This is a genomic window from Kluyvera sp. 1366 (genome assembly GCF_054823405.1).
The window spans coordinates 1-230,686 of record NZ_JBTRDW010000005.1 but is presented as its reverse complement, the minus strand read 5'-3'; the positions used below and the strand labels follow the sequence as shown (position 1 = coordinate 230,686).

The window sequence follows — 230,686 nt, the reverse complement described above, 5'->3', positions numbered from 1 at the left end:
GGTAGCCATTGGCCCGTTGACCAACGTGGCGCTGGCACTGCAGCGTTATCCAGAGATGGCTGAATCGGTGGCAGAGATTGTGATTATGGGCGGCGTGTTCGCGCTGGATGATTACATCAAAGACACCAATTTTGGCCTCGATCCGGAAGCCGCGCATCAGGTGCTGCACAGCGGTGCTGCCATCACGCTGGTACCGATGGACGCCACCACGCAAACTCTGATGACGCAGCAGGATCTCACGCGGCTGACCGCTAACGATCATCCGTTGCCGCAGTTTGTGCGCGAGACGTTACGGCCGTGGATCGATTATTCGATCCGCACCCGTCATCTGCCAGGTTGCTGGATACATGATGCGCTGGTGGTGGCGTGGCTGCTGAATCAGCGTGTCGCCGACGGCGTGGATTATCATGTGGATATTGAGCTGCGACCTGGCGCCACGCGCGGCAAAAGCTGGCGTTATCGCACGCCGCTGCGCCTGGATATTGGCGTGCCACCGCAGACCGGCGCCTTGGTGCATGTGATTCAAACCGTTAATAATGCGCTGCTGCTTGATATGATCGAAAAGGCATTTAATCAGTTATAAAACCCTCGACTGCACCTGCCGTAACGGCGCGATAAAACGCGCCGCTACAGGATATTGCCTCCATCAATGACATGTTTTTTTACACCGCGCATCACTCGCTGACAATTCCCGCCACAGCCCGCCTTTCTGACATGCTATATACAAATAGTTAACAAATTAGTAACCCGTGAAATTATTCGCGCGGTAACTTCTACTATAAATCCGGCCAACGAACCGGAAGCTCATCAGACAGGATACCAACATGTTCAACTGGACTGCGACCCAGCGCAACGTGGCTTTTGCCAGTTTCGCGAGCTGGACGCTGGATGCGTTCGACTTCTTCATCTTAGTGTTTGTCCTCAGCGATCTTGCCCAATATTTCCATACCAGCGTCTCCGATGTTTCTCTTGCCATCATGCTCACGCTCGCCGTGCGTCCGATCGGCGCGCTATTGTTTGGTCGGCTGGCGGAGAAGTACGGCCGCCGACCGATTTTGATGCTCAATATCGTGATGTTCTCGGCGTTTGAGCTGCTTTCGGCGTGGTCGCCCACCTTCACGGCGTTCCTCGGTTTCCGCGTGATTTACGGCGTGGCGATGGGGGGGATTTGGGGCGTGGCGTCGTCGCTGGCGCTGGAAACCATTCCGGATCGCTCGCGCGGCTTGATGTCCGGCATCTTCCAGGCTGGTTATCCGTGCGGCTATCTGCTGGCGTCGGTGATTTTTGGTTTGTTCTTCGAAACGGTCGGCTGGCGCGGCATGTTCCTGATTGGCGCGTTGCCGATTCTGCTGCTGCCGTTTATCTACTTCAAAGTGCCGGAATCGCCGGTGTGGCTGGCGGCGCGCGAGCGGAAAGAGAGCAATGCGCTGCTGCCGATTATCCGCCAGCACTGGAAAATCTGTATCTATATGGTGCTGCTGATGGCCTGCTTTAACTTCTTCAGCCACGGTACGCAGGATCTCTATCCCACCTTCCTGAAAGTGCAGCATCAGTTTGATCCGCACACCGTCAGCATCATTGCCATCAGCTACAACATCGCGGCGATGCTGGGCGGCATTACCTTTGGTGCACTCTCCGAGCGCATTGGCCGTAAGCGCGCGATTATTCTGGCGTCATTCCTCGCGCTGCCGGTGTTGCCGCTGTGGGCCTTCTCCAGCGGTTCATGGATGATCGGTATCGGCGCGTTCCTGATGCAGTTTATGGTGCAGGGCGCGTGGGGCGTGGTGCCGACCTATCTCACCGAACTGGTGCCCGCCAATGCGCGCGCGGTGCTGCCGGGCTTTGTCTATCAGTTGGGGAATTTGATCGCCTCCGTGAATGCAACGCTGCAGTCGCGTATCGCCGAGGCGCACGGCGGCAATTATGGTTTGGGTATGGCGATTGTCGCCGGAACGGTGGCGGTGCTGATTTGCGTGTTAGTGGCCTTTGGTCGCGAGACGCGCGGCATCGAAATCTCCGGTGCCGCCGCGCGCGAGTCGTCTTAAAGCGTCTCGCAGACGTCAACCCATTTCGCCGCGGTGAGTTCCGCCATGCGCTGCGGCGAAATGCGCACCGCGCTATGAATCGATCCGGCTGCGGGCAGCACTTCATCAAAGCTGCGCAGCGACACATCGCAATAGACGGTAAGCGGATTTTCCAGCCCGAACGGGCAAACGCCGCCGACCGGATGTCCGGTCCAGTTCACCACCTCATCCACGCTTAACATGCGCGCCTTGGCGCCGAGCGCAGCTTTCAGCTTGCGGTTGTCGAGACGCGCATCGCCGCGCGTAACGATCAGCACGATGGCATCTTTCACTTTCAGCGACAGGGTTTTGGCGATTTGCCCAGGCTGAACGCCATGAACGCGTGCGGCCAGCTCAACGGTGGCGGTGCTTTCCGGCATCTCGATGATGTCGATATCCGGTGCATGTTCGGCAAAGAAGTGCCGTACCGACTCCAGGCTCATTGTTATCTCCGGTAAAAACAGAGCCGAAAAAATGCCATAAGCCTGGAAAAGTGTAAACGGGAGAAAAGGAGAATCTGTAACAGAATGCGCGGGTGCTACACCGCTTTTAACGTGCAGTTACCGCAACGTTCTACATCGGGGATACGATAGCGCTGGCAGCAGCTGCGTCGTTCCATTTCGCCATTACGCGGGATCATGGTGCGATACAGCGGATTATCGCTGCCATCGAGCAGGGATTTGCTGAAAAATAGCGCCTGTTCCAGCTGCAAAATCTTCTCTTCTGGCAACTGGTTTTTCAATTCACCAAGGAACCAGTAAAACGAAAAGCCCATGTTGTTCCAGATAAGCTTCGCATTGATATCACCGTGCTGCGTCATGCCGTTAACCGCCGGAATCAGGCATTGCTGAATCAGGCGATCGATACGCTGCTGGGCATTGAGGTAGCGCGCATCCTCATCTTCCTGCACATCCAGCCAGAAAGCGCACGGATGGCCGTTTTCGTGGAACTCAACGTGAATCAGATGCGGCGAGCAGTTCAGCGCACGCGGTTCCTGCAATAACGCCATCATCAGCGGTGGCAGCAGCAGGCCAAAATACCACTGCGCCCACAGCGATTGCAGCGGCTTAGCTTCCTGCTGCACATCAGGATGATCGCGATAGAGATAATCGCTGTAGCGCTGCGTCAGGCGGCGATAGTGAAGCGGATTGGACCATTCAGCCAGAGTTAACGTCCCGGCGGGTGCCGGCTGGCCAAGCTTGAGGTTATCCAGCATGTAGCTGCGTTGATCGCGCATCAGATCTTCCAGTGCGCTCGCTAAACTGCGATCGCTCTGCATAAAGATCAGTGGATGCTCGCTGAAGCGATGATCCTGACGCGTGATGATGGCCATGCCGGTCCTGAGTGATAACGGGAATCGAGAGACAAATGATAATCGTTCCCAGCATTTTGAACAACATTTCTGCACATGCGTCTGTTAACGCACATTTCGTCGCGGCACGTTTTATCGCGCAATAAATTGCGCCGCGACGAGGTGTGCGTTTGGTAATGACGAGACCTTATATCAGTTCATTACTCGCCTGCGTCAATTTCGGCAAATCCTCCCACGCCAGAATAGTGTTACGTCCCTGATTTTTCGCCACATACAGCGCGCGATCAGCATTAGCGACTGCCTGGTCAAAATCGTCAGCAAAGATGGGCGCGATGCCAGCGCTGATGGTGACGTGCGTCGAGACTTTCTCATTGAAGCGGTGCGGAATTTCTAAATCCACCACGTACTGACGAATGCGTTCAGCCAGTTTCATCGCAATTGAAGCATTCACATTGGTCATCAGCACCAGAAACTCTTCGCCGCCGTAGCGTGTGACCACATCGCGCGAACGTACCGCGTCGCGGATCGCCACGGACACGCGCGCCAGCGCCTGATCGCCCATCGCATGGCCGTAATTGTCGTTGTAGGCTTTGAAGTGGTCGATATCCAGCAGCAGCACAAAGTGGCTGCCGGCGTGGTTTTCCATAATGGTATCAAGGCGATTCTTCAATCCACGGCGGTTGTACAGGCCGGTAAGCGGATCGAGCATGCTCAAATCGCTGAAGCTCTCTTTTTCCTCGTACAGCTGGCTCACCAGCCGACGGGTAAAAGTATCGAAGCGACGACGCATTAAATGGTGCAGTGAAAAGCCGATTAATGGCAGCGTAATGGTGAATAAGATCATCATTAAATGCTGACCATCATCCAATAACAGCACGGTTAATACCGGCGGCGTGATGTGTAAACAGAATGCAATCAAATAATCACTCAGCGCAATGGCACTGATAAAGAACACGCTTAACAGGCTGATAATTAAAAAGCTGCCATCAAAATAGTAAACCAGATGATATCTGTGGTTAATATGCCACGCCCACAGCGCACCCAAAATAAAAGCCACAGGATTTAATAGCGGTAATTTTTGTTTTGACGCCATTAAGCAAATAACCAGCAGCGTGGAGCTGAAGCCCGCTACAACGTCCACCGGCAGCGAGCGTATTGGGCTATCGCTGCCTAAAATCGGCAGCAGGCAAAAAAGTGAAACGGCGACATTAAGAAACAGAAAGAGCATCAGCGACAGCCGATATTTACTCTGTTTCAACTCATCATAAGATTGTAATTTCATTATTATTCTCGTGACAGCCCTGATATATCAAAGCGCTACCCGCAAGTAATAGTTTACCTACCCGGATAGAGAGCACGTTATTGTTGTGTTAGCGATATTGTTATCGGCGGCAATTTAGCATTTTCCAGTAATTCTGTCATCCGGCATGGCTTGCGACAAAAATTCGCTGCAAGATGAGAAATATTGTCATATGATAATGCGAATATTTATCATTTGAGGGTTGCGCGATGATCATGGCGATAATAGCCGCCTGCGGACTATGGGGCGTGAGCTGGGTAATGGGTAAACGTCTGGATAGCGGTTGGGGCGTGTTATTACCCTGCGCGGCGATGCCGATTTTTGCGTTATGGGAACCGAGTTTCAGTCAATGGCGAGTGGTGATGATTGTGGCGTTGCTGCTGACCGTGGTGATGCTGTTTCACCATCGCCTGCGTCACTATCTGTTGCTGCCGTCTTGTCTGGCTTTGGCAGGCGGCTTAGCCGCGGTGTCGGTCAATTTCCACGTTATCTGATTAAATCTCAGAAACGACAACATCACGCTGAGAGCGTGAAGTTCGTTGAAAAATCTTTCGGGGGATTTACTGCTCGAAAGGAGTGACAACTGTTGGTGCGAAGGGAGGGACTTGAACCCTCACGTCCGTAAGAACACTAACACCTGAAGCTAGCGCGTCTACCAATTCCGCCACCATCGCATCTTAGTTGTCTGTTTATATCGTCGCATTGGTGCGAAGGGAGGGACTTGAACCCTCACGTCCGTAAGAACACTAACACCTGAAGCTAGCGCGTCTACCAATTCCGCCACCATCGCTCAGTGCGCAGATATAAACTGTGTGATTTTAGTTTGGTGCGAAGGGAGGGACTTGAACCCTCACGTCCGTAAGGACACTAACACCTGAAGCTAGCGCGTCTACCAATTCCGCCACCATCGCAAACTAACAACACCCTAAAGTATTGCTAACCACGGAGGCGCATTTTAGAGATTTTACTCATTGCGTCAACACATATTTCGCGACGGCAAAACGATCGCTGTAAAAAGCAACGTTTCTGCCGCCGCGCTGCTGTTAACGCGTTTTGGCACCGCGACCATATACGGCGCGATAGACTTTGAAGCGTCCGGTTTGCGCCAGCACTTCGTGATTGCCGAAGGTTTCATCCAGAATCTGTGGATACGGCAGGAAGGCGTTAGCCACGATACGCAGTTCGCCGCCGCTGTTCAGATGCTTAAGCGCACCGCGAATCAGCGTGTTAGCCGCTTCAAGGCTGGTTTGCAGGCCATCGTGGAACGGCGGGTTGGAGATGATCATGTCGAAACGGCCGGTAACGTCAGAGAAAACGTTACTGGCAAACACTTCACCCTCCAGTTCATTGGCGGCCAGCGTGGCTTTACTCGCTTCAATCGCAGCAGCATGCACATCGCACAGCCACAGACGCACGCGCGGCGACACTTTCGCCATCACAGTTGCCAGCACACCGCTGCCACAACCGATATCCAGCACTTTGCCACGGAAATGCGGCGTCAGCGTGGAGAGCAGCAGATCGCTGCCGATATCCAGACCATCACGGCTGAACACGCCCGGCAAGGTATGGATGGTGAGATCCTCGAGCTGATAAGTATGGCCGTAGCTGCTGGCATCAAAGATTGGCTGCTTATCGAGACGACCGTGATACAGGCCACAACGACGCGCGCTATCAACTTTCTCCAGCGTCGCCCACGCTTCCAGCATGCCTTCGGCGCTGCGCACGCCGCTGCGGTTTTCACCCACCACGAAGATATCGCAGCCGACCGGCAGCAGAGAGAGCAGGTTTTGCAGCTGGTACTGCGCTTCGGGTTTGTTCTTCGACCAGTAATAAACCAGCGTATCGCAGCCTTCAACATCGGCAGCGGTTGCAACCATGCTGTAAACCGCACGTTCACCAAGGCGATGGCTTAGGTTCTGCCAGTGATGATATTGCTGGGTATGCACGCGGCTCGACGCGGTTTCTAGCTGGGCGGGCAGGTCATCCTGCAGGTCGCCAGCAAACAAAACGTTGCGGGCGGTAAATTCATCACTGTGGCGCAGAATCACTTCGCTGGCCGGGGTAAAAGCAGACATGGAGCACTCCTGTTAAATCAGAGCGACGATTATATACACGTCATACTTCAAGTTACAGGTGCGTTGGCTGCTCTCGCTCACCCGAATCACTTACCTGAAGTAAGCTCATCGGGCTTCACTCGTTTGCCGCCTTCCTCTAACTCGAATTATTTTGTGTAGGGTGCTTTGTTGGCGCATGTTCGATGGGTTTGCTAGCATAGCGTCGCATTCTGGCAGCATAACGGGTAATAGCATGAGCACAAGGCGCGACTGGCTTCTACAGCAAATGGGGATTACGCAGTATCAGCTGCGGCGTCCGCGCGTGCTGCAAGGGGAAATTGCCGTCACGCTTTTGCCCGACACGCGTTTGGTTTTGGTGGCCGAACAGGCACCCACGCTACAAGAACCGCTGATTCGCGACGTGCTGCGCGCGCTGAACATTCAACCCGCGCAGGTCATGGCGTTAACGCCAGACCAGCTGCAAATGCTGCCGGAGCAGGTCGATTGCGCCGGCTGGCTGCTGGGCGTCGAGAGCGAACATCCCTTTAACGGCATTACCTTCAACACCGCCGTTTTCAATGAACTGATCAGCAGCGGCGCAGCAAAACGCGCCCTGTGGCAACAGATGTGTAACCATGACAGCCATCTCTATAGTCACCCCTGAAGACCAGCCGCAGCTGCTGGCGATTGAGCGCCGCGCGCATGCCTTTCCGTGGAGCGAGCAGACGTTTAGCAGCAATCAAGGCGAACGTTTCGTTAATTTCCGCATTGAAGTTGAAGGTAAGCTGGCCGGATTCACCATCACCCAAGTGGTGCTGGATGAAGCGTCGCTGTTCAATATTGCGGTGGATCCCGACTTCCAGCGCCGCGGCCTGGCGCGCCAGCTGTTGCAGCATCTGATTGCTGAGCTCGAGCAGCGCGACGTGATGACGCTGTGGCTGGAAGTGCGCGCCTCAAATATGCCGGCGATTGCGTTGTATGAGCAGCTGGATTTCCATCAGGTGAGCGTACGCCCCAACTATTATCCCACTGCCAGCGGACGAGAAGATGCCATCATTATGGCGCTAACGCTTTAAGGAGCACCATGCTAAACGATTGGGACTGCATCCTGTTTGATGCAGACGAAACGCTTTTCCATTTCGATGCTTACGCTGGTTTGCAGCGCATGTTTGCCCGCTATGACGTGCAATTTTCTGCGCAGGATTACACCGATTATCAGGCGATCAACAAGCCGCTGTGGGTCGATTACCAGAACGGCACCATTTCCGCACTGCAGCTGCAAACGCGCCGCTTCACCTTGTGGGGCGAAAAGCTGAGCGTCGCACCCGAAGTACTCAACAGTGATTTCCTCAGCGCAATGGCTGATATCTGCCTGCCGCTGGAAGGCGCAGCTCATCTGTTATCAACGCTGAAAGGCAAAGTGAAAATCGCCATCATTACCAACGGTTTCACTGCGTTACAGCAGGCGCGCCTTGAGCGTACCGGATTCCTCGATGTGTTTGATGCGCTGGTGATTTCTGAAGAAGTTGGCGTACCGAAACCGGACGTGGCGATTTTTGATCACACGCTGGCCTTGCTGGGCAACCCGGATCGCAGCCGCGTGCTGATGGTCGGCGATACGCCAGAATCAGATATTCTCGGCGGCATGAATGCCGGCCTGAAGACCTGCTGGATCGATCACGGTACGCGTCCGTTACCCGATCACATCACGCCAACCTGGCAGGTGAAAACGCTGGCCGAGCTGGAAACGATTCTGACGGAAGGTTAAAAGTATCTATTCATCGTTACCATCGTGATGATGCTGAGAAGCCCGCTGTGCGGGCTTTTTTTTATGTTATTATCTATGCATGAATCTATTCATCAATCTATTCATCAGGCAAGGTGGCGGCAATGGCTGAGCTACAAAGTTTGCTGCTGGAAGGACCGCTTAGCGCGGCGGATCTGCTGGCTCGATTGCATATCAGCCAGGCCACGCTTTCACGCCAACTGCGTCAGCAGCCGCAGATTATCAAATGGGGCAAAGCGCGCGCGACGCGTTATGCGTTGCTGCGGCCCATCCGGGGTGAAAGCCGCTTCCCGCTGTATCGTATTTCTGCTGAAGGTCAGGCATCGCCCGCTGGCATCCTTTTGCCAACCTGGCCGCAGGGCAGTTGTCTGCATCTGGACCAGCACGATCAAGGCCGCTTTTATGACGGCTTACCGTGGTTCCTGCAGGAGATGTGTCCGCAAGGTTTTCTGGGCCGACAATGGGGCCGTGAATACGCGCCACAGCTCGGGCTGACGGATGATATTCGTCTCTGGAGTGATGAGCAGTGCCTGATGGCGCTGGCAAGCGGCGGCATCGATATGCCGGGCGCTTTTATTGTTGGCGACATGACATACCAGCGTTGGCTGCAACAGCCCGCACCGCAAGCCATCAGCGAGGCGCAAAAAATCGCGCGTTATCCGCTGATGGCACAACAGGCGCTGAGCGGCGATGAACCGGGCTCATCGGCTGGCGGCGAACAACCGAAATTCCTGTGCTATGCCGCAACGGCGAATGGCGATCGTCATTGTCTGGTGAAATTTACCGTCGCCCGTCAAAGTGATAATGCTGAGCGCTGGCGTGATTTGTTACGCGCGGAGCATCTGGCGTTGCAGCATTTACTGGCGGCGGGATTGCCTGCCGCACATAGCCAGCTGATTGATAGTGAAGGACAATTGTTCCTCGAAGTGCAGCGTTTTGATCGCATTCATCAACGTGGTCGACGCTGCATGAGTTCATTAGAAGCGGTAAGCGCAGAGTTTATCGGCCATCAACAACACTGGCCGGATGCGCTGCGTGAGTTGCAGCGTCAGCAACGTGTTGATGCGGTAGCGGTTGAACGCGGGACTTTGCAGTGGGCGTTTGGACGACTGATTGCCAATAGCGACATGCACGCGGGCAATCTGTCTTTCTTTACTGATGAAGAACGTTTCAGCCTGACACCGGCTTACGACATGCTGCCGATGGCGCTGGCGCCCAATTCTCAGGGGCACATGCGCGATGAAGTCAAACTGACGCTGGATTTCGCGCTGCCAGGCGCCGTGTGGCGCGCTGCCAGCGCTATGGCGAAAATCTACTGGCAAGCGATTGCAGAGGATGCTGCGTTTAGCGCGAACTTCCGCAGCATTGCCGGGCAGGCATTACAGCAACTGGAAGCGATGGAAATGACGTTGCATAAAATGGCTTAACGCTCTTTTTCATTCTCAGTGGCTGCCGCCGCCGCCTCTTCTTGCTCTTTCTCTTTATCCTCTTTCACCGTGCGGCTCGCCGTTAGCAGGAACGGCGATTGCTGCCAGCGGGTGCGACGGTCGCGCAGCAGGGTGCGCGTCAGGATAATGCCGATGGCCAGCGCCAGTAACATCATTAGGCGCAGGATGTTGGTGGTGTTATCCACCTGACGTGATTCCGTCACCAGCACGTGAGTATCCAGCGTGACGCGCAGGAAACCTTGCGGGCCATCTTTGCCTTCCAGCGGCTGCACGATTTGATGGTTGAAGTAGCTACCAGCGCGTTTGCCATCCAGCGACAGCCGATCGCGCACATTAATGCTTTCGCCGCTGTGCGCCACCAGGCTGCCATCATCGGCGTAGACGGAAGCATCAAGAATGCGGCTGTTGTCGGTCATCTGATTGAGGATGGCGGCAATCTGCGTGCGGTTATCGTCGCTGTTATCCATCAACGGTTTAAGACTAAACGCCACCTGTTTGGTCAGCGTGCGCGCCAGTTCTTCCACTTGTTCAGAGCGAGCCATTTGATGGCCGAGGCTAAACCAGGATGCGCCTTGCATCAGAACCACTAACAGAGCCAGCGAGATAAGAACAATCACCGTGCGATGCAGGCGAAATTTCAGTGCGGTTTTAACCATCAGAAACCCGTGTGATGTAACAGCAGAAAGGCTGGCAATTATGTTGCCAGAACCCGCGCAGACAAGGTAGCCTCTTGCGTGGTTTTGTTGTCCCTACAGGAGCTGTAATGCCAAATCGTCTTACCTGGTGCGATCTGCCCGCCGATGTTTCACTTTGGCCGGGTTTACCCCTTTCCCTCAGCGGTGATGAAGTGATGCCGCTGGATTACCGTGCTGGTCGGACTGGCTGGTTGCTGTATGGGCGCGGGCTCGATAAACAAAAACTCACCGATTATCAGCATAAGCTGGGGGCGGCGATGGTGATCGTTAGCGCCTGGAATGTCGATGAGTATCAGGTGATACGTCTGGCAGGCTCGCTGACGCCGCGCGCCAGCAAACTGGCGCATGAAGCCGGTTTTGATGTGGCACCGCTCGGCAAAATCCCGCATCTGAAAACGCCAGGTTTGCTGGTGATGGACATGGATTCCACCGCGATCCAGATTGAGTGCATCGATGAGATCGCCAAACTGGCGGGTTGCGGCGAGCAGGTGGCGGAAGTCACCGAGCGCGCGATGCGCGGCGAGCTGGATTTCAAAGCCAGCCTGCGCGAGCGCGTCGGCACCCTGGCGGGCGCCGATGCCAATATCCTGATGCAAGTGCGCGATGCGCTGCCGCTGATGCCAGGCTTAACCACGCTGGTGCAGAAGCTGCAGGCGCTGGGCTGGCAGGTGGCGATCGCCTCGGGCGGCTTTACCTTCTACGCCGACTATTTGCGCCAGACGCTGCATTTAGCCGCGGCGGTGGCCAACGAGCTGGAAATTCGCGACGGTAAGTTAACCGGCCAGGTGCTGGGACAAATTGTCGACGCCCAATTTAAAGCCGATACCCTGAACGATCTGGCACAGCGCTTTGAAATTGCTCCGGAACAAACCGTGGCGATTGGCGATGGTGCCAACGATCTGCCGATGATTAAAACCGCGGCGCTGGGTATCGCCTATCATGCTAAACCTAAAGTGAATGAGCAGACGGAAATCATCATCCGTCATGCTGACCTGATGGGTGTGTTCTGCATCCTGACCGGCAGCCTGATTCACGAAGAGCGTTAACTGAGGATTTGATTTGGCCAAAGCGGCAAAACGCGCCTTCGTTTGTAACGAATGCGGCGCTGATTATCCGCGCTGGCAGGGGCAATGCAGCGCCTGCCATGCGTGGAACACCATCACCGAGGTGCGCATTGCCGCCTCGCCTGCGGCGGCGCGTAATGAGCGCCTGAGCGGTTATGCCGGCGGCAACGCGGGCGTTAGCCGCGTGCAGAAGCTGTCGGAGATCAGCCTCGAAGCCCTGCCGCGTTTCTCAACCAGTTTCAAAGAGTTCGATCGCGTATTGGGCGGCGGCGTGGTGCCGGGCAGCGCCATCTTAATTGGTGGTAATCCGGGTGCCGGTAAATCGACGCTGCTGCTGCAGGTGATGTGCAAGCTGGCAGAAGGGATGAAAACCCTGTATGTCACCGGCGAAGAGTCACTGCAACAGGTGGCGATGCGCGCCCATCGTCTGGGATTACCGACCGAAAACCTCAATATGTTGTCGGAAACCAGCATCGAGCAGATCTGCCTGATCGCCGAGCAGGAGCAGCCGAAATTGATGGTGATCGACTCGATTCAGGTAATGCACATGGCGGAGATCCAATCCTCGCCGGGCAGCGTAGCGCAGGTGCGTGAAACGGCCGCCTACCTGACACGCTTCGCCAAAACGCGCGGCGTGGCGATCATCATGGTCGGTCACGTCACCAAAGACGGTTCGCTGGCCGGCCCGAAAGTGCTGGAACACTGTATCGACTGTTCGGTGATGCTGGATGGCGACGCTGATTCCCGTTTCCGCACCTTACGCAGCCATAAAAACCGCTTTGGCGCGGTGAATGAGCTCGGCGTGTTCGCCATGACCGAACAAGGCATGCGCGAAGTCAGCAATCCATCGGCCATTTTCCTGTCTCGCGGTGATGAGATCACCTCGGGCAGTTCGGTGATGGTGCTGTGGGAAGGTACGCGTCCGCTGCTGGTCGAGATTCAGGCGCTGGTGGACCATTCGATGATGGGCAACCCACGCCGCGTCGCGGTGGGTCTGGAGCAGAATCGCCTGGCAATCCTGTTAGCGGTGCTGCATCGCCACGGTGGCTTGCAGATGGCGGATCAGGATGTGTTCGTTAACGTGGTCGGCGGCGTAAAAGTCACCGAAACCAGCGTCGATTTGGCGCTGCTGATGGCGATGGTATCGAGCTTCCGCGATCGTCCGCTGCCGCAGGATCTGGTGATCTTTGGTGAAGTGGGCCTTGCCGGCGAAATTCGCCCGGTGCCGAGCGGCCAGGAGCGCATTTCCGAAGCGGCGAAACACGGCTTTAAGCGCGCCATCGTCCCGGCCGGTAATGCACCGAAGAAACCGGTCGAAGGGATGAAGGTGTACAGCGCGAAGAAGCTGGCGGATGCGTTAGCGATTCTGGATGAGTTGTAAGTTTTACCGGTCGGCATGAATGCCGACCCTACGTTTGTAGGGTGCGCATTTATGCGCACCGTCTTAAAGGCCGCACCGCCCTTTATTCCACGCAGGAGGCACTAAATGTCATCGTTTGACTACCTGAAAACAGCCATTCGCCAGCAAGGCCACACGCTGCAGCAGGTTGCCGACGCCAGCGGAATGACCAAAGGCTACTTAAGCCAGCTGCTCAACGCCAAAATTAAAAGCCCGAGTGCGCAGAAGCTGGAAGCGCTGCACCGTTTTCTTGGCCTGGAATTTCCGCGCCGCGATAAAACCGTTGGCGTGGTGTTCGGGAAATTTTATCCGCTGCATACCGGCCACATATATTTAATCCAGCGCGCCTGCAGTCAGGTGGATGAGCTGCATATCATCATGGGCCACGACGAGCCGCGCGATCGTGAACTGTTTGAAAACAGCGCCATGTCGCAGCAGCCGACCATCAGCGATCGACTACGCTGGTTGCTGCAAACCTTCAAATACCAGAAAAATATCCGCATCCATTCGTTTGATGAAGAGGGCATTGAACCTTATCCGCACGGCTGGGATGTGTGGAGCGGCGGCGTCAAAACCTTTCTGGCTGAGCAGGGCATTGAGCCGAATTGTATCTACACCAGTGAAGAGCCGGATGCCGCGATGTATGAGCAGCACCTCGGCATTCCGGCGGTGGTGATCGATCCCAATCGATCCTTTATGAACATCAGCGGCGGGCAGATTCGTCAGGATCCGTTCCGCTACTGGGAATACATCCCGACCGAAGTGAAGCCATTCTTCGTGCGCACCGTGGCGGTGCTGGGCGGCGAGTCGAGCGGCAAATCAACGCTGGTGAACAAGCTGGCGAACATCTTCAACACCACCAGCGCATGGGAATATGGCCGCGATTATGTCTTCTCGCACCTCGGTGGCGACGAGATGGCGCTGCAATATTCCGACTACGACAAAATCGCGCTCGGTCAGGCCCAGTACATCGACTTCGCCGTAAAGTACGCCAGTAAAGTCGCCTTTATCGATACCGATTTCATCACTACGCAGGCGTTTTGCCTCAAGTACGAAGGTCGCGAGCACCCGTTTGTGCAGGCGTTAATTGATGAATACCGTTTCGACCTGGTGATTTTGCTGGAAAACAACGTGCCCTGGGTGGCGGATGGATTGCGCAGCCTCGGCAGCTCAATGGATCGTCGCGAGTTCCAGACCATGCTGATCACCATGCTGCGTGAAAACAATATCGAGTTTGTGCACGTTAAAGAAGATGACTATGACACGCGCTTCCTGCGTTGTGTCGAGTTAGTAAAGCAGATGCTGGGCAGCTGATTCAGCCATAAAAAAAGGCGCCTAATGGCGCCTTTTTCACAGCAACAGACTTACTTCGTCATACGCTTGTACTTGATACGCTTCGGCTCGAGCGCGTCGGCGCCGAGGGTGCGTTTCTTGTACTCTTCGTACTCGGTAAAGTTACCTTCGAAGAACTCCACTTTGCCTTCATCCTGATAATCGATGATGTGGGTGGCGATACGGTCCAGGAACCAACGGTCATGCGAGATCACCATGGCACAGCCCGGGAATTCCAGCAGGGCGTTTTCCAGCGCGCGCAGAGTTTCGATGTCGAGGTCGTTGGTTGGTTCATCGAGCAGCAGCAGGTTGCCGCCGACTTGCAGCAGCTTGGCGAGGTGCAGACGACCGCGCTCACCCCCTGACAGCTCGCCCACGCGTTTGCCCTGATCGGTGCCTTTGAAGTTGAAGCGACCAACGTAGGCACGGCTTGGCATCTCGGTGTTGCCAACGCGCATAATGTCCTGACCGCCAGACACTTCTTCAAACACGGTTTTGGAATTGTCCATCGCGTCACGGAACTGATCAACCGACGCCAGCTTGACGGTTTCGCCCAGCTCGATGGTGCCGGAATCGGGTTGCTCCTGGCCTGACATCATGCGGAACAGCGTAGATTTACCCGCGCCGTTCGGGCCGATGATGCCGACAATCGCGCCTTTCGGTACAGAGAAGGTCAGATCGTCGATCAGCACGCGATCGCCATACGATTTCTTCAGGTTGGTCACTTCCAGCACTTTGTCGCCAAGGCGAGCGCCAGGTGGAATGAAGAGTTCGTTGGTTTCGTTACGCTTCTGGTAATCGGTGTTGTTCAGCTCTTCAAAGCGTGCCAGACGGGCTTTGCCCTTCGACTGACGGCCTTTCGCGCCTTGACGCACCCACTCCAGCTCTTTCTCGATAGATTTGCGACGCGCCGCTTCAGAAGAAGCTTCCTGCGCCAGACGCTGATCTTTTTGCTCCAGCCAGGAAGAGTAGTTACCTTCCCACGGAATACCTTCACCGCGGTCCAGTTCCAGAATCCAGCCAGCCACGTTATCCAGGAAGTAACGGTCATGCGTGATCGCCACAACGGTGCCTTCGAAGTCGTGCAGGAAGCGCTCGAGCCACGCCACGGATTCGGCATCCAGGTGGTTGGTCGGTTCGTCGAGCAGCAGCATGTCTGGCTTTTCCAGCAGCAGACGGCACAGCGCCACGCGGCGGCGCTCACCACCGGAAAGGGTAGCGATCTTGGCATCCCAGTCTGGCAGACGCATCGCGTCGGCGGCACGGTTCAGCTGGGTATCGAGGTTGTGACCATCGTGCGCCTGGATCACTTCTTCCAGACGGCCCTGTTCCGCGGCCAGCTTGTCGAAATCCGCATCGGGATCGGCATACAGCGCATACACTTCGTCGAGGCGCTTCAGCGCGCCAACCACTTCTGAAACCGCTTCTTCAACGGATTCACGCACGGTGTGCTCCGGGTTCAGCTGCGGTTCCTGCGGCAGATAACCCACATTGATGCCCGGCTGTGGGCGTGCTTCCCCTTCGATATCGGTATCGATACCGGCCATGATGCGTAGCAGCGTCGATTTACCCGAGCCGTTCAGGCCGAGCACACCGATTTTTGCTCCAGGGAAGAAGCTAAGAGAAATATTCTTCAGAATGTGACGCTTCGGCGGAACGACCTTGCCGACGCGATGCATGCTATAGACGAATTGAGCCACGTTGTATTGAGCCTTTTGGTCTGTGAGTTATGAACTTTAGGTACAGAAGTTTAGCCGTTTTCAGCCTTTATTCATACCCGTCATACTTCGCGCTGCAGGCGCGTTGGCTGCTTGTGTCCACCCCAGTCACATACTTATGTATGCGCCTGGGGATGTACCCACTTGCCGCCTTCCTGCAACTCGAATTATTTAGGGTCTGGTTTTGTTTCCCGGTAATAGAAACAGAGGAATTCTAAGATTTAGGCAATCGCAGCGGTATATTCTGTTGTGCCAGCCAACTCTTCAGCGCCGGTTCGGGTGCGCTATCGCTGACCAGCAAATCAAAACGGCGTAATTCACCGATACGCGCGGGCAGCACTTTGCCAAATTTACTGCTGTCCGCCACCAGCACGCGCTGACGTGCGCGCAGCATCGCGTGGTGCTTCATCGCCAGCTCGTTAATGTTGTAGCAGGTGGCGCCCTGTTCCTGATCGATACCTGCCGCCGAAATAAAGGCCAGCGTCGGGCAGAGATCGTCGAGGATCGAGTGCGCGCCAATCGGCGTGAACAGCGCGTTATCGGCGTGGAACTCACCGCCGCTCAGGATCACGTTGCAGGCCGGTTTCTCTTTCAACGCCAGGAAAGTGTTCATCGCGCAGCAGATGGCGGTGAACGGCAAGCTATCAGGTATCGCATCTACGATGTACGGCAGCGTGGTGCCGCAATCAAAAAATACCGTGTCATTTTCACTGATCAGATCCGCAGCAGCCTGCGCCAGGCGCTGTTTGCGTGCGGCGTTCTGACCGTGCTGATCGGAGATAAAGTAGTGTCCGGCGTGGCTTTTCGGATCGCTGACGATATAGCCGCCCAGCAGCACCACGGTTGAAGCCGGTTCGGTGAGATCGCGGCGGATGGTCATTTCCGACACGCCGAGCAGCTGCGCCGCGTCTTTCAGGTGCAGTTTATCGGTGCGTTTCAGCGCCTGAGCCAACTTGTGAATACGTTCGTCGCGCCGGGTTTCCATGATCATCTCTGCGTAATTAATCCTGAAGTCGAAGTGGCCTGGTCAAAAATCACGATAAATCTCACATATTTTAATGATTTGCGACGTATCCAGCAGGCCAGTTTTCAATCTTACCTGTAATGAGATCGGCCCGCAAACCTCATGCAATGCCGCCAACGTGTTGCTCTCAAGCCGCTTCGCTCTGATTCTCAATGTTGTTCCATTGTTAGAATAATAACATTCATTTCTACCAATTAATGGCTGTTTATCGGCTTTTTATCAGGATGTCGAGGTGTGAAATTTATCACACAATTAACTTTATTAACCTGATATTGTTATTTTAATAACATTATAAAGCTAAAAATTCACCGGGAGAAAACAATGGATATTGCGGTTATTGGGTCAAATATGGTGGACCTCATTACCTATACCAATCAGCTGCCTAAAGCGGGCGAAACGCTGGAAGCACCCGATTTTGCCATCGGCTGCGGGGGTAAAGGTGCCAATCAGGCTGTGGCAGCAGCGAAGATGGGCGGCAGCGTGATGATGGTGAGTAAAGTCGGCGACGATCTGTTCGCGCCGAATACCGTGGCCAATCTGCAGCAGCAAGGCGTTGATACCCGCTTCGTCACCACCGCGCCAGGCACCTCCAGCGGCGTGGCACCTATCTTCGTCGACGATGAGTCGCAGAACCGCATTCTGATTATTAAAGGTGCCAACCAACAGTTGAAGCCAGCCGATATCGATGCCGCCGCTGACGCGTTGAAAAGCTGCCAGTTGATCATCCTGCAGCTGGAGATCCCGCTGGAGACCGTTTATTACGCCATTGATTTTGCCCGTCAGCATGACATCAAAGTGATCCTCAATCCGGCACCGGCGGTGGCGGATCTCAATATCGACTACGCCTGCAAATGCGACTTTTTCATGCCGAATGAAACCGAGCTGGAGATCCTCACCGGCATGCCGGTCACCACGGATGAAGAGGTGAAGCTGGCGGGGCAATCGTTGCTTAAACGTGGGCTGAAAAACCTGATCATCACGCTGGGCGGGCGCGGTTCGCTGTGGATGTCTGGCGACAGCGTGCATCAGGTTGCACCCACCGCAGTAAAAGCGGTGGACACCAGCGGCGCGGGCGATGCCTTTATCGGCTGCTTCGCCCACGAGCTGGTGAAAAGCGGCGATATCCCGGCCGCGATGGCGCAAGCCTCGGCTTATGCCGCCTGCAGCGTGACCGGTCGCGGCACGCAGCGCTCCTATCCCGACGCGGAAACCTTCCAGCGTTTTCTCAACGTTCACTGAGGTCGAGTTATGCAACCGAACATTGTTCAGCAATCTGATGGCTATCTGAATAAAACGCCGCTGTTCCAGTTCATTTTGCTCTCGTGCCTGTTCCCGTTGTGGGGCTGTGCGGCGAGTCTGAACGACATCCTGATCACCCAGTTCAAAAGCGTGTTCGCGTTAAGCGATTTCGCCAGCGCACTGGTGCAGAGCGCGTTCTACGGCGGCTACTTCCTGATTGCTATTCCGGCCTCGCTGGTGATCCGTAAAGCCACCTATAAACTGGCGATTTTATTGGGCCTGGCGCTGTATATCGTGGGCTGCGTGCTGTTCTATCCCGCGTCACACATGGCAACCTACACCATGTTCCTGGCGGCGATTTTCGCCATCGCCATCGGTTTGAGCTTCCTCGAAACCGCCGCCAACACCTACAGCTCGATGATTGGTCATCGCGATCACGCCACGCTGCGCCTGAATATCAGCCAGACTTTCTATCCGGTGGGCGCACTGATGGGCATCGTGCTGGGCAAATATCTGGTGTTCCAGGAGGGCGACAGTCTGGAAAGTCAGCTGGCCGGCATGAATGCGGAACAGGCGCATGCGTTCCGTCTCACCATGCTGGAGCACACGCTTGAGCCGTATAAATATCTGGTGATGGTTTTGGTGGTAGTAATGCTGCTGTTCCTGTTCACCCGCTATCCGCGCTGCAAACCGGAAAGCAGTGAAAAATCGTTGCCGTCGCTCGGCGAAACTTTCCGCTATCTGGCGGCGAATCGTCACTTCAAACGCGGGATTCTGGCGCAGTTCTTGTATGTCGGCATGCAGGTGGCGGTGTGGTCGTTCACCATTCGTCTGGCGCTGACGCTCGGCGCGGTCAATGAGCGCCATGCCTCTAACTTTATGATTTACAGCTTCATCGGCTTCTTTATCGGTAAATTTATCGCCAACGTCCTGATGACGCGCTTCCGTGCGGAAAAAGTGTTGATTGCCTACTCGCTGCTGGGTGTTCTGGCGCTGGCGTATGTGATGTTTGTGCCGAACTTTACCGCTGTCTATGCCGCCATCCTGGTCAGTGCGCTGTTTGGTCCGTGCTGGGCGACGATCTACGCTGGAACGCTGGCGACCGTCGATAACAAATACACCGAAGTGGCGGGCGCGTTTATCGTGATGTCGATTGTCGGTGCTGCCTTTATTCCTGCGATTCAGGGCTTCGTCTCCGATCATCTTGGATCGATGCAGCTGGCGTTCGGCGTTTCGCTGCTGTGCTTCGCCTGGGTGGGTTACTTCTTCTGGGGCGAGCTGCGTCATAAAAAACAGGCAGAAGCAGCCGGTCGTTTAGTTGAGGAGATGCCATGAAAACCCGTTTACCGTTACGTCGTGAGCAGTTTCATGAAACGCCAGCCACGCTGCTGCGCAACGAGACGTTCCACGTCGAGCTGTTTCGCTATCCCGCAGGCGTGGAAGCGGTGCGCATCAGCAATCCACGCGGCACGGTGATCGTACTGCCGTTTTACGGTCAGATGGTGTGGGACGCCAACTTTGACGGCCATTCGCTGACCATGGGCCACAGCTTTAAGCAGCCGCTGCCCGGCAGTTCGATCATTGATACCTACGGCTGTTTCGCTTTCCACTCCGGGCTGCTGGCCAACGGCTGTCCGGCAGAGGATGACGATCATCCGCTGCATGGCGAAATGGCCTGCGCGCGCATGGACAGCGCGTGGATGGTACTGGAGGACGATCGCCTGTCGCTGGAGGGCGAAACCGAGTATGTGAAGGGCTTTGGCCATCACTATCTTGCCGCACCGGCGGTGCGCCTTGAGGCCAATGCTGCGCGCCTGCACATTGAGATGAACGTCACTAACCTGGCAGGCGCGCCGATGCCGCTGCAGTATATGTGTCATTTGAACAGCGCCTGGCTGGATCGAGGGCGTTTCCAGCAGTCAATTCCGACCGATGCGTTCCAGCTGCGCAGTTCGATCCCGGCGCACGTCAAACCTACCCCGCAGTGGCGCGCATATACCGATCAACTGGCGCGCGATCCGCAGGCGTTTCAGCAGCTGGATCAGCCGCAGACGTGCGATCCGGAGATCGTGTTTTTCGCCGACGATCTCCAGCAGTACGGCGATGAGATGCAGTTCGAGCTGCACTCACCGCAAGGGTTTGCTCTGATGACACGCTTCTCCAGCCAACAGTTCCCGCACGCCACGCGCTGGATGCTGCATAACCGCGATCAGCAGGTCGCCGCCTATGTGCTGCCGTCAACCTGCCGCCCGGAGGGTTTCAAAGCCGCACAGCGCGCCGGCACGCTGATTGAGCTGGCCCCCGGCGAACAGCGTCACTTCAGCGTTGAGACCGGGATTTTGTAATCAATGGCGGTCTTAGGATCGCCATTTTAAAATCAATATCAACAGCGGATGTTGATATTAAAAATCATTTAAAAAATATCAAATATACCCCTATCTCCCCTCGGTTAATTGCAATGACCTAATGATTTAGATCAAATTATTAAATAAGAGGATGTGCATTATAGTTAACTGATTTAAATTTACGTTCAGGGAAGGATTATGGCATCTGTACCGATAGGACCTGGTGCATTAATTATTCAGAATAATATGCGTGAAGCCAGATGTAATGGTATGTCGAGAGGTATGGCGACACCGGCAACCTATTACTGGTTTTATCAAAAAGTACGCAATCGCGGCCCTTGGGATTACAAACAATTCGACTTCAATTGGGCTGCTTTTGGAAACTTCAATTTTGGCGCTTCAGGCAGAGCGGCTGGAATACCCGATGACATTTTGCTGATGGGCGCGGGATTTGCTCAAACACTCGCTGGCACATCAAAACCTCGCTGGGGAAAGTGGTATGATGTTCCTCCCTATGGAGATGATCCCACAGATCAACGCAATATACGCGAGGGAATTGAGTATGCTAAACAGCACGGTTATTAAGCGATTTCATTTGATACTGACTCTTCTTTTGCTGATTATTATTGGTTTTTTAGTCATCGGTAATGAAAGCTCACGCGATAATGATGTGTTGAAGCGTAGTCAAAAAATCAATCAATCTTCCTGGCTATATATGACTGAATACAGTGCTGGCGGTGCCACTGTTCCTGTTATTTATCGATATTATTTAACCAGTGAGATTACCGGCAACGAAAAACAAGTTTTAAATAAACTTAAAACGTTGGAACCTCTCATTGAAGGTGTAGGAAGCATCCGCTCAATTAACATATCAGCTAATGGGCATATCACCTTTGGATGGAGTGGAAAAATAGTGTCAGTGAGCAGTAAAGTTGGCACGGCAGATTTTGAATTTGAAAATTAATTAAAATATTTAAAATGCTCGAAACGACGTGCCTTCTGCTTGTAGACGCGGCCGTTAGGCCGCCCATTTGAATTATCAAGCTCAACTAAATCGCTACTAATCCGCGTACGCCGTCGGCTTCCATGGCGGATCCGGCGCCGCGCTGCACGATCTCGCCGCGCGACATCACCAGATAGCTGTCGGCCAGTTCGGCGGCGAAATCGTAAAACTGCTCGACCAGCAGGATCGCCATATCACCGCGCTGCGCCAGCTGGCGGATTACCGCACCGATCTCCTTGATCACCGACGGCTGGATCCCTTCGGTTGGCTCATCGAGGATCAATAGCTTTGGTGAACAGGCGAGGGCGCGGCCAATCGCTAATTGCTGCTGTTGCCCGCCCGACAGGTCGCCGCCGCGGCGCGCTTTCATCTCACGCAGCACCGGAAACAGTTGATAGATCTCCTCCGGCACCGCTTTGGCCTGTGCGCCGGAAAAACGCGCCAGCCCCATCAGCAGATTCTCTTCCACCGTCAGACGCGGGAAGATTTCGCGCCCCTGCGGCACATAAGCGATACCGGCCTGCACGCGCTGATGCGGCTTGCGGCTGTTGATCACGTTATCCTGCCAGCGAATTTCGCCGGATTTGGCCGGAATCAGCCCCATCAAACACTTCAACAGCGTGGTTTTACCCACGCCGTTACGTCCCAGCAGGCAGGTAATTTCACCCGGCTTCGCTTCAAACGACAGGCCGCGCAGAATGTGGCTGCCGCCGTAATATTGATTCAGTTCCGCGACTTGCAGCATGTTAACGCCCCAGATAAACGTCGATAACCCGATCGTCCGCCTGCACTTCGCGTAACGATCCCTCGGCCAAAACCTGGCCCTGATGCAGCACGGTGACGTGATCGGCAATGGTTTCAACAAAGCCCATGTCGTGCTCGACCACCATCAGCGAATGCTTACCGGCGAGGCTGCGAAACAGCTCGGCGGTGTATTCGGTTTCGGCATCGGTCATGCCGGCTGCCGGTTCATCCAGCAGCAGCAGATGCGGGTCCTGTACCAGCAGCATGCCGATTTCCAGAAACTGCTTCTGGCCGTGCGACAGCAAACCGGCTTTGCGCTGGCGTTCGGCACCCAGCCGCAGCAGTTTTAGCACCTCATCAATGCGATCCTGCTGCTCGCCGTTCAGCCGCGCACGCAGGCTGGCCCACACCGATTTGTCGTTTTTCAGCGCGATTTCCAGATTCTCAAATACCGTTAGCGCTTCGAATACCGTGGGTTTCTGGAACTTGCGCCCAATACCGGCGCGCGCGATCTCCACCGGCGACATTTTGCTGAGATCGGTATCCTGGTCGTAGATCACCTGGCCATTATCCGGCCGGGTTTTACCGGTGATCACATCCATCAGCGTAGTTTTTCCCGCGCCGTTGGGGCCGATCACGCAACGCAGTTCGCCCACGCCGATCTTCAGTGAGAGATCGGTGAGCGCGCGAAAGCCGTCGAACGACACGTTGATCTTCTCCAGCTGCAATACCGGATCGCTTTGTTCACGATAGCGATCCGAGGGATGAGGTTGGGTAAACAGGTGTTCAGTCATCACGCCTCCGGCGCAGCAGGCCAATCACGCCACGCGGCAGGAACAGCGTGACCAGGATAAACATCAGGCCAAGGAAAAACAGCCAATATTCCGGGAAGGCGACGGTGAACCAGCTTTTGGCTCCGTTAACGATGGCGGCACCAAGCAGCGGACCAATCAGCGTGCCGCGTCCACCCAGCGCCACCCAAATCGCCGCTTCAATCGAGTTGGTTGGCGACATTTCGCTGGGGTTGATAATGCCAACCTGCGGCACGTAGAGCGCGCCCGCCAGCCCGCACAGCACCGCCGACAGCGTCCAGACAAACAGCTTGAAGCCTTTGGGATCGTATCCGATGAACATCAGGCGGTTCTCCGCATCGCGCACCGCGGTCAACACGCGGCCAAACTTGCTGCGTGCCAGCGCGAAGCCAATGCCGAGGCTGACCAGCAGCAGCAGCACCGTGGCGACAAACAGCCCAATACGTGTGCCGGTAGCGGTGACGTTAAAGCCGAGCAATGTGGTGAAGCCGGTAAAGCCGTTATTACCGCCGAAGCCGGTTTCGTTGCGGAAAAACAGCAGCATGCCAGCGTAGGTCAGCGCCTGCGTCATGATTGAGAAGTAAACGCCTTTGATTTTCGAGCGGAAGGCGAAGAAGCCAAACACCAGCGCCAGTAAACCCGGCACCAGCATGATCAGGCACAGCGCCCAGACAAAATGTTGCGTGCCCGCCCAAAACCACGGCAGCTCACTCCATGAAAGAAAAGACATGAACGCAGGCAGGCCGTCGCCGGAGGCCTGGCGCATCAAATACATGCCCATCGCATAGCCGCCAAGCGCGAAGAACAGGCCGTGACCGAGCGACAGCAGCCCGGCGTAACCCCACACTAAATCGAGCGCCACCGCGACCACTGCGTAACAGAGAATCTTGCCGACCAGCGTTAGCGTATAGGTGGAGATCGCCAGCGGATGGGTGGCGGGCAGCAGGGCGCAGAACGGCAGCGCCAGCAGCAGCACAGCGATCACCACGCCGAGGCTGAGCGTCAGGCGTGGCGCTTTGCGCGCAATAGTTAACGTCATTGGCTGGCTCATCAGTCAATCACCCTCCCTTTGAAGGCAAACAGGCCCTGCGGACGTTTCTGGATAAACAGCACGATCAGCACGAGGATGAGGATTTTGCCCAGCACCGCGCCAATCTGCGGCTCCAGCACTTTATTAAGAATGCCGAGACCAAAGGCGGCGACCACGGTGCCCGCCAGTTGGCCGACGCCGCCCAGCACCACCACGAGGAAGGAGTCGATGATGTAGCCCTGACCGAGCTCCGGCCCGACGTTGCCGAGCTGCGACAGCGCCACGCCGCCGAGTCCGGCGATGCCAGAACCGAGGCCAAACGCCAGCATATCGATACGTCCGGTCGGCACGCCGCAGCAGTCGGCCATTGCGCGGTTCTGCGTCACGGCGCGCACGCTCAGGCCGAGACGGGTTTTATTCAGCAGCAGCCAGGTGAGGGCCAGTACGGCAAACACAAACAGGATCACCGCGATACGGTTGTACGGCAGCACCAGATTCGGTAACAGCTGCAGCCCGCCGGAGAGCCAGCCTGGGTTAGCCACTTCCAGGTTCTGCGCGCCAAACAGCATGCGCACCAGCTGAATCAGCATCAGGCTGATACCCCAGGTGGCGAGCAGCGTTTCCAGCGGACGTCCGTACAGATGGCGGATGATGGTGCGCTCCAGCAGCATGCCCATGCAGGCGGTGACCAGAAAGGCCACCGGCAGCGCCAGCAGCGGATACCAGGCCAGCCACTGCGGTGCGAACTGCTGGAACAGGCTTTGCACAAACCAGGTGGCGTAGGCGCCCAGCATCAGCATTTCGCCGTGCGCCATGTTGATTACGCCCAGCAGGCCGTAGGTGATCGCCAGACCGAGCGCGGCCAGCAGCAGAATCGAACCGAGTGACAGGCCGGTAAACGCCTGACCAAGCAGATCGCCCCACATCAGGCGCTGTTTAATCTGCTTCAGGCTGGCGGCGGCGGCATCACGCACGCTGGCATCGGGTTCATTGCTGGCCTGGGTTAAGCGCGTGAGGCTGGCCTGCATGTTGGGATCGCTGGATTCGCCGAGCAGTTTGACAGCCTTAAGGCGCAGCGCCGCATCCGGGCTGGCGAGTTGCAGGTTGGCCGCTGCCATCAGCAGTACGTCGTGCACTTTCGCGTCTTTTTCCAGCGTCAGACGCTGCTCAATCAGCGGCAGCATGTCGGCGACGCCATCATTTTGCAGTTGTTGTGCGGCACGTAAACGGATCGCGGCATCATCGCTCACCAGCTGATGGGCGGCGAGGGCGCTGGCGATCAATACGCGCAGGCGGTTGTTCATGAACAGCTTTTTGGTGTCGCCGTCGGGCTGTTGCGCGCTGTCGAGCGGCTGCAACGCTTCACCTTGTTTGCTGAACGGCTGCTGTTTTTGGTCGATGACCACGGTTTCATTGCGCAGCGCCTGCAGCAGCGGCAAGCGACTGGCCTGCGGTGCGGCGGCCCACTGCTGGAGCAGCGTGGCTTGTTGCGCGCGGCTGGCGGCCGCGAAGTCTGCGCCATCGCCCGCCTGGGCGAGCCAGGGCAGCAGTAACAGCAGACAGCAGAGATAACGGCGGATTGTCATGGTTCTGGCCCTGATGGTGAGAAGTTGTTTTGGTTTGGATTGGTGTGGCTGTCCCCCTCCTCGGTCCTCCCCCATAAATGGGGGAGGAAGACGTTGCCCAATGCCAGCAATGAACATGCATGTGGCAGCGTCTCCTTCCCCCATTTATGGGGGAAGGCCGGGATGGGGGACAGCCAGCACAACCCCTACTGCGTTGATTTCACCGGATGGTCCGGCTTCTTATCATTACCCGCAATGTACGGGCTCCACGGCTGGGCGCGTACCGGTTGCTCGGTCTGCCACACCACGTTGAACTGACCGTTCTCTTCCACTTCACCAATCATCACTGGCTTATGCAGGTGATGGTTGGTTTTATCCATGGTCAGAGTGAAACCGTCCGGGGCTTTAAAGGTCTGTCCCGCCATCGCCGCGCGCACTTTATCCACATCGGTGGTGCCCGCTTTCTCTACCGCCTGCGCCCACATGTGCAGGCCAACGTAGGTCGCTTCCATCGGGTCATTCGTCACCACGGTGTTGGCGTTCGGCAGGTTGTGCGCCTTAGCGTAGGCGCGGTAATCCGCGACGAACTTCTGGTTAGTTGGGTTATCCACCGACTCGAAGTAGTTCCACGCCGCTAGCTGACCGACCAGCGGTTTGGTATCAATGCCGCGCAACTCTTCCTCGCCGACGGAGAAGGCGATCACCGGGATATCCGTGGCTTTGATGCCCTGATTGGCCAGCTCTTTGTAGAACGGCACGTTGGAGTCGCCGTTAATGGTGGAGATCACCGCGGTTTTGCCACCGGCAGAGAACTTCTTAATGTTGGAGACGATGGTCTGATAATCGCTGTAACCAAACGGCGTATAGACCTCTTCGATGTCTTTATCCTGTACCCCTTTGGTGTGCAGGAAGGCGCGCAGAATCTTGTTGGTGGTGCGCGGATAGACGTAGTCGGTGCCCAGCAGGAAGAAGCGTTTCGCGCTGCCGCCATCTTCACTCATCAGGTATTCCACCGCCGGAATCGCCTGTTGGTTCGGCGCGGCGCCGGTGTAGAACACGTTCGGCGACATCTCTTCGCCTTCGTACTGCACGGGATAAAACAGCAGGCCGTTCAGCTCCTCAAACACCGGCAGCACCGATTTGCGCGATACCGAGGTCCAGCAGCCAAACACTGCCGCCACTTTGTCCTGCGTCAGCAGCTGACGCGCTTTTTCGGCAAACAGCGGCCAGTTGGAGGCCGGATCGACCACCACCGGTTCCAGCTTTTTGCCCAGCACGCCGCCTTTGGCGTTGATCTCATCGATAGTCATCAGCGCCACATCCTTCAGCGGCGTTTCGGAGATCGCCATGGTGCCGGAGAGCGAGGACATAATGCCCACCTTGATGGTGTCAGCAGCCTGCGCCGCAAAGGCAAAGCCCATGCTGGCCACAGAGGCAGAGAGCGCGAAAGCCTTGAGCAACGAACGTCTTTTCATCAGTAAACCCCTCACGATGTTTGTATTGTTATTCAATGGGTTGAAGTCGAGCCTGCTGTAACATATGCAATGTGATCTTTCTGACCTCTGCCTTACTGACGGCGATGTGGTCGGTTAAAATGCGCTGCGCCTCCTCGGTTTGTTGCTGGAAAATCGCCCGTAAAATCTGAGCGTGCTCGCGGTATGTCGCCTCCATTCGGTCGTCTCGGGTAAAATCGAGACGGCGAATGATGCGGATTTTTTCGGTCAGTTCGGCGTGGATGCGCGCCATCTCCTGATTGCCAGCGGCGGCCACCAGCGCCATGTGAAAGGCTTCATCCTGCGCCGAAACCGCTTTGCCATCGGCCAGCGGCGGTGCATCCATCCAGAAGCTTTTCAGCGCGGTGAGCATGTCGATGCACTGCGGTGCGGGCAGTGCGCACAAGCGGCGCACCGCTTCGCACTCCAGCACGGTGCGAAAGTCGTACAGCTCTTCGAAATATTCAAAGTCAAACGGCTTCACCTGCCAGCCGCTGCGGAACCACACTTCGACGTAGCCCTCGCGCTCCAGCCAGAACAGCGCCTGACGCACCGGCGTGCGGCTCACTTCCAGCCGATCGGCGATTTCGTTTTCGCTGAAGCGATCGCCCGGCATCAGTCGGAACTCAAAAATGTCCTGTTTCAGCGCCTGATAAACCTTTTCGGCCAGTGCTTCCGGACGACCTTTGCTACGAGGGCTCGTGTTCATGCCAGCTCCTTATTCCAGCCACAGCAGGGCATCGCCCGGACTCACCGGACGTCCTGCCTGGCAGGCAATGCGTTTCACCGTGCCGGCCTGCGGCGCGACAATCGCCAGTTCCATTTTCATCGCTTCCACGATGATCAGCGTTTGACCGGCTTCCACCGCGTCGCCCGGCTGCACCAGCACTTTCCAGATGTTGCCGTTCATATCGGCGCACACCGCCAGCGCATCGTCGTCGGCTTCGGCCACCACCAGCGTCTCCTCGCTGGTGAGCGGCGCGTTCTGCTCTTCCTGCGCCCACAGCGTCACTTCCTGTTCGAAGGCGGCGGACTGACGCTGGCGGAAATCACTGATCGATGCGGCATTTTCCGCCAGGAATTGATGATGGGCGGCGAAGTCGAAGACCGTTTCTTCGATGCGCACCGTGGCGCGGCCTTCGCGGAAGTCATCGCGCAGCTGCGTCAGTTCGTTTTCCGTTACCGGATAAAAGCGCACCTGATCGAAGAAGTGCAGCAGCCACGGCTCGTCGGCCGCAAACTGCTCGTTTTTCAGGAACTTGTTCCAGATTGGTAGTGTGCGGCCCACCAACTGATAGCCGCCGGGTGAATCCATGCCGTAGATGCACATGTACATGCCGCCAATGCCGACCGTGCCTTCGGCGGTAAAGGTGCGCGCCGGGCTGTATTTGGAGCTCAGCAGGCGATGGCGTGGATCGATCGGTACCGCGCACGGCGCGCCGAGATAGACATCGCCAAGGCCGAGAATCAGGTAGCTGGCATCAAAAAGGGTGTCGCGCACCGCTTCGCGGCTCGGCAGGCCATTAATACGCTGGATAAAATCGACGTTATTTGGCAGCCACGGCGCGCTGGCACGCACGGTTTCCTGATAACGTTCGACCGCGCCGAGCGTGGCGCTATCTTCGAAGGCCATCGGCATCCAGACAATGCGCGACGGCACTTTCAGCTGGCTGACATCGCCGAGCCCGGCTTCCAGTTCCAGCAGCAGCTGCATCAGCTGTTTCTGGCTGAGAATCAGGCTGTCGTAGCGTACCTGCAGAGAGCGCACGCCCGGCGACAGCTCTTCCACGCCCGGCACCGCGCGTTCACGTAGCGCATTCATCAGCAGATGCACGCGCAGACGCAGCGCCAGATCCAGCACGTTATCGCCGTACTCAATCAGCACATATTTGTCGCCCGCCTGGCGATAAACCGCCGCTGGCGTGGTTGCCGTGGCGGGGAGCGCCGCCAGCAAGGTGGCGGAACCGATAGCGCTGGCTGCTAAAGAGGGCACCGCAAAGGCCGGCGCGTGGCTGCTGCGCAGCGTGGCCACGCTGTGCGCCTGCGCTTTTTCCAGCGCCACCGCTTCGTCGGCGCTGATTGGGTGGAAGCGAATTTTATCGCCCGGTTTCACCTGGCCGACTTTCCACAGTTCGGCTTTGGCGATGGTCACCGGGCAGACGAAGCCGCCGAGGCTAGGGCCGTCGTGCGTCAGGATCACCGGGAAGTCGCCGGTGAAGTTCACCGCGCCGATGGCGTATTCGCAGTCATGCACGTTGGACGGATGCAGGCCGGCTTCGCCGCCGTTGGCGCGCGTCCATGTCGGTTTCGGGCCAACCAAACGCACGCCGAGGCGGTTGGAGTTGTAGTGCACCTGCCAGTCGCTGGCAAAGAACTCATCAATCGCCGCCTGAGTGAAGAAATCCGGTGCGCCATGCGGTCCATACAATACGCCGATGCGCCATTCAGTGCCGTAGTGCGGCACCAGCGCATGATCGAGCGCCTGCGGTGCGCTGACCGGCGCGGGCGTGGTGCAGGCGGCAAGCTGCGGCTGGGAGATTGGCAGCATGTCGGCGACGCGCAGAGTGCGTCCGGCGTGGCCGCCAAACTGGCCGAGCGAGAAGGTTGAGCGGCTGCCGAGATATTCCGGCACGTCGAAACCGTTGCGTACCGCTAAGTAGGTGCGACAGCCGCTCTGTGCACGGCCCAGCGTCAGGGTTTGTCCCGCTTTGACGCTGACGGGCTGCCAGTACGCGATGCTTTCACCATCGACATCCGCCGCGCAATCAGCGCCTGTCAGGGCGATGACGGCATCGCTGTGGAAGCGCAGCGTCGGGCCTTGCAGAGTGAATTCGAGGCCCGCGGCGCTGTCGTGGTTGCCGACAATGCGGTTGGCCAGGCGGAAGGCGAAATCGTCCATTGGGCCGGACGGTGGCACGCCGATATCCCAGTAGCCGAGGCGGCCAGGGAAATCCTGAATGCTGCTGAAAGTACCGGGTTGCAGCACTTCAATCACGCTGGCGGCTGGCGTGAAGCTATCAAGGAAACGCGTCCACACGTTGCCGCTGCGGAAGGCGTCGGTGGCGACGATCTGGCGCAGATAATCGAGATTGCTGGCGATGCCATGCAGCTGCGTGGCGTCGAGCGCCTGCTGCATCTTCGCCAGCGCCGCTGCGCGCGTGTCGGCATGCACGATCAGTTTGGCGACCATCGGATCGTAAAACGCCGAGACTTCGGTGCCGGTAGCGATCCAGCCATCAACGCGCACGTCATCCGGGAAACTGACGTGGGTCAGCACGCCGGGGCTGGGCTGGAAGTTTTTCAGCGGATCTTCGGCGTAGATACGCACTTCAATCGATGCGCCAGCGGGCGCTTGCTGCAGGCGCGCCCAGTCGAGGGCATCGCCAGCGGCGACTTTCAGCATGCACTCAACCAGATCGAGGCCGGTGACGCATTCGGTGACAGGATGTTCAACCTGCAGGCGGGTGTTTACTTCGAGGAAGTAGAAGGCATCTTGTTCGGCGTCGTAGATGTATTCCACCGTACCGGCGCTGCGATAATTCACCAGCTCGCCAAGGCGTACTGCAGAAGAGAGCAGCGCTTCACGCGTTGCCTGCGGCAGATTGGGGGCAGGCGTCTCTTCCACCACTTTCTGGTTGCGGCGCTGCAGCGAACAGTCGCGTTCGCCGAGCGCGATCACTTTGCCGCTGCCGTCGCCAAAAATCTGCACTTCAACGTGGCGCGCGCGATCGATGCAGCGTTCTAAAAACACGCCCGCATCGCTGAAGAACTGCTCGCCAAGGCGGCGCACGCTCTCCCACGCATTGCGCAGCGCATCGGCGTCGGCGCAGCGCGTCAGGCCAATGCCGCCACCGCCTGCCGTGCTTTTCAGCATCACCGGATAGCCGATGGTGTCGGCGGCGCTTAAAGCTTCTTCCAGCGAACTCAGCAGCGGCGTGCCCGGCGTCATCGGCACGCCTGCGCTGGCGGCGAGCTCACGCGCGCGGTGTTTCAGGCCAAACTCGCCAATCTGCTGCGCGGTGGGGCCGACAAAGGCGATGCCGGCTTTTTCACAGGCATCGGCAAACGGCAGGCTTTCTGACAGGAAACCGTAGCCCGGCCAAATGGCTTGCGCGCCGGTTTCCTGCGCGGCGGCGAGGATTTTATCGATGCGTAAATAGCTGTCGCTGGCTTTGTCGCCGCCGAGGGCGATGGCGACGTCTGCTTCTTTGACGTGGCGCGCGTTGCGGTCAGCATCGGAATAGACGGCGACGCTTTTCACGCCGAGGCGTTTTAAGGTGCGAATGGCGCGGCAGGCGATTTCGCCACGGTTAGCAATCAGAACGGTGCTGAACATGCTTATTTACTCCCCAGAGAGGCCAGCCAGTTGCGCCAGCCGCCAAATTCGGTAATTTCCAGCGCCTGCGACAGCACCGCCGGTTCACAGATAAAGCCTTTTACGATGCGTCCGTCGGCCAGCGTCAGCGAGCCAATGCCGAGCGGGGCCGGGATTTCCGCCACGAACTCGCCAAAGCGCGCCAGCGGGATATCCCACAGTTCCACGGTGATCGCCGCACCGCTCTCGCCACGCAGCAGGCCCGGCTTCTTAATCGGGCCATCGAGCAGGGCGAACAGACGGTAATGGCTGGCGGTTTGCGTCTCCTCGACCAGCACCGCCTGGCGCGTGGTGAGCTGGAAGTTGAGCGGCATGCCGGTGAGATGCGCACCCACCACCGCCACGCGGACGTGATCGGTTGAAATCGGCAGCGCGTATGATTGTGCGGGCGCTGCTTTGCCAGTGGCACCGAGCGGCAGCGCCATCTGCTGCTGCCAGCGCAGGCCAAAACCAGCCAGTGCGCGATCGTGCCACGCAGGTGCAATCAGCGTGATGCCGGCGGGCAATCCATCGGCGCGGAACGGCGCAGGCAGCGCCAGCGCGCTGAGATCGGCCAGGTTGGTGAAATTGGTGTAGGTGCCGAACTGCGAGTTGTAGTGCACCGGCTCCTGCTGCATTTCGTCCAGCGTATGGATGGTTGGCGAGGTGGGCACCAACAGCGCATCGAACTGCGCCAGCGTTTGCTGAATCTGGCGCGTCAGTTCGGCGCGTAGGTATTCCGCCTGATAGGCTTCCACCGCCGTGTATTTCAGGCCGCTGCTGACGATGCCGTACACCACCGGATCCATCTCTTCCGGGCGATGGATCATCTCGCCCACCGCCACGGTGCGCTCGGCAACCCACGGACCGTAATAGAGCTGCTCGGCGAGTTGATGGAACAGAGAAAAATCGATTGGATGCAGTGTGGCGCCGCCGGCCTGCAATTGCTCCAGCGCCGCCAGCCAGGCCGCTTCGGCTTGCTTGTCGCCGAAGAATTCAGGCGTGGCGGGAATGGCGAAATCGGGCTGCGCTTTGAAGCTGGCTGGCGCGGTGTGCGGATTGCTGCGCGAATAGGCATCGCCCGCGTCATAGCCGCCCGCTGCGGTAGCCACCGCGAAGGCATCTTCGACGGTTAACGCGAAAACGGAAATGGTGTCATTGAGGCGGCAAGCGGGCACCACGCCGCTGGCAGAGAACCAACCTTTGGTCGGCTTGAGGCCGACAATGTTGTTAAAACCGGCGGGCACGCGGCCCGAACCGGCGGTGTCGGTGCCGAGCGAGAAGCCCACCAGACCGCGCGCCAGCACCGACGCAGAACCGGAGCTGGAGCCGCCGCTGACGTAATCAGGATTGAAGGTGTTGCTCACCGCACCAAACGGCGAACGCGTGCCGACTAAGCCGGTGGCGTATTGGTCGAGGTTGGTTTTGCCAATCACCACCGCGCCTGCTGCTTTGAGCTGCGCGACAACAAAGGCATCGGCTTCGGCGGTGTAGGTGAAGGCCGGGCAGGCGGCGCTGGTCGGCCAGCCAGCGACATCAATATTATCTTTTACCGCAAACGGCACACCAAACAGCGGCAGCGCCGCCGGGTTGCGCTGATAGCTCGCCAGCAGCGGTTCAATCTGTGCCTGCAGCTGCGCGGGCGTGGCAAGATAGAGCCACGCGTTATCCTGCGCGTCGATGGCGTCGAGATGAGCCGCCAGCAAGGCGGTAATCTGTTGTGGATTCTGTTGGTAACTGCGTTGCCAATCCTGGAGCGTAAAGCCAAAGGTCGATGCCATGAGTGAATTCCAACTGGTATACAAGATGGAATTCAACAGAGCAAAGTGCGTGCCATTTTTGTAAGCCGATGAAACCGCGTAGTTAATTGATGTGTAATACGTTTTTCTGATGATAAATTGCACAACGGCGGCGCAAACGCTGCGCAACGGCGGTGCGCGAGCGTAAATTTTGTGAAGAACATGGCAAGAGACGGTTGGCCTGGTTAGCATGAAAGAAGTCTGGCATGAGCTGGATCGCAGCACTGAGAGGAGAGCGTAATGGAGAAGTGGCGTTACTGGATGCTAGGGATCTGTCTGGTCAGCACGGCCAGCAGCGTATGGGCCGATTCGCTGGATCAGCAGCGACAGCGCTATGCGCAAATCAAGCAAGCCTGGGATAACAAACAGATGGACCAGGTGACGCAGCTGATGCCGACGCTGCAGGATTATCCGCTTTATCCTTATCTGCAATATCGCCTGCTGGCGCAGGATCTCGATCAAGAGACGCCGCTGGCGGTGAAGAACTTTATTCAACAGTATCCTACGCTGCCACCGGCGCGCTCGCTCTCAACGCGCTTTGTGAATGTGCTGGCAAACCGTCAGGATTGGCAGGGCGTACTCAGCTTCAGCCCGGATGAACCGAAACCGGTGCAGGCGCGCTGTAACTGGTATTACGCTAAGTGGGCGACCGGCCAGCAGCAGGCGGCGTTTGCCGGTGCGAAAGAGATTTGGCTGCGCGGCACCGCGTTGCCGAACGACTGCGACAAGCTGTTTTCGGTATGGCAAGCCAGCGGGCAACTCTCGCCGATCACCATTCTCGAGCGTATTCGTCTGGCGATGAAAGCCGGTAACGACAGCCTGGTGAATTACCTGGCGAAAATGCTGCCGGCGGATTATCAAACCACCGCCAGCGCGCTGATTGCGCTGCAGCAGAATCCGCAAACCGTCACCACCTTTGCCAGCAGCATGGGACCCACCGATTTCACCCGCATGGCGACCAGCTACGCCTTCGCCCGCGTGGCGCGTGAGGATATGGATAACGCGCGCATGATGATCCCGCAGCTGGTGCAGGCGCAGAAGATGAGCCAGGCCGATGAGCAGGACCTGAAAGAGACCGTGGTGTGGCGCATGATGGGCGCGGATCTCACCAGCGAGCAGGCGCGCTGGCGTGATGCGGTGGTGATGAACAGCGAATCTACCGCGCTGGTGGAGCGCCGCGTACGCCTGGCGCTGAGCCAGAACGATCGTCGTGGTCTCAATACCTGGATCGCGCGTTTGCCGGTGGAAGCCAAAGAGAAAGATGAGTGGCAATACTGGCAGGCGGATTTGCTGATTTCGCAGGGCCGCAAAGAGGAAGCCAACGATATTCTGCGGAAGCTGATGCAGGCGCGCGGCTTCTATCCGATGGTCGCGGCGCAGCGTTTGGGCGTGGAGTATCCGTTGCAGGTCGACAAGGCTCCGGCAGCCGACAGCAGCGTGACGCAAGGTGCGGAAATGGCGCGCGTGCGTGAACTGATGTATTGGGGGCTGGATAACCTGGCACGCAGCGAGTGGGCCAATCTGATCTCCAGCAAAACCCGTTCGCAGCAGCAGATGCTGGCGCGTTACGCTAACGAGCAGGATTGGTGGGATCTCAGCGTGCAGGCCACCATCACCGCGAAAATGTGGGATAGCCTGAAAGAGCGCTTCCCGCTGGCGTGGCAAAACCTTTACCAGCAATACACCAGCGACAAAGGCATTCCGCAGAGTTATGCGATGGCGATTTCACGCCAGGAGAGCGCGTGGAATCCGAAAGCGCGTTCACCGGTGGGCGCCAGCGGATTGATGCAGGTGATGCCCGCTACGGCGACGCATACCGTGAAGATGTATAACATTCCCGGCTATGTGAACAGCAGCCAGCTGCTGGATCCGCAGACCAATATTCAGATCGGTACGCAGTATCTGGAGTATGTCTATCAGCAGTTTGGTCAGAACCGCATCTTCTCTTCGGCCGCCTATAATGCCGGTCCGGGACGCGTGCGCAGCTGGCAGAAAACCAGCGGCGGTAATCTGGATGCGGTGGCGTTTATCGAAACCATCCCGTTCTCCGAAACGCGTGGCTACGTGAAAAACGTGCTGGCCTACGATGCCTATTACCGTTACTTCATGGGCAAACCGGACAAGATTCTCGCCGACAGTGAGTGGAATCGCCAGTATTGACTGTGCTATGCTTCCGTACTCGTTAATGAGTACGGAAGCCCTTCATGAGCCAACCCCTTTCTTCCCAGCCGGAATCGGCTCAGCCTGTTGAAGATAACTGGCTGCGATTTATCGAACTGATGCAAAATGCCTTTGCCGATGGCGTGGCGCTGCCGTTATTACAACTGATGATGACGCCGGATGAACGTGAATCCTACGGGACGCGTTTGCGCATTATTGAAGAGCTGATGAACGGCGATATGAGCCAGCGTGAACTGAAGAATGAGTTGGGCGTCGGCATCGCCACCATTACGCGCGGGTCTAATAGTCTGAAAGAGGCGCCGCCAGAGCTAAAACGCTGGCTGGAAGCGCGTCTTGGCCGCGGTTAACGCTGGCTGTAGAGCGGATGGGTGAACGGACACAGCGCCAGAATCAGCGCCTGATGGTAGACGCTGGAGCGGCTCAGCAGGCCGTGGGTAAGGGCACCAATCGCGCCACCTTTGTGTTTGATATTCTCCACGCCGGTTAAGCGTGCCATCTCATCACCCAGTTCATGCCCGGCAGCCAAGCCTGCCACGACAATCGGCGGCAGCGTAAAGCTGGCCGAACGTGATTCTCCGCGCTGCTGCGCGTTTTCAATCACCATCCAAGCAAAGGCGCAATCGCCTTCGATTCCCGCTTCGATCGCCACCCAGTAATCGGCCCGTGGACGCGTTTGACGCGCGTTCTCTACCCGCTGACGTGCGCCAGTTCGCGTTTCAACATCACTAAGTGGCTGGGCTGCGACGCCGCTCTCGACCTCAACCCCTTCGATGTGGCAGGATCCTTCGCCGAAAACGTCGTTGAACGCCTGAGCAATCGCGCGAATTTTTGCCGGGTTGATGGTGGCTGCGACAACATGGTACATAATTGTTTGAACCCTCGAGGCAAATTTGTCGCAGTATAACGGAAATTAAGCATGCTACAGGTCTATCTTGTTCGTCACGGTGAAACGGTATGGAATGCGGCTCGGCGCATTCAGGGGCAGTCTGACAGCCCGTTAACGGAAAAAGGTGAGCAGCAGGCTCAGCAAGTGGGCGAGCGAGTGAAATCGCTGGGCATTACCCATGTGATTGCCAGCGATTTGGGACGGACGCGGCGTACGGCAGAGATTATCGCCGATGCGTGTGGCTGCACCGTGACGCTCGATGCGCGTCTGCGCGAGCTCAATATGGGCTGCCTGGAACAACGTCCACTTGATGGCTTAACCGAAGAAGAGGAACACTGGCGGAAAACGCTGGTGGATGGCACCACTGCTGGACGTATTCCGGGTGGCGAATCGATGGCGGAGATGGCGACGCGGATGCACGAAGCGCTGAATGCACTACTGGAGTTGCCTGCCGGTAGCCGTCCGCTGATTGTCAGCCACGGGATGGCGCTGGGCGTGTTGGTCAGTACCATTCTCGGTTTGCCTGCGCATGCGGAACGTCGTTTGCGTTTGCGGAATTGCTCGATCTCGCGCGTGGATCATCAGCAGAGCGCGTGGCTGGCGGCCGGTTGGGTGGTTGAGACGGCGGGCGATGTGTCGCATCTGGATGCGCCAGCGTTAGACGAGCTTCAACGCTAAGCCAAAAAAAAATGCCGTCGCGATGACGGCATTTTTTATTAGTTATTCTGTTGGCGAATCGGAATCAGGTATTCGCAGCGGATTTCCGTTGGCGGCTCGCTACGTTTTTTACCCCCGTGCGTGTAGAAACGCTCGATGTCCTGTCCCTGACGACGCACTAATCCCAGCGTTGGCATACAAGTGCCGTACAGCAGCAGGATAAATTCACCCAGCGCGCTGCGCGCACCGTTGTAGGTGAACTGCACGTAATCACCGGCTTCCACAATCACACTCTGATTCGACTGCATGCTTTTTGCCAGCTGATCGGCAGGCACCGCAGTGGTGTAGAGAATCTCCTGCTCATCATCTTTTTCATGGCTGGCGCGCACCTGATGCAAGCCATACAGCACCGGCGGCACCGTGTCGGTTTCCAGCAGGAACTGCTTCCAGAAATGCAGGCGCATCTCATCGCGGTAGCTGGAAATCTGCTCCAGCGTACAGGAGTAACTCTGCGTCTGGCCGACCAGCACCGTTTCTGGCAGCGTGACAAACTGCGCTTCCGGCATGCTGTTATCGTCGAGACGAATTGGCGGGCGAATGCCAAACGAGTTCCACTCCGATGAGCGACGATACCAGGCAGGCGTTTGGTTGAATTGCTTTTTAAACGCACGGGTAAAGGTCTGCTGCGAATCGAAGCGATATTGTAACGCGATGTCGAGGATGGGGCGGCTGGTCAGGCGAAGCGCCACCGCGGCTTTCGACAGCCTACGCGCGCGAATGTACGCACCAATCGCGTGGCTGGTTACTTCCTTGAACATCCGCTGTAGATGCCACTTGGAGTAGCCTGCTTTCTGCGCAACGTTATCTAATGAAAGCGGTTGATCCAGATGGCTCTCCAGCCAGACAAGCAAATCGCGAATGATACCGGCTTGGTCCATAAAACATCCTCATAACTCTCTGGTGGCGCAACTATGAAGTCGTCGAATAATAGCACGAAATGCACAAAAGCGTGGGGGCGGTTTGCTAATCGAGTGTGCTAAGTCAAAGCGGGTTAAAACCCTTTTAGATTTGGTTCTCTGTTCGATTGACAGTACATTACATTCTCATCTATTCGATTGGCAATGGTAACTCAATGACAATAGCTCGTATTCTTATAATCACGTTGGCAACATATGTATTCAGTGCTGGCGTTCAGGCCGAAGAGATCGGCTCAGTTGACACGGTATTCAAGATATTTGGCCCCGATCATAAGATCGTGGTAGAAGCCTTCGATGACCCCGACGTAAAAAATGTAACCTGTTATATCAGCCGGGCAAAAACCGGCGGTATTAAAGGGGGATTAGGTTTGGCGGAAGACACGTCCGACGCGGCCATCTCCTGTCAACAGGTGGGACCGGTAGAGCTTAGCGAGAAAATCGCACAAGGCAAGGCGCAAGGTGAAGTGGTGTTCAAAAAACGCACATCATTGGTGTTTAAGAAGCTGCAGGTGGTGCGCTTCTTTGACCAGAAACGTCATGCGCTGGTGTACCTGAGCTATTCCGACAAGGTGGTGGATGGATCGCCGAAGAATGCGCTGAGCGCCGTGCCAATTATGCCGTGGCATTAATACAGGCATAAAAAAACGCCCTGACGGGCGTTTTTTCTTTCAATTTTTAATCCTGCAGTTCGCCGCAGAAGCGGTAACCTTCGCCGTGAATGGTGGCGATGATTTCAGGCGTGTCTGGCGTGGATTCGAAATGCTTACGAATGCGGCGGATGGTGACATCCACGGTACGGTCATGCGGCTTCAGCTCGCGGCCGGTCATCTTCTTCAGCAAGTCACCACGCGTCTGGATTTTGCCTGGGTTCTCACAGAAGTGCAGCATGGCGCGGAATTCACTGCGCGGCAGCTTGTACTGGTCGCCGTTCGGACTGATCAGTGAGCGGCTGTTGATATCCAGCTCCCAACCGTTGAAGCGATAGCTTTCAACGGTACGGCGTTCTTCACTTGGCATCGCCAGATTCATGGTGCGCGACAGCAAATTGCGTGCACGAATCGTCAACTCACGCGGGTTGAACGGTTTGGTGATGTAATCATCGGCACCGATTTCCAGACCGAGGATTTTATCCACTTCATTATCACGGCCGGTAAGGAACATCAGCGCGACGTTTGCTTGCTCACGCAATTCGCGCGCCAATAGCAAACCGTTTTTACCTGGCAGGTTGATATCCATAATCACCAGATTGACGTCATTGTCCGTCAAAACCTGATGCATCTCGGCGCCGTCGGTGGCTTCATAGACCACGTAACCTTCTGCCTCAAAGATACTTTTGAGGGTGTTACGCGTGACCAGTTCGTCTTCAACGATAAGAATGTGCGGGGTCTGCATGTTTCGCTACCTAAAATTTGCCAACAAATCGAAAACAGGGCGTACGTCGGTTACGCTAATGTGCTGCAACCGGTATACGAAATAATCTTCGGAATACACCATCCATCTACGTCAACTTCAGTGTTAGCTCAGCCAGTCAGGATGGATATTTGCACGCCCCGAGGATCTCGGACAGGCGCTCATCCTAACCGTATTAACAGCAACCTAACAGCACCAACAACAACCGATAAGCATAAAAACAACGCTTCGTTGACTTATATCAAATGCAAGTGTAGCACGTTAACACTTTTATGAAAAACTTCTCCAGGATTGCTAGTTTAGCTCACAAAATGCAGCAATTTTGCTACATTCCGTCCTTATAAAACCAAAACTAAAACACGCAGGAAATTATATTTCAATGATATGAAAGAAAAGGGTTTTATATTCAATAGTTCCGTTAATTTTGCTTATGCCCGCTAATTTCCACTACAGCTGGATTTATCCCTCTTTTAACATCGTTAACATCTTATTTTCTCCTCTAGCCGCAGTTGGTATTTTCTCTCCTGCATGCCAACATAATGCGAGTTGTTAACAGTTCGATGGAAAAATCATGCATTTCCCCTTAATCCTTGTCTCTCCCGCTCGTCCGGAAAATATCGGTGCGGCTGCTCGCGCTATGAAAACCATGGGATTTAGCGAGCTGCGCATTGTCGCCAGCGATGCCTGGCAAGATCCTGCAGCACGTCGAGTGGCGCACGGCGCCGGTGAGATCCTCGATAATGTCAAAACCTACGCCACGCTGAGCGAGGCGCTAAAGGATGTCGATTTTTCCGTGGCGACCACCGCACGTAGCCGCGCGAAATTCCGCTATTACGCTACGCCCACTCAGGTAGAAAACATCCTGCAGGAGAAGCGCCAATGGCTGAGCCGCATCGCGCTGGTGTTTGGCCGTGAAGACAGCGGCTTAACTAATGAAGAGCTGGAGCAGGTCGATCTATTAACCGGTATTCCGATGGCCAATGATTATCCGTCGCTGAATCTCGGTCAGGCGGTGATGGTGTATTGCTATCAGCTGTCGGCGCTCAATCAGATTGCGGCTGAGACCGCAGAAGTGGCGAATGAGCAGCAGTTGCAGGCATTGCGCCAGCGCTTTCATCAGTTACTGGTCAAGCTGGATGTGAGTGATGACATCAAAATGGCGGACTGGATCGATCAGCGTATCGGCCTGCTGGAACAGCGTGACAGCGCCATGCTGCATCGTTTGTTACACGACGTAGAAAAAAAACTTATAGATAATTGCTCGGATAAATCCTGAGATGCTAGTGACTGATGCGGCAATCCGCCGCATCTCCTGAACGATCGCGATAATTTTTGCCTCAGCAAGCGCAGCACTGCGCAACGCCAGGGACGGCGCGGCTAAGACAAATTCGTTGACTTAACGTGCGCTTTGCTTTACTTCTGGAAGGCAGACGGACATGACAAAGACAGACAGAAAAAAATCTAAATGCGTAAACTCAGCCTGAACACCACAATTATTATTACCACCACCATTACCACAGGTAACGGTGCGGGCTGACGCATACAGGAAAAACAAAGAAAAAAGCCCGCACCTAAACAGTGCGGGCTTTTTTTTCGGCAAAAATTCAGGAGAGCTTCAAATATGCGAGTGCTGAAATTCGGCGGAACCTCAGTAGCCAATGCGGAACGTTTTCTCCGTGTGGCGGATATTCTGGAAAGCAATGCACAACAGGGACAGGTTGCGACCGTACTCTCTGCACCAGCAAAAATTACCAATCATCTGGTGGCGATGATTGAGAAAACCATCAGCGGCCTGGACACGTTGCCGAATATCAGCGATGCCGAACGTATTTTTGCCGACCTGCTGCAAGGCTTGCGTGATGCGCAGTCGGGCTTTGATTATGACGGACTAAAAACCCGCGTTGAGCTGGAATTTGCGCAGCTGAAACAAGTGCTGCACGGCATCAGCCTGCTGGGCCAATGTCCGGACGCTGTAAATGCCGCCATTATCTGCCGTGGCGAAAAGCTGTCGATTGCTATTATGGAAGCGCTGCTGCAGGCGCGCGGCCACAAAGTTACCGTTATCGATCCGGTGGAGAAGCTGCTGGCGATTGGTCATTACCTTGAATCCACCGTTGATATCGCCGAATCCACGCGTCGCATCGCCGCCAGCCAGATCCCAGCCGATCACTTTATCCTGATGGCCGGTTTCACCGCCGGTAATGAGAAGGGCGAACTGGTGGTGCTGGGCCGCAACGGTTCTGACTACTCCGCCGCCGTGTTGGCTGCGTGTTTGCGCGCTGATTGCTGTGAAATCTGGACCGATGTTGACGGCGTATATACCTGCGACCCGCGCCAGGTGCCCGATGCGCGCTTACTGAAATCGATGTCGTATCAGGAAGCAATGGAGCTCTCCTACTTCGGCGCCAAAGTCTTGCATCCGCGTACCATCGCGCCCATCGCCCAGTTCCAGATTCCTTGCCTGATCAAAAACACCGCTAACCCGCAAGCGCCGGGCACCTTAATTGGTGGCGAAGGCGAGCTGGATGAAAATCCGGTGAAAGGCATTACTAACCTGAATAACATGGCGATGTTCAACGTGTCAGGTCCGGGCATGAAAGGCATGGTCGGCATGGCGGCGCGCGTTTTCGCCGCAATGTCACGCACCGGCATCTCCGTGGTGCTGATCACCCAATCCTCTTCGGAATACAGCATCAGCTTCTGCGTACCGCAAAGCGAGCAGGCGCGTGCGCGTCGCGTGCTGGAGGAGGAGTTCTATCTGGAGTTGAAAGATGGCTTACTCGATCCGCTGGACGTGCTGGAACAGCTGGCGGTGATCTCGGTGGTCGGTGATGGCATGCGCACGCTGCGCGGCATCTCGGCTAAATTCTTCTCGGCGCTGGCGCGAGCCAACATCAATATCGTGGCGATTGCGCAGGGCTCGTCTGAGCGTTCCATCTCGGTGGTAGTGAGCAACGATGAAGTCACCACCGGCGTGCGTGTGGTGCATCAGATGCTGTTCGCTACCGATCAGGTCATTGAAGTGTTCGTGGTCGGCGTTGGCGGTGTGGGCGCAGCGTTGCTGGATCAGCTGCATCGCCAGCAGACGTGGCTGAAACAGAAGCATATCGATCTGCGCGTGTGCGGCATCGCTAACTCGCGGGCGCTGTTGACCAACGTACACGGTATCGATCTCAGCAACTGGAAGGCAGAACTGAACGAAGCCAAAGAGCCGTTCAATCTTGGTCGCCTGATGCGTTTGGTGAAAGAGTATCATCTGCTAAACCCGGTGATCGTCGATTGTACCTCCAGCCAGGCGGTTGCCGATCAATATGCCGATTTCCTCGCCGAAGGTTTCCATGTCGTCACGCCGAACAAAAAGGCCAATACGTCGTCGTGGAATTATTACCAGCAGATGCGTGCAGCGGCAGCAAAATCGCGCCGTAAGTTCCTGTACGACACCAACGTCGGTGCCGGTTTGCCGGTGATCGAAAACCTGCAAAACCTGATGAATGCCGGGGATGAACTGATCAAGTTCTCCGGTATTCTCTCTGGCTCGCTCTCCTTTATCTTCGGCAAGCTTGATGAGGGCGTTTCGCTGTCGGAAGCGACCAAAATGGCGCGTGAGATGGGCTTTACCGAGCCGGATCCGCGTGACGATCTTTCTGGCACCGATGTGGCGCGTAAGCTGCTGATTCTGGCGCGTGAAGCGGGGCATCAGCTGGAGCTTAGCGATATCGATATCGAACCGCTGCTGCCCGCCAGCCTGACGGAGATCGCCGACGTTGAGCAGTTTATGCAACGTCTGCCGGAGCTGGATAACGCCTTTGCCGCGCGCGTTGCCAAAGCGCGTGACGAAGGTAAAGTATTACGCTTCGTCGGCGCGATAGAAGAGGGTGGCGTCTGCAAAGTGAAGATTGACGCGGTGGACGGCAACGATCCGCTGTACAAAGTGAAGAACGGTGAGAATGCGCTGGCATTCTACAGCCGCTACTATCAGCCAATCCCGCTGGTTCTGCGTGGATATGGTGCAGGGAATGATGTCACAGCAGCGGGCGTATTTGCTGACCTGCTGCGTACGCTGTCGTGGAAGTTGGGAGTTTGATGATGGTAAAAATTTATGCACCGGCCTCGATAGGTAACGTCAGCGTCGGCTTTGATGTGCTTGGCGCGGCGGTTTCGCCGGTGGATGGCACCTTGCTGGGTGACTGCGTTTCCGTGGAAGCCGCCGACAGCTTTAGCCTGGTGAACTCCGGGCGTTTTGTCAGCAAACTGCCGACCAATCCGCAGGAGAACATCGTTTATCAGTGCTGGGAGCGTTTTTGCCAGGCGATTGGTAAACAAGTTCCGGTGGCGATGACGCTGGAAAAGAATATGCCGATTGGTTCCGGACTCGGCTCAAGTGCTTGTTCGGTGGTTGCCGGTTTGATGGCGATGAACGAATTCTGCGGCAAACCGCTCAACGACACCGAACTGCTGGCGCTGATGGGCGAGCTGGAAGGGCGTATTTCCGGCAGTGTACACTTTGATAACGTTGCGCCCTGCTTCCTTGGCGGCGTGCAGCTGATGATTGAAGAGAACGGCATCATCAGTCAGGACGTGCCGTGCTTTGACGAATGGCTGTGGGTGATGGCGTATCCGGGGATTAAAGTCTCCACCGCCGAAGCGCGCGCCATTCTGCCGGCACAGTACCGCAAAGAGGATGCCATCAAGCATGGTCGCCTGCTGGCAGGCTTTATTCACGCTTGTCATACGCGGCAGCCTGAGCTGGCGGCTAAACTTATGCAGGATGTCATCGCCGAGCCGTATCGCACTAAACTGCTGCCAGGCTTCGCCGATGCGCGTAAAGCGGCGCAGGATATTGGCGCACTGGCGTGCGGCATTTCGGGCTCCGGCCCGACACTTTTCGCCGTTTGCAACGAGATGGCAACGGCACAGCGGATGGCAGACTGGCTGAGCCAGCACTATCTGCAGAATGAAGAAGGTTTCGTCCACATCTGCCGTCTTGATACGGCTGGCGCACGTAAATTGGGATAACGCATGAAACTCTACAACCTTAAGGATCACAACGAGCAGGTTAGTTTTGCTCAGGCCGTTAAACAGGGCCTCGGCTCGCAGCAAGGGCTGTTTTTCCCGCTCGAACTGCCGGAATTCGAACTGACCGATATCGACGCCATGCTGGAGATGGATTTCGTCAGCCGCAGCAGCAAAATTCTCTCTGCCTACATTGGCGATGAAATTGCGGCGCATCAGCTGGCCGAGCGCGTAAAAAACGCCTTTGCTTTCCCGGCACCGGTGGCAAAGGTCAGCGATGATGTAGCCTGCCTCGAGCTGTTCCATGGTCCAACGCTGGCGTTTAAAGACTTCGGCGGCCGCTTTATGGCGCAGATGCTTTCCTATGTGAGCGGTGCGGATGAGCAGATCACCATTCTGACCGCCACGTCCGGCGATACCGGCGCCGCCGTGGCACATGCCTTCTACGGCATGGAAAACGTGCGCGTGGTGATTCTCTATCCGCAGGGCAAAATCAGCCCGCTGCAGGAGAAACTGTTCTGTACGCTGGGCGGCAACATCGAAACCATCGCGGTTGAAGGCGATTTCGATGCGTGTCAGGCGTTGGTGAAACAGGCGTTTGATGATGAAGAGCTGAAAAAGGCGATTGGCCTGAACTCGGCGAACTCTATCAACATTAGCCGTCTGCTGGCGCAGATTTGCTACTACTTCGAAGCGGTGGCGCAGCTGCCACAAGAGAAGCGCAATCAGCTGGTGGTGTCGGTACCGAGCGGAAACTTCGGTGACTTAACGGCTGGCCTGCTGGCTAAATCATTGGGTCTGCCGATTAAGCGCTTTATCGCTGCGACCAATGCTAACGATACCGTGCCACGCTTCCTCGGCAACGGCGCATGGCAGCCAAACGCCACGGTAGCAACGCTGTCGAACGCCATGGATGTCAGCCAGCCGAACAACTGGCCGCGCGTGGAAGAGCTGTTCCGCCGCAAAACCTGGCGTTTGACCGATCTGGCGTACGGCGCGGTAACCGATGAAACCACCAAATCCACCATGCGCGAGCTGGCAGAGATTGGCTATATCTCTGAACCGCATGCGGCGATTGCTTACCGTTTGCTGCGCGACAACCTGCAGGAGGGCGAATATGGCCTGTTCCTCGGGACTGCGCATCCGGCGAAGTTCAAAGAGAGCGTGGATGAGATTCTGGGTCAGGATCTGCCGCTGCCAAAAGAGCTGGCCGAGCGCGCCGATTTGCCACTGCTGTCGCACAACCTGAAAGGCGATTTCGCGGAGCTGCGGGCGTTTTTGCTGAAGTAAGTGCTGACTGGGGTCAGTGCTCGCTGTCCCCCATCCCGGCCTTCCCCCGCTAGCGGGGGAAGGAGACGCTGCCACACGCAGCCTCCAAACTCACATATTGCAGCATCTTCCTCCCCCATTTATGGGGGAGGACCGAGGAGGGGGGCAGCGAGCACGAACCAAGGAGGGGGGCAGCGAGCACAATCCAGGGCAGCGCTTGCTGAACTATTTCTGTTCGCGGCGCTTAAACACCAGCTCGTTATCTTTACTTTCTGCCGTGTCAAAGAAATATCCATCCACATCGAACTTCTTCAGCTGCGCAGGGTTGGTCAGGCGGTTCTGAATCACATAGCGGCTCATCAAACCGCGCGCTTTCTTGGCGTAAAAGCTGATGACTTTAAATTTGCCATTCTTCTCATCGAGGAACACCGGCTTGATCAACTCGGCGTTGAGTTTCTTCGGCTTGATGGCTTTGAAATACTCATCGGATGCCAGATTGATCAGCACGTCATCGCCTTGCTCAGCAATCGCCTCGTTTAACTTCTCAGTCAGCAAATCGCCCCAAAAGCTGTAGAGATCTTTCCCGGCCGGATTCGCCAGCTTGATGCCCATCTCCAGGCGATAAGGCTGCATCAAATCGAGTGGGCGCAGCAGGCCGTAAAGACCCGACAACATGCGCAGATGCTGCTGGGCAAAGTCAAAATCGTCGTCGCTAAAAGTTTCGGCCTGCAAACCGGTATACACATCGCCTTTAAACGCCAGGATCGCCTGACGCGCATTCTCCAGCGAGAAGGGCGGCTGCCATTGGTTAAAACGATCGGCATTCAGGTGCGCCAGCTTGTCGCTAATGCCCATCAGTGAGCTGATTTGCGCCGGTGAAAGATCGCGCGCAACGTCAATTAATTGGTGTGATTTTTCTAACAGCGCCGGTTGGGTAAAGCGTTGTGTCGCCAGCGGGCTTTCATAGTCCAGTGTCTTCGCTGGTGAGATAACCATCAGCATCGTGTACGTCCTCTTTGACCCGCAGGTTTATCAGGGAATTGAAGGGAAAATGTCGCAAGGAGTGTAGCAAAAAAGCGGCATGGATCGGCAAATCGCTCCCATTTGTTAGCGCTATCGTAAAGGGCACTTCGTGGTGTTGCGCCGTCACTTGTGCGTGATATTATCGCAACAGCCTTTTACACCCTGACAGTCAACCTAAGAGAAAGAGAACCATGACGGACAAACTTACTTCCTTGCGTCAGCTGACTACTGTGGTCGCCGACACCGGTGATATCGCGGCGATGAAACTTTACCAGCCGCAGGACGCGACCACGAACCCTTCTTTGATTCTCAACGCCGCTCAAATCCCTGAATACCGCAAACTGATTGACGAAGCCATTACCTGGGCACGTCAGCAGAGCAGCAACAAAGAAGATCAGCTGGCGCTGGTTTCTGACAAGCTGGCCGTCAACATTGGTCTGGAAATTCTCAAACTGATCCCTGGTCGCATCTCGACTGAAGTCGATGCGCGCCTCTCTTACGACACTGAAGCGAGCATCGCTAAAGCGCGTAGCCTGATCAAACTGTACAACGATGCGGGCATCAGCAATGACCGTATCCTGATCAAACTGGCGTCAACCTGGCAGGGCATTCGTGCTGCTGAGCAACTGGAAAAAGAAGGTATCAACTGTAACCTGACGCTGCTGTTCTCCTTCGCGCAGGCGCGTGCCTGTGCCGAAGCGGGCGTGTTCCTGATCTCTCCATTCGTTGGCCGTATCCTCGACTGGTACAAGCAGAACACCGATAAGAAAGAGTATGCAGCCCACGAAGATCCAGGCGTGGTGTCTGTGGCTGAAATCTACAGCTACTACAAGCAGCACGGTTATGAAACCGTGGTAATGGGCGCAAGCTTCCGTAACGTTGGTGAAATCATTGAGCTGGCTGGCTGCGACCGTCTGACCATCTCTCCGGGCCTGCTGAAAGAGCTGGCTGAGAGCGAAGGCACCGTTGAGCGTAAACTGAGCTACACCGGCGAAGTGAAAGCGCGTCCAGCGAAGATGACCGAAGCTGAGTTCTTCTGGCAGCACAACCAGGATCCAATGGCCGTTACCAAACTGGCTGAAGGTATCCGCAACTTTGCCATCGATCAGGGCAAACTTGAGAAGATGATCGCCGAGCTGCTGTAAGGTGATTGGCCGTGGCGGCAACCGCTGCCACGGTTTTACGTTTTTTCCCCCGCTTCTTGTATTATCCTTCTAACTACTCACGTCATTTGCTGCCATGCAGCTAACCACAGCGATAACTCTATGGATACTTTACGAATTGGATTAATTTCCGTTTCCGATCGTGCTGCTAACGGCATCTATCAGGATCAGGGCATTCCGGCGTTAGAGAGCTGGCTCACCGCCGCGCTGGCTACGCCGTTTGAAATTGAAACGCGTCTGGTACCGGATGAGCAGCCAATGATTGAGCAGGCGATTTGCGAGCTGGTCGATGAGCTGTTCTGCAATTTGGTCCTCACCACCGGCGGCACCGGACCGGCGCGGCGTGATGTGACGCCAGATGCCACATTGGCGGTTGCCGACCGTGAAATGCCGGGCTTCGGCGAGCAGATGCGCCAAATTAGCCTGCAATTTGTGCCGACCGCTATTTTGTCTCGCCAGGTTGGCGTGATCCGTAAGCAGTCGCTGATCCTCAATCTGCCGGGCCAGCCAAAATCCATTAAAGAGACGCTGGAAGGGCTGAAAGCGGAAGATGGAACGGTAAAGGTGCCGGGGATTTTTGCCGCTGTACCTTATTGTTTACAGCTACTGGAAGGGCCGTATGTGGAAACTCATGCCGATGTGGTAGCAGCTTTTCGCCCCAAAAGCGCCCGTCGTGAGACAAATGACTAAAAATCGGCATTTTCAGGCATAAAATCCAGCGGCACTGGTGTGGCAAAATATTGACGGTATAGTAATTCAATCTTTACATAAGTTGTTTTGCCTCTGGATACCGCTGGATTATGGATACGCACGCAACGCGCCGACTCAACGGGCAGGATTACAAAACCCTGTCGCTGGCCGCCCTTGGTGGGGCGCTGGAATTCTACGACTTCATTATCTTCGTCTTCTTTGCCGCCGTGATTGGCGAACTGTTCTTCCCGCCTGACATTCCTGAATGGTTGCGTCAGGTGCAGACTTTCGCCATCTTTGCTGCGGGTTATCTGGCGCGTCCGTTAGGCGGCATTATCATGGCGCACTTTGGTGACAAAGTGGGGCGTAAGAAGATGTTCAGCCTCAGTATTCTGCTGATGGCGCTGCCGACGTTGGCGATGGGCGCATTGCCCACTTATGCCAGCATTGGCATCGCTGCGCCGTTATTGATGCTGCTAATGCGCGTGCTGCAAGGCGCGGCTATCGGCGGTGAAGTGCCTGGCGCGTGGGTGTTTGTCGCCGAACATGTGCCTGAAAAACGCATTGGTTTTGCCTGCGGCACGCTGACCGCAGGCTTAACCGCAGGGATTCTGCTCGGTTCGCTGGTGGCAACGGTGCTGAACACCACGCTGTCACCGGCTGCGATGCGCGATCATGGCTGGCGCATTCCTTTCTTCCTCGGCGGTGTGTTTGGCTTGCTGGCGATGTATCTGCGTCGCTGGCTGCATGAAACCCCGGTGTTCCAGCAGATGCAGCAGCGTAAAGCGCTGGCAGAAAAAATGCCGCTGCAAACCATTTTCGCCAGCCATAAGCGCGGCATCGTAATTTCGATGCTGCTCACCTGGCTTCTGTCGGCCTGCATTGTGGTGGTGATTTTGATGGCGCCGACGCTGATGCAAAAACAGCATGGCATTCCCGCCGCGCTCAGTCTGCAGGCCAACAGCTTCGCCACCATTATGCTGCTGCTGGGTTGTGTTATCGCCGGATGGCTGGTGGATCGCTTCGGCGCGGCGCGTTCGCTGATGGTCGGTTCAATACTGCTGGCGATCGGCAGCTGGAACTTCTTCCATCAGTTAAGTAGCACGCCGGAAATGCTGTTTGTTTGGTACGGTTTGGCGGGCCTGAGCGTGGGGGTCGTCGGCGTAGTGCCGTTTGTGATGGTGCGCGCATTCCCGGCGGCGGTGCGCTTTACCGGCATCTCATTTTCGTACAATGTTGCTTACGCGATTTTCGGTGGTCTGACGCCGATTAGCGTAACGCTGATGATGAGCCTGACGCCAATGGCGCCTGCCTGGTATGTGCTGGCGCTGGCGATAATTGGCTTTATGGTGGGAATCTGGCTGTGGCGCGATAGCCGTCAGCAGTATGCGCAGTTAGATATGTCGCTGCACTCGTCATAATGCAAAAAGCGGAGCCAAACAGCTCCGCTATTCATTTGTCACTCGCCGATCGGCAATACCGTACGACCAAACTTCTCGTTCAGCACTTCGCCCATCGCCAGATAGAACGCACTCGAACCGCAAATAATGCCAATCCAGCCGGCAACGCGCAGCAACCCCGCGTTGTCGGTCAGGTGGCCGATAGCCAGCAGCGCAAACAGCAGCGTCAGGCTGGCGAAGATGAACTGCAGCATTTTCGGTGACTTCAGCGTGCCGAAAAACAGGAATGCAGTGAACACGCCCCACAGCGCGAGATACGCGCCAAGGAAGTGGCCGTCGGCCGCCTCTGCCAGCCCCAGTTTTGGCAGCAGTAGAATCGCCACCAACGTTAACCAGAAGCTGCCGTAAGAGGTAAAGGCGGTCAGCCCGAAGGTGTTGCCTTTCTTATACTCCAGCAGCCCGGCAAAAATTTGCGCGATGCCGCCGTAGAAAATCCCCATCGCCAGGATTATCACATCCATCGCAAACAGGCCGGTGTTGTGTAAGTTGAGCAGGATGGTGGTCATACCGAATCCCATCAGGCCCAACGGGGCGGGATTCGCCAGCGTGGTATTGCTCATAATTCCTCAGAAGCAGCGTTGAAGATGTTGTTCGTGTTTTACACCCGCGCAAACCGCTGGGGGCGCGAGGCGCTGCATAATAAGCGGCCTCTTTTTAGCCAACTTTGATCTGAATCGACGAGAGAATGAAATTTTTTTTAGTTTTAACCCTTGATGCGCATCGAACCGGCCCCATTTACTTGTCATCGAGCGTTGTGAGGCAGCAAAAAAAGCCTGCTTCAGCAGTTGAAAGTGGTCAGTTTGACCGCATCTCTGTTTCACAACCCAAATTGGCAAAGAATTTAAGTAGGAGACGTTTAGATGGGCAAGATTATTGGTATTGACTTGGGTACAACCAACTCATGTGTTGCAGTTATGGATGGTGGTAAAGCACGCGTACTGGAAAACGCCGAAGGCGATCGCACCACGCCGTCGATCATTGCGTATGCACAGGATGGCGAAACTCTGGTGGGTCAACCGGCTAAACGTCAGTCTGTGACCAACCCGCAGAACACCCTGTTTGCGATCAAGCGCCTGATTGGCCGTCGCTTCCAGGACGAAGAAGTACAGCGTGATATTAAAATTATGCCGTACAAAATCATCGGCGCAGATAACGGCGACGCATGGCTGGACGTAAAAGGCCAGAAAATGGCACCGCCGCAGATTTCTGCTGAAGTGCTGAAAAAGATGAAGAAAACCGCGGAAGATTTCCTCGGTGAAGCCGTCACTGAAGCGGTTATTACCGTTCCAGCTTACTTCAACGATGCGCAGCGTCAGGCGACCAAAGACGCCGGCCGTATCGCGGGTCTGGAAGTAAAACGTATCATCAACGAACCAACCGCAGCTGCACTGGCTTACGGCCTGGATAAAGGTCAGGGCAACCGCACCATCGCGGTATACGACCTGGGCGGTGGTACTTTCGATATCTCAATCATTGAGATCGATGACGTTGATGGCGAGAAAACCTTTGAAGTTCTGGCAACCAACGGTGATACCCACCTGGGTGGTGAAGACTTCGATAGCCGTCTGATTAACTATCTGGTGGCTGAATTTAAGAAAGATCAGGGCATCGATCTGCACAACGATCCGCTGGCCATGCAGCGTCTGAAAGAAGCGGCAGAGAAAGCCAAGATCGAGCTGTCCTCAGCACAGCAGACCGACGTTAACCTGCCGTACATCACGGCGGATGCGACCGGTCCTAAGCACCTGAACATCAAAGTAACACGTGCGAAACTGGAATCACTGGTTGAAGACCTTGTTTCTCGCTCTATCGAGCCGTTGAAAGTGGCTCTGCAGGATGCAGGTTTGTCTGTTTCAGACATCAACGACGTGATCCTGGTGGGCGGTCAAACGCGTATGCCAATGGTTCAGGCGAAAGTGACTGAGTTCTTTGGTAAAGAGCCACGTAAAGATGTGAACCCGGATGAAGCGGTAGCCGTGGGTGCTGCGGTTCAGGGCGGCGTGTTGGCGGGTGAAGTGAAAGACGTTCTGCTGCTGGACGTGACTCCACTGTCGCTGGGTATCGAAACCATGGGCGGCGTGATGACTTCGCTGATTAGCAAGAACACCACCATCCCAACCAAGCACAGCCAGGTGTTCTCTACCGCTGAAGACAACCAGTCTGCCGTGACAATTCACGTGCTGCAGGGTGAGCGTAAGCGTTCAGGTGATAACAAATCCCTGGGCCAGTTCAACCTCGACGGTATCCAGGCTGCACCGCGCGGTATGCCGCAGATCGAAGTCACCTTCGATATCGATGCGGATGGTATCCTGCACGTGTCTGCGAAAGACAAAAACAGCGGTAAAGAGCAGAAGATCACCATCAAGGCTTCTTCTGGTCTGAATGAAGAAGAGATCGAAAAAATGGTGCGTGACGCGGAAGCGAACGCCGAGTCTGACCGCAAGTTCGAAGAGCTGGTTCAGACCCGTAACCAGGGCGATCAGATTTCGCACAGCACCCGTAAGCAGCTGGACGAAGCGGGCGACAAACTGTCTGCTGACGACAAAGCGCCAATCGAAGCTGCGTTGACCGAGCTGAACACCGCGCTGAAAGGCGAAGACAAAGCAGAAATCGAAGCCAAAATGCAGGCATTGATGGAAGTGTCCAGCAAACTGATGGAGCTGGCACAGCAGCAGGGTCAGGCAGCTGATGCAGGCGATGCTTCTGCACAGAAAGAAGACGACGTTGTCGACGCTGAGTTCGAAGAAGTTAAAGACAAAAAATAATTGCCCCTGACCGGGCGCGACGGCTGGCCTGACAGCCGTTGAAACCAGCACGGGCGTAGGAGATCTCTCCACGCCCGTGCGATCATGTTAAGGGCAGAACAAATATGGCTAAGAGTGATTTATACGAGATCTTAGGCGTCTCTAAATCCGCAGATGAGCGTGAAATCAAAAAGGCTTATAAGCGCCTGGCGATGAAATACCATCCGGACCGTAATCCGGACAATAAAGAAGCCGAAGCGAAGTTTAAAGAAATTAAGGAAGCCTACGAAATTCTGACCGACGCACAGAAGCGTGCGGCCTACGACCAATATGGTCACGCAGCCTTTGAACAAGGCGGCATGGGCGGCGGTGGTGGCTTCGGCGGCGGCGGTGCCGACTTCAGCGATATCTTTGGCGACGTATTTGGCGATATTTTTGGTGGTGGCCGCCGTCAGCGTGCCGCACGTGGCGCCGATTTACGCTACAACATGGAGCTAACGCTGGAAGAAGCGGTACGCGGCGTGACCAAAGAGATCCGCATTCCAACACTGGAAGAGTGCGATGTCTGCCACGGCAGCGGCGCGAAAGCGGGGACCAAACCGCAGACCTGCCATACCTGTCATGGCGCAGGCCAGGTGCAGATGCGTCAGGGCTTCTTCACCGTGCAGCAGGCGTGTCCGACCTGTCACGGTCGCGGTTCAGTGATCAAAGATCCTTGCAATGCTTGTCATGGTCACGGTCGCGTTGAGCGCAGTAAAACCCTGTCGGTGAAAATTCCAGCAGGCGTGGATACCGGCGATCGCATTCGTCTGACCGGCGAAGGTGAAGCGGGCGAACAGGGCGCACCAGCGGGCGATCTGTACGTTCAGGTTTCGGTGAAAAAGCACCCGATCTTCGAGCGTGAAGATAACAACCTATATTGCGAAGTGCCGATTAACTTTGCGATGGCAGCATTAGGTGGCGAGATTGAAGTGCCGACGCTTGATGGACGTGTGAACCTGAAAGTGCCTTCTGAAACGCAAACTGGCAAGCTGTTCCGCATGCGCGGTAAAGGCGTGAAATCGGTGCGTGGTGGTGCGGTAGGCGATTTGCTGTGTCGTGTGGTGGTGGAAACGCCAGTTAGCCTCAATGACAAACAGAAAGCGTTACTGCGTGAACTGGAAGAGAGTTTTGGCGGCCCGAGCGGTGAGAAAAACAGCCCGCGCTCCAAAAGCTTCCTCGACGGCGTGAAGAAGTTTTTTGACGATTTAACACGTTAATCCCGTCTGGCATGCTTAATAAAGCGGAGAGGAAACTCTCCGCTTTTTTTATGTTTTCCCGCCAACGCGTCGCTCCTGATATAAGCTCAATCTGCCTGGCGTGAGATAAAAGCAGAAACCGTTTCGTAATGCATCGGTATTATCGAGTCGTTAACGAGACATAAGCTGCTTTTAACGAGGTGTTTGAGTCGCTACACTTCTCAGCCTAAATGTCTCTACTCAGGAGGAGTTGTGAACAAACCCCGTTCTCTTCGAAGCTTACTGAAAAGCTTTATTGCCAGCGATGCCAGCAACGGCATGGTGCTGATTCTGGCGGCCGTCGCGGCAATGATTTTGGCTAACAGCGCGGAAACCGCTCAAGCTTATCAATCGTTTCTCGCCGAGCCGGTGCAGATTCGCTTCGGTGCATTAGACATCAGCAAAAACCTGCTGCTGTGGATCAACGATGCCATGATGGCGCTGTTCTTCCTGCTGATTGGTTTGGAAGTGAAACGTGAACTGATCACCGGTGAACTCGCCAGCCGCGATCGCGCCATTTTCCCGGTGATTGCGGCAATTGGCGGCATGGTTATGCCGGGACTGATTTTCCTGCTGCTCAATCATGGCGATCCTATTGCACGTAACGGCTGGGCAATTCCTACTGCTACTGATATCGCCTTTGCTTTGGGCGTGCTGGCACTGTTGGGCAGCCGCGTGCCAACCGCGCTGAAAGTGTTCCTGATGGCGCTGGCGATTATTGATGATCTCGGCGCTATCGTGATTATCGCGCTGTTCTATACCAGCGATCTCTCCGTGCTGTCGCTGAGCGTGGCGGCAGGTGCGATTGTGCTGCTGGCGATTCTCAATCGTTGTGGCGTGCGTAACATTGCCATCTATATGTTGGTCGGCATTGTGCTGTGGACGGCGGTGCTCAAATCGGGTGTGCACGCAACGTTAGCGGGCGTGATTGTTGGCTTCTTCGTGCCGCTGGAAGAGAAGAACGGCCACTCTCCAGCCGAGCACCTGGCGCATGGTTTAATGCCGTGGGTAAACTGGCTGATTCTGCCGCTGTTCGCTTTTGCCAACGCCGGCATTTCGCTGAGCGGCATTACCTTTATGGATACGCTGTCGCCAGAGCCGCTGGGCATCATTCTCGGCTTGCTGATTGGTAAACCGTTGGGTATCACGCTGTTCTGCTGGCTGGCGGTGAAGTGGCGGCTGGCGGTGTTGCCGGCGGGCACCACGATACGCGATATCATGGCGATTGGTGTGCTGTGCGGTATCGGCTTCACCATGTCGATCTTTATCAGTTCGCTGGCGTTTGATGCCGCCCATGAGCAACTGGTGACCTTCTCCAAGCTGGGGATTCTCAGTGGCTCGCTGCTCTCAGCGGTGATTGGTTACACGCTGCTGCGCATCAAATTGCGTTAAAAGAGGAAGGGGGCGAAAGCCTCCTTTTTTGCCGATGAATCAGCTCAACTTTAATCATCTCTACTATTTCTGGCAGATGTGTAAAACCGGTTCGGTAGTGCGCGCGGCGGATGTGCTGTGCCTGGCGCCACAGACGGTTACTGGCCAGATTAAATCGCTGGAAGAGCAACTCGGCGGCGTGCTGTTTCGTCGTCAGGGGCGCGGTTTAGTGCCGACGGAGCTTGGTCAGCTGGTGTTCCGCTATGCCGACCGCATGTTCATGCTGAGCCAGGAGATGCTCGATATCGTTAACTACCGCAAAGAGTCGCATCTGCTGTTTGATGTTGGCGTAGCGGATGCCTTGTCTAAGCAACTGGTGAGCAAGGTGCTGCAGGCTGCGGTGGTGGCTGAAGAGGGAATCCATCTGCGCTGCTTTGAATCAACGCACGAGATGCTGCTGGAACAGTTAAGCCAGCACAAGCTGGATATGATTCTTTCCGATTGCCCAATTGATTCGACTCAGCAGGAAGGGCTGTTTTCGGTCAAGCTGGGCGAGTGTCCGATCAGCTTCTGGTGCAACACACCGTTACCGACGCTGCCGTTTCCTGCCAGCCTGGAAGAGCGGCGTTTGCTGATTCCGGGGCGTCGCTCGATGCTGGGTCGTAAACTGCTGAACTGGATTCACAGCCAGGGATTGCAAGTGGAGATTCTGGGCGAGTTTGATGATGCGGCATTAATGAAAGCTTTTGGTGCGCTTAACAACGCGATATTTGTGGCTCCGACGCTGTATGGCGACGAGATTTACCGGGATGACGCCATCAAAGAGATTGGGCGGTTGGATGCGGTGATGGAGGAGTATCACGTGATCTTTGCCGAACGGATGATTCAGCATCCGGCGGTACAGCGGATCTGCCATCGCGACTTTAGTGCGCTGTTTACCCCTGAATTGCAGGCATAAAAAAACCGGCTAAACGCCGGTTCTTTTTTACAAAGCGATTAACAGACGGGCGATTAAGCCAGTTTGTTGATCTGAGCAGTCAGGTTTGCTTTATGACGTGCAGCTTTGTTTTTGTGGATCAGACCTTTAGCAGCCTGACGGTCCACGAGTGGTTGCATTTCGTTGAATGCGTTCTGCGCAGCAGCTTTGTCGCCTGTTGCGATAGCCGCGTATACTTTCTTGATGAAAGTACGCATCATTGAACGGTTGCTTGCGTTATGCTTGCGACGTTTCTCAGATGTTACGGCGCGTTTCTTAGCTGATTTGATATTAGCCAAGGTCCAACTCCCAAATGTGATCTATATGGACAAATCAAAGGCCGAGGACTATGCCTTTTGCGCCTTCTTATGTCAATGGATTTGTGCAAATAAGCGTCGTTTTAAAAACAACACTCGATTACGTAATTGATGGCGCAGGATTCTACCAGCAACGCGGCGTTGAATACAGTATTTCGCAGCAAAAATCTTCAGATCCTTGCTAAGCAATTGCCCACGCGTGGAATAAGCCGCGCCAGAAGCAGGAAAGGCACGTATACGGGTTAACCTAAACGCCATTCAAGGGTATAATCCGCCGATTTCCACCGGTTTGAGTCAGCCATGAAGTTTATCCGCGGTATTTATAATCTGAAAGAGCAGCATCGCGGCTGCGTCCTGACCATTGGCAATTTCGACGGCGTACATCGCGGCCACCAGGCTTTGATGGCGCAGCTGATTGCCGAAGGACGAAAACGCAATCTGCCGGTGGTGGTGATGGTATTTGAGCCACAACCGCTTGAGCTGTTTGCCGGCGACAAAGCCCCGGCGCGCCTTACGCGTTTGCGTGAAAAGCTGAAGTACCTCGAACAAGCGGGCGTTGATGCCGTACTCTGCGTACGTTTTGATCGTCGCTTCGCTGCGCATTCGGCGCAGAGTTTTATTTCCGAATTGCTGGTAGACAAGCTCAACGTCAAGTTCCTGGCCGTAGGCGATGATTTCCGCTTCGGCGCTGGTCGCCAGGGGGATTTCCTGTTATTACAGAAAGCCGGTGCGGAGTATGGCTTTGAGGTTATCAGCACCCAGACTTATTGTGACAGCGGCAAGCGCATCAGCAGTACCGCCGTTCGTCAGGCGCTGGCGCAGGATGATTTTGCGCAAGCCGAAGCGCTGCTGGGCCATCCGTTCAGCATCTCAGGCCGCGTAGTGCACGGCGATGCACTCGGGCGCACCATCGGTTTCCCAACGGCTAATCTCCCTTTGCGTCGCACCGTTACGCCGGTTAAAGGCGTGTTTGCGGTGGCAGTGTTGGGCCTTGGGGATCAGCCGCTGCCCGGCGTGGCCAATATTGGTACGCGCCCAACGGTAAAAGGTTTACGTCAGCAGCTTGAAGTTCATCTGCTCGACACACATATGAATCTCTATGGGCGTCACATTGAAGTGGTGCTGAAACAGAAGATTCGCGATGAACAGCGTTTCGCTTCGCTGGACGCGCTGAAAGAACAAATTGCGAAAGATGTGGTGACAGCCCGCCAATTCTTTGGGCTAAAAACACCGGTTTAATGACCGAAATACGGAATCGAGAATCTGATGAGTGACTATAAATCTACCCTGAATTTGCCGGAAACGGGGTTCCCGATGCGTGGCGATCTGGCCAAGCGTGAACCGGGAATGCTGCAACGTTGGTATGATGACAACCTGTACGGCATCATCCGCGAAGCCAAAAAAGGGAAAAAAACCTTTATTTTGCACGATGGCCCTCCTTATGCGAACGGCAGCATTCATATTGGTCACTCAGTTAACAAGATTCTGAAAGACATTATCGTTAAGTCGAAAGGCATGGCGGGCTACGACTCGCCGTACGTTCCAGGTTGGGACTGCCACGGCTTGCCGATTGAGCACAAAGTTGAACAGATGATTGGTAAGCCGGGCGAAAAAGTGAGCGCGTCTGAATTCCGTGCCGCTTGCCGCCAATATGCGGCAGAGCAGGTTGAAGGCCAGAAAAATGACTTCATCCGCCTCGGCGTGCTCGGTGACTGGGATCGTCCTTATCTGACGATGAATTTCCAGACCGAAGCCAACATCATCCGTGCGCTGGGTAAAATCATCGGCAACGGCCATCTGCACAAAGGCGCTAAGCCGGTGCACTGGTGCATGGATTGCCGTTCGGCGCTGGCTGAAGCGGAAGTGGAGTATTACGACAAAACTTCGCCATCCATCGATGTGATGTTCAATGCCGTTGATGCCGATGCGGTGCGCGCGAAGTTTGGCGTCGCGGCTTCAGAAGGCCCGGTTTCACTGGTGATCTGGACCACCACGCCGTGGACCATGCCAGCCAACCGCGGTATCTCGCTGCATCCTGAATTTGAATACCAGCTGCTGCAAATCGACGGTCGCAGCCTGATTCTCGCCAAAGAGATGGTTGAGAGCGTGATGAAGCGCGCGGGCATCAGCGACTGGACCGTGCTGGGCGAATGCAACGGCGCGGCGCTGGAGCTGCAGCTGTTCCAGCATCCGTTCCTCGAGCAGATCCAATCAAAAGTGGTATTGGGTGAGCACGTGACGCTGGAAGCCGGTACCGGTGCGGTACATACCGCACCAGGCCATGGCCCGGATGACTATGTGATCGGTCAGAAATACGGTCTGGAAACCGCCAATCCAGTGGGGCCGGATGGCGCGTATCTGCCAGGCACCTACCCGACGCTGGATGGTGTAAACGTCTTTAAAGCCAACGACATGATCGTTGAGCTGCTGAAAGAGAAGGGCGCGTTGCTGCACGTGGAGAAACTGCTGCACAGCTACCCGCACTGCTGGCGTCATAAAACGCCAATCATCTTCCGTGCCACGCCACAATGGTTCATCAGCATGGATCAGAAAGGCCTGCGTGCGCAGTCGCTGAAAGAGATCAAAGGCGTGCAGTGGATCCCAGATTGGGGCCAGGCGCGTATCGAAGCGATGGTAGCGAACCGTCCGGACTGGTGTATCTCACGTCAGCGTACGTGGGGTGTGCCGATGGCGCTGTTCGTGCATAAAGAGAGCGAGCAGCTGCATCCGGATACGCTGGAGCTGATGGAGAAAGTCGCGAAACGGGTTGAGCAGGACGGCATTCAGGCTTGGTGGGATCTCGATCCGCGCGACCTGATGGGCGATGACGCGGACCATTACGTTAAAGTGCCAGACACCTTAGACGTCTGGTTCGACTCTGGATCAACCAGCTACGCGGTGGTGGATGCGCGTCCGGAATTCGGTGGCCATACGCCAGATATGTACCTGGAAGGTTCGGATCAGCATCGCGGCTGGTTCATGTCTTCTCTGATGATCTCCACGGCGATGAAAGGCAAAGCGCCTTATCGTCAGGTACTGACGCACGGTTTCACCGTGGATGGTCAGGGCCGCAAGATGTCGAAATCGATCGGCAACACCGTGGCGCCGCAGGATGTGATGGATAAGCTGGGTGCAGACATTCTGCGTCTGTGGGTCGCTTCTACCGATTATTCCGGTGAGATGGCGGTCTCCGACGAAATCCTTAAGCGTGCCGCAGACAGCTATCGTCGTATCCGTAACACCGCGCGTTTCCTGCTGGCAAACCTTGCTGGCTTTAACCCGGCGACCGATTGCGTCAAGCCGGAAGAGATGGTGGTGGTGGATCGCTGGGCGGTTGGCCGTGCGCTGGCAGCGCAGCAGGATATCGTGCACTCCTACGAAAACTACGATTTCCACGAAGTGGTGCAGCGTCTGATGCACTTCTGCTCAATCGAAATGGGCTCGTTCTATCTCGATGTGATCAAAGATCGTCAGTACACCGCAAAAGGCGACAGCCTGGCGCGTCGCAGCTGCCAAACCGCGCTGTGGCACATTGTTGAAGCGCTGGTACGCTGGATGGCGCCAATCATGTCCTTCACCGCAGACGAAATCTGGGGCTACTTGCCGGGCGATCGCGCGAAATACGTGTTCACCGAAGAGTGGTATCAGGATCTGTTTGGTCTGGCAGATAACGAAACGCTGAACGATGCCTATTGGGATGATGTGCTGAAAGTCCGCGGTGAAGTGAACAAGGTGATTGAGCAAGCGCGTAGCGACAAACGCATCGGCGGCGCACTGGAAGCGACGGTTACGCTGTATGCGGATGCCGAGCTGGCAGCCAAGCTGCAGGCGCTGGGCGATGAGCTGCGTTTCGTGCTGTTAACTTCAGGCGCGACCGTGGCGGATTACGCTACTGCCAGCGATGAAGCGCAGCAGAGCGAGCTGTTCAAAGGTCTGAAAATCGCGCTGCACAAAGCAGAAGGCGAGAAATGTCCGCGCTGCTGGCATTACACTACTGAAGTTGGCCAGAATCCGGAGCATGCTGCGGTGTGTGGTCGTTGCTACACCAACGTCGCCGGCAATGGCGAACAGCGGAAATTTGCCTGATGAGTAAAGCGCTCTCTTCAACCGGTTTGCGCTGGCTTTGGCTGGTGCTGGTGGTGATTGCCATCGATTTTGGCAGCAAGATGTGGGTCATCAACAACATGATGCTGCATGAAACGCAGCCGCTGATGCCGTTCCTGAACCTGTTCTACGCGCATAATTATGGCGCGGCGTTCAGCTTCCTGGCCGACAAAGGCGGTTGGCAGCGCTGGTTCTTCGCCGGCATCGCCATTGCTATCGTGGTGGCGCTGTTGGTGATGATGTATCGCAACGCTGCCAGCAACAAATTAACCAATATTGCCTACGCCCTGATTATCGGCGGGGCGTTGGGTAACCTGTTTGACCGTTCGTATCACGGCTTTGTGGTCGATTTTATCGACTTCTATGTCGGTGACTGGCACTTCGCGACCTTTAACATCGCCGACTGTGCCATCTGCATCGGCGCGGCGCTGGTGGTGCTGGAAGGTTTTCTCAGCCCGAACGGCAAACCGGCTAAACAGAAAGGGTAACTGATGACAGACTTAGTTCAGCGCGATAGCGCGTTGCTGGTGCATTTTACGCTGAAGCTGGAGGATGGCTCGACGGCCGAATCCACGCGCGCCAACGGCAAACCTGCGCTGTTCCGTCTGGGTGATGGCAGCCTGTCGGGCGCGCTGGAACAGCAGCTACTCGGACGTAAAGTGGGCGACAAGCATGCCTTTACGCTGGAACCGGAAGATGCGTTTGGCGGCACCAGCCCGGATCTGGTTCAGTACTTCTCACGTCGTGACTTTAACGATGCGGGCGAGCCGGAAGTGGGTGCCATCATGCTGTTCAGCGGCCGCGGCGGCAGCGAAATGCCTGGCGTGATCCGTGAAGTTTCCGGTGACTCGATCACCGTAGACTTCAACCATCCGCTGGCGGGCCAGCGCATTCAGTTTGACATTGAAGTGCTGGAGATTGATCCGGCGCTGGAGGCCAACGATGCAAATCCTGTTAGCTAACCCACGCGGTTTCTGCGCAGGCGTCGATCGCGCCATCAGCATCGTTGAGCGCGCGCTGGAGATGTACGGCGCGCCCATCTACGTGCGTCACGAAGTGGTGCATAACCGCTACGTGGTGAGTAGCTTACGCGAACGTGGGGCGATCTTCATTGAAGAGATCGCTGAAGTGCCGGATAACGCCATTCTGATCTTCTCCGCGCACGGCGTATCGCAAGCGGTTCGCGCCGAAGCCAAAGCGCGTAACCTCACCATGCTGTTTGATGCGACCTGTCCGCTGGTGACCAAAGTTCATATGGAAGTGGCGCGCGCTAGCCGTAAAGGTGTTGAAGCGATTCTTATTGGTCACGCGGGGCATCCGGAAGTGGAAGGCACCATGGGCCAGTACAGCAATCCTAACGGCGGCATGTATCTGGTGGAATCGCCGGAAGATGTGTTCAAGCTGAACGTCAAAGATGAGAGCAACCTGTGCTTTATGACGCAGACCACACTTTCAGTCGATGATACTTCGGACGTGATTGATGCACTGCGTCAGCGCTTCCCGGCGATTATCGGTCCACGCAAAGATGACATCTGCTACGCCACCACCAACCGTCAGGAAGCGGTACGCGTCTTAGCGCGTGATGCTGAAGTGGTGCTGGTCGTGGGATCGAAAAACTCCTCTAACTCGAACCGTCTGGCCGAACTGGCGCAGCGTGCTGGTAAGCTGGCGAAGCTGATTGATTCGGCTGATGACATCCAGGAAGAGTGGGTCAAAGACAAGCAGATCATCGGCGTCACCGCGGGCGCTTCTGCTCCTGATATTCTGGTGCAACAGGTGATTCAGCGTCTGCGTGAGCTCGGCGGTGAAGCGGCGATTGAGCTGATTGGCCGTGAAGAGAACATCGTGTTTGAAGTGCCAAAAGAGCTGCGCGTCGACGTGCGAAACGTGCAGTAAGCGGTTTACACCGTAGTAAAATCAGGCCGACATTGTTCGGCCTTTTCTTTGCCTGTCGCTGCAGGAAATCCTGCTTCCAGCATACGGGATTGCTTTTACTGATAATGTTTCGCGGCTGGCATAAAATTCTTATATCCCTTTATTATTGTGGCGTGACTGTTATCTGACCGTTAACCTGTTTACGCTTTACATGCATAGATTTGTATCAGGAATGAATAATTATGAGTGAAATCCGCATTGCTATCGTTGGTGCGCCGGGTCGCATGGGACGCAATTTGATTCAGGCCGTACAGCAGGCGGAAGGTGTTGCGTTAGGCGCAGCACTGGCGCGTAGCGGTTCGTCATTGCTGGGCGTAGATGCTGGCGAACTGGCGGGCATCGGCAAAACAGGCGTGATCGTCTCTGACGACCTGCAAAAGGTGGTTAACGACTTCGATGTCCTGATAGATTTCACCCGTCCGGAAGGCACGCTGGAGTATCTGGCATTTTGCCGACAGCACAGCAAAGCGATGGTGATCGGTACCACCGGTTTTGATGAAGCCGGTAAAGCGGCGATTCGCGCGGCTGCTGAAGAGATTGGCATCGTGTTCGCCGCTAACTTCAGCGTGGGCGTCAACCTGGTGCTGAATCTGCTGCAGCAGGCAGCGAAGGTGATGGGCGACTACGCGGACATTGAAATCGTTGAAGCGCACCATCGTCACAAAGTTGATGCACCATCAGGTACTGCGCTGGCGATGGGCGAAGCGATTGCCGATGCCATGAAGTGGAATCTGGATGAGCACGCGGTGTATGCCCGTGAAGGTCATACCGGTGAGCGTAAAGCGCAAACCATCGGATTTGCTACCGTGCGCGCTGGTGATATCGTCGGCGAACACACCGCGATGTTTGCAGATATTGGTGAGCGCGTAGAGATTACCCACAAGGCTTCCAGCCGTATGACCTTTGCAAATGGTGCAGTTAAAGCGGCAAGCTGGTTAAAGAACAAGAAATCTGGCCTTTACGACATGCGTGATGTGCTGGATTTATCGATGTTGTGAGTGTTGTGAACCATCGTGATGTGGTTATTTCAATCGGTAAGACCTTGATTGACGAGGGCAATGTGATCATTGCCCTTTATTTTATCTGTAAATGACCATTTTGCTATATTATTGGTTCGAAGTGCTTATTTGTCGAAGTTGATGAGTGATTATCAGGCTTGCGATGGCTAATTTTGACCGTTTGGTCAAAAATTTATGCGCGCCAGCACCAGTTTGCCATTATCGCCGTCAGGCAACCGATTATTTTTCCGAGTTATCTCACTCTTTTGTCGCCTTTCGCCGTTTTTAACATTCAGTTGCCCGAAATATACAAAAAAATAACCACATGTTGTAGACAAGGTGCGGGGCGATCATTAGAATGCGCGCAATTTGCCAAAATTCGAGTACTCAGGCGGGTTTTGCATTGATTCTGGCACTGCTTTTGAATTAATATGCAAATATTGTGACTGTTTATTCCCTGGAGGATGTTTTGATTAAGTCAGCGCTCTTGGTTCTGGAAGACGGAACCCAATTCCACGGTCGGGCCATCGGGGCTACGGGGTCGGCAGTGGGGGAAGTTGTTTTCAACACTTCAATGACCGGTTATCAAGAAATCCTCACTGATCCTTCCTATTCCCGCCAAATCGTTACCCTCACTTATCCCCATATCGGCAATGTTGGCGTTAACGCCGCCGATGAAGAATCCAGCCAAATTCATGCTCAAGGCCTCGTTATTCGCGATCTGCCGCTGATTACCAGCAACTTCCGCAGCGAAGAAAGTCTGGCAGCTTACCTGCAGCGCAATAACATCGTTGGCATCGCCGATATCGACACGCGTAAACTTACCCGTTTGCTGCGCGAGAAGGGTGCACAGAGCGGCTGCATTATTGCGGGTGATAATCCGGATGCCGCACTGGCGCTGCAGAAAGCGCAGGCGTTCCCGGGCTTGAAAGGCATGGATCTGGCGAAAGAAATGACAACCGCGGAAACCTACGCGTGGCAGCAGGGCAGCTGGACACTGGAAGGTGACCTGCCGGAGCAGAAAACGGCGGAAGAGCTGCCGTTCCATGTGGTGGCGTACGATTACGGCGCCAAGCGCAACATCCTGCGCATGCTGGTGGATCGCGGCTGCCGCCTGACGGTCGTGCCGGCGCAAACTCCGGCGGAAGAGGTTCTGGCACTTAATCCAGACGGTATTTTTCTGTCGAACGGTCCTGGCGACCCGGAGCCATGCGACTACGCCATTAACGCCATTCAGGCGTTCCTGAAAACCGATGTTCCGGTATTCGGTATCTGCCTTGGCCATCAGCTGTTAGCGCTGGCGAGCGGTGCCAAAACCATCAAGATGAAACTCGGCCACCACGGCGGCAACCATCCGGTAAAAGATCTTGATAACAACACCGTGATGATCACCGCACAGAACCACGGTTTTGCGGTTGATGACAGCCAATTACCGGCCAATCTGCGCGTGACGCATGTGTCGTTGTTCGACCAAACCGTGCAGGGCATTCATCGTACTGACAAACCGGCCTTCAGCTTCCAGGGACACCCGGAAGCGAGCCCAGGCCCGCACGATGCGGCGCCACTGTTCGATCACTTTATCGAATTGATCAAAGCATACCGTTCTAACGCGAAGTAATCAGGAGCCCACGATGCCAAAACGTACAGACATAAAATCCATCCTGATTCTTGGTGCTGGCCCGATCGTTATCGGCCAGGCATGTGAATTTGACTACTCCGGTGCGCAGGCGTGTAAAGCGCTGCGTGAAGAGGGCTACCGCGTCATTCTGGTGAACTCGAACCCGGCAACCATTATGACCGACCCGGAAATGGCCGATGCGACCTATATCGAGCCGATTCACTGGGAAGTGGTACGCAAGATTATCGAAAAAGAGCGTCCGGATGCGGTGCTGCCAACCATGGGCGGCCAGACAGCGCTGAACTGTGCGCTGGAGCTGGAGCGTCAGGGCGTGCTGGCTGAGTTCGGCGTCACCATGATTGGTGCAACTGCCGATGCCATTGATAAAGCCGAAGATCGTCGTCGCTTCGACGTGGCGATGAAGAGCATTGGTCTGGGCACCGCACGTTCCGGTATCGCGCATACCATGGAAGAAGCGCTGGCGGTGGCCGAAGACGTTGGCTTCCCGTGCATCATCCGCCCTTCCTTTACGATGGGCGGCACCGGCGGCGGTATCGCCTATAACCGCGAAGAGTTCGAAGAGATTTGCGAACGCGGTCTGGACTTGTCGCCAACCAATGAGCTGCTGATTGATGAGTCGCTGATTGGCTGGAAAGAGTACGAGATGGAAGTGGTACGTGATAAAAACGACAACTGTATCATCGTCTGCTCGATCGAAAACTTCGATGCAATGGGCATCCACACCGGTGACTCTATCACCGTGGCGCCCGCGCAAACTCTGACCGACAAAGAGTATCAAATCATGCGTAACGCCTCGCTGGCGGTACTGCGTGAAATCGGTGTCGAAACCGGTGGTTCGAACGTCCAGTTCTCGGTGAACCCGAAAGATGGCCGTATGATCGTCATTGAAATGAACCCGCGCGTATCGCGTTCATCAGCGCTGGCTTCAAAAGCGACCGGCTTCCCGATTGCCAAAGTGGCGGCGAAACTGGCGGTGGGCTTTACCCTTGATGAGCTGATGAACGACATCACCGGCGGCTTAACGCCTGCGTCGTTCGAACCCTCTATCGACTACGTTGTTACCAAGATTCCTCGCTTCAACTTCGAGAAGTTCGCCGGTGCCAACGATCGTCTGACCACGCAGATGAAATCGGTCGGTGAAGTGATGGCGATTGGCCGCACCTTCCAGGAATCGATGCAGAAAGCGCTGCGCGGTCTGGAAGTCGGTGCCAACGGTTTCGACCCGAAAGTCAGCCTCGACGATCCAGAAGCGTTAACGCGCATTCGCCGCGAACTGAAAGATGCCGGTTCTGACCGTATCTGGTACATCGCCGATGCGTTCCGCGCCGGCATGTCAGTTGATGGTGTGTTCAACCTCACCAACATTGATCGCTGGTTCCTGGTGCAGATTGAAGAGCTGGTGCGTCTGGAAGAGCAGGTTGAACGCGAAGGTGTGAACTCGCTGAACGCGGAGTTCCTGCGCGCGCTGAAGCGTAAAGGCTTTGCTGATGTCCGTCTGGCCGCGCTGGCGGGCGTATCTGAAGGCGAAATCCGTAAGCTGCGTCAGCAATTTAACCTGCATCCGGTTTATAAACGCGTTGATACCTGCGCGGCTGAATTCGCCACCGACACCGCCTATATGTACTCAACTTACGAGGAAGAGTGCGAAGCCAATCCAAACCAGGATCGTGAAAAAATCATGATTCTGGGCGGCGGTCCAAACCGTATCGGCCAGGGCATCGAGTTTGATTACTGCTGCGTGCATGCGGCGCTGGCGCTGCGTGAAGACGGTTACGAGACCATCATGGTCAACTGTAACCCGGAAACCGTCTCAACCGACTACGACACCTCGGATCGCCTGTACTTCGAGCCGGTCACGCTGGAAGATGTGCTGGAAATCGTGCGTATCGAGAAGCCGAAAGGCGTCATCGTACAGTACGGCGGCCAGACGCCGCTGAAACTGGCACGCGCGCTGGAAGCGGCTGGCGTGCCGGTGATTGGTACCAGCCCGGACTCGATTGACCGTGCAGAAGACCGTGAGCGTTTCCAGCAGGCGGTTGATCGCCTGAGCCTGAAGCAGCCGGCTAACGCCACCGTTGCCACGCTGGAACAGGCCGTTGAGAAAGCGGCTGGGATCGGTTATCCGCTGGTGGTGCGTCCTTCTTATGTGCTGGGCGGCCGCGCGATGGAGATCGTTTACGACGAAATCGACCTGAAGCGTTACTTCCAGACCGCTGTATCGGTGTCTAACGATGCGCCAGTGCTGCTGGATCGCTTCCTCGACGACGCGGTTGAAGTGGATGTCGATGCGATTTGCGACGGCGAGCGCGTGCTGATTGGCGGCATCATGGAGCACATCGAGCAGGCGGGCGTGCACTCCGGTGACTCCGCGTGTTCACTGCCGGCCTACACGCTGAGCACTGAAATCCAGAACGTGATGCGTCAGCAGGTGGAAAAACTGGCCTTCGAGCTGAACGTACGTGGCCTGATGAACGTGCAGTTCGCGGTGAAGGACAATGAAGTTTACCTGATTGAGGTGAATCCACGTGCCGCGCGTACCGTGCCGTTCGTGTCGAAAGCCACTGGCGTGGCGCTGGCGAAGGTTGCCGCGCGCGTGATGGCAGGTAAAACGCTGGCTGAGCAGGGCGTCACTAAAGAAGTGATTCCACCGTATTACTCGGTGAAAGAAGTGGTGCTGCCGTTCAACAAGTTCCCAGGCGTTGACCCGATTCTCGGCCCAGAGATGCGCTCTACCGGTGAAGTGATGGGCGTCGGTCGCACCTTCGCTGAAGCCTTCGCCAAAGCGATGCTGGGTGCCCAGAGCAACATGAAGAAAACCGGTCGCGCGTTGCTGTCAGTGCGTGAAGGCGATAAGAAACGTATCGTCGACCTGGCGGCAAAACTGCAGAAGTTTGGTTTCGAGCTGGATGCGACACACGGTACCGCAGTGGTGCTGGGCGAAGCGGGCATCAATCCACGTCTGGTAAACAAGGTGCATGAAGGTCGTCCGCACATTCAGGATCGCCTGAAGAATGGCGAATATACCTACATCGTCAACACCACGGCGGGACGTCAGGCGATTGAAGACTCCAAGCTGATTCGTCGTAGCGCGCTGCAGTACAAAGTGCATTACGACACCACGCTGAACGGCGGTTTTGCCACAGCGATGGCGCTGAACGCGGATCCGACAGAGCAGGTAATTTCGGTGCAGGAAATGCACGCGCAAATTAAAGGCTGATTCCAATTGGCTACCCATTAACGGCTCCTGCGGGGGCCGTTTTTTTATCCTTTTACCAATGCCCGCATTTCCTTATCTGTAAAAATCCTATTGATTTGACATATGTTTTATCAGTTGATGCGGAAAGCGTTACACCTCGGAATATCCGCACAAAATTATAAATAAGATCCCAGTTAGCGCACCGTACTATTTCGCTCGCTCACCAATAGAGCGCTCACCTTAACTGGGATATAAAAAATGCAAATGCGTGCTTTCACTCTCAGCGCTATTGCTGCGTTACTCGCAGCGGCGCCACTCGCCAGCCAGGCGGAAATTACTTTACTCAAGCAGGATCCACAGGCGGGCGATGCGCTAAGCCGTCTCGACTTCAAAGTGGGCGGCAGTATTCGTCCGCAGTTCCAACATCAGAATGGCGTGAACGACAAATCGTACAAACGTAATGGCTACGACGGTGGCTCACGCTTTCGCTTCAGCGCCAATTATTACCTGTTTGACGACGTAAGCTGGGTCGGTTACTACGAGCTGGGCGTTAACTTCCCGGCCTGGTGGGGTTGGGACAATCATCATGCAGATGGTGCGAATAACACCTCGCGCCGCCAACTTTATACTGGCTTCAAAAGCGCCACCTTGGGTGAGCTCTACTTTGGTCAGCAGAACAGCGTTTACTACGATGTCGTAGGAGCGAAGACCGATATCTGGGATTACGATATGCTGGCGCAGGCGCCGGGCAACGGCATCAATGGTGATTACGATGGGTCTTACCGTTCGCGCAAAATGCTGAAGTACAAAAATACCTTCGGCGATGCGGATGTGTATGCGTCGTACCTGTTTGAAGATAATGAGTTCCTTCCAGGCAACGGCCTGCGTTACAAGCGTAAAGGCGGCGGCTCGCTGGGTGTGAACTACCACATCACCAAAGACCTGGCGTGGGGAACCGCGTGGAACTACACCCGCGCCGATATCCGCAATCCAGGCAATGGCGACAGCAAACGCTATGACCAGAATATCTACGGTACCGCTCTGAGCTGGACGCCGGATAACTGGACGCTGTCAGCCGGAGCGGGTTGGTATGAGAACTTCTCCCCAACCAAACGTAATACCGTTAACAATTACTTCGCGGATGACGCGTGGGGCATCGAATACTTTGCCGGCTACAAATTCCCAATTGGCCAGTATGCGGTGAAATCTATTCAGCCTTACTTCATGGGCGACCGTCTGGAGTTCGTCAACGGACGTGACTACAAACGTATTGATAACGGCGTTGGCGTGAGTGCTCAGCTGGATTACGGCTTCCGTGTCGACTACGAATATGTCATCACCTCCAGCACCGACAAGTCACTGGGCAACGTGAACCTGGTGCGTCTACGCTACGATTTCTAAAGCGTTTCAACGGCTCCAGCGGGAGCCGTTTTCTTTTTTTGCACAGAGTGCGCTTTTCTTTACACTGCGATACCAATAACGCGACGTTTCGCGCCGAGTTGTGCCGCCTCGTCAGCAATTTCTGGCTCCTCGCCCCGCAATTGCCGGGAAAGTCGGTGTAAAACTCTGTCCAATAACAAAAGTGCGGTGGCATCGGAGCTTTACGCAAATAGCGGGGGCGGCCTATCGACGAAAGTTTCGCCTTTACGTATGATGGCGCCAATTTTTTCCAGTAGGTCTTTTAACATGATTAGTCTGATCGCGGCACTGGCAGCGGATCGCATTATTGGTATGGAAAACGCCATGCCATGGAACCTGCCAGCAGATTTGGCATGGTTCAAACGTAATACCTTGAATAAGCCGGTGATTATGGGTCGTCTGACCTTTGAATCGATTGGCCGCCCGCTTCCTGGACGCCTGAACATTGTGGTCAGCAGCCAGCCGGGCAACCACGAAGGCGTTACCTGGGTGACATCGCTGGAAGAGGCGGTAAAAGCGGCGGGTGATGTCGAAGAGATGATGGTGATTGGTGGTGGACGCGTTTACGAGCAGATGCTGGCTCGCGCGGATCGCCTCTACCTGACCCATATCGATGCGGAAGTGGAAGGGGATACGCAGTTCCCGGATTACGAACCGGACGAGTGGCAGTCAACCTTCAGCGAATTCCATGACGCCGATGAGCAGAACTCGCACAGCTACTGCTTCGAGATCCTGGATCGCCGCAAGTAACGTTGCCAGTGATGGCGACCCATAAAAAATCCCGCTTATGCGGGGTTTTTTATTTACGGCGTATCACTTAACGGTGGATGCGCACTCACCGCGCTTTCGGCCATTGCCTGTTCGCGATTGGATGCCTGTACGTAATACTGTTTGGTTTCCCAATGCAGCAGCGTCAATGTTCCACCCCAGCAGCAGCCGGTATCCAGACCAATCACATGTTCCGGTGTGCCTTTACCTTCCAGCGATGCCCAGTGACCAAAGATCTGCGTATAGTCGCTGTCGATTTTGCCCGGCACCTTAAACCACGGTTTGAGCGGCGGCGGCGCTGATTCAGGCGACTCTTTGCAGATCATATCCAGCTGGCCATTCGGGAAGCAGAAGCGCATGCGCGTCAGCGCATTGGTGCTAAAGCGCAGTCGCGCCAGGCCGCTGAGCTCCGGCGTCCAGTTGTTTGGCATGTCGCCATACATCGCATCCAGAAACAGCGGATAGCTGTCGCTGGAGAGCACCGCTTCCACTTCACGCGCGCACAGCTGCGCCGTCTCTAAATCCCATTGCGGCGTAATGCCCGCATGCGCCATCAACAGCTTCTTCTCTTCATCTACCTGCAACAGTGGCTGACGACGTAACCAGTTAATCAACTCATCGGCATCATCGGCTTCCAGCAGCGGCGTCAGGCGATCTTTCGGCTTGTTACGGCTGATACCGGCATACACCGCCAGTAAATGCAGGTCGTGATTACCCAGCACCAGGCGCACGCAATTTCCCAGCGATTTTACATAGCGCAGCACATCGAGCGAACCGGGGCCGCGCGCCACCAAATCGCCGGTAAGCCATAAGGTGTCCTGCTGCGGATCGAAGTCAACCTGCGCCAGCAGCGCACGAAGCTCGTCATAACAGCCATGAACATCGCCAATCAGGTATGTACTCATTGTCAGTCCGATTAAAACGCGCCGCCCGGACGGGCCGGGCGGAGGAGGATTAGTGAATGTGGGTTTGCACCGCGAGTCGGAACACCGGAATCTCGACGTGGAACTCTTCGCCCGCATCGTCGATCATCACATAGTGGCCTTGCATGGTGCCCATCGGCGTCTCCAGAATCGCGCCGCTGGTGTACTGATACTCGCCGCCGGCCGCAATGTGCGGCTGTTCGCCGACCACGCCTTCACCTTGCACTTCAGTCTCGCGACCGTTGCCGTTGGTGATCAGCCAATAGCGGCTACGCAGCTGGACGTTGCTGCGCCCCAAATTGCGAATGGTGATGGTGTAGGCAAACACGTAGCGATCCTCGTCGGGCAAGGATTGCGACTCCACATACTGACTATGCACATGGATACAGACGCGGGCCAAATCACTCATGCACTCAACTCTCCGGAGTTTCAGCCTGATGCTTGCTCAACCAGTTTGCCAGTTGGCAATATTGCGCCACAGAGACGTTCTCTGCACGCAGCGAGGCATCGATTTCTAATTGATCCAGCGCACCAGCCGCAAACATATGAGCAAGGCTGTTGCGCAGCGTTTTACGGCGTTTACCAAAGGCTTCCGTGGTGATACGGCTCAGCAGACGAATATCGCTGACCGGATACTGTGGCTGCATGTACGGCACTAAACGCACCACGGCCGATTCCACTTTCGGTGCCGGCGTGAAGGATTCTGGTGGCACTTCGAGCACAGGAATAACCTGGCAATAGTACTGCGCCATCACGCTCAAACGACCGTAAGCTTTGCTGCCCGGACCGGCGACTAAACGATTCACCACTTCTTTCTGCAGCATGAAGTGCATATCTTTAATCGAACCAGTATAGCTGAAAAGGTGGAACATCAGCGGCGTCGAGATGTTGTACGGCAGGTTGCCGAACACGCGCAGCGGCTGGCCTTTCTCTTGCGCCAGCGCAGAGAAATCAAAGGTCATCGCATCCTGCTGGAAAATGGTCAGCTTAGGACCGAGGAACGGGTGCGTTTGCAGACGCGCAGCAAGGTCGCGGTCCAGCTCGACCACGGTCAGCTCATCCAGACGTTCGCCTACCGGCTCGGTTAATGCACCCAAGCCGGGGCCGATTTCCACGATAGCTTCACCTTTTTGCGGGTGAATGGCGGAGACAATGCTATCGATAATGTACTGATCGTTCAGGAAGTTCTGCCCGAAACGTTTACGGGCGTAATGCCCCTGATGGACGCGATTATTCATTACTGCTCTTGATCATAGTGATGGCGAGATTAAGCGCCGTGATAAAGCTGCCCGGTTCTGCCTGACCGAGACCGGCTAATTCAAGCGCGGTGCCGTGATCGACAGAAGTCCGGATAAAGGGCAGGCCAAGTGTGATATTCACCGCGCGGCCAAACCCCTGAAATTTTAGCACCGGCAAGCCCTGGTCGTGATACATCGCCAGAACCGCATCGGCATGTTGCAGGTATTTCGGCTGGAACAGCGTATCGGCTGGCAGAGGTCCGGTAAGTTGGATGCCTTGCTGGCGCAGTTCGTTGAGGGCCGGAATGATAGTATCAATCTCTTCGCGGCCCATATGGCCGCTCTCGCCGGCATGCGGATTAAGGCCGCAGACGAAAATATGAGGATGCGGTAAACCAAACTTCTGTAGCAGATCCCGATGCAGAATGGTGATCACTTCATGCAGCGTGTCGCGGGTAATTGCGGCAGAAACATCTTTCAGCGGCAGATGTGTGGTAGCCAATGCCACACGCAACTCTTCTGTTGCCAGCATCATCACCACTACATCGCCACCGGCGCGATCGGCAAAAAATTCGGTATGACCGGTAAACGGAATGCCCGCATCGTTGATCACGCCTTTGTGCACCGGACCGGTAATCAGCGCGGCAAATTCGCCGTTCAGACAACCGTCACAGGCGCGCATCAGGGTTTCCAGCACGTAGTGACTGTTTGCGACGCAGAGTTCTCCGGCGGTCACTGGCTGAGCGGTATCGACCTGCAGCAGCGTAAGCGTGCCGGCCTGCTGCGGTTGTGCCGCAACGCCAGGTTGATAGTCACGCAGCGTTAGCGGCAAACCCAATAAAGCAGCGCGACGGCGCAAAAGCTCGCCGTCGCAGCAGACCACCAATTCAACCGGCCAGTTTTGCTGCGCCAGTTGCAGGGTGAGGTCGGGACCAATCCCGGCGGGTTCGCCGGGCGTGATCACCACACGATAATTACTGACCATTGTTATCCAGAATTTTCACGTAAGCACTGGCGCGCTGTTCCTGCATCCAGGTTTGCGCTTCTTCCGCGAATTTACGGTTGAACAGCATGCGATAGGCGCGCTCTTTCTGCGCGGCATCGGTCTTATCAACCTGACGCGTATCCAATAACTGAATCAAGTGCCAGCCAAATGAGGAGTGAACCGGCTGGCTGACCTGGCCTTTCTGCAGCTTCAGCAATGCATCACGGAATGCCGGATCGTAAATTTCTGGAGATGCCCAGCCGAGATCGCCGCCCTGGTTAGCCGAACCCGGATCGTCGGAGAACTGTTTGGCCGCTGCGGCGAAGGTGGTTTTACCACTTTTAATATCCGCTGCAATCTGTTCGATTTTGGCCTGCGCCTGAGCGTCGGTCAGGATCGGTGAAGGCTTCAGCAGAATGTGACGCGCATGCACCTCAGTCACAGAGATGCTTTTGCTTTCGCCACGCAGGTCGTTCACCTTCAGGATGTGGAAACCAACACCTGAACGGATTGGACCGACGATATCGCCTTTCTTCGCGGTGCTCAGCGCCTGCGAGAACAGCGTTGGCAGCTCTTCAATTTTGCCCCAGCCCATGTTGCCGCCTTTCAGCGCCTGCGGATCGGCTGAGTAAGTCACGGCCAGCTTGCCGAAGTCGGCACCGCCTTTCAGCTGAGCAACCAGTTGGCGCGCCAGCGTTTCCTGGTCGTCAACCTGCTGCTGCGTCGGGTTTTCTGACAGCGGCAGCAGAATCTGGCTGATGTTAAGCTCAGTACCTTGCGTGTTCTGCGCACCCACCTGCGTAGCCAGCGTATCCACTTCCTGCGGCAGGATAGTGACGCGGCGACGCACTTCGTTGTTACGCACTTCTGAAATCAGCATCTCTTTGCGGATTTGCGCACGGTAAACGTTGTAGTTCATACCGTCATAGGCCAGACGGCTACGCAGCTGATCGAGGCTCATGCGGTTTTGCGCGGCAATGTTCTGAATTGCCTGATCCAGCTGCTGATCGGTAATCTGCACGCCCGCTCTTTCACCCATTTGCAGAATGATGGCATCCATGACCTGGCGTTCAAGGATCTGATGACGCAAGGTTTTGTCATCAGGGAGTTGCTGGTTTGCCTGCTGCGCCTGTGATTTCACGGTGCGCATCATGTTATCAACGTCACTTTCCAGTACCACGCCGTTGTTCACGACTGCGGCAACTTTATCAACCACTTGTGGGGCTGCGAACGCAGTGTTAGCGGTAATCGCTACACCAAGAATCAGCATTCTCCAGTTCTTCATACTTTATCCATTGTTGTTTCCGCACTGCGGGAGAGCCTGTCAAACATCACAACATCAGAAAGCGCGCTGGTAAGGGATGATGCCCTGACGCAGCATTTCGTTGGTGCCTAAGCCATAGTTAGAACTCAGACCACGCAGCTCAATGTTGAATGAGATTTGGTTGTCATACTTACTGTCGTTGTTTTCCCAACCGTTGATCTTGCGTTCGTAACCCAGACGAATGGCATAGCAGCACGAGCTGTACTGCAGGCCGACCAGCTGTTCAGCCGGACGACTATTGCGGGTATCGTAGTAATAACCGCCCACCAGTGACCAGGCATCCGCAATCGGCCAGCTGGCAGTGCCGCCCACCTGTGAAATCCCGTTTTTATAGATCGGGTTAGTCACCAGGCTTGAATTATTCAGCGCCTGCGCCACATATTCCGGGCTGCTGTAGCGATAGCTCAGCTGCACCATACGATCGGCATCCTGACGATACTCAACTACCGCATTGCCCTGCGCGACGTTATCGAGGCGGGTGTCATATTGCAGACCGCCACGCGCGCCCCAGCGATCGCTGATTTTCCAGTACGTGTCGCCGGCCCAAACCAGGCTGCCGGTGTCATCTTCTTTGTTCGTCTGGTTTACGCCGGTACGAGACGGGGTAAACGAGTAGATTTGACCCACAGAAACGTTAAAACGTTCAACCAGATCGTTATCATAAATACGCGTGGTTACGCCGGTCGCCACTTCATTTGCTGAAGCGATGCGATCCAGGCCGCTGTAGGTACGATCGCGGAACAGGCCAGTGTAGTCGGTTTGCAGCAACGTCGAGTCGTACGGATAGATATTGCTCTGGTTACGATAGGGGACGTAAAGGTACTGAACACGCGGTTCCAGCGTTTGCGTATAGCCTGGTTCCCAGTCCATATCGCGGTCAAACACCAGGCGGCCATCCACTTTGAACTGGGGCAGCGTGCGGTTGACCGAGTTTTCCAGCTGATTATCACGAGCGGTATTAACCGAAGTGTTGTAATACTCAACGTCATCCTGCTGATAATGGGTTGCCAGGAATTTCGCTTCGGTATCGAGACTCGCCCAGCCGTTAGACAGCGGCAAATTCAACGTTGGCTCAACATGCAGACGCGTGGTTTCAGGCATCTGGCTATTCACGTTGGTAAATTTCACCGCCTGCGCAAAGATTCGACCATCAAACGGTCCCATATCATTCTGATAGAAGTTCAGATCGAGCTGCGGCATCGCACGATAGACGTTGCTGTTGCTGGTGTTACCAAACACCTGGAAGTCTTTGGTCGACAGCGTCGCGTCCCAGTTGGTATCCGCGTAGCCAAGGCTGAATTTCTGCGTGGCGTAACCATCGGTGGAGCTGTAGTACTTCGACTCAAGATCGTTGAAGTAATAGGGATCGCTTACTTTGGTGTAGTCAGCGTTGAAGCGCCAGTGCTGGTCGTATACACCCGAATGGCGCCAGTAGAACAGCCAGCGATCGGAGCTATCGTCCTGCGCGATACCACGCACTGCTTTGTCATTGTCGTACTGCTTATCTGACTGCAGATAATCCAGCTCCATCAAGCCTGCGCCAAACACCGTCAAATAGCGGAATTCGTTCTGCAGCTGCAGACCGCGTTTTTCCATATAGTGCGGCGTGATGGTGGCATCGGCCTGCGGCGCGATGTTCCAGTAATATGGCAGCATGAATTCGAAGCCGTTATTACTGCCGTATTTCGCATTCGGGATCAGGAAACCGGAGCGGCGGCGATCGCCAATCGGTAGCTGTAAATAAGGGCTGTAGAATACCGGCACATTGCCGAGCTTAAAGCGGGCGTTCCAGATTTCCGCGACTTCTTCTTCGCGGTCCTGAATCACTTCGGAACCGACCACGCTCCAGCTGTTGGAACCCGGCAAACAAGAGGTAAAGCTGCCGTTTTCCAGAATGGTGTAGCGATTGTTACCGCGCAGTTTCATCTGATCGGCATCGCCGCGGCCCTGACGGCCAACCATCTGATAATCACCGTTCCACACGTTGGTGTCTTTGGTGTTCAGATTTGACCAGGCTTTCGGACCTTTGAGGATGACCTGATTGTCGTCATAGTGCACATTACCCAGCGCATCCACGGTACGAACCGGCGTGGTTTGTCCTTCCTGCTGACGTTGATGCAGCTGCACTTCGTCGGAACGCAGGCGGCTATTGCCTTGCTGCACGTCGACGTTACCGGTGAACACCGCATCATCCGGATAGTTGCCTTTGGCGGAATCAGAATGGATGGTGACCGGCAGCGAGTTGGTGTCGCCATTGACCAGCGGGCGGTTGTAACTCGGCACGCCCAGCATGCACTGCGACATCAGATCGTCGGCGAGTGATGACTGGCTATAAAGCGCTGCACCAATCATGGTAGCCAGCAAGGTAGGTATACGTTTTTTCATACGCGGTTTCGATAATTCCATGAAAACTGGCATCATGCCGACAATCCGGTCAGAGACTAACTTACTGCCCGGCGTTGCGCCAGTGTTAATCCTTGTCTGTCCGCGTTGCCGTTAGGCGCTGAGATAAATGACAGGTATGATAATGCAATTTTCAGCCGCAAGCATGGCGAATTGAGGAGTTTATGCGCTACTGGGGAAAAGTAATTGGTCTGGCGCTCGGGATATTTTCCGGGGCAGGCTTTTGGGGCATTGTACTGGGTCTGATCATTGGTCACATGTTTGACAAAGTGCGCAGCGTAAAAGGACAGGGCTATTTCGCCAATAACCAGGCGCGTCAGACGCTGTTTTTCAGTACCACGTTTCAGGTGATGGGCCATTTGACCAAATCAAAAGGGCGCGTCACCGAAGCGGATATCCAGATTGCTTCCTTATTTATGGATCGCATGCAGCTGCATGGCGATGCGCGCACTGCCGCGCAGCGTGCGTTCCGTGAAGGTAAACAGAGCGACTATCCGCTGCGCAGTAAACTGCGCGAGCTCCGCAGCGCCTGCTTTGGCCGGTTTGATCTGATTCGGATGTTTCTGGAAATCCAAATCCAGGCTGCCTTCGCCGATGGTTCACTGCATCCCAACGAACGTCAGGTGCTGTATGTGATTGCCGAAGAGCTGGGTATTTCACGCGCACAGTTCGATCAGTTCCTGCGCATGATGGAAGGCGGTCAGCAGTTTGGTGGCGGCGGTTCTTCCCGCGGCGGCGCCTATCAGCAGGCGCAACGCGGTCCTACGCTGGAAGATGCCTGCAGCGTGCTGGGCGTGAAAAGCAGCGATGATGGCACCACCATCAAGCGCGCCTACCGTAAGCTGATGAGTGAACATCATCCAGACAAGCTGGTGGCGAAAGGTTTACCGCCGGAAATGATGGAGATGGCGAAGCAGAAAGCGCAGGAGATTCAGGCGGCTTACGATCTGATTCGTAAGGAGAAGGGGTTTAAATAATTTTATTGCTGTCCCCCATCCCGGCCTTCCCCCGCAAACGGGGGAAGGAGATACTGCCCCATGCAGCTTCATTACTGAAATGTGGCAGCATCTTCCTCCCCCATCCATGGGGGAGGACCGAGGAGGGGGACTGCAAGCACGGACCGAGGTGGGGGGCAGCAAGCACGGAACGAGGAGGGGGACTGCAAGCACGGACCGAGGAGGGGCAGCATCTCCAACACTAAAATCCCGCCGGCTGCCTGAACGTCATGCTATTGCCAAACGCCGGATGGGTGATCGTCAGCGACTCCGCATGCAACTGCAAACGCGGCGCCATCGCCAGCGCCTCATCATGTGCATAAAAGCGGTCGCCAAGAATCGGATGCCCCAGCGCCAGCAGATGCACACGCAGCTGGTGTGAGCGTCCGGTAATTGGCTTAAGCTTGACGCGCGCACTGTTCGTGGCTTCATACTCCAGCACCTGATACTCGGTCTGCGCCGCTTTGCCGTTCTCGAAACACACCATCTGCTTCGGCCGATTCGGCCAGTCGCAAATCAGCGGCAGATCGATCAAACCCTCTTCTGCCGCCGGATGGCCCCACACGCGCGCCACATAGTATTTGGAAGGCTCGCGCTCACGGAACTGGCGCTTGAGCTCACGCTCTGCCGCTTTATTCAGGGCCACGACGATCACGCCGCTGGTAGCCATATCGAGACGGTGCACCGATTCCGCCTGCGGGAAATCACGCTGGATGCGCGTCATCACGCTATCCTTGTGCTCTTCGAGACGGCCCGGCACCGACAGCAACCCGCTCGGTTTATTCACCACCATAATGTGCTCGTCCTGATACAGAATATGCAGCCAGGGTTCGAGCGGCGGGTTGTAAGCTTCCATCAGCATGATGTCGCGGTCCTGAACATTATTGGTGCGTGACAACGATCAGACGCAGCGCATCGAGACGCCAGCCTGCATCGCCCAGGCTTTCCAATACCTGTTCGCGATTGCTCTCCAGCGCTTCAACCTCATCATCACGGATGTTGGGGTTGACCGCGCGCAGCGCTTCGAGACGTGACAGCTCAGCACCGAGTTTCTCTTCGGCTTCCACTTTCGCTGCCGCGATAATCGCCTGCGCTTCCGGAACGATCGCTTTTTCGGCCTGGGTCAGAATCTCGTGCACGTCTTGCTGCACCGCATTCACCAGCTTGCTGCCGGTATGGCGATTCACCGCATTCAGCTGACGGTTAAAGCTTTCAAACTCTACTTTGCCCGCCAGATTGTTCCCGGCGCGATCCATCAGCAAACGCACCGGCGTTGGCGGCAGGAAGCGGGTGAGCTGCAGACTTTTTGGCGCTTGCGCTTCAACCACATAGATCATCTCGACCAGCAGCGTCCCGACCGGCAGCGCCTTGTTCTTCAGCAGTGACAGCGCACAGCTACCGGTATCGCCCGAAAGGATCAGGTCGAGGCCATTGAGGATCAGCGGATGTTCCCAGGTAATAAACTGGGTATCTTCGCGCGACAGCGCCTGGTTGCGGTTAAAGGTCACGGTGCAACCCTCTTCCGGCAGGCCAGGGAAATCAGGCACCAGCATGTGATCGGACGGCGTCAGCACAATCAGGCTGTCGCTGCGGTCTTCCTGATTGATGCCGACGATATCGAACAGGTTCAGCGCAAAGTTAACCAGATCGGTATCGTTGTCCTGCTCGCCGATGGCATTTGCCAGCTCCTGAGCGGCTTCACCGCCGTTGGAGTTCAGTTCCAGCAAGCGATCGCGTCCCTGTTCCAGCTGTGATTTCAGCGCATCGTGCTGCTTGCGGCTTGCGCTGATGAACTCATCGAGTCCCTGCGGATTTTCCGGCGCGGCAAGATATTCAATTAGCTGATTGTACTCATTGTCATAAATGGCGCGGCCAGTCGGGCAGGTGTGTTCAAACGCATCCAACCCTTCGTGATACCAGCGCAGCAGCACCGCCTGCGCGGTTTTTTCCAGCCACGGCACCAGAATCTGGATGTCATGCATCTGGCCGATACGATCGAGACGACCGATACGCTGCTCCAGCAGATCCGGGTTAAACGGCAGATCGAACATCACCAAACGGCTGGCGAACTGGAAGTTACGGCCTTCAGAACCGATTTCGGAACACAGCAACACCTGCGCGCCATCCTCTTCGGAGGCGAAGAAGGCCGCTGCGCGGTCGCGTTCGATAATCGACAAGCCTTCGTGGAATACGGCGGCACGGATGCCTTCGCGCTCACGCAGCACCTGCTCCAGCTGCAGCGCGGTGGCGGCTTTGGCGCAGATCACCAGCACTTTCTCTTTGCGGTTGCTGGTGAGGTAACCCATCAGCCACTCAACGCGCGGATCGAAGTTCCACCATGTGCCGCTATCGCCTTCAAATTCCTGATAAATCTGCTCGGGATACAGCATGTCACGCGCGCGCTCTTCTGCGCTTTTGCGCGTGCCCATGATGCCGGAGACTTTTATCGCGGTTTGATACTGCGCTGGCAGCGGCAGACGAATCTGGTGCAGCTCGCGTTTCGGGAATCCTTTCACGCCGTTACGGGTGTTACGGAACAGCACGCGGCTGGTGCCGTGGCGATCCATCAGCATCGAAACCAGCTCTTTACGCGCGTCTTCTTTGCCATCGCGATCGCTGTTCGCCACTTGCAGCAGCGGCTCGATATCCTGTTCACCGATCAGATCGTTAATCAGGTTCATCTCATCTTTGCTGATGGCGTGGTCGGCCAGCAGCGAGCTCACCGCATCGGCCACCGGACGATAATGCTGCTGCTCTTCGACAAACTGGCCGAAATCGTGGAAACGATTCGGGTCGAGCAGGCGCAGACGTGCAAAGTGGCTCTCTAAGCCCAGCTGTTCTGGCGTGGCAGTCAGCAGCAGTACGCCAGCGGTTTTCTCTGCCAGCTGCTCAATAACCTGATATTCGCGGCTCGGTGCGTCTTCGCTCCATGCCAGATGGTGCGCTTCATCAACCACCAGCAGATCCCACTCGGCATCGGCCAGCAGCTCAAGACGCTGCTTGTTACGGCGCACAAAATCGAGCGAACAGATAATCAGCTGCTCGGTTTCAAAGGCATTGTCGCTGTCGTGCTGCGCTTCGGTGTAGCGATCGTCATCAAACAGCGCAAAGCGCAGGTTAAAGCGACGCAGCATTTCCACCAGCCACTGATGTTGCAGCGTTTCCGGCACCACAATCAGCACGCGCTCGGCACGACCGGCCAGCAGCTGTTGCTGGATGATCATCCCGGCTTCAATGGTTTTACCCAAGCCCACTTCATCTGCCAGCAGCACGCGCGGCGCGTGGCGACGGCCGACATCGTGAGCGATGTGCAGCTGATGCGGAATCAAATTGGTGCGCATCCCGCGCAGGCCGCTGATCGGCAGGCGGTATTGCTCGCTGTGGTATTTGCGTGCGCGGAAACGCAGCGCAAAGCGGTCCATGCGGTCGAGCTGACCGGCGAACAGGCGATCCTGCGGCTTGCTGAACACCAGTTTGCTGTCCAGCATCACTTCGCGCATGACGACGCCCGCTTCTTCGGTGTCGAGACGTGTGCCGATGTAAGTCATTAAATCGTTTTCGTTGCGGACTTCATCGACGGTCATCTGCCAGCCTTCGTGGCTGGTGATGGTGTCACCCGGATTGAAAATCACACGAGTGACCGGAGAATCGTTTCGGGCATACAGGCGGTTTTCGCCGGTTGCCGGAAAAAGCATGGTGATCATGCGCGTATCGAGCGCGACCACCGTGCCCAATCCCAGTTCACTTTCCGTATCACTAATCCAGCGCTGACCCAGTGTAAAAACCATATATTTTTTGCTCGACTCTCTGACATGCCATAAAGAAGTTCACCTGTACTCAGGCAATACCCAACCGCCAAACGGGTGTTTGGTCAGATTGTGAGTGCGGTGAGAATCAGGAAGGGCGCTATGGTACTGGATGGCAAGGCATTCGTCACCTGTCAAAAAAGCCCCAGCTGCCCAGTAATGAGTGTAGCAAAGTCGTCACCGACGAACGGCAAAATGCCGTCAGCCACCGGTTGCAGCTGTTTGGTGACGTAATGATCGTAGTCGAGGGGCGTATTGCGCGCCTCAAGCGGTTCCGGTCCGGCCGTGGCCATCACGTAGCGGATCGAACCACCGTTTTGATACTGCAGCGGGCGCTGCAGCTTGCGGTTTTGCTCATCGGCGAGACGCGCAGCGCGCACATGTGGCGGCACATTGCGCTCGTAATCCTTCAGCGCGCGCCGCAGGCGTTTTTTATACACCAGCTGATCGTCGAGTTCACCGTTCAGCAGCTGCGCCACCGTTTCGCGTATGTAATCCTGCCACGGCTCGCCACGGAAAATACGGCCATACAGATTTTGCTGGAACTGCTGCGCCAGCGGCGTCCAGTCGGTGCGCACTGATTCGAGGCCTTTAAACACCAGCCGCTCGCCGCCCTCGCTGAGAATCATGCCGGCATAGCGCTTTTTGCTGCCCTGTTCGGCGCCGCGAATGGTGGGCATCAGGAAACGGCTGAAGTGCGTTTCATACTCCAGCTCCAGCGCGCTCTCCAGCCCATAGGTCGATTGCAGATGCTGCCGCCACCAGCCGTTAACCTGTTCAGCGAGATGACGACCAATCGCCGTCGCCTCCGCTTCACTGTGCGCGCCTTTCAGCCAGACGAAGGTGGAATCGGTATCGCCGTAAATCACATCAAAGCCTTCCGCTTCAATCAGCTCGCGCGTTTGCTGCATGATGGCGTGGCCGCGCAGGGTGATGGATGACGCGAGGCGCGGATCGAAGAAGCGGCAGGCGCTGGTGCCGAGCACGCCATAAAAAGCATTCATGATGATTTTCAGCGCCTGCGACAGCGGTTTGTTGCTGTCGCGCTTGGCGGCTTCACGCCCTTGCCAAATCTGCTCGACAATCGCCGGTAAACAGTGGGTTTCACGGGAAAAGCGCGCATTGCGGAAGCCGGGCACGGAATCGGCGTCATCCGGGTGCGCCAGGCCTTCCACCAAACCCACCGGATCGATAAGGAAGGTGCGAATAATTGAGGGATAGAGGCTTTTGTAATCCAGCACCAGCACTGAATCGTACAAGCCGGGCCGCGAATCCATCACGTAGCCGCCGGGGCTGGCTTCCGGCGCCACTTCGCCGAGATTCGGCGCCACGAAACCGGCGCGGTGCATGCGCGGGATATAGAGATGACCAAAGGCCGCCACCGAACCGCCGTGACGATCCACCGCTAAACCATTTACCGTGGCGCGTTCCAGCAGGAACGGCATGATGGCGGTGTGCTGGAAAATGCGCGTCACCAGCTCACAATCCTTAAGATTATATTTCGCCAGCGCTGGCTTATCGTTGGCAAAGCGCCAGTTGATCTCTTCCATGCGATCCCACGGATTATTGATGGCCTTGCCTTCACCGAGCAGCTGGCGCGAGACCGCTTCGAGGCTGAACGACGGGAAATCCCAAAACGCGGATTTGAGCGCGTCGATACCATCAATAATTAAGCGGCCCGTTGCCTGCGCGAAGAACACACCAGGTTTGAAGCCGTGCTCGCGCCACTCCAGCGCCTGCTTCTGACGGCCTAAACGCAGCGGAATGCCGTAGCGATCGGCGTGTTTCTGCAGTACGCGCAGATCGAACTGCACTACATTCCAGCCAATAATCACATCCGGTTCATGCCGCTCGAACCATGCGTTGAGCTGCTCAAGCAGCTGCGGGCGGCTATCAACATAGATCAGTTCAAAATCGAGCGTGCTGGCATCGCCGTTGGGCGGACCGAGCATGTAAACCTGGCGCTGACCGCAGCCTTCCAGCCCGATGCAGTAGAGCTCACCGTGCTGCGTGGTTTCGATATCCAGCGATACCCATTTCAGCTGCGGACGGTAATCAGGATGCGGCTTCAGGCGCGCGTTGACCACGCTGTCACCGCGTGTTTCACCGCTAAACCACACCGGCGCGGTGATAAAGCGCTCCATCAAATAGCGTTCGGGTGGACGAATATCCGCTTCATACACCGGTATGCCGTTTTCACGCAGGCGCTTTTCCAGATTTTGCAGCTGGCGATTGCTGCGGCAATAGAGGCCAAACACCGGGCGGCGGCGAAAATCCTTCAGCTCCAGCGTTTGCAGGCGCGTATGACGTTCGTCGCGGATCAGCGCTTCGGTTGGCGTGCGAAACTCCTCGGGCACAAACGCCACGGATTCCTGGGCAGGCAACACCAGCCGCTGCGGGCCGCTGTCGGTGGCCAGCCACAGCACCACTTCGCTGCCGGTCGGCGTATCTCGCCAATGTCGGGTAAGCAGAAAACCTGCGCGCGGATCGGTCACGTGAACTCCAGAGAATGAATTGCATTGAGTATAACATGGATGTTTATACAGTGTCCTGCAGGCGAAATTGTCACCACTTTGTCAACATCGTTCTACAATTCTTGCCTTGACGGCTACCTGCATGCTCTGGACAATCCAGCCTCTATATTCCGCAGAGGATATTTATGGAAGCCTGGATTCAACACCTGTTTTCGCAATCGCTGGAGTACGCGCTGATCGCTGTGGCGCTGGTGACCTTTCTTGAGTCGCTGGCCTTCGTGGGATTGCTGTTGCCGGGCACGGTATTAATGGCCAGCCTTGGGGCGCTGGTAGGAAGCGGACAAATTGGTCTTTACCCTGCGTGGGCGGCCGGATTCGTTGGTTGTTTAATCGGCGATTGGGTTTCCTACGGCATCGGCTGGAAGTTTCAGGGGCCGCTGCATCGCTGGAAATATCTGAAAAAGTACAAGGGTTTGCTGGATAAAACCGAGCATGCGCTGCATCAACACAGCATGTTCACCATTCTGGTGGGGCGATTTGTCGGCCCGACGCGTCCGCTGATTCCGCTGGCAGCGGGCATGCTGGAGTTGCCGGTGCGCAAATTCCTGCCGCCTAACCTGATTGGCTGCATCCTCTGGCCGCCCGCGTATTTGATGCCGGGCATTCTGGCGGGCGTGGCGATTGATGTACCGCAGGCCGCGCAGGGCGGCAGTTTTAAATGGCTGCTGTTGCTGGTGGCGCTGCTGCTGTGGGTCGGTGGCTGGTTGCTGTGGCGCTGGTCGCGCAGCGGTAAAACGGTGGATTGGGCGACTAAGTATCTGCCTGCATCGCGTCTGCGCTGGCTGGCACCGCTGATGGCGGCGATTGGCCTGGGCGCGTTTATCGCAATCCAGTTCCATCCGATGATGCCAATCTTCCGCCACCTGCTGTGGAAAGTTTTCTTCGCTTAACGCGCTGTCACGCCAAGGATGGCGGCCGCGGCACTTTCACCGCGCACCAAACTCTCTGTACTGCCATCCCAATAGATGCGCCCGTCGACAATCACCAAACTGCGCGGCGCAATCTGCTGAGCATCTTCCAGGCTGTGCGACACCATCAACAAGGTGATGTTGCGGTTTTCGCATACCGAACGTACCAGCTGCAGCATCTCGTTGCGCAGCGCCGGATCCAGCGCTGAGAAGGGTTCATCCAGCAGCAAAATCGGTTGATTGCGCAGCAGGCAGCGCGCCAATGCCACGCGCTGACGCTGTCCACCGGAAAGCTGACCAGGCAAACGCGTGAGCATCGCCTGCAAGCCGGTTTGCTCGGCGATATCCACCACTTGCTGCTGCTGTTCGCGCGTCAATTTCAGGCCCGGATGTAAGCCCAACGCCATGTTTTGCTGCACCGTGAGATGCGGAAACAGATTGTTCTCCTGGAACAGCATAGAAACCGGGCGCGCCGACGGCACGCTGTGGGTATGATCTACGCCGTTCATCACCAGCGCGCCTTGATTGATCGGCAAAAAGCCGCCAATCAGACTCAGTAAAGTACTTTTCCCCGCGCCGCTCGGACCGAGGATCGCCAGACGTTCACCCGCCTGCGCCGCAAAACTGAAGCGCATCGGCAGATGCTGATAAAGGTAAGTAAGGTTATTCAGTGTCAGCATGGCGACCCGGTAATTTTTCCATCAGAGTAAAAAGTAGTAAGCAGAGCAGCAGCAGCAGGAGTGCGGTGACGGCACCGTCCGCACCGCGATAGGCGCCAATCTGTTGGAACAGATAGAAGGGCAGCGTGCGGAAATCGGCGCTGCCAAACAGCGCGACCACGCCGAAATCGCCAATCGACAGCACGCAGGCAAACGCCAGCGCCTGAGCAATCGGGCGTTTCAGCGCGCGCAGCTCAATCAGCCGCAAGCGGTTGAAACCGGAGATGCCGAGTGAAGCGCAGAGCTGGCTGTAACGGGCGCTGATATCGCGCATCGGATTCTCCAGCACTTTCATCGCATAAGGAATGGCGATCAGGGCGTTAGTAAAGATCACCAAACCATCGGCGCGCTGCGGCAACCCCACGGTGGCGTTGAACAGCAGAAAGAAACCGCTCGCCAGTACAATGCCCGGCATCGCCAGAATCAGCATGCCGCTCATCTCCATCGCCTGCGCGGCGACTCTGTTCTGGCGCTGCCGCAGTTCGCGGCTGCTCCACAGCAGCATCATGGTCAGCACCACGCAGAGCACGCCGGCGCCCACGGCAATACGCAGCGAGGTAAAGGTGGCTTGCCACAGCGCCGCTTGTTGCAGCGCACCGGCAACGCCGCCGCGCAAACCATCGACGATTACTGCCGCCAGCGGCGGTAACAGCAGCAGCAGCGCCAGGCCAATCAGCAACGTATCGCTGATGCGCGCCTGCCATGAATCCTGCGGATCGCGCCAGCCGCGAATGCTCTGGCTGCCGGTGGGAATGGCTTTGCTAAAGCGCTGGCTCAGCATTACCAGCAGCAAACAGCAAGCGAGCTGTAACAGCGCCAGCAGCGCCGCGCGGCCCGGATCGTAATCGAAATTTAGCGCCTGATAGATCGCCAGTTCCAGCGTGGTCGCTTGTGGTCCGCCGCCCAGCGCCAGCACCGTGGCGAAGCTGGCGAAACAGAGCATAAAGATCAGCGCCGCCGTCGGCAGAATCTGACGGCGCAGCCACGGCCACTCCAGCAGGCGAAACAGATTCCAGCCGCGCAGGCCAAGCTGGGCGGCGACTTGCCGCTGCTCGCCGGGAATGCTCTCCAATGCCTGTAACAGCAGGCGCGTCGCCAGCGGCAGGTTAAAGAAGACGTGCGCCAGCAGAATGCCCTGCAGGCCATACGGCGAAAAGTGGTAGTCAAAGCCGATGGTCGCGCACAGTTGTGCCAGCCAGCCGCTGCGACCGTACACGCTGAGCAAGCCAAACACCGCCACCAGCACCGGCAGCACCAGCGTCATGGCGCACAGACGTAGCAACAGATTGCGTCCCGGAAAACGGCGGCGGTAGAGCGCGCGCGCCAGCAGGATCGCGGGCAACACCGACAGCAGCGCCGACAGCAGCGCCTGCTCAAACGAGAACAGCAGCACATGATGCAAATAGCTGTCGTCGAGTAGCGCGCGCCAGTCGGTGGCCGGAGCGACCACCACCAATGCACCAAACGCCAGCAGCGCCACCGCGCACAGCAACAGCGCGATGGCGCTACCGGGAATCAACCAGCCGGGCATTAACGGCTAACGGCGCGTTGCCATGCGCTGATCCACGCGGCGCGATGGTCGGCGACTTCGGCTGACGTGAATTGCAACGCCTTCGCGGGCACCTGCAGCGCTTGATAACCGGCTGGCAGATCGCTTTTGATCACCGGATACATCCAGTTGCCGGTGGGAATGGTCTGCTGGAAGGCCGGAGAAACCATAAACTGCATGAACTGCTGCGCCAGCTTGGGCTGTTTACTGCTGGCGAGCTGCGCGGCGACTTCCACCTGTAAATAGTGGCCTTCACTGAATTCGGCTGCGGCGTAGTTCTCTTTCTTCTCTTCGATAATGTGATAAGCCGGAGACGTGGTGTAGCTCAACACCAGATCGCCTTCGCCTTTCAGGAACAGGCCGTAAGCTTCGCTCCAGCCTTTAGTGACGGTAACGGTTTTTTGCGCCAGCTTCTGCCACGCATCAGCTGCGTTATCGCCATACACTTTTTGCATCCACAGCAGCAGGCCAAGACCCGGCGTGCTGGTACGCGGATCTTCATAAATCACGCGCCATTTTTCCGGGCTTTCGACCAGCTCTTTCAGGCTTTTCGGCGGGTTCTTCAGTTTGTTTTTATCGTAGACGAAAGCGAAGTAGCCATAATCGAACGGGATAAAGGTTTGATTGTTCCAGCCATCCGGCAGTTTTAGGCTGCGGGTATCGACGCTGCTGTTGGCAAACAAGCCGGTTTTCTCCGCTGCCTGCACCAGATTGTTATCCAGCCCCAGCACTACATCGGCTTTGCTGTTTTTGCCTTCCATGCGCACGCGATTGAGCAGCGATACACCATCTTCCAGCGCCACATACTTCAATTCGCAGTCGCACTGCGCTTCAAAGGCTTTTTTTACCGCCGGACCGGGGCCCCAATCGGCAGAGAACGAATCGTAGGTGTAGACGGTCAGAACCGGTTTAGCAGCGAAAGCCGGAGCCGTAACCAGCAGCAACATAGGCAGAACTTTGTTTAACACTTTGCGCTCCTTGAGGAGAAGAGATGTTGAGTCGCAAAGGATCTGAGGCGTGAGGCATCTCAAATCCCTACGCCGGTATTAGCCGGATCAGGTTCGACGGGTTTCTCTCAGCCCTGATATCAAGGCACCCCGTTGAGAACGGCTCATTCTAGACATTTATATGACAGCGCGAAAGGATCACAGCTCCGGTGGTGCAAACCAGGCTGATTTGAAGTCAAACCAGCCGAGCGTATTCAGCCGCACGCCGCGCATACTGCGTTGCCCTTCCAGTAGCAGCCAGTGATGGAACAGCGGATGCAGATAGTCGCGGTCGATCAGCTGTTTGCTCCATTCCGCCAGCGGTAACGCTTTCTGCCGCCAGCGCGCGGCATCGGCTTGCCAGTCAATCGGGATGCAGTGATGCATCAACGGCAACTCGAATAGTTGCGCGAACAGCGCGTACTCCAGCGGCAGGGTAAAGTTGACGCTGCCAAGCCAGATATCACTTTCACCTTCGCCCTCGAACCACGCTTCGTAGCTCACGACACGAGTAATTAGCTCAACACCTTGCTGCGCCAGCAGCGGTCGCAGCGCGTTAGCAATACCTTCATGCTCAACGTGATGGCTGTACCAGCTCAGCGTCAGCTGAGTTAAGCCTGCCGGTTTATCGGCGGAGGTGAGATCGCGGCGATGGTGCCAGCGCGGCAGCAAGCCATAAGCCGGGAACCAGTAACGCTGATAGCCGACGCCAGCATGATTCAGTAAGGCGATGGGATTAAACAGATAGCTTACCCAGCGGCGGAAATGCGCATCGCGACCCAACTCGGAGCGCTGATCGTACAGCAGGAAGTAGCAGCCTTCTTCCAGACGACTCTCTTCCGATTTTTCATCGGCGGTTTCGCCCTGCAACTTGACTCCGGCATACACCAGCTCGTCGCTGATCTCCGGCAGCACCCAAATCGACACATCGTCAATCAGCGCGCGATAGCCAAAGTAATCATCAAAGGCGGCGATCTTCAGCTGCGTTTGCTGATTGCGCACCACGCTGTACGGACCGGTGCCAAGCGGCTGGCGGGCAAACTGGCGTAACGTGGGCCATTCGCGCGGCAGGATCATCGCGCTGACGCTGGCCAGCAGCCACGGCAACCAATCGTCCGGCTGGCTCAGATGGATATCCAGCGTCCAGGGCGCGGGCGAATCCAGTTTACTGATGTGAGAAAACAGCGGCTGGCTGCGCACGCGCTCCAGCGAAGCAATCACATCCGCCATTTCCAGTTCACGGCCATGATGAAAACGAATCGCCGGGCGCAGGAAGAAACGCCACTGCAGCGGCGAGGTTTGCTGCCAGTGATGGGCGATATCGGGTTCGATTTCCCCCTTTTCCTCATTTATGCGCATCAGGCCGTTGAAAATTTGTCGTGCCAGATGGGTTTCCGAGCGGCGCAGCGGCGAACCGGGCAGCAAATTGGGCAGCGGGCGATAATAGAGCACGCGCAGGATATGTTTGCCCTGGCGGAAGCTGCGGCCTAAATGCGCCGCAATCATCTGGCGCACCTGGTTTTTATCGCCCACCAGCTGCACTAACTGTTCGATGCGATCTTGTTCCAGCAGATCCTCGGCGCGCTGCTGCTGGAGCGCCAGGCCGGTGTAGCAAAAACTCAGCATTGAGCGCTTGCCGCGTCCCGCTTCTGCCTGCCAAATCAGCCAGCCTTCGCTTTGCATGGCGTTGAGCAGGTTACGCATATGGCGACGCGAGCAGTGCAGCAGATCGGCCAGCTCGCTGAGCGTGGTTTCCTGATCCTGCCCCTGACAGCTTTGCCATAGGCGGATAAATTGCTGCTGCAGACGTGAAGAGGACATAAAAGGGGAACTCCTTGTCAGAATCGCTCAGTTTTTCCTGCCTCATATTAGAGGCATACTGCCCGGCAATGGAAGAGCGGGAGGCATTCAGTAATGAATGGCGCTCTGCCAGCGGTTCCGCCGACGTGGAACCCCTTTCTGAGTAGGGTGCATTTTCACCGCCAGCAGCGCTTTATCTGCTGGCTTTTTTCGTTTTGCTGTAGAATCTTCTACCCTCATTTCTCTACCTTTTTTATTCGCAAAGGGATTTCTGCATGAAATCGCTGTTAACGCGTCAACGTCGCATCAATCCGGTCTACCTCTCGTTTATGGCGGTGTCGTTTATGACCGGCGTGGCCGGTGCGCTGCAGGCGCCGACGCTGAGCCTGTTTCTGACGCGCGAAGTGCAGGTAAGTCCGTTCTGGGTCGGCTTGTTCTTTACCATCAATGCGATCGCGGGGATTGTGGTCAGCCTACTGATGGCGAAACGCTCCGATAATCAGGGCGATCGCCGCAACCTGATTCTGTTTTGCTGCCTGATGGCCACGCTGAATGCGCTGCTGTTTGCCTTCAATCGCCACTATTTAACGCTGGTGACGCTGGGCGTGTTTTTGTCGGCGCTGGCCAGCGTGTCGATTCCGCAGGTGTTCGCCCTCGCGCGGGAATATGCCGATCAGTCGGCGCGTGAAGTGGTGATGTTCAGCTCGGTGATGCGTGCGCAGCTGTCGTTGGCATGGGTGATCGGGCCACCGCTGTCGTTTGCGCTGGCGCTTAATTACGGTTTTGTGACGCTGTTTTGCGTGGCGGCGGGGATTTTCCTGCTAAGCATGCTGCTGATCTGGCGCACCTTGCCCTCGGTACCGCGCGTGGTGGTCTCGCCTGAAGAGGTGCTGACGCAGCTGAGCCCGTGGAAAGACAGTCAGGTGCGGTTGCTGTTTATCGCCTCCGTCACCATGTGGGCGTGCAACACCATGTATATCATTGATATGCCGCTGTATATCAGTACCACGCTTGGCCTGCCGGAGAAGCTGGCGGGATTGCTGATGGGCACCGCCGCCGGGCTGGAGATTCCGATCATGCTGCTGGCTGGCCATTACGCGCGGCGCACCGGCAAACGCAACCTGATGCTGCTGGCGCTGGTGGCGGCAATGGTGTTTTATCTCGGATTGGTGATGTTCCAGTCGCGGACAGCGTTGATGGTACTACAACTGTTTAATGCCGCGTTTGTTGGCATCATCGCCGGGATTGGCATGTTGTGGTTCCAGGATTTAATGCCGGGCCGCGCAGGTGCGGCGACGACGCTGTTCACCACCTCAATTTCCACCGGCATGATTATCGCCGGCATCATTCAGGGCACTATGAGTGAACGCTTTGGTCATGAGTCGGTTTACTGGCTGGCGTTGGGGCTGGCGGTGCTGGCGTTGGGATTGGCGTCGCGCGTGCGGGATGTGGTTGATAGCTAGCAAAGAGAAGGGCGACAGGATGTCGCCCTTGTTGCCTCAGCGTAAGAACGCGGGCTGATTGGTCTCGTAGCTGGAGATAGACGCTTCGTGTTGCAGCGTCAGGCCAATGCTGTCGAGGCCGTTGATCATGCAGTGACGGCGGAAGCTGTCGATTTCGAAGCTATAAGTCTTATCGCCTGCGGTTACAGTTTGCGCTTCCAGATCCACGGTGAAGGTGATGCCCGGCTGCGCGGCAACCAGTTTGAACATCTCATCCACTTCTTCATCGCTCAGCTTCACCGGCAGCAGCTGGTTGTTAAAGCTGTTGCCGTAGAAAATGTCGGCGAAGCTTGGCGCAATCACCACATGGAAGCCGAAGTCGGTCAGCGCCCACGGCGCGTGCTCACGCGATGAACCACAGCCAAAGTTCTCACGCGCCAGCAAAATGCTGGTGCCTTTGAACTCCGGTTTGTTCAGGACAAAGCTGGCGGTTGGCACGGTGCCCGCATCATCTTCAAAACGCCAGTCGTGGAACAGATGCGCGCCAAAACCGGTGCGCGTCACTTTCTGCAGGAACTGCTTTGGAATAATGGCATCAGTATCGACGTTGGCCGCATCCAATGGCGCCACAATGCCGGTGTGTTGAGTAAATTTGTTCGCCATGGCTTACGCTCCCTGAGTCAATTCACGAATGTCGGCAAAGCGACCGGTTACGGCAGCGGCAGCGGCCATCGCCGGGCTCACCAGGTGAGTACGTCCACCGCGGCCCTGACGGCCTTCAAAGTTACGGTTGCTGGTTGATGCGCAACGTTCGCCTGGATTGAGGCGGTCGTTGTTCATGGCCAGACACATGGAGCAACCCGGTAAACGCCATTCAAAACCGGCTTCGAGGAAGATTTTGTCCAGACCTTCGGCTTCGGCTTGTGCTTTTACCGGACCCGAACCTGGCACCACCATCGCCACCACGCCCGGCGCCACTTTACGGCCTTTGGCAATCGCAGCAGCGGCGCGCAAATCTTCAATACGTGAGTTGGTGCAGGAACCGATAAACACTTTATCGATCGCCACGTCAGTCAGTTTGATGCCTGGCTGCAGATCCATGTAAGCCAGCGCTTTCTCTGCTGAGGCGCGCTCAACCGGATCGGCAAAGGATTGTGGATTCGGGATCGCTTGATCTACCGCCATTACCTGGCCTGGATTGGTGCCCCAGGTCACTTGCGGAGCGATATCTTCCGCGTGCAGCGTGACGATGCTGTCGAATTTGGCATCGCTGTCAGACTTCAGCGTGCGCCAGTAAGCGACCGCTTGTTCCCACTGCTCGCCCTTCGGCGAGAACTGCTTGTCTTTCAGATAATTGAAAGTGGTGTCGTCCGGCGCGACCAGGCCCGCTTTGGCGCCCATTTCAATCGCCATGTTACACAGCGTCATGCGGCCTTCCATGCTCAGCGCTTCGATCGCTGGGCCACAGAATTCGACAACGTGACCGGTACCGCCAGCGCTGCCGGTTTTACCGATAATGGCCAACACAATGTCTTTGGCGGTAATGCCTGGCGCCGCTTCGCCCAGCACTTCAATCTTCATGGTCTTCGCGCGGCCCTGTTTCAGGGTTTGCGTGGCAAACACGTGCTCAACTTCGGAAGTACCGATACCGAATGCCAGCGAACCGAACGCGCCGTGCGTGGCGGTGTGGGAATCACCGCAGACGATGGTCATGCCCGGCAACGTCATACCTTGCTCTGGCCCAATGACGTGCACGATGCCCTGGAACGGGTGATTCAGGTCATACAGCTGAATGCCGAACTCAGCACAGTTTTTCATCAGCTCTTGCATCTGAATACGCGCCATCTCGCCAGACGCATTGATGTCTTTGGTCTGCGTCGAAACGTTGTGATCCATGGTGGCGAAGGTTTTCGACGGCTGACGCACTTTGCGCCCGTGCGCACGCAGACCATCAAAGGCCTGCGGCGACGTCACTTCATGGATCAGATGGCGATCAATATAGAGTAACGGCGTTTCGTTCGGGGTTTCGTTAACGACATGTGCATCAAATAACTTCTGATATAAGCTTTTCATTTTATTATTTTTCCTCGGCGATGAAACCGGCAATGATGCTGCCCATCTCATCTGTGCTCACGGCTTTGCCGTCACCGGCCAAATCACGGGTGCGATAACCCGCTTCCAGCGCACGGCTCACGGCGCGTTCAATGCTTGCGGCGGCTTCATCCGCATTCAGGCTGTAACGCAACAGCAGTGACAGCGACAGAATCTGCGCAATCGGGTTAGCGATGTTCTGACCTGCGATATCCGGTGCGGAACCGCCCGCTGGCTCAAACAGGCCAAAACCTTCTTCATTCAGGCTGGCGGAAGGCAGCAAGCCCATTGAACCGGTAATCATCGCGCATTCATCTGACAGGATGTCGCCAAACAGGTTAGAACACAGCAGCACGTCAAACTGTGATGGATCTTTAATCAGCTGCATGGTGGCGTTATCGATGTACATGTGGCTCAACTGCACATCCGGATAATCTTTTGCCACTTCGTTCACAATTTCGCGCCACATGACGGAAGTCTGCAAAACGTTGGCCTTATCGATTGAGGTGACGATGTTGCGGCGCTTACGCGCGGATTCAAACGCGATACGCGCGATGCGCTCGATTTCGAAACGGTGATAAACCTCAGTATCGAAAGCGCGCTCGTGCGGGCCGCTGCCTTCGCGGCCTTTCGGCTGACCGAAGTAGATGCCGCCGGTCAGTTCACGCACGCACAGGATGTCGAAACCGCGTTCGGCGATATCGCTACGCAGCGGGCAGAACGCTTCCAGACCTTTATACAGTGCCGCAGGGCGCAGGTTGCTGAACAGCTTGAAGTGCTTACGCAGCGGCAACAGCGCACCGCGCTCGGGTTGCTGCGCAGGTGGCAGATGTTCCCATTTCGGGCCACCTACGGAGCCAAACAGAATTGCATCTGCCTGCTCTGCGCCGGCAACGGTAGCCGGTGGCAGCGGTTCACCATGACGATCGATGGCGATACCGCCAACATCATATTCGCTGGTGGTGATACGCATGTCGAAACGCGTACGAATTGCATCGAGAACTTTCATGGCCTGCGCCATCACTTCCGGACCAATTCCGTCGCCTGGCAATACCGCGATATGAGAAGACTTAGACATAGTTACACCGTTTCCTTCTGATCTTTAAATTTACGCTGCAGTTCTTTTTCCACCTGCTTAGCACGCCAAATATTGTTCAACGCGTTCACCATCGCTTTCGCCGATGATTCGACGATATCGGTCGCCAGGCCAACGCCGTGGAATTTACGACCGTTGTAGTTGACCACGATATCGACCTGACCCAGCGCGTTCTCGCCGTGGCCTTTCGCCGTCAGCTTGTAGTTAATCAGCTCGGCTTCAAAGCCGGTGATGCGGTTGATTGCCTGATAGACCGCATCAACCGGACCGTTACCGGTTGCGGCGTCGGCTTTGGTCTCTTCACCGCAGCCCAACTGCACGGAGGCCGTTGCGGTTACGCTGGAGCCGGTCTGCACGTTGAATTCGTTGAGCTCGAAATATTCCGGCTCTTCGTTCTGCTTGTTGATGAAGGCCAACGCTTCCAGGTCGTAATCGAACACCTGACCTTTCTTGTCGGCCAGCTTCAGGAAGGCGTCGTACAACGTGTCGAGGTTGTAATCGGACTCTTTGTAACCCATCTCTTCCATGCGGTGTTTCACCGCAGCGCGGCCAGAACGGGAAGTCAGGTTCAGCTGGATTTTGTGCAGGCCGATAGATTCTGGCGTCAGAATTTCGTAGTTTTCGCGATTCTTCAGCACGCCGTCCTGGTGAATACCGGAAGAGTGGGCGAAGGCGTTAGAACCGACCACCGCTTTGTTGGCTGGAATCGGCATGTTGCAGATTTGGCTCACGGTTTGGCTGGTGCGGTAGATTTCCTGATGATTGATGTTGGTGTGGACGTTCATGATCTGCTGGCGGGTTTTGATCGCCATAATCACTTCTTCCAGCGCACAGTTACCGGCGCGCTCGCCTAAACCGTTCAGCGTACCTTCAACCTGACGCGCACCGGCCAATACCGCAGCGATGGCGTTGCCGGTCGCCATACCTAAATCGTCGTGGGTGTGAACCGACAAGATGGCTTTATCGATATTTGGAACGCGTGCCACCAGTTGGCCAATGATGTTGGCGTATTCGCCTGGCAAGGTGTAGCCGACGGTGTCCGGAATGTTGATGGTGGTTGCACCGGCATTGATCGCGGCTTCAACCATGCGGCACAAATCGTCGATTGGCGTACGCCCGCCATCTTCACAGGAAAACTCAACGTCGTCGGTGTAGTTGCGGGCGCGTTTGATCATGTGCACTGCGCGTTCAATCACTTCTGGCAGCGTGCTGCGCAGTTTGGTGGCGATGTGCATCGGCGAAGTCGCGATGAAGGTGTGAATACGGAACGCTTCAGCCACACGCAGTGATTCGTATGCGGCGTCAATGTCCTTCTCAACGCAGCGTGCCAGTCCGCAGACGCGGCTGTTTTTAATGGTACGAGCGATGGTTTGTACGGATTCAAAATCGCCTGGAGAGGAAACGGGGAAGCCCACTTCCATCACATCCACGCCCATTCGTTCCAACGCCAGAGCGATTTGCAGTTTTTCTTTAACACTCAGGCTGGCCTGTAAAGCCTGTTCGCCATCACGCAGAGTGGTATCGAAAATAATAACTTGCTGGCTCATCGTAATCTTCCTTATGCATTAACTTTGCCGGTGCTACGAGCATAAAAAAACCCGCGCATTGGCGCGGGTTTCTTAAACTTCTGCAGGTTCGAATCAGTTGTTGATTCCGCCCACTAGTCTACCGCGCAAACTGGATGCGTTTAGTAGTAGACCGAGTAGGCGGAAAGAATGAAACATGAGTCAAACCTCGTAAATTGAGTGCTGCACATATTGGTACTGGAATTGACGTGTGAAGTCAACCTTAAGTACAAGGGTATTTCTGTGAAGTCAGAAGGGCGATGTGCTGTGATTTTTCGGCTGCGCAGAGCAATGACATTAATTAGCAACAGAATAAGTGAATCCATCCACTTAAAAAATCGTTTAGAAAATAGAATTTATTTTAAATTGTTGATAATTAAAATTTTAAGTTGCTAATGCGCATTACTGATAAAACAAGATTAGGCTTGTTGTTAAGAAGAATATGATGTGATCAGGTCGTTTTATAGATAATCACGCCAGAAAGTAATTATCACAAAAGATTGTGGACTGAGTGGTCAGGCAATATGAAAATCATATTTCTTAGAACACGCTGCAAATAATCTATAAACCAGCATTTTCCTCTGTGGTTATGACGAAGCATTAGTTTAATCCTCGCAGGCAATAATCACGCATCAGTGCCTTTATTGCCGGATCGGGCGCGACGTGGCGTCCTGGCGTTTGCAGGGCGGGTTGTCTGCGGTTATGGTAATCGACCTACTCTCAAATAATTAACTCAAGTAGATTCCCTGTACCTGGAAGGCGGACAGAACGCCGCCTTCTGAGCATAAACATAAGGTTTTGATCTTAATTGGCGATCGGGGGCCGGATATCAGTGGCGTGCGGGAAACGCGAACGTCAGTGGATTCAGTCCCTCAAGCCTGGAGGCAGAAAATGGAGATGTTGTCAGGAGCCGAAATGGTCGTCCGTTCGTTAATCGATCAGGGCGTTAAGCAGGTATTCGGTTATCCGGGCGGAGCGGTGCTCGATATTTACGATGCGCTGCAAACGGTCGGTGGTATTGACCACGTATTGGTCCGTCATGAACAAGGCGCGGTGCATATGGCCGATGGCCTTGCGCGTGCGACCGGTGAAGTGGGCGTGGTGCTAGTGACTTCCGGTCCGGGCGCCACCAACGCGATTACCGGTATTGCAACCGCCTATATGGATTCGATCCCGATGGTAATTCTTTCGGGTCAGGTGCCTTCGTCACTGATTGGTTACGATGCGTTCCAGGAGTGCGACATGGTCGGCATCTCCCGCCCGGTGGTGAAGCACAGCTTCCTGGTGAAAAACGCCGAAGAGATCCCAACCGTGTTGAAAAAGGCCTTCTGGCTGGCAGCAAGCGGTCGCCCGGGACCGGTGGTGATCGATCTGCCAAAAGATATCCTGAATCCCGCCAACAAGCTGCCGTACGTCTGGCCGGAAACAGTGAGCATGCGCTCATACAATCCGACCATTCAGGGCCATAAAGGACAGATTAAGCGCGCGCTGCAAACGTTACTGGCAGCACACAAGCCGGTGATTTACGCCGGCGGCGGCGCGATTATGTCGGGCTGCGAAGCCGAGCTGCTGCAGCTGGCAGAGCAACTGAATATTCCGGTAACGACCTCGCTGATGGGCTTGGGCGTGTTCCCTGGCACACATCGTCAGTGTGTCGGCATGCTGGGGATGCACGGCACTTACGAAGCCAACATGACCATGCACAATGCCGATCTGATTTTCGGTATTGGCGTGCGCTTCGACGACCGCACCACCAACAATCTGGCGAAGTACTGCCCGAACGCCACCATCATGCATATCGATGTCGATCCGACGTCGATCTCCAAAACGGTCAGCGCCGACATTCCAATCGTTGGCGATGCGAAGCAGACGCTGGCACAGATGTTAGAGCTGCTGGCGCAAAGCGATGCGAAGCAGGAACTTGATAGCCTGCGCGACTGGTGGCAGACCATTGAAGGCTGGCGCGGTCGCAAGTGCCTGGAATTCGATCGTACCAGCGACAAAATCAAACCGCAGGCAGTCATCGAGACCATCTGTCGTTTGACCAAAGGCGAAGCTTACGTGACGTCTGACGTTGGTCAGCATCAGATGTTTGCCGCACTTTACTACCAGTTCGACAAGCCGCGTCGCTGGATCAACTCCGGCGGCTTAGGCACCATGGGCTTCGGCTTGCCTGCAGCGTTAGGTGTGAAGATGGCGCTGCCGGATGAGACGGTTATCTGCGTGACCGGCGATGGCAGTATCCAGATGAACATTCAGGAGCTGTCGACCGCACTGCAGTACGATTTACCGGTGCTGGTATTAAACCTCAACAACGGCTTCCTCGGCATGGTTAAGCAGTGGCAGGACATGATTTACTCGGGCCGCCACTCGCAGTCCTACATGCAATCGCTGCCTGACTTCGTGCGTCTGGCCGAAGCGTATGGGCATGTGGGCATTTCCATTGCGCATCCGGCGGAGCTGGAAGAGAAGCTGCAGCTGGCACTGGATACGCTGGCGAAAGGACGTCTGGTGTTTGTCGATGTAAACATTGACGGCAGCGAGCACGTTTACCCGATGCAAATTCGTGGTGGTTCGATGGATGAGATGTGGCTGAGCAAAACGGAGAGGACTTAATTATGCGTCGTATTTTATCGGTTCTGCTGGAAAACGAATCCGGTGCATTGTCCCGCGTAGTGGGGCTGTTCTCTCAACGTGGCTATAACATCGAAAGCCTGACTGTGGCACCGACCGATGATCCCACTTTGTCACGCATGACCATTCAAACGGTCGGCGACGCGAAAGTGCTGGAGCAGATCGAGAAGCAGCTGCACAAGCTGGTGGACGTGCTACGTGTCAGCGAGCTGGGTCAGGGCGCTTACGTTGAGCGTGAGATTATGCTGGTGAAAATCCAGGCCAGCGGTTACGGCCGTGAAGAAGTGAAGCGCAGCGCGGAAATTTTCCGTGGGCAGATTATCGATGTCACGCCAACGCTTTACACGGTTCAGCTGGCAGGCACCAGCGATAAACTCGATGCGTTTCTTAACACCGTGCGTGACGTGGCAGAAATTGTCGAAGTGGCGCGCTCAGGAATTGTGGGTGTGTCGCGCGGCGATCGCGTGATGCGTTAATCACCCAAAGTAACGATTTCATCTGATTCTAACCCGGCGAAATGCCGGGTTTTTTTATTTTATGCGCTTAACCAGGATGCGAGAGAAAAGCGGTTGCTCGGCGTAGTGTTCTGCGGTTAGATGTTACAAATGTTTTACCCATAGCTACTCTGCGGATATTTTCGTCAGCGCTGGCTTATCAGAATTAAGGTGTCACCGTGAAACTGGATGAAATTGCGCGCCTGGCAGGCGTGTCGCGCACCACGGCCAGCTATGTAATTAATGGCAAAGCGCGGCAGTATCGTGTCAGCGAAAAAACCGTCGAAAAAGTGATGGCGGTGGTGCGTGAACACAACTATCACCCCAATGCCGTCGCGGCTGGGCTGCGCGCCGGGCGCACACGTTCGATTGGCCTCGTGATCCCCGATCTGGAAAACACCAGTTACACGCGCATTGCGAATTATCTGGAGCGTCAGGCGCGTCAGCGCGGCTATCAGCTGCTGATTGCCTGCTCAGAGGATCAGCCAGACAACGAAATGCGCTGCATCGAGCATCTGTTGCAGCGCCAGGTTGATGCCATCATCGTTTCAACTTCACTGCCACCAGAGCATCCGTTCTATCAGCGTTGGATCAACGATCCGTTACCGATTATCGCGCTGGACCGTGCGCTGGATCGTGAACACTTTACCAGCGTAGTGGGTGCCGATCAGGATGATGCGCAGGCGCTGGCGGCTGAATTGCGTCAGCTACCGGTGAAAAATGTGCTTTTCCTCGGCGCGCTGCCTGAGTTGTCGGTCAGCTTCCTGCGTGAGTTAGGTTTCCGCGATGCGTGGAAAGATGATGAGCGGCCAATTGATTACATCTACTGCAACAGTTTCGATCGGGCCGCCGCTGCCGCGCTGTTTGAGAAGTACCTCGAAGATCATCCGATGCCGGAGGCACTGTTCACCACGTCGTTTGGGCTGCTGCAGGGCGTAATGGACATTACGCTGAAGCGTGATGGTCGCCTGCCGACAGATTTGGCGATCGCCACCTTTGGCGACCATGAATTGCTGGATTTCCTTGAGTGCCCGGTGCTGGCGGTGGGGCAACGTCACCGCGACGTGGCTGAGCGCGTGCTGGAACTGGTGTTAGCCTCGCTAGATGAACCACGTAAACCCAAGCCGGGTTTAACCCGTATTCGTCGCAATTTATTCCGCCGCGGACAATTAAGTCGCAGCTCTAAATGAAATGCTGGGCAGTTCGCTGCCCAGCATTTATTAATCCTGTCGATATTTTGAAACCTTAGGGCGTAAATAAGCGTAAATAATCGCCACTCCAGCTAACAATTTAACCTTGCTGACTTTTCTTAATTGTTTACATGTTCACCAGTGAGGCGTGGCAGAGCTGGCGCGATGATGCTGGGCTTCCTTTCAGAAATCCCCTAAAATGCCGCCGCTGTCGCAGATTGCGGGGCAATTATATTTTTGCGCCGGAGCGCTTTATTTTTCGCCATTTATCCTCGTGCAGAAATTTTTATTCAATTATTCATCAGGTTAATTTTTTATTTTACGAATCCATGTCGATTAATTCCCTCATTGATTAATTTCACCCGATGTAAATAGTGATATTCACTTGCCGTTGCGGCTTGACAAGGATTTCATCGGCTCCGTAAACTCGTTTCGTGGTAAAAAGTGGGATAAAGTGGTGAAAACGGGTGATTGAGGGGTAAGGCTGGCATGTTCCGTGGAGCAACGTTGGTCAATCTCGACAGCAAAGGACGATTAGCAGTACCAACGCGCTATCGTGAATTGCTTGTCGCAGAGTCTCAGGGGCAAATGGTATGCACCATTGACCTCCACCAGCCATGCCTGTTGCTTTATACCCTGCCCGAATGGGAAATCATTGAGAAAAAGCTGTCTCGCTTATCCAGCATGAATCCTGCCGAGCGTCGCGTACAGCGACTGCTGTTGGGACATGCCAGTGAATGCCAGATGGATAATGCGGGTCGTTTGTTGTTGGCGAACACGTTACGTCAACATGCCGGCCTGACCAAAGAAGTGATGCTGGTTGGACAGTTCAATAAGTTTGAGCTGTGGGATGAACAGACCTGGTATCAACAAGTTAAGGATGATATTGACACAGAACAGTCGGCTCAGGAGCCTTTATCTGAGCGGTTGCAGGACTTGTCGCTATAGCTATGCAGGAAAATTTCAAACACACCACAGTGCTGCTGGATGAGGCGGTAAACGGCCTCAATATCAGGGAAGACGGCATTTATATTGATGGCACTTTTGGTCGCGGCGGTCACTCGCGCTTAATCCTTTCGCAGCTTGGTGAGAAAGGGCAACTGATAGCGATTGATCGCGATCCGCAAGCGATAGCCGCAGCCGCTGAGATAAACGATCCGCGCTTCTCGATCGTCCACGGGCCGTTTTCGGCTTTGGCAGAATACGTTGAAGAGCGCGGGCTGACCGGCAAGATCGATGGCGTTCTGCTCGATCTGGGCGTCTCTTCTCCGCAACTGGATGATGCTGAACGTGGCTTCTCCTTTATGCGTGATGGGCCACTGGATATGCGTATGGATCCAACACGCGGGCAATCGGCCGCCGAATGGCTGATGAGCGCAGAGGAGGCGGATATCGCTTTCGTGATCAAGACCTACGGTGAAGAGCGTTTCGGTAAACGGATTGCGCGCGCCATCGTAGAGCGTAACCGCGACCAGCCGATGACACGCACCAAAGAGCTGGCGACGGTGATTGCCGCCGCAATGCCCGTCAAAGACAAATTTAAGCACCCGGCAACGCGTACTTTCCAGGCGATTCGTATCTGGATCAACAGTGAGCTGGAAGAGATCGATACCGCGCTGAAAGGGGCCTTGTCGGTTCTCGCGCCAGGCGGCAGGTTGTCGATCATCAGCTTCCACTCACTGGAAGATCGCTTAGTGAAGCGTTTTATGCGCGATCAGAGCCGCGGTCCTCAGGTGCCAGCAGGCATTCCGATGACGGAGTCGCAGCTTAAAGCCTTAGGCGGTCGTGAGCTGAAAACGCTGGGCAAATTGATTCCTGGCGAAGCCGAAGTGAACGAAAACCCACGTGCGCGCAGTTCGGTATTGCGTATCGCGGAGCGAACGGCCTCATGATTGGCAACGAGCGCCACAGCTTACCCGGTGTCATTGGTGGGGACTTGCTGCGATTTGGCAAGATCCCGCTGTTGCTGTTGATCGCGGTGCTGGTGTCCTCGGTAATGGTCGTGACCACCACGCATAAGACGCGCCTGTTAACGGCGCAGCGTGAACAGCTGGTGCTGGAGCGTGATGCGCTCGATATCGAATGGCGCAACCTGATTCTTGAAGAGAACGCACTGGGCGATCACAGCCGTGTAGAGCGGATAGCAACCGATAAACTGCAAATGCAGCATGTTGATCCTTCGCAGGAAAATATTGTGGTGCAGAAATAAGGAATCGCAGAACTCAATGAGTGGCGCAGGCAAAACGCTAAAGTTAAAAAAACAAGAAGATAAGGCCAGCTTTGTAAGCTGGCGCTTTGCGTTACTGTGCGGGTGCATTTTACTGGCGCTGGGCGGACTGCTGTCGCGCGTAGCGTGGCTGCAGGTGATCAACCCTGACAAGCTGGTGAAAGAGGGCGATTTGCGTTCGCTGCGCGTGCAATCGGTGCCAACCGCGCGCGGTATGATCAGCGATCGTGCCGGTCGTCCGCTGGCGGTGAGCGTGCCGGTGAATGCGATCTGGGCCGATCCGAAAGAGCTGACCGAACACGGCGGCGTCTCGCTGGATAGTCGCTGGAAAGCGCTGTCGGATGCGTTATCGATCCCCCTCGATCAACTTGCTGCACGTATCAATGCCAACCCGAAAGGGCGCTTTGTCTATCTGGCGCGCCAGGTGAATCCAGCGATTGGCGAGTATGTGAAAAAGCTTAAGCTGCCGGGCATCTACCTGCGTGAAGAGTCGCGCCGCTACTATCCGGCGGGCCAGGTGACCGCGCACTTGATTGGTTTTACCAACATTGATGGCCAGGGCATTGAAGGCATCGAAAAAAGCTTCGATAAATGGCTGACCGGCGCACCGGGTGAACGTACGGTGCGTAAAGACCGCAACGGCCGCGTCATTGAAGATATCTCCTCGGTAGATAGCCGCGCTGCGCACAACCTGACGCTAAGCATTGATGAACGTCTGCAGGCGCTGGTGTACCGCGAACTGAATAATGCCGTGGCGTTCAACAAAGCCGAATCAGGCACCGCGGTGCTGGTGGATGTAAACACCGGCGAAGTGCTGGCGATGGCGAACAGCCCCGCTTACAACCCGAATAATCTCAGCAACACGCCGAAAGACGTGATGCGTAACCGCGCTATTACCGACATCTTCGAGCCAGGTTCCACCGTGAAACCGATGGTGGTGATGACGGCTTTGCAGCGCGGTGTGGTGAAAGAGAACAGCGTACTGAATACCGTGCCGTACCGCGTCAATGGTCATGAGATCAAAGACGTGGCGCGCTACAACGAATTGACCCTTACCGGGGTTTTACAGAAGTCGAGTAACGTCGGGGTTTCACGTTTGGCGTTAGCGATGCCCTCCTCAGCACTTGTAGATACTTACGCGCGCTTTGGACTGGGTAAACCGACCAATTTGGGGCTGGTCGGGGAAAGTAGTGGCTTATACCCTCAAAAACAACGGTGGTCTGACATAGAGAGGGCCACCTTCTCTTTCGGCTACGGGCTAATGGTAACGCCGTTACAGTTAGCACGAGTCTACGCAACCATTGGCAGCTACGGCATCAATCGCCCGCTGTCGATCACCAAAGTTGACCCGCCAGTTGCGGGTGAACGCGTTTTCCAGGAAGACCTGGTGAAAACGGTGATGCACATGATGGAAAGCGTTGCGTTGCCTGGCGGTGGTGGGGTTAAAGCCGCCATCAAGGGCTATCGCATTGCCATCAAAACCGGTACCGCCAAGAAAGTTGGACCGGATGGACGTTACGTCAACAAATACATTGCTTATACCGCAGGCGTTGCGCCTGCCAGCCGTCCTCGTTTTGCGCTGGTGGTGGTGATCAACGATCCCCAGGCCGGTAAATATTATGGTGGTGCGGTTTCAGCACCGGTGTTTGGCGCCATCATGGGCGGCGTATTGCGTACCATGAATATCGAACCTGATGCGCTGCCAACAGTTGATAAGAACGAGTTGGTGAAGAATAGAAGTGAGGAATCAAGTGACAGATCGTAACCTGCGCGACTTACTGGCCCCGTGGGTGCCGGGTGCGCCGGCGCGTCCACTCCGTGACATGACACTAGATAGCCGCGCGGCGGCTTCTGGCGATCTGTTTATCGCCGTGGCGGGGCATCATGCTGATGGACGTCGTTTTATTCCGCAGGCTATTGCACAAGGCGTAGCAGCAGTGATTGCCGAAGCCGAAGGCGAAGCCAGCGATGGAGATATCCGCGAGATGCATGGCGTCCCGGTTATTTATCTGGCGCAGTTGCAGCAGCGTCTCTCTGCACTGGCCGGACGCTTTTATCAGCAGCCTGCAAGCAAACTGAAATTGATTGGTGTTACTGGCACTAACGGCAAAACCACCACCACGCAACTGATGGCGCAGTGGGCCAATCTGCTCGGTGAAACCGGCGCAGTGATGGGCACGGTAGGCAATGGCCTTTACGGTCAACTGGTGGCAACCGAAAACACCACCGGTTCTGCGGTGGATGTGCAGCATGTGCTGAATGATTTAGTCGGGCAGGGCGCAACCCTGACGGCAATGGAAGTCTCCTCGCACGGTTTGGTGCAGCATCGCGTTGCCGCCTTGCCGTTTGCGGCCGCGGTGTTTACTAACCTGAGCCGCGATCACCTCGATTATCACGGTGATATGGAGAGTTATGAATCTGCTAAATGGTTACTGTTCTCTGAGCATCAGGTCGCTGAAGCCATCATCAATGCTGATGATGAAGTGGGCCGTCGCTGGCTGGCGAAATTGCCGGATGCGGTAGCAGTCACCATGGAAGACAATCTGCAATCGGGCTGTCATGGCCGCTGGCTGAAAGCCACGGCGGTGGATTATCACGACGGCGGTGCGCATATTCAGTTCAGCTCCAGCTGGGGCAACGGCGAGTTTGATAGCCGCCTGATGGGCGCTTTCAACGTGAGCAACCTGTTGCTGGCGCTGGGTACGCTGCTGGCGCTGGATTACCCGCTTGATGCGCTGGTTGCCACTGCACCGCAGCTGCAGCCAGTATGTGGTCGCATGGAAGTATTCACTGCGCCAGACAAACCTACGGTGGTTGTCGATTACGCTCACACGCCGGATGCGCTGGAAAAAGCGCTGGAAGCGGCGCGTCTGCATTGTAAAGGCCAGCTGTGGTGCGTGTTTGGCTGCGGTGGCGATCGTGACAAAGGCAAACGTCCGCTGATGGGCGCGATTGCTGAGCAATTCTCCGACATCGTCGTGATCACCGACGATAATCCACGCAGCGAAGAGCCGATGGCGATTGTGAATGACATTCTCACCGGCTTGCTCGATCCGGGCCGCGCACGCGTGGTTTCCGGTCGTGCGCAGGCGGTCACCAACGCCGTGATGCAAGCCGGCGCCGATGACATCGTGTTGGTGGCCGGAAAAGGCCACGAAGATTATCAAATCATTGGCAACCGCCGTTTGGATTACTCCGATCGCGACACCGTCGCCCGTTTGTTGGGGGTGATGGCATGATTCCCATTTCTCTCAATACGCTGGCCGAAATCAGCGGCGGTCAACTGCACGGCGCGGATTTAACCCTTGCCGATGTCACCACCGATACCCGCAAAGTCACCGCCGGCAGCCTGTTTGTGGCGCTGGTGGGTGAACGTTTTGATGCTCACGACTTCGCTAACGATGCCATTGCTAACGGCGCGCAGGCGCTGCTGGTCAGTAAGCTGCTGCCGGTTTCAATACCGCAAGTGGTTGTGGCTGATACGCGGATTGCTTTTGGGCAACTCGCCGCGTGGGTACGCCAACAGGCGAACGCTCGCGTGGTTGCGCTGACCGGTTCATCTGGCAAAACCTCGGTCAAAGAGATGACCGCCGCGATTTTGCGTCAGTGTGGCGAAACGCTTTACACGGCCGGCAACCTGAACAACGACTTCGGTGTACCGATGACGCTGCTGCGTCTCACCAAAGAGCATGCTTACGCGGTGATCGAGTTAGGTGCCAACCATCAGGGTGAAATTGCCTACACCACCGATCTGGTGCGTCCGGAAACTGCGCTGGTGAATAACCTTGCTGCTGCCCATCTGGAAGGCTTTGGCTCGCTGGCGGGTGTGGCGAAAGCCAAAGGCGAAATTTTTGGCGGCTTGCCGGTACACGGTACCGCGATCGTCAACGCTGACAGCAACGATCTGGCCAACTGGAAATCACAGTTTGCAGATAAAACCTTGTGGCGCTTCTCGCCGCAGCCGATGGCTGATGCAGAGTTCCGCGCCAGCGAAATCGTGCTGCGAGCCGATGCCACACTGTTCACGCTGCATACGCCACGCGGTGATATCGCCGTGGAGCTGCCGCTGCCGGGCCGTCATAACATCTCGAATGCGTTAGCCGCTGCAGCGCTGGCATTGTCAGTAGATGCGCCGCTGTCGGCGATTCAAGCTGGCCTTAAAACCTTGCAGGCTGTTCCTGGTCGACTGTTCCCGATTCGCCTGGCGGCCAATCAACTGCTGCTGGATGACAGCTACAACGCCAATGTCGGTTCTATGACTGCCGCCGCACAGGTGCTAGGCGATATGCCGGGCTACCGCGTGATGGTAGTGGGCGATATGGCTGAATTGGGTGATGAAGCCGAACTGTGTCATCGCCAGGTCGGCGATGCGGCCAAAGCGGCAGGTATCGATCGCGTGCTGAGCACCGGAACGCTGAGCCAGCTGATTGGCGAAAACAGCGGTAAAGGCGAGCATTTCGCCACAAAAACCGCGCTAACTGAACGTTTACGCACATTGCTGTCCGAACATCAGGACATCACTATTTTGGTTAAAGGTTCACGTAGTGCCGCCATGGAGCAGGTAGTACAGAGCTTACAGGAGAAAGGAACATGCTAGTCTGGCTGGCCGAACATCTGGTCGCATTTTATTCCGGCTTTAACGTCTTCTCGTATCTGACGTTTCGCGCCATTGTCAGCCTGCTGACCGCCTTGTTCATTTCTCTGTGGATGGGCCCGCGCCTGATTGCCTGGCTGCAGAAACTGCAGATCGGCCAGGTGGTGCGTAACGACGGTCCAGAGTCACACTTCAGCAAACGCGGCACGCCAACCATGGGCGGCGTGATGATCCTCACCTCCATCACCATTTCGGTACTGATGTGGGCCTATCCGTCTAATCCATACGTCTGGTGTGTACTGGTGGTGCTGGTCGGTTTTGGCATCATCGGCTTTGTGGATGACTATCGTAAGGTGGTGCGCAAAGACACCAAAGGCCTGATCGCGCGCTGGAAATATTTCTGGATGTCAGTGATTTCGCTGGCGGTTGCGTTCGCGCTGTTTATCGCCGGAAAAGATACGCCTGCAACGCAGCTGGTGGTGCCGTTCTTTAAAGACGTGATGCCGCAGCTGGGCCTGTTCTACGTGGTGCTGGCCTACTTCGTGATTGTCGGTACCGGCAACGCGGTTAACTTAACGGATGGTCTTGATGGCTTAGCCATTATGCCAACGGTGTTCGTGGCAGCAGGCTTTGCGCTGGTGGCGTGGGCGACCGGTAACGTCAAGTTTGCCGAATATCTGCACATTCCTTATTTACGGCACGCGGGCGAATTAGTGATTGTCTGCACCGCGATTGTCGGAGCCGGACTCGGATTTTTGTGGTTCAACACCTATCCAGCGCAAGTGTTCATGGGCGATGTCGGCTCATTGGCGCTGGGTGGCGCGCTCGGCACCATCGCCGTGCTGCTGCGTCAGGAATTCTTGCTGTTAATCATGGGCGGCGTGTTTGTGGTCGAAACGCTCTCGGTGATTCTGCAGGTGGGATCGTTCAAGCTGCGCGGTCAACGCATTTTCCGCATGGCACCGATTCACCATCACTATGAATTGAAAGGCTGGCCGGAGCCGCGCGTCATTGTGCGCTTCTGGATTATTTCGCTGATGCTGGTGCTGATTGGCCTGGCAACGCTGAAGGTACGTTAATCATGGCTGACTATCGGGGCAGAAAAGTCGTCATCATTGGATTAGGCATTACTGGCCTCTCCTGTGTTGATTTCTTCCTCGCGCAAGGCGTAACGCCACGCGTGATGGATACCCGTGTCTCGCCGCCGGGGCTGGACAAACTGCCAGCTTCGGTGGAGCGCTATGTTGGCGGTATTAATAGTGATTGGTTGCTGGCCTCCGATCTGATTATCGCCAGCCCCGGCATCGCGCTGGCGCATCCTGCATTAAGCGAAGCCGTCGATGCCGGGATTGAAATCATCGGCGATATTGAGCTGCTCTGCCGTGAAGCGCAGGCTCCGATTGTGGCGATCACCGGTTCGAACGGCAAAAGCACCGTGACGACGCTGGTGGGCGAAATGGCGCGTGCTGCAGGTTGGCAGGTGGGTGTGGGCGGCAACATCGGTTTGCCGGCGCTGACGCTGTTGAAATCGCCAGCACAGCTTTATGTACTCGAACTCTCCAGCTTCCAGCTGGAAACCACGCATAGCCTGAAAGCGGCTGCGGCGACGATCCTCAATCTCACCGAGGATCACATGGATCGCTATCCGCTCGGCATGCAGCAGTATCGTGCCGCCAAGCTGCGCATTTACGAAAACGCCAGCGTCTGCGTGGTGAATGCCGACGATGGTATGACCATGCCGGTGCGCGGTGTTGATCAGCGCTGCGTAAGCTTCGGCATCAATCTCGGCGATTATCATCTCAATCAGCAGCAGGGCAGCACCTGGCTGCGGGCAAAGGGCGAGAAAGTCCTGAACACCGATGAGATGACGCTGGTGGGCCAACACAATTACACCAACGCGCTGGCAGCGCTAGCATTGGCCGACGCGGTGAACATCCCGCGTGCTTCCAGCCTGAAAGCGTTAACCACCTTTACCGGTCTGGCGCACCGCTTCCAGCTGGTGCATGAAGCCAATGGCGTGCGTTGGATCAACGATTCCAAAGCCACCAACGTCGGTAGCACCGAAGCGGCGCTGAATGGCCTGCAGGTGAAAGGCACCTTGTGGCTACTGCTGGGCGGCGACGGCAAATCGGCTGACTTCAGCCCGCTGGCGCGCTATCTGCAGGGCGACAACGTGAAGCTGTTCTGTTTTGGTCGCGATGGCGATGCGTTAGCGGCATTGCGTCCGGAGATCGCCACGCGCACTGAAACCATGCAGCAGGCGATGACGCAGATTGCCGCCCAGGTCAAAGCCGGCGATATGGTGCTGTTATCACCGGCCTGCGCCAGCCTTGACCAGTTCCGTAATTTTGAACAGCGCGGCGATCAGTTCGCGCAACTGGCGAGGGAGTTGAGCTGATGCGCATTCCTGGAGCCGGTATCGCCAACTATCTGTCGTTGCGCCTGCGTGAATGGGTGATGGGCGCGCGCGACAGTGATGATGCGCCGGTGGTGCTGTACGATCGCACGTTGCTGTGGCTGACCTTTGGGCTGGCGCTGATTGGTTTTGTGATGGTGACGTCGGCGTCGATGCCGGTCGGTCAACGTCTGAATGAAGATCCGTTCTACTTTGCCAAGCGTGATGCATTCTATATCGCTTTGGCGTTTGGTATGGCGCTGGTGACCTTGCGCATCCCGATGGATTTCTGGCAGCGCTACAGCAACGTGATGCTGATGGTTTCCGTGGTGATGCTGCTGATCGTCCTGGTCGTCGGTAGCTCGGTGAACGGTGCATCGCGCTGGATTGCCCTTGGCCCGCTGCGTATTCAGCCAGCCGAGCTTTCGAAGTTGACGCTGTTTTGCTATCTCGCCAGTTACCTGGTGCGCAAAGTAGAAGAGGTGCGTAACAACTTCTGGGGCTTCTGTAAGCCGATGGGCGTGATGGTGGTACTGGCCGTGCTGCTGCTGGCGCAGCCGGATCTCGGTACCGTGGTTGTACTGTTTGTTACCACGCTGGCGATGCTGTTCCTCGCCGGGGCGAAAATGTGGCAGTTCCTGGCGATCATCGGCTCCGGCATTTTCGCCGTGGTGCTGCTGATCATCGCCGAACCGTACCGTATGCGCCGTGTGACCTCCTTCTGGAACCCGTGGGAAGATCCCTTCGGCAGCGGCTACCAGCTGACGCAATCGTTGATGGCGTTTGGGCGCGGTGAGTTCTGGGGGCAGGGCTTAGGCAACTCGGTGCAGAAACTGGAATATCTGCCGGAAGCACATACCGACTTCATCTTCTCCATCATCGGTGAAGAGTTGGGTTATGTCGGTGTGGTTTTAGCGCTGTTGATGGTATTCTTCGTCGCTTTTCGCGCGATGTCGATTGGTCGCCGTGCTCTGGAGATCGATCAGCGCTTCTCAGGCTTCCTCGCTTGCTCAATTGGCGTGTGGTTTAGCTTCCAGGCGCTGGTTAACGTGGGTGCAGCTGCGGGCATGCTGCCGACGAAAGGTCTGACGCTGCCGCTGATCAGTTACGGTGGTTCGAGTCTGATCATCATGTCGACCGCCATCGTGTTTTTATTGCGCATAGATTATGAAACGCGTCTGGCAAAAGCGCAGGCGTTTACCCGAGGTGCACGATGAGTGGCAAACGGTTGATGGTCATGGCAGGCGGTACTGGCGGACATGTGTTCCCCGGTCTGGCCGTTGCCCATCACCTGATGGAACAAGGCTGGCAGGTGCGCTGGCTGGGAACCGCCGACCGAATGGAAGCGGATTTGGTGCCGAAACACGGCATTGAAATTGATTTTATCCGCATCAGCGGTTTACGCGGTAAAGGTGTAAAAGCGCAGTTGCTGGCACCGGTACGCATCTTCAATGCATGGCGCCAGGCGCGTCGCATCATGAAGAGCTGGCAGCCGGATGTGGTGCTGGGAATGGGTGGCTACGTTTCGGGCCCTGGCGGCTTAGCGGCGTGGAGCTGCGGTATTCCAGTGGTGCTGCATGAGCAGAACGGCATTGCCGGACTGACCAACAAGTGGCTGGCGAAGATCGCCACCAAAGTGATGCAGGCGTTTCCGGGGGCGTTTCCAAATGCTGAAGTGGTTGGCAATCCGGTGCGTACCGATGTGTTAGCGCTGCCGTTACCGGCAGAGCGCCTAAGTGCACGTTTCGGCCCGATTCGCGTGCTGGTGGTTGGCGGCAGTCAGGGCGCGCGCATCCTTAACCAGACCGTGCCGCAAGTGGCCGCAGCGTTGGGCGATGCCATTACGGTTTGGCATCAAACCGGTAAAGGCGGACTGGAAACCGTGCAGCAGGCTTACCGCGCAGCGGGTCAGCCGCAGCACAAAGTCACCGAGTTTATCGATGACATGGCCGAAGCTTACGCCTGGGCCGATGTCGTAGTGTGCCGTTCGGGCGCATTGACGGTAAGTGAAGTGGCGGCCGCAGGTTTACCGGCAATTTTCGTACCGTTTCAGCACAAAGATCGTCAGCAGTACTGGAATGCGTTGCCGCTGGAAAAAGCGGGCGCAGCCAAAATTTTCGAGCAGCCGCAGTTCACCGCGGCTGTGGTAGCGGACACGCTGCGTCACTGGGATCGCACCACATTGCTGGCGATGGCAGAAAAAGCCCGTCAGGTGGCGATTCCCGATGCAACCGAGCGGGTTGCAAATGAAGTGGCGCGCGTCGCGAAGTAAATTAATCGGCCAGTTGATTTGGCCCGTACCCTTAGCAGGTACAAACGGGAAAAACAGGTAATTGAAACAGATGAATACACAACAATTGGCAAAACTGCGTTCTATTGTGCCCGAGATGCGTCGCGTCCGGCACATTCACTTTGTCGGCATCGGTGGTGCTGGCATGGGCGGTATTGCCGAGGTGTTGGCGAACGAAGGCTATCACATCAGCGGTTCTGATCTGGCGCCGAACGCGGTGACACAGCATCTGGCTGCGCTGGGTGCGACGATTTATTTCAACCATCGTCCGGAAAACGTCACCGATGCCAGCGTTGTCGTGGTGTCGACGGCCGTAGCGCAGGATAACCCTGAACTGGTTGCCGCCCGTGAGCAGCGTATTCCCGTGATTCGTCGTGCTGAGATGTTGGCTGAACTGATGCGTTTCCGTCACGGCATCGCCGTTGCGGGCACGCACGGTAAAACCACCACCACCGCGATGGTGACCAGCATTTACGCGGAAGGCGGACTGGATCCCACCTTCGTTAACGGTGGCTTGGTTAAAGCCGCAGGCACGCATGCGCGCCTGGGCAGCAGCCGTTATCTGATTGCTGAAGCAGATGAAAGTGATGCGTCCTTCCTGCATCTGCAACCGATGGTGGCAATTGTCACCAACATCGAAGCGGATCACATGGACACGTATCAGGGCGATTTCGAGAACCTGAAGCAGACGTTCATTAACTTCCTGCACAACCTGCCATTCTACGGACGCGCGGTAATGTGCGTGGATGATGCAGTGATTCGTGACCTGATCCCGCGCGTAGGCCGCCAGGTAACCACCTACGGCTTTAGCGATGACGCGGATGTGCGTATTGAGAATTACGAGCAGCGTGGCGCACAAGGCCACTTCACCATTATTCGTCAGGATAAGCCGGTGCTGAAAGTGACGCTGAATGCGCCGGGCCGTCATAACGCGCTGAACGCGGCCGCCGCGGTAGCTGTTGCCAGCGAAGAGGGGATTGAAGATAACGCGATTCTGGCCGCGCTGGAGAGCTTCCAGGGCACCGGACGCCGCTTTGACGTGCTGGGCGAGTTCGATACCGCCGCCGTCAATGGTAATCCAGGCAGTGCGATGCTGGTCGACGATTACGGCCACCATCCCACCGAAGTGGATGTCACCATCAAAGCCGCACGTGCGGGCTGGCCTGACAAGAAGCTAGTGATGGTGTTCCAGCCGCATCGCTACACGCGTACGCGTGACCTGTTTGATGATTTCGCGAATGTGCTGTCGCAGGTGGATGTGTTGCTGATGCTGGATGTCTATCCGGCGGGTGAAGCGGCAATTCCCGGCGCTGATAGCCGCTCGCTGTGCCGCGCGATTCGTAACCGTGGCAAAGTTGATCCGATTCTGGTCTCTGAGCATGACGCGCTGCCAGATGCGCTGGCACCGTTGCTGTCGGGCGACGATCTGGTGATCGTGCAGGGTGCAGGCAACATCGGCAAGATTGCCCGCAAGCTGGCCGAAAACGAATTACAGCCTGCCGTTAACTCGGAGGCGCGCCATGACTGAGAAGGTTGCAGTATTGATGGGTGGCACCTCGGCCGAGCGTGATGTGTCGCTGATGTCCGGTGCGGCAGTGCTGGCCGGACTGCGTGAAATGGGCATTGATGCGCATGCAGTTGATACGCGTGATGTGTCGGTGCTTGACCTGAAACAGCAAGGCTTCGCTAAAGCGTTTATTGCTTTGCACGGTCGTGGTGGTGAAGACGGCACGCTGCAAGCGGTGCTGGAGTTTCTGCAACTGCCCTATACCGGCAGCGGTGTGATGGCTTCCGCCATCACCATGGATAAGCTGCGCAGCAAATTGCTGTGGCAGGGCAGGGGATTACCTTCAGGCAAATTTGTCTGGCTGACGCGTCAGCAGCATGAACAAGGTTTAAACGCGGATACTACCAAAGCCATTGAGGCGCTGGGTTTACCGCTATTTGTCAAGCCAAGCTGCGAAGGTTCTAGCGTCGGTATCAGCCGCGTGAACCATGCGGATGCATTACCCGCAGCGCTTGAAGAAGCCTTTCGTCATGATGATGACGTGCTGATCGAAGCTTTTCTGAGCGGCGCGGAATACACCGTGGGCATCGTGGGTGAGCAAATTCTGCCTTCTATCAGAATTAAAACCGCCAGCGAGTTCTATGACTATGAAGCTAAATACATTTCTGACGATACTGAATACTTCTGCCCGAGCGGATTAAGCGCCGAGCAGGAAGCAGAATTGCAGACGTTGGTGTGGTCAGCCTGGCGCGCATTGGGTTGCAGCGGCTGGGGTCGCGTGGACGTGATGGCTGACGGTGAGGGCAACTTCCAGCTGCTGGAAGTGAATACTTCGCCCGGCATGACCAGCCACAGTTTAGTGCCGATGGCCGCGAAGCAAGCGGGATACAGCTTCCCGCAGCTGGTGGCGCGTATTCTGGAGCTGGCTGACTGATATGTCTCAGGCAGCGATACGAGTACGCAATCGCGAACCTCAGGAGCGGACACGCTCCGGGCGCAGTAACGGTGCGCGACTGTTTGGCATGGTGTTCCTGTTGATTGTGTTGGGCATTATGGTGGCGGGTGGCCTCGTGGTGCTGAAGTGGATGAATGACGCGTCACGCTTGCCGTTATCGAAGCTGGTGGTGACCGGGCAAACCCACTACACCACGCATGATGATATTCGTCAGGCCATTTTATCGCTTGGCGCGCCGGGAACCTTCATGTCGCAGAACGTGGATATCATCCAGCAGCAGATTGAGCGTTTACCCTGGATTAAGCAGGTCAGTGTGCGCAAGCAGTGGCCTGATGAGCTGAAGATAAATCTGGTGGAGTATGTTCCGGTTGCACGCTGGAATGACTCACATATGGTGGACGCAGCTGGCGTCTCCTTCAGCGTTCCGGCCAGTCACGTTGGCAAAGAAACGTTGCCGATGCTGTACGGTCCGGAAGGCAGTGAAAACGAGGTGTTAGCCGGCTATCACACCATGAGTGATGTATTAAAGGCTAACAAGTTTACCCTGAAGGTCGCGTCGATGACGGCGCGGCGCTCGTGGCAGTTAGTGACCAGTGACGATGTGCGCATCGAATTAGGTCGTAGCGATACCATGAAGCGTCTGAACCGTTTTATTGAGCTTTATCCGGATTTGCAGCAGCAGGGCCAAAGTCAGAACCAGCGCATCACGTACGTTGATTTGCGCTACGATTCGGGCGCCGCAGTCGGTTGGGCCGCTGCACCGATAGAGCCACAGGACAGTAATCAGCAACAGAACCAGGCACAGGCTAAACCACAATGATCAAGGCAACGGACAGAAAACTGGTAGTAGGACTCGAAATTGGCACCGCGAAGGTGTCCGCCCTGGTTGGGGAAATTCTGCCCGATGGTATGGTCAATATTATTGGGGTGGGCAGTTGCCCGTCTCGCGGCATGGATAAAGGCGGCGTAAACGATCTGGAATCGGTGGTGAAATGCGTACAGCGCGCCATCGATCAGGCTGAATTGATGGCGGACTGCCAGATTTCCTCGGTCTACCTTGCTTTATCGGGCAAACATATCAGTTGCCAGAACGAAATCGGGATGGTTCCGATTTCGGAAGAGGAAGTGACTCAGGATGATGTAGAGAACGTGGTGCATACGGCGAAATCCGTTCGCGTACGTGATGAGCATCGTATTCTGCATGTTATCCCGCAGGAATACGCCATCGATTATCAGGAAGGCATTAAGAATCCAGTGGGACTTTCTGGCGTACGTATGCAGGCGAAAGTACATTTGATCACGTGCCACAACGATATGGCAAAAAATATTGTCAAAGCCGTTGAACGTTGCGGCCTGAAAGTTGACCAACTGATTTTTGCCGGGTTGGCATCCAGTTTCTCCGTACTGACGGAAGATGAACGTGAGCTGGGCGTCTGTGTTGTTGATATCGGTGGCGGTACAATGGATATCGCTGTCTATACTGGCGGTGCACTGCGTCACACTAAAGTGATCCCGTATGCCGGGAACGTGGTAACTAGCGATATCGCTTACGCTTTTGGTACACCGCCGACCGACGCAGAAGCGATTAAAGTGCGTCACGGTTGTGCATTGGGCTCGATTGTCGGCAAAGACGAAAATGTCGAAGTGCCGAGCGTAGGTGGACGTCCACCACGTAGCCTGCAGCGTCAAACGCTGGCTGAAGTCATCGAGCCGCGTTACACCGAACTGTTGAATCTGGTCAACGACGAGATTCTGCAATTACAGGAGCAGCTGCGCCAGCAAGGCGTGAAACATCATCTGGCGGCCGGTATCGTGCTGACCGGTGGTGCGGCGCAGATTGAAGGTTTGGCAGCCTGCGCACAGCGCGTGTTCCACACGCAAGTGCGCATCGGACAGCCGCTTAACATCACCGGCCTGACGGACTATGCGCAGGAGCCGTATTACTCTACGGCGGTTGGCCTGCTGCATTACGGCAAAGAGTCACACATGAACGGTGATGCAGAAACGGAAAAACGTGCTTCAGTGGGCAACTGGTTCAAGCGAATCAACAGCTGGCTGAAGAAAGAGTTTTAATTTTTGAAAAAGGAGATCATGCTGGCAATGTTTATGATCTCCAGGCGACAGGCACATAACGGAGAGAAATCATGTTTGAACCTATGGAATTAACCAATGACGCGGTGATTAAAGTCATCGGCGTCGGCGGTGGCGGTGGCAACGCCGTAGAGCACATGGTACGCGAGCGTATCGAAGGTGTGGAATTCTTCGCTGTGAACACCGACGCGCAAGCGTTGCGTAAGACAGCGGTCGGCCAGACGATCCAGATCGGGACCAATATCACCAAAGGTCTTGGTGCAGGTGCGAACCCAGAAGTGGGCCGCAACTCTGCAGAAGAGGATCGCGAAGCACTGCGTGCTGCGCTGGATGGTGCAGACATGGTGTTCATCGCAGCTGGCATGGGCGGCGGTACCGGTACTGGTGCAGCGCCAGTTGTGGCTGAAGTGGCAAAAGATTTGGGTATCCTGACCGTTGCGGTGGTAACTAAGCCGTTCAACTTTGAAGGCAAAAAGCGTATGGCTTTTGCTGAGCAAGGTATCGCTGAACTGTCTAAGCATGTCGATTCACTGATTACTATTCCAAACGACAAGCTGCTGAAAGTTCTGGGTCGCGGTATTTCTCTGTTGGATGCGTTCGGCGCAGCCAACGACGTATTGAAAGGCGCTGTACAGGGTATCGCTGAACTGATTACCCGTCCTGGCCTGATGAACGTTGACTTTGCGGACGTGCGTACCGTGATGTCAGAAATGGGTTACGCCATGATGGGTTCAGGCGTGGCATGTGGTGAAGATCGTGCGGAAGAAGCGGCAGAGATGGCTATCTCTTCTCCGCTGTTGGAAGACATCGATCTGTCTGGCGCGCGCGGCGTGCTGGTCAACATTACTGCGGGCTTCGACCTGCGTCTTGATGAGTTTGAAACCGTGGGTAACACCATCCGCGCCTTCGCTTCTGACAACGCAACCGTGGTTATCGGTACTTCTCTGGATCCAGAGATGAACGACGAACTGCGTGTGACCGTAGTTGCAACCGGCATCGGCATGGATAAGCGTCCGGAAATCACGCTGGTGACCAACAAGCCGGCCACTCAGCCAGTGATGGATCATCGCTACCAGCAGCACGGCATGGCGCCGCTGCCGCAGGAGCAGAAACCGGCTGCGAAAGTGGTGAATGACCAACCGGCGGCATCCAGCAAAGAACCCGATTACCTTGATATTCCAGCCTTCTTGCGTAAGCAGGCTGATTAAGAATATCCCGAGAATTGGGATTCTCCGCTCTTTGTGCTAAAGTATTCGCCCGCTGGTAATTTATACTGGCGGTCGGACAGGTAATATTGCGAGATAAAGCGATGATCAAACAAAGGACATTAAAACGTATTGTTCAGGCGACTGGTGTCGGTTTACATACCGGCAAGAAAGTCACACTGACGTTACGCCCTGCGTCGGCTAACACCGGGGTCATCTATCGTCGCACTGACTTGAATCCACCGGTAGATTTCCCGGCTGATGCAAAATATGTGCGCGACACCATGCTGAGTACTTGCCTGGTGAACGATGAAGGCGTGCGTATTTCAACCGTTGAACATCTGAACGCCGCATTGGCGGGCTTGGGCATCGACAACATTATTGTTGAAGTTGATGCACCGGAAATCCCGATCATGGATGGCAGTGCCGCGCCTTTTGTCTATTTGCTGATGGACGCTGGCATCGAAGAGCTAAGCAGCGCGAAGAAATTCGTACGCGTTAAGCAAACGGTGCGTGTGGAAGATGGCGATAAGTGGGCCGAGATCAAGCCGTATAACGGTTTCTCACTTGACTTTACTATCGACTTCAAACATCCAGCGATCGACTCAAGCTCGCAGCGTTACCAGCTCAACTTCTCGGCTGAGAACTTTGTTCGCCAAATCAGCCGTGCGCGCACCTTTGGCTTTATGCGTGAAATCGAATATCTGCAGTCTAAAGGCCTGTGCCTGGGCGGTAGTTTAGATTGTGCGATTGGCCTTGATGATTTCCGCGTATTAAACGAAGACGGTCTGCGCTTTGAAGACGAATTTGTTCGTCATAAAATGCTCGATGCGATCGGCGACCTGTTCATGTGCGGTCATAATGTTATTGGCGCGTTTACCGCCTTTAAATCGGGCCATGCGTTGAACAACAAGTTGCTGCAAGCGGTTCTGGCTAAACAGGAAGCCTGGGAATGGGCGACCTTCGAAGATGAAGCTGAACTGCCACTGGCATTCAAAGCACCAAATTTAGTTCTGGCGTAAGTCAGACATAAAACGGCAGGTTTCGCTGACACCCTCTCCGGTCAGTTTAACCTGCCGTTTTTTATTGCCTCATTTTTATTCCTGCCAAGCCGATCTCAATTCGCTGTAGCAACTGGCGAAACCCTGTACAAAAAAACGTTAATTCCGCCGAAGCCCCTTTAATCACTGGTGTCGAAGCCCCACATAAGTGCTATCATCTGGCGCTCACATAAGCTGGGTAACGCAGATTTTTGCTACCGCTTTATTACCATATTCAATGCATTGTGGACGGATTGTGATCGGGATTTTCTCACGCTGGCGACAATTAGGCAGACGCTATTTCTGGCCACATCTCCTGTTGGGGATGGTGGCGGCCAGTTTAGGTTTGCCTGCCTGTGCGCAAAGTTCTGAGCCGAAAGCAAATGATTCGCCGATCAGCAGCCTGTTTGTCGGCAATGTTGTCCACTTTGATCATCTGATTCGTCTGCAGGAAAGCGCGCGTCGACCGAATTTCAACGTCGATTACTGGCACCAGCATGCGATTCGCACCGTTATTCGCCACCTTTCCTTTAGTATGACGCCGCCCGCTCAGGCGGAAGCCGATCAAGCTGTGCCGCTGGCGGCACAAAAGCTGGCGTTGATAGGTTCGCTTCAGGCGTTGCTGACTTCTCCGGCGCAATCGCTGACTGTTGTTGAGCCGCAACAAAACCTGCGTCACAACGAACCACAAATCCTTTCCTCTGCTGATTGGCAAGCTGCTATTCATGGCATCCGCGCCGGGCCTTTCATTGCTTAACTGCTAACGTTTTTTCCACATCCTGAATCAGATTTTGCAGCCCGTGAAATCACGGCTGAATTGAGAAAAATTTATCATGTTAATCAAATTATTAACTAAAGTATTCGGCAGCAGCAATGATCGTACTCTGCGCCGTATGCGCAAAATCGTCGACGTCATCAATAAGATGGAGCCGGATTTCGTAAAGCTCTCTGACGATGAACTGAAAGCGAAAACTGATCTGTTCCGCGAGCGCCTGAAAAAAGGCGAAAGCCTTGAGAGCCTGATTCCTGAGGCCTTTGCCACCGTACGTGAAGCAAGTAAGCGCGTCTTCGGTATGCGTCACTTTGATGTGCAGCTGATTGGCGGCATGGTGCTCAACGAACGTTGCATCGCAGAGATGCGCACCGGTGAAGGTAAAACCCTGACCGCGACTCTGCCCGCTTACCTGAACGCGCTGAGCGGCAAAGGCGTGCACGTTGTTACCGTCAATGACTATCTGGCGCAGCGTGATGCCGAAAATAACCGTGCACTGTTTGAATTCCTTGGCCTGACCATCGGCATTAACCTGCCAAACATGCCAGCTGTGGCGAAGCGTGCAGCTTATGCCGCTGACATCACCTACGGCACCAACAACGAATACGGCTTTGACTACCTGCGCGACAACATGGCGTTCAGTCCGGAAGAGCGCGTGCAGCGTAAGCTGCATTACGCATTAGTGGATGAAGTCGACTCAATCCTGATCGATGAAGCACGTACGCCATTGATCATCTCTGGTCCGGCGGAAGACAGCTCTGAGCTGTATACCAAAGTTAACAAGATCATCCCGCATCTGGTGCGTCAGGAAAAAGAAGACTCTGAAACCTTCCAGGGCGAAGGCGATTTCTGGGTCGATGAAAAAGCGCGCCAGGCACATATGAGCGAGCGCGGCCTGGTAAAAGTTGAAGAGCTGCTGGTTAGCCAAAACATTATGGTAGAGGGCGAGTCACTCTACTCCCCAACCAACATCATGCTGATGCACCACGTTACTGCGGCGCTGCGTGCTCATGCACTCTTCACCCGCGATGTTGATTACATCGTTAAAGATGGCGAAGTGGTCATCGTTGATGAGCACACCGGCCGTACCATGCAAGGTCGCCGCTGGTCAGATGGTCTGCATCAGGCGGTTGAAGCGAAAGAAGGCGTGGAAATCCAGAATGAAAACCAGACGCTGGCTTCCATTACCTTCCAGAACTACTTCCGTATCTACGAGAAACTGGCCGGTATGACCGGTACCGCAGATACCGAAGCATTCGAATTCAGCTCCATCTACAAGCTCGATACTATCGTGGTGCCAACCAACCGTCCGATGGTGCGTAAAGATATGGCCGATCTGGTCTACATGACCGAGAAAGAGAAGATTGACGCCATTATCGAAGACATCCGTGCCTGCACTGCTAAAGGGCAGCCGGTGTTAGTGGGTACAATTTCGATTGAGAAATCTGAAGTCGTTTCCAATGAACTGACGCGCGCGGGCATTAAACACAGCGTACTGAATGCCAAATTCCATGCCAGCGAAGCGGATATCGTTGCTCAGGCGGGTCAACCTGCAGCGGTTACTATCGCAACCAACATGGCCGGTCGTGGTACCGATATCGTGCTGGGCGGGAGTTGGCAGGCTGAGCTCGCCGCAATGGACGAGCCAACCGAAGAGCAGATTCAGGCGATGAAAGAAGCGTGGAAACTGCGTCACGATGCGGTGCTGGCTGCAGGCGGTTTGCACATTATTGGTACTGAGCGTCACGAATCTCGCCGTATCGATAACCAGCTGCGTGGTCGTGCGGGTCGTCAGGGTGATGCCGGTTCTTCACGCTTCTACCTCTCGATGGAAGATGCATTAATGCGTATCTTCGCTTCAGATCGCGTATCGAACATGATGCGTAAACTGGGCATGAAGCCAGGCGAAGCAATCGAGCATCCATGGGTGACTAAAGCGATTGCCAACGCGCAGCGTAAAGTGGAAAGCCGCAACTTCGATATTCGTAAACAGCTGCTGGAATACGATGACGTTGCCAACGATCAGCGTCGCGCCATCTACAGCCAGCGTAACGAACTGCTGGATGTGTCTGATGTGTCTGAAACCATCAATAGCATCCGTGAAGATGTCTACAAAACTACCATTGATACCTACATTCCGCCGCAGTCACTGGAAGAGATGTGGGATGTTGCCGGCCTGGAAGAGCGTCTGCGTAACGACTTCGATCTCAACTTGCCTATTGCTGAGTGGTTGGATAAAGAGCCCGATCTTCACGAAGAGACGCTGCGCGAACGTATCATGACCCACGCCGCGGAAAGCTATGCTGCTAAAGAAGAAGTGGTTGGCGAAGAGATGATGCGCAACTTTGAGAAAGGCGTGATGCTGCAAACGCTGGATTCGTTGTGGAAAGAGCATCTGGCAGCGATGGATTACCTGCGTCAGGGCATCCACCTGCGCGGTTATGCCCAGAAAGATCCGAAGCAGGAATACAAGCGTGAATCCTTCTCTATGTTTGCGGCGATGCTTGAATCACTGAAGTACGAAGTGATTAGCACCCTGAGCAAAGTTCAGGTACGCATGCCAGAAGAAGTGGAAGCGATGGAGCAGCAGCGCCGTGAAGAAGCGGAGCGTTTAGCGCAACAGCAGCAGCTGAGCCATGTTGATGATGCCACCGCAGCAGCCGAAGCGTTAGCCGCACAAGGCGGGGAGCGTAAAGTGGGCCGTAATGATCTCTGCCCATGTGGTTCCGGCAAAAAATACAAGCAGTGCCACGGTCGTCTGGCCTGATAAAAAAAGGAGCCTTCGGGCTCCTTTTTTTTTGCTGACGATTTAGCGTGTTATCGCCATGAGTTTCTCTTCATTTAGGCGCACGCCATGATACGGCAGCGTGACCAGTAAACCATCCGGTAAGCCAGCTCGCTTCAACAGCGCCCGGCTTTGGAACAGTAGCTGATGGTAATTGTTATCGCTTATGCTCGGATAGCTCTCATTCCAAACGGTGGCAATAATCTGACGCTTCGAGGTAATCCGCAGCAACAGACAGGAGAAGAATCGTTTTTGCGCTTCATTCAACGAAATAACTTTGTGTTCAGGCCACCATGTTAAGGTGTTCTTTGCGCTGTCTAACGTCAGGATGTCATGAAATACCAGATGGCGTAGGGCATGTAATTGTTCCGGCGTAGTTTGCGCCAGAAACGTTGTTTCTTTGAATTCCATAGGTAGTCGGGTTTAACAGAAGAAAGTGCTGCGAGTATTCCCAACATTCCCGGTTGCGATCCTTACGACATGTCTTAATCACTGGCTTTTGTAGGGCGTGGGACGTCACTTTCCGCTCAACGGTTAACATCACTCGATGTCTGATTTACACTCAGCGCTCATTTTATTAAAAAAGCGGAATCCAGCTTATGAAACACCTGCAGGTTGCGGTGGGCATTATTCGCAATACAGAACGTCAAATCTTCCTTGCCCAGCGTGCGGCAAGCTCCTATATGGCGAATAAGTGGGAGTTTCCCGGCGGAAAAATTGAACAAGATGAATCTGCCGAGCAGGCGCTCAAGCGTGAGCTGATGGAAGAAACCGGTATTGAAGTCACGTCGGCAAGCGCGATTGGTCAGGCCGATCACAGTTATGAAGATCTGCGCGTTACGCTGCATTTCTTCCTGGTTGAAGGCTGGAACGGCGAACCTTATGGTCGTGAAGGTCAGCCACAGCGTTGGGTCGAACAGCAGGATTTGGTCGCGGATGAATTTCCGCCTGCGAACCATGAATTGATCAGCCGATTAGTGGCTGGCGAGATTTAAGTGAAGGGGCGCTAAGCCCCTTACTTTTTACTGCTGTTCTTCGCTCCAGTCATCGCTGTCCATCTGGTCACCGCTGCTGGGAATACGTTTCTCTTCTGCTGCCCATTCACCTAAATCAATCAGCTGGCAACGTTTGCTGCAGAATGGCCGCCACGGGCTCAACTCATCCCAAATCACATCGCGACGACAATTGGGGCAAGGTACGGTAATTATCTCTTCCGGCATAACTTCCTCTAACAACAAGCTAATTCAAAATTCAGTCGGGCTGGTACTTCTCCGCGTTCGCTGTCTAATGGCAGGAAACGAATCGCATAACGGCTTTTGTGACCCGAGACCTGTGGGTACAGCGCGTCTTCCAGAGTTAATTGCAGGCGCAGTAAATCGGATCCTTCGGCGTTATCCTGATAAAAACCGTTGAGGCTGGTTTGATGACGAAATATGCCAGACTGGCGCACCAAATCGAGGATCATCGTCAAACTATTACGCAGCGGATTTAGTGATGCCAGCCAGCCATTCACCTGAACATCTCGCACTGCTTGCTCCTGATGCAGCCAGATGTGCAGGCTGGGTAGATCGAAACTGCAGCAGCCGCCGGGAATGCTCAAACGCTGACGTACCAGAGCAACCAGGCGATCTTCACGTAACTGTTGGCCCATGCGCGGTGCCGCCATGAGTTCGCTTGAGCATTGCTTCAACTGCTGACGCAGATCATTCACGCGCAGTTCATCAATGCCTGGGACATCCAGCCAGGCGCGTAATTTTTGTTGCTGGCGCTCTAGTTCTTTTAACAATTCAGTGCGCATATCTCCGCGCTCAAAAATATCCAGTAAATCGCTAAGAATACGGAAAACGCCAAGTGCTGATACCGAACCGTTAACCGGCACCGTTTCATGCAGCTGATCAATCAGATATTCGACGCGCAGCCAGGTGCGCATCTTCTCATTCAAAGGGTGTTCAAAAAGAACAATTGTGCTCATGATGTTAATCCTTTCCGGTTGCTGCCAGGCGTAGATAGCGCTGGTGAAGCTCAGCAACGCGCGGTAGCACCTGTTCAGGCGTACCACTGTTATCAATGATGTCATCCGCACAGGCCCGACGCTGTTCACGACTAGCCTGTGCGGCAAGAATATTTTTCGCCTGACTTAGCGAAATACCATCTCGCTGTTGGGTGCGTTGCAACTGCGTGGCGGTATCCACATCCACGACCAACACGCGATCGGCCTGATGCTGTAAGCCGTTTTCGACCAACAGCGGCACCACCCAAAGCACATAAGGTGAGGTGGCCAATAATTTTAATTGTTGCGTGCGGGCGTTGATGAGTGGATGAAGCAGCTGATTGAGCCAGTTTTTCTCTTGTGGCTGTTGGAAAATAATTTCACGAAGCCGCGCACGATAGAGCGTGCCTTCTGCCGTCAAAATGGTATCTCCATGACGCTGAGCAATCGCCTTTAGGGCAGGCGTTCCGGGCTCAACAACTTCTCTGGCAATGACGTCAGCGTCAATAATATCAACGCCTAGCGCTGCGAAAGCGTTGGCAATAGTGGTTTTACCACTGCCAATGCCGCCGGTGAGCGCAACGGTATAAGGCATAGCGTTCTCGCAAAATTTATATCGTGAGCGGCGATTAACCACAGCAAGATGAGAGCATGATCACAATCAATTTTCTCAGCTAAATTTAAGGGATTGTAGCCTAAATAAAGTGAAATTCGCAGTCTTGTCGCGGAACGAATGGCGCGTATGATAACGACACTGGAGCCGTGAGCGCTACCCGAACCGCGGTTCGTCGTCACTAACCAGGATAATCAGCTATGCGCATTGAAGAAGATCTAAAACTGGGCTTTAAAGATGTTTTGATCCGCCCAAAACGTTCCACTTTGAAAAGCCGTTCCGAGGTTGAGCTGGAACGAACCTTCACCTTTAAACACTCAGGCTTGAACTGGAGTGGCATACCGATTATTGCCGCCAACATGGATACCGTCGGTACTTTCACGATGGCTGAAGCCCTGGCGAGTTTTAACGTACTGACCGCAGTGCATAAACATTACAGCGTGCAAGAGTGGCAGGCATTTGTACAACGCGTGCCAGCGGCGGTGCTGAGTCATGTGATGGTCTCATCTGGTACATCAGAATCAGATTTCACGAAGTTATCCGCCATTCTGGCGTTATCATCGCAGCTCAACTTTATCTGCATCGACGTTGCTAACGGCTACTCTGAGCACTTCGTTCAGTTCCTGCTGCGCGTGCGTGAAAGCTTCCCAGGTAAAACCATCTGCGCAGGCAACGTGGTTACCGGTGAAATGGTGGAAGAGCTGATTTTGTCTGGCGCAGATATCGTCAAAGTGGGTATTGGCCCCGGCTCAGTGTGCACTACACGCGTGAAGACCGGCGTTGGTTATCCTCAGCTTTCTGCCGTTATCGAGTGCGCAGATGCGGCACACGGTTTAGGCGGACAGATCGTCAGCGACGGCGGCTGCTCGGTTCCAGGTGACATTGCCAAAGCTTTCGGGGGCGGTGCAGATTTCACCATGCTCGGCGGCATGCTTGCGGCACATGACGAGTGTGAAGGAACCATCGTCGAAGAACAGGGTGAGAAATTTATGCTGTTCTACGGCATGAGCTCCGAATCGGCGATGAAACGCCACGTTGGCGGTGTTGCGCAATACCGTGCGGCGGAAGGCAAAACCGTGCGGTTGCCGGTGCGCGGCCCGGTTGAGGAGACGGTTAAAGATATCCTCGGCGGTTTACGTTCGGCCTGTACCTACGTCGGTGCTGAACGATTGAAAGAGCTGACGAAACGCACTACCTTTATCCGCGTCGCTGAACAAGAGAACCGCGTATTCACTCGTTAATCTCTGCCAACGGGCGCGCATCGCGCGTGCCCGTCATCGAATGGCATCGCCAAGACCAAATACCGGCAGATACATTGCAATCACTAAGGTGCCAACAATCCCGCCGATTACCACCATCATCATCGGTTCCAGCGATGCCGCCAGAGCATCAGCGCGCGCTAATGTTTGCGCCTCGTGCCACTCCGCCAGCCGTGCCAGCATCACATCTAACGCACCTGCTTCTTCACCCACTCGGATGAGTTGGGCACACAGGGGTGTAAACAGCAGATGCTGTTGCAGCGCCTGATGCAGCGGCGCACCCGCAGCAATGTGCCGCTGCAACTGAACGATGGCATCGCGCCACAATCGCGATATCAAGGTTACTTCAACCGCCTGCAGGCTTTGCAACAAGGTCAAACCGGATTGTTGTGTAAGTTGCAGGATGGCGTATATCTGGCTGAGCTGCCCGCCGCGCCACAGCGGAGATAACAGTGGCATGCGCAGTAACCATTGATGTACGCGCTTTTGCCACGGTACCGAACGTCGATAAGTCTGCTGCACAATCATCAGTAATACGGCACCTACCAGCGACAGCGGCAGCGCGGCCTTCTGCAGCAGTTCTGACAGCGACATCACCGCAGCAGTAAAAGCGGGCAGCGGCGCATCAAAACTGGCATAGACAGAGACAAATTCTGGCAAAACAAACAGCAGCATGCCAGCACTGACCGCGAGCGCTACCAGCAAGATAAACAGGGGATAGCGCAGCGCCTTCACCACTTTTTGCCGTAAGTATTGCTGCTTGCTTTGCTGCTGCGCCAGCTGGCGACAGCACTCGTCGAGTTGGCCGGTTAATTCACCCACTTGCATCAAAGCAGGAAACAGCGGGGGAAAGATCTGCGGCCACTCCTGCAAGGCTTGCGAGAAGGGCTCACCGCCGATGACGCGGCGCTGCAATCCTTTCAGTAATACCCGCCAACCGGCATGAGGATGGCCTTCTGCCAGCAGAATCAGACTTTCCGCCAGCGGCAAGCCGGCCTTCAGCAGCGTCGCCAGTTGCCGCACCAAATCGATTTTTTGCTGCCACTTCCAGTCGCGCGAACGCCAGCATTTTCCACGCTGCCAGTTTACTGGCAGCATGCCGCGATCGGAGAGTTGATTGAGCAACGCATCCTGGCTGGCATTAAGTGATTCGCCCTCCTGCAGCACGCCCATGGTATCAAGAGCCTGCCAGCGGAAATGATAGAGATTAGCCATCGCCCAGTCCCACCACGCGCTGCATCTCTTCGAAAGAAGTATCGCCGCGACTTACTGCTTCCAGCCCCGCAGCTAGCAATGTTTTCATTCCCTGTTCATTTGCCAGCATTAACAGATGTTCCAGCGGCATATCTGCCGAGATAGCATTCTGCAATTTGCTGGTTAGCGGCAAGACTTCAAACAGCGCCAGCCGCCCGTAATAGCCGGAGAAGCAGTGATCACAGCCCGGCGCTCGCCAGGTTTGCAGCGTGCCCGGCCAGAGTTCGCCCGGCAGATGGGCAATAGCTTGTCCCGGCTGACGGCAATGCACGCACAAGCGTCTGACCAGACGCTGCGCCACCACCAACTGCAAAGCGGGGCCCAGCAGATAACCGGGAATATCCATCTGGCGCAGGCGCGTCAGGGTTTCAGCAGTCGAGTTAGTATGCAGTGTGGAAAGCACCAGATGGCCGGTCTGTGCTGCTTTAACGGCGATGCTGGCCGTTTCGGCATCACGGATTTCCCCCACCATAATCACATCGGGATCCTGGCGCAGTAGTGCGCGCAGCACACGATTGAAATCGAGCCCGCTACGCGGCTGGATCTGCGTTTGATTAATACCATCCAGCGGGATCTCAACCGGATCTTCCACGCTACAAACGTTCTTCTCTGGCACATTAAGCGCGCTTAACCCGCTATAGAGCGTGAAGGTTTTACCGCTGCCGGTCGGTCCGGTGACCAGAATCAAACCCTGCGGTTTCGCTAGCGCGTTTTTCAGTAAACGCAGCTGTGCTGCAGGCATGCCGAGTTTATCGAGGGTGATGGCGCTGTTTTCACTTTGTAGCAGCCGCACCACGGCTTTTTCGCCCTGGCTTACCGGTAGCGTTGAGAGACGAAACGCCGCCAGTTTGTCCTCTATTTCCAGCGTAAACTGTCCGTCCTGCGGCAGACGCCGTTCGGCGATATCCAATCCTCCGAGAATTTTCAGGCGCGCCAGAATCGCAGCGGGTTGTGCTTCAGAAGGCTGCGGTAGTTTGTGCAACACGCCATCGATGCGCAGACGCACCCGCAGTCCATGGCGCTGCGGTTCAAAATGCACATCTGAGGCGCGCCGCTGAATGGCCTGGCGCAAAATCTGATCGACCGCGTTAATCGCTGACTCAGCGCTGGCCTGTTCACGTGGTGCTGCAGCGACATCCGGCTCGTGCAGCAACTGCTCAAGCCGTGCCGCAGGCCAGCACTCGACCTCCACCTTGCACTGGCTGGCGAACTGTAGCGCTTCCAGCAGCAGCGGATCGGGTGTGTCGGCTACCGCTACGCGCAGTAGCGTGGCGTCATGGTGCAGAATCACCGCCTGATAACGGGCGCACAACGTGTGCAGCGCACTATTAGGTTTGTCCATCAGTTGGCATCCTTGTCGGCAAAGCGAAACTGCTCGAGGCAGCTATCGCGCAGGCTGCTGTTATCGCTGGTACAAGTGCGTTGCCAGCTCAACGTGCCATCCGTTGCGCTCCAAATCGGCAGCATTTCAACCGTTAATCCGCTGAGACTTTCCTGGCCGGTCAGGTTGATGGTTCCGTTGACCACGCTCAGCGTTGCCACATAGCGCGAACCTTTGGCCACCGGAATGCCGCGTTCTCCTGCCTGACACTGCGCCGGTCCGCCGCGCTCAATGGCACAGAGTTCTACTGCTGTTTTGTACGGCACCATGGTTTGCAGCATGTCGGTGAGCGCTGCGCGTTGCAGGTAGTTTTGATAAGCCGGTAAACCGATGGCGCTGAGAATGGCGACGATGCCAATCACAATCATTAATTCGATAAGGGTAAAACCGCGTTGTCTGTCCATAGTGAGGCTCCTTGTTGTGGAGCCGCTACGGTAGAAAAGGGCGAGGGAAAGCGGAAGTCATGGCTGCGCGAGGCTGGAAAGCATCGCGCAGAGAATCGTCAGATTTACAGCGGAGATAACAGCATTTTGGAAGCCAGCTCGCATATCTGCCGCACTAACACGCGGCAGAACGGGGCATTAAAGCTCGCGGAAACGCATCGACAGATCCAGCGCGCGCACATGTTTGGTCAGCGCGCCGACAGAGACATAATCAACGCCGGTCTGGGCAATTTGTGGCAGCGTGGTTTCGGTTACGTTGCCAGAGACTTCCAGCAGCGCGCGTTTGTGGGTTAGCGCAACCGCTGCATGCATCATCTCAAGGCTAAAGTTGTCGAGCATGATGATGTCCGCTCCGGCATCGATGGCATCCTGCAGTTCCGTCAGCGATTCAACTTCAACTTCTACCGGCACATCCGGCGACAGCCACAGCGCTTTTTCTACGGCGTTACGCACCGAGCCGCTGGCGATAATGTGGTTTTCTTTTATCAGGAAAGCATCCGAAAGGCCTAAACGGTGGTTATTACCGCCACCGCACAACACCGCATATTTCAGCGCGGTACGCAGGCCTGGCAAGGTCTTGCGTGTATCAAGCAACTGGGTTTCGCTGCCCGCCAGCAGGGCGACATAACGGCTAACCTCGGTGGCCACGCCAGAGAGCGTCTGCACGAAGTTGAGTGCGGTGCGTTCTGCGGTTAACAGCAGGCGCGCCGGGCCGGTAAGCTCGAACAGCAGCTGATCGGCAACCAGCGCTTGTCCATCTTCTACATGCCAGTTAAGAGTGACTTTATTACCGAGCTGGATAAAGACTTCCTCTACCCAGCGTTTACCACAAAAAACACCGGCTTCACGGGTGATGACTTTTGCCACCGCCTGCTTTTCTGCTGGCAGCAGCAACGCGGTGATATCGCGATCCGCATCCACTTCGCCACCTAAATCCTCCTGAAGCGCCCGGGCAACGGCTTCCGGGATATCCTGTTCTATACGTTTAATCAGTTCCTGACGGCGATGATCGGGATCGTAACGACGCGTTGCCATGGTTTTGCCCCTCCACAAGACGAATTTCGTGCGCTCACCTTAGCCTGATCTATCGACCATTGCCAGTTGCTGGCGGTGAAATGTTTAGTATCCTGAACTCGGCTGCGTCGGCGCATTAAGTCGCAAGTCTGCTGGATGAAACATGTTATTCTCAGCCTGATTTTGCTTAGGATTTAACAGCATGAAACTGGAAGAGGGCTGGATTACCAGCGCGCGTAAAGTACCTTCACCACACTTCAATCAGCGTCCAAATGATGAAGTGCCCTCGCTGTTGGTGATTCACAACATCAGTTTACCGCCCGGTGAGTTTGGCGGGCCGTGGATCGATCGCTTATTTACTACCGGCACGTTGCCTGCCGATGCGCATCCCTATTTTGCGGACATCGCCCATTTACGCGTGGCGGCGCATTGTTTAATCCGTCGCGACGGCGAGCTGGTGCAATACGTCTCTTTCGATCAGCGCGCCTGGCACGCCGGCGTGTCGCAGTTTGAAGGACGTGAAAGCTGCAACGATTTTTCCATGGGCATTGAACTGGAAGGCACTGATACGCTGCCCTATACCGATGCCCAGTACGTGACTTTGCAGCAGGTGACTCAACTCCTGCTGCAGCACTATCCGTTGACGCCTGCGCGCATCACCGGCCATAGCGATATCGCACCAGAGCGGAAAACCGATCCCGGTTCCTCTTTTGACTGGTTGCGCTATAAAGAATCCATCAGGCAGGAGAATCCCTGAGACAGCAGGAGCGGGTATGACGTTGTTTAGCTTGTTATTAGTTTTAGGTTGGGAACGCCTGTTTAAGTTGGGTGAGCATTGGCAACTGGACCATCGGCTGGAGCCGCTGTTTCGTGGCCGCCAGCGTTTTTCCCTGCTGCGCACGCTGATGATGACAGTGATAGCGATGCTGATCGTCTGGCTGGTGGTGTGGAGCCTGAAAGGCATCTTGTTTGGCGTGGCGCAACTGCTGTTCTGGATTTTGGTGGGATTGCTGTGTATTGGCGCGGGTTCGGTGCGACTGCACTATCACAGCTATCTCAAAGCCGCGAGCCATGACGATGAAGCGGCGCATCAGGCGATGGCGGCTGAACTGACGCTGATTCACGGCGTGCCGGTTGAGTGCAGCGAGCGCGAGTTCCTGCGTGAACTGCAGAACGCGCTGATTTGGATTAACTTCCGCTTCTATCTTGCACCGCTGTTCTGGTTTGTGGTCGGTGGACCTTACGGCCCGGTGCTGCTGGTGGGTTATGCGTTTCTGCGCGCCTGGCAGAGCTGGCTGGCGAAGCATCAGACGCCGCTGGCGCGCTCGCAGTCTGGCGTTGATCGTCTGCTGCACGTTTTGGACTGGATCCCCGTGCGTTTGGCCGGCGTGGCTTACGCGCTGCTCGGCCACGGCGAACGTGCGCTGCCAGCGTGGTTTGCCGCGCTGGGCGATCTGCATCGCCCGCAATATCAGGTGCTGACCAGCCTGGCGCAGTTCTCGCTGGCGCGCGATCCGCACATGGATAAAGTCGAAACGCCACGTGTTGCAGTGGCGTTGGCGAAACGTATTTCTCTGGTGCTGGTGGTGGTGGTCGCGCTGTTGACGATCTACGGCACGCTGGTGTGATCGGCTGGCGGCACGCCAAAATCCGGTGTGCCGTCTTCACGCCAGTCGAAATATTTCAAGCGCGTATGGCGATTCGGATCCCACAGCGGATCGCCCTCAATTTCGGTGTAATTGCGCGCGTGATACACCAGCACCGCTCTTCCCGCTTCATCCACCGTAAAGCTGTTGTGTCCCGGTCCGTATTGCTGATTATCCCAGCTGGTGGCAAATACCGGCCGCGCGGATTTACGCCAGGCGTTGATGTTGAGCGGATCGGCTAACACATCAATGCTTAATATCCCCAGACAGTAATTTTCATCGGTCGCGCTGGCGGAATAGGTGACAAACAGCTGGTCGCCATGCTGAATCACCGCCGGTCCTTCGTTGACGCTGAATCCCGCGCACTCCCATTCATACTCCGGTCGGCTCAGCATCAGCGGGGCGCTTTTTAGCGTCCACGGATTGAGCAACTCGGCGAGATACAGGTTAGAGTTTCCGGGAATCGCCGGATCTTTTTGCGCCCACAGATACCAGTGTTTACCTTGATGGTGGAAGTAGGTGGCGTCCAGTGAGAAGGAGTCGATGGGCGTATGTACGCGGCGGCAGGGCTGCCAGTTACCGCTCAGCGGATCGGCATCATTACACACCAGCGCATACATGCGGTGCTGGAACAGGCCATCTTTTATCGCCCGCGTCGGTGCGGCAGCGAAATAGATCACCCATTGCCCGTTGATGTGATGCAGTTCTGGCGCCCAGATCAGCGCGCTAAAGGGGCCGGTATCCGGTTTGTGCCACACCGTTACCGCTTCTGCCTCAATCAGGCCAGCCAGCGTTGAGGCATAGCGAATCTCCAGTCGGTCATATTCCGGCACCGAGGCGATAAAATAGTAGCCATCGGCATGGCGCAGAATAAAAGGATCGGCGCGTTGCGTAATAAAAGGATTGGGCCAGCTCATTTGATCTCTCCGGGTTGCGCAGTCGCAGAGGACGCGATAGGGGATTCGTGGTGTGAATGGGCACGGCGCAGCGCCAGATCGGCCTGAATCGTACGCATTAAGTTGCGATCCACTTTCATTAAACGCACCACGCCGGCGGTGATCAGATATCCCACGCCCGGAATGACCGTGAACAGCAGCATGATGCCGTTAATCGCGTTGGGGGTCTGCTGTTTTGCGCCGGCATCGTAGCCATAAATCGACAGCAGGAAACCGACCATCGCCCCCGCCACCGCCAGCCCCACTTTGAGGAAGAACAGGTTGCCGGAGAAGCTCATACCAGTGATGCGTTTGCCGGTTTTCCATTCGCCGTAATCATCCACGTCGGCCATCAGCGACCAGTGCAGCGGCGAGGGAATCTGGTGCAGGATATTCAGCAGGAAGTAGGCGATGACCACCGCGACGGTGGCGTGCGGATCAATCCAGTAGAAGCCGCAGGAGAACAGCGCCAGCGCGATGTTGGTCCAGAAGAACACCTTGAGCTTGCACCAGCGATCGGTGAGGATTTTTGCCAGTGTGCTGCCGAACATCATGCCGATGACGCCCAGGCTGATAAACAGCGTGGCAAAGTGCGTTGATTGCCCCATCACCCAAGTGACGTAGTACATGGTGGCGGCCATGCGGATAAAACCGGGGCAGACGTTGCAGAAGGTCAGCAGCAGAATGCGCACCCACTGATCGTTTTTCCACACGTCGCGCAAGTCTTGTTTCAAATCATCGTTGCTTGGCGTGGCCGGGCGAATGCGTTCACGCACATTGGCAAAACAGAACAGGAACATCGCCAAACCGATCAGCGCCAGCACGCCCATGGCCATTTGATAACCGCGCGCTTTGTTGTCGCCGCCAAACCATTCGGCCATCGGCAACAGCGAAAGTGAGAGGATCAGCGTGGCAATGCCCACCATCACAAAGCGATAGGACTGACATGACACGCGCTCACCCGGATCGTTGGTGATCACACCGCCCAGCGAGCAGTAAGGGATGTTGATGGCGGTGTAAGTGAGTGACATCAGGAAGTAAGTGACAAACGCCCAGATAACCTTGTTGTCGTAGCTCCACTCCGGCGTGGTGAACATCAGCACGCTAAACAGCACGTAAGGCACGGAAACCCACAGCAGCCACGGACGGAAGCGGCCCCAGCGACTTTGCGTACGATCGGCAATGGCGCCCATGATCGGATCGGTTACCGCATCAAGTACGCGTACCGACAGTAATAGCGTACCGACCAGCGCCGGGGCTAAACCAAACACATCAGTGTAGAAATAATTGAGGAACAGCATGATGGCACCGCCAATCATGTTGCATCCGGCATCGCCCATGCCATATCCCAGTTTCTCTCTGAACGAGAGGGCTGCTCCTTTCATTGATCGTCTCCAGCGATATGATGAGCAGGAATTATCTGTGCAAAATCAGTAATCTGCTGGGGAGCAAATGGTCGGGTAGATGGACAAAACGCGCGGGCGGGGAAAAGTGTGAGCCAGATCAGAAGTGCTGCCCGGCATCAGCGTGCCGGGCAGGGAACAACATTACGCTTTCTGTAGTTTGTTCTTGATGGTGTAACCGATAGCCAGAATCACCAGCCATACCGGAATCAACCATACCGATATCGCCATGCCTGGCGTCATCAGCATAATGACCAACACACCGGCGAGGAACACCAGGCAAATCCAGTTACCCAGCGGATAGAGCACCGCTTTGAAGCGCGTGGTGACACCTTGCTGATCTTTCTTTTTACGGAATTTCAGATGCGCGAGGCTGATCATCGCCCAGTTGATCACCAGTGCGGAAACCACCAGCGCCATCAGCAGGCCAAAGGCTTCGCCTGGCATCAGGTAGTTGATCAGTACACACAGCAGGGTCGCCACGGCTGAGACCAGAATGGTGGCGACCGGCACGCCGCGACTGTCCACTTTCAGCAATGCTTTCGGCGCGTTACCCTGTTGCGCCAGGCCGAACAGCATGCGGCTGTTGCAGTAAACGCAGCTGTTGTAGACCGACAGCGCCGCCGTCAGGATTACCACGTTCAGCGCGTTGGCCACAAAGGCATCGCCCAGCTCATGAAAAATCAGCACGAACGGGCTGGTATCCGCCGTCACGCGCGTCCACGGCAGCAGCGAAAGCAGCACCGCCAGTGAGCCAATATAGAAAATCAGAATACGCCACAACACCTGATTGGTGGCTTTCGGGATGCTCTCTTGTGGATTGTCGGCTTCTGCGGCAGTGATGCCCACCAGCTCCAGACCACCAAACGAGAACATAATGATTGCCATCATCATCACCAATCCGGTCATGCCGTGCGGCAGGAAGCCGCCCTGATCCCACAGGTTGCTGACGCTCGCCTGCGGGCCTCCGTTGCCGCTAAACAGCAACCAGCCACCGAACAGAATCATGCCGATGACCGCGACCACTTTGATAATCGCGAACCAGAACTCCATCTCACCGAACACTTTGACGTTGGTCAGGTTAATGGCGTTGATCAATACAAAGAAGATGGCGGCGGTGGCCCAGGTAGGAAAATCCGGCCACCAAAATTGTACGTACTTGCCCACAGCGGTGAGTTCGGCCATGGCAACCAGCACATACAGCACCCAATAGTTCCAGCCCGAGGCGAAACCGGCGAAGTTGCCCCAATATTTGTAGGCGAAGTGACTGAAGCTGCCGGCAACCGGCTCTTCAACCACCATCTCGCCGAGTTGGCGCATGATCAGAAAGGCAATAAAACCGGCAATCGCATATCCCAGAATCACGGCCGGACCGGCCGATTGAATCACTGATGCGCTACCCAGAAACAGGCCAGTACCTACGGCTCCGCCCAGCGCAATCAGCTGAATATGGCGATTCTTTAAGCCGCGGTGCAGCGTGTCGCCATGCTGTTGTTCCATACAAACCTCGTGATGTTGTTATTGTGCACCTGCAGTGCGCGCACTGTAAGGCTGTTTACCTTAATGTATTCTTTTCTTTACGGTATCTGGCGTGCTGTGTGCATGCATGAGCTACCACGGCGTTCAGAATAGTGATAAGCGCGTCAGTTTGCACCTGCTTTTGCTTTTTGTGCTGAGAGATGACTGAAAAAGCAGCAGCATCCTCTGCGCGCCCGTCGCAGTATTTCTGCCATGAAAAAAGGGTGAACACGAATAGGTTTCCCTTATGGTTGGGCCGTTTTCTGGGCGCTAACTCAGTGTAAGGTTAGGTAAAAGTGCAATTCATTAACATTTGCTGCGTGCGGGTGATTTCTCGCTTGATGCCGGTAGGTTAGCGCACCAGCGCTACGATCCTCCCCTGAAGTGTGACCGCACCCATATAGACACAAGGTGAATACTTTGTTACTTTACCGGCACCATTTTTCAATTGGTATTACCAATTTACTCCGGACGTTTGGCTGATAAGAAGGGAAGATGGCCTACAGTAAAATTCGCCAACCCAAGCTCTCCGATGCGATTGAGCAACAGCTGGAATCCCTCATTATGGAAGGGACGCTCCAGCCGGGTGAAAAACTGCTCCCCGAGCGTGAACTGGCGAAACAGTTTGATGTCTCACGTCCATCCTTGCGCGAAGCGATTCAGAGCCTGGAAGCTAAAGGCCTGCTGCTACGTCGTCAGGGCGGCGGCACCTTCGTCCAAAAAAATCTCTGGCAAAGCCTGAGCGACCCGCTGGTCGGTCTGCTTGCCGAACATCCAGAATCTCAGTTTGACCTGCTGGAAACCCGCCATGCGCTGGAAGGCGTGGCTGCCTATTACGCGGCACTGCGTGGCACCGATGAAGATTTGCAGCGCATCCGCGACTGCCATGTTCATATTCAGCAGGCACAGGACAGCGGCGATCTCGACGCCGAAGCGGATGCAGTGATGAAGTATCAGATCGCTGTCACAGAAGCCGCCCACAATGTGGTGTTGCTGCATCTGCTGCGTTCCATGGGCCCTATGCTGGAACAAAACGTCCGTCAGAATTTTGAATTGCTCTACGCTCGTCGGGAAATGCTGGCGAAAGTGAGCGGTCACCGCGCCAGTATCTACGAGGCGATTGTGGCTCGTGAGCCAGAACAAGCACGCGAGGCATCTCATCGTCACCTGGCGTTCATTGAGGAAATCTTGCTGGATAGAAGTCGGGAGCAGAGTCGTCGTGAACGCTCCCTGCGTCGTTTACAGCAACGTAAGGAATAACGCACGGCAACGAACGTGCGGAAAACACGACGGGCCTGTCTTCTTGTGCTGTGAACCAGAAGCAAAGCACAAGAAGACAGGCTCCTGATAATTTCAACGTATTAGACACAGATAAGGAATACACCCCATGTCAGAACGTTTACAGAATGACGTGGATCCGATCGAAACTCGTGATTGGCTACAAGCGATCGAATCGGTCATCCGTGAAGAAGGTGTTGAGCGCGCGCAGTATCTGATTGATCAGGTAATGAGTGCAGCACGCAAAGGTGGCGTGAAAGTTGCCGCAGGTTCCTCTGCAATCAGCAACTACATTAACTCTATTGCTGTTGAAGATGAGCCGGACTATCCGGGCAACACCTCTCTTGAACGTCGTATCCGTTCCGCAATTCGTTGGAACGCCATCATGTCGGTGCTGCGTGCGTCGAAGAAAGATCTGGAGTTGGGTGGCCATATGTCCTCCTTCCAGTCTTCCGCGACCATTTATGAAGTGTGCTTTAACCACTTCTTCCGCGCGCGTAGCGACAAAGACGGCGGCGATCTGGTTTTCTTCCAGGGTCACATTTCTCCAGGTATCTACGCCCGCGCCTTCCTTGAAGGTCGTCTGAGCGAAGACCAAATGAATAACTTCCGTCAGGAAGTGCAGGGCAAAGGTCTCTCTTCTTACCCGCACCCGAAACTGATGCCGGACTTCTGGCAGTTCCCAACCGTATCAATGGGCTTGGGTCCGTTGAACGCGATCTATCAGGCGAAATTCCTGAAGTATCTGGAACACCGCGGTCTGAAAGACACCTCAGCACAAACCGTTTACGCCTTCCTCGGTGATGGCGAGATGGATGAGCCGGAATCCAAAGGTGCGATCACCATCGCCACCCGCGAGAAGCTGGACAACCTGGTGTTCATCATCAACTGTAACCTGCAGCGTCTGGACGGCCCGGTCACCGGTAACGGTAAGATCATCAACGAGTTGGAAGGCATCTTTGCCGGTGCTGGCTGGAACGTGATCAAAGTGATTTGGGGCGGTCGTTGGGATGAACTGCTGCGTCAGGACACCAGCGGCAAGCTGATTCAGCTGATGAACGAAACCGTTGATGGCGATTATCAGACCTTCAAATCCCGTAACGGCGCGTACGTACGTGAGCACTTCTTCGGTAAATATCCGGAAACCGCAGCTCTGGTGAAAGACTGGTCAGACGAAGAGATCTTCGCGCTGAACCGCGGCGGCCACGATCCGAAGAAAGTCTACGCTGCACTGAAAAAAGCGCAGGAAACCAAAGGTCAGCCAACGCTGATTCTGGCCCATACCATCAAAGGTTATGGCATGGGTGACACTGCTGAAGGTAAAAACATCGCGCACCAGGTTAAGAAGATGAACATGGATGGCGTTCGCTACATCCGCGATCGCTTCAATGTGCCGGTTGCCGATGACAAAATCGAAGAGCTGCCATACGTCACCTTCGAAAAAGGCTCTGAAGAGTACAACTATCTGCACGGTCAGCGTGAGAAGTTGGGCGGCTACCTGCCAACGCGTCAGGCGGAGTTCAGCGAGAAGCTGGAAATGCCAACGCTGGAAGAGTTCCGTCCACTGCTGGAAGAGCAGAATAAAGAGATCTCCACCACCATCGCCTTCGTGCGTGCATTGAACGTGATGCTGAAGAACAAGTCGATCAAAGATCGTCTGGTTCCAATCCTTGCCGACGAAGCCCGTACCTTCGGTATGGAAGGTCTGTTCCGTCAGATTGGTATCTACAGCCCGAACGGTCAGCAGTACACCCCGCAGGACCGCGAGCAGGTTGCGTACTATAAAGAAGACGAGAAAGGCCAGATTCTGCAGGAAGGGATCAACGAGCTGGGCGCAGGTTCATCCTGGCTGGCGGCGGCGACCTCTTACAGCACCAACAACCTGCCGATGATTCCGTTCTACATCTATTACTCGATGTTCGGCTTCCAGCGCATCGGCGATCTGATGTGGCTGGCCGGCGATATGCAGGCACGCGGCTTCCTGGTGGGCGGTACTTCAGGTCGTACTACGCTGAACGGCGAAGGCTTGCAGCACGAAGATGGTCACAGCCACATTCAGTCGCTGACTATCCCGAACTGTATCTCTTACGATCCGTCTTACGCGTACGAAATCGCGGTCATCATGCAAGATGGCCTGGTGCGTATGTACGGCGAAGCGCAGGAAAACATCTACTACTACATCACCACGCTGAACGAAAACTACCACATGCCTGCGATGCCGCAGGGTGCGGAAGAGGGTATCCGTAAGGGTATCTACAAGCTGGAAACCGTAGAAGGTAGCAAAGGCAAAGTGCAGCTGCTGGGTTCAGGTTCAATTCTGCGTCACGTGCGTGAAGCCGCGCAGATCCTGGCGAAAGATTACGGCATCGCTTCTGACGTCTACAGCGTAACCTCGTTCACCGAGCTGGCGCGTGATGGTCAGGATTGTGAGCGCTGGAACATGCTGCACCCAACCGATGAGCCGCGCGTACCTTACATCGCGCAAGTGATGAACGAAGCACCGGCCGTCGCATCGACCGACTACATGAAGCTGTTCGCAGAACAGGTTCGCAGCTACGTGCCTTCCAGCGATTATCGCGTGTTGGGTACCGATGGCTTCGGTCGTTCTGACAGCCGTGAAAACCTGCGTCACCACTTCGAAGTGGATGCATCGTATGTGGTTGTGGCTGCGCTGGGTGAGCTGGCTAAACGCGGTGAAATCGATAAGAAAGTGGTGGCTGAAGCCATCACCAAATTCAATATCGACGCCGATAAAGTTAACCCGCGTCTGGCATAAGAGGTAAGAGAGTAATGGCTATCGAAATTAACGTACCGGACATCGGGGCAGACGAAGTTGAAGTCACCGAAATCCTGGTAAAGGTGGGCGACAAAGTTGAAGCTGAACAGTCGCTGATCACCGTGGAAGGCGATAAAGCCTCCATGGAAGTGCCTTCGCCGCAGGCGGGCGTGGTTAAAGAGATCAAAATCTCGACCGGCGACAAAGTCGAAACCGGCTCGCTGATTATGATTTTTGACGCAGAAGGTGCCGCAGAAGCGGCGCCAGCGCCAGCCGAAGAGAAGAAAGCGGAAGCCGCTCCTGCTGCCGCTGCTGCGGTCAGCAAAGAAGTCAACGTACCGGACATCGGCGGCGACGAAGTTGAAGTCACTGAGATACTGGTCAAAGTGGGCGACACCGTAACGGCTGAGCAGTCGCTGATCACCGTTGAAGGCGACAAAGCCTCAATGGAAGTCCCGGCACCGTTCGCGGGCGTGGTGAAAGAGATCAAAATCTCCACCGGCGACAAAGTGAACACCGGTTCACTGATCATGGTGTTCGAAGCAGAAGGCGCAGCGCCGGCGGCTGCTCCAGCAGCTGAACAGGAAGCGGCTCCAGCAGCAGCACCTGCGGCTTCTGGCGCTAAAGACGTCAACGTGCCGGACATTGGTGGCGACGAAGTTGAAGTCACCGAGATCCTGGTGAAAGTGGGCGACAAAGTCGCTGCTGAGCAATCCCTGATCGTGGTTGAAGGCGACAAAGCCTCAATGGAAGTGCCTGCACCGTTCGCCGGTACCGTGAAAGAGTTGAAAGTGGCGACTGGCGATAAAGTCAGCACCGGTAAACTGATCATGGTGTTCGAAGTGGAAGGCGCGGCACCGGCTGCGGCGCCTGCGGCTAAGCAGGAAGCGGCTCCAGCGGCAGAAGCCGCGAAACCGGCAGCGGCCCCAGCAGCAGCGAAAGCGGATGCGAAAGGCGAGTTCGCTGAGAACGATGCTTACGTACACGCGACGCCGGTGATTCGTCGTCTGGCGCGCGAGTTCGGCGTTAACCTGGCGAAAGTCAAAGGCACCGGCCGTAAAGGTCGCATCCTGAAAGAAGACGTGCAGACTTACGTCAAAGACGCGGTGAAACGCGCTGAAGCGGCTCCGGCTGCAGCAGCCAGCGGCGGAAGCCTGCCAGGTCTGTTGCCCTGGCCGAAAGTGGACTTCAGCAAGTTCGGCGAAATCGAAGAAGTTGAACTGGGCCGTATCCAGAAAATCTCCGGTGCCAACCTGAGCCGTAACTGGGTGGTGATCCCGCACGTTACACACTTCGACAAAACCGATATCACCGATCTGGAAGCGTTCCGCAAACAGCAGAATGCCGAAGCAGAGAAACGCAAACTGGATGTGAAATTCACGCCAGTGGTGTTCATCATGAAAGCCGTTGCCGCTGCTCTTGAGCAGATGCCACGCTTCAACAGTTCACTGTCTGAAGATGCACAGAAACTGACGCTGAAGAAATACATCAACATCGGTGTGGCGGTTGATACGCCAAACGGTCTGGTGGTTCCGGTGTTCAAAGATGTGAACAAGAAAGGCATCACTGAACTGTCCCGCGAGCTGATGGCGATTTCCAAGAAAGCGCGTGATGGCAAGCTGACCGCCGGCGACATGCAGGGCGGTTGCTTCACTATCTCCAGCCTTGGCGGCCTGGGCACCACGCACTTCGCGCCAATCGTCAACGCGCCGGAAGTGGCTATCCTTGGTGTTTCCAAGTCAGCGATGGAACCGGTGTGGAACGGTAAAGAGTTTGAGCCGCGTCTGATGATGCCGATCTCACTCTCCTTCGACCACCGCGTGATCGACGGTGCTGATGGTGCGCGCTTTATCACCATCATCAACAACACACTGTCCGACATTCGCCGTCTGGTGATGTGAAGTTAATCAAGGCCGGCGAAAGCCGGCCTTGTTGTAAGCATTCAATGTTGCCGCGGTTGGCAGTTTGTTAACAATTCTGTAAACTCTCGCGGTGAAATGTCCCGGCGGATATAGGGCATTAGAGCTTGGGAAAAGCTTTTTCCTGACTGCCGGTAATCAAACAAGAGGTCATGATGAGTACAGAGATTAAAACTCAAGTCGTGGTACTTGGGGCAGGTCCTGCAGGTTACTCTGCAGCCTTCCGTTGCGCTGATTTAGGTCTGGAAACCGTAATCGTTGAGCGTTACAGCACCCTCGGCGGTGTTTGTCTGAACGTAGGCTGTATCCCGTCAAAAGCGCTGCTGCACGTCGCCAAAGTGATCGACGAAGCAAAAGCCCTGGAAGAGCACGGTATCGTGTTTGGCCAGCCGCAAACTGACATCGACAAAATTCGTTCGTGGAAAGAGAAGGTGATCAACCAGCTCACTGGCGGCCTCGCGGGTATGGCGAAAGGTCGTAAAGTGAAAGTGGTGACTGGCCTCGGCAAATTCACCGGTGCTAACACGCTGGTGGTCGAAGGTGAAGGTGGCGCAACCACCATTAACTTCGATAACGCGATCATCGCGGCCGGTTCTCGTCCAATCGAACTGCCATTCATTCCGCACAATGATCCGCGCGTGTGGGACTCAACCGATGCGCTGGAACTGAAAGAAGTGCCGAAGCGTCTGCTGGTTATGGGCGGCGGCATCATCGGTCTGGAAATGGCCACCGTTTATAAAGCGCTGGGTTCAGAGATCGACGTGGTTGAGATGTTCGACCAGGTGATCCCGGCTGCTGATAAAGACGTAGTGAAAGTCTTTACCAAGCGTATCAGCAAGAAATTCAACCTGATGCTGGAAACCAAAGTGACCGCTGTTGAAGCGAAAGACGACGGTATCTACGTATCGATGGAAGGTAAAAAAGCGCCAGCTGACGCACAGCGTTATGATGCGGTGCTGGTGGCGATTGGTCGCGTACCGAACGGTAAAGGCCTTGATGCGGGTAAAGCAGGCGTGGAAGTGGACGATCGCGGCTTTATCCGTGTCGACAAGCAGATGCGCACCAACGTACCGCACATCTACGCTATCGGTGACATCGTGGGTCAGCCAATGCTGGCGCACAAAGGTGTGCATGAAGGCCACGTAGCGGCGGAAGTGATCTCGGGTCTGAAGCACTACTTCGACCCGAAAGTGATCCCATCCATTGCTTACACCGAGCCAGAAGTTGCCTGGGTTGGTCTGACCGAGAAAGAAGCCAAAGAGAAAGGCATCAGCTACGAAGTGTCCACCTTCCCGTGGGCCGCTTCAGGCCGTGCTATTGCGTCTGATTGTGCAGACGGCATGACTAAACTGATCTTCGACAAAGAGACTCACCGTGTTATCGGTGGTGCGATTGTCGGCACCAACGGCGGCGAGCTGCTGGGTGAAATCGGTCTGGCGATTGAAATGGGCTGTGATGCCGAAGATATCGCTCTGACCATTCACGCGCACCCAACGCTGCATGAATCAGTTGGCCTGGCTGCCGAAGTGTTCGAAGGTAGCATCACTGACCTGCCGAACCCGAAAGCGAAAAAGAAATAAGTTCGCGCTTTGAATAAATTAACGGCTCCTTTAAGGAGCCGTTTTTTATTAGTGGTTCTATTTAAATAAACAAATAAAAAAGGCGCAAGAGCTAACACATGCGCAATGCCGGAATAGCGGGAGCGGACTCCCGCTAGTGAATTTTTACTGTTGCGCTTCGTAAGCCATAACAGCCGATAATTCAGCAGTGAATATCCGTAATCGTAATTCACAGAGTGAACTGCGATTAACCAGACACAATCCTAATAGAATGAGCCCGCTGATAATCAGCTTGCTGAATATAGACTTCATAGTCACGTTCCTCTTGATTTAGCACGAGCAAGCGACTACCCTGACATTTCTCAGGTGTTAGGGTATGATGCTTGCCCGTGCGGTTAATGAAAGTTAACTGCACGGTTTTACGCTCCACAACCTACCCCAATCTTTTCAGCTTGAAGCAAGTTGCCTCAAGCGCCCGCAGGCAGTCTACGCCAAACTTCTTTTATTTCATCTAATATTTTAAATTATTTATAATTAATGGATTTTTATATTATCTAATCATTTAAATAGATCGCGTAATGGATGTTTTTAATTAAAAATTAATTTCTGTAAGCCGATCAATAAAATGACTTGGTGGCACGGGCAGATATTTCCGGCTCGGATAGTAGAGCCAGAATCCTTCTTTTACCTGAGTGAAGTTCGCCAGTATTTCCACTAACTCAACGCGAATTAAAACTTCCCGCACCGTAGCTTCATGCAGAAAGGCAATGCCTACGCCCGCACGGGCTGCCTGTAATATCCGCTCATTACTACCCTGCAGAATGCGCAGGCTCATAACCAGAAGTTAGTGAATCAACTTACCGAGATGGCTGGAGGTTATGATGCAACAGCCGCTCAGCTAGCGTTAGCGTGGGTGCTGGCAAAAGGCGAGTTTATTGTGCCGATTCCCGGCGCCAGCAAAATCGCCCATCTGGAACAGAACTGCGCCGCCGCCGATTTAGCATTACGTCATGCGGATGTCGCCACGCTGGACGAGTGGTTTAGCGAGAAAAATATTCTGGGCGAACGCTATAACGACAGCGAATTCGTGCTGGTTGATCGTTAACACTCTTCTGCGTACATGAGAACAAGCAGGCTTTCATAGCCTGCTTTTTTATGTGATCCCGCTCAATTTGCAGATGAAGCTGCTAAAAAACGCACGAATGTTGCTTTTTTGTAAACAGATTAACAATCAGGCGAAATGCTGCTATGCTGCCCCACGCGGAACCGGGCACCTCACCCTACTGTTCGACAGCATCAAGGGGTGCACCGGAAAGCTATACAATGAGAGCGAGGAGAACGTCGTGCTAGAAGAATACCGTAAGCACGTTGCCGAGCGTGCTGCCCAGGGAATCGTACCTAAGCCGTTAGATGCTTCCCAAATGGCCGCGCTGGTTGAACTGCTGAAAAACCCGCCAGCGGGTGAAGAAGAATTCCTGACCGACCTGTTGGTCAACCGTGTCCCACCAGGTGTTGATGAAGCGGCGTACGTAAAAGCCGGTTTCCTGGCAGCTGTCACTAAGGGCGAAGCCCACTCTCCTCTGGTTACTCGCGAAAAAGCCGTTGAGCTGCTGGGCACCATGCAGGGCGGTTATAACATCCATGCGCTGATTGAAGCGTTAGAAGATGAAGCCTTAGCGCCGATTGCTGCCGAAGCCCTGTCTCACACGCTGCTGATGTTCGATAACTTCTACGATGTCGAAGAGAAAGCCAAAGCGGGTAACCCACACGCGAAAAAAATTATCCAGTCCTGGGCCGATGCCGAATGGTTCCTGAAGCGTCCAAAACTGGCTGAAAAAATTACCACCACCGTGTTCAAAGTGACCGGCGAAACCAACACCGACGACCTCTCTCCGGCGCCGGATGCATGGTCACGTCCGGATATTCCACTGCACGCGCTGGCAATGCTGAAGAACGCCCGTGAAGGCATCGAACCCGACGATGCGGGTAACATTGGCCCGATCAAACAGATCGAAGCACTGCAGACTAAAGGCTTCCCGCTAACCTACGTCGGTGACGTGGTCGGTACCGGTTCTTCGCGTAAATCCGCCACCAACTCGGTGCTGTGGTTTATGGGCGACGATATTCCTTACGTGCCGAACAAAAAGGGCGGCGGTCTGTGCCTCGGCGGTAAAATCGCTCCTATCTTCTTCAACACCATGGAAGATGCGGGCGCCTTGCCGATCGAGCTCGACGTTGATCGTCTGAACATGGGCGATGTCATTGACGTTTACCCGTACAAAGGCGAAGTGCGCAATCACGAAACCGACGAATTGTTGGCGACCTTTGAGCTGAAAACCGACGTGCTGCTGGACGAAGTCCGTGCTGGCGGTCGTATTCCGCTGATCATCGGTCGCGGCCTGACCACCAAAGCGCGCGAATCGCTGGGTCTGCCGCATAGCGATGTGTTCGTACAAGCCAAAGATGTGGCTGTTAGCACCCGCGGTTACTCGCTGGCGCAGAAAATGGTCGGCCGCGCGTGCGGCGTAGAGGGTGTCCGTCCGGGCTCATACTGCGAACCAAAAATGACCTCTGTCGGTTCTCAGGACACCACCGGTCCAATGACCCGTGATGAACTGAAAGACCTGGCGTGCCTCGGCTTCTCGGCTGACCTGGTGATGCAGTCATTCTGCCATACCGCCGCCTATCCGAAGCCGGTCGACGTGACCACGCACCATACGCTGCCAGACTTCATCATGAACCGTGGCGGCGTGTCGCTGCGTCCGGGCGATGGCGTTATCCATAGCTGGCTGAACCGTATGCTGCTGCCAGATACCGTTGGTACCGGCGGTGACTCACACACCCGTTTCCCAATCGGTATTTCCTTCCCGGCAGGTTCTGGTCTGGTGGCGTTTGCTGCTGCGACCGGTGTGATGCCGCTGGATATGCCGGAATCGGTGCTGGTGCGCTTCAAAGGCGAAATGCAGCCGGGTATCACCCTGCGCGATCTGGTACACGCCATTCCGCTGTATGCGATTAAAGCTGGCCTGCTGACCGTTGAGAAGAAAGGGAAGAAAAACATCTTCTCTGGCCGCGTGCTGGAAATCGAAGGTCTGCCGAAACTGAAAGTTGAGCAGGCATTTGAGCTGACCGATGCCTCGGCTGAGCGTTCTGCTGCCGGCTGTACCATCAAGCTGGATAAAGAGCCGATCATCGAGTATCTCAACTCGAACATCGTGCTGCTGAAGTGGATGATCTCGGAAGGCTACGGCGATCGTCGTACGCTGGAGCGCCGCATTGAAGGCATGCAGAAATGGCTGGCCGATCCGCAACTGCTGGAAGGCGATGCGGATGCTGAGTACGCGGCGGTGATCGATATCGATCTGGCCGAGATCAAAGAGCCAATTCTGTGCGCACCGAACGATCCAGACGACGCGCGTTGGTTGTCTGACGTGCAGGGCGAGAAGATTGACGAAGTGTTCATCGGTTCGTGCATGACCAACATCGGTCACTTCCGCGCGGCCGGTAAGCTGCTGGATGCCCATAAAGGCCAGCTGCCAACCCGTCTGTGGGTTGCGCCGCCAACCAAAATGGACGCCGCCCAGCTGACCGAAGAGGGCTATTACAGCGTCTTTGGTAAGAGCGGTGCGCGTATCGAGATTCCGGGCTGTTCACTGTGCATGGGTAACCAGGCGCGTGTGGCTGACGGCGCGACGGTGGTTTCCACCTCAACCCGTAACTTCCCGAACCGTCTGGGTACCGGCGCGAACGTCTTCCTGGCGTCAGCAGAGCTGGCGGCGGTCGCTTCGCTGCTTGGCAAGCTGCCAACGCCGGACGAGTATCAGCAGTTCATGCTGCAGGTTGATAAGACCGCGGCTGACACGTATCGCTACCTCAACTTTGATCAGCTGGGACAATACACTGACAAAGCCGACACAGTGATCTTCCAGACTGCCGTTTAATCGGTTATCGGGATGAACAAGGGGACGATGAAAATCGTCCTTTTTTTATGCCCTTTTTTCCGCTGACATCTCCAGGCATAATGCGAGCGCGATCCCACTTTATTCAGCGTGCTGCGCACAAAATGCACTAACACTGTGCTGCACAGCGCGTCATCAGTATGAGGCAATCATGGAATATGAATTTCTGCGTGATTTGACCGGTCAGGTCAAAGTGCGTATGTCGATGGACCACGAAGCGGTGGGGCACTGGTTCAACGAAGAGGTCAAAGACAATCTGCCGTTGCTGGATGAAGTTGAGGCCGCCGCCCAACAGGTGAAAGGCACCATCAATCAGTGGCAGCGTGTCGGGCATGAATACACGCTGTGGCTGGATGATGAAGAGGTGATGATTCGTGCCAACCAGCTGGCGCTGGAAGATGACGGCATGGAAGAGGGCATGACTTATTACGACGAAGAGAGCCTCTCTTTCTGTGGCGTCGACGATTTTCTCGCAGTGATTGCCGCTTATCGGCTGTTTATTGCCGGTAAATAACTAAACAGTAAGGTCGCCATTGATGGCGACCCAGACGATTACCGCGCCGCGCCACTTGCCACGGAATGCGCATGCGTCACCTGTTCCTCATCGACGATAGGTTCAACTTTACCCATCAGGAACAGATAGTTAAGAATGCCAATTACCACCAGCACCGCCGAGAACACCAGCGCCCAGGTAAAGTGGCCGGTTGCGCCAACAATCGCGCCGGTAATGATCGGCCCCACCGCGCCGCCCATGTTTGAAACGGTATTCTGCAGCCCCGCCACAATCGACACGCTGTTTTGCGGTGCCACATCGCCCGGCAAGGCCCACACTTGTGATGCCGCCACGGTGGTGCCGGATTTGGCGATACACAGCAGCAGCACGGTCATAAACACCGAATCGGTGAACGGGGCAAATCCGATACACAGCGCCATCAGCAGGCCGATGGTGAGAAACAGTTTTCGTGTAGCGGTCAGCGACAGCACTTTGTTATGCACCATGCGATCCGATGCCCAACCCGCCAGCACTTCAATCACCATGCCACAGATCAGCGGCAGCGCAGCCACCATCCCCATTTTGAGGAAATCCATGCCTTTATCTTTCACCAGATAGGTCGGCAACCAGGTAATAAAGAAATAGGAGGTGTAGTTGATGGTGAAAAAGCCAATGCACATTGCCCAGATATTGCGGTAGCGCAGCAGCTTGTACCACTTCATCGGCCGCACGCTTTTGTCGCCGTGCTTTTGCGTCTGGCCATTACGGATGAAGCGCACTTCTTGCTGGCTTATCGACTTATGATCTTCCGGATTTTCAGCGTAGATAAAGTACCAGGCAATCACCCAGAACAAGCCCAGCGCACCTATTGCGAGGAAGGTCAGACGCCAGTCGAACAGGGCGATCATAAAGACGATCAGCGGCATGGCCACCGCACCACCAAATTTGGAGGCACTGTCGAACAGGCCAGAAACCGTGGCGCGTTCGCGATCCGGGAACCAGCGCGCGGTAATGCCCGCGTTGCTGGGATAGGCGGCGGCTTCACCGACGCCGAGCGCTAAACGCAGCGCCAGCAGCGATTTAAAGCCGGTCGCCAGTCCCATCGCCATGGTGGCGATCGACCACCAGCCGACGGCGATACCAAGCCCTTTTTTCTGACCGAAGCGATCGGCAAACCAGCCCGCTGGGATCTGCAACAGCGCATAAGACCAGAAGAACGCCGCCATGATGAAGCCCATCATTTCAGGATTGATATCGAGTTCTTTGATCAGATGCGGAGCCGCTGCCGAGAGAACGGTGCGGTCAATGTAGTTAATGGCGATGGCCAGCCACATCAGGCCAGCAATCCACCAACGGATACGACTCGAGCGCGCAGAGTTAGTCATAGTAATTATCCACTCGAAAAAGGTTACAGAGAAAGGTGGCGTGTTATTCCAGCCCGTTCATCACGTTGATTGGGCGTTCGCCCCGTTGTATGCACTGCACAATTTGCGTCACGCAGCGTTCACCAATCGCGCTGATCGCACCGTCGGTGTAACCGGCAATGTGCGAAGTGGGAATGAAGTTGCTGAGCGTAAACAGCGGATGCTCGGTCAGCGGTTCCTGCACAAACACGTCAGCCGCTGCTCCGGCGATCACGTCATCCAGCAGCGCCTGATAAAGATCCTGCTCATTCACTACGCCGCCGCGTGAGGCATTAATCAGGAAGGCATTTTTCTTCATGCGTTTGAGGCGCGCGGCATCAAACAGATTCTGCGTTTTGTCGGTAAGCGGCATGTGCAGAGTGATGAAATCGCTGGTTTCGGTCAGCTGATCCAGCGTGACGAAGTCGATGCCGTGTTCAGTAGCAAACGGCTCATCAGGATAAAAATCAAACGCGATCACCCGCATGTTGAAACCTCTGGCGCGCAGCGCGACCTGCTTGCCAATATTGCCCAGCCCGATGATGCCCAGTGTTTTACCGTACACGTCGGTGGCAAAAATACGCGGCCAGCTGCCCGCTCGGGTTTCGATGGCGGCTTGGGTGATCTGACGCGCGCTGTTAAGGATCAAAGCAAAGGCGAAATCAGCGACAGCATGTTTATTGGCATCCGGCACGTTGGTGACGTAAATCCCGCGTGCACGCGTAGCATCCAGATTGATGTTGTCTACACCGACGCCGTGCTTACAGACGATTTTCAGCTGCGGTGCTAACGCCAGCAGCTCTTCATTGATGTCGGTAAAAGCCACGATCAGCGCCACGGTGTCAGCCAGATGCGGCTGGAGTGCGCTCAGCGGCGCATCGGCGGGCAGCGTAATCAGCTCAAAACCGTGCTGTTGCAGCGTGGTTATCGGCGTCGCGTCATATTTTGCAAACGACGGTGAGGTACAGATGACTTTCATAATTCTTCCCGATGTTGAAAATAAATACCGTTCCCGCGGATCGCATGCATCGTAGCGGCGCAATTTATTGCGCGAAAAATCGCGCCGCTACGGCTTGTGCGGCGATTGAAATCGGCTTCACGCTGCTATGGTGATGACTCTAATTACTGCAAATACTGATTCACAATCTGGCGGATCTTCTGCTCTTCTTCGGCTGAGAAACTCACCGCGTAGCGGCTGTCACCAACCTCAAAACCAAGCAGCGTCACTGCTTTTTTCACTGCGGCGGGAGAGAAGCCGACGCTATACAGATCGGTGCGCAGACCGGTCACATTCTCTTGCGCCAGGCGCGAACCTTCGATATCGCCGGCATGGAAGCGCGCCCAAATCGCGTTGATCTCTTTAGGCGCCACGTTAGCAAGGCCAGAAATACAGGCCGAACAGCCGTCGACAAAGCCCTGATGGATCAGCGAATCCGGGCCGTTCAGCACATCAAAACTGTTGATGCCTGCAGCCGCTTGCAGAAAGCCGCTCAGGCTCTCATAGCTGCCGGCGCTGTCTTTGATGCCGATGATGTTCGGGTGTGCGGCCAGCGTGCGTACGGTTTCCGGTTGCAGCGTGTTGCCGGTGCGCGCCGGAATGTTGTAAAGGAACAGCGGCACGTCGATGGCGTCAGCCACCGCGCGATAGTGGGCAATCAGCTCTTCCTGCTTTAGCGGCACGAAATAGGGTGTGATGACCGAAACCGCATCCACGCCCAGCTTCGCCACTTGTTTCCCAAGGCGAATGGTTTCACGCGTGGAGATCTCGCCAATGTGCGCCACCACCGGCGCGCTGCCGTTCACTTCATCGACGCAGGTCTGCGTCACCGCCAGCTTCTCCTGTTCGTTCAGCACGAAGAATTCGCCGTTGGTGCCGCCGCAGAAGATACCGTTGCCGGCGCTTAACTGGCGTTGTACCTGCTCGCGCTGGGCGGCTGGGTTGAATGCGCCGTCGCGATCGAAGGTGGTGACGATGGCGGTTAATACGCCCTGAATTTTCTTACTCATGGTGTCCTCAATAATCCTTAGTAATTCAAAGCCGGAAACAGCGTCAGATAGACGTTTCGTACGTCATCGGCGCCCACTTTCATCGGTACATTCTTCATCAGGCGCTGCACGTCGAGCGCGGCTTCCACCAGATACGGCAGATGATCCGGGCCGATACCCAGCTCTTCCAGGCTGGCGGGCAGCTTCAGGCGCTTCACCAGTGCGGCAAAATACGCCACCAGCGCGTGGGATTTGGCTTCGTCGTCCAGCGTGATGTCGGCATCCGGCAGCAGATCGTAAACCTGAGCGAATTTGCTCACCGCCGCCGGTCGTACAAAGCGCATGCAGGGCGCGAGGAGAATGGCATTGGCGACGCCGTGCGGCAGGTGATATTTGCCGCCCAGCGGATAAGACATGGCATGTACCAGATGCGTACCGGCATGCGCAATCGATGCACCACCGTAATAAGATGCCCACAGCATATTCAGGCGCGCTTCGAGATTGTCGGGTTCGGCGATAGTGGTTTCGAGGCTGGCAAACAGCTTTTTCATGCCGATCAGCGCATAGTTATCGCTCACCGGGTTCGCCACGGTCGCGGTAAAGCACTCAATCAAATGGCACAGCGCATCGATACCGGTGGAAGAAGCGATGTGCGGTGGCATGCTGGTGGTGAGTTCTGGCACCAGCGCGACATAATCTGGCAGCATCACCGGCGTGATAATGCCGACTTTGGTCTCTTTCTCGGGAATCGCCAGAATCGCGTTAGGCGTGGCTTCCGAGCCAGTACCTGCGGTGGTCGGAATCAGTAGCGAAGTGGTGCGCGTGTGCGGCTTCTCACCAGCCAGTAACGCCTCCAGTGTCGGCGCATCTTCGACACACAGAATCGACAGCAGCTTAGCGACATCCAGTACGCTGCCACCGCCGATGCCAATCACCAGATCCACATCGGTGCTCGGCAGCGCGGCGACAATGGCCGCCACATCGTGCTGGCTAGGCTCTGGCGGCACCGTGTTGACGATGCTCAGGCTGACAATCTGCTGCGTGAGCTGGGCGATCAGCTTTTGTACCGCCGGAATGCCTTCAATATTCTTATCGGTCACCAGCAGCGCTTTGTCTTTACCTTGCAGTAAATAGCTGAGGTCATTAAGCGCCTGAAAGCCACTGATCACGGTGCTGTTGATATTCATCTCTTACCCTTACGTTTTTGCGCGGAATGATTGATTTTGCTCAGTCGGCGCGAGTTCCATCACTGCAGTGCCTAATTTTATAGGGCAAATTGATTTCGATTAATTTGATCTTGCTCACATATAATCAATCATGATTGAATATAATCATTGCGACCCGGCAGCGGCCGGAAGAGGAGAGAGCATGACTTCACAGCCATGGAAAACGCCAGTCTTAGTGATTGCCGATGACTTTACCGGCGCCAATGACGCGGGCAGCGGGCTGGCACAAGCCGGGGCGCGTGTGCATGTGCTGTTTGAGAGCAGCACGCCACACGACGCTGGTGCTGCCGATGTGCTGGTGATCAGCACCGATAGCCGTGCAACCAGCGCACAAGAAGCGGCCCGGCGCACGCGAGCTGCCATTGAGCAACATCAGGCCATCGCTAACGACGGTTGGTTATTTAAGAAGATCGATTCCACGCTGCGCGGCAATCCCGGCGCGGAGATCGAAGCCGCGATGCAGGCCAGCGGTAAAACATTAGCCTTAGTGGTGCCGGCAGTGCCGAAGCTGGGACGCACCACGCGTGCGGGTGAAGTGTGGATCCATCAGCAGCGTTTGATCGACAGCGAATTCGCCAGCGATCCCAAAACGCCGGTCACCAGCGGCCATGTGCTGACGCGTCTGCAGATGCAGAGCACATTGCCGGGTGAAACCCTCGATCTCGCCACGCTGCGCAGCGATCAACTGGCGCAGGTGCTGGCCAGCAAGCAAGGTTTGCTGGTGGTGGATATCGAGCAGGACGCCGACATTGCCTTGTTGATGGCCGCGGCAGCCACGCTGGAGACGCGTCCGTTGTTGGCCGGAGCGTCCGGGCTCAGCGATGCGCTCGGCGCGTTGCTGGCGGCACGTCAGTCGCGTCCGGTGCTGGCGGTGGTCGGTTCGATGAGCGCCATTGCGCAGCAGCAGATTACACGCCTCGCTAGCCAGCGTGACATCCGCATTATCGACATTGATATCCGTCAGCTGTTTGCCCAACCGGCCTGGCCGCAGGCTGAACGGTGGCAGCAAGAGATGCAGCAGGCGCTGCACGACGGCGCGCATTGCGTGGTACGCACTACCCAACATGCCGGGCAGCGTCATGAGATTGCGCAGTTGTGCCAACAGCATCAGGTTTCTCGTCAGCTATTGGGCGAACGCATCTGCCAGTTTCTCGCGCAGTTAACCCGCCGCGTGTGCCGCGAGGTGCAGCCTGCTGGGCTTTATCTCTCTGGCGGCGATGTGGCGATTGCCGTGGCACAGGCATCAGGTGCCCGCGGTTTTCAGATTCAGGGCCTTGTGGCGGGCTGCGTGCCGCACGGGGTTTTGCTTAACAGTGAATTACACCTGCCGGTGATGACCAAAGCAGGTGGCTTTGGTGATGAAAACACCCTGGTAGAAGCCATTCGTTTTATTGAGGAGAAGTCGAGTGAGTAAAATTATTGCGATTACCATGGGCGATCCGGCGGGCATCGGCCCGGAGATCATCATTAAAGCGCTGGCAGAAGGTGAGTTAGCGGGCGTGCCTGCCGTCGTGGTCGGTTGTGCTAACACGCTGCGTCGGGTGATGGGTTTACATGTCACGCCGCAGGCTGAACTGCGCGTGCTCGACCAGGTCAAGGACGCGCATTTCGCGCCCGGCATGATCAACGTAATTGATGAGCCGCTGGCGGATGCCGCCGCGCTGCAGCCTGGAGTGGTGCAGAAAGCAGCGGGTGATTTGGCCTGGCGTTGCGTTAAACGCGCCACCGAACTGGCGCTGGCTGGCGACGTGCAGGCGATCGCCACCGCACCGTTAAATAAAGAGGCGCTGCACTCAGCGGGGCATATCTATCCCGGCCACACCGAACTGCTGGCGCAACTGACCAACACCAAAAATTACGCCATGGTGCTCTATACCGATAAGCTGAAAGTGATTCACGTCACCACGCATATCGCGCTGCGTAAGTTCCTCGATACCTTAAACGGCGAGCGCATTCAAACGGTGATCGGCATGGCCGACAGCTTCCTGCGCCGCGTCGGTTTCGACCAGCCGCGCATCGCGGTGGCAGGCGTTAATCCGCATGCCGGTGAAAACGGTCTGTTTGGTGATGAAGAGATCACCATCGTCGCGCCTGCCATTAACGCCATGAAAGCGCAGGGCATTGATGTCAGTGGCCCGTGTCCGCCCGATACCGTGTTCCTGCAGTGTCAGGAAGGACAGTACGATATGGTGGTAGCGATGTACCACGATCAAGGCCATATCCCGCTGAAATTACTAGGCTTTTATGATGGTGTTAACATCACTGCGGGCCTGCCGTTTATCCGCACCTCGGCGGACCACGGCACCGCGTTTGATATCGCCTGGACAGGTAAAGCGAACTCTGCGAGCATGGCGATCTCCATTAAACTCGCGATGCAGCTTGCATAGGGAAATATGAAGGGACAAAGCCGTCTCGACCAGATTATGGATTATCTGAAGAGCCATAATTTGGTCACTGTTGAACAACTGGTGAGCGCGATTTCTGCCTCGCCAGCGACGATCCGCCGCGATCTGATCAAGCTGGATAAAGAAGGCGTTATCAGCCGCAGCCATGGCGGCGTTACGCTGAATCGCTTTATCCCCAATCAGCCGACCACGCTGGAGAAGATGCAGCGTAATCTCGCCGAGAAGCAGGCCATCGCGCAGTTTGCCGCCAGTTACGTGCAGTCGGGTGATGCGGTGGTGCTGGATGCCGGCACCACCATGCTGGAGCTGGCGCGCCAGCTGACGCACCTCAAGCTGCGGGTCATCACCGCCGATCTGCATATCGCGCTGTTTCTGTCGGAGTTTAAGCAAATCGAAACCACCATTATTGGTGGACGCATCGACGATTCCAGCCAGTCGTGCATTGGCGAACACGGTCGCCGTTTGCTGCGCAGCATCAATCCTGATATTGCCTTTGTCAGCTGCAACTCGTGGAGCATCGAACGCGGGATTACCACGCCAACCGAAGAGAAAGCCGGATTGAAGATGGATCTGCTGGCCAACGCGCGCCGCCGCGTTCTGCTGGCTGACAGCAGTAAATACGGTTCATGGTCGCTGTATTGCGCCGCGCCGATTGATAGCCTGACTGATGTGGTGACGGATGCACGTCTGGATGAAGCGGTGTGCCGCGACCTGCGCGAGCGGGGTATTGGATTGGAGTTGACGGTTTAGATTTAGATTGAGATTGTGCTGGCTGTCCCCCATCCCGGCCTTCCCCCGCCAGCGGGGGAAGGAGACGCCGCCACATGCAACTCTCGAACTGACATATTGCAGCATCTTCCTCCCCCACCTGTGGGGGAGGACCGAGGAGGGGGACAGCGAGCACCAACCAGCGGGCAATGATTACTTAACGTAAGCCAGCAAACTCAGCGAATCGCGCGCCAGCGACTTACACTTCTTGTCGTTGGTAATGGCGATACCGCTCAAATCCTTGTAGCTCTCTTCGCCCAGCGACTTCATGTTGTAATTGCTGTAGTTGCTTAAATCCCAACGGTTCTGTTGGGCGAAAAACACCAGTGCTTTACGAATCTGTGCGTCCGGCAAATCCTGATAGCCACAATCGTTCTTGAGATAAACGAACACGGCGGTGAGGTCGGCCAGATCTTCTGCTTCGGATTCGCTCAGGGCAAAACTGGTGGAGGAGAAGCCAAGGAGTCCCGCCAGCAGCAGGATCTTGATGCTTTTCGTCATAATCATTCTCAACAAGGGACAATTTATTGACGTTAGCACAGTTATTGCCGCTATTCCGCTAAATTTGCCCTTTCGGGCCATTCCCACCCTTTTTATCAGTGCAATCTGTTTCAGGGCTTGACCCTCCCGCAGGGTAAAGGTTTACGCTGTGCCCTTATTCACGACAAGGATAAGAATATGCAACGTCGTCATTTTCTAAAGTTGACTGCCGCACTCAGCGCCGCCGGTGCGCTGCCGCTGTGGAGCCGCTCACTAATGGCCGCCACGCGCCCATTATTACCGATTCCCTCCATTTTGCAGCCTGATGCCCGCGGGCAATACACCTTGACCGCCATGACCGGTAGCAGCCAATGGAATGGCAAAGCGGTGCCTACCTGGGGATACAACGGTGGATTGCTCGGACCCGCGCTGCGTCTGCAACGCGAAAAAGCCGTCACGGTGAATATCCATAATCAACTGCCGGAAGCCACCACCTTGCACTGGCACGGGCTGGAGATCCCCGGCGATGTTGATGGCGGCCCGCAAGGGATTATTGCACCCGGCGCGACGCGTCAGGTCAGTTTCACCCCCGATCAACCCGCCGCGACCTGCTGGTTCCATCCGCATCACCACGGCAAAACCGGTTATCAGGTGGCGCAAGGTCTGTCGGGTTTGGTGCTGCTGGAAGATGAAGCGTCCGGCAAGTTGCGTCTGCCGATGCAGTGGGGCGAAGACGATGTGCCGCTGATTTTCCAGGATAAGCAGCTGAATAAAGCCGGAACGCAAATCGATTATCAGCTCGATATCATGCGCGCCGCCGTCGGCTGGTTTGGCGACATGATGCTCACCAACGGCGTGCAATATCCGCAGCATGCGGTGCCACGCGGCTGGCTGCGTCTGCGTTTGCTTAACGGCTGTAACGCGCGTTCGCTGCATATCGCCACCAGCGATCAACGTCCGCTGTATGTAATTGGCAGCGACGGTGGGTTGCTGGCCGAGCCGGTGAAAGTGGATAGCTTGCCGCTGCTGCCGGGCGAGCGTTTTGAAGTGCTGGTGGATACTTCAGATGGCAAAGCCTTCGACGTGGTAACGCTGCCGGTGACGCAGATGGGCATGACGCTGGCGCCGTTTGACCAACCGCTGCCGCTGGTCAACATTCTGCCGCTGCGCGTGATGGCCAGCGGTACGCTGCCGGACAAGCTGGTGGATCTGCCGCCCATTCCCGCCACCGAAGGCCTGCAAAGCCGCTGGCTGCAGCTGATGATGGATCCGCAGCTTGATCAGCAAGGTATGCAGGCGCTGATGGATCGTTACGGCGATAAAGCCATGGGCGGCATGAAAATGGATCATGGCAACATGGCGATGAGTGATAGCGCGAAGACGATGGATCATGGCGATATGGCGATGGATCACGGCAGCCACGGCAAAACTGCCGCCTATGATTTCCATAACGGCAACAAGATCAACGGCCAGGCATTTAACATGACCAAGCCGATGTTCAACGTGGAATTGGGCAAAGTGGAGAAGTGGACGATTTCCGGTGAAGGCGATCAAATGCTGCATCCGTTCCACATTCACGGCACGCAGTTCCGCATCCTGTCCGAAAACGGCAAGCCGCCTGCGCCACATCGCGCAGGCTGGAAAGACATCGTCAGCGTTAACGGCTGGCGCAGCGAAGTGCTGGTGCGCTTCAACTATGTCGCCAACGCCGACAATGCGTACATGGCGCATTGCCATCTGCTGGAGCATGAAGATACCGGCATGATGCTCGGTTTTAGCGTCAGTTAACCGCAGCCTCCAGCGCCAGGCGGATATCTTCGATCAGGTCGTCAGGATGTTCGATACCAATCGACAAGCGCACGGTCGCATCGGTGATGCCAATACGTTGCCGTACATCCTGCGGCACGCCCGAATGGGTGGTGCTGGCAGGATGGCTGGCCAGGGATTCGGTGCCGCCGAGGCTCACCGCCAGTTTGAACAGTTCAAGCGTATTGAGGAAACGGAACGCCGCCGCTTGCCCGCCACGAATATCAAACGAGAAGGTTGAACCCGCGCCGCTGCACTGGCGCTGATACGTTTTGCCCGCCGGACTTTCAGCCGCCAGATACGGCAGCCAATGCAGTTTTTCCACCTGCGGATGATCGCGTAAAAACGCCGCCACTTTTTCGGCATTGCTGGTGGCTTTCTCCATGCGCAGCGACAGCGTTTCCAGCGAGCGGCCAATCATCCAGCTGGAGTGCGGATCCAGCTGCGTACCGATGGCGCTGCGCAGCGAGCGCACTTTGCCGACCAGCGCTTTGCTACCCAGCACCGCACCGGCAATCAAATCCGAATGGCCGCCGACATATTTGGTCAGTGAATAGAGCGACAAATCTGCGCCATGCTGCAATGGCTGCTGAAAAACTGGGCCGAGCAGCGTGTTATCGCAGGCGAGAATCGGCCGTGAACCTTGCTGCTGCGCAATCACATCCGCCACTTGCTGCATCAACTGGATGTCCACCAAACTGTTGGTGGGATTGGCGGGCGTCTCAATCAAAATCAGCGCCACGCGTCCGCGCTGCCACGCCAGCTTCGCCGCTTCATGCACCTTATCTTCATCGGTGCCATCGCTGAAACCCACCGCTTTGATCTCCAAATCGTGCAGCGTTTTGCTCAGCAGCGTTTCGGTGCCGCCGTACAGCGGCTGGGAATGCAGAATCACTTCGCCCGGACGCGCAAACGTCAGCAGCGTGGTGGCAATCGCCGACATGCCGGAGGAGAACAGCGCCGCACTTTCCGCGCCTTCATACACCGCCAGCCGATCCTCAACGATTTCGCTGTTCGGATGATTGAAGCGTGAATAGACCAGCCCGCCACTTTTGCCTTCCGGCGGCTGCTTGCGCCCGGCGACGAAATCGAAAAAGTCCTGTCCCTCTTCGGCGCTGTTAAACACAAAGGTGGAGGTGAGAAACACCGGCGGTTTCACCGCGCCTTCTGATAACTGCGGATCGTAACCGTAATTCAGCATCTGCGTTTCCGGGTGCAGCTCGCGCGTACCAATCTTGGTTTTTTTACTGGATGAAGCGGTCATAGGAACTCCAGAACTCGGCGGTAAAGGGGCGGACGTGTTCCTACAGTTAACGCCAGCGCGATAAATTTCGCCACGGAATCGTTTGCGTTCTGTGCGCGGCGTTAGACGCTGGCTCGTCTATGATAGACTTCGTGGCTTTCCAAAAACCGTAACTGGACGCATGCAATGAAACATACCGTCGACGTGATGATCTCCGAGCAAGAGATCGCAACCCGAATTGCCGAACTGGGCAAGCAGATCAACGAGCACTACCGCAATAGCGGCAGCGAAATGGTGCTGGTGGGTTTGCTGCGCGGCTCCTTTATGTTTATGGCCGATCTGTGCCGCGCCATCGACGTGCCGCATGAAGTCGACTTTATGACGGCGTCAAGCTACGGCAGCGGCATGTCGAGCAGCCGCGATGTGAAAATCCTCAAAGATCTCGATGAAGATATTCGCGGCAAGGATGTGCTGATCGTGGAAGACATCATCGATTCCGGCAATACGCTGAGCAAAGTGCGTGAAATCCTGCGCCTGCGCGAGCCAAAGTCACTGGCGATTTGTACCTTGCTGGATAAGCCAGAGCGTCGTGAAGTGGACGTCACCGTCGAATTTGTTGGCTTTACCATTCCCGATGAGTTCGTGGTCGGCTTTGGTATCGATTATGCCCAGCGCTATCGCCATCTGCCGTATATCGGCAAAGTTATCCCGACCGGTGAATAACCGCACAATCGTCCAAGGCTAAACTTCCCCGCCTGCGATACACTGCGCAGCCCGTAAGCCAACGGTTTATGGGCTGGCTCGACTCTCTGCTAAACTCCATTGATTTCTTAATGTTAATGACCGCGACATCGCTCGTGCGCATTACCATTTTCATAGGCCTTTGATGTCTCTACAACAAGGTATGGATTCGCAATGACATATGCACTGGAAATTTCCGGGCTGACCAAAACCTATCCCGGCGGCGTACAGGCGCTGAAAGGACTCGATCTCAACGTGGAAGCGGGCGACTTTTACGCCTTGCTGGGGCCAAACGGCGCCGGTAAATCCACCACCATCGGTATTATCAGCTCGTTAGTGAATAAAACTGGCGGCAGCGTGCGCGTGTTTGGTTACGACCTGCAAAAAGACGTGGTCAACGCCAAGCGCCAGCTTGGGCTGGTGCCGCAGGAGTTCAACTTCAACCCGTTTGAAACCGTAATGCAGATTGTGGTCAATCAGGCTGGTTACTACGGCGTTGAACGCGCTGAAGCTAACAAGCGCGCGGAAAAATACCTCAATCAGCTCGATCTGTGGGGCAAACGCAACGAACGTGCGCGCATGCTTTCGGGCGGTATGAAGCGCCGCCTGATGATCGCGCGTGCGCTGATGCATGAGCCGAAGCTGCTGATCCTCGATGAACCGACCGCGGGCGTAGATATCGAACTGCGCCGTTCGATGTGGAGTTTCCTGAAAGAGCTGAACATTAAAGGCACCACCATCATCCTCACCACGCACTATTTGGAAGAGGCGGAAATGCTGTGCCGCAATATCGGTATTATTCAGAGCGGCGAGCTGGTGGAGAACACCTCGATGAAAGGGTTGCTCTCCAAGCTGCAATCCGAAACCTTTATCCTCGATCTGGCGCCGCGTAGCCCGCTGCCGCAGCTGGAGGGCTTCCAGTATCGACTGGTCGATACCTCGACGCTGGAAGTGGAAGTGATGCGTGAGCAAGGTCTGAACAGCGTGTTCAGCCAGCTGAGCACGCAGGGCGTGCAGGTGCTGAGCATGCGTAACAAAGCTAACCGCCTTGAGGAGCTGTTCGTCAGCCTGACACAGGGAAAAACAGGAGTGAAAGCATGACGCACTTGTATTGGGTGGCGCTCAAGAGCATCTGGAGCAAAGAGATCAATCGCTTCGCCCGCATCTGGATTCAGACGCTGGTGCCGCCGGTGATCACCATGACGCTCTACTTCATTATCTTCGGCAATCTGATCGGTTCACGCATCGGCGATATGCACGGTTTCAGCTACATGCAGTTTATCGTGCCGGGCCTGATTATGATGGCGGTGATCACTAACGCTTACGCCAACGTGGCATCGTCGTTCTTTAGCGCCAAGTTCCAGCGCAACATTGAAGAGCTGCTGGTGGCACCGGTGCCAACGCACATCATTATCGCCGGTTATGTCGGCGGCGGCGTGGCGCGCGGCGTATGCGTGGGGATTTTGGTTACCGCGATTTCGTTGTTCTTCGTGCCGTTCCACGTGCATTCGTGGTCGATGGTGGCGCTGACGCTGTTGCTGACGGCGATTCTGTTCTCACTGGCGGGCCTGCTGAATGCGGTATTCGCGCGCACTTTTGACGATATCAGCCTGATTCCCACCTTCGTGCTGACGCCGTTAACCTATCTCGGCGGCGTATTCTACTCGCTGACGCTGCTGCCGCCGTTCTGGCAAGCGGTGTCGAAGCTGAATCCGGTGGTGTATATGATCAGCGGCTTCCGTTACGGTTTCCTCGGCATCAACGATGTGCCGCTGGTGTTCACGCTATCTGTGCTGATCGCCTTTATCGTGGTGTTTTATGTGCTGGTGTATTCGCTGATTCAGCGTGGGCGCGGGTTACGTACGTAGATTTGGGAGTGATCTTCAAAAAGATCGCCATTCATGGCAACCAAAGAAAAGGGCGCGGTGTAAAAATCGCGCCCTTGTTGTATCAGGCGACCTGAACCGGCAACGCCTTAGCGAGGCGCTTCATTTCGTTATCGCCTTCGAAGTAGGCAACTTTCGGCTGCCAGCTGCGTGCGACTTCATCTTCGACCTGCACGTAAGAGCAGATGATCATGATGTCACCGGCGCAGGCGCAGCGTGCGGCGGCACCGTTGACTGAGATGATCTTCGAGCCACGTTCAGCGGCAATTGCGTAGGTTGAAAAACGCTGGCCGTTGGTGACGTTGTAAATATCGATGGCTTCGTATTGCAGAATGCCGGAGGCGTCGAGGAAATCCTGGTCAATGGCGCAGGAACCTTCGTAATGCAAATCTGCCTGAGTGACTTTAACGCGATGCAGTTTGCCTTGAAGTACGGTGCGAATCATAACTGTCTAACCTTGTTAAGCTGCCAATAAACAACGGAAAACTACTCCGTCAGATCCACTTGCTGATTATCAATCAGACGTGCATTGCCAAGCCATGCGGCCATCAAAATCACCGCGCGCTGGCTGTCCACGTTCAGCGCTTGTAAGGTTTCGGCATCGCAAATCGCCAGTCCATCCGGACGGAAACCCTTCTCACGCAACGCCACTTCCGCTTGCTCGATAATCTCTTCAACATGGCGCTCGCCGTTGCTCAGACGTTCGGCCATGCTGTTCATCACCTGGCTAAGACCGGACGCGATGTTACGCTCGTCGGCGGTGAGATAGCCATTGCGCGAACTCAGCGCCAGACCATCTTTTGCGCGTACCGTTGGCACGCCCACAATCTCGATATCGAAGCCCATATCCGCCACCATCTTGCGGATAATCGCCAGCTGCTGGAAATCCTTCTCGCCGAAGCAGGCGATGTCTGGCTGCACCAGATTAAACAGTTTGCTGACGATGGTGGAGACGCCGCGGAAGTGTCCCGGACGGCTGGCGCCTTCCAGCAGCGATGATAAACCCGGCACTTCCACGAAGGTTTGGCTATCCAGGCCTTTGGGATAGACATCGGCGGGCGCGGGCGCAAACACCAGATCCACGCTATGACGATTCAGCTTCTCGCAGTCGTCCTGCAGCGTGCGCGGATAGCGCGCTAAATCGTCGGGACGATCAAACTGCATCGGATTGACGAAAATTGAGACCACCACAACATCAGCGCGCTCGCGCGCTTCATCGACCAACGTTAGATGACCGTCGTGCAGGTTGCCCATGGTGGGCACCAGCGCGATACGTTTACCTGCCTGACGCCAGCGACGAATCTCACGACGCAGCATCGGCAGTGTTTCAATGATCAGCACTGCAAATCTCCTGATTTACTGGAAACTGTGTTCAGCGGCTGGATAAAGGCCCGCTTCAACGTCGGCGATATATTGGCGAATCGCTGCACGAATGTCGCCGGTTTCTGCGAGGAAATTTTTGGCAAATTTGGGAACGTGACCGCCGGTAATGCCAAAGGCGTCGTGCATCACCAGAATCTGGCCGTCAGTGACGTTGCCCGCGCCGATGCCGATCACCGGCACCGACAGCGCTTTAGTGATGCGTTCCGCCAGCGCCACCGGCACGCACTCCAATACCAGCAGCTGCATACCGGCGGCTTCCAGCGCCAGCGCATCGGCCAGCAGACGTTCAGCGGCGGCTTCATCGCGGCCCTGTACTTTATAGCCACCGAAGATGTTCACCGACTGCGGCGTCAGGCCCAAATGGCCGCACACCGGGACAGCGCGCTCGGTTAGCATACGCACGGTTTCCGCCAGCCACTCGCCGCCTTCCAGCTTCACCATATTGGCGCCGGCGCGCATCAGCTGTGCGGCGTTAGTAAACGTCTGTTCTGGCGTGGCGTAACTCATAAACGGCAGATCGGCCATCAGCAGCGCCAGCGGCGCGCCACGGCGCACGGCGGCGGTGTGATAGGCGATATCGTCCACGGTGACCGGCAAGGTCGATTCGTGGCCCTGCACGGTCATGCCGAGCGAGTCGCCAATCAGCATTACCTGAATGCCTTCATCGGCAAACAGGCGGGCAAAACTGAAGTCGTACGCCGTCAGCGTGGCAAATTTGCGCCCGCTGGTTTTGAGTTGGCGTAAATGGGAGAGGGTTGTTGGTTTCATCACACGCTCCAGAGTTTTCTGATGCGCGCAGTGTACTACGGCTTACTCAGACCACAAACGGATAGCGCTGCGATCCAGGGTGGCAAGAATCACAGATAAGGCTTGTCCATTCGGCAGCGACAATTGCGGGGCAATTTCCAGCAGCGGTACCAGCATAAATGCGCGATTGTGCATGTCGTAGTGCGGCACGGTCAGGCGCGGCGTGTTGATGGTCTGGTTGCCAAATAGCATGATATCGAGATCCAGCGTGCGCGGTCCCCAGCGTTCAGCTTTGCGCACGCGACCGTGCTGCAGCTCAATGCGCTGGGTATGATCGAGCAGCGCCTCAGCGTCTAGCGCGGTTTTCAGCGCCACTACCGCATTAAGGTAATCAGGCTGATCCGGCGGGCCGTACGGCGGCGTGCGATACAGGGAAGATGTGGCGATGCGCGAGGTATGTGGAATGGCATCGAGCGCGGCCAACGCTGCATCAACCTGATGCAGCGGATCGGCCAGATTACTGCCTAAAGCGAGGTAAACGCGGGTCATTGCGGACTGTTTGTGCGAGGCCCGGTTGGACGGCGACGCGGACGGCGCGGTTTACGGCGCGGGGCCGGATCGTCGCCCAGCGTGGTCATCATGGTTTTCTGCTGCACCGGTGCCGCCGCCTGGAACTCGCCCCACCAATGCGTCAGCTTTTGCAGCTCAGGATTGTTTTCCACGTCGGCACGCAGCGCCATCAAATCGTAAGCGGCACGGAACTTAGGATGCTCCATCAGCTTCCACGCACGTTTGCCGTGACGACGCGACATGCGCAGCTGCAGCTGCCAGATATCACGAATCAGCGTGGTGATACGCTTGGGAATCGCCAGCGCGCGGCAGGCTTCATCCAGCGTTTCGTTCATCGACAAGGCGAAAGCATCGTAATAAGTCAGGCCGCTTTCCTGCGCAATGCGTTCGGCGGATTCCAGCTGCGGATACCAGAACATTGCGGCAAACAGGAAGGCCGGATTGACGCGCATATCATTTTGCAAGCGGGTATCCGTATTTTTCAGAACCTGCGCCAGCATACGCTCCATCAGGCTGTCGCTTTCGGCGGTGAAACCGCGCGTCAGCATCGGGAACAGCGGCTGGAACAGCTGATATTCACGCATCATCTGATAGGTGCGGTAGCCGTAACCGGCCTGCAGCAGCTTGAGCGACTCTTCAAACATGCGCGCCGGCGGAATGTCATTCAGCAGCGTCGCCAGACGCGGGATCGGCTCGGCCGTTTCTGCCGCGATACGCATCTGCAGCTTGGCGGCGAAGCGCACCACACGCAGCATGCGCACCGGATCTTCGCGGTAGCGCGTTTCCGGATCGCCAATCATGCGAATGATGCCTTCGTGCAGATCGTGCAAGCCACCGACGTAATCACGTACGGTGAAATCGGCCACGCTGTAATAGAGGCTGTTGATGGTGAGATCGCGGCGTTGGGCATCGTCTTCAATGCTGCCGAAAATGTTGTCGCGCAGCAGCATGCCGTTCTGGCCGCGCTGCGAGCTGTTGCGATCTTCTTCGCTCTCTTCATGATGATGACCACGGAAGGTGGCGACTTCGATCACTTCCGGACCGAACATCACATGTGCCAGACGAAAACGACGACCGACCAAACGGCAGTTGCGGAACAGCTTGCGCATCTGTTCAGGCGTGGCGTTGGTGGTGATATCAAAGTCTTTCGGCTTGCTGCCGAGCAGCAAATCGCGAACGCCGCCGCCAACCAGGTAGGCTTCGAATCCGGCTTTGTTCAGGCGATAGAGCACTTTGAGGGCGTTTTCGCTGATATCTTTGCGTGAGATGTTGTGGCTTTCTCGTGGAATGACAGTCATCTGACCAGGACTTTCAGCTTCCACCTCTTCAGGCGCCTCCTCATCACGCTTGAGGACTCTCCGGCAAAAATTAGCGACTCGGGTAAAAATGGGACACCTCGACAGTGAGAAAAAGGGTGTTAATAAAATCAGCGGCTAATCATAGCCTGTTGAGAACCATTTAGGAATGGTGATGTCGTTTCATCCTCTTTAAGACCGTTCTGCAACGGAATCAGGCGGATATTCCACTGCGCGACGGCCTGTTTCAACAGGCTTTCCAGCGATTCATCCTGCCAGCCAGCCGAAACCGGCTGACCAAGAAAGCGTAAAGCCTGCACCAGCAGCGGCCGCGCATCGCCAGCGGGCAGCGCGGGCGCATGATTCTGCTTGGAAAGCTTGTTGCCATCGCGATTGACCGCCAGCGGCAAATGCAGATAATCCGGCACTGGCCAGGCAAACTGCTGATACAGCGCAATCTGGCGCACCGTGGGCTCAATCAAATCCGCGCCGCGCACGATTTCCGTTACGCCCTGAAAATGGTCATCAACCACCACCGCGAGATTGTAGGCAAACAGCCCATCACGGCGATGGATAATAAAATCTTCCTGCGCCAGCTGCGCTTCAGCCTGTAAATGGCCACGCAGGCGATCGTCAAAGCCGCTAACCGGCGCATGCTGACGCAGGCGCAGCGCGGCGTTGTCCGGCGGCAGCTGCAAATCGCGGCAGTGACCATCGTAAAAACCGCCCAGCTGCTGGATACGGCTACGCGTGCAGGTGCAGAAGTAACTTTGTCGATGCGTTTGCAGCCAGCTTAGCGCGGCGCGATAGGCATCGTGGCGCTGTGACTGCCATAAAACGTCGCCATCCCAGTAAAGACCATAATGTTCCAGCTGCTGCAAAATACGCGTTGCGGCACCGGGAACTTCACGCGGGGGATCGATATCTTCGATGCGCACCAGCCAGCGTCCCTGTTGCGCGCGCGCACTCAGGTAACTGCCTAACGCAGCAATCAGCGAACCAAAATGGAGGTCACCAGAAGGGGAGGGAGCGAAACGCCCAATGCAGTTTGAAGGATTCATAACGAAGTGTACCGCACGTCGGGAAAACAGGGATTTTCCCGGCTGTGCGGTAGCAATTTGCTTACGGCCATTAGCCAGCCATCTGCTTCTCGCGGATTTCTGCCAGCGTTTTGCAGTCAATGCAGAGATCGGCAGTCGGACGCGCTTCAAGGCGGCGAATACCAATTTCTACACCGCAGGAGTCGCAGTAACCGAAATCGTCGTCATCCACTTTCTTGAGCGTTTTCTCAATCTTTTTAATGAGTTTGCGCTCACGATCGCGGTTACGCAATTCCAGGCTGAACTCTTCTTCCTGCGCAGCACGGTCGACCGGATCCGGGAAGTTGGCAGCTTCGTCCTGCATATGTGACACAGTGCGATCTACTTCATCCCGAAGTTGGTTGCGCCAGGCTTCCAGAATCTTACGGAAATGGCCTAGCTGGGCGTCGTTCATATACTCTTCGCCCGGTTTCACCTGATACGGCTCCACTCCAGCGATGGCGAGGATACTCAGGGACGATGTTTTACGGTTTTGCCCTTCTTGCATGTTGTTTCTCCTGGATAACACGCACTTCCCTAGATACGTCAAGTTGCATGTGTGTTGACTGTGTGCCTGCAACCTAAACGATTTAGGGCTTATCGATTCCCATAAAGGGAAAAAAACAGGCCGCTATAAATAGCAGAAGCAATCAAGGTTGGCAATTATTCCTGACCACTACTTGACAAGCCTCTGAACAATCGCGTATTCAGCGCCTCGCCCAGAACATTCCTATCACACCAAATTGCCTTAAATATTACAACGCTACGTTAATCGGTTGCGTAAGTAATATCTTTAACGGTGAAATTTGAGCTTGATACGCCAAAACTTCCACACCATCACGCTGCGCCTGTTCCAGTAGTTCTGCGTAGTGCACGTCGATATGGCGTGCCGGGGAAACGTCCTCAATCCCTGTATGCAGAACTGCGAACAACAAAACGGCTCGATGACCTTCTGCCACGATGGTGCTCAATTCGCGCAGATGTTTCTGTCCACGAGCCGTCACCGCATCCGGAAAATAGCCTTTACCTGCTTGTAAAAGGGTGACGGACTTGACTTCAATATAGCAGTTGGATCGGCCATCCGCTTGCAGCAGGAAGTCAATTCGGCTTTTTTCCGTGCCGTATTTCACTTCAGGCTGGCAGCGGCTGTAAGCGGATAATTCCGGAATCGTGTCGAGCGTCAGCGCCTCGCGCACCAGCTGATTGGCGCGCAGCGTATTCACGCAGATCCAGTGGCCTTGTTGGGTCTCGGTGAGTTCCCAACTGTGCGGATATTTCCGCGTGGCACTGCTGGATGTCGAATACCACACGGTATCGCCCGGCGTGGCGCAGCCGGTCATCGCGCCGGTATTGGCGCAGTGAATGGTCAGCGTTTCACCTTCTGGCGTAACCACATCGGCTAAAAAGCGTTTGTAACGGGCGATCAAACGGGCGGGTTTAAGCGGCGGATCGAATTCCATTTACTCTCCTGCGGATGATAGTAGCGGCCAGCGGGCCAGCGCCTGATAACGTGTGCGGCCGCGCGTCACGTTCGAAGCGAACAGCGCAAAAAGGCGGATATCGGTGCGCCAGTGAAAACCGCGCGGCGGCAGCGCGATCTGTGACGCTGCTTGGCGCAACAGCGTGACGTGCGGATGAAACGGCTGCGGGCTCTGTGCGCAGCCATGACGTGCGGCTTGTGCGCGCAGCAGGCTGGCGAGCTGCAGTAATCCGCGCGGCGCCCGCTGACAACCGAGCCACACCACGCCGGGACGCGGCCAGTGACCGGCGTCATCCAAATCGAGGGCAAAACCGGGCTGTTCGATGCGTGAGGCCAGCCGCTGCAGCTTGCGAGACGTCTCATCGCTGACCTCGCCGAGAAACGCCAGCGTCAGGTGCAGGTTAGCCGCCGCCACCGGTTTCCCGGCTTCGGCAGCAAAATTATCCGCGCGCCACTGCACCAACTGTTGCTGGAGCGGAGCGGGCAGTTCAAGAGCAAAAAACAGACGTTGCGTTGCCAGGTTGGCCTCCGGTAATCCGCGCCTCAGAGTGCTACAATGCGCGCCATCTTAGCACAGGCATTTTGGGAGTTGAGTTTGAGTGAGTTACCGGTAAGCGAGGTGCTGACTGCGTTGCTGGACGCGCTGGCGCAGTCGCCGCAGGTGTTGCTGGCGGCGCCGACCGGCGCAGGTAAATCGACCTGGCTGCCATTACAACTGCTGCAACACGCCCCATTGCCCGGCCGCATCATCATGCTGGAGCCGCGCCGACTGGCGGCACGCAACGTGGCGCAGCGTCTGGCAGAACAGCTTGGCGAGCAGCCGGGCGGCATCGTTGGCTATCGCATGCGCGGTGAAAACTGCTGCGGTGCCAACACGCGCCTCGAAGTGGTCACCGAAGGCATTTTGACGCGCATGTTGCAGCGCGATCCGATGCTGGAAGGCGTCTCGCTGGTGATCCTCGATGAATTCCATGAACGCAGCCTGCAGGCCGATCTCGCGCTGGCGCTGCTGCTCGATGTGCAGCAAGGATTACGCGACGATCTGAAAATCCTGCTGATGTCGGCCACGCTCGATAATCAGCGTTTACGTCAGCTGCTGCCGGATGCGCCCTTTGTGGTCTCAGAGGGCCGCAGCTTCCCGGTCACGCGCCGCTATGCCTCACTCAACAGTCAGCAACGTTTTGAAGAAGCGGTAGCGCGCGAGGTGGCGCAACTGCTGCGCGAAGAGTCAGGATCGCTGCTGCTGTTCCTGCCCGGCGTGGCGGAGATCGAACGGGTTAAGCGCGAGCTGGAAGCGCGGGTCAGTGACGAGGTGGATCTTTCTCCTTTATATGGCGCGCTGTCGCTGGAGGCGCAACGCCGCGCCATCCTGCCGTCTCCGGCGGGCCGCCGAAAAGTGGTGCTGGCGACCAACATCGCCGAAACCAGCTTGACCATCGAAGGTATCCGCTTAGTGGTCGATAGCGCGCTGGAGCGCTCGGCGCAGTTTGACGTGCGCAGCGGCGTGACGCGGCTGCAAACGCAGCGTATCAGCCAGGCGTCGATGACGCAGCGCGCTGGTCGTGCTGGTCGTCTGGAACCTGGCATCTGCCTGCACTTACTGCCACAAGAGCAGGCGCTGCGTGCGGCAGCGCAGAGTGAACCGGAAATTCTCAATAGCGATTTGACCTCGCTGCAGATCGATCTGCTGCAATGGGGTTGTCAGAATGCGTCGCAGCTTATGTGGCTTGACGCGCCGCCGCCGCGCAACGTGCGTGCAGCGTGCGAGCGGTTAACCCAGCTAGGCGCGCTGGAGAATCACCAGCTCAACGCGCGCGGTCGAAAAATGGCCGCGTTGGGCAGCGATCCGCGCCTGAGCGCGATTCTGGTGGCTGCCGGGCAAAACAACGATGCCATCGCCAGCGCCGCGCTGCTGGTGGCGATTCTGGAAGATCCGCCACGCAGCGGCAGCGTCGATCTGCGTGATGCACTCAATCATCCGCAGCCGCACTGGCAGCGCCGCGCGCGTCAGTGGCAGAGGCGGCTCAACACCAGCGGCGGCACCATCAATCCCGATCTTTTCCCGCAGCTGCTGGTCGCCGGTTTTGCCGATCGTCTGGCGCAGCGTCGTGGCGACAGCGCGCGCTATCAGCTGGCGAACGGCATTGGCGCGATGATCAACGAGCAGGATGGTTTGCGCCGCTACGAGTGGCTGATTGCACCGATGCTGCTGCAGGGCGCCAGCGCCGCCGAAGCGCGCATGTTACTGGCGCTGCCGGTGGATATCGACGCGCTGCGCCGCGAATGCCCCACCTTAATTGAGCAGCGTACCGACGTGGAGTGGGATGAAGATAAAGGCACTTTGCGCGCGTGGAAACGCGAACTGATCGGCGCGCTGGTCCTAAAAGCGCAGCCGCAGGCACGCCCGGAGGCGGAAATATTGCATCCGGCGATGCTGCGCTGGATCCGCGAAAAAGGATTGTCGGTGCTGGGCTGGAAAGAAGACGCCGAACAGCTACGCTTGCGGGTGCACTGTGCCGCGCAGTGGCTGCCGGAAGAGGCGTGGCCGGCGCTGGACGATGAAAGCCTGCTCGATACGCTTGAAAGCTGGCTGCTGCCGGAGATGAGCGCGGTACGCGATCTGAAAGGATTGCAGAGCATCAACCTTGTCAGCGCATTATTACATTTGCTGACATGGTCACAACGTCAGCGGCTGGATACTGTGCTGCCAACTCATTACACTGTGCCGACCGGAAGCCGCCTGCCGATCCGCTACGATGCAGAGAAGCCACCCGCGCTGGCGGTGCGGATTCAGGAGATGTTTGGCGAAGCACAGAACCCTGCGGTGGCCGATGGCCGCGTACCGCTGGTGTTAGAGCTGCTCTCGCCCGCGCACCGTCCGCTGCAGATCACCCGTGACCTCGCGGCGTTCTGGCGTGGTGCGTATCCCGAAGTGCAGAAAGAGATGAAAGGGCGCTATCCAAAGCATCCGTGGCCGGACGATCCGGCCAACGCCTTACCCACAAGGCGGACCAAGAAATTTTCATCGTGAAACGCAGTGGACCGAATTCAGAGGGTTCTGCCATGCGTAGCACGAGTAAGCAGTTGTAGACTAAATAGAGTAACGGCCGCCGCCGTAGCAATACCTGGAGAATAAAAGCATGTCTGGGAACGATCGCGAACCTATCGGGCGCAAAGGAAAAGCGCCAAAGCCGCCGCGCAGCAGTGCGCGGCGGGGTCGCCGCAGGGAACTTGATGATGATATCGATCAGGACGATTTTGACGAAGAAGATGAGGAGAGTGGACCGGTGCCACCAAAAAGTAAAAAACGTCCGCCACGCGGTAAACGTCGCTGGTTAGGCTGGTTGATTAAACTCTTCCTGGTCTTTGTGGTGGTGATGGCCGCCTGGGGCGTCTATCTCGACTCGGAAATCCGCAGCCGCATCGACGGTAAAGTGTGGCAACTGCCTGCTGCCGTTTATGGCCGCATGGTCAGCCTCGAACCGGGCATGTCGTACGACAAAAAAGAGATGATTGCGCTGCTGGAAGGCACGCAGTATCGCGAAGTGTCGCGCATTACCCGTCCGGGCGAGTTTAGCGTCAAAGGCAACACGATTGATCTGCTGCGCCGTCCGTTTGATTTCCCGGACAGCAAAGAGGGGCAGATCAACGCGCGCCTGACCTTTAGCAACAATGAGCTGAGCGAGATTAAAAACCTCGATACCGGCCGCGATTTTGGCTTCTTCCGCCTCGATCCGCGCCTGATCACCATGTTGCAGTCGCCGAACGGTGAACAGCGTCTGTTCGTGCCGCGCGCCGGTTTCCCGGATCTGCTGGTGAGCACCTTGATCGCCACCGAAGACCGCCACTTCTACGAGCACGACGGCATTAGCCCGTATTCGATTGGTCGTGCGTTCCTCGCCAACATCACCGCCGGTAAAGCGGTGCAGGGCGGTAGTACGCTGACGCAGCAGCTGGTGAAAAACCTGTTCCTCACCAACGAGCGTTCGCTGTGGCGTAAAGCGCGTGAAGCCTATATGGCGGTGATCATGGATGCGCGCTACAGCAAAGATCGCATCCTCGAGCTGTATCTCAACGAGGTGTATCTCGGCCAGACCGGTAATGACCAGATCCGCGGTTTCCCGCTGGCGAGCCTTTACTACTTCGGTCGTCCGGTGGATGAGCTGAGCCTCGATCAGCAGGCGATGCTGGTCGGCATGGTGAAAGGCGCGTCGCTGTACAATCCGTGGCGTAACCCAAAACTGGCGCTGGAGCGACGTAATCTGGTGCTGCGTTTGTTGCAGCAGCAGAACGTCATCGATCAGGAACTGTATGACATGCTGTCGGCGCGTCCGCTTGGCGTGCAGCCAAAAGGCGGCGTGATCACGCCTCAGCCGGCATTTATGCAGATGGTGCGTAACGAGCTGCAGGCTAAGCTCGGCGACAAAATGAAAGATCTCTCCGGCGTGAAGATTTTCACCACGCTGGATGCGATTTCGCAGGATGCCGCAGAGAAAGCGGTGATTGAAGGCATTCCAACGCTGAAAAAACAGCGTGGCCTGAAAGATCTGGAAACCGCGATGGTGGTGGTGGATCGCTTCAGCGGTGAAGTGCGCGCCATGGTCGGCGGTGCCGATCCACAGTTTGCCGGTTACAACCGCGCGCTGCAGGCACGTCGTTCGATTGGCTCGCTGGCAAAACCGGCCACCTATCTCACCGCGCTGAGCCAGCCGAACAGCTATCGCCTCAACAGCTGGATCGCCGATGAACCGATTGCGCTGAAACAGCCGAACGGCAGCATCTGGAAACCGATGAATGACGATCGTCGTTTCAGCGGCAAAGTGATGCTGGTGGATGCGCTGACCAACTCGATGAACGTGCCAACCGTCAACCTCGGTATGACGCTGGGACTGGATGCGGTGGTCGATACCTGGAACAAGCTCGGCGTGCCGAAAGATCAGCTGCATCCGGTGCCGTCAATGCTGCTCGGTGCACTGAACCTGACGCCGATTGAAGTGGCGCAGGCGTTCCAGTCGATTGCCAGCGGCGGTAACCGCGCTGAGCTGTCGGCGGTGCGTTCGGTGATTGCGGAAGATGGCACGGTGCTGTATCAGAGCTATCCGCAGGCGCAGCGTGTTGAACCGGCGCAGGCGGCGTATCTGACGCTCTACACCATGCAGCAGGTCGCCGATCACGGTACTGCGCGTGCGCTGGGTGCGCGTTATCCTAAAGCGCATCTGGCTGGCAAAACCGGTACCACCAATGACCTGATCGATAGCTGGTTCGCCGGTATTGATGGCAAAGAAGTGGCGATTACCTGGGTTGGCCGCGATAACAACCAAACCTCGAAGCTGTATGGTGCCAGCGGTGCAATGCAACTTTATCGCCGCTATCTCGACAATCAGGCGCCAATGCCGCTGGTGCTGACGCCGCCGGAAGATATCACGCAGATGAATATCGATTCTGCCGGTAACTTTATCTGCGGTACGGGCAGCAGCACATGGCGTTCGCTGCCGGTGTGGTCGCTTGATCCGAACGCGCTGTGTCAGCAGCAGCAAGAGCAGGTTCAGCAACAACAGCAGCAGTTGCAGCAGCAACAAGAGCAGCAACAGCAGCAACAGCAGCAACAACAGCAGCAGCAGCCACAGAATGAGCAGAAAGATTCTGACGGCGTGGCGGGCTGGATTAAAGATATGTTCGGCAGCAAATAAGTTGCTGAGAAAACACAGGGCGCTGCGGCGCCCTTTTTCATGCTTAGGATCGGTTGAGGGATCTTAGCGAGGCACAAATAATTTCAGCGATTTTTTCGCCTGCTGTTCTCTCCTCAATTTGCAGTTCTTCCCTCAGAACCCGTTCCCGAGTGGCTTTCATCGGATCGCGTCCGGCGACGATATTGTCGACAAAAGTGAAAATATCCTCCTCCTGCCAGGCCACGTCGTAGGCGTTATAGATGAAGTCAGCGGTGCGATTCAGGCCATAACAGCTTTCATGAGTCAGGTAGAGAATCGGTTTTTTCGACGGCAAATATTCGAATAAGAATGAACCCGCGTCAGCGAGCAGCGCATCCGAACGAGCAAACGTCTGTTTGTAATCATGTCCGCTATCCCACTCCACATTTGAACGATGTTTTGCGGCATCAAACAGTTGCTGATACAGGCTGCGCGCGGTTGCGCTGGCTTCCCCTATCCACTGACTCAGTAGCGGGTGAGGGCGAATGATCAAATGGATATCCGCACGCTCAATCAGCTTTAAAAAAGCGGCGCCGTAGAGCGTAAAAGTGGTAGACATTTTGCGACCGTCAGGCAGCACAAAATGCGGCGTCCAAAGCAACGTTTTGATCTTTGTGGGTGGCTTTTCGTCGGGCAGATGAAAGCGGCGCTGATAGTGGTCAAACTTGGGGTGACCCGTAACATAGACGTGGTTGTTGCCCGCGTCGCACTGAATACCAAACTCCGCTTTATGTCGCTCCGAGCGAGAAAAAATCCACGTCGCCAGATTTTGGCACAGCAAATTAAATTGATAGAGTTGGACCTCTTCACTGATGCCGCTATCGAGCGCATAAGGGATGTAAGCGATTTTCACGCCGCGCTCATGCAGGTAGTCGCTGCGAAAGGCTTCGGGGCGTGCTTCGTCGTAAGGGTTTTGCAAGAACACCACATCGGGCTGACGCTCCTCCAACTGATAGTCTTCAAATCCTGTGTAATCCAGCCCTCTTTCACGCAGAATCTCACGCTGAATATCGCCATTAACATCGCTCGCCTTCCAATTCAGGTAAGGCACCACCACGATGCGGCAATCGAACGCGGGATTGGCCTGCATCGCCTCAATCACCGATTCAAAGTTCGTCCAACCCGGTGGCCACTGGAAGTAAAAGTCGACTTTAATTGGGCCTGAAGTGGAGGGTGTGAATTTGGCGGGCGCAACGATTTGACTCAACGGTTTTCTGAAGAGTGCGCGGTAATCTACCGTTCTATTTTCGATATCGCTTTTATCGAGCCGTTGTACACCGGCGTTGGGGAATACGCCCAGCCAAAGATCCTGCTGCATCAGGCTATTCCAGTGCACATCAAGGGCATATTGTGCCTGCGCACCACCTTGCAATTGCGCCTGCAGCGCCTCGCGATAGTTTTCAATCAGCCTGGTGTAATAGCGGTGATTCACGATATAGGCGCATGCACACCACGCGAAGTTAGCGCGCACGATATAGTCCACACTTTTTAACGGCGTGACGCGGCGATAATTGGCCGCCAGAAAAGCCACTTGCCAGTTGATTTGCGGCAGGGCGGCAAAGTAGCGGTTGAGATTGTCGAAGTTCTTCTGGCTTTCATTGAAGCTAAAATCATCCTCCAGAATCAGCACGCGCTCCCAGCCGTTATCGCGTGCCATCTCCAGCGCGGCGATATGCGATTGCGTGCAGCCGATGTAGCCCTTTTCATGCTTGATCGCGTCCAGGCGAATGACTTTTTCAGCGGTTAAACCCAGCTTTTTAAGTTGTTTAGTGATGCGGGTTAATCGGTCTTTGCGTTTCTTCAAATTGATAAAGATAACGCGATCAACAATGTTCCAGTTTATAGCGGTCATGACTGTGTCTGCAGGAAGGAGAATGCAGGACATAAGCAATTAGCGGGCCATTTTTTTAAATTTATGATTTTACTCGTTATCGTTGGTTTGATGCTCTGTCGGGATGAAATAAACTTCCTCTGTGCGGCAATGCAATTTCCCGATTGCCGGCCTCCGCTCCTTTTATTGCTCATTTATTATTTGCGATCATGAATATGCGCGATCTGGCTGTAAACGCCGCGCTTACAGGCATTAATCGTTGCGAATATGACGCTATTTCGCCTAAAATCCGTGCGTCATAATAATCATTCTCGTTTGTATTCGCCTGCATCGACTTTTTTCGAGAGACCTCACTTATGAATACGCGAAACACTAATCCTTGTTTCTTACGCCCGCGTTCGCTGGCTTGGTTTATTTCACTGACTATGGGTACGTTCAGCGTGCAGGCGTTGGCAGAAGATACCGTGGTGGTTAGCGCCGATGGCGGCAGCGGTGTCGAGCAAGAGAGAGCGTGGGGCCCGTCGCCAACCATTGCGGCCAAACGCAGCGCCACCGGCACCAAAACCGATACGCCGATTGAGAAGAACCCGCAGTCAATCTCGGTAGTCACGCAGGAAGAGATGGCGATGAAAAACGTCACCAGCGTGAAAGGGGCTTTCAACTACACGCCAGGCGTGTTGACCGGTAACCGCGGTAGCTCCAATGTTATCGATGCGCTCTCTATTCGCGGCTTCAGCGAAACCAACACCAACCAATATCTTGATGGCCTGAAACTGCAGGGTGATAACTACTCTGAGTTTGCTATCGATCCCTATTTCCTTGAACGCGCCGAACTGTTGCGCGGTCCGGTTTCGGTGCTGTACGGCAAGAGCAATCCGGGCGGCGTGGTGTCGCTGGTGAGTAAGCGTCCGACGCAGGAGACGCTGCGTGAAGTGCAGTTCCAGATGGGCACAAACAATCAGTTCTCCACGGGTTTCGATTTCGGCGGCTCGCTGGATGATGACGGCGTTTACAGCTATCGCCTGACCGGTCTCGCGCGTAGCGCCGATGCGCAGCAGGATATGAACAAAGAGAAGCGCTACACCATTGCGCCATCATTCAGCTGGCGTCCGGATGAGAATACGCGTTTCGATTTGCTAACCTACTTCCAGAACGAACCGGAAACCGGCTATTACGGCTGGTTGCCGCGTCAGGGCACCGTGGTGGGCATCACGCGTCCTGACGGCAGCAGTTACAAGCTGCCAACTAACTTTGATGAAGGCGAAGACAGCAACAAGATTTCGCGCAACACGAGGATGGTGGGCTACAACTTCGAGCACAGTTTCAACGACACCTGGACGGTGCGGCAGAATTTGCGCTATGCGGATCTGAGAACGGATTATCGCAGCATTTATGGCAATGGTTTTAATGCCGCAACACAGCAAATCACCCGCGGTTCAGCGGTTTCTGATGAAAAGCTCAACCAGTTTGCAGTCGATAACCAGGCGCAGGCCAAATTCACCACCAGTCAAATTGATCACACACTGTTGCTGGGTGTCGATTTCCAGCGCACGCGTAATGATATTGATGCGCAATTTGGTACCGCATCACCGCTGAATGCCTTTAATCCACAATATGGCGACGACAGCGTGACGCCGTTCCCTAATCCTTATCAGCACCTCAATAAGCAGCGCCAAACCGGTTTATACGCGCAGGATCAGATGGAGTGGAACCGCTGGGTGTTAACCCTCGGCGGTCGTTATGATTACGCGATGAACTCGGTCTATGATCGCGTAGCCAATAGCGTTGATCGCCAGAACGATCAGGCTTTCACCTGGCGTGGCGGGCTGAACTATGTGTTTGATAACGGTATCGCACCTTACTTCAGCTACAGTGAAGCCTTCATTCCGAACTCAGGTTCAACTTATGATGGTCAAGCCTTTGATCCTTCCCGCGCGAAGCAGTATGAAGCCGGTGTGAAATACGTTCCTAAAGATCGTCCGGTGGTGTTGACGGCGGCGGTGTATCAGCTGACCAAAACCAAAAACCTGACGGCCGATCCGGATACCCTTAACCACCCAAATGCCAGCATTCAGAGTGGTGAAATCCGCTCGCGTGGCGTGGAGCTGGAAGCCAAAGCCGCGCTGAATGCCAACATCAATATGACCGCGTCTTATACCTACACTGATGCGGAATACACCGAAGACACTAACCTGAAAGGCAAAACGCCGGTGCAGGTGCCGAAGCATATGGCATCGCTGTGGAGTGATTACACCTTCCATGAAACGGCGCTGTCGGGCGTGACTGTGGGTGCGGGTGTGCGTTATGTGGGCGAGAGCAAAGGGTTGTACGCCAGCGGCGACGATATGAACCAAAACTTCGACGTAGCCGGTTACACCACCGTTGATGCCGCGCTGAAATACGATCTCGCACGCTTTGGCATGCCGGGCTCCACCATCGGCGTTAACGTCAATAATCTGTTCGATCGTGAATATGTCGCCAGCTGCTACCGCGACTACGCCTGCTACTGGGGCGCTGAGCGTCAGATTGTCGGTACTGCGACTTTCCGTTTCTAATCGTGTTACGTAGGTCGCCATCAATGGCGACCTACAGATTAACCAGGGATTATCATGCAGCATCCGCACCACGCAGAAACCACCTTCAGGCTGGATAACGTCAGTTTTCGTGTGCCAGGCCGCACGCTGCTGCATCCGCTGTCTCTTACCTTTGCTCCGGGCAAAGTCACCGCGCTGATTGGTCATAACGGTTCCGGCAAATCCACGCTGCTGAAAATGCTCGGTCGTCACCATGCGGCGAGTGAAGGGCGCGTGTTGCTGAATGAGGACGCGGTTGATAACTGGGGCAGCAAAGATTTTGCGCGTCAGGTGGCGTATCTGCCGCAGCAACTGCCCGCGGCGGAAGGCATGACGGTGCGCGAGCTGGTGGCGATTGGCCGCTATCCGTGGCACGGCGCGCTGGGCCGCTATGGTCAGGAAGATCGCGATCGGGTGGAAGAGGCGATTACGCTGGTGGGATTAAAGCCTTTTGCCGGGCGTCTGGTGGATAGCCTTTCTGGCGGCGAGCGCCAGCGTGCCTGGCTGGCGATGCTGGTGGCGCAGAACAGTCGCTGCCTGTTGCTGGATGAACCGACCTCGGCGCTGGATATCGCCCATCAGGTTGATGTGCTGGCGCTGATTCAGCGTCTCAGCCGCGAACGTGGGCTAACGGTGATTGCGGTGCTGCACGATCTCAACATGGCGGCGCGCTATTGCGATCGTCTGGTGGCATTGCGCGGTGGCGAAGTGATTGCCGAAGGAGGCCCCGAGGTGATCATGCAGGCCGATGTGCTGGGCAACATTTACGGTATTCCGATGGGCATTTTGCCGCATCCGCTGGGCGGCGCGCCCGTCAGTTTCGTTTATTAAGGCCTCGCCATGTTCGACATTTCTCGCCGCCGCCTGCTGACGGCGCTGGCGCTTTCCCCGTTGATGTCCACGTTGCCGCTGCGTGCCGCCGTGCCGGATGCGCAGCGCATTCTGGCGCTGGAGTGGCTGCCGGTGGAGCTGCTGATGGCGCTCGGCGTGACGCCACTCGGCGTGGCCGACATGCACAACTACAACATTTGGGTCGGCGACCCGCAGCTGCCGTCCAGCGTTATCGATCTTGGCTTACGCACCGAACCCAATCTGGAGCTGATGACGCAGCTCGAACCCTCACTCATCCTGCACTCCAATGGTTATGGTCCGGCGCTGGATAAGCTGCAGCGCATCGCGCCAACCATGGGTTTTGACCTCAACAGCGGCGACGGCAAACCGCTCAGCACCGCGCGTCACTCGCTGCAGGCGCTCGGCGCACGTCTTGGCCGTGAAGCGCAGGCCGTGCAGCATCTGCAGTATGTGGATGAGCAGCTGGCGGCGGCGCGTGAACGCCTCAAGCCGTGGGCCGATCGTCCGGTGTTGCTGATGTCGCTGATGGACAGCCGCCACGCGATTACCTTCGGTAAAAACAGTTTGTTCCTTGAGGTAATGGAGATCCTTGGCTTGAGCAATGCCTGGCAGGGCGAAACCAACTTCTGGGGCAGCGCAGTCGTTGGGCTGGAGCGGCTGGCGGAAGTGGGTGATGTGCAGGTGATCTGCTTCGATCACGATAACGATCGCGATATGCAGCAGGTGATGGCTACCGCACTGTGGCAGGCGCTGCCGTTTGTGCGCGCGCAGCGTTTCCAGCGCGTGCCGGCGGTATGGTATTACGGCGCGACCTCTTCGGCGCTGAAATTTGTCCGCGTGCTGGAACACGCGCTGGAGTCGCACTGATGCGCAATCGTCTTTTTCCCGTCGCACTATTGAGTACGGTGTTTCTGCTGGCGCTGGCCTTAACCGTGATCAATCTGCGCCAGGCACTGCCGATCGATCAATGGTCGCAGGCGTTTTTTGCGCCTGACATTAACAACATCCAGCAAGTGGTGTTTCATCACAGTTTGCTGTCGCGACTGGCGCTGTCGCTGCTGGTTGGCGCGGGCCTTGGCCTCGCCGGTTTGCTGTTTCAGCAGGTGCTGCGCAATCCGCTGGCGGAACCCACCACGCTTGGCGTGTCGTCGGGCGCTCAGCTGGGGATTACCGTCGCGACGCTATGGCATTTGCCGGGCGGCGAGTTCACGCAGCAGTTTGCGGCGATGGGCGGCGCGGTAATTGTCGGTATTCTGGTATTCGGCGTGGCCTGGGGCAAACGTCTGTCGCCGGTGACACTGATTCTGGCTGGGCTGGTGCTGAGTTTGTACGCCGGTTCGGTGAATCAAATCTTCGCGATCTTCAATCACGATCAGTTGCAGAACATGTTCCTGTGGAGCACCGGCGCGCTCAACCAGCTGGATGGACACAATGTGGCGCAGCTGTGGCCGCGTCTGCTGCTGGCGTTTGTGGTGGCGCTGGCGCTGCTGCGTCCGCTGACGCTGATGGGGCTCGACGATGGCGTAGCAAAAAACCTCGGTCTGGCGCTGTCGGCGGCACGTATTGCTGCGCTGGCGCTGGCGATTTTACTTAGCGCGCAACTGGTCAATGTTGCAGGGATCATCGGCTTTATCGGCCTGTTTGCGCCGCTGCTGGCGAAGATGCTCGGCGGGCGTCGCCTGATGAGCCGCATGATGTTGGCGCCGCTGATCGGTGCGCTGCTGCTGTGGTTGGCCGATCAGTGCGTGCTATGGCTGACCAACCACTGGCGTGAAGTGTCTACCGGCACGGCGACCGCGCTAATCGGCGTGCCGATTCTGCTTTGGTTGCTGCCGCGCCTGCGTACCGGATCGGTACCGCCAGCGCTTAATCAGGGCGATAGCGTGCCGGCTGAGCGGCAGAACGTCTTGCGCTGGTGTCTAATCGGTTTGCTGATTCTGGCCGCGTTTAGCTGGGTTGGCATCACCTTTGGCCGCGATGCGCACGGCTTTGCGTGGGTGGGCGGCGATATGCTGCAGCAGCTGCTGCCGTGGCGCGCGCCGCGCGTATTGGCCGCGCTGATGGTGGGCATGATGCTCGGCGTGGCGGGTGCGCTGATCCAGCGGCTTACCGGTAATCCGATGGCGAGCCCGGAAGTGTTGGGGATTAGCTCGGGTGCGGCGTGCGGCGTGGTGGTGATGATGTTCTTCGTGCCGGGCGATGCGGTGGCGTGGCTGTTGCCTGCCGGTGCGCTGGGTGCGGCGTTGACGCTGATGATTATTATGCTGGTGGCGAGTCGCGGCGGCTTTTCGCCAGAATGCATGTTGCTGGCGGGCATGGCGCTCAACAGCGCGTTTGTCACGCTTTTGATGGTGCTGCTGGCCAGCGGCGATCCGCGCATGGCGGGCTTGCTGAGCTGGATCTCCGGTTCAACTTACAACATCAATATGCAGCAGGCCGTGCAAAGCGCGGTGGTGGGTTTGGTGCTGATGGCGCTGGCGCCGCTGGCAAGTCGCTGGTTAACGTTGTTACCACTCGGCAGCACCACCGCACGTTCGGCGGGCATGGCGCTCACCACCTCGCGCCTCAGCCTGCTGCTGCTGGCGGCGGCATTAACCGCCACGGCAACCTTGACCATCGGGCCGCTGAGCTTTATCGGGCTGATGGCGCCGCATATTGTGCGCATGCTCGGGTTCCGCCGTGCGTTACCACAGGTGTTGATGGCCGGTTTGTTGGGCGGCGGCTTGATGATTTTCGCCGACTGGTGCGGCAGGATGCTGGCGTTTCCGGATCAAATTCCAGCCGGGTTGATGGCGACCTTCTTTGGTGCGCCGTATTTTATCTGGCTGTTGCGGCGGGCGTAATCAGGGTAACCCGGAATGGCGTAATGCTCGTCAGTTAAGGCATGAAAATCCCTCATACCGAGAGCACGCATTGTAGCGGCGCAATCCATTGCGCGATAAATCGCGCCGCTACGAAAGTTGCGGTGATTTGATACGGTGCTTAACTGTGATCGGCATTAAACCCTGAATGGCGACTCCACAACGACGGTAGAGTGCGCCATTCAGACGGTTTTAAAGTTTCGCGAAGCTGCGGCGTGCCGCATCGATGGTGCGTTGAATATCTTCTTTACTGTGCGCCAGCGACATAAAGCCTGCTTCAAAAGCAGATGGCGCAAGGTAAACGCCTTCTTCCAGCATCAGGTGGAAGAAACGCTTAAAGCGCTCAACGTCACACTGAGTGACGTCTTGATAGCAGGTCACTTCATCGGCATCAGTGAAGAAAATCCCGAACATACCGCCCACGTGGTTGATCACCAGCGGAATATTTTCGGCTTTCGCTGCGGCCAGCAGGCCTTGTGCTAACTGCGTGGTCAGATCGGTCAACGTGCTGTGGGTGCCTGGCTGCGCAATTTGCGACAGACACGCGAAGCCCGCCGCCATGGCAATCGGGTTACCGGACAAGGTACCGGCCTGATAAACCGGACCGGTTGGTGCCAGCGCATCCATCACATCACGACGACCACCAAAGGCACCGACCGGCATGCCGCCGCCGATGATTTTACCGAGACAGGTCAGGTCTGGCGTCACGTCGTAATAGGCCTGAGCACCGCCTAATGCAACACGGAAGCCGGTCATCACTTCGTCGATAATCAGCAGCGCACCGAATTCGTCACACAGCGTACGCAGGCCTGGCAGGAAGTCTGGCTGCGGTGGAATGCAGTTCATGTTGCCCGCTACCGGCTCAACGATGATGCAGGCAATATCCTCAGGATACTGTTCGAAAGCCGCACGCACGGTGCTGAGATCGTTATAGGTGCAGGTCAGCGTGTGCTTAGCGAAATCGGCCGGTACGCCCGGCGAGTTTGGCTGGCCGAGCGTCAGCGCGCCGGAGCCGGCTTTCACCAGGAGGCAGTCGGCGTGGCCGTGATAGCAACCTTCGAATTTGATGATTTTGTCGCGATGGGTGAAGCCGCGCGCCAGGCGAATGGCGCTCATGGTGGCTTCGGTGCCGGAGTTAACCATGCGCACCATGTCCATGCTGGGCACCAGCTCGCACACCAGCTCGGCCATTTTCACTTCCATCTCGGTTGGCGCGCCGAAGCTCAGACCGCGCGCAGCCGCTTCAACCACCGCGTTACGGATGTTGGCGTTGTTATGACCCAGCACCATCGGGCCCCACGAACCGACATAATCGATATAGCCTTTGCCGTCGGCGTCATACAGATACGCACCGTCAGCGCGTTCGATGAACAGCGGCACACCGCCCACACCGGTAAATGCACGTACCGGGGAGTTCACACCGCCGGGGATCAGGCGTTGCGCTGCGGCATACAGGTTTTCTGACTTACTCATTGTTCTGCTCCTGCTGTTCGGGAAAAAATCTGGCGCCATTCTACGGGAATAACGGCTTGCGCTAAAGTTTAGGGTATATACTTTCCTGCGCATGCGGCGGCACGCAGTGTCAAGCGTGAGACTTGATTGCACTGGACGGCTGGCAGATAATAGCGAGATTAAGGTCGTTTTCTGACCTCGACGTTTACCCGGAGTAAAAGATGAGTGACGACTTAGCAGCGCTGCCTTTGCAATTTACTGATGCAGCAGCAAAAAAAGTGAAAAACCTGATTTCTGATGAAGAAAATCCCGAGCTGAAATTGCGCGTTTATATTACCGGCGGCGGTTGCAGCGGTTTCCAGTACGGCTTCACGTTTGACGATCAAATGAATGACGGTGACATGACCATCGAGAAACAAGGCGTGGCGCTGGTGGTGGATCCGATGAGCCTGCAATATCTGGTGGGCGGTTCCGTGGATTACACCGAAGGCCTGGAAGGTTCACGTTTTATCGTGACCAACCCGAATGCCAAAACCACCTGCGGTTGTGGTTCTTCCTTCAGCATCTAATGCTGCTTCTGGCTGCCGTTCTGGTAGCCAGATTCCTACCATTCAATAGTCACTAAACGCGCAGATTCGCGGCGCTTAGCATCGCGTTTTAATACTCGTTCAGTAATGCGCGGCTGCGCGCTGAAGTGACGTCCACAATCCACTTTAGGCAGAGAGTGTTCACTCTGGCGTGAGATATCGCAACGCGAGAATAACGTAAAGGTAGCGGCGATAGAGCCGGTCGACGTGGCCGCACTCAGAGATGCAGCGATCACGAGCCCTATGGCCAGCAGCAGTGCTCTGGTCATGAATAGTTCCTGGTGAAGACAAAATTGCGCTTAGCGCTAAAAATGGGCACAGAGCATACGTGGCCGCTGTGCCTTGTATTATGATTTACGACAATTTATGCCGAATCTTTAATCTTAATTAGTGCTTTTTTTCGTCGGATGTAAATCTGCACACAGCTGTTTCGCTGCCAGCAGCATGCGAGGCCCCGGACGGCTCAGCCAGTCGTCATTGATGGCGATCACCGGCACATCCAATTGCGGCTGCCAATATTGCGCGATGCTGGCGGCCCGAGCGGCATCACCCCCGATCACAATCGCCTGCGGATGGCGCATCAGCACCTGTTCGCGGCTCACCTGCGGCCAGCTAACGCTGCTATCGGCAAAAATATTCCTGCCGCCGCACAGCTCAATGACCTGGTTTTGCATGGTGTTACGCGAAGCCGTAAACAGCGGCTGCTGACCAAACTGCAAAAACAGCGGCAGCGGCGTACTTTGCTGATACTGCTTGCGCAGCGCCGCTTCCTGCGCGCGTAATGCCTGTGCCGCATCGATGGCTTGCTGCGGTTGCGGACTCCAGCGCTGTAACGCCGCCAGCGCATCGATCATTTGGTCAATGGTTTGCGGATCGATCCACTCAACCTTGACCCCGAAACGCTGCAGCTGTTCAATTTGCCGCTGTGGATTACCGCCGCGCCACGCCAGCACCACATCCGGCTTCAGTTGCAGAATGCGTTCCACTTTAATGCCTTGCCAGTTCGCCACCTGTTCCAGCGCGTTGGCCTGCGCGGGATAATCGGAGAAGGCGCTGACGGCGAGCGGCGTAATGCCTGCGGCGAAGGCCAGTTCCGTCAGATGGGGCGAAAGAGTGATGACGCGCGGCGCGGCAGCGAACAGGCTGTTGCACAGCAGCAACAGCCCAAGCAGCAGGATTTTAGCCACGCGCCAGCTGAACCAGCAGGTTTTCAACCATCAGTGAAGATTGTTTTGCCGCAACACTGAGGAACTCATCGAAGCTGAGGTGTGATTCCTGATCGGCAACGTCAGAAATGGCGCGCACCACCACAAATGGCACCTTGAACTGATGGCAAACGTGACCAATAGCGGTTGCTTCCATCTCCACCGCAATCGCCTGCGGGAAGGTGGTGCGGATGCGTTCCAGCGGTGCAGCGCCGTTGATAAACGCATCGCCGCTCACTACCAAACCGCGTACCGCGTTGAGGTCGAGCTGCTTGATAACCATTTCAGCGGCGGCAATCAGTTTGTCATCCGCCACGAAAGCGGCGGGGCAGCTGGCCATCTGGCCTGGCTCGTAACCGAAGGCGGTGACGTCGGCATCGTGATAGCGCACTTCATCCGACACCACGATATCGCCCACTTTCAGCGTTGGCGCCAATCCGCCGGCAGAACCGGTGTTGATTACCACATCCGGCTTGCACAGCTGAAGCAGCAAGGTGGTGCCGAGCGCGGCGGCCACTTTGCCGATGCCTGATTTCAGCAGCGCCACCTCAACACCATTCAGCGTACCGGTGTAAATTTCGCAGCCGGCCAGCGTCAGTGTCTGGCGGTTTTCGATTTTGTCACGCAGCAGTGTAACTTCCTGCTCCATCGCGCCAATAATGCCTACTTTCATAAGAATCTCGCTAATTTAATGGATGTAACCCGCAAAAGTGAGGCATAGTCTAACATGGCTGATTGAGGAAGAATTCACGAAAAAATAAGGGGTAATTATGGCGACGATCAATTTCAGGAAGAAGATCAGTTTCACCCGCCCTTATACCAGCCGCAAAGATCCCGAAGGGGAATACTTTATTACCCGCCACTTTGAAAGCGATCGCGGACGTATTATTAACTCCGCCGCCATTCGTCGTCTGCAACAGAAAACCCAGGTATTCCCGCTCGAGCGCAATGCGGCGGTGCGTTCGCGTCTAACGCACTCGCTGGAAGTGCAGCAAACCGGGCGATATATCACCAAAGAGATTCTGCAATCGCTGAAAACCCAGGGCGGCGGGCTGGCGAATTATGGGCTGGATGAGTTTGAAGGTGCCTTCGAAAGCCTGATTGAGATGGCCTGTTTACTGCACGATGTCGGCAATCCGCCGTTTGGTCATTTTGGCGAGGCGGCGATCAATGACTGGTTCGACGAAAATCTGCCTGCCGAGCTGGTCGATCCGCTGGTGGCGGGCGTTGCCGATGAGGCTGAGCGCGCCGCTTTTGACCAGTTGAATGCAATGATTCGTCAAGATTTATGCCATTTCGAGGGTAACGCGCAGGCGATTCGCCTGGTGCATACGCTGCTGCAACTCAATCTCAGCTATGCGCAGGTCGCCTGTATTTTGAAATATACCGCGCCCGCATGGTGGCAAGGCGATAAACCGGCTGAATTTAGCGTATTAATGAAAAAGCCGGGCTTCTATTTATCTGAGCGAGAATATGTGGCTGAGCTGCGTGAAGCGACCAATATTAAACAGCACCATCGTTTCCCGCTTACCTGGATAATGGAAGCCGCCGACGATATCTCTTATTGCATTGCCGATTTGGATGACGCCGTAGAAAAAGACATCTTCCATGTGGAAACGTTGTATAAGCATTTATTGGATGCCTGGGGCGCGGTAAAAAACGGCGATGTTTTCAGCCGTACTATCGGTGATGCCTGGAAAGAGGCTAATCAGAAAAAACGCCGCAGTATCAGCGATCAATTCTTTATGTCATTGCGGGTTAACGTGCAAAACGTGCTGGTTAGCCATGCGGTTAAGCGTTTCATCGACAACTTACCGGCTATTTTCGAAGGCGATTTTAATCACGCTTTACTGGAAGATGATGGTGAAGAAGGTCGCTTGCTAAAACTATTTAAAACGGTTGCGCGTCAGCAGGTGTTTAATCATCCGGAAGTTGAACAACTGGAATTGCAGGGTTATCGGGTAATTAAAGGTTTGCTCGAAATATATCAGTCACTGCTGTTGCTGGATTACGAGCAATTTACCACCTTGATGAACGAGGATTTTCTGGCAAAGCATCCGATTGAAACCCGCTTGTTTCATAAGCTTTCTGGCAAACATCGAAAGGCCTATCAACAACACATGCGCTCATTAATTGTTGAGCATAAATATCAGCGCTTGTTGTGGGAACGTTATTATCGTGCGCGTCTGATTCAGGACTACATTAGTGGGATGACGGACAATTATGCCTGGGACGAATATCGTCGTTTAATGGCGGTTGAATAAGCGCACAATTGTAAAGATGAAGAACAATTTTTTACCTTTACCTAAAACTTTATTAGGAACTTCGCGCTAAAAACTTAATCTCACCATCACGACCACAGCAATGGTCTGGCCGTAATTCTTAGAGAGACACAGATAAATGAAAAAAAACACAATTATGCTGGCGTTGGCGCTGAGTTTCGGCGCGGCGACGCTGAGCCCTGTGAGTGTATTTGCCGCAGAGACCGCTTCTTCTTCCAGCCAGCAGTTGCCAAGCCTGGCACCCATGCTGGAAAAAGTCATGCCTTCCGTGGTGAGTATCAGTGTGGAAGGCTCGACGACGGTTAAAACGCCGCGTATGCCGCAGCAGTTCCAGCAATTCTTTGGTGATAATTCTCCGTTCTGCCAGGACGGTTCACCGTTCCAAAGCTCACCCATGTGTCAAAACGGCGGTGGTGACGGCGGCGCGGATGGCGGTGCTAACGCGCAGAAACAGCAGTTCCGTGCGCTGGGTTCCGGCGTGGTAATTAACGCGGATAAAGGCTATGTGGTGACCAACAACCACGTGGTGGATAACGCGACCAAAATCCAGGTGCAGCTCAGCGATGGACGTCGTTACGACGCCAAAGTGATCGGTAAAGATCCACAATCAGATATCGCGCTGATTCAGCTGCAGGATGCGAAAAACCTCACCGCAATTAAGATTGCCGACTCCGACAACCTGCGCGTCGGTGATTACACCGTGGCGATTGGTAACCCGTACGGCCTTGGCGAAACGGTGACTTCGGGGATTGTTTCGGCGCTGGGCCGCAGCGGCCTGAACGTTGAAAATTACGAAAACTTCATCCAGACCGATGCGGCGATTAACCGTGGTAACTCCGGTGGCGCATTGGTAAACCTTAACGGCGAGCTGATCGGGATTAACACCGCGATTCTGGCGCCGGACGGCGGCAACATCGGTATCGGCTTTGCCATTCCAAGTTCAATGGTGAAAAACCTTACCGCGCAGATGGTGGAGTACGGTCAGGTGAAACGCGGCGAGCTGGGCATTATGGGCACCGAGCTGAACTCAGAGCTGGCGAAAGCGATGAAAGTCGATGCGCAGCGCGGCGCCTTTGTTAGCCAGGTATTGCCGAACTCTGCTGCGGCGAAAGCCGGCGTGAAAGCGGGTGACGTGGTGGTGTCGATGAACGGTAAAGCGCTGACCAGCTTTGCAGCGCTGCGTGCCGAAGTCGGCTCGCTGCCGGTCGGTACCAAGCTGCAGCTGGGCCTGCTGCGCGAAGGCAAACCGGTGAACGTCACCGTTGAACTGCAGCAGAGCTCGCAGGATAAAGTGCAGTCCGCCACCATTTACACAGGTATTGAAGGTGCCGATCTCAGCAATATTGATACCAACGGCCAGAAAGGCGTGCGCGTCGATAGCGTCAAGCCTGGCAGCGCAGCGGCGCGAATTGGCTTGAAGAAAGGTGACGTGATTCTGGGTGTCAACCAGCAAGCCGTAGCTAATCTTGGCGAGCTGCGTAAAGTGCTCGACACCAAACCTTCGGTGCTGGCACTGAACGTGCAGCGCGGTGACAGCAGCCTGTATCTGCTGATGCAGTAAGTTTCAGGTTGTTGATAACAGGCGAGCTTTGGCTCGCCTTTTTTGTGTCTGTGCAAATGTCCGGTACTGAATGTGACGCTTACCGCAAATCCCGCATAATCCCGCTGGCTATGTGCAGTTGCACAATGTCAGCGCCGTAACGGATGCGTATTCTGTCTGTTCGTCCTTATCTCCGGAGTGTTTGATGGCCACCTATCATCTCGATGCGCGACTGGCTCAGGATATTGTTGCCCGCACCATGCAAATTATTGACAGCAATGTCAACGTGATGGATGCGCGTGGTCGCATCATCGGCAGTGGCGATCGTGAGCGCATTGGCGAATTGCACGAAGGCGCGCTTTTGGTGTTGTCACAAGGGCGCGTGGTAGACATCGACGAAGCGGTGGCAAAACATCTGCACGGCGTGCGTCCTGGCATCAATTTGCCGCTGCGCATTGATGGCGATATCGTCGGCGTGATCGGTTTGACCGGCCAACCGGCAACGCTGCGTCACTACGGCGAATTGGTGTGTATGACCGCCGAAATGATGCTGGAACAGGCGCGTTTGTTACACATGCTGGCGCAGGATAGCCGCTTGCGAGAAGAGCTGGTGCTGAATCTGGTGCGCAGCGAAACCTTATCGCCAGCGCTCAGCGAATGGGCGCAGCGGCTCGGCATCGATCTCAATCAACCGCGCGTGGTGGCGGTGGTGGAAGTGGACAGCGGCCAGCTAGGCGTTGATAGCGCCATGTCTGAGCTGCAACAGCTGCAAACGCTGCTGACCACGCCGGAACGCGACAACCTGATTGCGATTGTTTCACTCACCGAAATGGTGGTGCTGAAACCGGCACTGAATGCGCATGGCCGCTACGATCAGGACGATCATCGCCGCCGCGTGGATCAACTGCTGCAACGCATGAAGGAGAGCGGCCAGGTGCGAATGCGCATCGCGCTCGGCAACTACTTTACCGGTCCCGGCAGCATCGCACGTTCGTACCGCACCGCGCGTACCACCATGATGGTGGGCAAACAGCGCATGCCGGAACAGCGCAGCTATTTTTATCAGGATCTGGTGCTGCCGGTGCTGCTCGACAGTTTACGCGGCGGCTGGCAGGCCAACGAACTGGCACGCCCGCTGGCAAAGCTGAAAAGCATGGATAACAATGGCTTGCTGCGACGCACGCTGGTGGCGTGGTTCAGCCACAACGTGCAACCCAGCGCTACGGCACGCGCGCTGTTCATTCATCGCAACACGCTGGAGTATCGCCTCAACCGTATTTCCGAGCTTACCGGGCTCGATCTGGGCAATTTTGACGATCGCTTGCTGCTGTACGTGGCGCTTCAACTGGATGAGCAAAGTTAATGAGAAACCTGTGGATTGCGTTGCTGTGGCTGTATAGCGCGCTAAGTTTGGCTAACGATCCGGCCTTTCTCTCATTAAACGATCTGCAGAAAGTTAAGCAGCAGCTGGCACATCATCAGGCCGCGCCGCCAACGCTCGACGCCTGGCATCAGCTTAAACAGCAAGCGGATAACGCGCTACAACACCCCAATCCCAGCGTCACCGATAAAGGTATGATGCCGCTGAGCGGCTCGAAGCAGGATTATTTAAGCCTGAGCGCCTATTGGTGGCCGGACGCCAGCAGCGCCGACGGCCTGCCGTGGCAGCGTCGTGATGGCGAAGTGAATCCTGCCAGTAAGAATGATCAAAGTGATGGCGTGCGGCTGGCGCGCTTTACCGCCGATTTTCAGGCGCTGACGCTGGCCTGGTATTTATCTGGCAATCAACGTTATGCCGACAAAGCGCTGGCGATGATGCGTCACTGGTTTATCAATCCCACCAGCCGTATGCACCCTAATCTTAACTTTGCTCAAGGCATTCCGGGCCGATCCGCGGGCCGCCATGATGGCGTGCTCGATGGGCGCTACTTTGCCACGCGCGTGGTGGATGCGCTGACTTTGCTACGCAATGCGCCCGGTTGGCAGCCTGCCGATCAGCAAGCGATGCAGCAGTGGTTTAGCGAGTATCTGCACTGGCTGCGGCACAATCCGCTAGCACTGCAAGAAGCGGCGGCGGTGAATAATCATGGCAGTTGGTATTGCACGCAGGTGGCGGGAATCGCGTGGTATCTGGGCGATCGTGAGACAGTCACAGCGATGGTAGAGTTGGCGCGCAATAAAATTGCGCTGCAAATTCGTGCCGATGGCAGCCAGCCCGCAGAGTTAGCGCGCACGCGATCCTTCCATTACAGCTACTTCAATCTGCAGGCGCTTAGCGCATTGGCGCAGCTAGCCGGTAAAGCAGGGTTAGGCGATTTATGGCATAGCCAGCAGCCAGGCGGATCGTTGCTGGCAGCGCTCGACATGATGGCGCCGTACAGCGATGCCGCTAAAGTCTGGCCGTGGAAAAACCGCGATCGCGTGAGCCAGCGCATCATTCCGCTGCTTTCAATGGCCGATAACAGCCTGCAGCAGCCGCGTTATCAACAGTGGATCATGCAGACGCATTGGAAAGATCAAAAGAGTGGGGCGGTGAGGCAGGCACAGCGTGATACCTGGCTGCTTTCGCTGCCTTATCAGCAGCCATAAAAAAAGGCCAGCATCGGCTGGCCTGTTATTTAAAGCGCGAAATTAACGGTTGTTGCGGGTCAGCTGATCAAGGTCTGATTCGATTTCAGCGATCTTGTTCGAAACCACGCTTTCCAGATGGCGCAGATCCGCCAGAATTTTGCGCTTCAGATCCACTTCAACCTGGTCGCGCTGGCAAATCTGGTCCAGCTCATCGATCACATAACGCAGGTTCGGGCTGATTTCCTGCACTTCTTTGTAACCCTGGCTGGTGTGATCGGCGACAACGGTTTTGCGCTGACGTGGATATTTGAATTTCACGCTTTTAGCAAAGAATTCACCTTTGTCTTTGCGGAAGTAGATTTTAAGAATGTCGTTGTTAGCTTCCTGACGCAGGCTGTAACGGTCGATGTCGTCAGGGTTGCTGATACCTAAGCTTTTCAGGTTGTCGTACATAGCGTTTATATTCCATCTAAGAGTGGGTGAGCGCGCAGGACTATCATCATCATTCGGGATGCAGCAGAAACGCGGCAACCGGAACGCTTACGGCATACTTAATCAACTGTAGACACAAAAACCGGGATGAACAGTGCGCGACCGGAGTTAACTTGGCGCGGATTATGAACTGTTTGAAAAATAAACGCACGTGTTAATTCGCGGCGCGAAACAGGTAATTCTGGCGGGAGTGTAAACAAATAATTACGGGCCTGTAGGCAGGCCCGTCGGGAAGATCTTCAGGCAGGAGAAGCTCAGTCGATGCTGCGCAGCAGTTCGTTAATACCTGTTTTGCTGAGAGTTTTAGCGTCAACTTTCTTCACAATTACCGCGCAGTACAGGCTGTAGCTACCATCTTTAGACGGTAGGTTACCGGAAACCACCACGGAACCCGCTGGAACGCGACCGTAATGCACTTCGCCAGTTTCGCGGTCAAAGATTTTGGTGCTCTGGCCGATGTAAACGCCCATGGAGATCACGGAACCTTCTTCGACGATCACGCCTTCCACGATTTCTGAACGTGCGCCAATGAAGCAGTTATCTTCGATGATGGTTGGGTTAGCCTGCAGCGGCTCCAGCACGCCACCGATGCCCACGCCGCCTGACAGGTGGACGTTTTTACCGATCTGCGCGCAAGAACCCACGGTCGCCCAGGTATCAACCATGGTGCCTTCATCAACGTAAGCGCCGATGTTGACGTAGGAAGGCATCAGCACGGTATTACGTGCGATGAATGCGCCCTGACGCACGGCAGCAGGTGGCACAACGCGGAAACCGGCGTTTTTAAAACGCGCTTCATCCCAGCCAGCAAACTTCATTGGCACTTTGTCGTAGAAGCGGGTTTCCGACCCTTCCATGACCTGATTGTCGTTGATGCGGAACGACAACAGCACTGCTTTCTTCAGCCACTGATGCGTTACCCACTCACCGTTGATCTTTTCAGACACGCGCAGTTCACCGCTATCCAGCAGGCCAATAACCTGGGTGATAGCATCGCGGGTCGCGCTGTCTACGCTAGATGGCGTGATGTCGGCGCGGCGCTCAAAGGCAGATTCGATAACGCTCTGTAACTGTTGCATAATGATTTCCTAAGTCTGTAATACGGGTGCCAGCATCGCACTGGCACGGTAAATAAATTTGATTAATCGATTGCGGTCACACTTTATCGTTTGGATTAAGGGCCTCTGTCAACCTCTGTTGCAACACATTGCGCATTTCCACCCCAAGCGCACGCCGCTCGCTATCGGCGAGGATGAAAAGATCCTCAACCCGTTCACCAATCGTACTGATGCGTGCGCCGTGCAGCGACACGCCCAAATCGGCGAATACTTCACCCACGCGCGCCAGTAAGCCGGGCTGATCGAGCGCGACCAATTCCAGATAACTGCGGCGGTCGGTGTGCGTCGGCAGGAAATTGACTTCGGTATCGACACTGAAATGCTTGAGGCGCGCAGACTGGCGACGCGTACGCGGCGGAACCCATTCGTTTTGCGTGATGGCTTGTTCCAGCGCCTGAATGATCAGCGGATGGCGATCGGCGGCCAGCGGGCTGCCATCCGGCTCCAGCACAATAAAAGTGTCCATCGCCATGCCATCGCGACTGGTAAAGATCTGCGCATCATGCACGCTGAGATTGCGGCGATCCAACTCGCCGGCCACCGCCGCAAACAGGTGCGGACGATCCGGGCTCCAGATAAAGATCTCGGTACCGCCGCGCGTGGCCTGCGGGCTGACCAGCACCAGCGGTTTGTTGAGATCGTGATGAATTAAATGACGCGCATGCCAGGCGAGCTGATTCGGTGTGTGGCGCAGGAAATAGTCGGCGCGGCAGCGGCTCCAGATATGGTGCAAACGCTCTTCATCGAGGTTTTCCATCCGCAGCAGCGCCAGCGCTTGCAGACGATGATGGCGCACGCGCTCGCGCAGATCCGGGCTGTTTTCCATGCCGCGGCGCAGCTGTTTTTCGGTCGCGAAGAACAGCTCGCGCAACAAACTCTGCTTCCAGCTGTTCCACAAGCTTTCATTGGTGGCGCAGATATCGGAAACCGTCAGGCACGCCAGATAGCGCAAGCGGTTTTCGTTCTGCATCACTTCGGCGAATTGCTGAATCACGGTGGGATCCTGAATATCGCGGCGCTGCGCGGTGACTGACATCAATAAATGATGGCGTACCAGCCAGGCAACCAGCTGCGTTTCGCGGGAGTTCAGTCCGTGTAATTCGGCAAAGTCGAGTGCATCCTGCGCGCCGAGAATGGAGTGATCGCCGTTGCGGCCTTTGGCGATATCGTGCAGCAGCGCAGCCATCAGCAACAGTTCCGGCTGTGGCAGGCGCGGCCAGAGTTCAACGCACAGCGGATGCATCGGGCGCGTGGCTTCGTCGGCAAAACTCTCCAGCTTCTGCAGCACGCGGATGGTGTGCTCATCCACCGTGTAAGCGTGGAACAGATCGAACTGCATCTGGCCAACGATGTTGCCCCACAGCGGCGTATAGGCCCATAACACGCTGTGACGATGCATCGGCACCAGCGCGCGCTTAACCGCGCCAGGATGACGCAGAATCGCCATAAAGGTTTCACGCGCTTCAGGAATCTGACACAGCGGCTGCTTCAAATGGCGGCGCGCATAGCGCAGCTGCCGCAGCGTGGTGGAATAAATACCTTTGATGTTTTCGTTACGCACCATCACGTAGAACATACGCAGGATGGCTTGCGGCTCACGCTCAAACAGCGTGAGATCGCGCAGGTCGATGAGATCACCGCGAATCTGGAAATCGTCATCAATGTTGCGCGGTTTTTCAGTGGTCGACAGCGCCAGAATCGCTTCATCGAACAGCTGCAGCAGCATTTGATTGAGTTCGCCGATGCGACGCGTGACGCGATAGAAGTCCTTCATCATGCGCTCAACCGGCTCGTTGACTTCGCCAAGATAGTTGAGGCGTTGAGCGACGGTGAGTTGGCGATCGAACAGCAGACGATTGTCATAGCGTGGCAGCGTTAAGTGCAGCGCAAAGCGAATGCGCCACAAAAATTCCTGACACTCGTTGATTTCATTGCGTTCCGCTTCGGTGATAAAGCCGAAACCAACCATCTCATCCATGGTGGTGGCGCCAAAGTGACGACGCGCCACCCATTGCAGCGTGTGTATGTCGCGCAGGCCGCCGGGGCTGCTTTTGATATCCGGTTCGAGGTTATAGCTGGTGCCGTGATAGCGCTGATGGCGCTCCTGCTGCTCTTCAATTTTGGCGGCGAAGAAGCGCGACGACGGCCAGAAACCATCGCTGAAGATGTTCTTTTGCAGTTCGAGAAACAGCGCCACATCGCCAGTGAGCATGCGCGATTCGATCAGGTTGGTGGCGACCGTAAGATCGGATAAGCCTTCCAGCAGGCACTCTTCCAGCGTACGTACGCTGTGACCAACTTCCAGCTTCAAATCCCACATCAGCGTTAGCAGCTCGCTGGCGCGCTGCGCGGCTGTGTCGTCCAGCGGCTGGCGGCTGAGGATCAGCACATCAATATCGGAGAGCGGATGCAGTTCGCCGCGACCATAACCGCCAACGGCAACCAGTGCGATCTCCTTCATCTGGTCGAAACCAAAGAAGCGCCACAGACGACGCAATAAGCGGTCGATAAACAGCGTGCGGGCATCAATCAGAGATTCAATATCGGTGCCCGCATCAAATGCAATGCCCAGGTGCTGCTGGAATTGCTCAAGATAGTGTTTGAGCTTGTCGCGCGTCAGGGCGTCATCCGGCCAGCTGGCGGGGGAATCGGTCAGGCCTTTGTGTACTGCTTCGGTCACGCTACCACTCATCAACATGCCTCTTCATTACGCACATAAAAAAGGCCAGCGATAAGCCGGCCTGGTACTGTTAGCGAGATGATTACGCGACGTTTTCGAGCACCGCTGGAAGGGTGTCGTCTTCACGCAGCGTCAGAATCTCACAGCCGTTTTCTGTCACCACAATAGTATGCTCATACTGCGCGGACAAGCTGCGATCTTTGGTTTTCACGGTCCAGCCATCCTTCATGGTGCGGATGCGGTAATCACCGGCATTGACCATCGGTTCGATGGTGAAGGTCATGCCTGCTTGCAACACCACGCCGCTATCATCCGCGTCGTAATGCAGTACCTGCGGCTCTTCATGGAAGCCTTTGCCGATGCCGTGACCGCAATACTCGCGCACCACCGAAAAATCCTGTGCTTCGACATACTGCTGAATCGCGCGGCCCAGTTCACGCAGACGAATACCCGGTTTCACCAGACGCAGCGCGATATAGAGACTTTCCTGAGTAACGCGACACAGGCGCTCGCCCTGAATGGTGGCTTTACCGACGATGAACATTTTTGAGGTATCGCCGTGATACTCATCTTTGATCACCGTGACATCGACGTTAACCACGTCGCCATCCTTCAGCACGCGATCGTCGCTCGGAATACCGTGACATACCACTTCATTCACCGAAATACACACCGATTTCGGGAAGCCGTGATAGCCGAGGCAGGCGGAAATCGCCTGCTGCTTCTGCGTGATGTGTTCGTGGCAGAGACGATCCAGTTCACCGGTGGTGACGCCAGGCACCACGTGCGGGGCAATCATCTCCAGCACTTCAGCGGCAAGGCGGCCCGCCACGCGCATTTTTTCGATTTCTTCAGGGGTTTTAATTGAAATAGCCATTAAATTAATCCGCAATCGTCGAATTTTTCGACAATAATGAGTTCTGTGGCAGTCATGTTAGCAGCCAGCAAAAGGGCTGCCAAATGGCGATTGTCTGCGCCTGCGGCGCTCAACTACTATTGGCGTATTCCTGCGCATTGTGGTATAAAGCGCGCCGACGATTCTCTGTCACCGACGTTTGGCTGGCAGGAAACGCATAAAACTCATTATGTGTACTAAAACACACATGTATCGACACATACGCCGGGGTGCCTTGAAAGAGGTCGGTCGTATGGGATACATGGAGGCCCAACCCCAAATCAAACTTTAGAGGTAATCATGGCAACTGTTTCAATGCGCGACATGCTCAAGGCTGGTGTTCACTTTGGTCACCAGACCCGTTACTGGAACCCGAAAATGAAGCCATTCATCTTCGGCGCACGTAACAAGGTTCACATCATCAACCTCGAGCAGACTGTGCCAATGTTCAACGACGCTCTGGCTGAGTTGAAAAAGATCTCTTCCCGTAAAGGTAAGATCCTGATCGTTGGTACTAAGCGCGCTGCTGCCGAAGCGGTAAAAGAGTCAGCTCTGAGCTGCGACCAGTTCTTCGTAAACCACCGCTGGTTGGGTGGCATGCTGACTAACTGGAAAACCGTTCGTCAGTCAATCAAACGCCTGAAAGATCTTGAGTCTCAGTCTCAGGACGGTACTTTCGACAAACTGACCAAGAAAGAAGCGCTGATGCGCACTCGCGAACTGGCCAAGCTGGAAAACAGCCTGGGCGGTATCAAAGATATGGGCGGTCTGCCGGATGCACTGTTCGTTGTTGACGCTGATCACGAGCACATCGCTATCAAAGAAGCAAACAACCTGGGTATCCCAGTATTTGCTATCGTTGATACCAACTCTGATCCAGACGGCGTTGACTTCGTTATCCCAGGTAACGACGATGCGATCCGTGCTGTAAGCCTGTACCTGACTGCCGTTGCCACTACCGTGCGCGAAGGCCGTTCACAGGATCTGGCTGAGCAGGCTGAAGAAGCTGCTGAAGCTTAATAAGGTTCGCTCTTTCTAAGAGCCCTTAGACATCAGATGTTATCTGTTAAGGGGGCCGTTCAGGCCCCTTTATTTTATCTAAGTCTGTCACGCTCACTACAGAGCGAGCGGGGCAGAGTAAATTTTCCGCAACAAGTTTCTGACAGTGTGTGAGCACACAGAGACGAATCGAGGATTCTGGAATGGCTGATATTACCGCTGCATTGGTAAAAGAACTGCGTGAGCGTACTGGCGCAGGCATGATGGACTGCAAAAAAGCGCTGACCGAAGCGAACGGCGACATCGAGCTGGCGATTGAGAACATGCGCAAATCTGGCGCAATCAAAGCGGCTAAGAAAGCAGGCAACGTTGCTGCTGATGGCGTGATCAAAACCAAAATCGCTGACGGCTTCGCGGCGATCCTGGAAGTAAACTGCCAGACCGACTTCGTTGCAAAAGATGGCGGTTTCCAGGCGTTTGCTGACAAGGTTCTGGATGCAGCTGTCGCTGGCAAAGTTACCGATGTGGAAGTTCTGAAAGCGCAGTTCGAAGAAGAACGCGTAGCGCTGGTTACGAAAATCGGTGAGAACATCAACATCCGTCGTATTGCTATCCTGGAAGGCGCTGAGCTGAACAGCTATCAGCATGGCGCACGTATCGGTGTGGTTGTTTCTACCACCGGTGCTGACGAAGAACTGAGCAAGCAAGTTGCTATGCACATCGCTGCGAGCAAGCCAGAATTCGTTAAGCCAGAAGACGTGTCTGCAGACGTGGTTGAGAAAGAGTACCAGGTTCAGCTGGATATCGCCATGCAGTCTGGCAAGCCAAAAGAAATCGCAGAGAAAATGGTTGAAGGCCGCATGAAGAAATTCACCGGCGAAGTTTCTCTGACCGGTCAGGCTTTCGTTATCGACCCAAGCAAAACCGTTGGCCAGGCGTTGAAAGAGAAAAACGCTGACGTCATCAACTTCATCCGCTTCGAAGTGGGCGAAGGCATTGAGAAAGTTGAAGCTGACTTCGCAGCAGAAGTTGCTGCAATGTCCAAACAGTCTTAATGGTCCGAAAGAACCGCCACAAGGCGGTTCTTTTTTGTCTGCGATTTAGTGCAGCACTTTCAGTCTCATCCCAATAGCTTTTCTCGCGGGCTTTGCGGATGATCGACCAGATTTTACTTCTCCTTTTCATCATATCTTCCAGGAAGAACTGACCATGGCGACCAACGCAAAACCTGTATATCAACGTATCCTGCTAAAACTGAGTGGCGAAGCACTGCAAGGTGCCGAAGGTTTTGGCATCGACGCGAGCGTGCTTGACCGCATGGCGCAAGAGGTGAAAGAGCTGGTTGAGCTGGGCATTCAGGTGGGTGTGGTTATTGGTGGCGGTAACCTGTTCCGCGGCGCAGGTCTGGCCCAGGCGGGCATGAACCGTGTGGTCGGCGACCATATGGGCATGCTGGCAACAGTGATGAATGGCCTGGCAATGCGTGACGCGCTGCACCGTGCGTATGTCAATGCGCGCTTGATGTCAGCGATTCCGCTGAACGGCGTGTGTGATAACTACAGCTGGGCAGAAGCGATCAGCCTGCTGCGTAATAACCGCGTCGTGATCTTTGCGGCCGGTACCGGCAACCCGTTCTTTACCACTGACTCTGCAGCCTGCCTGCGCGGCATCGAAATCGAAGCCGACGTGGTACTGAAAGCCACCAAAGTAGACGGCGTCTACTCTGAAGATCCGGTGAAAAACCCGGATGCCACGCTGTATGACCAACTGAGCTATGCAGAAGTGTTGGATAAAGAGCTTAAAGTGATGGATCTCGCCGCCTTTACGTTGGCGCGTGACCACAAACTGCCTATCCGCGTCTTCAACATGAACAAGCCTGGCGCATTGCGTCGCGTCGTGATGGGTGAAAAAGAAGGCACCCTGATTACGCATTAATACCCGACGCGCGTTAAAATAAGGTATATTCTTTTGCCGCGATGCTCTGACATCGCGCAGCAATTAGGATGATCGATGTTTATCGATACCGCTTCCGGTTAGCCCGGAAATGGCCAGGTCAACCGAATTCAAGGGTTTCAACGTGATTAACGACATTAAAAAAGATGCAGACACGCGCATGGAAAAATGTGTGGATGCATTTAAAAACAACATCAGCAAAATCCGCACCGGCCGAGCTTCGCCTTCACTGCTCGACGGCATTGTGGTTCCTTATTACGGTACGCCAACGCCGCTGCGCCAGCTGGCTAGCGTGACGGTTGAGGATTCACGTACGTTGAAAATCAACGTATTTGATCGCTCGCTGAGCGCTGCGGTTGAGAAAGCGATTATGACGTCTGATTTGGGTCTGAACCCAAGCTCAGCCGGTAGCGATATTCGTGTGCCGCTGCCAGCGCTGACCGAAGAGCGTCGTAAAGACCTGATCAAGATCGTACGTGGCGAAGCAGAGCAGGGCCGTGTTTCCGTGCGTAACGTCCGCCGTGACGCCAACGATAAGATCAAAGCGCTGCTGAAAGACAAAGAGATCAGCGAAGACGACGAACGTCGTACGCAGGACGAGATCCAGAAAATGACCGATGCGCACATCAAGAGTGTTGATGCCGCATTGGCCGATAAAGAAAAGGAACTGATGGACTTCTAATTCCATCAACTGCTTTTCAAAACGCCGTTCAGAGACGAGACGTGTTCGACTCTGGCGGCGTTTTACATTGTGTCTGGCGCTGTTGCGGACACTCTCCACGACTTCACAGGGATAGCATGATGAAGCGATTAACTCTGCTGGGATCGACCGGCTCCATTGGCACCAGCACGCTGGCGGTGATTGCCGCAAATCCTGAACTTTATCAGGTGACCGCGCTGGTGGCTGGCCAGAATGTGGCGTTGATGGCTGAACAATGCCTGCAATTCCAACCGCGCTATGCCGCGATGTCCGACGAGACTTCCGCACAAGCGTTGCGTGAGCGACTGAAAGCACTCAACGTTAATACCGAAGTGCTCTCCGGCGTTCAGGCAGCCTGCGAATTGGCCGCGCTGGATGACGTGGATCAGGTGATGGCGGCGATTGTTGGCGCCTCAGGTTTACAGCCCACCATGGCGGCGATTCGCGCCGGTAAAACCGTGCTGCTGGCCAACAAAGAGTCGCTTGTCACATGCGGCCGTCTGTTTATGGAGGCGGTACGCCAACATCAGGTGCAATTGCTGCCGGTCGATAGCGAGCACAACGCCATTTTTCAGAGTTTACCCGCTTCCATACAGCATCAGTTGGGGTACGCTGATCTGCGGGGAAACGGCATCGAGTCGATTCTCCTTACGGGATCGGGTGGTCCTTTTCGTGACACGCCATTAGCGGATTTAGCCGGTATGTCGCCGGATCAGGCTTGTGCGCATCCGAACTGGTCAATGGGGCGTAAAATCTCCGTTGACTCGGCCACCATGATGAATAAAGGTCTTGAATACATTGAAGCCCGCTGGCTGTTTAATGCGACTGACGCGCAGATGGAGGTGATCCTGCATCCGCAGTCGGTTATCCATTCGATGGTGCGTTATTGCGACGGCAGCGTGCTGGCGCAACTGGGCTCTCCGGATATGCGGACGCCTATTGCGCACAGCATGGCATGGCCAGCACGTATTTCTGCGGGCGTAACGCCGCTCGACTTCACGCGCATGAAGTCGTTGACGTTTTCCGAGCCGGACTACGAGCGCTATCCTTGCCTGAAGCTTGCGATTGATGCCTGTGCCACAGGTCAGGCCGCGACGACATCGCTGAATGCAGCGAATGAAGTGGCGGTGGCAGCTTTTCTGCAGCACCAGATTCGCTTTACCGATATCGCCGCCATCAACAGCGAAGTGCTGGCGTCCCTGAGTTGTCAGGAGCCGGGCAGCATTGACGAGGTGATGGAGATCGATCGGTTAGCGCGCGTGCGTGCCAATGAATTGTTACCGCGCTTTCGTTTAGCAGGTTGATAGTTCCCGCTATTTGTTCGCTCTGGGTGAAAATGGTATAGTCGCTCGCTCGCGTTTCACAGCCGACATTGTTTCGATGTCATCTGGCGTGTTTGCCGGAGTTTGCTGCAGGCGCAATGTATTCAGAAACCACAGCATTTCTGATGAAAGGAATTATTACGCGTTATGTCGTCCAACAATCACAACACAATCGATGACGAGTCGTACTGCACGCCACGTCACGTGGCCATCATTATGGATGGTAATGGTCGCTGGGCAAAAAATCAGGGCAAACTGCGTATTTCAGGCCACAAAGCCGGGGTAAAATCAGTACGCCGGGCTGTCAGCTTTGCGGTTAGCCATAAACTGGAAGCGCTCACGCTTTATGCGTTCAGCAGTGAAAACTGGAGCCGTCCGATTCAGGAAGTGACAGCGTTAATGGAGTTGTTTGTCTGGGCGCTCGACAGTGAAGTTAAAAGCCTGCACAAACACAATGTGCGTCTGCGCATTATTGGCGATATCAGTCGTTTCAATAACCGAATTCAGGAACGCATTCGCCGCGCCGAGGAACTGACTCAGCAAAATAATGGACTGACCCTAAACATTGCTGCCAACTATGGCGGTCGTTGGGATATTATCCAGGGTGCCAGAAAATTGGCCGAACAGGTTCAGGAAGGTTTACTGCGTCCTGACCAGATTACCGAAGAAAGCCTGGCTCCGTATCTGTGTATGCAGGAGCTGGCGCCAGTGGATTTAGTGATAAGGACCGGGGGAGAGCATCGGATTAGCAACTTCCTGCTGTGGCAAATCGCCTATGCTGAGTTTTGGTTTACCGATGTTCTTTGGCCTGATTTTGATGAAAACGTTTTTGAAGGTGCACTGAATGCATTCTCTACGCGGGAGCGACGCTATGGCGGTACTGCACCAGGCGGCGCCTAAGCAATTTGGGGGTAACCTTTGCTGAAGTCTCGTCTGATTACCGCGTTAATTTTGATTCCGCTGGTGATCGCTGCACTGTTCTGGTTACCCCTGTCCGGTTTTGCGATTATCACTATCATCATTTGCATGCTTGCCGCCTGGGAATGGGGGCAGTTTGCCGGCATGAAAACGCGTCAGCAACGTATCTGGCTGGCCGTGCTTTGCGGCCTTTTGCTGTCCGCGATGCTCTTTACCCTTGAACCCTATCAACGCAATCTGCACCAATTCCAGATGGAAGGCTCGCTCTGGGCATCGCTGTTGTGGTGGATTGTCGCGCTCATCTTAGTACTGTTCTATCCCGCTTCTGCCGCGTTGTGGCGTCACTCACGTACGCTGCGCCTGCTGTTTGGCGTGCTCACCTTGATTCCGTTCTTCTGGGGCATGATGGCGCTGCGTCAGTATCATTATGATACTGACCATTTCGCCGGCGCATGGTGGCTGCTGTTCGTAATGTTCCTTGTCTGGGGCGCAGATTCCGGTGCTTACATGTTTGGTCGCCTGTTTGGCAAACACAAGCTGGCACCGAAAGTCTCTCCGGGTAAAACCTGGGAAGGTTTCTTCGGTGGGCTATTGTCATCTGCCATCATCGCCTGGCTGTTTGCTCTGCTGGCACCGCTTTCGGTGGCGCCGGGCACGCTCATTATCTGTGCGGTGATTGCGACGCTGGCATCGGTATTGGGCGACCTGACAGAAAGTATGTTCAAGCGTGAAGCGGGCATTAAAGACAGCGGTAACTTGATTCCGGGGCACGGTGGTATTCTCGATCGTATTGATAGCCTGACTGCTGCGGTGCCGGTGTTTGCCTGCCTGCTGCTGTTGGTGTTTCGCACCCTCTGAGGATAGCTGGCGATGTTGAGTATACTCTGGAGTTTTGCCGCCTTTATCGTGGCGCTTGGCGTGCTAATTACCGTGCACGAGTTTGGCCATTTCTGGGTGGCGCGCCGCTGCGGTGTTAAAGTTGAACGTTTCTCGATTGGCTTTGGTAAAGCGCTGTGGCGTCGCAGCGATCGTCAGGGCACCGAATATGTCATCGCGCTGATCCCTCTTGGCGGCTACGTCAAAATGCTCGACGAACGCGTTGAAAGCGTTCCCGCCGAACTACGTCATCAAGCCTTCAACAATAAAACCGTGCTGCAACGTGCTTCGATTATCGCAGCCGGTCCTATCGCCAACTTCATCTTCGCCATCTTTGCTTACTGGGTCGTGTTTATTCACGGCGTGCCGGGTGTGCGTCCTGTAGTTGGTGAAATTCTGAACGGTTCCGTCGCTGCCGAAGCGCAAATTACCTCCGGCATGGAACTTAAAGCGGTAGATGGTATCGAAACGCCTGATTGGGATGCTGTGCGTATGGCGCTGATCGGTAAAATCGGCGACAGCGATGCCACGCTTACCGTCTCGCAATTTGGCGAAGAAGCCACGCAGCAAAAGCAATTAAATTTGCGCGATTGGCAATTTGAGCCTGATAAACAGGATCCGGTGGTCGCTTTAGGTATTCGTCCACGTGGGCCGCAGATTGAAACGACCTTAGCCGAAGTTCAGGCAAACTCACCGGCAAGCAATGCTGGTTTGCAAGCGGGCGATAGGATCGTTAAAGTCGATGGTCAGCCATTATCACAGTGGCAGGCTTTTGCGGCACAGGTGCGGGATAATCCGGGCAAAAACATGGCGCTAGATATCGAGCGCAACGGCGAACCTGTGGCGTTGACGTTAACGCCGGAAGCGAAACCGGGCAATGAAGCGGAAGGCTTCGCGGGTGTCATCCCGCGTGTGATTCCGCTGCCTGATGAGTACAAAACGGTAAGGCAGTATGGACCTTTTGCGGCGATCGGCGAAGCCAGTGTAAAAACCTGGCAGTTGATGAAGCTAACAGTCTCCATGCTGGGCAAGTTGATAATCGGGGATGTGAAGCTGAATAACCTGAGCGGGCCGATTTCGATCGCGCAGGGTGCCGGGTTATCAGCAGAGTACGGGGTGATTTATTACCTGATGTTCCTGGCGCTGATCAGCGTCAACCTGGGCATCATTAACCTGTTCCCTCTGCCGGTTTTAGATGGTGGTCATCTGCTCTTTCTGGCGATCGAAAAGATCAAAGGTGGACCGGTGTCCGAGCGAGTTCAGGACTTTAGTTATCGCATTGGCTCAATATTGCTAGTGCTGTTAATGGGGCTTGCACTTTTCAATGATTTCTCACGTCTGTAATAGCTGGAACGCATACAGGCGCGGGATGTGTTAGGAAAACGCATAACAACGATGGCGATGAAAAAGTTGCTCATAGCGTCGCTGCTGTTTAGCAGCGCCACCGTTTACGGTGCAGACGATTTCGTAGTGAAGGACATTCATTTCGAAGGTCTCCAGCGAGTCGCCGTCGGCGCGGCTCTGCTCAGCATGCCGGTACGTGTCGGTGATACGGTGAATGACGATGATGTCAGAAACACCATTCGCTCACTGTTCGCCACCGGTAACTTTGAAGATGTGCAGGTTCTGCGTGACGGTACAACCCTGATTGTTCAGGTGAAAGAGCGTCCAACCATTGCCAACATCACTTTCTCCGGCAACAAAGCGGTGAAAGAAGATCAGCTGAAACAGAACCTCGAAGCCTCTGGCGTGCGCGTTGGCGAAGCGCTGGACCGCACCACGCTCTCTTCAATCGAGAAGGGTCTGGAAGACTTCTACTACAGCGTCGGTAAATACACCGCCAGCGTCAAAGCGATTGCTACGCCGCTGCCGCGCAACCGTGTGGATCTGAAATTCGTCTTCCAGGAAGGCGTTTCAGCGCAGATCCAGCAGATCAACATCGTCGGTAATAAAGCATTTACCTCTGATGAACTGATCTCGCGCTTCTCACTGCGTGACGAAGTGCCATGGTGGAACGTGGTGGGCGATCGTAAATACCAGAAACAGAAGTTAGCGGGCGATCTCGAAACCCTGCGCAGCTTCTATCTGGATCGCGGTTATGCGCGTTTCAACATCGATTCCACGCAGGTGAGCCTGACGCCAGATAAGAAAGGCATCTACATCACCGTGAACATCAACGAAGGCGATCAGTACAAGATTGCCGGCGTGATCGTGAACGGCAGCATGGCGGGCCATTCTGCTGAAATCGAAAAGATGACCAGGATTCCAGCGGGTGAGCTGTATAACGGCACTAAAGTCACCCAGATGGAAGATGACATCAAGAAATTGCTGGGTCGCTACGGTTACGCCTATCCGCGCGTAATGACGCAGCCAGAAATCAACGATGCTGACAAAACCGTCAAGCTGCACATCAACGTGGATGCGGGCAACCGTTACTACGTGCGTAAAGTGCGCTTTGAAGGTAACGACACCTCAAAAGATTCCGTACTGCGCCGTGAAATGCGTCAGATGGAGGGTGCCTGGTTGGGCAGCGACCTCGTCGATCAGGGTAAAGAGCGTCTGAATCGTACCGGTTACTTCGAAACCGTGGATGTGGATACGCAACGTGTTCCGGGTGCGCCGGATCAGGTTGATGTGGTCTACAAGGTGAAAGAGCGTAACACCGGTACTTTCAACTTTGGTGTCGGTTACGGTACTGAAAGTGGCGTCAGCTTCCAGGTGGGCGTGACCCAGGAAAACTGGCTCGGCACCGGTAACACTGTTGGCATCAGCGGTACCAAAAACGATTACCAGACCTATGCTGAGTTCTCACTGACCGACCCATACTTCACGGTCGACGGCGTGAGCCTTGGCGGTCGTTTGTTCTATAACGACTTTAAAGCTGATAACGCCGATCTGTCTGACTATACCAACAAAAGTTATGGTCTCGACGGTACGCTGGGCTTCCCGGTCAATGAAAATAATACGCTGCGTGTTGGTTTAGGTTATGTGCATAACGACCTGTCCAACATGCGTCCTCAGGTTGCGATGTGGCGTTATCTGGATTCGGTCGGTCGCCATCAGGGCTTGAACGATGATGGTGATTTCTCTGCAGATGATTTCACCTTCAACTACGGTTGGACCTATAACACTTTAGACCGCGGCTTCTTCCCTACGCGCGGTAACCGTACCAACCTGAACGGTAAAGTGACGATTCCAGGCTCTGATAATGCGTTCTATAAAGCGACATTGGATAGCCAGCAATATGTGCCGCTGAACCGCGATGGTACGTGGGTGGTGTTAGGCCGTGGCCGTGTAGGATATGGTGACGGACTTAATGGAAAAGAGATGCCGTTCTATGAGAACTTCTACGGCGGTGGCTCGAGCACGGTTCGTGGCTTCCAGTCCAACACCATTGGTCCTAAAGCTGCGTACCTGAACGATGGCTCGTCAAACTGTAAGATCTCTGATCCAAACGGCGTCTGTAAGTCGGACGATGCGGTTGGTGGTAACGCCATGGCGATTGCCAGCCTGGAGCTGATTACACCAACGCCGTTCCTGAGCGAGAAGTATGCGAATTCCGTGCGTACCTCGGTGTTTATGGATGCCGGTACCGTTTGGGATACCAAATGGCAGAACACTGCAGAAACACGCGCGGCGGGTGTGCCAGATTACAGCGATCCTAATAACATTCGCGTCTCTGCCGGTGTGGCACTGCAGTGGATGTCACCGTTAGGACCGCTGGTCTTCTCATACGCCCAGCCGATGAAGAAAGTCGAGGGAGACAAGTCAGAGCAATTCCAGTTTAACATTGGTAAAACCTGGTAAGGCTCTGAGCAGGGAAGTGAAAATACCGTCTTGCACGCGTGCTGCCTGATAATGCGGCACGCTGCAAAAACACACGTTGAGGTAAGGAGTTTATAGTGAAAAAGTTGTTCTGTGCTGCTGCTCTGGGTGTTGCATTAGCTGCTTCTGCGGGTGCCCAAGCGGCTGATAAAGTTGCCGTCGTAAACCTGAGCCAGGTTTTCCAGCAGTCTCCGCAGCGTGCCGCTGTTGCTAAACAGCTTGAAGGTGAATTCCAGAGCCGCGCCTCTGACCTCCAGTCTCAGCAGCAGAAGATCCAGCAAGAAATTCAGGATCTGCAGCGTAATGCATCGACCATGAAAGCGAGCGACCGCACCAAGAAAGAGAAGCAAATCTCTTCTGAGCGTGCTGCCTTTGAACAAAAAGCACAGGCTTTTGACAAAGACAACCAAACTCGTCAGATGCAGGAGCGTAACAAGCTGCTGGCTAAAATCCAGACCGCTGTTCAGTCTGTAGCGAAAAGCGAAGGTTACGATCTGGTTCTGGACTCTCAGGCCGTGCTGTACTCTTCTTCTGATGCTAAAGACATCACTGCTGACGTTGTAAAACAGGTTAAATAATTGATGTCATCAATTCGACTGGCTGATTTAGCCCAGCAGTTGGATGCAGAATTGCACGGAGATGGCGATATCGTCATCTCCGGCATTGCTTCTATGCAATCCGCCACAACTGGCCAAATCACTTTTCTTGCAAACAGCCGCTACCGCGAGCAGCTCGCTACTATCCAGGCTTCAGCCGTGGTGCTGACGGAAGCGGATCTGGAGTGGTGTAAAACGGCCGCCCTGGTGGTGAAAAATCCTTACCTGACTTATGCCCGCATGGCACAACTGCTGGACACCACGCCGCAGCCCGCGCAGAATATCGCGCCCAGCGCGGTGATCGATGTAACGGCTAAGCTGGGTAACAACGTTTCGGTAGGCGCAAATGCGGTGATCGAGTCTGGCGTAGAGCTGGGTGACGACGTCGTTATTGGCGCAGGATGTTTTGTTGGTAAGCAGACGCGTATCGGTCGCGGCTCACGTTTGTGGGCTAATGTCACGATTTATCACGAAATTCAGATTGGTCAGGATTGTCTGATTCAGTCCGGCACCGTCATTGGTGCTGATGGTTTCGGGTATGCTAACGATCGCGGCAATTGGGTGAAAATCCCGCAGCTGGGTACCGTCGTGATTGGTGATCGGGTTGAAATTGGTGCCTGTACTACCATCGATCGCGGCGCGCTGGATAACACTCTGATCGGCAATGGTGTTATCATAGATAACCAGTGTCAGATTGCGCACAACGTCGTGATTGGTGATAACACCGCTGTTGCGGGTGGTGTGATCATGGCGGGTAGTCTGAAGATTGGACGTTACTGTATGATTGGCGGCGCCAGCGTCATTAACGGCCATATGGAAATCTGTGACAAAGTGACCGTAACGGGCATGGGCATGGTAATGCGCCCGATCACAGAGCCAGGCGTATATTCGTCGGGTATTCCACTGCAACCCAACAAAACCTGGCGTAAAACAGCAGCGCTGGTGATGAACATCGATGAAATAAGCAAACGCTTAAAAGCCATCGAACGTAAGGTCGGTAAAGACGACTAAACGCATCCCACGCTACTTGCTTTCATAACAAGAAGTGTACTTTCTTCCACCTTCGGTAACCCGAGAATGGCAGCAGGTATCGTAAGAAAGCGAAACGCCCCGAACTAATTTGCGGCCTGCGGAAGATCATTTTGATCGGTGCAGGCCGTGTTATTGATGCCATCAGATTTTTAGGACAGGAAGAGTATTTTGACTACTGAAACGCATACTCTGAAAATTGAAGAGATTTTAGAACTGCTGCCACACCGCTATCCTTTCTTGCTGGTTGATCGCGTGCTGGATTTTGAAGAGCATAAATATCTGCGCGCGGTGAAGAACGTTTCTGTTAACGAACCGTTTTTCCAGGGACATTTCCCTGGTAAGCCGATTTTCCCAGGCGTTCTGATCCTGGAAGCGATGGCGCAAGCGACCGGTATTCTGGCGTTCAAAAGCGTTGGGAAACTGGAACCAGGCGAACTCTATTACTTCGCTGGTATCGATGAAGCCCGTTTCAAACGTCCGGTTGTGCCGGGCGATCAGATGATCATGGAAGTGACCTTCGAGAAAACCCGTCGTGGTCTGACGCGCTTTAAAGGCGTGGCGACCGTGGACGGCAAAATTGTCTGTGAAGCGACCATGATGTGTGCCCGTAGCCGGGAGGCATAATAAGTGATTGATTCAACCGCCAATATCCATCCCAGTTCTGTCATTGAAGAGGGTGCCGTCATCGGCGCCAATGTTCACATCGGCCCGTTTTGCTTTATCGGCGCTAATGTGGAAATTGGTGAAGGAACCGTACTCAAATCGCACGTGGTGGTGAACGGCCACACGCGTATAGGCAAAGACAATCAGATCTACCAGTTCGCTTCCATCGGTGAAGTGAATCAGGACCTGAAATATGCGGGCGAACCGACGCGCGTTGAAATTGGCGATCGCAACCGCATCCGCGAGAGCGTCACCATTCATCGTGGCACCACGCAGGGCGGCAATGTGACCAAGGTCGGCAGCGATAACCTGCTGATGGTGAATGCTCACATTGCGCATGACTGCGTGATCGGCAATCGCTGCATCTTTGCTAACAATGCCACGCTGGGCGGTCACGTCACCGTTGATGATTTTGCGATTATCGGCGGCATGACGGCGGTACATCAGTGGTGCACCATTGGTGCTCACGTGATGGTTGGCGGTTGTTCAGGCGTCGCGCAGGATGTGCCGCCATATGTTATTGCGCAGGGCAACCACGCAACGCCATACGGTATCAACATCGAAGGTCTGAAGCGTCGCGGCTTTAGCAAAGAAGCGCTGCATGCCATTCGCAACGCGTACAAACTGCTGTACCGCAGCGGCAAAACGCTGGATGAAGTGAAACCAGAGATTGAAGAGCTGGCGAAACAACACAGTGAAGTGCAGCCTTTCTATGACTTCTTTGCCCGTTCAACGCGTGGATTGATTCGTTAATCCATGTCAGCGCGTCCCCTAACGATTGCCCTGGTCGCCGGAGAAACCTCCGGCGATATTCTTGGTGCAGGTCTCATCCGTGCGTTAAAAGCGCGCCATCCTGATGCGCGCTTTGTTGGCGTGGCCGGTCCGCTGATGCAGGCCGAAGGCTGCGAAGCCTGGTATGAGATGGAAGAGCTGGCGGTGATGGGCATCGTCGAAGTGCTGGGACGCCTGCGGCGTCTGCTGAAAATTCGTCGTGACCTGACGCAGCGCTTCACCGAACTCAAGCCGGATGTGTTCGTGGGCATTGATGCGCCGGATTTCAACATCACGTTGGAAGGCCGTCTCAAGCGCGCGGGTATTCGCACTATTCATTACGTCAGCCCTTCCGTTTGGGCATGGCGTCAAAAGCGCGTTTTCAAAATCGGCCGCAACACCAATCTGGTGCTGGCATTCCTGCCGTTTGAAAAAGCGTTTTACGATCGCTTTAACGTGCCGTGCCGCTTTATCGGCCACACCATGGCTGATGCGATGCCGCTGCAGCCCGATAAGCTGGCGGCGCGCCGCGAGTTAGGCATTGCTGACGAGGCGATTTGCCTTGGCTTGTTGCCGGGCAGTCGCGGTGCCGAAGTGGAAATGCTCAGCGCCGATTTCCTGCGCGCCGCGCAGCTGCTGCGTCAGCGCTATCCCACGCTGGAAATCGTGGTGCCGCTGGTGAACGCCAAACGCCGCGCGCAGTTTGAGCAGATCAAAGCGCAAGTTGCGCCAGAACTGCCGATGCATTTGCTGGATGGCAAAGGCCGTCAGGCGATGCTGGCCAGCGATGCCGCTATTCTTGCGTCTGGCACCGCCGCGCTGGAGTGCATGCTGGCGAAATGCCCGATGGTGGTCGGTTATCGCATGAAGCCGTCTACTTTTTGGCTGGCAAAACGTCTGGTAAAAACGCCGTACGTTTCCCTGCCAAATCTGCTGGCCGGTCGCGAGCTGGTGAAAGAGTTGCTGCAGGACGAATGCCAGCCCGACGCGCTCGCCGCGGCGCTGGAGCCGTTACTGCACGCTGGCCCGGAGCGCGAAGCGCTACTGAAAACCTTCACCGAACTGCATCAACAGATTCGCTGGAATGCCGATGAGCAGGCGGCGGATGCGGTACTGGAGATTATCAATGGCTGAATTTATCTATCCCAACGCGCAGCGGATTGCTGGCGTTGATGAAGTAGGGCGCGGCCCGCTGGTTGGCGCCGTGGTCACGGCGGCGGTGATCCTCGATCCCGCCAACCCGATTGCCGGACTGGCCGACTCGAAAAAGCTCTCCGAGAAGCGTCGTCTGGCGCTGTATGACGAGATCACAGAGAAGGCGCTGGCCTGGAGCCTTGGTCGTGCCGAGCCAGAGGAGATCGATCAGCTCAATATTCTGCACGCCACCATGCTGGCGATGCAGCGCGCGGTCGCGGGTTTGCACATTGCACCGGACTTCGTACTGATCGATGGCAACCGTTGCCCGGCGCTGCCGATGCCCTCGCAGGCGGTGGTGAAGGGTGATAGCCTGGTGCAAGCGATCAGTGCCGCCTCGATCATCGCAAAAGTCACGCGCGATCGTGAAATGACCGAGCTGGATTTGCTGTTCCCGCAATATGGCTTTGCGCAACACAAAGGCTATCCAACCGCGCTGCACATGGAAAAGCTGACGCAGCACGGCGCCACACCTCATCATCGTCGCAGCTTTGCGCCGGTGCGTAACGCCTTGATTGATGCCGATGTGCTGGCAGCCCGCCAGCCAACTACGCTTTAATAGCCTGACGCTGTTTTAACCGGAAACTGATATGGCTGAACCTCGTTTTATACATCTGCGCGTCCACAGTGATTACTCCATGGTTGATGGTCTGGCGAAAACCGGACCCTTAGTCAAGAAGGCGGCTGCGCTGGGCATGCCGGCGATTGCCATTACCGATTACATCAACCTGTGCGGGCTGGTGCGTTTTTACGGTAGCGCACACGGCGCGGGGATCAAGCCGATTATTGGTGCTGACTTCCAGGTTGCCAGCGAATTGATGGGCGATGAGCTGACACAGTTAACGCTGCTGGCGGCCAATAACACCGGTTATCAAAACCTGACCTTGCTGATTTCACGTGCATATCAGCGCGGTTACGGCATTGCGGGCCCAATCATCGATCGCGACTGGCTGCTGGAGCTGGGCGAAGGCCTGATTCTGCTGTCTGGCGGACGTCGCGGCGACGTGGGCCGCAGTCTGCTGCGCGGCAATAGCGCGATGGTAGCGCAGTGTTTGAGCTTTTATCAGGAACACTTCCCGAATCGTTATTACCTGGAATTGATGCGCACCGGTCGCGCCGATGAAGAAGCGTATCTGCATGCCGCCGTCGAGCTGGCGGTGGCCGAAGGCGTTCCCGTCGTTGCCACCAACGAAGTGTGCTTCCTGAATGAAGAAGATTTTGATGCGCATGAAATCCGCGTCGCGATTCATGACGGCTATACGCTGGACGATCCCAAGCGTCCACGTAACTACAGTCCTCAGCAATATATGCGCAGTGAAGAGGAGATGTGCGAGCTGTTCTCGGACATTCCGGAAGCGCTGGAAAATAGCGTAGAGATTGCTAAGCGCTGTAACGTAACGGTGCGCCTCGGCGAATATTTCCTGCCGCAGTTCCCCACCGGTGACATGAGCACTGAAGACTTCCTCGTGGCGAAGTCACGTGAAGGCCTGGAAGAGCGTATGGAATTCCTCTTCCCGGATCCGGCGGTGCGCGCAGAAAAACGCGTGGAATATGATGAACGTCTGGAGATTGAACTCACTGTTATCAACCAGATGGGCTTCCCGGGCTACTTCCTGATCGTGATGGAGTTTATTCAGTGGTCGAAGGACAACGGCATTCCCGTCGGCCCAGGCCGCGGTTCGGGTGCCGGTTCATTGGTGGCGTATGCGCTGAAAATCACCGATATCGATCCGCTGGAGTTTGACCTGCTGTTCGAACGTTTCCTGAACCCGGAACGTGTGTCGATGCCTGACTTTGACGTTGACTTCTGCATGGAGAAGCGCGATCAGGTGATCGATCACGTGGCCGATATGTATGGACGCGATGCGGTATCGCAGATCATCACCTTCGGTACCATGGCGGCGAAAGCGGTCATCCGCGATGTGGGACGCGTACTCGGTCATCCGTACGGTTTTGTTGATCGTATCTCGAAACTGATCCCGCCGGATCCGGGCATGACGCTGGAGAAAGCTTTCCTGGCTGAACCGCAGCTGCCGGAGATCTACGAGGCTGATGAAGAGGTGAAAGCGCTGATCGACATGGCGCGCAAACTGGAAGGTGTCACGCGTAACGCCGGTAAACATGCCGGTGGTGTGGTGATCTCGCCGACCAAAATCACCGATTTTGCGCCGCTCTACTGCGATGAAAACGGGCAATTCCCGGTTACCCAGTTTGATAAGAATGACGTGGAATATGCCGGGCTGGTGAAGTTTGACTTCCTTGGCCTGCGTACGCTTACCATCATCGACTGGGCGCTGAAGATGATTAACCCGCGCCGTGAAAAGCAGGGTTTGCCACCGATTGATATCGCCGCCATTCCGCTGGATGACAAGAAAAGCTTTGATATGCTGCAGCGCTCGGAAACCACGGCGGTGTTCCAGCTTGAATCGCGCGGCATGAAAGATCTGATCAAACGTCTGAAGCCTGACTGCTTCGAAGATATGATCGCACTGGTGGCGCTGTTCCGTCCGGGACCGCTGCAATCGGGCATGGTAGATAACTTCATTGACCGTAAGCACGGTCGCGAAGAGATCTCTTATCCGGATATTCAGTGGCAGCACGAAACCCTGAAGCCGGTGCTGGAGCCGACCTACGGCATCATTCTGTATCAGGAACAGGTGATGCAGATTGCGCAGGTGCTGTCTGGCTACACACTGGGCGGTGCGGACATGCTGCGTCGTGCGATGGGTAAAAAGAAACCCGAAGAGATGGCGAAGCAGCGTTCGGTGTTCCGGGACGGCGCGGAGAAGATGGGCGTCGACGGTGAGCTGTCGATGAAAATCTTCGATCTGGTAGAAAAATTTGCCGGTTATGGCTTTAACAAGTCGCACTCCGCCGCTTACGCGCTGGTTTCCTATCAAACCCTGTGGCTGAAAGCGCACTATCCGGCAGAGTTTATGGCGGCCGTAATGACCGCTGATATGGATAACACCGAGAAAGTGGTTGGCCTGGTCGACGAATGCTGGCGCATGGGCCTCAAAGTGTTGCCGCCAGACATCAACTCCGGTTTGTATCCGTTCCACGTCAATGACGAAGGCGAGATCGTTTACGGCATCGGCGCGATCAAAGGCGTGGGTGAGGGCCCGATCGAAGCGATCATTGATGCGCGTAATGAAGGCGGCTACTTCAAAGAGTTGTTTGATCTCTGTGCGCGCACCGACACCAAAAAGATCAACCGTCGCGTAATGGAAAAACTGATCATGTCGGGCGCATTCGATCGTCTCGGCCCGCATCGCGCGGCTTTGATGAGTGCACTCGGCGATGCATTAAAAGCGGCCGATCAGCATGCTAAAGCCGAAGCCATCGGCCAGGCCGATATGTTTGGCGTGCTGGCCGAAGAGCCAGAGCAGGTAGAGAAATCCTACGCCAGCATCACGCCGTGGCCGGAACAAATTCAACTGGATGGCGAACGAGAGACTTTGGGTCTCTATCTTACCGGACATCCGATTAACCAGTATTTGAAAGAAATTGAGCGTTACGTCGGCGGCATGCGGCTGAAAGACATGCATCCGACAGATCGTGGTAAAGTAACCGTCGCGGCGGGGCTGGTGATTGCCGCCCGCGTGATGGTCACTAAACGCGGTAACCGAATTGGTATTTGTACCATTGACGATCGTTCTGGTCGTCTTGAAGTGATGTTATTTACCGATGCGTTAGATAAATACCAGCAGTTGCTGGAGAAGGACCGTATCCTGATCGTCAGTGGACAGGTCAGCTTTGATGACTTTAGCGGTGGCCTTAAAATGACCGCTCGAGAAGTGATGGACATCGACGAAGCGCGGGAAAAATACGCGCGCGGACTTGCTATCTCGCTGACGGACAGGCAAATTGATGACCAGCTTTTAAACCGTCTCCGCCAGTCTCTGGAGCCTCATCGTTCCGGGACCATTCCGGTGCATCTCTACTATCAGAGAGCCGATGCGCGAGCGAAGCTACGCTTTGGTGCAGCGTGGCGTATTTCGCCCAGCGATCGTTTACTCAACGATTTGCGGTCGTTAGTAGGATCGGAGCAGGTGGAACTGGAGTTTGACTAAAACAGGAACATTATGAGTCTTAATTACCTGGATTTTGAACAGCCAATCGCAGAGCTTGAAGCGAAAATCGACTCGTTAAAATCGATTGGCCGTTCGGATGAGAAACACGATATTAATTTGGATGAGGAAGTGCAGCGTTTACGCGAAAAAAGCGTTGAGCTGACCCGTAAAATCTTCTCCGATTTAGGCGCATGGCAAGTGGCGCAACTCGCGCGTCATCCGCTGCGTCCTTACACACTGGACTATATCCGCAACGCGTTTGATGATTTCGACGAACTGGCTGGCGATCGTGCTTATGCCGATGATAAAGCGATTGTCGGCGGTATTGCCCGTCTTGACGGTCGTCCAGTGATGATCATTGGTCATCAGAAAGGTCGCGAAACCAAAGAGAAAATTCGTCGTAACTTCGGTATGCCGGCACCAGAAGGCTATCGCAAAGCGCTGCGTCTGATGGAAATGGCTGAACGCTTTAAGATGCCGCTGATCACCTTCATCGATACGCCGGGAGCTTATCCGGGCGTGGGTGCAGAAGAGCGCGGTCAGTCAGAAGCGATCGCACGCAACCTGCGTGAAATGTCTGGCCTGAAAATTCCGGTAATTTGTACCGTAATCGGCGAAGGCGGTTCCGGTGGTGCGCTGGCAATCGGCGTGGGCGACAAAGTCAACATGCTGCAGTACAGCACCTATTCGGTGATTTCACCGGAAGGTTGTGCGTCGATCCTGTGGAAAAGCGCCGACAAAGCTCCGCTGGCTGCTGAAGCGATGGGTATCACAGCTGAGCGTCTGAAAGAGCTGAAGCTGATCGATTCCATCATTCCTGAACCGCTGGGCGGCGCGCATCGTCAACCGGTAGATATGGCGGCTTCGCTTAAGCAGCAACTGCTGGCGGATCTGGCCGATCTCGATGTGCTGAGCACCGAAGAGTTGCTCAACCGTCGCTATCAGCGCCTGATGAACTACGGCTACGCTTGATACATCAGATCTAAGCAAGAAGCGGACCCCGGTCCGCTTTTTTTATGTCGAACGAACACCATTCTGATCAGCCATCCGTAGGGTAGCCATTCATGGCTACCTGGTTCGACGATTTCGCTGTGACTTCGGTGCAAGGTCCAGAAAAGACCAGCCCGATCGCAAAGAATAACTGCATCCATGCAGATCGGCCTCGCCTTCCATGGCTCGGACGCTTTGCTCTTCGGGCTGGTCTTTCCTGTCCCCTTTGGCTTGATCGTGGTTTTTCTGGTGCATTAGCATTCGGTTACAATCACTCAACAGCAGAGCATTCCAGGTTTATCCGCGCGCGGTTTTCGCTATCCTTATTCAGTGCCACAACACCACAGGAGGTGAGCATTGAATATTATTGCGATCATGGGACCGCACGGCGCTTTCTACAAAGATGAGCCTATTCGCGAACTGGATGCTGCCCTCAAGCTGCAAGGCTTCCAAACCGTTTACCCCAATAATGCCAGCGACCTGCTGAAGTTGATTGAACACAATCCGCGTATCTGCGGTGTGATTTTTGACTGGGACGATTACAGTCTGGCGCTGTGTAGCGACATCAATCAGCTTAATGAATATCTGCCGCTCTATGCCTTCATCAACACCCATTCGCAGATGGATGTCAGCATCAATGAGATGCGCATGGCGCTGCACTTCTTCGAGTATGCCCTGAGCGCTGCCGATGACATCGCGCTGCATATTCGTCAGTACACCGATGAGTACATCGATAACATCACGCCGCCGCTAACTAAAGCGTTGTTCACCTACGTCAAAGAGGGCAAATACACCTTCTGCACGCCGGGTCACATGGGCGGCAGCGCCTTCCAGAAAAGCCCGGTGGGCAGCCTGTTTTATGACTTCTTTGGCTCGAACACCTTAAAAGCGGATGTCTCGATCTCGGTTACGGAATTGGGTTCATTGCTCGATCACACCGGCCCGCATCTGGAAGCGGAGGAGTACGTTGCGCGCACCTTTGGCGCTGAGCAAAGCTACATGGTGACTAACGGCACCTCGACCTCGAACAAAATCGTCGGCATGTATGCGGCTCCATCGGGCAGCACGGTGCTGATTGACCGCAACTGCCATAAATCGCTGACCCATTTGCTGATGATGAGCGACATCATCCCAATCTGGCTGAAACCGACGCGCAACGCACTGGGCATTCTGGGCGGCATTCCACAGCGCGAGTTTACGCGTGACAGCATCCAGCAAAAGGTCAACGCCACGCCGCGTGCCAGCTGGCCGGTGCATGCGGTAATCACCAACTCAACCTACGATGGCCTGCTGTACAACACGCAGTTCATCAAACAGACGCTGGATGTGCCATCGATCCACTTTGATTCTGCGTGGGTGCCGTACACCAATTTCCATCCGATCTATGCCGGTAAAAGCGGCATGAGCGGCGATCGTATTCCCGGCAAAGTGATTTATGAAACGCAATCGACGCACAAACTGTTAGCGGCGTTCTCGCAGGCTTCGCTGATTCACATCAAAGGCGATTACGACGAGCACACCTTCAACGAAGCCTACATGATGCACACCACCACCTCGCCGAGCTACGCGATTGTCTCGTCGATTGAAACCGCGGCGGCGATGCTGCGCGGCAATCCGGGTAAGCGACTGATCAACCGCTCGGTTGAACGTGCGCTCCATTTCCGTCGTGAGATTCAACGCTTGCGGGAAGAGTCTGACGGCTGGTTCTTTGATATCTGGCAGCCGGAGCAGGTCGATCAAGCTGAATGCTGGCCGATCCAGCCGGGCGAGGAGGATTGGCACGGTTTCACCCATGCCGATCGCGATCATATGTATCTCGATCCGATCAAAGTCACCATTCTGACGCCGGGCATGAGCGAGCTCGGTAACATGGCGGAAGAGGGCATTCCAGCCGCGCTGGTGGCGAAGTTCCTCGATCAGCGCGGCATCGTGGTGGAGAAAACCGGGCCGTACAATCTGCTGTTCCTGTTCAGCATCGGCATCGATAAAACCAAAGCGATGAGCGTGCTGCGTGGGCTGACGGAGTTTAAGCGCGCATACGATCTCAACCTGCGGGTGAAAAATATGCTGCCGGATCTTTACGCTGAAGATCCCGACTTCTACCGCAACATGCGCATTCAAACGCTGGCGCAGGGCATTCATCAATTGATCCTGCAACATGATCTGCCGCGCCTGATGTTGAAAGCGTTCGACGTGCTGCCGGAGATGAAGATGACGCCGCATCAGGCATTTCAGCGCCAGGTAAAAGGTCAGGTGGAAACGGTGGATATTCGCGAGCTGGTGGGGCGCATTTCCGCCAACATGATTCTGCCGTATCCGCCTGGCGTGCCGGTGGTGATGCCGGGCGAGATGATCACCGAAGAGAGCCGTTCCGTACTCGATTTTCTGCTGATGCTTTGCACCATCGGCCGGCACTATCCCGGCTTCGAGACCGACATTCACGGTGCGACGTTGACGGAGGATGGGCGTTATCTGGTGCGCGTATTGCGTGAAGATGGCGAAGGCTAACTTAGGACAATCACCTCTTTTCATCGCCGCATTTGCCACGTAGGGTAAGCGGCTTATGTGAAAACCGGAGTCGCTATGCTGCAGATTAAACAGATCCATCACATCGCCATTATTGCCACCGATTATCAGCGCAGTAAGGCGTTTTATTGTGATGTGCTGGGCTTTGAATTGTTGGGTGAATATTACCGCGCCGAGCGTGACTCGTGGAAAGGCGATCTTGGCCTGAATGGGGTTTATACCATCGAACTGTTCTCTTTCCCCTCGCCGCCGCCACGCGTTAGTGGACCGGAAGCCTGCGGCCTGCGTCATCTGGCGTTTTGCGTTGAGGATGTTGAGCAGTCCATAGCGGCGCTGGCGGAGAAGGGCGTGACGTGCGAGCCGATTCGTATCGATGCGTTAACCGGTAAAGCCTGCACCTTCTTCCCCGATCCGGATGGTTTGCCGCTGGAGCTGTATCAGGCGTAAACTAGCGTCCGCCGCGAGCCGCAATTCGGTGGCTCGCCCGGACGGAACGCGCTCATGTCTTTATCTCATCTTGCTTCGCTGCTGACACCCGACGCTGGCTATGTGCTGGCGTTCAGCGGCGGACTTGATTCCACCGTGCTACTGCATCAATTGGTCTGCTGGCAACGTCAGCAGCCAGCGCTACGCGTGCGCGCGTTACACGTCCATCATGGTCTTAGCCCGAATGCCGATAGCTGGGCGCTGCATTGCCAGCAAGTTTGCCAGCAGTGGCAGATTCCCTGTGAAGTGCTGCATGTGCAGGTTGATGGCCGCGCCAACGGCATTGAAGCGGCTGCCCGCGAAGCACGCTATCAGGCGCTGTTTCAGCATCTGCAACCCGGTGAACACTTACTTACCGCTCAGCACCTCGACGATCAGGCGGAAACGCTGCTGCTGGCGTTAAAACGCGGCAGCGGACCGGCGGGTTTGGCCGCGATGCCGCTGCAGCGCAGGGTGGGTGAACATCGGCATCTGCGTCCGTTGCTCGACGTTAGCCGTCAGCAGCTGGAAAACTATGCTGCCGAGCATCAACTGCGCTGGATTGAAGATGAAAGCAACGCCGATAGCCGCTATGACCGCAACTTCCTGCGTCAGCAGATTCTGCCGCAGCTGCAGGCGCGCTGGCCGCACTTCAGTGCCGCCAGTGCACGCAGCGCCGCGCTCTGTGGCGAGCAGGAGCAACTGCTCGACGAGTTGCTGGCTGAGCAGCTGGCGCAGCTTAGCGATGCGCAGGGCGCGCTGCACTTCCCGCCGTTAATGAACATGAGTGAAGCGCGGCGTCATGCGCTGTTACGCCGCTGGATTGCTCAACAGGGCGGCGCGATGCCTTCGCGCGAGGCGTTGAAACGCATCACCGATGAAGTCATCAACAGCCGTGAAGATGCCAAACCTTGTTTGCGTTTCGGCGCTTTTGAGCTGCGCCGCTATCGCCAGCAACTCTATTGGTTAACGCCGCAGCCTTCACTTAGTCAGCACTTGCTAACCTGGCAAGACCGCACGCAGCCGCTTAATTTACCCGCTGGTTTAGGTTCGCTGCACGCGAATGCGTGGATTGCCGAACTGCGCCAGCCTGCAGCGGATGAAGCGATCACGATCCGCTTCCAGGCACAGGGTTATTATCATATACAGGGGCGCGCAGGTGGCCGCGAGATGAAGAAGCTGTGGCAAGAGCTGTGCGTTGCGCCCTGGCAGCGCGAACGTATTCCGTTGATTTATTTTAACCAGACGTTAATTAGCGCGCCGGGGCTGTTTATTACCCGCGAAGGCGCAGCCAGCAACGAGCAAGGCTGGCAGGCGATCTGGTCACCACAACAATAAAATGGAGAGCAATGATGAAACTTTGGATGGCCGCGGCGTTATTCGCTGCGGCGCTGCCGGCGTTGGCCGACGGCGATGTGAATGCGGGCGCGCAAAAAGCGGCAAGCTGTATGGCGTGTCACGGTGCGGAGGGCAAAAGCGCGGTGCCGCTCTATCCCAATCTGGCCGGGCAACATGCGCCTTATCTGCTGCATTCACTGCAAGCCTATAAAAAAGGCGAGCGGAGCGGCGGCCAGGCGGAAGTGATGAAAGCGTTTGTAGCGGGATTGAGCGATCAGGATATGGCAGATTTATCGGCGTATTACAGTTCGTTAAAACCTTAAGCGAGGTGGGCGGGATGTGATTCCCGCCCGAGAGAGGTTTTACTCGTCTTCGCTGACGACGACGGTGCCCAGCTCCGGATGTGTGAAGCTGGCGATGTGGTCGAGCCGCACTTCGCGGGTCTCGCCTGAGAGATCGACGGCAAGGTACTCGACGTTTTTACGTGAGACCATGTCCACGGCTTTGGCCTTGAGCTGATCGCCGTTTTTTAACTCTAACGACAGCGTCCAGTGTTTTTGGCAGGCGAGTTCAAGGTTGTCGTAATCATCGCAGTTGATGGGTTTGTAGGCTTCATTCGTCAACATAGTCGCTCACCAATAAGTTTGCAGCGGCATACGCTGCTTGTTCCCTGAGAGAAGAGTTTAGCGCAGAATCAGCGGCAATATCGTTGAGAGCCTTCAACGCACAACCTATGGCGTCTGGCACATACCCAAGGTCGCCGCTACCAATTTCGGCATACTTCTGGCGAACTAACTCACAATACTTTTGCACATACACCTCCTCAGCAGAGTTGATACTCTGGATGATAGGCGACTATATCACAGGAATTTCATCGAAATCAGCCCGGTCGTCACGGGAATGATGCAAGCAAATGGGCAAAAGTGACATTTCGCGCTGGTCTTATGCATTCAGCGTGCGCACAAAAGGTTAAGTTGATGAACAGGTTATTACGCGACGCAACGTCGAGCCAAACGGTAGGTGACAGATGATTGTGCTGTCTCGATCGCTTTCACTTGCAGATAATGAAGTGGAACTCAGTGCCATCCGTGCGCAAGGTGCCGGTGGCCAACATGTGAATAAAACGTCGACGGCGATTCACCTGCGATTTGATATTCATGCCTCATCGCTGCCGCCGTTTTATAAAGAGCGACTGCTGGCGGCGAGCCATCATTTGATTACCGCAGAAGGCGTGGTGATCATCAAAGCACAGGAACATCGCAGCCAGGAAATGAATCGGGAAGCGGCCGTGCAGCGGCTGATAAATCTGATTCAGGAGTTAACCACGGTGGAAAAAGTGCGGCGTGCGACCAAACCGACGCACGGCTCTAAAGTGAGGCGGCTGGAAGGTAAAACGCGACGCAGTAACGTGAAGGCGATGCGCGGAAAGGTGCAATAAAAAACGCCTCCGGCTGGAGGCGTTTTAGCGTTACTTGTTGAGGGCTTTCACCAGGAAGTCGACGATGTCATGTTGCTTAATCATCTGCTTCTCGCTGGCGGTACGCGCCTTATACTCAATCTCTTCGTTATCGAGATTACGATCGCCAATTACGATGGTGTGCGGCACGCCAATCAGCTCCATATCCGCGAACATCACACCTGGACGCTCTTTACGGTCATCCAGAATCACGTCAATGCCTTTGGCACGCAGCGTGTTGTACAGCTCTTCAGCCAACTGCTGCACACGGAAAGATTTGTGCATATTCATTGGCAGAATGGCCACTTCAAACGGTGCCAATGCCGCAGGCCAGATGATGCCGCGCTCGTCGTTGTTCTGCTCAATTGCCGCCGCCACAACGCGCGTGATACCGATGCCGTAGCAGCCCATGGTCATTACCTGGTTACGACCATCTTCGCCCTGAACCGCTGCTTTCATCGCTTCGGAGTACTTGGTACCCAGCTGGAAGATGTGGCCCACTTCGATACCGCGTTTAATCAGCAGCGTACCTTTGCCGTCTGGGCTTGGATCGCCTTCCACCACGTTACGGATATCTTCCACGCGCGGTTCTGGCAGATCGCGGCCCCAGTTGATGCCGCTCAGGTGTTTGCCATCAATGTTGGCACCCGCGCAGAAGTCAGCTGTTTTTGCCACGGTACGATCGGCGATCACTGGCATGGTCAAACCGACCGGGCCGAGCGAGCCTGGACCGGCACCCAGCAGCGCGCGAATCTGTTCTTCGCTCGCCATCTCCAGCGGTTCAGCGACGATATCCAGCTTCTCCGCTTTAATTTCGTTCAGCTGATGATCGCCGCGCAGCAGCAGGGCAACCAGCGTGTGGCCGCTCTCTTCGGTGGCTTTGACGAACAGCGTCTTAACGGTTTTCTCAATCGGCAACTGATGTTGCTCAACCAGCTCGGCGATAGTCTTGGCGTTTGGCGTATCGAACTGCGTCATGGCTTCTGTGGCGTGCGGACGCTCGCCAGCCGGCGCTAAGGCTTCGGCTTTCTCAATGTTGGCCGCGTAATCGGATTCGCTGGAGAAGATCACGTCATCTTCACCGCTCAGTGCCAGCACCTGGAATTCATGTGATGCGCTGCCGCCGATAGAACCGGTGTCAGCTTGTACGGCGCGGAAATCCAGGCCCATACGGCTGAAGCTCTGGCTGTAGGCGCGGTACATCGCGTCGTAGGTATCCTGCAGCGATTCCTGCGTGGTGTGGAACGAGTAAGCATCTTTCATGATGAACTCGCGTGAACGCATCACACCAAAACGCGGGCGCACTTCATCGCGGAATTTGGTCTGGATCTGATACAGATTGAGCGGCAGCTGCTTATAAGAGCTCAGCTCGTTGCGGATCAAATCGGTGACCACTTCTTCGTGGGTTGGACCCAGCACGAAGGGACGTTCGTGACGATCTTTAATGCGCAGCAGTTCCGGGCCGTATTGCTCCCAACGGCCGCTCTCTTCCCACAGATCGGCAGGCTGAACCACCGGCATGGAGATCTCAATCGCACCGGCGTTGTTCATCTCTTCACGCACGATGTTTTCAACTTTTCGCAGCACGCGAATCCCGGTCGGCAACCAGGTGTAGAGACCGGAAGCCAGTTTGCGGATCATGCCGGCGCGCAGCATCAGCTGGTGGCTGATCACTTCTGCATCGGAAGGTGTCTCCTTCAGAGTGGAGAGCAGATATTGAGTAGTACGCATTGATTACGATTCCAGTTATACGGAAGGAAACTGACAAAATTTTTCTGGCGGCTAGTGTACCAGCGAGATCAATCACTCAAAAGCGGGTTTTAACGGGGATCGAGGGCGATCACCTCGGTTCCTGCCTCATCAATGCGCCAGCGCACGTTAAAGTCGAGTAGCCAGGCGGCATATTCACGATCTTCCGTCTCACCTTTACGGTAAGCCGGGCGCGGATCCTGCGCCAGCACTTCGCTAATGAAACGCGCTAGCTGCGGATGGGTTTTCTGCTGCAGCTGAAGCTGGCTCTGCGCCAGCGGCGAAAAGCGCACCGGCATGGTGGCATCAGGCGCTGCCTGTGCAAACCCGGCGCGCGCATCAGGCAGCGCTTCAGCGAACGGCAGATAAGGTTTGATATCCACCACCGGCGTGCCATCGACTAAATCGAGGCTGCCGAGCTGCAAGATCACCTGCTGCTTCTCGCAGCGAATGCCTTTTAACTCAACCAGCGACATACCGATAGGATTGGGGCGGAAGGTTGAACGGGTGGCGAACACGCCCATACGCGCATTGCCACCGAGGCGCGGTGGACGCACGGTCGGACGCCAGCCACCTTCCATGGTTTGGTGGAACACAAACAGCACCCACAAATGACTAAACGCTTCCAGCCCGCGTACCGCTTCCGGCTGATTGTAAGGTGGTAGCAGATGCAGCTCGCCGCCGCCATCCTGCACCAGACCGGGCTGGCGCGGAACGGCAAACTTCTCTTTCCACGGCGAACGAATTACGCCGATTTGCGCAAAGGCAAACTCACTCATTGATTTGATACTTTCAGTGCGGAGCCCTGGCAAATGGCCTGGCGATAGCATCCCGGCGTGCTGGTGACAATTTCGCACCCATGCAGCAGGACGGCGTTGGCTTTCATGCCGGCTGCGCGAATCTGCAGGCGTTTGCGCGCGGTGTTGATGTTAGGAGGCGAATCCTGGCTGCTGCTCTGGCAATCTTCAGCAGAGACTTCGCCCAAATCGCGGAACGGGTTGCTGACCAGATCGGCCGCATCGGTGTAGATCTTCACCGGCGCGGGACGTGAAGTCGGTTTACGTTGTGGCTCGCTGGATGCCTGTTGCGGACGAGAAGGAGCACTGCTTATCGGGTGATATTCACGCACACACCCGGTTAGCATCAATGCTAACAAGCAGAGCGGTAAAAAACGCATGGCAACATCCTCAAGTAATAAAAAAGTGGCGTTATTGAAACAAGGACGACAATAAATAACAAGTCAGGTGCAATTTATGGCAAAAGAAAGGGCGGCCGAAGCCGCCCTGCAAGGCATGAAAGGTGAACATTACCAGCCTTTCACTGCGCCACCGTTGAAGATCTTGTTGGCCGCTTCAGACACTTCGTCTGATTGGTAAGCCTGCACAAACTTCTTCACGTTCTCCGCGTCTTTATTATCTTCACGGCTAACAATCAGGTTCACGTAAGGTGAATCTTTGTCTTCCACGAAGATGCCATCTTTCGCTGGTGTCAGACCAATCTGGCTGGCGTACGTGGTGTTGATCACCGCCAGTGCGATCTGCTGATCGTCAAGTGAACGTGGCAGCTGCGGCGCTTCCAGCTCAACAATCTTCAGCTTTTTCGGGTTCTCAATGATATCCAGTGAGGTTGGCAGCAGGCCAACGCCATCTTTCAGTTTGATCAGGCCGACCTTCTGCAGCAGCAACAGTGAACGTCCCAGGTTGGTTGGGTCGTTCGGGATAGCAACCTGTGAACCGTCCTGCAGTTCATCCAGTGATTTGATTTTCTTCGAGTAGCCGGCGATTGGGTAAACGAAGGTGTTCGCTACGATGGCCAGCTTGTAACCGCGATCTTTGATCTGCTGATCCAGATACGGCTTATGCTGGAAGGCGTTAACGTCAATATCACCTTTGCTCAGCGCTTCGTTTGGCAGCACGTAATCGTTAAAGGTCACCAGCTCAACATCGAGGCCATATTTCTCTTTCGCCACTTTAACTGCAGTTTCAGCAACCTGCTGTTCAGCGCCGACAATCACACCCACTTTAATGTGGTTTGGATCTTTTGCTTTCTGATCGCATCCTGCCAGCGCAATTGCGCCAATCAGAGCACCCACAGCGGCAATCTTTTTAAATGTAAAAGACATATCCTTTCCTTAATAGAGGACTATTGATGTTGCTTGCTTACTTATGGGACACAGCACGTACAATGCGGTCGCCACAGAATTGGATTAAATAGACCAGCACAACCAGCAAAACCAGCACGGTGTTCATTACGGTGGCGTTATAGCCAATGTAACCGTATTGATAGCCAATCTGGCCCAAACCGCCTGCGCCAACCGCTCCGCCCATTGCGGAGTAGCCAACCAGCGTAATCAGGGTAATTGTAGCGGCATTCACCAGACCTGGCAGCGCTTCCGGCAGCAGGACTTTACGCACGATCTGCAGCGGGGTGGCGCCCATGGCGCGAGATGCTTCGATCAATCCGGTTGGCAGTTCCAGCAGGGCGTTTTCCACCATACGTGCAATAAACGGCGCGGCGCCGACGGTTAGCGGCACAATCGCGGCTTGCAAGCCAATCGAGGTGCCGACTATGGCGCGGGTGAACGGAATCATCCATACCAGCAGGATAATGAACGGAATCGAACGGAAGATATTCACCAGCGCCGACAGCACGCGATAAAGCGCGTTGTTGGCCAGAATCTGGCCGGGACGCGTCACATACAGCAGCACGCCAATCGGAAGACCGAGGACAAAACCAAAGAAACCAGAGACGAAGGTCATCATCAGCGTTTCCCAGACGCCACGCGTCAGTAACCACATCATCGCTTCAGACATAACCCAACACCTCTACTTTCACATGATTTTCTTTCAGCCAGGCAATCGCGGCTTGTGTATCTGTTTCACTGCCATCCATCTCAGCCAGCATGATGCCGAACTTCACGCCGCCGGCGTAATCCATCTGCGCACTGATGATGTTGTTATTAACGTTAAAGCGGCGAGCCGATTCTGACAGTAGCGGAGCATCCACCGATTTGCCGGTGAACTCGAGACGCAGCAGCGGCACGCTATCAGCTGTTGGCTGTGGCGCCATGCGTTGCTGGTAGTCGTCGGGGATATCCAGATGCAGCGTAGATTGAATGAATTGTTGCGCCAGCGGCGTTTTCGGATGCGAAAACACTTCGCTTACGCTGTCTTTTTCAATTAACTCACCATTGCTGATCACCGCAACCTGATCGCAGATGCGTTTCACCACATCCATTTCATGGGTGATCAATAGAATGGTAATGCCCAGACGACGGTTAATGTCCTTAAGCAGCTCAAGAATCGAACGCGTGGTTGCAGGATCCAGTGCGCTGGTGGCTTCATCACACAGCAGCACCTTAGGATTGCTCGCCAGTGCGCGGGCAATCGCAACACGCTGCTTTTGTCCGCCAGAGAGATTTGCTGGCCAGCTATCATGCTTGTCTGATAATCCGACCAGATCCAGCAATTCGCTAACGCGCTTCTTTATCTGTTCGCGCGAAAGATTGCCTAACTCTAATGGCAGCGCCACGTTACCGGAGACGGTGCGGGAGTTCATCAGATTAAAGTGCTGGAAAATCATGCCAATCTGGCGGCGCGCCAGTGTCAATTGGCCAGAAGAAAGGGTGGTTAATTCCTGGCCATCAACCAGCACGCGTCCGGAGGTTGGGCGCTCCAGCAGATTGACGCAGCGAATCAGGGTACTTTTACCGGCACCGGAGGAACCGATGACGCCATAGATCTGTCCAGCAGGCACGTGCAGGCTGACGTTGGATAGCGCCTGAATGGTGCGTGAGCCTTGCTGGAACACTTTGGTGATATTTTCGAGTTTAATCATTAGTTTATTTATTATCGTGTTGCATAGTCCGTGGTGTATCGGGCTTCACTCAGCAGGGCTGTGCGAAATTTGGATGGATGTTAAGGCATCCAGACGGCTAAATCAATGGAAGTCATTCAAACTGCCATTCTCTCGCTATACGCAATCATGCGATACTTAGCGACACATTTTCAGCAGGAGTTTCTACGTGGCGAACAAAGTCCCGGCTATTTTTCTTGATCGTGATGGCACATTGAATGTTGATCACGGCTATGTTCATGAAATCGATAATTTCGAATTCATTGATGGCACCATCGAAGCGCTACAGGCGTTAAAAAAGATGGGCTATGCGCTGGTACTGGTGACTAACCAGTCGGGCATTGCGCGTGGCATGTTTACCGAAGACCAATTTATGCAACTCACAGAATGGATGGATTGGTCGCTGGCCGATCGTGATGTTGATTTGGATGGCATCTATTTCTGTCCGCATTTGCCAGATGCAACGGTAGAAGCGTATCGCCAGCAGTGTGATTGCCGTAAGCCGCAGCCGGGCATGTTGCTCTCCGCGCAGCAGCATCTGGATATCGATATGGCTTCTTCTTATATGGTAGGCGACAAAATAGAAGATATGCAGGCGGCGTTAGCAGCGGGTGTGGGTACCAAAGTGCTGGTGCGTAGTGGCAAGCCGGTAACGGCAGAAGGGGAAGCAGTGGCGGATTGGGTGATTAACAGCCTGGCAGAGCTGCCAGCACGCATCAAAAAGGCCTGAAAACGGGTCTTTTGCGCAAATTTCAAGCGAACAGCAAAAAACTTGAAATTTGCACTTGTCAGCTCCGAATAACTCCCTATAATGCGCCACCACTGAGACGGCAAAGCGGCAACGCAGACGGCTTGGCAGGGAGTGAAGAAATTCATCCCGCCGGATGAAAACGCTGAAAAAAGTGTTTGACTCCGAAGGAGAGTAGCGTAGTATACGCCACCTCGCGACAGACGGTTCAGCCGCTGTTCGCAACGCTCTTTAACAATTTATCAGACAATCTGTGTGGGCACTCGCAGGATTGATATCCGCGTCTCCGGACGCAAAAAAATATCAAAGCCTCACGAGTGAACACATAATGAAATTCATTATGACGTTTTACAGATGAGCATCGCTGAACTGGTTTCAGCAAATCAAACTTAAATTGAAGAGTTTGATCATGGCTCAGATTGAACGCTGGCGGCAGGCCTAACACATGCAAGTCGAA

Annotated in this window: 201 protein-coding genes, 3 tRNA genes, 1 rRNA gene, 1 riboswitch and 1 other annotated feature (1 of these 207 cut by a window edge); of the genes, 118 read left to right on the top strand and 87 right to left on the bottom strand. The window is 55.5% G+C overall.

From position 1 onward, the window contains the following. Window positions 1-583, top strand: the 3' portion of a protein-coding gene (locus tag ACVLVH_RS12890) for a nucleoside hydrolase (protein ID WP_192412440.1). Its footprint begins 395 nt before the window's first position; the window shows 583 of its 978 coding nt (coding positions 396-978); its start codon lies off the left edge, out of view; it ends in the stop codon at window positions 581-583. A 241-nt stretch (window positions 584-824) separates the two neighbouring features. After that, window positions 825-2,045 (top strand): MFS transporter, encoded by a 1,221-nt coding sequence (locus tag ACVLVH_RS12885; protein WP_101762192.1) that lies wholly within the window; start codon window positions 825-827, stop codon window positions 2,043-2,045. Here ACVLVH_RS12885 and ACVLVH_RS12880 read toward each other — a convergent pair. From ACVLVH_RS12880 to ACVLVH_RS12870, 3 genes are all read right to left on the bottom strand, one after another. Next, window positions 2,042-2,506 (bottom strand): YbaK/EbsC family protein, encoded by a 465-nt coding sequence (locus ACVLVH_RS12880; protein WP_312462734.1) that lies wholly within the window; start codon window positions 2,504-2,506, stop codon window positions 2,042-2,044. The genes ACVLVH_RS12885 and ACVLVH_RS12880 overlap by 4 nt on opposite strands. Before the next feature lie 95 nt (window positions 2,507-2,601). Further along, window positions 2,602-3,396 (bottom strand): siderophore-iron reductase FhuF, encoded by a 795-nt coding sequence (fhuF, locus tag ACVLVH_RS12875; protein WP_101762190.1) that lies wholly within the window; start codon window positions 3,394-3,396, stop codon window positions 2,602-2,604. A 166-nt stretch (window positions 3,397-3,562) separates the two neighbouring features. Next, window positions 3,563-4,657 carry a GGDEF domain-containing protein gene (locus tag ACVLVH_RS12870; protein ID WP_210080903.1) on the bottom strand — a complete coding sequence of 365 codons (1,095 nt, stop codon included), beginning with the start codon at window positions 4,655-4,657 and terminating at the stop codon, window positions 3,563-3,565. 227 nt (window positions 4,658-4,884) lie between these two features. Between ACVLVH_RS12870 and ACVLVH_RS12865 the strand changes: the two genes are divergently transcribed. Beyond that, window positions 4,885-5,169, top strand: a complete 285-nt coding sequence (locus tag ACVLVH_RS12865) for a DUF1435 domain-containing protein (RefSeq protein WP_110867479.1) — start codon at window positions 4,885-4,887, stop codon at window positions 5,167-5,169. Between the two features lie 93 nt (window positions 5,170-5,262). Here ACVLVH_RS12865 and ACVLVH_RS12860 read toward each other — a convergent pair. The 4 genes from ACVLVH_RS12860 to rsmC all read right to left on the bottom strand — a co-directional run bounded on the left by ACVLVH_RS12860 (window position 5,263) and on the right by rsmC (window position 6,750). After that, a tRNA-Leu gene (locus tag ACVLVH_RS12860) sits at window positions 5,263-5,349 on the bottom strand. Between the two features lie 29 nt (window positions 5,350-5,378). After that, window positions 5,379-5,465: transfer RNA gene (locus tag ACVLVH_RS12855), tRNA-Leu, on the bottom strand. A gap of 34 nt (window positions 5,466-5,499) precedes the next feature. After that, window positions 5,500-5,586: transfer RNA gene (locus tag ACVLVH_RS12850), tRNA-Leu, on the bottom strand. 132 nt (window positions 5,587-5,718) lie between these two features. Continuing rightward, a complete protein-coding gene (gene rsmC, locus ACVLVH_RS12845; protein ID WP_312464577.1) occupies window positions 5,719-6,750 on the bottom strand; it encodes a 16S rRNA (guanine(1207)-N(2))-methyltransferase RsmC in 1,032 nt (343 codons plus the stop codon). Window positions 6,751-6,982: 232 nt separating this feature from the next. Between rsmC and ACVLVH_RS12840 the strand changes: the two genes are divergently transcribed. From ACVLVH_RS12840 to yjjJ, 4 genes are all read left to right on the top strand, one after another. Next, on the top strand, window positions 6,983-7,393 hold the full coding sequence (locus ACVLVH_RS12840) for a DNA polymerase III subunit psi (RefSeq protein ID WP_312464578.1): 411 nt from the start codon (window positions 6,983-6,985) through the stop codon (window positions 7,391-7,393). Further along, window positions 7,365-7,805 carry a ribosomal protein S18-alanine N-acetyltransferase gene (gene rimI / locus ACVLVH_RS12835; RefSeq protein WP_312464579.1) on the top strand — a complete coding sequence of 147 codons (441 nt, stop codon included), beginning with the start codon at window positions 7,365-7,367 and terminating at the stop codon, window positions 7,803-7,805. Before ACVLVH_RS12840 ends, rimI begins: the two co-directional genes overlap by 29 nt. Before the next feature lie 8 nt (window positions 7,806-7,813). Further along, window positions 7,814-8,497, top strand: a complete 684-nt coding sequence (gene yjjG, locus ACVLVH_RS12830) for a pyrimidine 5'-nucleotidase (protein WP_101762184.1) — start codon at window positions 7,814-7,816, stop codon at window positions 8,495-8,497. A gap of 122 nt (window positions 8,498-8,619) precedes the next feature. Then, window positions 8,620-9,942 (top strand): type II toxin-antitoxin system HipA family toxin YjjJ, encoded by a 1,323-nt coding sequence (gene yjjJ, locus ACVLVH_RS12825; protein ID WP_192412436.1) that lies wholly within the window; start codon window positions 8,620-8,622, stop codon window positions 9,940-9,942. Here yjjJ and ACVLVH_RS12820 read toward each other — a convergent pair. Then, window positions 9,939-10,619, bottom strand: coding sequence for a YtjB family periplasmic protein (locus ACVLVH_RS12820; protein WP_110867483.1), 681 nt, complete (start codon window positions 10,617-10,619; stop codon window positions 9,939-9,941). The genes yjjJ and ACVLVH_RS12820 overlap by 4 nt on opposite strands. Window positions 10,620-10,726: 107 nt before the next feature. On the opposite strand from ACVLVH_RS12820, the gene serB reads away from it, so the two are divergent. The 3 genes from serB to nadR all read left to right on the top strand — a co-directional run bounded on the left by serB (window position 10,727) and on the right by nadR (window position 14,435). After that, complete coding sequence (serB, locus tag ACVLVH_RS12815) at window positions 10,727-11,704, top strand: phosphoserine phosphatase (protein ID WP_101762181.1); 978 nt, start codon at window positions 10,727-10,729, stop codon at window positions 11,702-11,704. Window positions 11,705-11,717: 13 nt separating this feature from the next. Further along, window positions 11,718-13,103: a DNA repair protein RadA gene (radA, locus tag ACVLVH_RS12810; protein ID WP_007886867.1), complete on the top strand. Its 1,386-nt coding sequence runs from the start codon at window positions 11,718-11,720 to the stop codon at window positions 13,101-13,103. A gap of 105 nt (window positions 13,104-13,208) precedes the next feature. Then, a complete protein-coding gene (gene nadR / locus ACVLVH_RS12805) occupies window positions 13,209-14,435 on the top strand; it encodes a multifunctional transcriptional regulator/nicotinamide-nucleotide adenylyltransferase/ribosylnicotinamide kinase NadR (protein WP_110867484.1) in 1,227 nt (408 codons plus the stop codon). 50 nt (window positions 14,436-14,485) lie between these two features. On the opposite strand, the gene ettA is transcribed toward nadR, so the two are convergent. Both ettA and deoR read right to left on the bottom strand, forming a co-directional pair. Beyond that, window positions 14,486-16,153: an energy-dependent translational throttle protein EttA gene (gene ettA, locus ACVLVH_RS12800; RefSeq protein WP_008101764.1), complete on the bottom strand. Its 1,668-nt coding sequence runs from the start codon at window positions 16,151-16,153 to the stop codon at window positions 14,486-14,488. 232 nt (window positions 16,154-16,385) lie between these two features. Next, a complete protein-coding gene (deoR, locus tag ACVLVH_RS12795) occupies window positions 16,386-17,156 on the bottom strand; it encodes a DNA-binding transcriptional repressor DeoR (RefSeq protein ID WP_192412434.1) in 771 nt (256 codons plus the stop codon). A 360-nt stretch (window positions 17,157-17,516) separates the two neighbouring features. Between deoR and rbsK the strand changes: the two genes are divergently transcribed. From rbsK to ACVLVH_RS12770, 5 genes are all read left to right on the top strand, one after another. Then, a complete protein-coding gene (gene rbsK / locus ACVLVH_RS12790; RefSeq protein WP_110867485.1) occupies window positions 17,517-18,434 on the top strand; it encodes a ribokinase in 918 nt (305 codons plus the stop codon). A 9-nt stretch (window positions 18,435-18,443) separates the two neighbouring features. Continuing rightward, entirely contained in the window at window positions 18,444-19,769 is a 1,326-nt protein-coding gene (gene fucP / locus ACVLVH_RS12785) for an L-fucose:H+ symporter permease (protein ID WP_101762178.1), read from the top strand. Further along, entirely contained in the window at window positions 19,766-20,779 is a 1,014-nt protein-coding gene (locus tag ACVLVH_RS12780) for an aldose 1-epimerase family protein (RefSeq protein ID WP_312464581.1), read from the top strand. Before fucP ends, ACVLVH_RS12780 begins: the two co-directional genes overlap by 4 nt. Window positions 20,780-20,977: 198 nt before the next feature. Beyond that, entirely contained in the window at window positions 20,978-21,364 is a 387-nt protein-coding gene (locus ACVLVH_RS12775; protein ID WP_192412430.1) for a polymorphic toxin type 44 domain-containing protein, read from the top strand. After that, window positions 21,342-21,743 (top strand): hypothetical protein, encoded by a 402-nt coding sequence (locus tag ACVLVH_RS12770; protein WP_277974498.1) that lies wholly within the window; start codon window positions 21,342-21,344, stop codon window positions 21,741-21,743. The genes ACVLVH_RS12775 and ACVLVH_RS12770 overlap by 23 nt, the downstream gene beginning before the upstream one ends. Window positions 21,744-21,828: 85 nt before the next feature. Here ACVLVH_RS12770 and urtE read toward each other — a convergent pair whose 3' ends face one another. The 8 genes from urtE to atzF all read right to left on the bottom strand — a co-directional run bounded on the left by urtE (window position 21,829) and on the right by atzF (window position 33,561). Next, complete coding sequence (urtE, locus tag ACVLVH_RS12765) at window positions 21,829-22,527, bottom strand: urea ABC transporter ATP-binding subunit UrtE (protein ID WP_137385120.1); 699 nt, start codon at window positions 22,525-22,527, stop codon at window positions 21,829-21,831. 1 nt (window position 22,528) lies between these two features. Then, the gene (gene urtD / locus ACVLVH_RS12760) at window positions 22,529-23,320 is read right to left on the bottom strand and encodes an urea ABC transporter ATP-binding protein UrtD (RefSeq protein ID WP_210080897.1); all 792 of its coding nucleotides are present in this window, start codon (window positions 23,318-23,320) and stop codon (window positions 22,529-22,531) included. Further along, window positions 23,313-24,389, bottom strand: a complete 1,077-nt coding sequence (gene urtC / locus ACVLVH_RS12755) for an urea ABC transporter permease subunit UrtC (protein ID WP_498949491.1) — start codon at window positions 24,387-24,389, stop codon at window positions 23,313-23,315. The genes urtD and urtC overlap by 8 nt, the downstream gene beginning before the upstream one ends. Next, entirely contained in the window at window positions 24,389-25,954 is a 1,566-nt protein-coding gene (urtB, locus tag ACVLVH_RS12750; RefSeq protein ID WP_498949490.1) for an urea ABC transporter permease subunit UrtB, read from the bottom strand. The genes urtC and urtB overlap by 1 nt, the downstream gene beginning before the upstream one ends. Window positions 25,955-26,139: 185 nt before the next feature. Then, window positions 26,140-27,408 carry an urea ABC transporter substrate-binding protein gene (gene urtA, locus ACVLVH_RS12745; protein ID WP_110867492.1) on the bottom strand — a complete coding sequence of 423 codons (1,269 nt, stop codon included), beginning with the start codon at window positions 27,406-27,408 and terminating at the stop codon, window positions 26,140-26,142. Between the two features lie 28 nt (window positions 27,409-27,436). Next, the gene (locus ACVLVH_RS12740; protein ID WP_192412422.1) at window positions 27,437-28,135 is read right to left on the bottom strand and encodes a GntR family transcriptional regulator; all 699 of its coding nucleotides are present in this window, start codon (window positions 28,133-28,135) and stop codon (window positions 27,437-27,439) included. A gap of 9 nt (window positions 28,136-28,144) precedes the next feature. Next, window positions 28,145-31,762, bottom strand: a complete 3,618-nt coding sequence (uca, locus tag ACVLVH_RS12735) for an urea carboxylase (RefSeq protein ID WP_192412421.1) — start codon at window positions 31,760-31,762, stop codon at window positions 28,145-28,147. A gap of 2 nt (window positions 31,763-31,764) precedes the next feature. Continuing rightward, window positions 31,765-33,561, bottom strand: a complete 1,797-nt coding sequence (gene atzF, locus ACVLVH_RS12730) for an allophanate hydrolase (protein ID WP_192412420.1) — start codon at window positions 33,559-33,561, stop codon at window positions 31,765-31,767. Window positions 33,562-33,819: 258 nt separating this feature from the next. Between atzF and sltY the strand changes: the two genes are divergently transcribed. Together sltY and trpR are read left to right on the top strand one after the other, a co-directional pair. After that, the gene (sltY, locus tag ACVLVH_RS12725) at window positions 33,820-35,739 is read left to right on the top strand and encodes a murein transglycosylase (RefSeq protein ID WP_110867496.1); all 1,920 of its coding nucleotides are present in this window, start codon (window positions 33,820-33,822) and stop codon (window positions 35,737-35,739) included. Between the two features lie 44 nt (window positions 35,740-35,783). Then, window positions 35,784-36,107 carry a trp operon repressor gene (trpR, locus tag ACVLVH_RS12720; protein WP_101762165.1) on the top strand — a complete coding sequence of 108 codons (324 nt, stop codon included), beginning with the start codon at window positions 35,784-35,786 and terminating at the stop codon, window positions 36,105-36,107. Here trpR and yjjX read toward each other — a convergent pair. Then, entirely contained in the window at window positions 36,104-36,625 is a 522-nt protein-coding gene (gene yjjX, locus ACVLVH_RS12715; RefSeq protein ID WP_101762164.1) for an inosine/xanthosine triphosphatase, read from the bottom strand. The two genes, trpR and yjjX, sit on opposite strands and share 4 nt — an antisense overlap. A gap of 51 nt (window positions 36,626-36,676) precedes the next feature. Here yjjX and gpmB point away from each other — a divergent pair, with 51 nt between their 5' ends. Beyond that, complete coding sequence (gene gpmB, locus ACVLVH_RS12710) at window positions 36,677-37,324, top strand: 2,3-diphosphoglycerate-dependent phosphoglycerate mutase GpmB (protein WP_101762163.1); 648 nt, start codon at window positions 36,677-36,679, stop codon at window positions 37,322-37,324. Window positions 37,325-37,362: 38 nt separating this feature from the next. Here gpmB and robA read toward each other — a convergent pair whose 3' ends face one another. Then, window positions 37,363-38,241, bottom strand: a complete 879-nt coding sequence (gene robA / locus ACVLVH_RS12705; protein WP_101762162.1) for an MDR efflux pump AcrAB transcriptional activator RobA — start codon at window positions 38,239-38,241, stop codon at window positions 37,363-37,365. Window positions 38,242-38,435: 194 nt separating this feature from the next. On the opposite strand from robA, the gene creA reads away from it, so the two are divergent. Beyond that, window positions 38,436-38,909: a protein CreA gene (creA, locus tag ACVLVH_RS12700; RefSeq protein WP_101762161.1), complete on the top strand. Its 474-nt coding sequence runs from the start codon at window positions 38,436-38,438 to the stop codon at window positions 38,907-38,909. Window positions 38,910-38,955: 46 nt separating this feature from the next. Here the strand turns inward: creA and arcA are convergent, their stop codons facing one another. Further along, the gene (gene arcA, locus ACVLVH_RS12695; RefSeq protein WP_137385127.1) at window positions 38,956-39,672 is read right to left on the bottom strand and encodes a two-component system response regulator ArcA; all 717 of its coding nucleotides are present in this window, start codon (window positions 39,670-39,672) and stop codon (window positions 38,956-38,958) included. Between the two features lie 589 nt (window positions 39,673-40,261). On the opposite strand from arcA, the gene ACVLVH_RS12690 reads away from it, so the two are divergent. The 5 genes from ACVLVH_RS12690 (at window position 40,262) to thrC (ending at window position 45,993) form a co-directional block, all read left to right on the top strand. Beyond that, complete coding sequence (locus ACVLVH_RS12690; RefSeq protein ID WP_192412419.1) at window positions 40,262-40,966, top strand: tRNA/rRNA methyltransferase; 705 nt, start codon at window positions 40,262-40,264, stop codon at window positions 40,964-40,966. Between the two features lie 189 nt (window positions 40,967-41,155). Then, window positions 41,156-41,227 carry a thr operon leader peptide gene (gene thrL, locus ACVLVH_RS12685; protein WP_071531027.1) on the top strand — a complete coding sequence of 24 codons (72 nt, stop codon included), beginning with the start codon at window positions 41,156-41,158 and terminating at the stop codon, window positions 41,225-41,227. Beyond that, window positions 41,163-41,285, top strand: a sequence feature (Thr leader region). Its footprint overlaps the gene before it by 65 nt. A gap of 26 nt (window positions 41,286-41,311) precedes the next feature. After that, a complete protein-coding gene (gene thrA / locus ACVLVH_RS12680) occupies window positions 41,312-43,774 on the top strand; it encodes a bifunctional aspartate kinase/homoserine dehydrogenase I (protein WP_192412418.1) in 2,463 nt (820 codons plus the stop codon). Window positions 43,775-43,776: 2 nt separating this feature from the next. Beyond that, window positions 43,777-44,706, top strand: coding sequence for a homoserine kinase (gene thrB / locus ACVLVH_RS12675; protein ID WP_192412751.1), 930 nt, complete (start codon window positions 43,777-43,779; stop codon window positions 44,704-44,706). Window positions 44,707-44,709: 3 nt separating this feature from the next. Beyond that, a complete protein-coding gene (thrC, locus tag ACVLVH_RS12670; RefSeq protein ID WP_008108676.1) occupies window positions 44,710-45,993 on the top strand; it encodes a threonine synthase in 1,284 nt (427 codons plus the stop codon). Window positions 45,994-46,197: 204 nt separating this feature from the next. Here the strand turns inward: thrC and yaaA are convergent, their stop codons facing one another. Then, window positions 46,198-46,974 (bottom strand): peroxide stress protein YaaA, encoded by a 777-nt coding sequence (gene yaaA / locus ACVLVH_RS12665; protein ID WP_192412416.1) that lies wholly within the window; start codon window positions 46,972-46,974, stop codon window positions 46,198-46,200. Window positions 46,975-47,186: 212 nt separating this feature from the next. Between yaaA and tal the strand changes: the two genes are divergently transcribed. From tal to ACVLVH_RS12650, 3 genes are all read left to right on the top strand, one after another. Next, complete coding sequence (gene tal, locus ACVLVH_RS12660; protein WP_137385129.1) at window positions 47,187-48,140, top strand: transaldolase; 954 nt, start codon at window positions 47,187-47,189, stop codon at window positions 48,138-48,140. 120 nt (window positions 48,141-48,260) lie between these two features. Beyond that, complete coding sequence (mog, locus tag ACVLVH_RS12655) at window positions 48,261-48,848, top strand: molybdopterin adenylyltransferase (RefSeq protein ID WP_101762156.1); 588 nt, start codon at window positions 48,261-48,263, stop codon at window positions 48,846-48,848. Between the two features lie 110 nt (window positions 48,849-48,958). After that, window positions 48,959-50,269, top strand: coding sequence for an MFS transporter (locus ACVLVH_RS12650; protein ID WP_137385130.1), 1,311 nt, complete (start codon window positions 48,959-48,961; stop codon window positions 50,267-50,269). Window positions 50,270-50,307: 38 nt separating this feature from the next. On the opposite strand, the gene satP is transcribed toward ACVLVH_RS12650, so the two are convergent. Further along, a complete protein-coding gene (gene satP, locus ACVLVH_RS12645) occupies window positions 50,308-50,868 on the bottom strand; it encodes an acetate uptake transporter (RefSeq protein ID WP_101762154.1) in 561 nt (186 codons plus the stop codon). 300 nt (window positions 50,869-51,168) lie between these two features. On the opposite strand from satP, the gene dnaK reads away from it, so the two are divergent. The 4 genes from dnaK to nhaR all read left to right on the top strand — a co-directional run bounded on the left by dnaK (window position 51,169) and on the right by nhaR (window position 56,658). Further along, window positions 51,169-53,073 (top strand): molecular chaperone DnaK, encoded by a 1,905-nt coding sequence (dnaK, locus tag ACVLVH_RS12640; RefSeq protein ID WP_101762153.1) that lies wholly within the window; start codon window positions 51,169-51,171, stop codon window positions 53,071-53,073. Between the two features lie 104 nt (window positions 53,074-53,177). Then, on the top strand, window positions 53,178-54,311 hold the full coding sequence (gene dnaJ, locus ACVLVH_RS12635; RefSeq protein WP_101762152.1) for a molecular chaperone DnaJ: 1,134 nt from the start codon (window positions 53,178-53,180) through the stop codon (window positions 54,309-54,311). A 231-nt stretch (window positions 54,312-54,542) separates the two neighbouring features. Then, window positions 54,543-55,721, top strand: a complete 1,179-nt coding sequence (gene nhaA / locus ACVLVH_RS12630) for a Na+/H+ antiporter NhaA (RefSeq protein ID WP_210080887.1) — start codon at window positions 54,543-54,545, stop codon at window positions 55,719-55,721. A 34-nt stretch (window positions 55,722-55,755) separates the two neighbouring features. Next, the gene (gene nhaR, locus ACVLVH_RS12625) at window positions 55,756-56,658 is read left to right on the top strand and encodes a transcriptional activator NhaR (protein ID WP_498949484.1); all 903 of its coding nucleotides are present in this window, start codon (window positions 55,756-55,758) and stop codon (window positions 56,656-56,658) included. 53 nt (window positions 56,659-56,711) lie between these two features. Here the strand turns inward: nhaR and rpsT are convergent, their stop codons facing one another. After that, the gene (gene rpsT, locus ACVLVH_RS12620) at window positions 56,712-56,975 is read right to left on the bottom strand and encodes a 30S ribosomal protein S20 (protein WP_036619798.1); all 264 of its coding nucleotides are present in this window, start codon (window positions 56,973-56,975) and stop codon (window positions 56,712-56,714) included. 318 nt (window positions 56,976-57,293) lie between these two features. Here rpsT and ribF point away from each other — a divergent pair, with 318 nt between their 5' ends. The 10 genes from ribF to folA all read left to right on the top strand — a co-directional run bounded on the left by ribF (window position 57,294) and on the right by folA (window position 71,034). Then, a complete protein-coding gene (gene ribF / locus ACVLVH_RS12615; RefSeq protein ID WP_101762149.1) occupies window positions 57,294-58,232 on the top strand; it encodes a bifunctional riboflavin kinase/FAD synthetase in 939 nt (312 codons plus the stop codon). A 27-nt stretch (window positions 58,233-58,259) separates the two neighbouring features. Continuing rightward, complete coding sequence (gene ileS / locus ACVLVH_RS12610) at window positions 58,260-61,079, top strand: isoleucine--tRNA ligase (protein ID WP_498949482.1); 2,820 nt, start codon at window positions 58,260-58,262, stop codon at window positions 61,077-61,079. Further along, a complete protein-coding gene (gene lspA / locus ACVLVH_RS12605) occupies window positions 61,079-61,585 on the top strand; it encodes a signal peptidase II (RefSeq protein ID WP_101762147.1) in 507 nt (168 codons plus the stop codon). The genes ileS and lspA overlap by 1 nt, the downstream gene beginning before the upstream one ends. 3 nt (window positions 61,586-61,588) lie before the next feature. Further along, the gene (gene fkpB / locus ACVLVH_RS12600) at window positions 61,589-62,059 is read left to right on the top strand and encodes an FKBP-type peptidyl-prolyl cis-trans isomerase (RefSeq protein ID WP_101762146.1); all 471 of its coding nucleotides are present in this window, start codon (window positions 61,589-61,591) and stop codon (window positions 62,057-62,059) included. Then, a complete protein-coding gene (gene ispH, locus ACVLVH_RS12595; protein ID WP_008108655.1) occupies window positions 62,040-62,993 on the top strand; it encodes a 4-hydroxy-3-methylbut-2-enyl diphosphate reductase in 954 nt (317 codons plus the stop codon). Before fkpB ends, ispH begins: the two co-directional genes overlap by 20 nt. A 221-nt stretch (window positions 62,994-63,214) precedes the next feature. After that, window positions 63,215-64,030: a 4-hydroxy-tetrahydrodipicolinate reductase gene (gene dapB, locus ACVLVH_RS12590; RefSeq protein ID WP_137385134.1), complete on the top strand. Its 816-nt coding sequence runs from the start codon at window positions 63,215-63,217 to the stop codon at window positions 64,028-64,030. Between the two features lie 469 nt (window positions 64,031-64,499). Further along, on the top strand, window positions 64,500-65,648 hold the full coding sequence (carA, locus tag ACVLVH_RS12585) for a glutamine-hydrolyzing carbamoyl-phosphate synthase small subunit (protein WP_498949480.1): 1,149 nt from the start codon (window positions 64,500-64,502) through the stop codon (window positions 65,646-65,648). A 13-nt stretch (window positions 65,649-65,661) separates the two neighbouring features. Then, complete coding sequence (gene carB / locus ACVLVH_RS12580) at window positions 65,662-68,886, top strand: carbamoyl-phosphate synthase large subunit (RefSeq protein ID WP_101762143.1); 3,225 nt, start codon at window positions 65,662-65,664, stop codon at window positions 68,884-68,886. A 237-nt stretch (window positions 68,887-69,123) separates the two neighbouring features. Further along, on the top strand, window positions 69,124-70,266 hold the full coding sequence (locus ACVLVH_RS12575; protein ID WP_101762142.1) for a porin: 1,143 nt from the start codon (window positions 69,124-69,126) through the stop codon (window positions 70,264-70,266). Window positions 70,267-70,551: 285 nt separating this feature from the next. Then, window positions 70,552-71,034, top strand: coding sequence for a type 3 dihydrofolate reductase (gene folA / locus ACVLVH_RS12570; protein WP_101762141.1), 483 nt, complete (start codon window positions 70,552-70,554; stop codon window positions 71,032-71,034). Between the two features lie 53 nt (window positions 71,035-71,087). Here folA and apaH read toward each other — a convergent pair whose 3' ends face one another. The 6 genes from apaH to lptD are packed head-to-tail and all read right to left on the bottom strand — an operon-like array spanning window position 71,088 to window position 77,907. Further along, complete coding sequence (apaH, locus tag ACVLVH_RS12565) at window positions 71,088-71,957, bottom strand: bis(5'-nucleosyl)-tetraphosphatase (symmetrical) ApaH (protein ID WP_110867508.1); 870 nt, start codon at window positions 71,955-71,957, stop codon at window positions 71,088-71,090. A gap of 49 nt (window positions 71,958-72,006) precedes the next feature. Beyond that, window positions 72,007-72,384 (bottom strand): Co2+/Mg2+ efflux facilitator ApaG/CorD, encoded by a 378-nt coding sequence (apaG, locus tag ACVLVH_RS12560; RefSeq protein WP_101762139.1) that lies wholly within the window; start codon window positions 72,382-72,384, stop codon window positions 72,007-72,009. A gap of 4 nt (window positions 72,385-72,388) precedes the next feature. Beyond that, complete coding sequence (gene rsmA, locus ACVLVH_RS12555) at window positions 72,389-73,213, bottom strand: 16S rRNA (adenine(1518)-N(6)/adenine(1519)-N(6))-dimethyltransferase RsmA (protein WP_008108647.1); 825 nt, start codon at window positions 73,211-73,213, stop codon at window positions 72,389-72,391. Beyond that, window positions 73,206-74,198 carry a 4-hydroxythreonine-4-phosphate dehydrogenase PdxA gene (pdxA, locus tag ACVLVH_RS12550; RefSeq protein WP_462062404.1) on the bottom strand — a complete coding sequence of 331 codons (993 nt, stop codon included), beginning with the start codon at window positions 74,196-74,198 and terminating at the stop codon, window positions 73,206-73,208. Before pdxA ends, rsmA begins: the two co-directional genes overlap by 8 nt. After that, complete coding sequence (gene surA / locus ACVLVH_RS12545) at window positions 74,188-75,483, bottom strand: peptidylprolyl isomerase SurA (protein ID WP_312463744.1); 1,296 nt, start codon at window positions 75,481-75,483, stop codon at window positions 74,188-74,190. Before surA ends, pdxA begins: the two co-directional genes overlap by 11 nt. Window positions 75,484-75,537: 54 nt before the next feature. After that, the gene (lptD, locus tag ACVLVH_RS12540; protein WP_240632902.1) at window positions 75,538-77,907 is read right to left on the bottom strand and encodes an LPS assembly protein LptD; all 2,370 of its coding nucleotides are present in this window, start codon (window positions 77,905-77,907) and stop codon (window positions 75,538-75,540) included. Window positions 77,908-78,089: 182 nt separating this feature from the next. Here lptD and djlA point away from each other — a divergent pair, with 182 nt between their 5' ends. After that, window positions 78,090-78,902, top strand: a complete 813-nt coding sequence (gene djlA, locus ACVLVH_RS12535; RefSeq protein WP_061718138.1) for a co-chaperone DjlA — start codon at window positions 78,090-78,092, stop codon at window positions 78,900-78,902. A 220-nt stretch (window positions 78,903-79,122) separates the two neighbouring features. On the opposite strand, the gene rluA is transcribed toward djlA, so the two are convergent. From rluA to polB, 3 genes are all read right to left on the bottom strand, one after another. Then, complete coding sequence (rluA, locus tag ACVLVH_RS12530; RefSeq protein ID WP_137385141.1) at window positions 79,123-79,782, bottom strand: bifunctional tRNA pseudouridine(32) synthase/23S rRNA pseudouridine(746) synthase RluA; 660 nt, start codon at window positions 79,780-79,782, stop codon at window positions 79,123-79,125. Window positions 79,783-79,801: 19 nt separating this feature from the next. Then, entirely contained in the window at window positions 79,802-82,708 is a 2,907-nt protein-coding gene (rapA, locus tag ACVLVH_RS12525; protein WP_101762134.1) for an RNA polymerase-associated protein RapA, read from the bottom strand. Window positions 82,709-82,860: 152 nt separating this feature from the next. After that, window positions 82,861-85,221 (bottom strand): DNA polymerase II, encoded by a 2,361-nt coding sequence (polB, locus tag ACVLVH_RS12520; protein WP_192412408.1) that lies wholly within the window; start codon window positions 85,219-85,221, stop codon window positions 82,861-82,863. A 164-nt stretch (window positions 85,222-85,385) separates the two neighbouring features. Between polB and ACVLVH_RS12515 the strand changes: the two genes are divergently transcribed. Next, the gene (locus ACVLVH_RS12515) at window positions 85,386-86,150 is read left to right on the top strand and encodes a DedA family protein (protein ID WP_277974511.1); all 765 of its coding nucleotides are present in this window, start codon (window positions 85,386-85,388) and stop codon (window positions 86,148-86,150) included. On the opposite strand, the gene thiQ is transcribed toward ACVLVH_RS12515, so the two are convergent. The 4 genes from thiQ to sgrR all read right to left on the bottom strand — a co-directional run bounded on the left by thiQ (window position 86,147) and on the right by sgrR (window position 91,243). Then, window positions 86,147-86,848: a thiamine ABC transporter ATP-binding protein ThiQ gene (gene thiQ / locus ACVLVH_RS12510; protein WP_101762131.1), complete on the bottom strand. Its 702-nt coding sequence runs from the start codon at window positions 86,846-86,848 to the stop codon at window positions 86,147-86,149. The two genes, ACVLVH_RS12515 and thiQ, sit on opposite strands and share 4 nt — an antisense overlap. Continuing rightward, complete coding sequence (thiP, locus tag ACVLVH_RS12505) at window positions 86,832-88,418, bottom strand: thiamine/thiamine pyrophosphate ABC transporter permease ThiP (RefSeq protein WP_192412404.1); 1,587 nt, start codon at window positions 88,416-88,418, stop codon at window positions 86,832-86,834. Before thiP ends, thiQ begins: the two co-directional genes overlap by 17 nt. Continuing rightward, window positions 88,418-89,404, bottom strand: coding sequence for a thiamine ABC transporter substrate binding subunit (gene thiB, locus ACVLVH_RS12500; RefSeq protein WP_192235735.1), 987 nt, complete (start codon window positions 89,402-89,404; stop codon window positions 88,418-88,420). Before thiB ends, thiP begins: the two co-directional genes overlap by 1 nt. A 46-nt stretch (window positions 89,405-89,450) precedes the next feature. After that, window positions 89,451-89,546: riboswitch (TPP riboswitch) on the bottom strand. 35 nt (window positions 89,547-89,581) lie between these two features. Further along, window positions 89,582-91,243, bottom strand: a complete 1,662-nt coding sequence (gene sgrR, locus ACVLVH_RS12495; protein ID WP_137385147.1) for an HTH-type transcriptional regulator SgrR — start codon at window positions 91,241-91,243, stop codon at window positions 89,582-89,584. 254 nt (window positions 91,244-91,497) lie between these two features. Here sgrR and ACVLVH_RS12490 point away from each other — a divergent pair, with 254 nt between their 5' ends. Continuing rightward, the gene (locus ACVLVH_RS12490; RefSeq protein WP_312463741.1) at window positions 91,498-92,685 is read left to right on the top strand and encodes an MFS transporter; all 1,188 of its coding nucleotides are present in this window, start codon (window positions 91,498-91,500) and stop codon (window positions 92,683-92,685) included. A gap of 36 nt (window positions 92,686-92,721) precedes the next feature. On the opposite strand, the gene leuD is transcribed toward ACVLVH_RS12490, so the two are convergent. From leuD to leuL, 5 genes are all read right to left on the bottom strand, one after another. Next, window positions 92,722-93,327, bottom strand: coding sequence for a 3-isopropylmalate dehydratase small subunit (gene leuD / locus ACVLVH_RS12485; RefSeq protein ID WP_101762126.1), 606 nt, complete (start codon window positions 93,325-93,327; stop codon window positions 92,722-92,724). Between the two features lie 3 nt (window positions 93,328-93,330). Continuing rightward, window positions 93,331-94,737, bottom strand: a complete 1,407-nt coding sequence (gene leuC / locus ACVLVH_RS12480) for a 3-isopropylmalate dehydratase large subunit (protein ID WP_101762125.1) — start codon at window positions 94,735-94,737, stop codon at window positions 93,331-93,333. Window positions 94,738-94,741: 4 nt separating this feature from the next. Beyond that, window positions 94,742-95,833 (bottom strand): 3-isopropylmalate dehydrogenase, encoded by a 1,092-nt coding sequence (gene leuB, locus ACVLVH_RS12475; RefSeq protein ID WP_008108624.1) that lies wholly within the window; start codon window positions 95,831-95,833, stop codon window positions 94,742-94,744. A gap of 2 nt (window positions 95,834-95,835) precedes the next feature. After that, window positions 95,836-97,398 carry a 2-isopropylmalate synthase gene (gene leuA, locus ACVLVH_RS12470; protein WP_101762123.1) on the bottom strand — a complete coding sequence of 521 codons (1,563 nt, stop codon included), beginning with the start codon at window positions 97,396-97,398 and terminating at the stop codon, window positions 95,836-95,838. Window positions 97,399-97,491: 93 nt separating this feature from the next. Then, window positions 97,492-97,575: a leu operon leader peptide gene (gene leuL / locus ACVLVH_RS12465; RefSeq protein ID WP_099686952.1), complete on the bottom strand. Its 84-nt coding sequence runs from the start codon at window positions 97,573-97,575 to the stop codon at window positions 97,492-97,494. A gap of 732 nt (window positions 97,576-98,307) precedes the next feature. Between leuL and ilvI the strand changes: the two genes are divergently transcribed. From ilvI to secA, 21 genes are all read left to right on the top strand, one after another. Beyond that, the gene (gene ilvI / locus ACVLVH_RS12460) at window positions 98,308-100,032 is read left to right on the top strand and encodes an acetolactate synthase 3 large subunit (RefSeq protein WP_137385150.1); all 1,725 of its coding nucleotides are present in this window, start codon (window positions 98,308-98,310) and stop codon (window positions 100,030-100,032) included. A gap of 2 nt (window positions 100,033-100,034) precedes the next feature. Continuing rightward, a complete protein-coding gene (gene ilvN / locus ACVLVH_RS12455) occupies window positions 100,035-100,526 on the top strand; it encodes an acetolactate synthase small subunit (protein WP_007885011.1) in 492 nt (163 codons plus the stop codon). A gap of 197 nt (window positions 100,527-100,723) precedes the next feature. Next, the gene (cra, locus tag ACVLVH_RS12450) at window positions 100,724-101,734 is read left to right on the top strand and encodes a catabolite repressor/activator (protein ID WP_498949475.1); all 1,011 of its coding nucleotides are present in this window, start codon (window positions 100,724-100,726) and stop codon (window positions 101,732-101,734) included. A gap of 489 nt (window positions 101,735-102,223) precedes the next feature. Beyond that, window positions 102,224-102,682, top strand: a complete 459-nt coding sequence (gene mraZ, locus ACVLVH_RS12445; RefSeq protein WP_007885013.1) for a division/cell wall cluster transcriptional repressor MraZ — start codon at window positions 102,224-102,226, stop codon at window positions 102,680-102,682. A 2-nt stretch (window positions 102,683-102,684) separates the two neighbouring features. Then, window positions 102,685-103,626, top strand: a complete 942-nt coding sequence (gene rsmH / locus ACVLVH_RS12440) for a 16S rRNA (cytosine(1402)-N(4))-methyltransferase RsmH (RefSeq protein ID WP_101762120.1) — start codon at window positions 102,685-102,687, stop codon at window positions 103,624-103,626. After that, window positions 103,623-103,943: a cell division protein FtsL gene (ftsL, locus tag ACVLVH_RS12435; RefSeq protein WP_101762119.1), complete on the top strand. Its 321-nt coding sequence runs from the start codon at window positions 103,623-103,625 to the stop codon at window positions 103,941-103,943. Before rsmH ends, ftsL begins: the two co-directional genes overlap by 4 nt. A 16-nt stretch (window positions 103,944-103,959) precedes the next feature. Further along, complete coding sequence (locus tag ACVLVH_RS12430) at window positions 103,960-105,726, top strand: peptidoglycan glycosyltransferase FtsI (RefSeq protein WP_008108616.1); 1,767 nt, start codon at window positions 103,960-103,962, stop codon at window positions 105,724-105,726. Next, window positions 105,713-107,200: a UDP-N-acetylmuramoyl-L-alanyl-D-glutamate--2,6-diaminopimelate ligase gene (gene murE, locus ACVLVH_RS12425; RefSeq protein WP_498949472.1), complete on the top strand. Its 1,488-nt coding sequence runs from the start codon at window positions 105,713-105,715 to the stop codon at window positions 107,198-107,200. The genes ACVLVH_RS12430 and murE overlap by 14 nt, the downstream gene beginning before the upstream one ends. Then, complete coding sequence (gene murF, locus ACVLVH_RS12420) at window positions 107,197-108,558, top strand: UDP-N-acetylmuramoyl-tripeptide--D-alanyl-D-alanine ligase (protein ID WP_192412395.1); 1,362 nt, start codon at window positions 107,197-107,199, stop codon at window positions 108,556-108,558. The genes murE and murF overlap by 4 nt, the downstream gene beginning before the upstream one ends. Beyond that, window positions 108,552-109,634, top strand: coding sequence for a phospho-N-acetylmuramoyl-pentapeptide-transferase (mraY, locus tag ACVLVH_RS12415; RefSeq protein WP_007888613.1), 1,083 nt, complete (start codon window positions 108,552-108,554; stop codon window positions 109,632-109,634). Before murF ends, mraY begins: the two co-directional genes overlap by 7 nt. Before the next feature lie 2 nt (window positions 109,635-109,636). Next, complete coding sequence (gene murD / locus ACVLVH_RS12410; protein ID WP_192412393.1) at window positions 109,637-110,953, top strand: UDP-N-acetylmuramoyl-L-alanine--D-glutamate ligase; 1,317 nt, start codon at window positions 109,637-109,639, stop codon at window positions 110,951-110,953. Beyond that, window positions 110,953-112,167 carry a cell division protein FtsW gene (gene ftsW, locus ACVLVH_RS12405; protein ID WP_101762115.1) on the top strand — a complete coding sequence of 405 codons (1,215 nt, stop codon included), beginning with the start codon at window positions 110,953-110,955 and terminating at the stop codon, window positions 112,165-112,167. The genes murD and ftsW overlap by 1 nt, the downstream gene beginning before the upstream one ends. Then, entirely contained in the window at window positions 112,164-113,222 is a 1,059-nt protein-coding gene (murG, locus tag ACVLVH_RS12400; protein ID WP_101762114.1) for an undecaprenyldiphospho-muramoylpentapeptide beta-N-acetylglucosaminyltransferase, read from the top strand. The genes ftsW and murG overlap by 4 nt, the downstream gene beginning before the upstream one ends. Window positions 113,223-113,292: 70 nt before the next feature. Beyond that, the gene (gene murC / locus ACVLVH_RS12395; protein WP_192412391.1) at window positions 113,293-114,768 is read left to right on the top strand and encodes a UDP-N-acetylmuramate--L-alanine ligase; all 1,476 of its coding nucleotides are present in this window, start codon (window positions 113,293-113,295) and stop codon (window positions 114,766-114,768) included. Further along, the gene (locus tag ACVLVH_RS12390; RefSeq protein ID WP_137385156.1) at window positions 114,761-115,681 is read left to right on the top strand and encodes a D-alanine--D-alanine ligase; all 921 of its coding nucleotides are present in this window, start codon (window positions 114,761-114,763) and stop codon (window positions 115,679-115,681) included. The genes murC and ACVLVH_RS12390 overlap by 8 nt, the downstream gene beginning before the upstream one ends. A gap of 1 nt (window position 115,682) precedes the next feature. After that, the gene (ftsQ, locus tag ACVLVH_RS12385; RefSeq protein WP_101762111.1) at window positions 115,683-116,522 is read left to right on the top strand and encodes a cell division protein FtsQ; all 840 of its coding nucleotides are present in this window, start codon (window positions 115,683-115,685) and stop codon (window positions 116,520-116,522) included. After that, window positions 116,519-117,775 carry a cell division protein FtsA gene (gene ftsA / locus ACVLVH_RS12380; protein WP_007888634.1) on the top strand — a complete coding sequence of 419 codons (1,257 nt, stop codon included), beginning with the start codon at window positions 116,519-116,521 and terminating at the stop codon, window positions 117,773-117,775. The genes ftsQ and ftsA overlap by 4 nt, the downstream gene beginning before the upstream one ends. Before the next feature lie 71 nt (window positions 117,776-117,846). Then, window positions 117,847-119,001: a cell division protein FtsZ gene (ftsZ, locus tag ACVLVH_RS12375; protein ID WP_008108602.1), complete on the top strand. Its 1,155-nt coding sequence runs from the start codon at window positions 117,847-117,849 to the stop codon at window positions 118,999-119,001. 101 nt (window positions 119,002-119,102) lie between these two features. Further along, window positions 119,103-120,020, top strand: coding sequence for a UDP-3-O-acyl-N-acetylglucosamine deacetylase (gene lpxC, locus ACVLVH_RS12370; RefSeq protein WP_097094933.1), 918 nt, complete (start codon window positions 119,103-119,105; stop codon window positions 120,018-120,020). A gap of 274 nt (window positions 120,021-120,294) precedes the next feature. Continuing rightward, window positions 120,295-120,795 (top strand): secA translation cis-regulator SecM, encoded by a 501-nt coding sequence (gene secM, locus ACVLVH_RS12365; protein WP_338064763.1) that lies wholly within the window; start codon window positions 120,295-120,297, stop codon window positions 120,793-120,795. A 76-nt stretch (window positions 120,796-120,871) separates the two neighbouring features. After that, window positions 120,872-123,577, top strand: a complete 2,706-nt coding sequence (gene secA / locus ACVLVH_RS12360; RefSeq protein WP_101762109.1) for a preprotein translocase subunit SecA — start codon at window positions 120,872-120,874, stop codon at window positions 123,575-123,577. Window positions 123,578-123,619: 42 nt separating this feature from the next. On the opposite strand, the gene ACVLVH_RS12355 is transcribed toward secA, so the two are convergent. Continuing rightward, window positions 123,620-124,006, bottom strand: coding sequence for a winged helix-turn-helix domain-containing protein (locus ACVLVH_RS12355; RefSeq protein ID WP_101762108.1), 387 nt, complete (start codon window positions 124,004-124,006; stop codon window positions 123,620-123,622). Between the two features lie 188 nt (window positions 124,007-124,194). Here ACVLVH_RS12355 and mutT point away from each other — a divergent pair, with 188 nt between their 5' ends. Next, window positions 124,195-124,590 (top strand): 8-oxo-dGTP diphosphatase MutT, encoded by a 396-nt coding sequence (mutT, locus tag ACVLVH_RS12350; protein ID WP_101762107.1) that lies wholly within the window; start codon window positions 124,195-124,197, stop codon window positions 124,588-124,590. A 27-nt stretch (window positions 124,591-124,617) separates the two neighbouring features. Here mutT and yacG read toward each other — a convergent pair whose 3' ends face one another. The 3 genes from yacG to coaE are packed head-to-tail and all read right to left on the bottom strand — an operon-like array spanning window position 124,618 to window position 126,180. Next, on the bottom strand, window positions 124,618-124,815 hold the full coding sequence (yacG, locus tag ACVLVH_RS12345) for a DNA gyrase inhibitor YacG (RefSeq protein ID WP_061718119.1): 198 nt from the start codon (window positions 124,813-124,815) through the stop codon (window positions 124,618-124,620). An 8-nt stretch (window positions 124,816-124,823) separates the two neighbouring features. Further along, the gene (zapD, locus tag ACVLVH_RS12340) at window positions 124,824-125,567 is read right to left on the bottom strand and encodes a cell division protein ZapD (RefSeq protein WP_101762106.1); all 744 of its coding nucleotides are present in this window, start codon (window positions 125,565-125,567) and stop codon (window positions 124,824-124,826) included. 4 nt (window positions 125,568-125,571) lie between these two features. Next, window positions 125,572-126,180, bottom strand: coding sequence for a dephospho-CoA kinase (coaE, locus tag ACVLVH_RS12335; RefSeq protein WP_101762105.1), 609 nt, complete (start codon window positions 126,178-126,180; stop codon window positions 125,572-125,574). Window positions 126,181-126,398: 218 nt separating this feature from the next. Between coaE and ACVLVH_RS12330 the strand changes: the two genes are divergently transcribed. Next, window positions 126,399-127,439 (top strand): GMP reductase, encoded by a 1,041-nt coding sequence (locus ACVLVH_RS12330; protein WP_110867529.1) that lies wholly within the window; start codon window positions 126,399-126,401, stop codon window positions 127,437-127,439. Window positions 127,440-127,472: 33 nt separating this feature from the next. Here the strand turns inward: ACVLVH_RS12330 and hofC are convergent, their stop codons facing one another. The 4 genes from hofC to nadC form a co-directional block, all read right to left on the bottom strand. After that, window positions 127,473-128,672: a protein transport protein HofC gene (gene hofC / locus ACVLVH_RS12325; RefSeq protein WP_192412389.1), complete on the bottom strand. Its 1,200-nt coding sequence runs from the start codon at window positions 128,670-128,672 to the stop codon at window positions 127,473-127,475. Then, complete coding sequence (gspE, locus tag ACVLVH_RS12320) at window positions 128,665-130,053, bottom strand: type II secretion system protein GspE (RefSeq protein WP_192412387.1); 1,389 nt, start codon at window positions 130,051-130,053, stop codon at window positions 128,665-128,667. The genes hofC and gspE overlap by 8 nt, the downstream gene beginning before the upstream one ends. Continuing rightward, entirely contained in the window at window positions 130,053-130,496 is a 444-nt protein-coding gene (gene ppdD / locus ACVLVH_RS12315) for a prepilin peptidase-dependent pilin (RefSeq protein ID WP_101762101.1), read from the bottom strand. Before ppdD ends, gspE begins: the two co-directional genes overlap by 1 nt. A 177-nt stretch (window positions 130,497-130,673) precedes the next feature. Further along, the gene (gene nadC / locus ACVLVH_RS12310; protein WP_192412385.1) at window positions 130,674-131,570 is read right to left on the bottom strand and encodes a carboxylating nicotinate-nucleotide diphosphorylase; all 897 of its coding nucleotides are present in this window, start codon (window positions 131,568-131,570) and stop codon (window positions 130,674-130,676) included. A 181-nt stretch (window positions 131,571-131,751) separates the two neighbouring features. Between nadC and ampD the strand changes: the two genes are divergently transcribed. Together ampD and ampE are read left to right on the top strand one after the other, a co-directional pair. After that, complete coding sequence (ampD, locus tag ACVLVH_RS12305) at window positions 131,752-132,306, top strand: 1,6-anhydro-N-acetylmuramyl-L-alanine amidase AmpD (protein ID WP_498949461.1); 555 nt, start codon at window positions 131,752-131,754, stop codon at window positions 132,304-132,306. Window positions 132,307-132,322: 16 nt separating this feature from the next. After that, window positions 132,323-133,177, top strand: coding sequence for a beta-lactamase regulator AmpE (ampE, locus tag ACVLVH_RS12300; protein WP_192235712.1), 855 nt, complete (start codon window positions 132,323-132,325; stop codon window positions 133,175-133,177). On the opposite strand, the gene ACVLVH_RS12295 is transcribed toward ampE, so the two are convergent. The 3 genes from ACVLVH_RS12295 to aroP all read right to left on the bottom strand — a co-directional run bounded on the left by ACVLVH_RS12295 (window position 133,159) and on the right by aroP (window position 137,033). Next, window positions 133,159-134,112 carry a glycoside hydrolase family 43 protein gene (locus ACVLVH_RS12295; RefSeq protein WP_101762097.1) on the bottom strand — a complete coding sequence of 318 codons (954 nt, stop codon included), beginning with the start codon at window positions 134,110-134,112 and terminating at the stop codon, window positions 133,159-133,161. The genes ampE and ACVLVH_RS12295 overlap by 19 nt on opposite strands. Beyond that, complete coding sequence (locus tag ACVLVH_RS12290; protein WP_192412382.1) at window positions 134,109-135,515, bottom strand: glycoside-pentoside-hexuronide (GPH):cation symporter; 1,407 nt, start codon at window positions 135,513-135,515, stop codon at window positions 134,109-134,111. The genes ACVLVH_RS12295 and ACVLVH_RS12290 overlap by 4 nt, the downstream gene beginning before the upstream one ends. Window positions 135,516-135,677: 162 nt before the next feature. After that, entirely contained in the window at window positions 135,678-137,033 is a 1,356-nt protein-coding gene (aroP, locus tag ACVLVH_RS12285; protein WP_110867537.1) for an aromatic amino acid transporter AroP, read from the bottom strand. A 513-nt stretch (window positions 137,034-137,546) separates the two neighbouring features. Between aroP and pdhR the strand changes: the two genes are divergently transcribed. From pdhR to lpdA, 4 genes are all read left to right on the top strand, one after another. Beyond that, a complete protein-coding gene (pdhR, locus tag ACVLVH_RS12280) occupies window positions 137,547-138,311 on the top strand; it encodes a pyruvate dehydrogenase complex transcriptional repressor PdhR (RefSeq protein WP_008108566.1) in 765 nt (254 codons plus the stop codon). Between the two features lie 127 nt (window positions 138,312-138,438). Beyond that, window positions 138,439-141,105, top strand: coding sequence for a pyruvate dehydrogenase (acetyl-transferring), homodimeric type (gene aceE, locus ACVLVH_RS12275; protein WP_101762093.1), 2,667 nt, complete (start codon window positions 138,439-138,441; stop codon window positions 141,103-141,105). Window positions 141,106-141,119: 14 nt separating this feature from the next. Further along, entirely contained in the window at window positions 141,120-143,006 is a 1,887-nt protein-coding gene (gene aceF / locus ACVLVH_RS12270; protein WP_498949457.1) for a pyruvate dehydrogenase complex dihydrolipoyllysine-residue acetyltransferase, read from the top strand. 173 nt (window positions 143,007-143,179) lie between these two features. Continuing rightward, a complete protein-coding gene (gene lpdA, locus ACVLVH_RS12265; RefSeq protein WP_008108560.1) occupies window positions 143,180-144,604 on the top strand; it encodes a dihydrolipoyl dehydrogenase in 1,425 nt (474 codons plus the stop codon). A 144-nt stretch (window positions 144,605-144,748) separates the two neighbouring features. On the opposite strand, the gene ACVLVH_RS12260 is transcribed toward lpdA, so the two are convergent. Then, on the bottom strand, window positions 144,749-144,895 hold the full coding sequence (locus ACVLVH_RS12260) for a Hok/Gef family protein (RefSeq protein WP_137385164.1): 147 nt from the start codon (window positions 144,893-144,895) through the stop codon (window positions 144,749-144,751). 280 nt (window positions 144,896-145,175) lie between these two features. Beyond that, entirely contained in the window at window positions 145,176-145,418 is a 243-nt protein-coding gene (locus ACVLVH_RS12255; protein ID WP_225614462.1) for a LysR substrate-binding domain-containing protein, read from the bottom strand. A gap of 12 nt (window positions 145,419-145,430) precedes the next feature. On the opposite strand from ACVLVH_RS12255, the gene ACVLVH_RS12250 reads away from it, so the two are divergent. The 3 genes from ACVLVH_RS12250 (at window position 145,431) to yacL (ending at window position 149,056) form a co-directional block, all read left to right on the top strand. After that, window positions 145,431-145,688, top strand: coding sequence for an aldo/keto reductase (locus ACVLVH_RS12250; protein ID WP_312464137.1), 258 nt, complete (start codon window positions 145,431-145,433; stop codon window positions 145,686-145,688). A 238-nt stretch (window positions 145,689-145,926) separates the two neighbouring features. Next, window positions 145,927-148,524 (top strand): bifunctional aconitate hydratase 2/2-methylisocitrate dehydratase, encoded by a 2,598-nt coding sequence (acnB, locus tag ACVLVH_RS12245; protein ID WP_101762089.1) that lies wholly within the window; start codon window positions 145,927-145,929, stop codon window positions 148,522-148,524. A gap of 169 nt (window positions 148,525-148,693) precedes the next feature. Continuing rightward, entirely contained in the window at window positions 148,694-149,056 is a 363-nt protein-coding gene (yacL, locus tag ACVLVH_RS12240; protein WP_101762088.1) for a protein YacL, read from the top strand. A gap of 38 nt (window positions 149,057-149,094) precedes the next feature. On the opposite strand, the gene ACVLVH_RS12235 is transcribed toward yacL, so the two are convergent. The 4 genes from ACVLVH_RS12235 to ACVLVH_RS12220 all read right to left on the bottom strand — a co-directional run bounded on the left by ACVLVH_RS12235 (window position 149,095) and on the right by ACVLVH_RS12220 (window position 153,611). Further along, window positions 149,095-150,420, bottom strand: a complete 1,326-nt coding sequence (locus tag ACVLVH_RS12235; protein ID WP_101762087.1) for an MFS transporter — start codon at window positions 150,418-150,420, stop codon at window positions 149,095-149,097. Window positions 150,421-150,463: 43 nt separating this feature from the next. Continuing rightward, window positions 150,464-151,417, bottom strand: coding sequence for a phosphoglycerate dehydrogenase (locus ACVLVH_RS12230; protein ID WP_192412378.1), 954 nt, complete (start codon window positions 151,415-151,417; stop codon window positions 150,464-150,466). A 143-nt stretch (window positions 151,418-151,560) separates the two neighbouring features. Beyond that, the gene (locus ACVLVH_RS12225; protein WP_192235698.1) at window positions 151,561-152,445 is read right to left on the bottom strand and encodes a dihydrodipicolinate synthase family protein; all 885 of its coding nucleotides are present in this window, start codon (window positions 152,443-152,445) and stop codon (window positions 151,561-151,563) included. A gap of 17 nt (window positions 152,446-152,462) precedes the next feature. After that, window positions 152,463-153,611 (bottom strand): iron-containing alcohol dehydrogenase, encoded by a 1,149-nt coding sequence (locus tag ACVLVH_RS12220; RefSeq protein ID WP_192235696.1) that lies wholly within the window; start codon window positions 153,609-153,611, stop codon window positions 152,463-152,465. A gap of 181 nt (window positions 153,612-153,792) precedes the next feature. On the opposite strand from ACVLVH_RS12220, the gene dtnK reads away from it, so the two are divergent. Genes dtnK through ACVLVH_RS12205 form a run of 3 tightly spaced genes read left to right on the top strand, consistent with a single transcriptional unit; the run spans window position 153,793 to window position 156,805 of the window. Beyond that, entirely contained in the window at window positions 153,793-155,064 is a 1,272-nt protein-coding gene (gene dtnK / locus ACVLVH_RS12215; RefSeq protein WP_192412376.1) for a D-threonate kinase, read from the top strand. Then, window positions 155,057-156,037 carry a D-threonate 4-phosphate dehydrogenase gene (locus ACVLVH_RS12210; RefSeq protein WP_101762082.1) on the top strand — a complete coding sequence of 327 codons (981 nt, stop codon included), beginning with the start codon at window positions 155,057-155,059 and terminating at the stop codon, window positions 156,035-156,037. Before dtnK ends, ACVLVH_RS12210 begins: the two co-directional genes overlap by 8 nt. Before the next feature lie 6 nt (window positions 156,038-156,043). Continuing rightward, entirely contained in the window at window positions 156,044-156,805 is a 762-nt protein-coding gene (locus tag ACVLVH_RS12205; protein ID WP_101762081.1) for a DeoR/GlpR family DNA-binding transcription regulator, read from the top strand. A 171-nt stretch (window positions 156,806-156,976) separates the two neighbouring features. Here ACVLVH_RS12205 and ACVLVH_RS12200 read toward each other — a convergent pair whose 3' ends face one another. Further along, entirely contained in the window at window positions 156,977-157,324 is a 348-nt protein-coding gene (locus tag ACVLVH_RS12200) for a YacC family pilotin-like protein (RefSeq protein ID WP_007888732.1), read from the bottom strand. 177 nt (window positions 157,325-157,501) lie between these two features. Here ACVLVH_RS12200 and cueO point away from each other — a divergent pair, with 177 nt between their 5' ends. Then, window positions 157,502-159,091: a multicopper oxidase CueO gene (cueO, locus tag ACVLVH_RS12195; RefSeq protein WP_192412374.1), complete on the top strand. Its 1,590-nt coding sequence runs from the start codon at window positions 157,502-157,504 to the stop codon at window positions 159,089-159,091. On the opposite strand, the gene ACVLVH_RS12190 is transcribed toward cueO, so the two are convergent. After that, window positions 159,084-160,373 carry a cystathionine gamma-synthase family protein gene (locus ACVLVH_RS12190; RefSeq protein WP_176970672.1) on the bottom strand — a complete coding sequence of 430 codons (1,290 nt, stop codon included), beginning with the start codon at window positions 160,371-160,373 and terminating at the stop codon, window positions 159,084-159,086. The two genes, cueO and ACVLVH_RS12190, sit on opposite strands and share 8 nt — an antisense overlap. Window positions 160,374-160,538: 165 nt before the next feature. On the opposite strand from ACVLVH_RS12190, the gene hpt reads away from it, so the two are divergent. The 3 genes from hpt (at window position 160,539) to ACVLVH_RS12175 (ending at window position 162,961) form a co-directional block, all read left to right on the top strand. Continuing rightward, window positions 160,539-161,075, top strand: coding sequence for a hypoxanthine phosphoribosyltransferase (gene hpt / locus ACVLVH_RS12185; protein ID WP_192235688.1), 537 nt, complete (start codon window positions 160,539-160,541; stop codon window positions 161,073-161,075). Window positions 161,076-161,267: 192 nt separating this feature from the next. Next, complete coding sequence (locus ACVLVH_RS12180) at window positions 161,268-162,194, top strand: ABC transporter ATP-binding protein (RefSeq protein WP_101762077.1); 927 nt, start codon at window positions 161,268-161,270, stop codon at window positions 162,192-162,194. Beyond that, window positions 162,191-162,961: an ABC transporter permease gene (locus ACVLVH_RS12175; RefSeq protein WP_101762076.1), complete on the top strand. Its 771-nt coding sequence runs from the start codon at window positions 162,191-162,193 to the stop codon at window positions 162,959-162,961. Before ACVLVH_RS12180 ends, ACVLVH_RS12175 begins: the two co-directional genes overlap by 4 nt. An 82-nt stretch (window positions 162,962-163,043) precedes the next feature. Here the strand turns inward: ACVLVH_RS12175 and panD are convergent, their stop codons facing one another. From panD to thpR, 9 genes are all read right to left on the bottom strand, one after another. Further along, window positions 163,044-163,424, bottom strand: coding sequence for an aspartate 1-decarboxylase (gene panD / locus ACVLVH_RS12170; RefSeq protein ID WP_007888760.1), 381 nt, complete (start codon window positions 163,422-163,424; stop codon window positions 163,044-163,046). 41 nt (window positions 163,425-163,465) lie between these two features. Further along, entirely contained in the window at window positions 163,466-164,320 is an 855-nt protein-coding gene (gene panC, locus ACVLVH_RS12165; RefSeq protein ID WP_192412372.1) for a pantoate--beta-alanine ligase, read from the bottom strand. 15 nt (window positions 164,321-164,335) lie between these two features. After that, entirely contained in the window at window positions 164,336-165,130 is a 795-nt protein-coding gene (gene panB, locus ACVLVH_RS12160) for a 3-methyl-2-oxobutanoate hydroxymethyltransferase (protein WP_192412370.1), read from the bottom strand. 42 nt (window positions 165,131-165,172) lie between these two features. After that, window positions 165,173-165,658: a 2-amino-4-hydroxy-6-hydroxymethyldihydropteridine diphosphokinase gene (gene folK, locus ACVLVH_RS12155; RefSeq protein WP_192412368.1), complete on the bottom strand. Its 486-nt coding sequence runs from the start codon at window positions 165,656-165,658 to the stop codon at window positions 165,173-165,175. Next, the gene (gene pcnB / locus ACVLVH_RS12150; protein WP_206098210.1) at window positions 165,655-167,067 is read right to left on the bottom strand and encodes a polynucleotide adenylyltransferase PcnB; all 1,413 of its coding nucleotides are present in this window, start codon (window positions 167,065-167,067) and stop codon (window positions 165,655-165,657) included. Before pcnB ends, folK begins: the two co-directional genes overlap by 4 nt. Before the next feature lie 38 nt (window positions 167,068-167,105). Then, window positions 167,106-168,035 (bottom strand): tRNA glutamyl-Q(34) synthetase GluQRS, encoded by a 930-nt coding sequence (gene gluQRS, locus ACVLVH_RS12145; protein WP_101762066.1) that lies wholly within the window; start codon window positions 168,033-168,035, stop codon window positions 167,106-167,108. Between the two features lie 70 nt (window positions 168,036-168,105). Next, window positions 168,106-168,561 carry an RNA polymerase-binding protein DksA gene (dksA, locus tag ACVLVH_RS12140; RefSeq protein WP_007888770.1) on the bottom strand — a complete coding sequence of 152 codons (456 nt, stop codon included), beginning with the start codon at window positions 168,559-168,561 and terminating at the stop codon, window positions 168,106-168,108. Window positions 168,562-168,808: 247 nt separating this feature from the next. Continuing rightward, window positions 168,809-169,513, bottom strand: a complete 705-nt coding sequence (gene sfsA, locus ACVLVH_RS12135) for a DNA/RNA nuclease SfsA (RefSeq protein ID WP_277974537.1) — start codon at window positions 169,511-169,513, stop codon at window positions 168,809-168,811. Beyond that, on the bottom strand, window positions 169,514-170,053 hold the full coding sequence (gene thpR / locus ACVLVH_RS12130; protein ID WP_312465159.1) for an RNA 2',3'-cyclic phosphodiesterase: 540 nt from the start codon (window positions 170,051-170,053) through the stop codon (window positions 169,514-169,516). It lies immediately after the preceding gene. Window positions 170,054-170,089: 36 nt separating this feature from the next. Here thpR and hrpB point away from each other — a divergent pair, with 36 nt between their 5' ends. Beyond that, entirely contained in the window at window positions 170,090-172,564 is a 2,475-nt protein-coding gene (gene hrpB, locus ACVLVH_RS12125) for an ATP-dependent helicase HrpB (RefSeq protein WP_462062429.1), read from the top strand. Window positions 172,565-172,673: 109 nt separating this feature from the next. Continuing rightward, window positions 172,674-175,223, top strand: a complete 2,550-nt coding sequence (gene mrcB / locus ACVLVH_RS12120; RefSeq protein ID WP_498949449.1) for a bifunctional glycosyl transferase/transpeptidase — start codon at window positions 172,674-172,676, stop codon at window positions 175,221-175,223. Between the two features lie 43 nt (window positions 175,224-175,266). Here mrcB and ACVLVH_RS12115 read toward each other — a convergent pair whose 3' ends face one another. Then, window positions 175,267-177,093, bottom strand: coding sequence for a glycosyltransferase family 25 protein (locus ACVLVH_RS12115; protein ID WP_192412348.1), 1,827 nt, complete (start codon window positions 177,091-177,093; stop codon window positions 175,267-175,269). 335 nt (window positions 177,094-177,428) lie between these two features. Here ACVLVH_RS12115 and fhuA point away from each other — a divergent pair, with 335 nt between their 5' ends. The 4 genes from fhuA to fhuB are packed head-to-tail and all read left to right on the top strand — an operon-like array spanning window position 177,429 to window position 183,340. Continuing rightward, on the top strand, window positions 177,429-179,627 hold the full coding sequence (fhuA, locus tag ACVLVH_RS12110) for a ferrichrome porin FhuA (protein ID WP_192412346.1): 2,199 nt from the start codon (window positions 177,429-177,431) through the stop codon (window positions 179,625-179,627). 54 nt (window positions 179,628-179,681) lie between these two features. Continuing rightward, entirely contained in the window at window positions 179,682-180,476 is a 795-nt protein-coding gene (gene fhuC / locus ACVLVH_RS12105; protein WP_007888799.1) for a Fe3+-hydroxamate ABC transporter ATP-binding protein FhuC, read from the top strand. A gap of 9 nt (window positions 180,477-180,485) precedes the next feature. After that, window positions 180,486-181,364 carry a Fe(3+)-hydroxamate ABC transporter substrate-binding protein FhuD gene (gene fhuD, locus ACVLVH_RS12100; protein WP_192412344.1) on the top strand — a complete coding sequence of 293 codons (879 nt, stop codon included), beginning with the start codon at window positions 180,486-180,488 and terminating at the stop codon, window positions 181,362-181,364. Further along, complete coding sequence (gene fhuB, locus ACVLVH_RS12095; RefSeq protein WP_192412342.1) at window positions 181,364-183,340, top strand: Fe(3+)-hydroxamate ABC transporter permease FhuB; 1,977 nt, start codon at window positions 181,364-181,366, stop codon at window positions 183,338-183,340. Before fhuD ends, fhuB begins: the two co-directional genes overlap by 1 nt. A gap of 210 nt (window positions 183,341-183,550) precedes the next feature. Here the strand turns inward: fhuB and hemL are convergent, their stop codons facing one another. Beyond that, complete coding sequence (hemL, locus tag ACVLVH_RS12090) at window positions 183,551-184,831, bottom strand: glutamate-1-semialdehyde 2,1-aminomutase (RefSeq protein ID WP_192412339.1); 1,281 nt, start codon at window positions 184,829-184,831, stop codon at window positions 183,551-183,553. Window positions 184,832-185,031: 200 nt separating this feature from the next. On the opposite strand from hemL, the gene erpA reads away from it, so the two are divergent. Further along, the gene (gene erpA, locus ACVLVH_RS12085) at window positions 185,032-185,379 is read left to right on the top strand and encodes an iron-sulfur cluster insertion protein ErpA (RefSeq protein ID WP_007893884.1); all 348 of its coding nucleotides are present in this window, start codon (window positions 185,032-185,034) and stop codon (window positions 185,377-185,379) included. 35 nt (window positions 185,380-185,414) lie between these two features. Here erpA and ACVLVH_RS12080 read toward each other — a convergent pair whose 3' ends face one another. The 3 genes from ACVLVH_RS12080 to mtnN all read right to left on the bottom strand — a co-directional run bounded on the left by ACVLVH_RS12080 (window position 185,415) and on the right by mtnN (window position 187,275). Then, on the bottom strand, window positions 185,415-185,666 hold the full coding sequence (locus tag ACVLVH_RS12080; protein ID WP_192412337.1) for a hypothetical protein: 252 nt from the start codon (window positions 185,664-185,666) through the stop codon (window positions 185,415-185,417). 114 nt (window positions 185,667-185,780) lie between these two features. Beyond that, a complete protein-coding gene (btuF, locus tag ACVLVH_RS12075) occupies window positions 185,781-186,584 on the bottom strand; it encodes a vitamin B12 ABC transporter substrate-binding protein BtuF (RefSeq protein WP_101762368.1) in 804 nt (267 codons plus the stop codon). Continuing rightward, complete coding sequence (gene mtnN / locus ACVLVH_RS12070) at window positions 186,577-187,275, bottom strand: 5'-methylthioadenosine/S-adenosylhomocysteine nucleosidase (RefSeq protein ID WP_101762054.1); 699 nt, start codon at window positions 187,273-187,275, stop codon at window positions 186,577-186,579. Before mtnN ends, btuF begins: the two co-directional genes overlap by 8 nt. Window positions 187,276-187,372: 97 nt before the next feature. Here mtnN and dgt point away from each other — a divergent pair, with 97 nt between their 5' ends. From dgt to ACVLVH_RS12050, 4 genes are all read left to right on the top strand, one after another. Beyond that, entirely contained in the window at window positions 187,373-188,866 is a 1,494-nt protein-coding gene (gene dgt / locus ACVLVH_RS12065) for a dGTPase (protein WP_192412335.1), read from the top strand. Between the two features lie 136 nt (window positions 188,867-189,002). Continuing rightward, on the top strand, window positions 189,003-190,445 hold the full coding sequence (gene degP / locus ACVLVH_RS12060) for a serine endoprotease DegP (protein ID WP_101762052.1): 1,443 nt from the start codon (window positions 189,003-189,005) through the stop codon (window positions 190,443-190,445). A 184-nt stretch (window positions 190,446-190,629) separates the two neighbouring features. After that, window positions 190,630-191,787, top strand: a complete 1,158-nt coding sequence (locus ACVLVH_RS12055) for a CdaR family transcriptional regulator (RefSeq protein ID WP_061718082.1) — start codon at window positions 190,630-190,632, stop codon at window positions 191,785-191,787. Further along, entirely contained in the window at window positions 191,787-193,013 is a 1,227-nt protein-coding gene (locus ACVLVH_RS12050; protein ID WP_192412333.1) for an alginate lyase family protein, read from the top strand. Before ACVLVH_RS12055 ends, ACVLVH_RS12050 begins: the two co-directional genes overlap by 1 nt. Before the next feature lie 42 nt (window positions 193,014-193,055). Here the strand turns inward: ACVLVH_RS12050 and ACVLVH_RS12045 are convergent, their stop codons facing one another. The 4 genes from ACVLVH_RS12045 to map form a co-directional block, all read right to left on the bottom strand. After that, window positions 193,056-193,448, bottom strand: coding sequence for a DUF3461 family protein (locus ACVLVH_RS12045; protein WP_007893894.1), 393 nt, complete (start codon window positions 193,446-193,448; stop codon window positions 193,056-193,058). 293 nt (window positions 193,449-193,741) lie between these two features. Then, entirely contained in the window at window positions 193,742-194,566 is an 825-nt protein-coding gene (gene dapD / locus ACVLVH_RS12040; protein WP_008108489.1) for a 2,3,4,5-tetrahydropyridine-2,6-dicarboxylate N-succinyltransferase, read from the bottom strand. A gap of 76 nt (window positions 194,567-194,642) precedes the next feature. Continuing rightward, entirely contained in the window at window positions 194,643-197,297 is a 2,655-nt protein-coding gene (gene glnD / locus ACVLVH_RS12035) for a bifunctional uridylyltransferase/uridylyl-removing protein GlnD (RefSeq protein WP_110867586.1), read from the bottom strand. A gap of 70 nt (window positions 197,298-197,367) precedes the next feature. Then, complete coding sequence (gene map / locus ACVLVH_RS12030; RefSeq protein ID WP_101762049.1) at window positions 197,368-198,162, bottom strand: type I methionyl aminopeptidase; 795 nt, start codon at window positions 198,160-198,162, stop codon at window positions 197,368-197,370. A gap of 318 nt (window positions 198,163-198,480) precedes the next feature. Between map and rpsB the strand changes: the two genes are divergently transcribed. The 21 genes from rpsB (at window position 198,481) to ACVLVH_RS11925 (ending at window position 222,744) form a co-directional block, all read left to right on the top strand. Beyond that, entirely contained in the window at window positions 198,481-199,200 is a 720-nt protein-coding gene (rpsB, locus tag ACVLVH_RS12025) for a 30S ribosomal protein S2 (protein WP_007893898.1), read from the top strand. A gap of 182 nt (window positions 199,201-199,382) precedes the next feature. After that, complete coding sequence (gene tsf, locus ACVLVH_RS12020; RefSeq protein ID WP_101762048.1) at window positions 199,383-200,234, top strand: translation elongation factor Ts; 852 nt, start codon at window positions 199,383-199,385, stop codon at window positions 200,232-200,234. 154 nt (window positions 200,235-200,388) lie between these two features. After that, on the top strand, window positions 200,389-201,114 hold the full coding sequence (gene pyrH / locus ACVLVH_RS12015; RefSeq protein ID WP_007893903.1) for a UMP kinase: 726 nt from the start codon (window positions 200,389-200,391) through the stop codon (window positions 201,112-201,114). Between the two features lie 142 nt (window positions 201,115-201,256). Further along, complete coding sequence (gene frr / locus ACVLVH_RS12010; RefSeq protein ID WP_036649587.1) at window positions 201,257-201,814, top strand: ribosome recycling factor; 558 nt, start codon at window positions 201,257-201,259, stop codon at window positions 201,812-201,814. A gap of 119 nt (window positions 201,815-201,933) precedes the next feature. Continuing rightward, window positions 201,934-203,136, top strand: a complete 1,203-nt coding sequence (gene ispC / locus ACVLVH_RS12005; RefSeq protein WP_192412747.1) for a 1-deoxy-D-xylulose-5-phosphate reductoisomerase — start codon at window positions 201,934-201,936, stop codon at window positions 203,134-203,136. A 165-nt stretch (window positions 203,137-203,301) separates the two neighbouring features. Then, window positions 203,302-204,054 carry a (2E,6E)-farnesyl-diphosphate-specific ditrans,polycis-undecaprenyl-diphosphate synthase gene (gene ispU, locus ACVLVH_RS12000; RefSeq protein ID WP_007893909.1) on the top strand — a complete coding sequence of 251 codons (753 nt, stop codon included), beginning with the start codon at window positions 203,302-203,304 and terminating at the stop codon, window positions 204,052-204,054. Between the two features lie 18 nt (window positions 204,055-204,072). Then, window positions 204,073-204,930 (top strand): phosphatidate cytidylyltransferase, encoded by an 858-nt coding sequence (gene cdsA, locus ACVLVH_RS11995; RefSeq protein WP_101762046.1) that lies wholly within the window; start codon window positions 204,073-204,075, stop codon window positions 204,928-204,930. 12 nt (window positions 204,931-204,942) lie between these two features. After that, a complete protein-coding gene (gene rseP / locus ACVLVH_RS11990) occupies window positions 204,943-206,292 on the top strand; it encodes a sigma E protease regulator RseP (RefSeq protein ID WP_101762045.1) in 1,350 nt (449 codons plus the stop codon). Window positions 206,293-206,343: 51 nt separating this feature from the next. Next, window positions 206,344-208,755 carry an outer membrane protein assembly factor BamA gene (gene bamA / locus ACVLVH_RS11985; protein ID WP_137386845.1) on the top strand — a complete coding sequence of 804 codons (2,412 nt, stop codon included), beginning with the start codon at window positions 206,344-206,346 and terminating at the stop codon, window positions 208,753-208,755. A 95-nt stretch (window positions 208,756-208,850) separates the two neighbouring features. Continuing rightward, complete coding sequence (locus tag ACVLVH_RS11980) at window positions 208,851-209,351, top strand: OmpH family outer membrane protein (protein ID WP_007893920.1); 501 nt, start codon at window positions 208,851-208,853, stop codon at window positions 209,349-209,351. 3 nt (window positions 209,352-209,354) lie between these two features. Then, window positions 209,355-210,380: a UDP-3-O-(3-hydroxymyristoyl)glucosamine N-acyltransferase gene (gene lpxD, locus ACVLVH_RS11975; protein ID WP_137385193.1), complete on the top strand. Its 1,026-nt coding sequence runs from the start codon at window positions 209,355-209,357 to the stop codon at window positions 210,378-210,380. Between the two features lie 189 nt (window positions 210,381-210,569). Next, window positions 210,570-211,025 (top strand): 3-hydroxyacyl-ACP dehydratase FabZ, encoded by a 456-nt coding sequence (gene fabZ, locus ACVLVH_RS11970; protein WP_007893924.1) that lies wholly within the window; start codon window positions 210,570-210,572, stop codon window positions 211,023-211,025. Window positions 211,026-211,028: 3 nt separating this feature from the next. Next, complete coding sequence (gene lpxA / locus ACVLVH_RS11965; RefSeq protein WP_101762042.1) at window positions 211,029-211,817, top strand: acyl-ACP--UDP-N-acetylglucosamine O-acyltransferase; 789 nt, start codon at window positions 211,029-211,031, stop codon at window positions 211,815-211,817. A gap of 3 nt (window positions 211,818-211,820) precedes the next feature. Continuing rightward, complete coding sequence (gene lpxB / locus ACVLVH_RS11960) at window positions 211,821-212,969, top strand: lipid-A-disaccharide synthase (protein WP_101762041.1); 1,149 nt, start codon at window positions 211,821-211,823, stop codon at window positions 212,967-212,969. Further along, the gene (rnhB, locus tag ACVLVH_RS11955; protein WP_137385194.1) at window positions 212,962-213,588 is read left to right on the top strand and encodes a ribonuclease HII; all 627 of its coding nucleotides are present in this window, start codon (window positions 212,962-212,964) and stop codon (window positions 213,586-213,588) included. Before lpxB ends, rnhB begins: the two co-directional genes overlap by 8 nt. Before the next feature lie 31 nt (window positions 213,589-213,619). After that, window positions 213,620-217,102, top strand: a complete 3,483-nt coding sequence (gene dnaE / locus ACVLVH_RS11950) for a DNA polymerase III subunit alpha (protein ID WP_192235645.1) — start codon at window positions 213,620-213,622, stop codon at window positions 217,100-217,102. A 12-nt stretch (window positions 217,103-217,114) separates the two neighbouring features. After that, window positions 217,115-218,074 (top strand): acetyl-CoA carboxylase carboxyl transferase subunit alpha, encoded by a 960-nt coding sequence (gene accA / locus ACVLVH_RS11945; RefSeq protein WP_101762038.1) that lies wholly within the window; start codon window positions 217,115-217,117, stop codon window positions 218,072-218,074. A gap of 375 nt (window positions 218,075-218,449) precedes the next feature. Then, window positions 218,450-220,600 carry a lysine decarboxylase LdcC gene (locus ACVLVH_RS11940; protein ID WP_192412331.1) on the top strand — a complete coding sequence of 717 codons (2,151 nt, stop codon included), beginning with the start codon at window positions 218,450-218,452 and terminating at the stop codon, window positions 220,598-220,600. Window positions 220,601-220,675: 75 nt separating this feature from the next. After that, window positions 220,676-221,065 carry a VOC family protein gene (locus ACVLVH_RS11935; RefSeq protein ID WP_008108470.1) on the top strand — a complete coding sequence of 130 codons (390 nt, stop codon included), beginning with the start codon at window positions 220,676-220,678 and terminating at the stop codon, window positions 221,063-221,065. 54 nt (window positions 221,066-221,119) lie between these two features. Further along, a complete protein-coding gene (tilS, locus tag ACVLVH_RS11930) occupies window positions 221,120-222,421 on the top strand; it encodes a tRNA lysidine(34) synthetase TilS (RefSeq protein WP_192412329.1) in 1,302 nt (433 codons plus the stop codon). Window positions 222,422-222,435: 14 nt separating this feature from the next. After that, a complete protein-coding gene (locus tag ACVLVH_RS11925; RefSeq protein WP_101762035.1) occupies window positions 222,436-222,744 on the top strand; it encodes a c-type cytochrome in 309 nt (102 codons plus the stop codon). 39 nt (window positions 222,745-222,783) lie between these two features. On the opposite strand, the gene rof is transcribed toward ACVLVH_RS11925, so the two are convergent. Both rof and ACVLVH_RS11915 read right to left on the bottom strand, forming a co-directional pair. Continuing rightward, window positions 222,784-223,047 carry a Rho-binding antiterminator gene (gene rof / locus ACVLVH_RS11920; RefSeq protein ID WP_101762034.1) on the bottom strand — a complete coding sequence of 88 codons (264 nt, stop codon included), beginning with the start codon at window positions 223,045-223,047 and terminating at the stop codon, window positions 222,784-222,786. Then, window positions 223,034-223,234, bottom strand: a complete 201-nt coding sequence (locus ACVLVH_RS11915; RefSeq protein WP_036622231.1) for a YaeP family protein — start codon at window positions 223,232-223,234, stop codon at window positions 223,034-223,036. The genes rof and ACVLVH_RS11915 overlap by 14 nt, the downstream gene beginning before the upstream one ends. A 214-nt stretch (window positions 223,235-223,448) precedes the next feature. On the opposite strand from ACVLVH_RS11915, the gene arfB reads away from it, so the two are divergent. Further along, the gene (gene arfB, locus ACVLVH_RS11910) at window positions 223,449-223,859 is read left to right on the top strand and encodes an alternative ribosome rescue aminoacyl-tRNA hydrolase ArfB (protein ID WP_154154056.1); all 411 of its coding nucleotides are present in this window, start codon (window positions 223,449-223,451) and stop codon (window positions 223,857-223,859) included. A 30-nt stretch (window positions 223,860-223,889) separates the two neighbouring features. Here arfB and proS read toward each other — a convergent pair whose 3' ends face one another. The 6 genes from proS to metN form a co-directional block, all read right to left on the bottom strand. Next, window positions 223,890-225,608, bottom strand: coding sequence for a proline--tRNA ligase (proS, locus tag ACVLVH_RS11905; RefSeq protein ID WP_312464852.1), 1,719 nt, complete (start codon window positions 225,606-225,608; stop codon window positions 223,890-223,892). A gap of 89 nt (window positions 225,609-225,697) precedes the next feature. Next, window positions 225,698-226,405 (bottom strand): tRNA (N6-threonylcarbamoyladenosine(37)-N6)-methyltransferase TrmO, encoded by a 708-nt coding sequence (tsaA, locus tag ACVLVH_RS11900; protein WP_192235639.1) that lies wholly within the window; start codon window positions 226,403-226,405, stop codon window positions 225,698-225,700. Next, window positions 226,402-226,803, bottom strand: coding sequence for an envelope stress sensor lipoprotein RcsF (gene rcsF, locus ACVLVH_RS11895; protein WP_312464853.1), 402 nt, complete (start codon window positions 226,801-226,803; stop codon window positions 226,402-226,404). Before rcsF ends, tsaA begins: the two co-directional genes overlap by 4 nt. A 129-nt stretch (window positions 226,804-226,932) precedes the next feature. Continuing rightward, the gene (locus ACVLVH_RS11890; RefSeq protein WP_101762029.1) at window positions 226,933-227,748 is read right to left on the bottom strand and encodes a MetQ/NlpA family lipoprotein; all 816 of its coding nucleotides are present in this window, start codon (window positions 227,746-227,748) and stop codon (window positions 226,933-226,935) included. 37 nt (window positions 227,749-227,785) lie between these two features. Next, window positions 227,786-228,439 (bottom strand): methionine ABC transporter permease MetI, encoded by a 654-nt coding sequence (locus ACVLVH_RS11885; protein WP_101762028.1) that lies wholly within the window; start codon window positions 228,437-228,439, stop codon window positions 227,786-227,788. Continuing rightward, entirely contained in the window at window positions 228,432-229,463 is a 1,032-nt protein-coding gene (gene metN / locus ACVLVH_RS11880; RefSeq protein WP_101762027.1) for a methionine ABC transporter ATP-binding protein MetN, read from the bottom strand. Before metN ends, ACVLVH_RS11885 begins: the two co-directional genes overlap by 8 nt. A gap of 187 nt (window positions 229,464-229,650) precedes the next feature. Between metN and gmhB the strand changes: the two genes are divergently transcribed. Both gmhB and ACVLVH_RS11870 read left to right on the top strand, forming a co-directional pair. Further along, a complete protein-coding gene (gene gmhB, locus ACVLVH_RS11875; protein ID WP_192412323.1) occupies window positions 229,651-230,211 on the top strand; it encodes a D-glycero-beta-D-manno-heptose 1,7-bisphosphate 7-phosphatase in 561 nt (186 codons plus the stop codon). A gap of 409 nt (window positions 230,212-230,620) precedes the next feature. Next, window positions 230,621-230,686: ribosomal RNA gene (locus ACVLVH_RS11870) — 16S ribosomal RNA — on the top strand; the annotation flags it as partial.

Coding starts and splice junctions, on each gene's coding strand:
- ACVLVH_RS12885 (WP_101762192.1), top strand. CDS start 825: ATGTTCAACTGGACTGCGACCCAGCGCAACGTGGCTTTTGCCAGTTTC.
- ACVLVH_RS12880 (WP_312462734.1), bottom strand. CDS start 2,506: ATGAGCCTGGAGTCGGTACGGCACTTCTTTGCCGAACATGCACCGGAT.
- fhuF (WP_101762190.1), bottom strand. CDS start 3,396: ATGGCCATCATCACGCGTCAGGATCATCGCTTCAGCGAGCATCCACTG.
- ACVLVH_RS12870 (WP_210080903.1), bottom strand. CDS start 4,657: ATGAAATTACAATCTTATGATGAGTTGAAACAGAGTAAATATCGGCTG.
- ACVLVH_RS12865 (WP_110867479.1), top strand. CDS start 4,885: ATGATCATGGCGATAATAGCCGCCTGCGGACTATGGGGCGTGAGCTGG.
- rsmC (WP_312464577.1), bottom strand. CDS start 6,750: ATGTCTGCTTTTACCCCGGCCAGCGAAGTGATTCTGCGCCACAGTGAT.
- ACVLVH_RS12840 (WP_312464578.1), top strand. CDS start 6,983: ATGAGCACAAGGCGCGACTGGCTTCTACAGCAAATGGGGATTACGCAG.
- rimI (WP_312464579.1), top strand. CDS start 7,365: ATGACAGCCATCTCTATAGTCACCCCTGAAGACCAGCCGCAGCTGCTG.
- yjjG (WP_101762184.1), top strand. CDS start 7,814: ATGCTAAACGATTGGGACTGCATCCTGTTTGATGCAGACGAAACGCTT.
- yjjJ (WP_192412436.1), top strand. CDS start 8,620: ATGGCTGAGCTACAAAGTTTGCTGCTGGAAGGACCGCTTAGCGCGGCG.
- ACVLVH_RS12820 (WP_110867483.1), bottom strand. CDS start 10,619: ATGGTTAAAACCGCACTGAAATTTCGCCTGCATCGCACGGTGATTGTT.
- serB (WP_101762181.1), top strand. CDS start 10,727: ATGCCAAATCGTCTTACCTGGTGCGATCTGCCCGCCGATGTTTCACTT.
- nadR (WP_110867484.1), top strand. CDS start 13,209: ATGTCATCGTTTGACTACCTGAAAACAGCCATTCGCCAGCAAGGCCAC.
- deoR (WP_192412434.1), bottom strand. CDS start 17,156: ATGGAAACCCGGCGCGACGAACGTATTCACAAGTTGGCTCAGGCGCTG.
- rbsK (WP_110867485.1), top strand. CDS start 17,517: ATGGATATTGCGGTTATTGGGTCAAATATGGTGGACCTCATTACCTAT.
- fucP (WP_101762178.1), top strand. CDS start 18,444: ATGCAACCGAACATTGTTCAGCAATCTGATGGCTATCTGAATAAAACG.
- ACVLVH_RS12780 (WP_312464581.1), top strand. CDS start 19,766: ATGAAAACCCGTTTACCGTTACGTCGTGAGCAGTTTCATGAAACGCCA.
- ACVLVH_RS12775 (WP_192412430.1), top strand. CDS start 20,978: ATGGCATCTGTACCGATAGGACCTGGTGCATTAATTATTCAGAATAAT.
- ACVLVH_RS12770 (WP_277974498.1), top strand. CDS start 21,342: ATGCTAAACAGCACGGTTATTAAGCGATTTCATTTGATACTGACTCTT.
- urtE (WP_137385120.1), bottom strand. CDS start 22,527: ATGCTGCAAGTCGCGGAACTGAATCAATATTACGGCGGCAGCCACATT.
- urtD (WP_210080897.1), bottom strand. CDS start 23,320: ATGACTGAACACCTGTTTACCCAACCTCATCCCTCGGATCGCTATCGT.
- urtC (WP_498949491.1), bottom strand. CDS start 24,389: ATGAGCCAGCCAATGACGTTAACTATTGCGCGCAAAGCGCCACGCCTG.
- urtB (WP_498949490.1), bottom strand. CDS start 25,954: ATGACAATCCGCCGTTATCTCTGCTGTCTGCTGTTACTGCTGCCCTGG.
- urtA (WP_110867492.1), bottom strand. CDS start 27,408: ATGAAAAGACGTTCGTTGCTCAAGGCTTTCGCGCTCTCTGCCTCTGTG.
- ACVLVH_RS12740 (WP_192412422.1), bottom strand. CDS start 28,135: ATGAACACGAGCCCTCGTAGCAAAGGTCGTCCGGAAGCACTGGCCGAA.
- uca (WP_192412421.1), bottom strand. CDS start 31,762: ATGTTCAGCACCGTTCTGATTGCTAACCGTGGCGAAATCGCCTGCCGC.
- atzF (WP_192412420.1), bottom strand. CDS start 33,561: ATGGCATCGACCTTTGGCTTTACGCTCCAGGATTGGCAACGCAGTTAC.
- sltY (WP_110867496.1), top strand. CDS start 33,820: ATGGAGAAGTGGCGTTACTGGATGCTAGGGATCTGTCTGGTCAGCACG.
- trpR (WP_101762165.1), top strand. CDS start 35,784: ATGAGCCAACCCCTTTCTTCCCAGCCGGAATCGGCTCAGCCTGTTGAA.
- yjjX (WP_101762164.1), bottom strand. CDS start 36,625: ATGTACCATGTTGTCGCAGCCACCATCAACCCGGCAAAAATTCGCGCG.
- gpmB (WP_101762163.1), top strand. CDS start 36,677: ATGCTACAGGTCTATCTTGTTCGTCACGGTGAAACGGTATGGAATGCG.
- robA (WP_101762162.1), bottom strand. CDS start 38,241: ATGGACCAAGCCGGTATCATTCGCGATTTGCTTGTCTGGCTGGAGAGC.
- creA (WP_101762161.1), top strand. CDS start 38,436: ATGACAATAGCTCGTATTCTTATAATCACGTTGGCAACATATGTATTC.
- arcA (WP_137385127.1), bottom strand. CDS start 39,672: ATGCAGACCCCGCACATTCTTATCGTTGAAGACGAACTGGTCACGCGT.
- ACVLVH_RS12690 (WP_192412419.1), top strand. CDS start 40,262: ATGCATTTCCCCTTAATCCTTGTCTCTCCCGCTCGTCCGGAAAATATC.
- thrA (WP_192412418.1), top strand. CDS start 41,312: ATGCGAGTGCTGAAATTCGGCGGAACCTCAGTAGCCAATGCGGAACGT.
- thrB (WP_192412751.1), top strand. CDS start 43,777: ATGGTAAAAATTTATGCACCGGCCTCGATAGGTAACGTCAGCGTCGGC.
- thrC (WP_008108676.1), top strand. CDS start 44,710: ATGAAACTCTACAACCTTAAGGATCACAACGAGCAGGTTAGTTTTGCT.
- yaaA (WP_192412416.1), bottom strand. CDS start 46,974: ATGCTGATGGTTATCTCACCAGCGAAGACACTGGACTATGAAAGCCCG.
- tal (WP_137385129.1), top strand. CDS start 47,187: ATGACGGACAAACTTACTTCCTTGCGTCAGCTGACTACTGTGGTCGCC.
- mog (WP_101762156.1), top strand. CDS start 48,261: ATGGATACTTTACGAATTGGATTAATTTCCGTTTCCGATCGTGCTGCT.
- ACVLVH_RS12650 (WP_137385130.1), top strand. CDS start 48,959: ATGGATACGCACGCAACGCGCCGACTCAACGGGCAGGATTACAAAACC.
- satP (WP_101762154.1), bottom strand. CDS start 50,868: ATGAGCAATACCACGCTGGCGAATCCCGCCCCGTTGGGCCTGATGGGA.
- dnaK (WP_101762153.1), top strand. CDS start 51,169: ATGGGCAAGATTATTGGTATTGACTTGGGTACAACCAACTCATGTGTT.
- dnaJ (WP_101762152.1), top strand. CDS start 53,178: ATGGCTAAGAGTGATTTATACGAGATCTTAGGCGTCTCTAAATCCGCA.
- nhaR (WP_498949484.1), top strand. CDS start 55,756: ATGAATCAGCTCAACTTTAATCATCTCTACTATTTCTGGCAGATGTGT.
- ribF (WP_101762149.1), top strand. CDS start 57,294: ATGAAGTTTATCCGCGGTATTTATAATCTGAAAGAGCAGCATCGCGGC.
- ileS (WP_498949482.1), top strand. CDS start 58,260: ATGAGTGACTATAAATCTACCCTGAATTTGCCGGAAACGGGGTTCCCG.
- lspA (WP_101762147.1), top strand. CDS start 61,079: ATGAGTAAAGCGCTCTCTTCAACCGGTTTGCGCTGGCTTTGGCTGGTG.
- fkpB (WP_101762146.1), top strand. CDS start 61,589: ATGACAGACTTAGTTCAGCGCGATAGCGCGTTGCTGGTGCATTTTACG.
- ispH (WP_008108655.1), top strand. CDS start 62,040: ATGCAAATCCTGTTAGCTAACCCACGCGGTTTCTGCGCAGGCGTCGAT.
- dapB (WP_137385134.1), top strand. CDS start 63,215: ATGAGTGAAATCCGCATTGCTATCGTTGGTGCGCCGGGTCGCATGGGA.
- carB (WP_101762143.1), top strand. CDS start 65,662: ATGCCAAAACGTACAGACATAAAATCCATCCTGATTCTTGGTGCTGGC.
- ACVLVH_RS12575 (WP_101762142.1), top strand. CDS start 69,124: ATGCAAATGCGTGCTTTCACTCTCAGCGCTATTGCTGCGTTACTCGCA.
- folA (WP_101762141.1), top strand. CDS start 70,552: ATGATTAGTCTGATCGCGGCACTGGCAGCGGATCGCATTATTGGTATG.
- apaH (WP_110867508.1), bottom strand. CDS start 71,957: ATGAGTACATACCTGATTGGCGATGTTCATGGCTGTTATGACGAGCTT.
- apaG (WP_101762139.1), bottom strand. CDS start 72,384: ATGAGTGATTTGGCCCGCGTCTGTATCCATGTGCATAGTCAGTATGTG.
- rsmA (WP_008108647.1), bottom strand. CDS start 73,213: ATGAATAATCGCGTCCATCAGGGGCATTACGCCCGTAAACGTTTCGGG.
- pdxA (WP_462062404.1), bottom strand. CDS start 74,198: ATGGTCAGTAATTATCGTGTGGTGATCACGCCCGGCGAACCCGCCGGG.
- surA (WP_312463744.1), bottom strand. CDS start 75,483: ATGAAGAACTGGAGAATGCTGATTCTTGGTGTAGCGATTACCGCTAAC.
- lptD (WP_240632902.1), bottom strand. CDS start 77,907: ATGAAAAAACGTATACCTACCTTGCTGGCTACCATGATTGGTGCAGCG.
- djlA (WP_061718138.1), top strand. CDS start 78,090: ATGCGCTACTGGGGAAAAGTAATTGGTCTGGCGCTCGGGATATTTTCC.
- rluA (WP_137385141.1), bottom strand. CDS start 79,782: ATGCTGATGGAAGCTTACAACCCGCCGCTCGAACCCTGGCTGCATATT.
- rapA (WP_101762134.1), bottom strand. CDS start 82,708: ATGGTTTTTACACTGGGTCAGCGCTGGATTAGTGATACGGAAAGTGAA.
- ACVLVH_RS12515 (WP_277974511.1), top strand. CDS start 85,386: ATGGAAGCCTGGATTCAACACCTGTTTTCGCAATCGCTGGAGTACGCG.
- thiQ (WP_101762131.1), bottom strand. CDS start 86,848: ATGCTGACACTGAATAACCTTACTTACCTTTATCAGCATCTGCCGATG.
- thiP (WP_192412404.1), bottom strand. CDS start 88,418: ATGCCCGGCTGGTTGATTCCCGGTAGCGCCATCGCGCTGTTGCTGTGC.
- sgrR (WP_137385147.1), bottom strand. CDS start 91,243: ATGTCCTCTTCACGTCTGCAGCAGCAATTTATCCGCCTATGGCAAAGC.
- ACVLVH_RS12490 (WP_312463741.1), top strand. CDS start 91,498: ATGAAATCGCTGTTAACGCGTCAACGTCGCATCAATCCGGTCTACCTC.
- leuD (WP_101762126.1), bottom strand. CDS start 93,327: ATGGCGAACAAATTTACTCAACACACCGGCATTGTGGCGCCATTGGAT.
- leuC (WP_101762125.1), bottom strand. CDS start 94,737: ATGAAAAGCTTATATCAGAAGTTATTTGATGCACATGTCGTTAACGAA.
- leuB (WP_008108624.1), bottom strand. CDS start 95,833: ATGTCTAAGTCTTCTCATATCGCGGTATTGCCAGGCGACGGAATTGGT.
- leuA (WP_101762123.1), bottom strand. CDS start 97,398: ATGAGCCAGCAAGTTATTATTTTCGATACCACTCTGCGTGATGGCGAA.
- leuL (WP_099686952.1), bottom strand. CDS start 97,575: ATGTTTCATTCTTTCCGCCTACTCGGTCTACTACTAAACGCATCCAGT.
- ilvI (WP_137385150.1), top strand. CDS start 98,308: ATGGAGATGTTGTCAGGAGCCGAAATGGTCGTCCGTTCGTTAATCGAT.
- ilvN (WP_007885011.1), top strand. CDS start 100,035: ATGCGTCGTATTTTATCGGTTCTGCTGGAAAACGAATCCGGTGCATTG.
- mraZ (WP_007885013.1), top strand. CDS start 102,224: ATGTTCCGTGGAGCAACGTTGGTCAATCTCGACAGCAAAGGACGATTA.
- rsmH (WP_101762120.1), top strand. CDS start 102,685: ATGCAGGAAAATTTCAAACACACCACAGTGCTGCTGGATGAGGCGGTA.
- ftsL (WP_101762119.1), top strand. CDS start 103,623: ATGATTGGCAACGAGCGCCACAGCTTACCCGGTGTCATTGGTGGGGAC.
- ACVLVH_RS12430 (WP_008108616.1), top strand. CDS start 103,960: ATGAGTGGCGCAGGCAAAACGCTAAAGTTAAAAAAACAAGAAGATAAG.
- murF (WP_192412395.1), top strand. CDS start 107,197: ATGATTCCCATTTCTCTCAATACGCTGGCCGAAATCAGCGGCGGTCAA.
- mraY (WP_007888613.1), top strand. CDS start 108,552: ATGCTAGTCTGGCTGGCCGAACATCTGGTCGCATTTTATTCCGGCTTT.
- murD (WP_192412393.1), top strand. CDS start 109,637: ATGGCTGACTATCGGGGCAGAAAAGTCGTCATCATTGGATTAGGCATT.
- ftsW (WP_101762115.1), top strand. CDS start 110,953: ATGCGCATTCCTGGAGCCGGTATCGCCAACTATCTGTCGTTGCGCCTG.
- murG (WP_101762114.1), top strand. CDS start 112,164: ATGAGTGGCAAACGGTTGATGGTCATGGCAGGCGGTACTGGCGGACAT.
- murC (WP_192412391.1), top strand. CDS start 113,293: ATGAATACACAACAATTGGCAAAACTGCGTTCTATTGTGCCCGAGATG.
- ACVLVH_RS12390 (WP_137385156.1), top strand. CDS start 114,761: ATGACTGAGAAGGTTGCAGTATTGATGGGTGGCACCTCGGCCGAGCGT.
- ftsQ (WP_101762111.1), top strand. CDS start 115,683: ATGTCTCAGGCAGCGATACGAGTACGCAATCGCGAACCTCAGGAGCGG.
- ftsA (WP_007888634.1), top strand. CDS start 116,519: ATGATCAAGGCAACGGACAGAAAACTGGTAGTAGGACTCGAAATTGGC.
- ftsZ (WP_008108602.1), top strand. CDS start 117,847: ATGTTTGAACCTATGGAATTAACCAATGACGCGGTGATTAAAGTCATC.
- lpxC (WP_097094933.1), top strand. CDS start 119,103: ATGATCAAACAAAGGACATTAAAACGTATTGTTCAGGCGACTGGTGTC.
- secA (WP_101762109.1), top strand. CDS start 120,872: ATGTTAATCAAATTATTAACTAAAGTATTCGGCAGCAGCAATGATCGT.
- ACVLVH_RS12355 (WP_101762108.1), bottom strand. CDS start 124,006: ATGGAATTCAAAGAAACAACGTTTCTGGCGCAAACTACGCCGGAACAA.
- mutT (WP_101762107.1), top strand. CDS start 124,195: ATGAAACACCTGCAGGTTGCGGTGGGCATTATTCGCAATACAGAACGT.
- yacG (WP_061718119.1), bottom strand. CDS start 124,815: ATGCCGGAAGAGATAATTACCGTACCTTGCCCCAATTGTCGTCGCGAT.
- zapD (WP_101762106.1), bottom strand. CDS start 125,567: ATGAGCACAATTGTTCTTTTTGAACACCCTTTGAATGAGAAGATGCGC.
- coaE (WP_101762105.1), bottom strand. CDS start 126,180: ATGCCTTATACCGTTGCGCTCACCGGCGGCATTGGCAGTGGTAAAACC.
- ACVLVH_RS12330 (WP_110867529.1), top strand. CDS start 126,399: ATGCGCATTGAAGAAGATCTAAAACTGGGCTTTAAAGATGTTTTGATC.
- hofC (WP_192412389.1), bottom strand. CDS start 128,672: ATGGCTAATCTCTATCATTTCCGCTGGCAGGCTCTTGATACCATGGGC.
- gspE (WP_192412387.1), bottom strand. CDS start 130,053: ATGGACAAACCTAATAGTGCGCTGCACACGTTGTGCGCCCGTTATCAG.
- ppdD (WP_101762101.1), bottom strand. CDS start 130,496: ATGGACAGACAACGCGGTTTTACCCTTATCGAATTAATGATTGTGATT.
- nadC (WP_192412385.1), bottom strand. CDS start 131,570: ATGGCAACGCGTCGTTACGATCCCGATCATCGCCGTCAGGAACTGATT.
- ampD (WP_498949461.1), top strand. CDS start 131,752: ATGAAACTGGAAGAGGGCTGGATTACCAGCGCGCGTAAAGTACCTTCA.
- ampE (WP_192235712.1), top strand. CDS start 132,323: ATGACGTTGTTTAGCTTGTTATTAGTTTTAGGTTGGGAACGCCTGTTT.
- ACVLVH_RS12295 (WP_101762097.1), bottom strand. CDS start 134,112: ATGAGCTGGCCCAATCCTTTTATTACGCAACGCGCCGATCCTTTTATT.
- ACVLVH_RS12290 (WP_192412382.1), bottom strand. CDS start 135,515: ATGAAAGGAGCAGCCCTCTCGTTCAGAGAGAAACTGGGATATGGCATG.
- aroP (WP_110867537.1), bottom strand. CDS start 137,033: ATGGAACAACAGCATGGCGACACGCTGCACCGCGGCTTAAAGAATCGC.
- pdhR (WP_008108566.1), top strand. CDS start 137,547: ATGGCCTACAGTAAAATTCGCCAACCCAAGCTCTCCGATGCGATTGAG.
- aceE (WP_101762093.1), top strand. CDS start 138,439: ATGTCAGAACGTTTACAGAATGACGTGGATCCGATCGAAACTCGTGAT.
- aceF (WP_498949457.1), top strand. CDS start 141,120: ATGGCTATCGAAATTAACGTACCGGACATCGGGGCAGACGAAGTTGAA.
- lpdA (WP_008108560.1), top strand. CDS start 143,180: ATGAGTACAGAGATTAAAACTCAAGTCGTGGTACTTGGGGCAGGTCCT.
- ACVLVH_RS12260 (WP_137385164.1), bottom strand. CDS start 144,895: ATGAAGTCTATATTCAGCAAGCTGATTATCAGCGGGCTCATTCTATTA.
- ACVLVH_RS12255 (WP_225614462.1), bottom strand. CDS start 145,418: ATGAGCCTGCGCATTCTGCAGGGTAGTAATGAGCGGATATTACAGGCA.
- yacL (WP_101762088.1), top strand. CDS start 148,694: ATGGAATATGAATTTCTGCGTGATTTGACCGGTCAGGTCAAAGTGCGT.
- ACVLVH_RS12235 (WP_101762087.1), bottom strand. CDS start 150,420: ATGACTAACTCTGCGCGCTCGAGTCGTATCCGTTGGTGGATTGCTGGC.
- ACVLVH_RS12230 (WP_192412378.1), bottom strand. CDS start 151,417: ATGAAAGTCATCTGTACCTCACCGTCGTTTGCAAAATATGACGCGACG.
- ACVLVH_RS12225 (WP_192235698.1), bottom strand. CDS start 152,445: ATGAGTAAGAAAATTCAGGGCGTATTAACCGCCATCGTCACCACCTTC.
- ACVLVH_RS12220 (WP_192235696.1), bottom strand. CDS start 153,611: ATGAATATCAACAGCACCGTGATCAGTGGCTTTCAGGCGCTTAATGAC.
- dtnK (WP_192412376.1), top strand. CDS start 153,793: ATGACTTCACAGCCATGGAAAACGCCAGTCTTAGTGATTGCCGATGAC.
- ACVLVH_RS12205 (WP_101762081.1), top strand. CDS start 156,044: ATGAAGGGACAAAGCCGTCTCGACCAGATTATGGATTATCTGAAGAGC.
- ACVLVH_RS12200 (WP_007888732.1), bottom strand. CDS start 157,324: ATGACGAAAAGCATCAAGATCCTGCTGCTGGCGGGACTCCTTGGCTTC.
- cueO (WP_192412374.1), top strand. CDS start 157,502: ATGCAACGTCGTCATTTTCTAAAGTTGACTGCCGCACTCAGCGCCGCC.
- ACVLVH_RS12190 (WP_176970672.1), bottom strand. CDS start 160,373: ATGACCGCTTCATCCAGTAAAAAAACCAAGATTGGTACGCGCGAGCTG.
- hpt (WP_192235688.1), top strand. CDS start 160,539: ATGAAACATACCGTCGACGTGATGATCTCCGAGCAAGAGATCGCAACC.
- ACVLVH_RS12180 (WP_101762077.1), top strand. CDS start 161,268: ATGACATATGCACTGGAAATTTCCGGGCTGACCAAAACCTATCCCGGC.
- ACVLVH_RS12175 (WP_101762076.1), top strand. CDS start 162,191: ATGACGCACTTGTATTGGGTGGCGCTCAAGAGCATCTGGAGCAAAGAG.
- panD (WP_007888760.1), bottom strand. CDS start 163,424: ATGATTCGCACCGTACTTCAAGGCAAACTGCATCGCGTTAAAGTCACT.
- panB (WP_192412370.1), bottom strand. CDS start 165,130: ATGAAACCAACAACCCTCTCCCATTTACGCCAACTCAAAACCAGCGGG.
- folK (WP_192412368.1), bottom strand. CDS start 165,658: ATGACCCGCGTTTACCTCGCTTTAGGCAGTAATCTGGCCGATCCGCTG.
- gluQRS (WP_101762066.1), bottom strand. CDS start 168,035: ATGAATCCTTCAAACTGCATTGGGCGTTTCGCTCCCTCCCCTTCTGGT.
- dksA (WP_007888770.1), bottom strand. CDS start 168,561: ATGCAAGAAGGGCAAAACCGTAAAACATCGTCCCTGAGTATCCTCGCC.
- sfsA (WP_277974537.1), bottom strand. CDS start 169,513: ATGGAATTCGATCCGCCGCTTAAACCCGCCCGTTTGATCGCCCGTTAC.
- hrpB (WP_462062429.1), top strand. CDS start 170,090: ATGCGCGCCATCTTAGCACAGGCATTTTGGGAGTTGAGTTTGAGTGAG.
- mrcB (WP_498949449.1), top strand. CDS start 172,674: ATGTCTGGGAACGATCGCGAACCTATCGGGCGCAAAGGAAAAGCGCCA.
- ACVLVH_RS12115 (WP_192412348.1), bottom strand. CDS start 177,093: ATGACCGCTATAAACTGGAACATTGTTGATCGCGTTATCTTTATCAAT.
- fhuA (WP_192412346.1), top strand. CDS start 177,429: ATGAATACGCGAAACACTAATCCTTGTTTCTTACGCCCGCGTTCGCTG.
- fhuC (WP_007888799.1), top strand. CDS start 179,682: ATGCAGCATCCGCACCACGCAGAAACCACCTTCAGGCTGGATAACGTC.
- fhuD (WP_192412344.1), top strand. CDS start 180,486: ATGTTCGACATTTCTCGCCGCCGCCTGCTGACGGCGCTGGCGCTTTCC.
- fhuB (WP_192412342.1), top strand. CDS start 181,364: ATGCGCAATCGTCTTTTTCCCGTCGCACTATTGAGTACGGTGTTTCTG.
- hemL (WP_192412339.1), bottom strand. CDS start 184,831: ATGAGTAAGTCAGAAAACCTGTATGCCGCAGCGCAACGCCTGATCCCC.
- erpA (WP_007893884.1), top strand. CDS start 185,032: ATGAGTGACGACTTAGCAGCGCTGCCTTTGCAATTTACTGATGCAGCA.
- ACVLVH_RS12080 (WP_192412337.1), bottom strand. CDS start 185,666: ATGACCAGAGCACTGCTGCTGGCCATAGGGCTCGTGATCGCTGCATCT.
- mtnN (WP_101762054.1), bottom strand. CDS start 187,275: ATGAAAGTAGGCATTATTGGCGCGATGGAGCAGGAAGTTACACTGCTG.
- dgt (WP_192412335.1), top strand. CDS start 187,373: ATGGCGACGATCAATTTCAGGAAGAAGATCAGTTTCACCCGCCCTTAT.
- degP (WP_101762052.1), top strand. CDS start 189,003: ATGAAAAAAAACACAATTATGCTGGCGTTGGCGCTGAGTTTCGGCGCG.
- ACVLVH_RS12055 (WP_061718082.1), top strand. CDS start 190,630: ATGGCCACCTATCATCTCGATGCGCGACTGGCTCAGGATATTGTTGCC.
- ACVLVH_RS12050 (WP_192412333.1), top strand. CDS start 191,787: ATGAGAAACCTGTGGATTGCGTTGCTGTGGCTGTATAGCGCGCTAAGT.
- ACVLVH_RS12045 (WP_007893894.1), bottom strand. CDS start 193,448: ATGTACGACAACCTGAAAAGCTTAGGTATCAGCAACCCTGACGACATC.
- dapD (WP_008108489.1), bottom strand. CDS start 194,566: ATGCAACAGTTACAGAGCGTTATCGAATCTGCCTTTGAGCGCCGCGCC.
- glnD (WP_110867586.1), bottom strand. CDS start 197,297: ATGAGTGGTAGCGTGACCGAAGCAGTACACAAAGGCCTGACCGATTCC.
- map (WP_101762049.1), bottom strand. CDS start 198,162: ATGGCTATTTCAATTAAAACCCCTGAAGAAATCGAAAAAATGCGCGTG.
- rpsB (WP_007893898.1), top strand. CDS start 198,481: ATGGCAACTGTTTCAATGCGCGACATGCTCAAGGCTGGTGTTCACTTT.
- tsf (WP_101762048.1), top strand. CDS start 199,383: ATGGCTGATATTACCGCTGCATTGGTAAAAGAACTGCGTGAGCGTACT.
- pyrH (WP_007893903.1), top strand. CDS start 200,389: ATGGCGACCAACGCAAAACCTGTATATCAACGTATCCTGCTAAAACTG.
- ispC (WP_192412747.1), top strand. CDS start 201,934: ATGAAGCGATTAACTCTGCTGGGATCGACCGGCTCCATTGGCACCAGC.
- ispU (WP_007893909.1), top strand. CDS start 203,302: ATGTCGTCCAACAATCACAACACAATCGATGACGAGTCGTACTGCACG.
- rseP (WP_101762045.1), top strand. CDS start 204,943: ATGTTGAGTATACTCTGGAGTTTTGCCGCCTTTATCGTGGCGCTTGGC.
- bamA (WP_137386845.1), top strand. CDS start 206,344: ATGGCGATGAAAAAGTTGCTCATAGCGTCGCTGCTGTTTAGCAGCGCC.
- lpxD (WP_137385193.1), top strand. CDS start 209,355: ATGTCATCAATTCGACTGGCTGATTTAGCCCAGCAGTTGGATGCAGAA.
- lpxB (WP_101762041.1), top strand. CDS start 211,821: ATGTCAGCGCGTCCCCTAACGATTGCCCTGGTCGCCGGAGAAACCTCC.
- rnhB (WP_137385194.1), top strand. CDS start 212,962: ATGGCTGAATTTATCTATCCCAACGCGCAGCGGATTGCTGGCGTTGAT.
- dnaE (WP_192235645.1), top strand. CDS start 213,620: ATGGCTGAACCTCGTTTTATACATCTGCGCGTCCACAGTGATTACTCC.
- accA (WP_101762038.1), top strand. CDS start 217,115: ATGAGTCTTAATTACCTGGATTTTGAACAGCCAATCGCAGAGCTTGAA.
- ACVLVH_RS11935 (WP_008108470.1), top strand. CDS start 220,676: ATGCTGCAGATTAAACAGATCCATCACATCGCCATTATTGCCACCGAT.
- tilS (WP_192412329.1), top strand. CDS start 221,120: ATGTCTTTATCTCATCTTGCTTCGCTGCTGACACCCGACGCTGGCTAT.
- ACVLVH_RS11925 (WP_101762035.1), top strand. CDS start 222,436: ATGAAACTTTGGATGGCCGCGGCGTTATTCGCTGCGGCGCTGCCGGCG.
- rof (WP_101762034.1), bottom strand. CDS start 223,047: ATGTTGACGAATGAAGCCTACAAACCCATCAACTGCGATGATTACGAC.
- arfB (WP_154154056.1), top strand. CDS start 223,449: ATGATTGTGCTGTCTCGATCGCTTTCACTTGCAGATAATGAAGTGGAA.
- proS (WP_312464852.1), bottom strand. CDS start 225,608: ATGCGTACTACTCAATATCTGCTCTCCACTCTGAAGGAGACACCTTCC.
- tsaA (WP_192235639.1), bottom strand. CDS start 226,405: ATGAGTGAGTTTGCCTTTGCGCAAATCGGCGTAATTCGTTCGCCGTGG.
- rcsF (WP_312464853.1), bottom strand. CDS start 226,803: ATGCGTTTTTTACCGCTCTGCTTGTTAGCATTGATGCTAACCGGGTGT.
- ACVLVH_RS11890 (WP_101762029.1), bottom strand. CDS start 227,748: ATGTCTTTTACATTTAAAAAGATTGCCGCTGTGGGTGCTCTGATTGGC.
- ACVLVH_RS11885 (WP_101762028.1), bottom strand. CDS start 228,439: ATGTCTGAAGCGATGATGTGGTTACTGACGCGTGGCGTCTGGGAAACG.
- metN (WP_101762027.1), bottom strand. CDS start 229,463: ATGATTAAACTCGAAAATATCACCAAAGTGTTCCAGCAAGGCTCACGC.